Consider the following 213701-nt stretch of genomic DNA (forward strand, 5'->3'; position numbering starts at 1 on the left):
CACAGCTTCCTCGGGCAACCGCGAGACCACGTTCGACGTTGTCCGCCGCACGGCCGAAGAAGTATTCATCCCGCTGACGGTGGGCGGCGGCGTCCGCGGCGTGGCGGAAGTGGACAAGCTCCTGCGCTACGGCGCCGACAAGGCCTCCATCAACACCGCGGCCGTGGCCCGGCCCGACGTCATCGACGAAATCACCCGGCACTTCGGTTCCCAGGTGCTCGTCCTGTCCGTTGACGCCCGCCGCACCCGCCCGGGGTCCCAGCCCACGCCGTCGGGATTCGAAGTGACCACCCACGGCGGCCGCACCGGCACCGGCATCGACGCCATTGAGTGGGCCAGGGAAGCGGCTGACCGCGGGGTGGGGGAGATCCTGCTGAACTCCATCGACGCCGACGGCACCAAGGACGGGTTCGACCTCGAACTCATCAAGCTGGTCCGGGCGGCCGTCAGGGTCCCGATCATCGCGTCCGGCGGTGCCGGAGAGCCCGCACACTTCCCGCCGGCCGTCGCAGCCGGCGCGGACGCCGTCCTGGCGGCTTCGATTTTCCACTGGGGACCGGACAACATGATGTCCCAGGTCAAGGAAGCGATCCGGGAAGCCGGCTTCGAAGTCCGCTAACCCAACTGGCTCGCATTTGTTGTCGTTATGAACGCTCATAACGACAACAACTGCGACCCAGTTGGGTCAGAGGCCTACTTCTGCTGACTGGAGGAGGGCGACGGCGTCGGGCTGGCCTTCGAAGGTGACCAGCGCGTGGCGTGTCCGGCCGTGGGCGTGCATCAGCAGTTCGCCCGGCTCGCCGACGATCGCCACCGAGACGGGGGCGCGCTTGGCAACATGCCGCGGACCGGACGGACGGACCAGGACAATGCCCAGGTCCACGCCGCGGTAGAGGATGGCGGCACGCTTGACCAGTTCGTCCCACAGTGCGTCAGAGTACGCTTCATCAAGTGCCCTGGGCGCCCACCGGTCCACGGCCCGCCGGACATCCTCGGTGTGCACGAAGTATTCGATCAGGTTGGAACTTTCGTCCAGTGCCTTGATCTTCATCGGCGACAGCGCCGGCGGACCGGCGCGGAAGGTGTTGACCAGCCGGGCGTAGTCCTCGTTGGTGGTCAGCTTGGCTGCCAGCTTGGCGGTTGCCTGGTCCGAGGCCTTGGCCAGGCGCTTGATGATCAAACCGAGCCCGACGGCGGCCTTCCGCTCGCGCAGGTAAAGGTGCGCGGCAAGGTCCCTGGTACGCCAGCCCTTGCACAGTGTGGGCGCATCAGGGCCGGCCGCAAGCAGGGTTTCGGCCAGGACTTCTCGGGACGGTTCGACGAAATGCATCACTTGGAAAACTAGCACGACAGGCGCGGAGTTGGGCAGCAGCGCAGGGGCAGGTGGCGTGCCGTTGTTCACAACAGGAGGACGGGCACGTGAAGGCACTAGACTTGACCCGATGTCTGAGCAGCCAACCCCCGTCCCCACCGCAGGATCCGCCGTGTCCCAGCCTGTGGCATCCGTGCCGCCGTCGTCCGGGGAATCCGTCCCGGCCAGCCCGCTGCCCATGGAGGTAGCCGCGGCACTCAAGCGCGACGCCGCCGGCCTGGTGGCCGCGGTGGTGCAGCAGTACGACACCAATGAAGTCCTCATGCTCGGCTGGATGGACGACGAGGCGCTGCACCGCACCATGACCACCGGCCGGGTGACCTTCTACTCCCGCTCACGGCAGGAGTACTGGCGCAAGGGTGATACCTCGGGGCATGTGCAATGGGTCAAATCCGTGGCCATGGACTGCGACGGCGACGCACTGCTGGTGCGCGTGGACCAGGTGGGCGCGGCCTGCCACACGGGCACCCGCACCTGCTTCGACGGCAGGGACCTCGACGTGGTGGCAGGCCACGCAGGCTAGGCGGACACGCTGCCCGGCCGGGTTTCCTCCACACCCCGGCCACTCCAGCAAGCACACCAAGGCGCCCGGCAATGCCGGCCCTTTCGAAGAACAGGCGGACAAGCATAACCATGCAGGACCTTGGAACCATCAGCCCGAGCCTCGAGGAATTCCGGGAACTTGCCGGCCACAGCCGCGTCATTCCCGTCCGGCTCAAGGTCCTCGCCGACGCCGAAACCCCCATCGGGCTGTACCGGAAGCTGGCGCAGGGTCAGCCCGGCACCTTCCTGATGGAATCGGCAGCGGTGGGCGGAGCCTGGTCCCGGTACTCCTTCATCGGCGCCAAGTCCCGTGCCACCCTGACCACCAAGGACGGCCAGGCGCACTGGCTGGGCCAGCCGCCCGCGGGCGTGCCGGTCAGCGGCAGTCCGGTGGACGCCATCCGCGACACCGTGGAGGCGCTGCGCACCGACCGTTTCGAAGGGCTGCCGCCCTTTACCTCCGGGCTGGTGGGCTTCCTCGGCTGGGAAACCGTCCGGCACTGGGAACGGCTGGTCAGCCCGCCCGAGGATGACCTGCAGCTGCCGGAGATGGCCCTGAACCTGGTCACCGACATGGCCGTGCATGACAACGTGGACGGTACGGTCCTGCTCATCGCCAACGCCATCAACTTCGACAACAGTTCCGAACGCGTTGACGAGGCCTGGCACGACGCCGTGCGCCGGGTCAAGGAACTCCTGGCCAAAATCAGCACCCCGGTGGTGCAGCCGGTCTCCGTCCTGACGCCGGCGGCCCTGGACTTTGCCTCCAGCGTCCAGGAACGCTGGGACGAGGCTGAATACCTTGCGGCGCTGGACCGCGGCAAGGAAGCGATCGTGGACGGCGAGGTCTTCCAGGTGGTGATTTCGCGCCGGTTCGAGATGGAGTGCAAGGCGTCCGCGCTGGACGTCTACAGGGTTCTGCGCAACACCAACCCCAGCCCGTACATGTACATCTTCAGCCTGGCCGACGCCGAGGGCCGCGAGTACTCGATCGTCGGCTCCTCGCCCGAAGCCTTGGTCACGGTCACCGGCGAGGAAGTCATCACCCACCCCATCGCCGGCTCGCGTCCGCGCGGCAAGACGGTCGAGGCGGACAAGGCCCTGGCCGAGGAACTGCTCGCCGACCAAAAGGAACGTGCCGAACACCTGATGCTGGTGGACCTCTCCCGCAACGACCTCTCCAAGGTCTGCGTGGCGGGAACGGTGGACGTCACCCAGTTCATGGAGGTGGAGCGCTTCAGCCACATCATGCACCTGGTGTCCACCGTGGTGGGCCGCTTGGCTCCGCAGGCCAAAGCCTATGACGTGCTGAAGGCCACCTTCCCGGCCGGCACCCTCTCCGGCGCACCCAAGCCCCGTGCCCTGCGGCTGCTGGACGAGCTGGAACCGCACCGCCGCGGCATCTATGGCGGCGTGGTGGGCTACCTCGACTTCGCCGGCGACATGGATATGGCCATCGCCATCAGGTCCGCCCTGATCCGGGAAGGACGCGCCTACGTCCAGGCAGGGGGTGGCATCGTGGCAGACTCCGTGAACCCCACCGAGGCCCTGGAAACGGTCAACAAGGCCGCCGCTCCGTTGCGCGCCGTGCACACGGCCGGATCGCTGCACAACATTTCCGCGGAATCCCTTCCCGACGGGTCGGTTTCCTGATGCCGGACTCCGGCATGGCGGCAGGCCGCCCCGAAGAGGCGGCCAAGGCAGGACAGGCGGATACGGCGGCCAAGGCCGGCAAAGCCGGCAAAGCCGGCAAGGCCCGGGCCGTGCCGGTCTGGGCGCGCAAGTCCACCCTGGTCATGCTGATTACCCTCCTGGCGCTGGCCGCCTTCGGCACCACCACCCAGACCTGGATGACCGCCACCCTGGACCCCAACCAGGTGGGACAGGCCGGAGCCGCCCAAAGCACCATCCAGGTGCAGGGCAGCAAGGCCGCCACCACGGTGACGGCCCTGGCCCTGGTGGCCCTGGCAGGCGGGCTCGCAGCGGCCATCGCCGGCAGGATCGCCCGGTGGGTGATCACGGCCATCATCGTCCTTGCCTCCGCAGGCGTGGTGACGGCGGCGGCCACCGTCCTGGCCGATCCGCTCGCCGCGGCGCAAGGGTCCATTGCGGCAGCCACCGGCGTCTCCGGCAGCCAGGCGCACGTGGACGTTACCCCGTTCCCGCTGCTCGCCGTCGTCGCGGGCTGCCTTCTCGCCCTGTCAGCCCTGCTGATCCTGCCCGCCTCCCGTTACTGGAAGACGCGCACCAAATATGACGCGGCCGGAGCGGCAGCACCCACGGCCGCCGGCGCCACGGCGGTGGCCGGCCCCGTGGACGAGATCGACAGCTGGGACCGGCTTTCCCGGGGCGAGGACCCCACCTAAGACCGGCGGACGCCGGCGCCGGCAGGGGCGGCAGGCCCTGCAGTACGCGGGCGGCAGCCAAAAAATGGCAGAATGTAAGCAGTATCCATCCTGAGGAGATTTCCATGAGCAAAGCACCTGCGTCCGTTTCCAAGTCAGGCACCCGCACCGTTGCCCCCGGCGCCATTGACCACAGCCAGGAACTGGGCCACGGCAACAGCCCGGCCGCGTGGACCTGCGTCATCGTCATGCTCGTCGGCGCGCTCATCGCAGCCATCGCCTTCGTCATCGCCAGCACCCCCATCTTCATCGGCGGCGCCGTTGTCATGGTCGTCGGACTGATCCTCGGATACGTCATGCGCAAGGCAGGCTACGGCGTCGAAGGCAGCAAGCTGAAGAACTCCGGCCACTGATGGCGACTGTTCTCGACGACATCAACGCCGGTGTCAGGGAGGATATGGAGGCCAGGAAACGGCTCGTTTCCCTGGCTGAGCTGAAGGACCTGACCCAGGCCGCGGCACCTGCCCGTGACGCGTGGGCAGCCCTCGGCGGCACCTCCCCAACCAGGGAACAGCTGAAAGTCATTGCCGAAATCAAACGCCGCAGCCCCTCCAAGGGCGATCTCGCCAGCATCGGGGATCCGGCGTCGCTCGCCCGGCAGTACGCCGACGGCGGTGCCTCCGTCATCAGCGTCCTCACCGAACAGCGCCGCTTCAACGGGTCCCTGGCCGACCTCGACGCCGTGCGCGCCGCCGTCGACATCCCGCTGCTGCGGAAGGACTTCACGCTCGACGAGTACCAGATCTGGGAGGCCCGTGCGCACGGCGCCGACCTCATCCTGCTCATCGTGGCTGCCCTCTCGGACGCCCAGCTGGCCGAATTCAGCGGCCTCAGCCGGGACCTGGGCATGAACGTGCTCGTGGAGACCCACACGGAAGAGGAAATCGAGCGGGCCGTGGCCGCCAACGCGCGGATCATCGGCGTCAACGTGCGCAACCTCAAAACGCTCGACGTCGACCGTTCCGTCTTTGCCGCACTGGCGGGGCTGATTCCGGCCGAGGCCGTGGTGGTTGCCGAATCCGGCGTCCGCGACGCCGCCGACGTCACGCACTACGCCGGCAGCGGCGCCAACGCCATACTGGTGGGCGAGGCACTGGTAAGCCACGCCACGCCCCGGGAACGCATCGCAGAGTTCACTGCCGCAGGTGCCGCCGCCATCGCCGCCCGCGGCTGACGAAACGCACCAAACCGTCGTCCTGCGGGCCCGTGGCACGCCGGCCCGCAGGACAGCACACCATTCCGGCCGCCACCGCCGGAACAGCAACTTTTTGACCAACCACCACCGAACAGGACAGGACTGATGGCTGACGCACCCTCAGGAAACGCTGACAACAACACCGCGGAAGCATTCCTGCAGGGCGGATCCCTCCGCCACGCCCCGGGGCCGTACTTCGGCAACTACGGCGGGCGATGGATGCCCGAGTCCCTCATCGCCGCCCTGGACGAACTTGAAGAGACCTTCAACAAGGCCAAGGACGATCCCGACTTCCGTGCGCAGATCGCTGACCTGAACAAGAACTACTCCGGCCGGCCGTCCCTCCTGACCGAAGCCAAGCGGTTCTCCCAGCACGCCGGGGGAGTGCGCATCTTCCTCAAACGCGAAGACCTCAACCACACGGGTTCGCACAAGATCAACAACGTCCTTGGCCAGGCGCTGCTCGCCAAGCGCATGGGCAAGACGCGCGTCATCGCCGAGACCGGCGCAGGCCAGCACGGCGTGGCAAGCGCTACCGCTGCCGCCCTGATGGGCCTGGAGTGCGTGGTGTACATGGGCGCCGAGGACTGCCGCCGCCAGGCGCTTAACGTCGCCCGCATGGAACTCCTGGGCGCCAAGGTGATTCCCGTCACCAGCGGATCCCAGACCCTCAAGGACGCCATCAACGAGGCCCTCCGGGACTGGGTGGCCAACGTTGGCAACACCCACTACCTGTTGGGCACCGCTGCCGGAGCCCACCCGTTCCCGGCCATGGTCCGTTACTTCCACGAGGTCATCGGCGAGGAATCCCGCGCCCAGATCCTGGAGCAGGAGGGCCGCCTCCCGGACGCCGTCTGCGCCTGCATCGGCGGCGGCTCGAACGCCATCGGCATCTTCCACGGGTTCCTGGATGATCCCTCCGTGAAGATCTACGGTTTCGAGGCCGGCGGCGACGGCGTCGAAACCGGCCGGCACGCCGCCACCATCACCCTGGGCAAGCCCGGCGTGCTGCACGGCGCACGCTCCTACCTGATGCAGGACGACGACGGCCAGACGATCGAGTCGCACTCCATCTCCGCCGGCCTGGACTACCCCGGCGTGGGACCCGAGCACTCCTACCTGGCCGACATCGGACGGGTCAGCTACGAGCCCATCACGGACAGCGAAGCCATGGAGGCCTTCCGCCTCCTGTGCCGCACCGAGGGCATCATCCCCGCCATCGAGTCCTCGCACGCGCTGGCCGGAGCCATCAAGGTGGGACAGCGGCTTGCTGCCGAAGACCCGGCGGCCGCGGCCGAAAAGATCGTCATCGTCAACCTGTCCGGACGCGGAGACAAGGACGTGGCCACCGCCGCCGAATGGTTTGACCTGTTGGACAAGAATTCCGCCGAATCCGAGATCGGCAAAGAGGGGGAGCAGCTGTGAGCAGTGCAGAAATGGCCAACCGGGCAGAGATGACCAGCAAGTCGGCAGCAGCCATCGACAGGGCGCGCTCCCAGGGACGCTCCGCCCTCATCGGCTACCTCCCCGCCGGCTACCCCAGTGTGGAGGACACCATCGCCGCAGGCATTGCCCTGGCGGAAAACGGCGCGGACCTGATCGAGATCGGCATTCCCTACTCGGACCCCGTCATGGACGGCCAGGTCATCCAGGCCGCCACCACCGAGGCACTGGCCAAGGGCTTCCACGTCAGCCAGGTGTTCGACGTCGTGGCCGGCATCACCAGCAGGACCGACGCCGCCGTCCTGGTCATGACGTACTGGAACCCGGTGGTCCGGATGGGCGTGGATGAGTTCTCGCGCCGGCTGGCCGAAGCCGGGGGAGCCGGGCTGATCACCCCGGACCTGATTCCGGACGAGGCCGCCGAGTGGATGGAAGCCTCGGACAAGTACGGCCTGGACCGTGTGTTCCTCGTGGCGCCGTCCTCCACCGCGGAGCGCATGCAGCGGACCGTGGATGCCAGCCGTGGATTCGTGTACGCCGTCTCCATCATGGGCGTCACCGGTGCCCGCACCTCCGTCAGCACCGCAGCCAAGGACGTTGTGGCGGCGGCGCACGGCGCCGGCGCCGAGCGCGTCTGCGTCGGGCTGGGCGTCTCCACCGCGGACCAGGTCCGCGAAATCGCCGCCTACGCCGAAGGCGTCATCGTGGGCACCGCCCTGGTGGCGGCCCTCCGCGACGGGGGAGTGGATGCCGTCGCCGCCCTCACCAAGGACCTGAGCACCGGCCTGGCGCCTGAACCGGGCCCGGCGCAGGAAGCCGGGGCCTAGGACATGCAGCCACTCCTTCAGGCAGCCGCGCTGGTACCCACGATGGTGCCGGCCAGCATCCCCAGCCCGGACTGGTCCGGCTTCGACATTCCCCTGCCTTGGGGCAGCCTCCGGATCCACGCCTACGCGCTGTGCATCCTCGCGGGGATCGTCGCGGGGCTCTGGCTCACATCCGTCCGCTGGGCCAGGCGCGGCGCCCCTGAAGGCAGCGTCTGGGACATCGTCATCTGGGCCATCCCCTTCGGCATCATCGGAGGCCGGCTCTACCACGTGGTGTCATCACCGGACGCTTACTTCGGCCCGGGGTTCGACGGCACCGGAGACCTCTCGCTGATCCCGCAGATCCAGCGCGGCGGGCTGGGAATCTGGGGCGCCGTGGTCCTTGGGGCCCTTGGCGCCTGGATCGGCTGCCGCCGCAGCGGAGTGAAGCTGAGCGCATTCGCCGACGCAGCGGCCCCGGGCCTGCTCCTGGCCCAGGCCATAGGCCGGTGGGGCAACTACTTCAACCAGGAACTTTTCGGCGGTCCCACCACGCTGCCGTGGGGCCTGCAGGTGGACGCCGACAACCCCAACTTCCCCGCCGGCATGCCCGCGGACACCCTCTTCCACCCCACGTTCCTCTACGAGTCCCTGTGGAACCTGGCCGGCGTCCTGATCCTGCTGGCCCTGGACCGGCGCTTCAACTTCCGCCGGAGCCGGCTTTTCTGGCTGTACGCCATGTACTACACCCTGGGCCGGGTCTGGATCGAGGCAATGCGCATCGACGACGCCGAACAGATCACCATCTTCGGCATCACCACCAGGCTCAACGTGTGGACCAGCATCTTCGTGTTCCTGGCGGCCCTGGTCGCCTTCATCCTGTTGGGCCTCAAAAGCCGGACGGACCCGGACACCGTGTACCTTCCGGGGCACGGAGCGGAGAAAACCGTGGAACCGGGAACCGATTCCGTGGCCAGTCATGAAGTCCGTGATCCGGACGATGTTGTCTCAGATAGTGATTCGCGTGGTAATCTCCCTGATAACCACAGCGGTTCCAGGCATGCTTCCGACCCCACGGAAGAAGCCGCGGCGGCACCGGCGGGCTCAAAGCCCGGAACGGATGCAACGGCTGCCGGACACTCCGGCAGCACAGCCACAGGACCCGCACCGGAGGCCGGCACCGGCAAGTAGGGCGCCGGCCAGGCAGGGCAGCAGAGCCACCGCTCGAAGCGCCCGAAAACCACAATGTCGTGGCATGGGGCACCGTCCGCCCAGCATGGATTTGCTGGCTGATGATGCCTCGGGCAGGGGCCTGCGTAACCGTTAGTTCAGCAGGCTGCGCTGACCTACAATTTCCAGTAATCAACACTTTGTTGTGCCCACCGCAGCGGCGCCGACGAGTGGGGCCAACGGTGTCCCTTCCATACGCACGATCAGGAGGAAGGACGTCTCCCATGACCCAAACTCTTCACACTCCCAGCTGGTCCGAACCGGACCAGCCTGAGACTGCAATGTCGCCGTTCAAGCGCTTCGCAGCCATGCCGGAGGCCGCCGGGCTCTACAACCCGGAACAGGAGAAGGACGCCTGCGGACTCGCGATCATCGCGACCCTGCGCGGCGAACCCGGGTATGACATTGTCGACGCCGCCCTGACCGCCCTGCGCAACCTGGAGCACCGCGGTGCCGTGGGTGCTGACGAGGGCACGGGCGACGGCGCGGGCCTGCTCATGCAGATCCCCGACGAGTTCTTCCGTGCGGTCACCGAGTTCGAGCTGCCCGCACCGGGCCAGTACGTCGCCGGTACCGCGTTCCTGCCTGCCGAGCAGCGCGAGGCCGACGCCGCCAAGGCAGGTATCGAGGGCCTGGCCGCCGATGAGGGCCTGAAGGTCCTCGGCTGGCGTGAAGTGCCGGTGGTCGCCGACCTCGTGGGCGCCATGGCCCGCGCCTGCATGCCCTACTTCTCCCAGCCCTTCCTGGCATCCGCCAACGGCGAGGAACTGGACCGCAACGAGCTCGACTCGCGCGCCTGGCGCATCCGCAAGCGTGCCCAGAACAAGTTCGGCGTGTACTTCCCCTCGCTGTCCTCGCGCACCATCGTCTATAAGGGCATGCTCACCACCGCCCAGCTGGAGCCGTTCTACCCGGACCTTTCGGACAAGCGGTTCAAGACCAAGCTGGCGATCGTGCACTCACGCTTCTCCACGAACACCTTCCCGTCCTGGCCGCTCGCCCAGCCGTTCCGGACCATTGCCCACAACGGTGAGATCAACACCGTCAAGGGCAACCGGAACTGGATGCGCGCCCGCCAGTCCCAGCTCGCCAACCCGCTGCTGGGCGACTCGCCGGAAGAGCTGTACCCCATCTGCACCCCCGGCGCCTCCGACTCCGCCTCGTTCGACGAGGTAGCGGAGCTGCTGTGGCTGTCCGGCCGGCCCATCACGCACTCGATCATGATGATGATCCCCGAGGCCTGGGAAAACCACGCCACCATGGATCCGGCCCGTCGCGCCTTCTACGAGTACCACTCCCTGCTGATGGAACCGTGGGACGGCCCCGCCGCCGTGTCCTTTACCGACGGCAACCTGGTGGGCGCAACCCTTGACCGCAACGGCCTGCGCCCCGGACGCTTCTGGATCACCGAAGACGGCCTGATCGTCTTCGCCTCCGAGGTGGGCGTGATCGACGTCGAACCCTCCAAGGTGGTCAAGAAGGGCCGCGTGTCCCCGGGCAAGATGTTCCTGGTGGACACCGAGGCCGGCCGCATCATCGATGACGAAGAGGTCAAAGCCGAAGTTGCCGCGGCCAACCCGTGGGCGGAGTGGGTCAAGGACAACCTGATCGACCTCAACGACCTGCCCGAGCGTGAGCACGTGGTGCACACTGCCGCGTCCGTGAACATCCGCCAGCGCACCTTCGGCTACACCACCGAGGAACTGAAGATCCTGCTCGGCCCGATGGCCCGCACCGGCGCCGAGCCGCTGGGCGCCATGGGTTCCGACACCCCCGTGGCCGTGCTGTCCAAGCGCCCCCGCCTGCTCTTCGACTACTTCGTGCAGTCCTTCGCGCAGGTCACCAACCCGCCGCTGGACGCCATCCGCGAGGAACTGGTCACGTCCCTGACCTGCGCCATCGGACCCAACGGCAACCTGCTGGACACCAAGCAGGTCCGCCAGCCCCAGGTCCAGCTGCCCTTCCCGGTGATCAACAACGACCAGCTCGCCAAGATCGCCAACATCGAGGACGCCGACGGCAACCGCGTGGCCATGAAGGTCCGCGGCCTGTACCGGCCCGAAGGCGGCGAGAACGCGCTCCGCGCCCGGCTCACCGAGATCTGCGAGCAGGTCTCCGGTGCCATCAACCGCGGCGTGCAGTACATCGTGCTGTCCGACCGTGACTCCAACGCCCAGTGGGCACCCATCCCGTCGCTGCTGCTGGTCAGCGCCGTGCACCACCACCTGCTGCGCAGCGCCAACCGCACCAAGACTGCCCTGGTGGTCGAGGCCGGCGATGTCCGCGAGACGCACCACGTGGCCGTGCTCATTGGTTACGGCGCGTCCGCCGTCAACCCGTACCTGGCGATGGAATCCGTGGAGCAGCTGATCGCTGCCGGCGACGTCACCGGTGTGACCCCGCAGGACGGCGTCTACAACCTGATCAAGGGCCTGGGCAAGGGCGTCCTGAAGATCATGTCCAAGATGGGCATCTCCACCGTGGCGTCCTACACCGGCGCCCAGACCTTCGAAGCCCTTGGCCTGGGCCAGGACCTGGTGGACGAGTTCTTTGCCGGCACGCACTCCCAGCTGGGCGGCGTGGGCCTGGACGTGATCGCGGCCGAAGTGTCCGCACGCCACCAGATGGCCTACCCCGAGGGCGGCATCGAGCAGCCGCACCGCCCCCTGCTGGGCGGCGGCGAGTACCAGTGGCGCCGTGACGGCGAACCGCACCTGTTCAACCCGGAGACCGTGTTCCGGCTGCAGCACGCCACGCGTGAGCGCCGCTACGACATCTTCAAGGCCTACACCAAGGGCGTGGACGACCAGTCCACCAACCTGATGACCCTCCGCGGCCTGCTCAAGTTCAAGAACGACCGGCCGTCCGTGCCCCTTGAGGAAGTGGAGCCGGTCTCCAGCATCGTTAAGCGGTTCTCCACGGGAGCGATGAGCTACGGCTCCATCTCGCAGGAGGCCCACGAGACGCTGGCCATCGCCATGAACCAGCTGGGCGGCAAGTCCAACACCGGTGAAGGCGGCGAGGACGTGGATCGCCTGCTCGATCCCAAGCGCCGCTCTGCGGTCAAGCAGATCGCGTCCGGCCGTTTCGGCGTGACCAGCCTCTACCTGACCAACGCGGACGACATCCAGATCAAGATGGCCCAGGGTGCCAAGCCCGGCGAAGGCGGCCAGCTGATGGCGCAGAAGGTCTACCCCTGGGTGGCCCGGACACGGCACTCAACCCCCGGCGTGGGGCTGATCTCCCCGCCTCCGCACCACGACATCTACTCGATCGAGGACCTCGCGCAGCTCATCTACGATGCCAAGCGCGCCAACCCCTCGGCGAGGGTCCACGTGAAGCTGGTCTCGGAAGTCGGGATCGGCACCGTGGCGTCCGGCGTGACCAAGGCCAAGGCCGACGTCGTACTCGTTTCCGGGCACGACGGCGGTACCGGCGCCTCACCGCTGAACTCGCTCAAGCACGCCGGTGTCCCGTGGGAGCTCGGCCTGGCCGAAACCCAGCAGACGCTGATGCTCAACGGACTGCGCGACCGCGTGGTGGTGCAGGTGGATGGCCAGCTCAAGACCGGCCGCGACGTTGTGATCGCCGCGCTGCTGGGCGGCGAGGAGTTCGGCTTCGCCACCGCTCCGCTGGTGGTGGAAGGCTGCATCATGATGCGCGTCTGCCACCTGGACACCTGCCCCGTGGGTGTGGCCACGCAGAACCCCGAGCTGCGCGCCCGCTTCAGCGGCAAGCCGGAGTTCGTGGTCAACTTCTTCGAGTTCCTTGCCGAGGAAGTCCGCGAGATCCTGGCGGAGCTTGGCTTCCGCAGCCTCGAGGAGGCCATTGGCCACGCAGAGGTCCTGGACGCCCGCGAGGCGATCGACCACTGGAAGGCCGACGGCCTGGACCTGGACCCGATCCTGCACGGCCTGGAGTTCGACGACGACGCGCCGCTGCGCAACATGACCGGCCAGAACCATGAGCTGGACAAGCACTTCGACCAGCGGCTGATCACCATGGCCACGGAAGCGCTGACGGACCGCAGCCCGGTGAAGATCACCGTTGACGTCATCAACACCGACCGTTCGGTGGGCACCATGCTGGGCCACGTGGTCACCAAGACCTTCGGCACGGATGTGCTGGCCACGGACACGATCGACATCACGCTGAACGGCACCGCCGGCCAGTCGTTGGGTGCCTTCCTGCCTGCCGGCATCACCCTGCGGCTCTACGGCGACTCCAACGACTACGTGGGCAAGGGCCTCTCCGGCGGCCGGATCGTCGTCCGCCCGGACCGTACCAACGTGTTCAAGGCGGAGACCAACGTCATCGCCGGCAACGTCATCGGCTACGGCGCCACCAGCGGCGAGATGTTCCTGCGCGGCCAGGTGGGCGAACGCTTCCTGGTCCGCAACTCCGGTGCCACCGCCGTCGTCGAAGGCATTGGCGACCATGGCTGCGAGTACATGACCGGCGGCCAGACGCTGATCATCGGGCGCACCGGCCGCAACTTCGGTGCCGGCATGTCCGGCGGAACCGCCTACGTCCTGGACCTGGACACTGCCAAGGTCAACAAGGACGCCCTGCAGTCCGGCGAACTCCAGCTCCGCGAGCTGGACGCCGAAGACCGCGACATCGTCCACGGCCTGCTGGTCAAGCATGTGGAAGAAACTGACTCCCAGCTGGCGGCGCGTCTCCTCGAGAACTTCGATGACACCGCTGCCCGCATTACCAAGGTGCTGCCGCGCGACTACGCGGCTGTGCTGCAAACCCGTCTCGACGCCATCGAAGAGGGCCTTGACCCCGACGGCGAAGAAGTATGGTCTCGAATCCTGGAGGTGACCGGTGGCTGATCCACGCGGATTTCTGAAAGTACGCCAGCGTGAAACCCAGCCACGCCGTCCTGTTCCCGTCCGCATCATGGACTGGAAAGAGGTCTATGAGGCGCAGGAAAAAGGCACGCTGAAGGCCCAGGCCGGACGCTGCATGGACTGCGGCGTCCCGTTCTGCCACCAGGGCTGCCCGCTGGGCAACCTCATTCCCGAGTGGAACGACCTCATGTGGCGGGACAAGGGTGAGGAAGCGATCGAGCGCCTGCACGCCACGAACAACTTCCCCGAGTTCACCGGACGGCTCTGCCCGGCGCCGTGCGAGGCGTCCTGCGTGCTGGGAATCAACCAGCCCGCGGTCACCATCAAGCAGGTGGAAGTCTCGATCATCGACGAGGCCTGGGACAACGGCTGGGTCAACCCGCTGCCGCCCGCACGCCTGACCGGCAAGACCGTTGCGGTGGTTGGCTCCGGCCCGGCAGGACTCGCCGTCGCCCAGCAGCTCACCCGCGTGGGCCACACGGTTGCCGTCTATGAGCGGGACGACAAGATCGGCGGCCTGCTCCGCTACGGCATCCCCGACTTCAAGATGGAAAAGGAGCAGGTGGACCGCCGCGTCGAGCAGATGAAGGCCGAGGGCACCCGCTTCCGTACCGGCGTCTCCGTGGGGACCGACGTCACCTGGGAGCAGCTGCGCAGGCGCTACGACGCCGTCGTGGTCTGCACCGGCGCCACCGTTCCGCGTGACCTGCCCATCCCGGGCCGCGACCTGGACGGCATCCACTTCGCCATGGACTACCTGGTGCCGGCCAACCGTGCAGTCGCCGGGGAAACCATCGAGAACCAGATCAACGCCCACGGCAAGCATGTTGTCATCCTGGGTGGCGGCGACACCGGTGCTGACTGCCTGGGGACCGCGCACCGGCACGGCGCCGCCTCGGTGACCACCCTGGCGATTGGCAAGCAGCCGCCGTCGGAGCGTGCCAGCCACCAGCCGTGGCCGACGTTCCCCACCCTGTTCGAGGTGGCCAGCGCGCACGAGGAAGGCGGCGAACGCACCTACCTCGCGTCCACGGTCGAGTTCGTTGGCGAGAACGGCAAGCTGACCGGCGTGAAGGTGGCGGAGACCGAGTTCGTTGACGGCAAGCGCCTCCCCAAGGCCGGCACCGAGCGGATCATCCCGGCGGACCTGGTGTTCCTGTCCCTCGGCTTCACCGGTGCCGAGCCTGCCGGCATCACCGAACAGGTGCACGCCGAATTCGACGGCCGCGGCAACGTGGCCCGCGACGGCTACTACATGACCAACACCGAGGGCGTGTTTGTTGCCGGTGACGCCGGCCGCGGGCAGTCCCTGATCGTGTGGGCCATCGCCGAGGGACGTGCCGCCGCTGCCGCAGTTGACAAGTACCTGATGGGAAGCACGATCCTTCCCGCTCCCGTAGCACCGACGGACCGGGCCATCGCCGTCCTCTAGCCGCCGTCCTCTGGCCGCAGTCCCGCAGGATGCATCGAGGGTTCACCTCGCAGACAACTTAACCAATGCAAGAGACCAATAGGGTAGGTATATGAGACGCGCAAAAATTGTGGCTACGTTTGGCCCGGCAATTGCCAGCTACGAAAACACCCTCGCGGTGCTGGAAGCCGGCGTTGACGTCGCCCGCATGAACATGAGCCACGGCGACTACTCCGTGCATGACAACACCTACGAGAACGTCCGCAAGGCAGCATCCGACCTTGGCAAGGCCGTGGCCATCATGGCCGACCTGCAGGGCCCCAAGATCCGCCTGGGCCGTTTCGTCGACGGTCCGCACGCCCTGGCCGTGGGTGACGTCTTCACCATCACCACCGAAGACGTTCCCGGTACCCGGGAGATCTGCTCCACCACGCTGAAGAGCCTCACCGAGGACGTCAAGGTGGGCGATGCCCTGCTGATCGACGACGGCAAGGTGGCCCTGCGTGCCACGGCGGTGGACGACGTCAAGGTGGTCACCGAGGTGACCGTTGGCGGCATGGTGTCCAACAACAAGGGCATCAACCTTCCCGGCGTGGCCGTGAACGTGCCCGCGCTGAGCGAGAAGGACGAGGACGATCTCCGCTGGGCGCTGCGCCGCGGCGTTGACCTGGTGGCGCTGTCGTTCGTGCGTGACGCTACGGACATCGCCCGCGTCCACGAGATCATGGACGAGGAAGGCCGCCGCGTACCGGTCATCGCCAAGATCGAAAAGCCGCAGGCCGTTGAGCAGCTGCCCGAGATCATCGACGCCTTCGACGCCATCATGGTGGCCCGTGGCGACCTGGGCGTGGAGCTTCCGCTGGAGGAAGTGCCGATCGTGCAGAAGCGCGCCATTGAACTGGCACGCCGCTGGGCCAAGCCGGTCATCGTGGCCACCCAGGTCCTTGAGTCCATGATCGACAACCCGCGCCCCACCCGTGCAGAGGCTTCCGACTGCGCCAACGCCGTCCTGGACGGTGCTGACGCTGTCATGCTGTCCGGTGAGACCAGCGTGGGCAAGTACCCGATCGAGACGGTCAAGACCATGGCCCGGATCATCGAATCCACCGAGGTCCACGGCCTGGAGCGCGTCCCCCCGCTGGGGACCAAGCCCAGGACCCGTGGTGGCGCCATCACCCGTGCCGCCGTCGAAATCGCCGACCAGCTGGACGCCAAGTACATCTGTGCGTTCACCCAGTCCGGTGACTCGGCCCGCCGGCTCTCCCGCCTGCGTCCCATCAAGCCGGTCTTCGCGTTCACCCCGGTGGAGCAGGTCTGGAACCAGATGGCGCTGACCTGGGGCATCCAGCCGGTGCTTGTCCAGATGGTTGACCACACCGACGCCATGACGGCCCAGGTGGACCGCAGCCTTGAGGAAATGGGACTTGTGGAAGACGGTGACCTGGTGGTCATCGCCGCCGGTTCGCCTCCCGGAAAGGCGGGTTCCACCAACTCGCTGAAGGTGCACAAGGTGGGCGACCTCGCCGACTCCACGCGCGCCGGAGACGTCGCCAGCAACAAGGAAAAGCTCGGCCCGTGGCCGGAAAAGAAGAAGAAGGCCCAGGCCTAGTCTTCAGACACAGCAAAGGACCCCTGCCGGTTGGCAGGGGTCCTTTGCTGTGGTGCTGTGCGCGTTAGGGTACTTTACGCGAAGGGCCGGGCCGCCGTCGGAAACTCTTCGGGCCCGGCCCGCGCGTTAGTTGACCTGGTTGATGATGGTCTCTGCAACCTCGCGCATGCTAAGGCGGCGGTCCATCGAGGTCTTCTGGATCCAGCGGAAGGCTTCGGGTTCGGTCAGGCCCATCTTGGTGGTCAGCAGGCTCTTGGCGCGTTCCACGAGCTTGCGGGTGGCGAACTGCTCCTGCAGGTCGGACACCTCGCTCTCGAGGGCCTTGATTTCCTCGTGCCGGGAGAGTGCGATCTCCAGCGCCGGGATGAGGTCCGCGGGGGTGAAGGGCTTGACGACGTAGGCCATGGCGCCGGCGTCGCGGGCACGCTCCACCAGTTCCTTCTGGCTGAAGGCGGTCAGCAGCACCACGGGGGCGATGCGGGCCTTGACGATTTTTTCGGCCGCAGAAATGCCGTCCATGACGGGCATCTTGACGTCCATGAGGACCAGGTCCGGCTTGAGTTCCTCGGCGAGCTGGACGGCCTTCTCGCCATTGTCTGCCTCACCCACGACGTCGTAACCTTCGCCGCGCAGGATCTCGATGATGTCGAGGCGGATGAGGGTTTCATCCTCTGCCACAATGACGCGGCGCGCCGGCTGGGACGTGGGCTTGGACTCCGTCTGTTCAGTCACGGGATCTCCTTGAAAAGGTACGGCGGGACATCACTATCTTAGGTGCCACCGCTGCTGTACTTGGTTTGCAGGGTTTGTTTGCGGCGACGGCGGCGCGATTCTGGAATTCAGCCTATCTGCATGTAGAGTAATTCCGCGTACGTGAAGCGATCGCGTTGCTCACAGTCAGCTGTGAGCGTACTTTGGCTCCGCGTAATCCGCGCCCGAGTGGCGGAATTGGCAGACGCGCCGCACTCAAAATGCGGTATCGAAAGGTGTGTGGGTTCGAGTCCCACCTCGGGCACAGTGTTTCCGCAGGTCAAGCGGCACTTACCACTTTGTGTGTTGACAAAAACCCCCAAAGTGTTGACAGCGGCGTACCGTTTTTGATGTGGCAAGCATTCGTAAACGCACCAAAAGGGACGGCACATCGTCCTACATGGTGTTGTGGCGGGACCCGAAGAGCCGCGAGCAGCAGGGCCTGACAGTTGCCACGATCGTCGAAGCCGAGACCCTGAAGAGGCTTCTGGACGCAAATGGCCAGTCCTTCGAGATCGCCCAGCATGCCATTCTGTCGAATGAGAAACGCACGCCTACTGTGGCCGAAGTCATCCAGGAGCACATCGACCTGTTGATCCGGCCATCCAGCGGAACCACGAAGACGTACCAGACCATGCTGGACCTTCATATCCGGAACGTCATCGGCCATGTACCGGTGGACAAGCTGGATTACCGTCTGATCGCACACTGGGTGAAGTCGATGATGGCCAAGGGCAAGGCGCCGAAGACCATCCATAACGTGCACGGCCTGATTTCGGCAGCCATGAATACCGCGGAGATGCTCGGCTACATCACGCGGAACCCCTGCCGCGGCGTGCAGCTTCCCGGAATTGAGAAAGCCGAGGACGAGGCAATGTTCCTGACCCATGGCGAGTTCAGCCTCATCATGGAGGGCATGGGGGAGCGGTACAAGGCTTTCACCAACTTCCTTGTCATGACCGGTACCCGCTTTGGAGAGGCCACCGCCCTAACTGTCGCTGACGTCGACCTGCTCTCGAAACCGCCTACGGCCCGGATCAACAAGGCCTGGAAACGGGACGGCCAGAACCAGTTTTACATTGGGGCGACGAAGACAGGTGCCGGTAAACGGACCATCGGGCTGAACCCCGCGCTTGTGGAATTGCTGATCCCGTTGGTGGCGAGCAGGCCCGGGAAGGAACTTGTGTTCACGACGCCCAAGGGCGAGCGCATCATCCACAAGCTCTACTGGCACCACTACTGGGTGCCTGCCGTTCGCACCGCCCAGGCAATTGGCCTGACCAAGAACCCCCGCATCCACGACCTCCGCCACACTCACGCGTCCTGGCTGATCCAGGACGGGGTGCCCTTGTTCACCATCTCGCGCCGGCTCGGACACGCCTCTACACGGACCACAGAGCAGGTGTATGGGCACTTGATGCCGGAGGCGCTTCAGGCTGGTGCTGACGCGACTGAGCGGTCGATAACGGCTTTCCTGCGGTGATGGTCATGCTACGCATGGCGGAATGTCTGTTCCCGGGTTCGCCTGCCGATGTGCAGCGTCGGTCATGTCGGCCGGTCTCCAAGCCATCATGAAGGTGGAAAGCAACGCCTTCTTTTTGGAGATCCCGTGGAGATCGAATTCTTTGAACCCGCAGAAGCTGCCGCGCTGATGCGCTGCACCGAATCATGGCTCCGCGACGGCGCCACCAGCGGACGCTTCCCCCACGCATGCTGGGGAAAGGGAAAAATCATTTTCACTTCCGAGCACATTCTGGAAATCGCAAAGTTGAGTGAGATCCTTCCCGGCAGCACTGGTTCCTCGCGCTCCGGTAGTGGGCCCGTGATCAAGGAAAGGCTCATCGGTACTCGGTCCAAAATCAGACTGACTGCGGCGCATTGAGTAAGCGCGGCGCTCCCCTAAGGGCCATGGTTTGAAAAGTTGGGCCAACCAGTGGCACCCGAAGCCGACTTCCGAAGAGTCCTATGGGCGCTGTGTGGCAGGCACCACGGACTTCGTTACCTGCGGCAGCTGGTGGTCAAAGCTAGCGTGGAACGACGCCACTAAACCAGAAGGACCATGAAGACTACCCGTTCTCCCGCCAAAGCTCTGACCGCTGTCACCGCGATGATGCTAGCTGGATCACTAGTAGGTTGTGACGCCGCAGCCAACGCTTTAGAAATCATCGAGGCTACTCCAGACGTCGCCGCCGATGCGCCGGCCGCTGCCGTTGACGTCGCCAACGCCCTAGTACAACTGGAGAGCATCCCGGTGAAGGGGCGGGCCCCAATGACCGGCTACACCCGCGATGAGTTTGGACCTGCCTGGGCTGACATCGACCGCAACGGCTGCGACACCCGCAACGACATCCTCGCCCGCGACCTGACCAACGAAACGTTCAAGCAAGGCACCAACAACTGTGTGGTCATGACAGGAACCCTGGCCGACAAGTACACCGGCGCCACGATTACCTTCACGCGAGGTCAGGACACGAGCTCGGACGTCCAGATCGACCACATCGTCGCCCTCAGCGACGCTTGGCAGAAGGGCGCACAGCAGCTCAACGACGAGCAGCGCAAGGAACTCGCCAACGATCCGCTGAATCTCATGGCCGCCGACGGACCCACCAACAGTGCCAAAGGTGACAAAGATGCAGCAACGTGGCTTCCGCCGAATAAGGCCTTCCGGTGCGAGTACGTCGCCCGCCAAACTGCTGTAAAAAATAAGTACGCCCTCTGGGTCACCCAAGCCGAGCGTGATGCCTTAGCAGGAATACTCGATAGCTGTAGATAGATAACGTCGTCCGTACGCCGCTGACAGATGGAAAGACCGAACTGGTCCTTAGCCGGAATGAACCCGCCATCTGAAGGTCCCGCCCACGGTCTTGCTATCCGTTGGTTCTAGGGCGGGCGCATAGTAGTGGGCGGCGGCTGCTGGTGAAGGGCAGCCGGCGGCGGCGCAAATCCACCGCTTATTCACCCGAAATCGCTATGACGGGCTGCCTGCAATAGCTTTTATGACCTCGGCGAGCACTGTCACGACTACGGCCGCTCCAGCGCCAATCCATGCCGCCCGCTTCTGCACGCCCGCCTGAAACTTTTGCTCACGAACCGTTTGACGACTGTCCTCATTTACGAGGGGGAAGTCGCCCTTGAGCTTGCGTAACTGGACTTTCGACGGATCGGTCGTATACCGCCGAAGAGCGTCCACGACGCGTCCCAGGTCCTGGTACATTCGGTCGCCCGTGTGAAACTTCATCCCAACTATGCGAACGCAGTGGACGCCCCCGTAATCGTGGACGTTCATCCCATTCAAGCTGTCTCGTGGATCCGACTTCAAATTCTCGTCCCATCCAGGGGACGAGTGCATTGTCACGGTGGTTGCCGGCGGCAACCCAACTGAGAGGCTTATTTTTGTCAGCTGATCCGTGGGGGTCTCGAGGATGTTCGCTACAGCAAGCTCAGGGGTTAGTTCCGGCTGCCCGTACGCGGTCACCACGCCACTCCCGCCGCCGTACTCGTCTAAGACCTTGACGAAACTCAGCAGGGCCTCTCGGTCCGCGAAAACCCGGGGGGCGAACGAGGCGTAGTCTACTTGCTGCATCCATTCAAAAGACGTGGTGAGTCTTTCCTCGACGTCACCTGACACATCATCCGTGACTAGTAGGGTTCCATTCGTTTGCTGGCCTTGGAATGCGTGGCCCAGGACAAACCGGCCCCACATGCCGGACCATTTGTGCCAGCCCACGTATGTGATCCACAAGCGACGAATCTTGCGGACTGCTTTGTTCATGATGCTCCCCCTGGAAAGTGGCCGCGTCGAACGGGCCGATGAATTTCCACACTAATTGAAGCAGCCAGCCGCCCTTGTCACCTTCGTGGCCAGGGCGGCTGAGCTGGGGAACTTATCCAGTCTTATCTGCCCCTAGACTTTGAGCTAACTGATCCCCTGAGTAGGAGTCATGATGAGCGACAGCGAACCCCGTTCATTCCGCGTGGGAGACACCTTGCTGGAAGGACTGGCCAACAAAGCAGATTGCCCTGAGCAGGGCCCCAAGCTTACTTTTCAGGCCCTCTGCGTATTCGACAGGGGGCACGACGGGCCGCACGTCGCCATCAATGCCACCGACAGGATTGTTGAGGTCTGGCACTAAGTCTTTGCTTGATGGCGGTGAGACTTTACTCAAGTCCCCACGGCCACGTCGGACGTGGCGATGTCGGTTGCTAAGCCAAGCATCTGAGGTTCACCGGATTCTGTCCCCGGAGTCGCTTCTAGCCCCGTAGAACCCTTCCTACGTCGTTCGATCAGTCGGTAAGGTCTTCTGCGTGGAACCCAAAGGGGGGCCGTCTGTAAATGCATGACGACACTTCTTCAGGCGAGAAGGCCTGCACTAGTGTTCACTTGAGCCTGTCGCCTGGCCTGCATAGAGGCAAAGCCACTTCGGGTCCGCCCAAGCCTCTGGACATGTCCAGAGCGGGGGCGTTCAATGGAAGCTGGGGCCCTTGGCGCCACCGGTGGCTCTATCAACAGCAGCCACGCTTGCCGTCCGCTGCAAGGAGGGGGCGGTATGGACCAGCAAAAATCGCAAGAACAGGGGCCAGCTCAGGTAGCGGCCGACGCATTCTTATCACTGCGGCTACCGATCCACCTGACGTTGGAGAGGCTCATTGCCATAGTGGCCGCCCGACGTCGGCGCCGAATCGAGATCGAAGCCACGACGATCCTCAACGGCACGTCCGTCTGCGGTCTCTGGTTGTCCACAGATACTCGGGAAATCATCTTGCACGCTGTGACGGACTCAGCGCTCCATCGGCAGCAGTTCATCCTTCATGAACTTGGACATATGATCCTTCGCCACGATGAGTTGGGGATCTCTTCCGACTATGCAGGCAGCCTCTTCCCCAATCTTGACGGAGAGATGGTGTCACGAGCTTTGGCGCGGAGCAGCTTCGTCGACGATCTGGAGGCCGCAGCTGAGACTCTCGCAGATCTTCTTGCCGGCGCTATCCGCGACAGCACCATGGAGCCAAGGTCTTTTGAACAGGTTTTCGGGTGATCCAGGCAGTCGCGGCAGCCGTCATCTGGGGCCTTGTTCTGTGCTTGCTGCCCGGCGCGCGTACCAGGAAAGACCACAGCATCCTCGTTGCCGCGGTTGCGATTGCAACCGCGCTCTCCTTGAATGTCGATCCAATCTATCTCGTGGGTGATCGAGCCCTCGGCGGTCACAACCTCCTGGATCTTCTCGCAAACATTTTGATGGTCGTGGGAATCTACTTCCTTTCCCAGGCGATCCTCCGGGCTGCCGAGCTTACAGATGCACCAGTGCGCAGAGACCGTCGCGGCCTCGTAGTTTTGGGTCTAGTCTCCGTGGGGCTGGTCCTTGCATTCCTCCGGATCGAAGCACCCGCATCCTCGACGAAATTCATGTTGGACTACGGGGACCAGCCTGCTGCCGCCCTCTATTCCGCCATCCAGTTTGTCTACATCGGGGTGGTCGTCGGCGTCACCGGATACTTGTGCTTTAAATTCCGACGGCGGATGGCCTCTTCCTACTTTCGCGTCGCCTTCACCCTCATCGGCATTGGTTGCTTCCTGGCTCTCGTCGTAGTGAGCTCAGTCTTGGGAATGGACCTAGCCCATCTACTCGGAGGCGAGGCGACCATGCAGCAGTTGGCGGCTATCTACGACACCAGTTTTGTCGGTGCGATGTTGTTCCTGTGCGCTGGACTGGCCCTGCCACCAGTAGCGCGGCGGATCGTTCAGCGAACACAACAGAGGACTCGAGCTGGCTTACTCGAAGACCTCACATCCACTTGGGAAAAAGCGACAGCTACGCGCAAGGATGGTCGCCTGGCGACTCCCGCTGGAGTCATCGAGCGGGGAGACTCAGAGACGCGGAAGCTTCATCGGATGCTCGTCGAGATCGAGGATGCTCTTCTGATGGATCCCGCTGCTGCTAAGTTGCTGGACGAAGCTGATTTTCAAACATTGACTCGAACAGAGACTTACCTCGCTTCCCACAGGGACACGCAGGGTGCTCGATTGGGAATGGCGCGATGGGGGAGGGGAAAGAACCCAAGTGGCAGATGATGCCGTAGAACCCTCGGAGTCGCTGCAGGCTAGACTCGCTCGCAAGATCAACCTCTTGCTGGATTTGTATGAGTCCCGAGGAGCAGGGCCCTTGTCCTACAGGGAAGTCAGTGAAGCAATGTCTCAACATGGCACGCCGTTGTCGCGGTCAAGATGGGCCTACATGCGAAGCGGTGACAGCTCCCTGGCTATGGACCAGGATCTGCTGCAGAACCTCGCGGCATTCTTCGGCGTGGATCGCCGGTACCTTCTGGATGACTCAACAGAGTTACCCGAACTAGTGGAAGCCCAGCTCAGTCTCCTTAAGTCGATGCGGGAGGCTCGCGTGAAAAATTTCGCAGCAAGGCAATTGCAGGAGTTATCTCCCGAAACGCTGGCGCGACTCAGGGAGCTCATTGACAAGCATGTCAGGAGCGAAGATGAAGGCTCCTAAAGTGCTGGGCCCGCTAGCCCTTGCAGCAGTATGTGCATCTTCAATATCGTTCCTCGGTGCCGCCTACTTTGCGCGCCGGGTGGTGGTACCGAGCACTACACGACGGGAGGATCTTTGCATCCGACGAGTCTTCTCCAGCGAGGACGGATCCCTGAGGATTGAACTGCCGGCGACCCCGTTAACGAGAGCGCCAGGCCGATACAGCTTGTGGTTCGGCAACGGCAAGGGCCACGCCTGCATCGGTCCTGTGGTAGACGAAGAGACGAACAAGGAAACAGTGATTCGGCTCGTGGAACGAGTCGATTCCGGGGACTTGCGCTCTGCCACCGCTGGCATCTGGAGCGGATACGCCTACTCCGAACCGGGACAGCTAGGTCTGCCTTTTGAGGAGGTTGAGATTCAGGTCGACGGCGGTACGGCACCAGCCTGGAAATTCGCGCCCAGGGTAGCTGGTCCGGTGTCTTCGCTATGGGCCATACACGCGCATGGACTGGGTGGAAAACGGGCCGGCGCCCTTCGCGGTGTTCCTGTTGCGAGCAGACTCGGCATCACATCGCTGGTCGTGTCGTTCCGGAACGACGGCGAAGCGCCGCCGTCGAACGATTCGCGGTACTCATTGGGCCAGAATGAGTGGTTGGATGTCGAGGGGGCCATTAGGTACGCCGTGGACCATGGCGCTGTGCGGCTCGTATTGTTTGGATGGTCTCTGGGCGGTTCCATGGCCTTGCGTGCAGCAAATCTCTCAGCCCACGCTGATCGGATCATCGGCCTGGTGCTAGTGGCTCCCGTCCTGGATTGGGCTGAGACTCTGACGTCTAACGGGAGTGCCAGCGGATTGCCTGAAGCTATCGCCAGGGCTGGGCTGAGATTGTTGGGTTCGAATGCAGGCCGCTGGGTCACGGGCCTCAACCAATCCATTGACCTCTCCGCGCTGGACTGGGTAAGCCGCGCTGGTGACCTCAACACACCGACCCTCATATTGCATGGGATCAACGACAAATCGACACCGGTCGCAGTCTCCGAACGATTCGCCGAGCTACGACCCGACCTCGTTCAGTTGGTTCGCTTCGATGTTCCGGGGCATTCACTCGAGTGGAACGCCGATACGGAGAAGTGGGAGTCGTCCGTCACGGGATTCCTGAAGTCGCTGCCCACTGACTGAAAAGTGGCTGCAAGGTCCGCAAGTTCCCGTTCGATCTCATCCGGTCGTGCTGTATACGTTCCCGACCCGAGGGCGACTAGACCTGCTTGGCATAGAAGCCTGAGGTGCTTGCGGACTGAGGAAGCAGACAGGGTGAGGGCTGCAGCGACCTCTGGGCAAGTCGCCGGGCCATATGTGCTCAGGTAGCGAATGAGGCGGCTTCGCGTTCGGTTCATCAAGATGTTCGCCATGAAGACCACAATCAGTGACGAGGGGATTTCCTGTGGCCCGCTGTAGACGGGTCTACAGCAAAACACTACGCTCATCCACATACGGATGGAAGGACGAAGCCCCGCTTATTGCTTGTGGACTTGGCCAAGGCGATACTGGGCAACAACTAGTGACTCGCTGACGGTAGTCAAGTCAGGTCTGGGAGGTGAACCGTGTCTGGAGACGAAGAAGGTCTCAAAGGCGCGGAACTGTCTCCACAAGCCGAACTTGCACGCCGCTTGAACCTGCTGCTCGATGTTGTTGTTGCCGAGCGAGGGCAACCCGTCACGTTCCGTGAAGTCCAGCAAAAGCTGGCGGAGAAGGGCATTAAGCTTTCCAGAGCCCGTTGGTTCTACATGAAGGACGGCACAGGCAGGCTGGTAAGCGACCCGGCGCTACTGGGAGCCTTGTGCGACATCTTCAATGTGGATCCGGCTTACCTGCTGGGCAGTGACCCAACAGATTTGCCCGAGCGAATCGATTCCCAGCTTGAGTTTGTGAAATCTCTCCGGGCTGCGAGGGTGAAGGCGTTCGCGGCTCGGACCCTTGGTGACGTGTCGCCAGAGACACTTCGGGCGATCACGGAGTACCTGAACAAGGACATCAGCCGCCGGCCAGAAGGGGAGAGGGCCGAGGCCAGTCCGGGGTTGGACGCGGATGAGGCGCCGGAGCGCGCAGACTAAACGTCGGGCTCATTTTTTCAACGCGCTGCGCCTACCGTTCCAGCAAGTACTTAAGGTGAGCGTCGAGCAGTTCCTTGATCCGGACAGGGTTCGCCGAATACCGCGGTGACCGACCGTGTCTACGTCCAGGCTCGACGTCGACCATCACCACACCTGCCTCTTCCAGCGCGGCCAGGTGCTTGGCCACGCTGGGATCGCCCGCGCTGACAGCAGCGACGATGTCTCCGCGCGTCGCAGGCCCAGTGGCCGTGAGGAATCGAAGAATTTCGTTTCGCGCCCGGTTGCCGAAGGTTGAGACGGCAGCCTCGACGTCGGCCGACCAGGCGGCGTCGTGAGGCTGCGTAATTCTCGGCATACGGTCATTCTTCCCGATGGCAGCGCAAAAAGTAAGAACAGCACTCTTGACGATACTTTAGTTATCTTCGACAATAATTCCTGTAGCTTCTTCTGATCGTTGTTGGATCTCCGTATCCACTAACTGGGGTGGCCCTTTGCGCGACTCTGCGAACTACTCGATCTGAACAGTCAAAGCGGTGAAGCCATGGAAATTGAAGCCAAGGCGTATCAATTTACAAAGGGATCAGAGACGTCCCCTGACGTTGACGTCTCATTGCGAAGCGCACCGCCGCCGGGAGAACCCGTCATCCAGATCGACCGGATCATGGTCGCGGTTGATGGGGTGCACCGCTACGTCGTTTCTCGGCTCACGAGGATCGGGCGATCCTGCGATGTGGACGACGTCATGCAGGACATCCGGGTCGCCGTTTGGGACGGAGTTGCGCGCGGGCGCTACCGGGAGTTGCCCGGTATCCCATTTGAAGCGTGGGTCCAAGGTGTCTGCAACAAGATCTGCGCTGCCTATATGCGGCGCGAACTTAGCCATCAGACGTTGCCGTTGCTTGTCGACTTCACGACGGAAGGCTCACCGGAGCTTCTTGCTGTCATCCATGCTGGCGCGGCAGGAGACGACGTCGAGAACTACGTCGATCAGGCCTGGGCACACGCAATGTTGGGCCTAGTCCAGCGCAGCGTCAGTGAGGATACCTGGACGCTTGCCGTATCCAGCCTCACGGGGCCGAGACATTACGGACCGCCGTCTCCCGAAGACCGGCGTCGTTGGCATGCCGTAACCGTCGTTCGGCACACGGCCAAAACAATCAACACGGCATTGAGCTGCCACCCCGCCCCCGGATTAGGCGTCGAGGATCTCTGCCGCTGCGCTGCCAACTGCCTTCCCACAAACGTCCTCCGGAGCGTCGCGGAAACCATAGTCCGTCCGGGCCTGCGAGGACTGGATAGGTCCGTTCAGATAGCAGCTCTGGCCTGTGAGCTCGGCGTCACCGAGCGATACATCGCGGTGAACATCGGATTCGCCCGGCAGCTATACCAGGCAGCTTGGCGCGTGCTTCAGCACAAAGTGAACAGACCGGCTCTCTAAAACATGATTGCCATGCACGGGAGTTGGCTATGAATTGGTTCCGTAGGGTTGGCCGCCGGGAGTGGCTGGCGGCAGGGCTGGTTGCCCTGCTCATGATTAGTGCACTCTTCCTGCTTTGGCCTGCCGATAATCCCAGTAGACCGGTCCCGCCAACCGTGTCCGCAACCGCACCTTCAACGACGAAGCCATCAGGCACTGCCACTGCACCAGGCAGTACGTCCGGTGTTCCTGACGAGCCGGTCATTACGGCGGAGGCGACGCCGGATCGTTTGCCACGTACCCGCGATTACCGGGCGCTCTCTGTAGCGGCAGCAAAGGGAATCTATAGCTGGGACAGCCGTTCGTCGTCGTACTCGGATGTATATGCCAAGCTGCGGTCCTGGTGGGAGTTGCTGCCTGATGGATCCAATCCCTTATCAGTGCTGGTTCGAGAGTTCGAGGGGACAGGCGTGACAGCGGGGACGTTCACCACCTTGGCAGCCCAGTCCGCTCGCCGAAGCGGCACCGCTGAGTCACTGCGCTGCGATCTCGAGTTGGCCAAAGTGCAGGAGTATCCGGCCCCGTGGGAGGGCCTTCACGTGTGCACGGTGACGGTGCAAGTTGTGGACGAGTCCAGCAGCGGCAGAAGTGCCTATGCCGCACCCGTCACGGTGATGGTCAACTGTCCTCCTGCCACCACCGCTCCAACTGGGCGCTGCGCCCTGGTTGGCTTCTACGCAACCGCAGAGAGAATCGTCTACTAGTGGCTGCACTGGTGGCCGTTGCAGGCCTCATGCGGCGCCGGGCACTGATGAAGGTTGTATCGGCGGCCGCTTTCCTCGCCCTGCTTGTTGGCGCCATGGCATTTGCCGGAGGCGTGGCGGCGCTAACTGGTACGGGGCGCAAATCCGCAGTTGCCTGTACGCCAGCGGGAAGCGAGGTGGCCACTGCGCCTGGCATGGCTGATACTGCCTTGGAGGTTCGGAACGCTGGGAGCTTGGTCTACGAGCTGACGCCTCGGCAGGAGAGCGTTGCACGAACATACATAGCGGTAGGCCAGCAGCTTGGAATACCGCGCTCCGGCCAGATCATCGCCATCATGATGGCGCTGCAGGAGTCAAGCCTGCGCATGCTCGCGAACCCCAGCGTGCCTGCTTCAGTGCAGTTCCCGAACGACGGCGTTGGACGTGACCACGACTCGATCGGTTCAGCACAACAACGTCCGGCGGCAGGCTGGGGGACGGTCGAGCAGCTAATGGACGCCTCTTATAACGCGCGTGCCTTCTACGGTGGGCCGTCGGGGCCGAACCGCGGCAGCCCTCGAGGACTTCTGGACATTCCCGGTTGGCAGGGAATGGACAAAGGTCTGGCGGCCCAAGCCGTACAGGTGTCTGCTTTTCCTGAACTGTATGCGCGTTGGGAGCGGGCGGCCACGGCAATCGTGGCTGCGCTTGAGGGTGGCACTGCTCCTGCCTCTTGCACGGATTCCGCTCCCGCGCTGCGGCCCGGGGCATCTTCCCGGCACTTGAGCCAGCTGCGTCAGGACATTCTGAAGTTCACGCAGGAAGGCTTGGGTGGGCGCTATGTATGGGGCGGCACTGCGTTCAAGGCCTGGGACTGCTCTGGCTATGTGCAGTGGATCTACAGGCAAGCCGGCATCGAGCTGCCGAGAGTAGAACAGTGGCGCGTTGGTGTCCGGACTGAGGATCCGCAACCAGGAGACCTTGTTGTTCAAAATCCTCAGGGACCTGACAACTGGGGCCACGTCGGCATCTACGCGGGCGACGGCATGATGTGGAGTGCTCTCAACCCGGCGGTGGGCACACTGTTACATCCTGTTAGCGGGAATCCCGGCGCGGCCTATTTTGATCTGCTGCCGCGTTGACTGCGCACGTCGGCTAAACGCAGCGCCTTCGGCCCGAGGCCTGTTCAGCATGCAAGGAAGATCCTGGTTAGAAACCCACCTCCCTGCAGTTACTGGGGACAAAGTTCTAGAGTAGGGTGGGTCCACGGACCCGAAGAATCTCCTTGTCCGAGAATATCTGCGTGTGTAAAAGGACCGCTCCGGAAGGGGCAAGAGTCCTGATCAGCAGCACGACGAGAATGTTGCAGCCCTTACGCACCGCGGGTGGAGTATTCACGCTGAGCCCTACAGGGACAACGACAGAAGCGCGAGCCGGTACTCCAAGCAGGCGCGTGAGGGATTTGCCAAGCTCATGAGCGATCTTGAAGAAGACGCCTTCGGTGCTGGTGCCCTGGGTTTGTGGGAGTCCAGTCGTGGGTCGCGGCGGACAGGGGAGTGGGTTGACCTTATCGAACTGTGTGAGGAACGTGGGATCCGCATTTGGGTGACGACGCACGGGAGGCTGTATGACCCGGCCAATGCTCGTGATCGCCGCACACTTTTGGAAGATGCTGTCGACTCTGAGTACGAGAGCGCTAAGACAAGTAAGCGGTTGCAACGTGACATGCGCGCTAACGCTGAGAAGGGCCGGCCCCACGGCAAGAAGATTTACGGCTACCGGCGAATTAAGGATTCTGAGACAGGCATCTTGGTCCGGGTCGAGCCCCATGAGGAAGAGGCTCTTATTGTGCAGGAGGCAGCACGGCGCATCCTCGCCGGCGAGACCTTTTACGCCATTGCGAAGGACTTCAACGAGCGTGGAATTCCGCCACGACGTGGGACCTTCAAAGCCCATCGCCAGGATCTCGGCTGGACCCCGCCCGCCGTCAAACAGATGCTGACTATGCCGGCGTACGCCGCCAAACGTCAGCACCAGGGGGAGATCATCGGTGACGCCATGTGGCCGCCCCTCATTGAGCTGGACACCTGGCAGAAACTTCAGATCGTGATGAATCCTCCAGAGCGCAGGAGGACGAACGACTGGCCAGCCAAACATCTGCTCACAGGTATCGCTACGTGCGGCGTATGCGGGGCTCCGATGCGTATCGGCAAGCAGAACGCCGGACGGCGCAAGGACAAGGCCACGGGGGAACTCTTGCCAAAACCCGTCGACGAGAACGGCAATGAGCTGCCCTACCCCTTCCGACAGGGCCCGGAACAACCTGCTCAAGTCGGCTGGGTACGATGTCGCGCGGGCTCTGGCTTAAGAGCGAGTTGCGCTCCCTATATATAGGGAGCAAAGCGGTAATTCGTCAGGTCAGACTGTCAGTCGTGGACCAAAGGGGCTGTGTTACCTGTCCAGGCACTGCCGTCCCAATACTCCTGAACGTCACCGCGTGGGTACCAGCCGGCAGGGACTCCGCGTGGCGGCGGAGCCGGGACTGCTGCGGTGTGCCGGTTTGCTTCGTCGGCGGCGGCTTTTTCGTCTTCGCGGGACTGGAGCATCCCGGCCCTTTTGACCTTAGTGGCGAACTCGCGGGCCTTTGCTTCATCGAGGCCGGAGACTTTTTCAAGGAACATGTCATCGGGCGTGATGACCGTCATGTAGATGGCGCTCCGGTCTTTCTTGGCGATTGACCCGAGAAGGGCACCCGCTGGCCCCGCGAGGATGGCACCGGCGGCGACACGGGTCCCTGTCACCCTCGCGCTGACGTTGGCGCCACTGTCGATGACGATCTCACATTCACTTGCCGGCCACGATTGGTTGCCCTTGCTGAGTGTCCGGCCAGAGAGAACCAGCCCACGGAACATGCCCGTATTTTTTTTAAGTTCGCTGTAGGCATTTCCTGCTTCCTGGGCATTTCTTATCACGTCCTTGAAGGTCGGTGCGGTCTTCACAACCTCAGTCGACGGCTCGGGTTCTTCACATTCCACAGCGGCAACGGCAGCCTGTAGTAGTTCCACAAATTCCTGCGCCTCTTTGAGGCGGCGGCCGGCTCCCAGTTGGACCGCGTAAGTATCTAAGGCGGGGTTTTTGCGTTCCTGGTCCGCGTGCGTGATGATGCGCAGATGGCCGGGCTTCCACACGATCGGAGCCGCAAAGTCCACTTCACGCACATGTTTGAAGGGGATGACGCGTGGACTGACTTCCTTCTTTGCAGTGACGCCGAGCTTACTGTCGAACGTGAGTACGACCGCATCCTCGGCCAGCGTGGCACGACCATCAACACTCTTGAGCTCCATGGGTCGAAGCATAGCTTTGTTCTGTTCGGCATCGTGGAATGCCACTCGTCCATTTGGAGGTCGGTGCTGCCTGGAAGCCGACAGCCGACCATATAGCCTGTGATCTGCACCGACACTACTTGGGGGACTCTTGAAACGCATCCTGACCGCAGCCCTGCCTGCCCTTCTTGCCGCACTCCTGTTGAGCGGATGTGGGGGAGCGCCAGCCGCCGCTCCCAGCCCATCCGGTTCTTCCTCAACTGCGACGCCATCTCCGACTCGAACAGCTACCCCGACGCCGACCCGGACAGCTACGCCGACGCCGACTCCTGCGGGCCTGAAGTATTCACTGTCCTGCACAGTGAATACCGGCTCCCGAACCACAGTCACCGACTACAAGGCAGCGTGGGCAACCCCATTCGATCTGTGCACAGTCAACACCGCCACGGGAACGCCGAGCGCTGCGGAGAATGCGGCCGGCGCCGCTTCCGGTGGAACGTCGCGAGACACAGCCAAGTATCTCTACGCCTTGTGCGCCACCACGGCCGGGCACTACTTCGAGGGCGCAGTCAGCGCACCACAAGCCAAAGAAATTGCGGCAGCTTTGACTCTCTGTCCCGATCACCCCAAGCGAAATGTTCTGGAGGCAAGCGCTGCCGCCGGCGGTGCACTGGATGCAGATCGTGCCAACGGCAAGCTCGTCTATACCGGCAAATATCTGGTGGGCAAAGATGTCGTGCCAGGTTCGTGGCAGTCCCAGGGCGAGAAGGTAGAGAACTGCTACTGGGAGATCTCAGACGGTCAAGGCAACATCATGGCCAACAACTTCATCAGTGTTGCCCCGCAATTCACCATTACTATTCCCGCCAACGCCGCAGGATTCACGGTCGAGGGCTGTGGTTTCCGTTGGATCGCTGGTTAGTGGGCGTCCCTGTGAGCATGGTTGTTGTGGACCGAGCGTAGAGCTATAGGGGAGCTATGCAAAAGAACGGAATGACGTTCAATACCAAACGGATGCCGGAGAAGTGGCGAGCCCACTTCAAGGTCTACCGTTCCAAGATCAGCATCTACCTCGACACCGCCGATTTCGGCACCCCGTTGATGGTGGACGCATCAGAGATGATGGGATTTCTCCCCCGGAGGATCGACCTTTCTTCATTCCCCGACGAACTCGGTCCAGTGCGACCAGGAGCCGAATCACTGTGGATTGAAGCGGAACTTCCAGGCCCCTGCCGTCGCGCCCGGACATCCGTCGGATCGGAGCCATGGTGCACCGCAGCAAGACACGCACCAGCCTGATTTCCAGCGCGTCGACGGGCGCGGAGCACGAATATCTGATCGAAGCGTATCTCCGCGACCCCGACGGTCTTTCGATTCGGTTGGGGCAGGACATACGGTTCCGTCTAGACGACAGGGGTTTCCTGACGGGACTGGAGTTCATGGAGTACCGCACTGTGCTCCGTCGAGGAAACCCTTTCAAGGACGACGGTCCAATTAGCAGCGGCTATGAGGTTCAGGATGCTCGGGCGACGGCTATGGAAGTGGCAAACCGAGTCTTATTCGCCCTGGCCCTGATGAACTGCCGCAATGTCAGTTTGCGGGAACGTCGGGCGGGCAAGTCGACTGGAGCTGGCCCCACAGGGGATGCCTTCCACGAGGTCGTGATTGATGGCAGTGGCGGAGGGTCGCGCGGAGCAAGCGGAGAGACCGCGGGAAGTTCGTCCGGCCGGCGACACCTGGCACGGGGCCACTTCAAGACTTTTACTGAAGACGCACCGCTGCTGGGGAAGCATGTGGGGACGTACTGGTGGGGTTGGCAGGTCCGCGGCCAGGAGGGCTCTGGTGTTATCGAGAAGACCTACACCTTGAAGGCAGGTCGTCGCTGATCAAGGAGTGCCGGTTGGTCGCTTGTCCAGGGCCGCGATGGGTCAGCCAACAGAGCAAAACCTACTTTGAAACACCACCGTGCCAGGAGCAGGCGCCGCTCTTGCCTCCCGACTTGGACGCGGTGCCGTCATTGCACATGGTGGAGTATCCACCACCGGACGACCCACCGGTGGTGGCGCCGACAGCGCTCGAACTTGATGACCGGCCGCCGGGGTAGCTGGGTGCGGGGCTGGATCCGCCGTACAGGGAGCCTGCACCCACGCTGCTGGAAAGGCCCGCGGCCGTCAGACGGCGCTGGTACTCGGGGGCGAGCTGGGCGAGGAAATTGACCATGGCATCCATGTCCGCGTTGCTGTGAACGTAGTCGGACGGATAACAGGACTGGGCGAAGACGAGCCACATGGATCTGGCCAGTGCATCCTTGCCGGACTCGGACAGGCGGCTTACGTCGCCGATGGTGAAATACCCGCTTCCTCGTTGCCGCATGTCCTTGCAGACGTGATCGCTGAGACGGTCGTAGTCCCTTCGGTCAAGGGGCACGCCAACAGCACGGTATTTGCCGCTGACGGTCTCAAACATCAGGTCGTCCAGAATGCTGAAGCTGGTCACCTTCGCCGCAGGCACCGCCGCTGCACTGCGGGAGGGAACTGTGGTCGGTGTCGTTTGGGGCGGCGTATATGCCGGTACTTGCGTGGCCTGTCGGGGCGGGCTGGCTGTGGCTGACGGGGTAACCGTACTCTGCGGTGCGCTGCATCCGGAGAGAAGGAAGGCTGCTGCACAAGCGACAATTAGGCCGCGTCTCAAGTTGTCCCCCAAACTGACTTTTGTAGGCGAACCTTATCAAGGAGGCGGGTCGAGGCGCCAGATCTCAGCCCTTCGTGTTCATGCGGTTGTACCCCCGCAATCTAGCGTTTGCGGCCCATGATGCGTTCGATGGCCTCTGCCTCACGTTGCGCGTCCCGTTCCGGGTCGATGCGCGGGGCACTTGCGCTGGCTCCCAGGACCTCGCTGTAACTGGTGCGACCCCTGTACTGCCTAAGTGCGTCCATCCGCCGCTCCACCGGCGCCGGCAGCTGTCTGGACGTCACCCGGGCCAGGGCTTCCCGGTGGGTCTTAAGTTGTGCCAGCCGGGCCGATTCCATCTTGTCCCCAAGGAATTCAGACATCTCGGGTGGAGGCACCAGCGACCCTGCGTCCGACAGCCTCCACTCCGACAGCGGGGCGGAGGCGTAGTGGGTGGGAGACACGACGTACCGCTCAGCAGTGGGGTGGCGGTAACTGCCCGAGTACATTGCCACGAGGACACCGAGGGATTCGTACTCGATATCCAGGACGACACTGGTCAGCGGCAGATCGAGGACCAGGTCAGGAACGTCCGGAGACCACAGCCATACGTCATGGATGCCTGCCGTCTGATAGCCGCCGTGGCGGCGGTCCCACTCTTTGCTGTCCATTGGCTTGCGCTGGACCTCGAACGCCAGATGCCGGCCGGAGGTTGCTGTTGCTCTCACGTCGCTGCGCAGCCGGACACCGGGGATCCAGACCTCATCTTCGACGGACCAAGGAAGGATGTGGTGCTGGTCTCTCGCCCAGTCCATGATGACGCGCTTGCCGTGCAGGTGCTCAGCGGTCTCGCCGTGGCGGCGCAGGCCGTCGGGGGCCTCGCCGGCCTGATGGCGGAAGTGCTTGCATCGCGTCTTGGCGTCGACGAGCTGCACCGGGACTTCGCGGCCGTCTTCCTTGCAGTCGATGCAGACGATCTCCTTGGAGCCCTGATAACCGTAGCGGTCGTAGTAGGAGTTGTTTCCGCGGTGCATCTCAGCAGCGGTAACAACTCGTCCCTCCGCGTTGTTGTAGGCGACAAGGGGATCTGACGGTTCCCACTTGCGGGGAGTGAGCCGACGTATCTCGATCATTGGCACAGTATGAGCCGAAGGGCTGACATTTCGTCGCAGGGTCAGAAAAAGAGACGTGTGTTATTCACGGAGACCGACACGCTGGTGACAAAGCGTCCAGCGCCTAATCGCTCGGACACGACGGCTCCGTGCGGGGGCGCCACCAAGGGTTACGGACTTCAATCTCGGGGTGGTGCTCCGTGACCCACTCGGCCATCCGGCGTCCCCGCCCTGCGATGAACTCCAGATCCCGGAACGCTTGAAGTTGTCGAAGGGCAGGTAGAACCGAACCTCTTCGTAGTCGGGTGTCACGAGGTCTTGAAAGTGGAAGAACTCCACAAACTCTTTGAACCCGTCGAAGAGCGCAAAGAAGTCCGCGTACGCGTTGATGACGTTGGCCAGGGGGCTATCCGGTTCTCCTGCGTAATGACGCCGGATGCACTCCAGGGTCAGATCCATCCTGTCGGCGATGAGCGCCCTGAGCCCCCTCGCCTGGTTCATCGTGGGTCGGTCCTTCTTCCTGACGGGCCAGATCATCGCACTGCCGATGGTGTACGGCGGGTTCAGGTAGCGGGCCCGCTGCTCCTCGTTCAGCGAGGCGATGGCGTTCGCCAGAGACGCCGTACGTGCCCGGCCGGTGTAGGAGTGGGTGATGGCGTCACTGCCGTACCAGTACCTCGCCTCGGAGGGGTCAGTGAAGATGAGGTAGCCGTCCCCACGCTTCGGCGGCGCGGTCGGTTCGAAGACGACGCCGGGTCGCAGCTCCTTGGTCCACAGCAGCTCGTGGTCCGCCCGGAGATTCGGACTGCCACTGTCCGGGTCAGTCCCTGGAGGGGTGTCGGTCATGTAGTTGAACGAAGTGTCGAAGACGCGCGGCTGTTGCTGCTGCCGGTATTCCGGATCACTCAAGGTTCCCCCAAAGACCAGAGTTATAAGACGCACGAACCGGTGGTTGGGTCCGCGAATGTCGCGGCCATCAGCTCTGTCCCAGACTAGGTGTCACTTCCTGATATTGAAACCCCAAGTGGCCGACTGACTCTCGGCAATGCCCATGTTCCCTTCCCTGGGGTTCTGATTGTGTGCCCATGCAGTCCCGCTCTTTTAGGGAATTCTCTGGGCGTCCGGTACGTTACAGTCGCCGACAAACCCATCAACAGAAAAGAGATGCACCTTCGTGGCAACCGACTACGACGAACTCCGCACCGACGTCAAGGAATCCCAGGAGAACTCGCTGGAGGCCCTGAAAACAGCCAAAGCGCCTGATGCCAATTCAGTGGTTCAGGAGCTGGACGAGGCTGACACCTCGGATGGCCTGACGCCGGGCGGTGAGTTCATTGCCGAAGAGCTCGTTGTGCAGGTCATTCCCCAGGCCGAGGACGAATTCACCTGCTACTCCTGCTTCCTGGTGCGCCACCGTTCGCAGAAGGCCCGCGAGAAGGACGGCCATGCCTACTGCGTCGAATGTGAGGGCTGAGAGGTTCTGGCCGGCTGTCCCGGAGCACATCTGGGACAGCATCCGCGAGGAATTCACGCTGCCCACGGCCGCGGACCTGGAGGCTCACTTCCAGGCAGCAAAGCTCGTGATGAAGGACGAACTCATGCGCCAGATCGCTCACGAGCTAACCGAGATCGTCCGCAATGACGCCAAGACGGACTGGAATCTCAAGGAAACGGTGCGTGCGAAGCTGCGCACACGGATCAAGAGGCTGCTGCTCAAGCACGGATATCCGCCGGACCAGGAGGTCGCGGCCACCGAGCTGATCCTGCAGCAGGCGGCGGCCACCGCCAGTGAGCAGTAGGTCAGTAGGAAGTAATCCTGGTGACGCCGATCTTAGCGGCTTAGCGGCCTCGGCCAGCGACGTCTGGCTCCTCTGGAAGTCGAAGCGGAAGCGATCATTCCGGACGAGGACGACGAAGGATGCGCAGCTGCCACGGGTTATGCGTGCAAAGCAGGAGCTAGTGGTTGCGCATTACGAACCTGGCTTACTGACGATCTCCCGCGGGCTGCCTGGGCTGCCCGCCAGATCATCGAGACTTTAGAAACTCGCGTACCTTGAGGTCAAGCACCGGCGGGAGCTTGATGACGGAAACCGAGCAATAGGCATCCGTGGAATCAGCGGTTCTGCAGTCAGCCATTTCGGCCATTTCCCAGCAACATACTCACAGCTGTCGCTTCCTGAGGTGTCATTTGAGCCACAAGGCAACAGTAGAACGCGTGCACGGCTCAGGAAGCGATTCCGGCTACAAAGCGCTTTCACGCTTCCGCGGTCAACTTCTATAAGACTTGTTCGGCAGGAGGAACGCCAAGGGCTGCGGTTAGTTACGGCCTGTCGGAACCAAGAGGCTGAACCGCGAACCTTCGGCTTGCGACTACTCCGGCGGCGGATATCGGCGGGCATAATCTTGCTGCACTTCCAAGGGGAGGGTTAACCAGATAGCTGCAATGCCTGCCCAGAAGTCGGCCCAGTACTCGTCTTCCGTGGGTCAGGCCAAGGGCTCTTGGCCGCCAGCGCTTACGTTGGGATTCTTGCGACTGCGAGAAGGCATGAACACCACCTGAGTACGTTCCGCTTACGAGTGTTGCTATGTCAGCACTGTATGAGGTCCAGCCCTTCTGGCGGGCTGCACCCCTGCCAGGCCTCTGCAGCCCAAAACCTCCTGAGCCGCGGTCGAAGCAGTGAACAGAGCTGCCCCCTACAAGGGGCACTGCTCAGCCAGCTTCTCCGGAGCCAGCATATTGGTGTCGAGGAGGACCGCCTCCGCGACACCGCGCGTCGAATCGAGATGAGTCACTCAGTGAACGTCCCTGTCAGGTCCACGCAGAGGCGGTTGCCGAACTTGTAGTCCAGCAGCCTACGTCGGTGCATCTGATGCACGGCCACGCCCGGAGCTATGCCGATTTCCCGGGCTTTTTCAGCGATCTCGCCATCGTAGGACAAGCCACGAAACTGTGAGACGCCAGCCTCGCCGAAGAGGAGGTCCATGGCGAACGCGTTGGCACCCTTCTCCGCCTCGCTGCCGCGCTTCTTCTCAGTGCTGTATTCCAGATGCATCTCGCCTCGGGGGTCGTTAAGAACATGGCCGATTTCGTGGAACAGCGTCCAGATCACGAACCCGTCCTTACCCCAGCGTCCTGTCTGCTGGATAACGGGTACTCGCTTATCGATCCAGCGGGTCATGCCGAGCAGCGGGAGCTTTTTCGGTGGCTCAACCACCATAAAGACGACGCCGACGTCGGCGAGCATGTTCGCAATGTCGCGGAGCATAGTGGAGTCGGGCGTCGCGGCCCGCGCGCGGAGGTCGGGCAAGGCTGTCCGCAGCCGGTCAGGGTCATAGTCGAAACTGCGCCCGCGCTCGAACGGCTCTGCCAGTTCAGCGGCCCTCAGCCAGATCGTTAGGAGAGACCGGTCGAGCGTTGCGCCCGAGTCCTTCAGGGCTGCCAGCGCGTAGTCGCCGGTGGCGGCTTCCTCGTGCAGATGGAGGTAGGCTTCCCACGTTCCGCAGCGGTGAAAGGCAAGGAAATCCGACACGAGCTTGCCTGGTGACCGCCTGGTGGCTGAGGTAGCACCGATGCCGCGGAGTTAAGTAATCGCGGACGACGCGACCTCGTCTGCGTGACCGGCGAGTCGCTCCTCGTCAGCAATCCGTGCGAGATCGGCCCGGTACAGCGCCTCGTACTTGAGCCACGTTTTGGCGGGGATCCCGACGACGCGCTCGAGGCGCATTGCGGTATCGCTAGTTATCGGCGCGCGGCCGTTGATGATCTCGTTAACCTGCTTGCGACTGCTTCCGAGGAGCTCGGCCACGCGCTGCTGGGAAAGGCTATGATCGTCAATCCACTCCTCCAGGTACTCCCCGGGAGCGACGGCGTAGTTAGTGGCGGCCATGGTGTCTCCTTCCTCAGTGGTAGTCCTCGATGTCGACAACGGTCGCATCGACAGCGCTCAAGGAGTTGGGCGTCGGTTCCACAAGGAGCCGCCAGTTGCCGCTGAGCTCGCCAGCCCAGGTCCCGGCGCGTTTACCCTTGAGATCGTGCCACGCTCCTCCGGGGTCGTCCTCGGGTAGGTCGCCAAATGTGTCTGAGTTCTCGAGCGCTTTGATTCGAAGGCGGAGCTTCTTCTTCAAATCCGGCCGCTTCTTCTGCATCTCGCGTTCGTCGGTGCACAGCTTCTCGAGCTTGTTGTCCTTGTACTGTACTTTCAAGTATATGTCACCGATCTCGTTACAGTCTCGTGCGCGCCTCGCTAATTTTATGCCCGGATTTGTCCTATCCGAGATTGCGCCACGCCAAGGGCGGCCTCGCTCGGCCGGAACCATTTGAACGACGCTGGCCACCGGCGGAGAGCCGGCGTCGAGGCTCCTTCTTTCTCCGTCGGTAAGCCACGCTTAGCCCTCGAGGTCGATGAGGCCGACTGTGTCGAGAAGAATACGAACGTCCAGAATGCGGTCCGCTTCCCGCAAACCCTCGAAATACAGGTGTGAGTCCAGGGCCGGATGACAGTCGAAGGTGTAACGCAAGGTGAGGCTGAAGAGCAGCAGATCAGCGGACAGGCGCGTGATTCTCCGGTTTCCATCCACGAAAGGGTGCACTCTGACGAGCCGGTGGTGCGCGGTCATCGCCACCCAGACCGGGTCCATCGGACTGCGCGTCCTCGCGGCCTACGCTCAGGAGCGGGCTGCCGGACGGGAAAAGGGCGGGTTTTGGGAATGGTGTGCCTCGGGCCCCTGCTCGGTTGGCCGGCCTCGACCAAGAAGCTGTCGATGACCGAAAGCGAGGGCGTTCAGACGGGCGGAAAATTCAAGGGCACGCGTGTCTTCGAAGTCGACCCGGCAGTGGATCCGTCGGACGAGACCACGATGCTCGCGCACCTGAAGATCTCCGAGGGCGGCGGCGTCCTCGCCCCGCGCGTCTACTTCTACGACGACACGGGCGGGGCGACTAAAAGGTGCACGTCGGATTCGTCGGGCCGCACCACCTCGTTCCGAACCAGTCGAAGAACGGGGATCCTTCAGTGGAAAAGAAAATCACCCCGCGCCTGACGGCAACGGGCTGATCATGATGGTCCGAGTCTACGTCACCTCAGGATCCTGCCAGCGTGGCGGTCGGAGGATTCGAAGCGTAGCGCCCCTGGCCGTTCAAGGCGCTATACAGAGTCTGCCGGCTGACGCCGAGCTCCCGAGCCACCGCGGCCTTCGGGACACCGTGGGTGATCAGTTCGCGCGAGGTGAAGATCTGGCCGTCGGTGAGATTCGGCTCGCGCCGGTACACCCCCTTCGCCTGGCGGTGGCGATGCCTCCGGCCAGGCGTTCCTCGACCGTCGCCCGCTCAAGCTGTGCGACCGCAGCGAGGATCGTGAGCATGAACTCGCCCTGCGGCATGACCGTATTCAGGGCTGGGTTGTCCACGAATTCGACGGCGACGCCCTTCTTCTGCAACCTCCCGATCAGTCCCAGCAGGTCCGTCGTCGACCGGGACAGAAGGTCCGGCGACTTCACGCGGACAACGTCGCCTTCAAGGACACAAGCCGGCTATTGGTCGATTGTCAGCTGCCGATCACCCTCGGTCGCGAACTTGTCTACCACCAAGAAAGCCTTGCCCAGGTCGTTGAGCGTCAGTTCGAGGCGGAAGTAGTCAACTTCACCTTCGGCATTCTTGTAAGGACGGATCCCGTTTGCAACGCGTCCGCGCCTCCAGTCATCAAACGACTCGGTGAAGAATTGATCATCCTCATCCCAAATCGAGCACTCTGCCTCGTACTGATCATGCTCCGCATCGTCATAGGTTTCCTCGTGGACATCGAGGCCGGCCCAGGCGAACAGCTTCGCTACCGCATCGGCGTAACTCGTCGGCCCGACGAAGAACTGCCAGGTGACGAGTTCCTCGGGATCATTACCGTCCTCATGGTCAATGCCAATCGAGATCGAACCACGACCCGAAGACTTGTTGATCCATTCCTCCATATCAACCAGAAGCCGCGTACCGCCCGCGAGCATCTCCATCCAGGGTTTCGCCAGCTGGAGTTCGCGGATTCGGAGAACATAGGGATCACCTTCCGCTGCGTCCTCGAGCTGGATTCGGGCTGTCTCATCAAGCAAGTGCGCAGCTGGCACGAGCAGCTTCCATCCGCCGGTCGACGTTTCGACGAGCGTCTCGCGATTGACTAGCTGCCAATGGCATTGCTTGGTCTCAGGGTGGTAGAGGACGACAACAACCGGCAGCGAATGGTTCGTCCAGTAGCGCACGTGTGCCGCATCAGGCCGAAACCACCAGCCTTCGGGACCAGGTTCGCTGAACCAGCTTTTGCCCCCCTTGATCTGGAGAGCCAGGAGCCGACCACGGACATCCTCACCGTCCACGATCTCCGCGTGAGCATCGATACCGTAGTCTTCGGTGGGCTGATCGCGAAAAAGCCACCCGAGCTCATCTTCGATAGCAAGACGTGTATGAGTCAGGCCTGCACTGCCGACTTTGGCACTAGGTTTACGGCGCATCACGGATCCATCTTGCCGCACCGCGGGCCAGACGTGATCTTCCGCCGTGTTCAGCGGTAATTGAGCTTCGACGCCAGTGGGAGAAATCCCCGGCGTCGGGGCTCCCTCGTTCACCGTCCGGGCCGCATGTTGCGGGAGCCATTGGCTGTGCCGAACCGTTCCCAGTCTCCGCCACTCGGCCCAGGAAATCGTCGGAATCGTCACAGGTTTCGGGAAGTGGCGATGTAAGGCAAGGCGGTTCGACGCCGGCCCTGTGTCGAAGCGCAACCGCTGACCTCAGCTCCTATCCTCGATGGGGTCCACGACACTCTGTGCTCCGTGCTGGGGGCACACGTACACCATGCGGATACCGAGGTCGTCGGCCCAGTTCAGCCCGGGCTCGCAGTCACCGCCGCACTGGACGCAGGTCCTGTATCTCCGCGCGCGCTTCTCGGCGATGGATGCCGCGACAATGGCTCCTGAGCGAATCGCCTCCGGCGGGATCGGGCGGAGCGCGATCGCCGCGGCGGCGGCTTGCTGGACAAGTACGTTGTACACGCTTTCGACGGGTACGTGGAGCTCCCGAGCGATGACGTGCATCGAATCGCCCTTCTCTAGCTTGGCGAGGATCGCGGCGCGCTTGTCGGCATCGATGACGAGAGGGCGTCCACCGACCTTACCCAGCATCCTCACGGACTCCGGAACGTTTTTCGGTTTGCGATCGACGTCGCTGCGGCGGTGGTCCTCGGCCAACGCATGCGCGATGTCCAGGATGACGTTGCGCTCGGTGTGCTCGCCGGCCGCTGCACCCTCCAACACCTTCACCGCGACGTGATGCTCGAAGAGGCAGTTGAGGACGAGTGGTGGAATTCGTTCCCAAGCTGCTGTTGTTCTTGGTCATTCTGATAGTCGGACTTATCATCGCAAAGGCCATTTCCAAGGCACTGAACATTGCCGTCCGCTTCCTGCAACCCCTCCCTCGCTGCTTCATCAAAGGAACCACACTGCTCGAAAACAACATCACTGACAAGGGAACGTCCATTAGGGTGCAACTCAAGTTCCTGCAGTGTGTGTCTGGGGTCCTCTAGTGCCCGATCCGAAACAATGTCGCGTTCCACAGAGCTATCGACCACGACACTATGGCACCGGGATGTACTCGTAGTCTGCCGGCTGGTTTCGCTTTTGCGTAGCTTTCCGGCCCTTAGTTTTCCTTGTTCTTGCCGCTTGCCCAGAATGGAAATATTACGAGGTGCAGGCAGAGCCACCACGCGAAGACTGCGTTTACTCCTCCGGCTGAAGATCCGTTGATAAGGCCGTGAGCCTGAATGTTTCGGAAGTTGGGGCCGTGCGAGTTTGTTAGAAACGCGTCGAAAAGGAAGGTCATACTTGGACCTAGAATATCTGCCGTCTGTTCCATCTCTAGCAGAGTCCCCAGCGAAGCCTCTGTGTGGATCCCCTCGGGGCTGAGAACAGTCGTGTCCCCACCTCTTCCCTTGATGTGATATCGCAGAAAGGCTTCTAACTGCGGTATCAGCAGGTGGGAACTAGTCATGAAATCCCAGTCAAAACCTGCGGCTAGCCCCTTTGCAAAAAAGGCTTCACGCCCGGGCGGAACTGCTGCTGACTCTGACACCAATGGCATTAGCTCGCGCTCCCTAACGCAGTGCTCCTGATTGAAAGCTTCTAGCCCAGGAATGATGGCCCCCCTAACAACCAGTTCTATACGCCGGGCATAGTTTTCAACTGCTCTGATTAATATGACGTCCTCGTCATTGGTCGCGTCGACAGCCGGAACTCTAGAGATAACCCGTCCGTCTTCATGCAGGGTGGCCCGTGGGAAGATTCCGGACAAGGATCCGTTGCTCGCAAGTTCTCGTTCTGCATCTAGCAGTTCCTCACGTCTGGGAACTGGAAAAAGACTGATTAGGCCAAACAATGCATCGAGGATGGGCTTACCAGATACACGGGCTTTCGCCTCTTCAGCCAATTCTGACAAGTCAATTGGATCTGACTCTATGAGTGACATTTCTTCTACAGCACGTGCTCCGGCTGCTGCTAGGCGAGGTCGTAGTTCCGCAAGATGCTCGTCAAAGTCGATGCCGCGGAATTGACGGGGAATCCTGCGGTAGTGCTGTATCGCTTTCTCAAGACTGGTAGCGATGCGAATAAAACTTGCATCCGGCGATTGCTCGTTGAGGGTGGCCTCCAGCTCGAAGGACACAGCCACCTGTTTAACTAGGGCCCAGTAGTCTTTACTACGTCCATTGGCAGCTTCCCAATCCGAGGCTGCTTCTAAAAACACTCGTTCTGCAAAGTGTTGGCCTTCGTCGCGCAACTTGTTCGCCATTGAGTGGAATGCTTCCGACCGGGCGGTTCGCTTATCCGCGTCCAGACCGTAGCGAATAGAAAGCAAAGAAAGTTCGCGGGCCCTCGTGTCGAAGTCGTTAAGAGCCCGGCTTAGGGATTCACTGATCAAGGCTTCGAGAGGTTGGACGGCTGTAACGCCAGCCCCACGGATCATTCGAGCAAGGCATAGGGCTCGATCCCAGCAGTCCACGACTGAGTGACTTCTCGCCGTGGGAGTAGCGGGCAGATTAACGGCAGAATATGCCTCTATCGCCCCTAGTGCAGTACGCGCCCCCAAGTCTCTCCGTTTGAGCCAGAGAATGTCCCAAACCCGCGCCCGGAGGTCAGGGCGAATGATGCGTACGACTGACAACTCAAGAAACTTTAGATCGTCGGGCGACAGGTCATCAATGGCAAAGGAGCGCCGGTCACCGAGCTGAATGGCCGGGGTGAACGGCTGACTCCGGCTGCTGGGCTCGAAATGCAGAAAGCAGATGTTAGACAAGATGCGGAAGACCGCTTTATCGGGTGCAGCTAATTTCTCGTCGGCACTCGCTGAGCCCAGAACGTTATTCATTTCGTGATAGTCTGCCGGCCCGCAATTGCCAAGCACCCGATCAAGTCGGACCCAATCAAAGGTCTCAGGGTTAAGAGCAACAGTTTTCTCGCTCTCTTTGTCTGGCATATTTATCCTCGTTCACCCGGCCAATTATGGATGCAAGTTCCTACAGTATCGGTGGTCACACCGAGCAGCCAAAGGAGCTAAACGGACCCCCCTTGCACCTGATGGCGTTCCAGCCCAGGCAGCGCAGCTAGGGGCCGGTGCAGGGTGGCGCCTCAACGACAAGCCAGTAGGAGTAGGAGCGCCGGACAAGGCAAAAGCCCGATAATCCCTTTCGATGCAGCCGTCGTAAAAATGACGACCCCGGGGCCTCCTCAGAGATTCAGGGCCGGTCTCAATCTGGCGACTATGAGGAGTCGCTAGCTGCTGCTGGTCTCAAGCTCAGTCCTCATCGCGGGCTGCCACGATATTGTGGGGCGCTGAAGCGACCATGCAGCGAACTGATGAGACAGCATCATGAAGGCGTGTGCAACACCGTGTGCACGGCGGCAAAGCTAGATCGACTCAAACTTTCTTGTTGACCCACATCTGTATCGAACTTTCTCTGGGGTCATTGCGAGTCTGGTGCTCTGCCGCTTACAGAAGTGTGATCGCCAGCGGAGTCATGTCGCTCCGGCCCGCCACTTCCATGAACCCGTGAGCTCATCTGCTCACTCCATGGAACAAAACGGACGGAGCACCCATGTACTTTGCAGCGGTGGACCCCGGGATCACCCCGAACGCTAGCTTTCCCTTCCTGGAATCGCTCAAACAGATCGGAGGCGGCATCCTCGTCGGCGCCTTCATCATCATCGCAATCGTGGCAATTATTGGTGCCGCAATGCTGTTGGCCGGCAAGCTGAGCCAGTCATCTCGTCTTGCCTCCGGCGGCGGAGTGATCCTCCTCTGGACCGGCCCGGTGGCAGCCATTCTCGGCGGCATCAACGGCTATATTCTCTGGTCGCAGACGGCCTTCCCGCTTGGGTTTTAGCTCATGCCTGTTGAGTGCGATCTCAATGGATGGTGGCCGCCCGGCTGCGGTTTGATCTCACAAGCGAACGACAATGCCCTGGGCGCAGTCACGTCTCTCTTCGCCAACATCCTGCAAAACATGGCTTCCTGGCTTTGGGCCTTCATTACCGGCGCCTTCTCAGTGTCGGATATCGACGACTCCCAGTGGCTCTCGATCGAGGGGTTGACGAGCTGGTGGGTGATTGTCATGCTGACGCCGCTCGTGGTCGTGATGATCCTCCAGGTCCTGTCGGGCCTAGTCAGCCAGCAGCCACGACGGATCGGACGGGCGATGCTCGGCGGCGCTGCGGCCATCCCACTTGTCGGGGCTGCCGTGTATCTCGTTCGGCAACTGACGCGCGCGAGCGACTCAGCCTCTGCCGCGCTGCTCGCATCGATCGGCTCGGACCCATACCTCGTGTTCATGAGGCTTTTCGGATTTGAACGGGCACCAGAAGGAAGTGGTCGGCAATGGAACTTAGTCTCGCTTGCTCCCGGGACAACTGGCGGCCCCGTCGGTGCCGTCATCGTTACAGTGATGGCCGTCATTGTCGTGTGGATACTTGCCTTCATCCTGATGTGCTCGATGATCTTTCGCTCCTTTGCACTCGTCGTGTTGGCGGCCGTCGCGCCGGTTGCCCTGATGCTGCTGCCCTGGGACAAGACAAAGTCCTGGTCCCGCCGCTGGTGCGAGGTGGTCACTGCCCTGGTGCTGGCGAAACCCTTGGCCGGAACGGTCTTGGCCGTTGCGGTGAAGCTCTTTGCCGAGTCCAAGTCCTTCTCAGGATTGGCAGCCGGAACTGTGGGCATGGTTCTGGCCTGCGGTGCACCGTTGATGGCCCTACGCCTGGTTAGCTTCGCGGGCGGGGAACTTGCAGCAGCAGCCCAAACCGCCGGTGGCGGCCATGTCCTGTCCCGGAGCAGCAGCATCGCGGCTCGTCAGATCAGTCGACAGGCCGGGGGCCACCTTACACTCGCGAGCCTGATGAGCCGCTCCGCAATGACTCGGCCAATAAGCTCAAGCCGTAACCCCTTTCCGACACAAGTGTTGGCACCGGCTGTCCACTCCGGCGTGCCGTCGCCACATGTCGACGGCGGCGCACTGGCCTCAGGCACTAGGTCCTCCGCTGGAGTGCCGCACGTCTTTCACCCGCCAGAGTCGCGGGCCTTAATGGGAATAGACCCTCACGAACAAAGCGCTACTGCTCGAGCAGCTACGCAGCAGGCCCCACTCGGAGATGGCGAACCGCGAGCGCAACCGACCGCGAGCACACCGGCCCCTCCGACGGTGCGGCCTCCCCATCCAACGAGAATCAACCCTCCGAATGGAGGTACTCCGCATGTCTGAAGATGCGCGTGCCCTTGAGGCCGTCAAATTCCCGAGATACGAGCGTCGAGGGTTCTTCCTCGGGCTCAAGTGGTACCAGTTGCTGATTGTCGCAGGGGGAGGGGCGGTTGCCATCGTGGCTTCCGCGAGTAGTGGGCCGGTTGGCCTGTTCTCCTCCGGACCCCTGTGGCTTGGGCTTATGCTGCTGGGGCTCCTTCAATATTCCCGCATCCCTTATCCGGCATGGGCGAAACAGCTCGTTGTGTTCTTCTATCGGGCAGCGGCAGGACAAACAAGGTTCCTTGCAAAGCCCGCGGTCCCGCAACTCGCTGGTCGTCTGGCTCTCCCGGGCGGCCTCGGCAACCTGGAGATCCGAACAACCGCCAACGGTGAATGCTTCATGGTCGACCGCCACGGCAGGGAGGCAATCGCAGTCTTGAGCTGCAGCACGCGATCGTTTGCACTGCTGGATGCAGATGACAAAGCCTGGGCGGTCCAGGCCTGGTCACGTGTGCAAGCCGGCATGGCCCAGCGGCCAGGCGTGGCCAGGATTGCCGTCCAGGATTACACAGTGCCCTATCCATCGTCTGCGCTTTGGGAGTTTTACAAAGACAACGCCATGCCGGCACAAGCCAGCGAGAAGGCCGCGTGGGGACAACGCGCGTACGAGGACTTGCTGGGGGCGGCCGGGGCAACCATGAGCCATGAGCTGCTGGTGGCGGTTGTCCTGGACACAAGCAAGGCTCGTCGGCGGATCAAGGAGTCAGGCGGGGGACTGGTAGGCCTGGAACGTGTCCTGCGGCTGGAAGTCGAGGCGATGAAAACGTCGCTCGCTACCCACAGCGTGAAGGTGGATGAGTGGATTGGGGAATCCGGACTGCTGAGCATCATCGGTGCCGCCTTAGATCCCGCTGCCTTGCCTACCGGCAAAGCGCCGGTGTCGAAAGCCCCGCCGTCGGACGAACCGGTAAGTCAGGCGATGGATACCCTCCACCGCCATGGCCCGATGGCCGTAGAGGAACACTGGACCTACCTGCGGACAGACAGCGGGTTCCACCAGACCTTCTGGATCGCTGAATGGCCGCGCCAGAAAGTCTTCCCGGGCTTCCTGCACCCCTTGATCTACGTGGGCGAATTCCACCACACGTTCACGGAAGTCATACGGGCAGTGCCTACCGCTGATGCCCTCCGGGACATCCGCTCCGCTCAGGAAGCGCACGAAACCCGCCGCCGCATCAACGCCCGCTTCGACAGACCTCTCACCCGTGAGCAAAAGGCCGAGGAAGAAGAAGTGATCCAGAGGGAGGAAGACATCGTCGCTGGCCATGGTGACGTCCGCCCGGCGGCCTACATTACCGTCACGGCGACTTCGCTGGAGGACCTGGCACGGCATCGCCAGGAACTTGAATCCGCCTCCGCCGGAGCATTCGTTGAGCTCCGGCTTCTCTACGGTCAGCAATGGGCCGCGTTTGTCGCCGGCGGCCTGCCGCTCGGAAGGGGACTGCGTTGAAACAGGCATTGAAAAGCTTCGAGTACCTGCCGTCGGGAAAGAACCGGACGGAACGGAAGGCACGACGGCGGCCCGCACCACCTGCTGCAGGGTGGGCGAGTGCCGCACTAGGGGACACGCAGCGCGACTCGCAGGGGTTTCGCCTTGCTGGTGACTGGGGGAGTAACGAGCCGAACTCCCTGCGGGGTCCACACCGCTTGCGGCCCGCGCCCCACCGGGCTTCGACCCTGACGTTTGCGGCCGCCTACCCATTCCTTACGGAATCGGGGCTGGGGCATGAGGGCACCTACATCGGCACCGACGTTTTCGGGTCCGGGGCCTTCTCCTACGATCCCTGGATTTTGTACGACAAGGGGATCATCAGCGGCCCCTCCATTGTTGTGATCGGAACGGTCGGCACCGGCAAGTCCATGTGCGGCAAGTCACTCGTAACCCGGTCAATCACCTTAGGACGAAAGGCAGCCGTCGCGTCTGACCCCAAGGGCGAATGGGTCGCTGTAGCGGAGGCTGTCGGCGGCAAGGTCATTTCCATTGGCCCGGGCCGTCCCGCCCGGGTGAATCCCCTCGACGCCGGTCCCCGCTCCACGGCCCTGACCGAGGCTCAATGGCAGGCGGTAGTGAGGCAACGGCGTCGATATCTCCTTGGGGCCTTGGTCTCGCTTATGCGGCAGGGCACCCCCCTGCGCCCCGTGGAGCACACGGCGTTGGACATCGCCCTCATGGAAACCATGGCCGAGAACTCGAACCCGACCCTGCCCATGGTGCTGGACCACCTCCTCAAGCCGTCGAAGGAGATGACGGCCCTGGTTGGTACGGATGGAGCAACCGCCGTCAGCCATTCCCTGCGACGTACGGTCTCCGGCGACCTCGAAGGCATGTTCGATGCGCCATCCACTGTGGCCTTCGACGCTGACGCCCCGATGATGGTCATGGATACCTCAGCGCTGATCGGCGCGTCCGAGCAGGCGCTTTCGCTGGCCGCAGCCTGCGGTGCCACATGGTTGGAAGCCGCGATCACCAACCCTGACGGCGGGAAGCGGCTTGTGGTGTACGACGAGGGGTGGCGGATGCTTGCAGATCCGTACATGTTGGCAAAGATGAGCGAGCAGTGGCGGCTGGCCAGAACCTACGGGATCGCAAACCTGCTCATCATGCACAAGGTCGCCGACCTCAATGAGATTGGTGACAGCACGAGTGGACACCGACAGAAAGCACTGGGCCTGCTGACTGAGGCTGACACCAGGGTCATCTACCGGCAGAAGCACGATGCGATGCGCCTGACCAAGGAAGCACTTGGCCTGACCGAAGCGGAGTGCGAGCATGTCGAGAACCTTCCGAAGGGCGTCGGCCTATGGAAAGTGGGCAACCGCTCCTTCATCGTTGCCAACCGGGTGACCACCGACGAACTCGCTGTCTTCGGGACAGACGACAGGATGCTATGAGAAGGCCAGCGAGCTCGCGGGGGGCAAGCGACAACCCTTTGGTTACCGCTGGGCTTGTCGCCGCCGCAGCCTACGTCAGTCTCTGCGCAGTGGTGCAGGCAGCAGCGAACGTGGCTGGCTCTTGGCAGTGCGGCACCATGCCGCCGTCGCCCTTCAACCCTGCCGCCGCTGTCGGACTGATCGCCAACAGAATGGACTGGATCATTGTTCGCCGCGCTGATTGTGTGCTTGGCACAGACAGCGTCTGGTGGGTTCTGGCCCCGGTTCTACTGCTGGTTGCTGCGCTCGCCGTCTGTGCGGTGGTCCTTTGGCGGCGATGGAATCAATCGGGCGGTTGGCTGCGCCAAGACATCCTGAACCGCGACGGCGTTGCCCGACGTGCGGAGATTCTTCACGATTTTGGGGCGAAGGCCGTGCGGAAAAGAGGGAAGTTCACGCGTCCAGGACTCGTAAACCCTTCGGTGCAGGACGTTTCGTGGACGCTGGGCCGCTCCCGAGGGGTCACCGTCCATGTGTCCACGGAAGAGTCGATGGTGATTCAAGGTGCTCCGCGATCCGGGAAGGGGCTTTACGTCGTCATCAACGCCATCCTTGATGCGCCGGGTGCTGTCGTCACGACATCAACGCGCGCGGACAACCTCGTGGTGACGATGAAGGCACGGGCATCCGGAGGCCGGCCCGTCACTGTTTTTGATCCGCAGGGCATGTCGGGAATTCCGTCGTCGCTTCGCTGGTCGCCGGTACGCGGGTGTGAGGATCCTGATATTGCCACCAGGCGGGCGTTGGTCATCACCGCGGATACCGAGATGAAGGGGGAGAACGCAGCGTGGCAGAAGCGCTCGCTGATCGTTCTTCAGTGTCTGCTGCATGCAGCGGCGCTGTGCGGCGAGGGAGTGACGGCTTTCCGACGCTGGTCTTCCAGTCCGGTACTGGCACGGGAAGCACTAGAGGTGCTGGGTCAGCCGGGCGCGGCGCTGGGTTGGCAGGCCGACCTGATGGGCATCCTGGAGGACGACCCGCGGAACACGTCCAATTCGTGGATTGGAGTTTCGGCGGCGGTGGCGCCTCTGTCATCGCCCAAAGTGCTCGCTGCACTGAATCCGCAGGATGGGTCTGAAGAGTTTGATCCGAAAGCCTTCATCCGGGAGCGGGGAACTCTGTACCTGATTGGCACTCGGGCTGGAGCCGCTGCCGCAGGGCCGTACTTGTCCGCGCTGATTGACGACATCGACAATGCAGCGCGGGAAATGGCCTTCGTATCGCCAGGAGGACGGCTGGAGCCACCTCTTTCCTTGATCCTCGACGAAATCGCCAACCTGGCCCCATGGCCCGGGCTGCCTGTGGCGCTGTCCGACGGCGGCGGTATCGGGATCTCAACGCTCGTCGTTTTGCAGTCGTTGTCCCAGGCCCGTTCGGGCTGGTCCATTGATGAGGCATCGACCATCTGGGACTCGGCGATCATCAAAGTGATCTTTGGCGGCGGATCTGACGAACGGGACCTGCGTTCGCTCGCCGGATTGCTGGGGGAGAGGAGCCTCACCCTCACCACGCGGTCCTGGTCTTCCGCTGGCCGGCAGGACGGGGAGCAGATACGGGAAAGTCCTGTGATTGCTCTGGACGAGATTCGGCGCCTGCCCGCTGGCACCGCGCTCATGCTTGGGCGGCGGACTCGACCGATCCTGCTCGACCTACTCGAGTGGCACAAGCGTAAGGACGCAGGGGAGCTGCGCCGCTTGAAGGCGGAGATGGAGCGCATCTTGGCCGACGGGCACAGGGAGCGTCAGCAAAAGACAAAAGGGGCGTCGGATGCGCAGCCATGACGAGACCGAGGAGTTCGATGTTCCGTCTGCTGGTTCCTTCGGGGACGACGAGATCACCGCACAGTTGTTTAGATCCGCTTTTGGCGCTTCAGCGGCTTCCAAGAGCGTGACCCGCCGTTGGCGGGAAATGACTACGGAGCAGTCCCAGGAAGTCTGGGGTGCCCTTTTCTCATGGGTGCGATGGCTTGTCTCGACTTATCAGCTGACGACGTCGGTCATACCTGACTGCTGGTGGCGTCACCCCGAGATTGTGGCTGAGTTGTATGCGCTTCACCGCGCCGAGCTTGCCTCCTACACCCAAGATGACCCGGGCTTCGGACCGCTTGCCTTTCACGAAAGGCTCCCGCACGCCGTCGAACGCTTGCGGATGCACACCAGGACTGCCGGATGTGTAGGGCTGCAGGCACACAAGGAGCCTGCGCCTCGAATCCTGTCTGGTGACGACCCTGACTTTGTTGAGTGGCGGAAGGCTGCTCATCAATTGGTTGCTGACTTCTGAGTCATGTCGCTCTTGAGGTGCTTAACCATGAACAGGTGTCTGCGCAGCGATGCTGCGGTCCAAGAAGCATGAAGGGTGGCTGTCGTGGCCGCTACACCTGAAGTTCCATCTAGCATTTTGCCTGAGCAGAGCTCTCCGGAAGCCAGCATTGGCGCTCGCCGTATGGCGCCCGAGGAGCGAATCGCCTCTTTGATGGATGGCCTGCACTCGATCCTGGAGGCGGCAGTCGAGTCACCTTCACAGTGGCAGGTTCTGCTCGATGCCTCAGCCAATTTGTGGCGGTACTCAGGCGGCAACGTCGCCTTGCTCATGATGCAGATGGCGCAGCGGGGTACGGACGAGCCGACGCTCGTCGCCGGGTATAAGGAATGGGAACGACACGGCCGCACTGTCCTTCGTGGCGAGCAGGCCCTGTGGGTCATTGCACCTCGGACTGCCCGTGTGCAGCAGATGCTGCTGCCCGACGGTACGCGCCAGCGCATTCCTCTCGGCGACCAACTTCCCAAGGGGGCTATCGACGAGGGGAAGAAGACCCTCATCACGGGTTGGCGCGGGCAGGCAGTCTTCGACGTTTCGCAGACCCAGGGGGCTCCGCTGCTGGTTCCAAGGCCGAGTGATGCCCCGACCTTCGACGCGCTACACCTATGGGAGTCGCTGGCTAGTGTTGCCCGCACGCACGGCTTCTCGATCCAGGTCACCGATGCGCAGTTCGGGCTGACGAGCGGCTTCACTGACTTTTCACAGCGCCAAGTTCAAGTGGGCGGCTGGCTGAGCGCGGAGGAGCGCGTCGCCGTCCTGGCACACGAGCTCGGCCATGTCCTGCTGCACGGGCCCGACGACAAACTGGGAAAGCTGTACGGAAGCAGCATTGACCACCGCGGCCTTGCCGAAGTCGAGGCCGAGTCTGTGGCGTACACGATCCTCAAGGCTCATGGCGTCGAACGGGGTCCGCAGTCAGCAAGCTACCTGTCCGGCTGGGCTGATGCAGTGATTGAAGCGGAGCATTCAACCGCTGTGAACAACTCGTCTGCGAAGCAACCCGCCTTGCGGGTGGATATTGCGAAGTCGGTCTTAGGCCGCGTCACGGCGGCAAGCAAGGACATCCTCGAATCGACGAATCCTCCGGGTTTTGGCGGGAAGGTTCCCACTGCTGAAGTCTCGCCCCGGGTGCAGGGCCAGGATTCGTACTTTGGCCTGCAGCAGCCGGGCGGACCATCCCGAGGGTTGGAGATTTCCGGCCCGTAGGGCGACCGCGAAGTGTTGGACGGGAGAGACCCGTCTGCGAAAGAAAGGGCAGAAGATATGAGTACCAAGATTCCGGTTAACATTGCCGGAAACCTCGTCGCGGACCCTGAGCTCACCTACGGTGAGTCCGGGGTTGCGCATACCAAACTGCGCGTAGCGGTGAACCAGCGGATTCAGGGAGCAGACGGAAGCTGGCACGACGGAGACCCGGTCTTCCACAACGTATCCGCGTTCCGAGCGCTCGCAGAGAACGCTTCGAACTCCCTCAAGAAGGGGGACCCGGTAACGGTGTCGGGTGAACTCGAGTTCCGCGCGTTCGAAAAGGATGGTGAGCGGCGGGAAGCTCGTCGGATTGTTGCTGAAACGATCGGTCCTGACCTTCGGTTCGGGACAGCCGCTTACCAGCGCTCCCCACGGGCGGCAGCCGGCCCGGAAGCTGCGGTCGACGCGGGTCTGCAAGCGGCGCCTGAAGCGGCTCAACCTGCTTACAGCATCGCTACGAAAGGTCCGGTGGCCGCACCCCCTTTAGGCGGGCCGGCGCGGGCTGACATAAGTATGTAGCTGACTGCTGCTGGAAGTGTGATGGCCTGATCCTCTTTTGGACCAGGCCATCACTTTGTCAACGCTCCGACGCTTTCGGCAGCCGCTCTAAGACAGCCGGCGGAATTGTCCAGGCTTCACCTGCACCAGGATCGGCAGCGCGAGCTGGACCGGTGCGGCGCCGACCGGCTGGTCGAGAAGATCGTTGATCGACGTCTGTCCTCTCAGCTCACCTGAGGGATCTCTTTCCATGCCCACGGCCCTAGGCACGACCGCGAGCCTTGCGTTTCTTCGACACGCAGGGCGCTACCCGATGATTACAAGAGCGTCGCCGGGCTGGCGGCCAACTACAGCGCACTACTGCCCTTCCACTCATCAGGCTTTACACGCCTGATGCTCGAGGAATGCGCCCAACCCATGTGGTATTTGCCGGAAGTATCCAGCCACTCGATGAGGCCGTACTTGTGGGTCCACCCGACCGCTTTGCCGTAAATTCCGCTGACGTACACAAGCGGACGCCCATACTTCGGGAATTCTCGGATAGGTGCCGGGTCGTCTATCGGCCGGCTTGCTTCGGCGTCCATGCGAATCATCATTCGCTCGACATCTTCAGGGGAGCCGGACTTGATCATGAATCCATTTTAGAACATACGTTCGAATCTTTGGATCGCCGGAGCGCATAACAGTAGATGCCGCTTAGGGGCTCCGGCCTTCGGCGGGTGCCCAAGCTAAGCAGTCCGCGGCTCGAATGAAATACGTCTCTGGCCATGGTGTGCTGGGCATTACTTGAGTGGGGTCGGGGGCGATGAGCAGGACGGATCCTGGCCATAGTGGTTCGGGTAGTGCTTCTATCCAGGCACGCTGAACGTGGTTGAAGCGGTTCCACATGATGGTGACCCACGTGCCGGTGGGTTGCACCGCGTCGACGCTGAGGAGGGTCACCTCTGTCGTGGTCCCGCTGGCCAGCTTAGCGTTGTCAAAGGATCGCCATCTGTTTGCTGCGTTAGCCAGCCAGGTTCGCCGTCGGGCGGATCTTTTCCCCCATAACAGCGCCAGCACTAGAACAGTTGCCAGCAACAAGCTGCCAACGATGACCTTCATGACGAGAGGAAGTTCCGTGGCAGCCAAAGCTACGAATGAGAAGGCAAAGACTATGAAGACAACCGCGCTGGCTATCACTAGTCCGGTTGTCGCTACCTTGGGTCTTACCGCCGGATTGACGACCATTCGCATTACCTCCCTACCAGATTAGAGCTGCCAGCCGGCACCTGTAAGGACGACTTGCTGAGAAAGGGCTGAATCCAAAGGTGAGTCATCTAGTTGAGCGGTGCCACGGCGATGAGCATTGATAATTGCTGCGTTGATTCGTTCACGCTGGCCCCGTTGTTCCCATTCGTAATCCGCGGGAGACGGACCCAGGGGGAGGGGAGAGTCCGGCAGCGCCCACCTGTCGCGAAAGACCGCAACGTCACGGACCAGCTGCCAAGTTTCGCCGCTGTCGCTATCTCCGACGGCTTCAAGCAAAGCACGTTTCCACTCAGGATCGGCTGTCAGCGCTGCCATGCTCACGGTCTCCGTCCTTTGGGAGATACGTACCCTGACCTGCTGAATCATTGACGCTAAGTCAGGGCGCGGAATGGTGAGCTTTTCAACCAGAGGTTCCTCAACCGCCGTCGTCCTTCCTTTCATGAACCGGCGTAAGCGCACGCTGAGGACAGCGCAGCGATCATTGGCACTCCTAGTTTCCTGGCAGAACTGGCTCAGTATGCGCTCGGTATCCTGCCGGCTGACGGCTGTGGCTTTCCGCCATGCCGCGACAGCTGCGCCCCACGACGGAGATTGTTCGAATTCCTCTGAGATGCCAGGGGCATGTTCGTCCAACTGCTGCCTAAGATCCAGTCCTGCCGCGATCTGCGCGAGGTAGTCATACTCCGCGTAAAGCCGCTCAAGGCTGTCTGCCTTCCTAAGTTCCGCGTCACGCACCTCGTGGGCGGTACGTTCAGCGCCTTCCGCAGCGAGTGCCTCGCCGAGGATTCCCTGCCATGAGAGCTGCATGGATGGATCGACAGCTAAATGGTCGGCGTCGTCACCTTCGCTGACGTAGGCATAGTTACCGGAACGGCCACGGGTCATGCTTACATACAGCAACTCGCGGGTGAGCCGGCCCTGAGTGATCACGGTGTGGCCTGTGTCCACCGTAAGGCCCTGGGAACGGTGTGCCGTTGTTGCATAGCCCAGCTCGACGGATGTCTCCAGATACGCCCGGGGGAGTAGGACGCTCGCGCCCGTGTCGCGCCGCACTGCAAGCAGTGAGCCCTCGCGCCACCGAATGCCTTCGACGTCGAATAGCGTTCCATTACGGACAAAGCCGCCGTTGCTATCAATGATCCGCCGATCATTTCCGCGGGCGATGATGGCGTCACCGGAACCGGCACGTAGGCCATCGCTGAGGAGCGCCGTCTGATCGGGGTCCACTTCACCCTGCGCCACGCGGTCCGCCTGCGCCCGTTCATTGAGCATGCCGACCGTTTCATTGTCGGCGGCAATGAGGATGGACGACTTGCCTGCCCGGGTATCTGCCTGCCAAGCGAGGTAGGCCTGGTCAGCCATATTCAGGTAGGTGCCGTGCCGGATCCGTCCATGGTGTGCGTAGTCGGTGATGGCTGAGTAGTCACCGTTCCGGAGCTTGAGTGACGACGCACGCTCCCACTCTTCATGGAATCTCCAGATGGTGCTGAGCCGTGTTGCCTTCCCTTGCCGGTCCAGCCAGCCAAGCATGCCACCGGCGTCAATGGCGTCCAGCTGTCCCGGGTCTCCCACAAGGAGGATCTTGGCGCCGGCTTCCTGAGCTTGCTGTACGAGAGCTGCAAGTTGGAATGTCGAGACCATTGACGCTTCATCGAGGATGACAAGTTGATTCCTATGAAAGCACCAGCGTTGCTGGACGGCAGCGAGCCGTGCAGCCTCCTGCGCTAATGCGATGCTCCAGCGCTCGCCGACAGGAGCCGTGGTCAGTTGCGACTGCACATTGAAGAAGCGCCCAGCCCTTGAACTAGCCCCCTGGCCGGCCGACTCGTGCAGCCACTTCGTGACGTTCTCCGTGGTCATGGCGAGTTCGCGGCCCAGCACTTCGGCGCTCGCGGCAGCCGGGGCCAGCCCCACAACGCTGCCGGGGCCGTACTCCGCTTCCCATACTGCCTTCACTGCACTTAACGTCGTCGTCTTTCCCGTGCCCGCTGGCCCCACGACGGCGTCGAGTCGGTTGCCGCTTAGGACTACGTCGGCAACGGCGGCACGCTGGTCGGAGTGAAGCAATCGGCTCTCTGGCTGTTGGACTTGGTCAAGGAGACCCATGATGACGTCTGCGCGGACTGCCGGGCCGCCGTCGTCGTTCCTTGCTGCCATGACCGCGTCCTCGCAGGCGAGCGTGGACGTATCGGTGTAGAGGCGCGATCCGTGAAAGTCGAAGACGCTTCGTGGTCCATGCCGGACGTCTGCCGCGGCGTCAGCAGAGACGGTGTAGCGGTAATCATTCAGAGGCACGGACTGCTGCTCGGCCGCGGTGGCGACGGCGTCCATGAGCGTGCTCCTGTCCGCCGCCGTGCGGCAACGCACTTGGGCGCAGACGCGTTCGGCTTCCGCAAGGAGATTCCAGCGGTTCCAGGTGGAGCGTTTGTGAGCGACCCGCTCACGGGTCAGGGATGCGACGGCGCAGATCCAGTCAGAGGTGAAGTCACGGAAGCCAAATGGGGCGATTCTGGAGCGGTTGATCGTTGCCGCGATAACGTCGTCCGGTGGGAATCCTCTGGCAGTGGCGCGTGCCTTCCATTCTCTGGATAGCTTGTGCAGGGGCGTGGGCAGCTCGGACTTGGGGACGCGTGTGGCCAGGGTCGCTTGCTGCCGCAGCTTGATGACCGTTGTTGTGGTTGGCGGACGGCCGTGTTCCGTTATCCACTCCGCGACGAGGCGATCTGTTTCCACGTTGATCAGCCGGGACCGGTTGGAGAACTCACGGATGAGGTCCTCATCGATCCCGGTGAGCTGCTGGCTGGGATTGCCCGTGTTGATGACGGGGACGCGGATGTCCGTGTCGCTGTCAAGGTGGCAGTGAAGGGCGTCAAAGAGGAGTCCGTTGTAGTGTTCGCTGGCGGCGACGGCAGCCTTGTAGAGCGTGCGGGAGTCAAGGGTGACCCAAGCTCCATCAGTGATGCGCTGGATGCGGTTGGCGATGACAAGGTGGGTGTGGAGTTGCGGGTCGCCGGTGCGAGATTCCCAGTGGTCGAAGGCGGCGGCGATGGCGCCCCTTGTGCCGACGTGGGCGACGCCGTTTCGTCCGGCGCGGGTGTGGATGACCTGCTCTTCCAACCAGGCAAGTGTTGCTTTCACTGCTTCGTGGTGCACGCGGAGGATTAGGTCCTGCGTGCTGCGAGGGCTGAGCGCCCAGAGGACTGACACTGACTTGGGCACGCTGAAGGTCAGGTCGAAACCAACGACGGCGTGCCTCACCGTTGGTGGGCCGGTTTTGTTTTCGACGGCGGTGGGTTGGCTGTGCGGGCGGCCCAGCGGTGTGCTGGTGTCCGGATGTACGGCTAAGTCGAACACTGCTTTCGCGTCTGTTTCGGCGACGACGTCGCCGGCTCTTCTGTTGATGCCTGATAGTCCGCTGCCGATCCATCGGCCTTCGGGCGTTCCGGCTTTCATGTAGTAGGTGGTGGCGTCCGGGGGAGCGGCGGTGAGGTCATTCATCATCGTGGTCTTGAACAGGTAGCGCAGACCTGATTGTGCCGAGAGGCGCGCGATGGACATCGTCATGGCCGCGCCGCTCTTGACTGGCGCTTGGATGGATGCCATCCGCGGCGGTTGAGGATGTCCAGCGTTGCGGGGTCCAGGGCGACGCCTTTTGCGTTCGCAAGCGAGACCAGCCACGCTACGAGATGCGCGAGGTCCTGCACGTTGGTCCGTTGCGCACGCTTCAGCCGGGCTACTTCGAGCTGGAGGACATTGTTGTTTCGACGCTGCTCTGAGTTCTCGGCTTCAAGCCGATCAATCTCACAGGACTGGGAGCGGAGCTTGGACTGGAGAATCTCGACACGCCGCTGACAGTTCCTTGTTCCAGTTGCCAACTGGCGCTGCAAAGCCTTCAGCTCATCCTTGGGAACTACGGCTCCGGCGTCAGCCTCTACCGCCACTGCGGGACGGCGCGGAGTTCGACGTATACGATCCCGTTTCCTGTCGCCGCAGCGGGTTGAACAGAAGCGCTGGCTTTTGCGGGCAGGCTCGAAGCCCATCGTGCACTCTTCGCAAATCTTGACGGTCACGATGGTTCATCAGTCCGGGCCCCGGTTTCGACATGACCGGACGTGAGCTGTCCTCACGCTGATGACCTTGGATGCCAGAGGTGTGAACGGTTGAATCGTGATGGGCAGGTGGTAGGCCAGCGACAACTGTGGCATCGGTATCGACGCTGGGTGTGTGGAGGATGAGGCGGAACCCCTGAATAGCCCCACAGCTTGTGGCACTATTGCCGCAGATTCGAGGACAGGCACGGCTCGAACAGGCGGAGGCCCACGTGCAGCTCGGATTCTAAATTGTCCAGACGGCATCTGGACAATTGCGCAACACGCCGTTGCACAATTGCCAGGCACCCGCCGACACAAGCTAAGCAACAGGGACGGCAGTCACATTTGGATCTAAGACTTTTCACTGGGCATGTGTAGAAACCAGCTTTCGCACCCTATTCTGACGGTCTTTTCAGCGTTTCCTTACGTCAGTTTGGGGTGTAATCAAACCAGAAACCTTGGTCCTACCGCCCTCGCACACGGGCACGAGTAGTTCGAAATTCGCTATGACTGCTTCCCAATACGGGCTCGCCGTGGTGTCCCGACAAGATTATGTCAACGTTGCGGAACGGTTCGGGTTGCTGCTTTTTTCACGCTGGTGGCACTGCTCAAGTCAGGACCTGGTGAGGATCGGCTCCGTGGTGTCCTTTCAGGATACGGCGAAGACGGGTGTTGTTACCGTTTTTTGGCTGCTATGTGGGCGCCTGCGGCAATCATCCCGGGTCCGTCGCTGGCGGTGATGATGTCGGCGAAGTTGCTGGCGTAGCTCCCGAGGTCTTCGTGTGTTGACCCGACTACTGCGTAGACGGGTACGCCGCGGCTGCGGGCGAGTATCCCGGAAATAGTTTTGCCTTGGCCTGTTTGGGAGTCGAGTCGGCCTTCGCCGACGATGACTGCTTCACTGGCGGCGATGTGCTCATCGGCCTGCAGTAGGTCGAGGATGTAGTCCGCGCCGGAGACTAGTGACGCCTCGTACTGTGCCCACATGCCGCCCGCGAAACCGCCGGCCGCCCCGGCCCTGTCGACTTTCCTGGGGTCGCGTTTTAGGGTTTCGGCGAGTCGCTCTAGTCGCTGTGTCAGGATGTCGACGGTGGCCGGGTCGGCTCCTTTCTGCGGACCGAAGACTCGGGCCGCGTCGGAGAATTTGGTGGTGACGTCGGACAGGACGACTAGTTGGGCTCCGCGTAGTCCGCCGGCCTCTTCGATGGCGGTGATGGCTCCGGCACCGCCATCTGTTGTTGCTGACCCGCCGGCGGCGACAAGAATCCTTTGGGCTCCCTGCCGGACTGCTTCAGCGATCAGGAGTCCTGTGCCGTATGTGTTGGCGGTCAAGGGGTCCCGTGTCTGCTCCGTGGGCATGGTCAGGCCACTGGCCGAGGCCAGTTCAACAATGGCTGTCCCGTTTTGTGTAAGACCGATGACCGCTTTAGCTTCGTCACCCCAAGGACCGACGGTGCTGACGGTGAGTGGTTGGGCCCGTAGTCCTTGGAAGATGACATCAAAAGTCCCCTCGCCGCCGTCGGCGACGGGCATCTCCAGAGCTGTTCCGCCGACGGACCTTATCCCGTTGGCGATGTGGGCTGCGACTTCGGCTGCGGTGTAGGTGCCTTTGAAGCTGTCCGGCGCAACGAGAATCATGCGGTCTGGTCCGGTCCGTACAGGACCATGGCATCGCCTTGTCCGCCTCCGCCACACAGCGCAGCGACTCGTCCTGTCCCGCGGCGGCCCAGCTCCAAACCGGTGTGCAGGACCAGGCGGGCTCCGGACGCGCCGATGGGATGTCCGAGAGCGATGGCACCCCCGTTGGCGTTGATTTTCTCTGCAGGGATGTTAGGAGCGGCGGCGCTGTCGAGTGCGACAAGGGCGAAGGCTTCATTGATTTCGATCAGATCGAAGTCGGCTGCTGTCAGTCTTGTTTTGGCGGCTGCCTGTGCGATGGCCCGCGCGGGTTGGTGCTGAAGTGTCGAGTCAGGTCCGGCAACGTCGGGCACGGTGTAGTCGCCGTGGCTCATGTTCATGCGGGCGACGTCACCGCCGGCCTCCAGCACCGCGAGTGTGTTTTCGTAGCTGGCAACTGCCGGGCCGAACGTAGCCACAATTTTTGCGCGTCTCATGTACCTACCTCTATTGGTTACCGACATCGTTTATTAACCGCAGCGGGCGATCCGTACGGATCCCGGGGGCACGCACCCTCACCGCCGACGTGTGTTGATTTGTGCGTGGCGGACCTTTGCCGGCTTGCCGTCGTGCCCCCCGGGCTTTGTTGCCAGGTACGCTTCAATTGCGGCCTGCAGGTCGGCTAATTCTGAGCGTGACATGACCCAAATTCGTCCGACCTTGGGGTCCTTGAAAAAGGAGACCGTCACTTCTTCGGTTGAGTAGAGTTTGCTGGGGTTGTCTTTCACCGTGAACTGTGTGGCGCTCATTCTGGGCTTGTACTCCGTACTAATGGTGGGCTCGAGTGGAGTGCATCTTCATTCAGTCCACTTCAGGAGTGCTGGCTGATGTTTTCCCAGCCAGGAAGGGGACACCGAACACCGGCTCGGTCGTGAGAACGTGAACCTCCGTTAGTCCGTGCGCAGCCAGGTGGGTGGTGAATGATTCCTGGAGCGCGGGCTGGTTTACGCCGAGTCCTCCTCCAAGGACCACGGGACCGGGTATCCCGAGCCGAGTGGCGACTTGGAGCGCCTGCTCGGCGAGGCTTTTGCCTGCCTGCTGAATGAGGGTGAGGCTCTCTGGGTGGCCCATTTGGGCGCAGGCGAAAACAAGTCGTGACTTATTTGCCCAGTAGGTCCGGTCGGCGCCGCCGTGGAAGAGCCGGATCAGTTCCTCGGGGGAGTTGAGACCGCACTCTTCCAGCAGCGCCGTGCTAAGGTCATCGGCGGGTAGCCCGAGGTTGGCTCGGTGAAGTGCATGGCGTACTGATTCACGAGCGAGCCAGTAGCCACTTCCTTCGTCGCCGAGGAGATAGCCCCAACCTCCGGCCCGTGCCTCTGTGCCGTCTGGGGCGATGCCCCAGACGGCGGAGCCCGTGCCGGCGATAACCGCTATGCCCATTCGGGTGCCGGCGGCAGCAAGGATCAGTCTGGTGTCATGAACGATGGTCACGGTCGCGCCTTGCACATGGGGCGCGATGAGGCTCCGCAGCGCTGTCTCGTCTTCGCCGGTGTCCACGCCACCGGCTCCCACGTACACCTCTTCGGCTTCATCGGCTCGGAGGGCCTTGAGAAGGCTCGCGAGGTTCTGGGAGGCAGTGGCTGTGCTGACGTTTTGGGTGTTCGCGCTCCCCGCGACCCGGTCGTCTACGACGGCTCCATCCACCAGCCTGATGCCGTGGGTCTTGGATCCGCCGATGTCCAGGCCGATTACGGTGCGGACGCCGGTTCTGGTTGACGATGGACTCATGCGTTGCTCCGATTCTGGACGAGTGGTGTTATCGGGGGTGGACTTCAGCCGTGCTGCGACGACGGAAGTACTTCGGGTGATGCTTTTCTCGATATCGGTGAGGGATATTCCGCGCTGATTTCGAGGCTGCGCAATTGTCGAGGGTTAGTGTCTGCAGACGGACCCCCGCGGCCACGGCCGCGCCCCGTCGATGCCCGTCACCGTCATTGTGCTTCGGGTTTGTGGGGCCAAAGCTCAGGGCACGCTCTTCGTAGTCGGTTCGTCAGTGGAGTCCGGGCTGCGGGCGGAGATCGTTGGAGCTGAGGACGCATGCAAGCGCGGCGCCGGGCCAGCCGAACCAGTGCCGCGACAACCATTCCCCTGTTTCCGGGTCGGCGGTCTCGGGCAGCATGCCATCCTCGGACAGCAACTCCTCGAGAGTGTTAAGGACGCGTTTGTCGCGTTCGTCATCGTCGGTGGCTCGCGCGAAGATGAGTTCCTGGACAAGGCCGAGCGCCCACACACCTCCGGTGTGTACCGAGCCGAGTCCTCCGAAGGCGCCGGCCAATGCGTATGGCCCTGCGGGGTCGAAAGCCGCTGTCATGGTGGTGCGCCAGGCGGCGTCGTCCGGCGAGCAGAAACCCCATGCTGCTGCGAGGGCAGTTGGTAGGTCATTGGCGTCGGCGTAGAGGCGATAGCCGTCGTTGCCGTCGATCTCGTAGGCGTAAGCCGTTCCCCCGGAGCCGGTGTCGACCCGGAACAATGCCTTGCTCTGCTCGCGTACCGCTCCTGCTTGTCGGCTGAGGTCGGCCCCGTCGAGCCCCAGTTCATCGGCGACATCGCCGAGCCGGCTGAGTACCTCGGAGAACAGGACCTGGGTCGAGAAGTTATGCGGGTACTCTGCAGGGTCATCGGCGGGGTTTTCCTCGCTCACGAGGAGCCCTGTTCGGGGTGAGACCACGAGGTCTTTGAAGGCAGCGGTGATGCCCCGCTGCCAGTGTGTGAGATCCGTTGAAGGCCACAGCCCGAAGCGGCGACGGAAGTCGACGAGCTCGAGGACTGGATAGAGCTGCTGGTCCGCCTGCAGTCCAGGGTCTTTGACCTGCCCACCGGTTAGATGGCTGCGCATCCATGATCCCTCGGCACGGGCCGGCCCGAAGAGCCAGTTCAGGTGGCATCGCAAGACGTCTTCTTCAACCGACCCTGGTGTGCCGTGGAGCAGGAGGGGCAGGACAATGAAGTAGGCGTCGCGGGTCCAGGACAGCGGCAGGAGGCGGTGGTCGGTGACGACGCAGGTTGCATCTTCGGTGATGTCGAGTGCGCAGCACCCGAGGGCATAGGCGCGTGCCGCCTGGCTGGCCCTGTCAGCGAGAGTTCCCGTCGTGACAGGGACTACGTAGGTTCCTCCCCGCGGTGCCCGGAGGCCCCCGTTGACGTGGAGCTCAAGGCTTAGTGACAGCTCGGTGGGGGGCCCGCTGGGGGCTTGGCATTCGTAGCCCCCGGCTACCTCCGCCCAGCCCACCGAATCCGTCGGTGAAGAGACCGTGATGGTCGCATCCGCGCTGAGGGCAGCGGAACGCAAGGTCAGCACGGGCCCGTCGACTTCGAAAGTGGTGTCCTGCGGGAGCGGCTGCGGGGGCTCGATGTCGGTGATCTCGGCGTAGGGCGGTCGTTGCAGGCGACCGTGGAACCGGACCGAGAGCGCTCCAGCGGAGCGGGCGGTCCAGGCCAGTCCTGCGCCAGCCGTATTTGCATCTGCCTCGAGCGTGACGGGCGTGTCGGAGAACAGTTGCAGTGCGGCCGAGGAATCACTGGCTAGATGAGCACGGTAGGCCCTGACCTGGGCCTCGATACCGCGGTCGTGTTCTTCGGAGAACTCCCGGGCCCCGGTCACTTCGACCATTCCGAACTGGGGGTGGGGTCGGGTGATGGCCAGGATAGTGTTCTCGGTGAATGATGCGGCGAGCAGGCCGTTGCCGGCATCGCGCGGTTTGCGGTTGTTCACGCTTCGTCCTCCCCGTGTCCGAGGATATAAAGGTTCGGGCGTCCCATCTGCAGGGAGGGTTCGCGGCCGCGTTCGGAGGGGATTTCCGCAAGATCGAGCGTTGTGCAGAGGACAGCGTCTTCGAGGCCGGCCGCTGCCAGGACCCGTCCCCGCGGGTCCACGACCATGGAGTGCCCGCAGAAACCCGGCGAGTTGGAGTTGGCCGCGATCGCGAAGATCTGGTTGTCCTGTGCCCGGGCCCGTGTCCGGACCTCGATTAGGTGCTCATGGTCGGCGCCGACCGCCGAGGGGATGACCAGGATTTCGGCGCCCCCGAGCGCCTGGGTCGTTGCAATGGCGGGGAACGCGTGCTCGAAGCAGATCTGCGGCCCGAGGATGCCTGCGGGAGTCGCGATGACCGGCAATTCGTGCCCGGCTTCGAACACCGGTAGCTCGGCGGGGAACAAGTGGGATTTGCGGTAGGTCGCAAGGTCCCCGCCGGGAGCCGCGATGAGCAGTGAGTTGCACAACTTGCCGTCCTCGGCCCGCTCAAGGAACCCGACAACGATGGTCACGTCGTGTCGCTGCGACAGTTCCTTGACGAGCCGCGCGGTCGGCCCGGTCCTCGCGTGCTCGGCCAGCTCGGAGCTGTGTGCGGTGACCACGTTCAGGTCATAGCCGGGGACGAACATCTCGGGAAAGACGATGAGGTCCGCGGTGCCGTGCTCCGCGACGATATCTGCGAGGTGCTTCCGATTGTGCTCGGGGTCGCCGACCGGCATGACGTGTTGGACGACGGCGAGGCGAACGGGGCGTGCGCTCTCGGCGGTCATCCCTCGACCCCCCTAACGGTAAGGGCGGGGGAGCGGGGTGGGAGGGGCCGCGGGGACGTCATGATCGGTTTTCCGTTCTTGCGGAGGAAGGACATGGTCGCGGCGATGAGGACGAACCACATAATGGTGGGCAATCGCGGCGGCCTGTCCGGCCTTGTGTGAGTCGAGGGAACAGTGAGGCCTGCTGCCGTCGTAGGAGCAGACCGAAGATTCGGTTGGAGGCGTAGAGGCTGCAGGTTCTTAGGCCCGCATGGGTACTTGTCTGGCGCGTTGGGTGGCCGCGAAAGAGAAGGTCGTAGCAGTGGGCGCGGTTAGCGGTGCGCGATAGCGCATGCCGCTAGCCGCGCCCGGGCCACCTTCCGGGTGAGTTGCCCCGGTATCGGCAGGTCAGCCCAGCCGGCTTCAAGCTAATAACGCCGGGGCAGGATTTTAGAGCTTCTTGGTCGATGCCTCTTCATTCAGTGGTTAGGAGGTGCCGCCTGCGGTAGTGAACGGGGTGCCATTACGGAGTTCGCCCAGCCATCCCAGGAGCAGCTTCTTGCTGAGGATGACATCCTGCACGGGGTTGGAATGTTCAGGCTCGTGTTCAATGGCCATCGGGCCGGTGTATCCAATTTCAGAAAGTGCAGAGAGGCAGTCAGTGATTGGGACGATGCCTTCGCCGAGGGCGCATGTCTCGTGGGCTCCCGCTTCGCGGATGTCTTTCATGTGGATGTACATCACGTGCTGTCCCAGTTCCCTGATTGCCTGGGCTGCATCCACGCCGTTCGTTCCCCACCACCCGGTATCGACGGCGGTTCCGATAAGTCCTTCTCCATCCGTACCGATCTCGTCGATGACGTCCTGGGCCGACTTGTGTTCGGGGTGGTTCTCGATGGCCAATAGGCGGCCGGAGGCCTTGAGGATGTCGACGAGGCTCTTCCTGTCGGACGTCAGCAAAGAAGTGCCTCCCCCAAGGATCGGCGCCCCGATCGCTGCCGCCACATTGCAGGCGGCCTTGAACTCGGCGGGGGTGTCGCCGAAGCCTCCGGCATAGCTGTTGACCGTCATCCCCGACTTCGAAAGCACCCGCTGTGCAGCTTCCAGGTGGGCGGGGGTGGCCCAGGTCCAGTTCAGCTGCGCTGTCCAGACGTCCAGGGCGTCGAAACCTGCATCGGCAACCAGGTCGACGAATGCCTGGAACCTTTCCTCGAACGTCGCGATTGGCTCGTAGTAGGCATTCGCTGCATCGTCGCCCTGCATCCAGCCTTCCGTCATTGACCAGTCAAGCTGTTGCGCAACGAGGTTTGCTCCCATGAAGGAGATGTTCGTCATTTCTTCTTCCTTAGTGGTCTGGTTGGAGGCTCGAGCCGGTAGGGGAGAGGGAAAGCTGGACGTGACTTCAACCCGGTTACCCTTATCGGCGGACTGTGCAATCGCGTCGAGCACCTCCACAACGTGCGCGGCGTGCTCGCCGGTGGTGCGGTGGGGACGGTTTTCACGGAGGGCAGCCGCGATGTCGGCCAAACCAAGGCACCAGTCCAACGGAAGGTCCTCGCCGGGTGCCTGTATCTGGTAGGAGTTGCCGAACTTTGCCTGGTGGGTTGAAGAGCCTGGCAGCAGCCAGTCATCAAGCCGGAGGCTGCCGCCGTCGCCATGAAACTCGATGGCACGAGGGTTGGTGTCGGAATGCACGTAGAAGTTGCAGCTGAGACGCAGCATGGGACCGGATTCAAATTCGGCTACCACGATCCAGGCGTCGGCTGTCGCGGGACTGAACGTTCCGCCGTCGAGTGTGGAGCGTTCTTCCAGCAGCGAGTGACCAACCGCAGTGACGGCACGGATAGGGCCGAAAATGGCCGTCAGATAGGTCAAGGGGTAAACGCCGGCATCGACGACGGGCCCGACTTGGTAAAAAGAGTGCGGTGCGGGATGCCAGGTTTCGATGCGTCCTTGGCTTACTTCGGCATGTATCAAACGAACGGTTCCAATGGTTCCGCTTTGAATAGCGTCCGCTACTGACAGCGACGCCGCGCCGAGCCACAGCGATGGTGCACAGGCCAGGCGGACGTTCTTTTCGTCCGCTCGCTTGACCAGTTCCTGGGCTTCGCGGTGGTTCATTGCCAGCGGCTTTTCACTGAACACTGTCTGGCCACGGTCGATGAGGTCAAGGGTTGTGGCGTAGTGGTAGGGCGCGCTGGTCAGGTTCACGACGACGTCCGGTGTATCGGCGCACAGCTCGTCGAGGCTCGAATATGCTGTGCAGCTGTGTTCAGCAGCAAAGTCGCGGCGTTTGGATTCATCGAGATCAAAGACTCCCACGAGTGCAAGTTCGGAGTGTCGGGACAGACTTTCCGCATAGGGTCCCGCTATGTTTCCGCATCCGATGAACGCAATTCGGGATGGCGAGGGGGTAGTCATTGGATAGAAGACCTTTCATTGGGGATGGAGGGAATCAAGAGATACGTGCCGTTGGGATTGGCGTTATTTCACGCCGCCGGCCGTCAGCCCGGCGACAAAGTTGCGCTGGAGCAAAAGGAAGGCGACGACGATCGGGATGCTAACCACCAGTGATGCGGCCATAACTTGGTTCCAATAAACGTTGGATTGTGTCGAGTAGAGCTGAAGGCCCACGGCTAAAGTCCGGTTCTCCTCGGTGGTCATCACCGAGGCGAACAGCACTTCGCCCCAAGAGGTCATGAAGCTGAAGATGGCGACGGCTATGAGTCCTGGCCTCGCGGCCGGCAGGACCACGCGTATCAGGGCGCCCAGGGGGCCGCATCCATCAACCTTTGCTGCCTCGTCCAGCTCGTGGGGGATTCCGTCGAAGTAGCCTGCGAGCATCCAAATGGAGAAGGGCAGAGCGAACGTGAGGTAGGTGATGATGAGGCCACCCCTCGTTCCGACCAACTGGATGCCCGTAGCTGCGTTGATGTTGACAAAAATCAGGAACAGCGGAAGCAGGAACAGCACGCCGGGAAACATCTGCGTTGACAGGATAGTTGTCGAAAAAATGGAGCGGCCGAAGAACTTATATCGGGACATGGCGTAGGACGCGAAGACAGCAATGATCAGGCTCAGGATTGTCGCTGCACTCGCGACAATCACGCTGTTCAGGAAGTAGCTGGCCAAGGGGACCGTGGACCACATATCAACGAACGGTGCAACCGTGATTTCAGATGGCCACCAGGTAAAGGGACCCTGCACATCCCGGAGCGGCTTCAATGACGATGTGACCATGACGTAGACCGGGACCATGGTGAACACAGTCAGGATCGTGATGACGGCAACGCGGAAGACTTTGGTTCCGATTGTTTCATGCACGGCGGGACCTCCAGCTGGTGATGATCAGATAGATGCCGGTGACCAGCAGTAGGAACAACAGCAATAACACCGACATTGCCGATCCCAGACCGAAGTTCCATGTCAGGAAGGATGCGTTGTAGATGTGGAAAGCGATCAAATCACCTCCCGGCGGCTGGGAGTTTCCGAAGAGGACGAACGGGGTGTTGAAATCGTTGAAGGTCCACAGGAACATGACCAGGATTAGAACCACGTTCACCGGTTTCAGCATGGGTAGGGTGATCGAGCGCCATTGGCGCCACGGTTTTGCTCCATCCACGGCGGAGGCTTCGTAGACTTCAGCTGGAATGGACTGGAGCCCGGCCATCAGCATAAGGAACGCAAAGGGCCACGTACGCCAGAGAGCGACGACGACCATGGCGCCGAAGCTGCTGTCGCCAATGAGCCAGAATGGCTTCTCGCCACCCAGATTCAGGTTGTCGAACAGGAAGTGATTGATGGCGCCGGTGTCCTTTTGGAACATGAACTTCCAGGCGATGATCCCGGCATACATTGGCAGGGCATATGGAATCAGGAAGAGTGTGCGGATCAACCCTCTGCCCCGAAATTGCTTCTGGAGCACTACGGCTGCGGCCATGCCCAGGATCCATGCCAGACCAACCACCAGGACAGTGAAACCGCAGGTGACGAAGAAGGATGCGAGCAGTGATTTGCCTACGGCACTGTTGAAGTCCAACGACACCGAATAGTTTGCCAGGCCTGCCGCGGGGGCGCTGCCCCAGTTGGCGATGAAGGCCTTCGTCAGTTTTATGAAGCTCATGCCGATGCCGATGACCATCGGCAGTATCTGGATGGCGAGCACGAATATGACTGCTGGTGCAATCAGTGCGTAGGGCATCCACCAGCCGGCGGCTTTGGGAGGGCGGTTCTTGCGCGATTGGCGGGCTGCGGGTGTTTGTGCCGGTGGTTCAACAGTGGTTAAAGACATTCGAGGTGTTCCTTTTTGTGTGGTGCCCGAAAGGACGGGGGCCCACCGCAAGGAAGCACGGTGGACCCCCAAACGTACAACTACCCGGCTGAAGCGGCGACCTGCTGCTGGGCTGTATCCAGCGCCCCGCGAATCTCTTCTTCGCTGACGGTACTTCCGGATGCCACCTTGGAGAACAGCTGGATCATGGCCTTGCCAACGGTGCTTTCGTACTGGTCTTCGGCTGCCACGAGCGGAAGCGGCTTGGACTTGTTGGCGTAGATATCCTGAAGCACCTTGGCCTTTTCGGTGTCAGCCAGGAACGTCGGTTCTGCCCCCTTGAGCACGGGCAGGGTGCCGAATTTGTCGTTGAGGGCCTTCTGGGTTTCAGAGCTGGTCATGAACTCAACGAACTTCAGGGCACCGTCCTTGTTCTTGGTGTTCTTGAAGACGGAGAGGTTGATGCCGGCGGGGAAGCTGGCAATATCCTTGGCCCCAGCGGGTGCGGGGTAGGGCACGACGCCGTACTGGTCGGCCTTCATGCCATCTGCCTGGATGATGCTGTCAATCGTGGCGCCGATCACCATGGGCACTTTACCCGCGGTGAAGTCGTGGACGCCCTGACCGCTGTCAACCTGCACGTCGGACGGCTTAACGACCTTCTCCGACTGCATCAGATCGATGTAGCGCTTGACGCCCTTGACAACACCGTCCGAAGTGAAAGTCGGCTTCCCCGCGTCATCAAACAGATCCGCGCCGTTCTGAGCCGAGTTCAGGAAAGCGAAGTGCGCATTGGTGCTGTAGGAACCGGCGCGCAACGAAAGTCCGAACTGCCCGTCCTTCGTGAGCTTCTTCGCTGCACTCAGCATCTCTTCATACGTCTTGGGAGGCTGGATACCTGCTTCAGCAAATTTGGCTTTGTTGTAATACAGCCCGTACACCATGCCGTAAAGGGGCACCGACGTCGGGGTCTGCCCGGGTGCGCCTGCCGTTTCAAGCGCGGCATCGACAAACTTGTCGGATCCTCCGATCGTCTTCATGGTCGCATCGTCCATGGGCAGGAATGCGCCGGTTGACTGCAGCGAGGAGGCCCATGTATTGCCGATATTGACCACGTCGGGAGCCTGGCCCGAGGTCACTGCAGTCTGGATGCGCGTCTGAAGGTCGTTCCAGCCGATCACCTCCAAGTTGACCTTGATGCCCGTCTTTTCCTCAAACTTTTTCAGCTGGGGACCAAGAACCTCTTTGTCATTGTCCAGGCTGGTCCCCGTGTTGCTGGCCCAGTACGTCAATGTCTTCCCACCCTCCGCATTTTGCGACGGAGAGGAACTGGGACTGCTGCATCCAGCAGCGCTGAGCGCCAGAGCGGCCATTGCTGCCGCTGCGGTCAGGGTACGAATTTTCACTGTCTGACTTCCTTGTCGATCAAGAGGCCCATGGAACAGCGGGCATGCTCTGTGTACGAGTATCTGCGAACTACGCTGACGTTGCCCACATCACATATGATGCTAATGCTATCAAGTGTGACATGGCAAGGGTTTCTGAAATATGGCTTTGCTCTGCCGCGACTTGGCGATACCCCAGAGCGCGCGGCCCCTCCGCAGCCGGCAGGCGGCGCCTCCGGTGCAGAGTGCTTGGCGGGAGTCCCAGGTTCCCTGCGTCCCGGGGTTGATCCCGGGCCCCATGGGTGGCGGGTCCTAGGATTTCCGGGAGGATGCGGTTACATTTGATGAAGGAAAAAACAAATGAGACACCGCCTCGCGGTAAGTGGTTTTGCGAACATGCGGGTTCCGGGCCAACTATGCTGCGCCGAGGTACGGTCCAGCGGGAAGTAGTGAGCTGCACCGGCCGGAGCTGGTCAATGCGCGGCCTGCAGCCCGCCGTTGCACGAAGGAGCAGAATGAGTGACATCGCTAAAAAAATAGGCCGCCCCTATGGCCGCGTGGAGTCCGAAAATCCGGACCTCGCATCCCGGATCGAGTCCGTCCTGGAGTTGCCTGGATTCGACAGGACAATTCCCGTTGGCCTGGTGGGGTGCGGATGGGTTGCCGGCCAGCACCTCCGGTCGTACCGTGAGGCAGGCGTGAACGTGGTGGCGCTGTGTGATTCTCATATAGAACGCGCAAAGGCGTACCGCGACGAGTTTTATCCCGATGCCGTGGTCTACCGCGATGAGCAGGCCCTGCTCATGCACCCCGGGCTTCAGGTAGTGGACATAGCGACCCACGTCGCTGTTCGCCCACAGCTGGTACGCGAGGCGCTCAGGGCCGGAAAGCACGTCCTGAGTCAGAAACCGTTTGTGGAGGACCTGAACGAGGGAATGCAGTTGGCCCGGCAGGCCCGAGACGCCGGCGTCATTCTGGCCGTGAACCAAAACGGGCGCTGGACACCGCACTTCGGCGCGCTCCTTGCATGCGTGGGAGCCGGACTAATCGGAGACGTTGTATCGGCCGACTTCTTTGTCGCGTGGCCGCACGACCTGTTTGTGAAGGATAAACCGGCCTTTGCCGCTATGGACGACCTCGTCCTGTATGATTTCGGCGCGCACTGGTTTGACCTCATCGGAACGCTGGTGCCTGAAGGGCCGACGGAAGTACGCGCGGTGACCGCATCCAGAAAAGGACAATCGGTTCCCGTGCCGATGCAGGCGCACGCCTTGATCACGGCCCCGGGCTTCATCGCTTCGGTAGGTTTCCGGGCGGCCGAGAGATACGCGGAGACTGGCACCTTTCGGGTCTCGGGAACTGAAGGCGTCATCACGCATCAGGGCCTAAGCCTTGGCGGCGACAGCGTTGTCGTTCACACCCATGAGGGCCGCGCCACCATCCAGGTGAGCGATGACTGGTTCGGCCACGGCATGATCGGAGCCATGCGGGAACTCCTCATTGCCATTGAATCAGGGCAGGTGCCGTTCAATTCGCCGACTTCATCGCTCACCGGGTTGTCCCTGTGCTTCGCGGCTACCGAGTCGGCCGCCACGGGGAAAGCCGTAACACCTGATGCAACCTCCGCGCGCAGACGGTAGCTCGCGCGGACAACTGTCTACCATCGAAAATCAACCCATCTCTATGTCGCCTTGGTCCACGCCAGCGCATGAATGAACAAATCGAAATGAGCGTTAGTGATGAAACCAGGTGTGAGCACACAGCAGGCCGGCGTTGACGAAAATCGGCTGATTGCGGAGGTGTGTCGGCTTCATTTCATTGAAGAACTGCCGAAAAGTGAGATTGCTGAACGGATGAACATGTCGCGCTTCAAGGTGGCGGACCTTATCCGCTATGGGCGCGATCGGGGTGTGGTGCGTATCGAAATCACGGATCCCTCCAGCTCGGTCAGGGATCTTGAGGACAGGCTCAGGGACAAGTACTCGCTCGAGCGGGTTGCCGTGTCTGCGCAAACACCGACCACGGACCTTAATCTCGTCGGGGCAGCGGCCGCGGACCTGTTGCTCGAGGAGCTCAGGGACGGGAGCCTCCTGGGAATCGGCTGGGGGGCAAGTGTCTTTCACGTCATCAATTCGCTGCAGTCCCGAAGCAGGCTGCCAACGGTCGATATCGTGCAACTCGCCGGTGGTGTGGACGGTGTGAGCCTGCCGTTGAACGCAATTGGGCTGGCCGCCGAAGCCAGCAAGGTCTTCCAGGGGCGGCTCTATCCGCTGCATGCCCCTGCGTTCGTGGAAAACCAGGCGACCGCAGACGCACTGCGGGAAGAGGCTTTCCTCAAGCGCACATTCCACATGTTCGCACTCATTGACGTTGCAGTTGTTGGAATCGGCGGGTGGAAAGCGGGCACATCCTCGCTGCGTCAGGCGTCGGCTTTGTCACCGTCTGCTGTGAAGAGGTTGCGGGAAGCCGACGTCACGGCGGATATTCTCATGCACTTCACTGATGCGAACGGCAAGGTGATCACCGGCGGACCCACGGTGATGGGACCGACTGTGGAGGAGTTCACCGGCATCAGGCTCCGGCTTGCTGTCGCTGCAGGCCCTGAAAAGAAGGACGCCATCGTGTCAGGATTGCGCAGCGGTCTGGTCAACGCGCTGGTCACCGATTCCTCCACCGCATCGGCACTCCTGAGTCAGAATTGATCCTCGCTGCGTCAGGCGTCAACTTTGTCGCCGTCTGCCGTGAAGAGGTTGCGGGAAGCCGACGTCACGGCGGATATTCTCATGCACTTCACTGATGCGAACGGCAAGATGATCACGCGCGGACCCACGGTGATGGGACCGACTGTGGGTCGAGTTCACCGGCATCAGGCTCCCGCTTGCTGTCGCTGCAGGTCTCTGAAAAGAAGTCAGAACTGACGGGAAGCCTGGAACGTAGATACGAGCGCTTCCACGCGGGCAGCTGGATCGCTTCCCAGCTCGGTGTCGGTTAGGATCGACCCCACTCCGACAGCTGAACACCCGGCCGCAATCAGGGTGGCGGCTTCGGAGGCTTTGACGCCTCCTGTTGCCATCAGTCGGAGATCCGGCATGGGTGCGAGGAGGTCTTTGATGAAGCGGGATCCTCCCAGCCGCGCTATGGGAAAGACCTTGATCAGATCGGCGCCGTCCTGGTGGGCTTTGAAGATTTCGGTGGGCGTCGCGCATCCTGGGACGGTGAGAAAGCCGCCGTGCCGACCCTCGTCGATAAGCCATTTGTCGTAGATGGGTGAGACCAGGAAGTGGGCACCTGCCATCAGGGCTGCGGTGGCCTGTCTCGGCTGCAGCACGGTGCCGGCGCCGATGGTGAGCCCCGGCCACGTTGACAACTCTTTGATCACCTCCTTGACGTCCGGAATACTGAACGTTACTTCGATGACGTTCAATCCGCCTTGTAACAGAACACGTGCATCTTCCAGTGCGGACTCTGGGTCGGCCGATCGCAGGACGGGAATCACCTGGGCGGCGGTTATACGATCCAGGACTTCGGCGGAAGGTGTCATCATGGCGTGCTCCCTTCGGTGGTTTCCTCCGGCTTGGTGGCTTTTCTCCAGCCCAAGGCCTCCACAGCGTTGTCCCTGAGGACCCGGGTAGCCTGGGAAGGGGAAAGACCGACCGCCTCCAGCCGGGAAGGCAAGGTGGACGCCAGCCAGCTGAGGCCGGGGCTACCGTTGAGTGAGCGCCACAGGGAGCGCCTGGCGCCGTCAGTGCCGACGACGATCTGCCGGTCGTATCCAGCCTCGACGAGGGCCGCGATCAGCTGCAGGCCGGGGGAGTCCACGCCGGCACCATGCTCGCGGAGTGTCTGGTCGCATTCCAGGATAGCGCCTGTGGCCGCAATCTCTTTAAGGTATCCGAGGTCGCGGTGCTTATCCACATGGCTGAGGATGATCGAGCCTGCGGGAACCCCGGCAACGGTCAGGGATTCGATCTGCGCGAGGGCTCCTTCACCATTTTCACAGTGGGTGAGGATCGGCGCGCCCGTTCGAACGCTGGCTTGGGCGGCGGCACGAAGGTTCCGTTCGTCCCGAGCGTCAAGCCGTTCCCCGCTTGTCGCGACCTTAACGATTCCTGCCCGCCATGGTGTCCGGCGGACGATGGGCCCCGTGTAGTCGAATGCATCGACACCTTCTTCGAGGTCCGCGACAAAAAGGTCCGCCAGTTCATCCGCTGATACGCGGTTTGACCAATGTAGGGGGCCGTAATACCGGTCGTGATGAAGGCCCGTCGCTGCGATGACAGGTGTCCGAGTGCGCTCTGAAATCTGCGCGAGTCGCGTGATGTCGCGCCCAGCCGAGCACGGCATGCAGTCGACGAAGAGTGCCGCTCCTGCGGCTGCGGATTCGTTGACTTCTGCCACTGCGGCGTCGACGCTGTCCAAGTGGATGTGGGGAAAGCGTTGGGCAATCAGCGGCGAGTCGATGATGAGGTGTTCGTGGGCGTAAACGACGCCTTTACGTACTTCGGTTATGTCACCCAGCACGGTGCGAATCAGCGTGGAGGGGAAAGCCTCATCAGCGGCCGCCTCGCGGGCTGCCGCTGCGACTGGTGTGCTAGACAATGGCCTGAGCCTCCTTCAAGCAGGCCCGGAGAACCGCCCTGTCAATGTCTCGCGGCTCAATGCCTGCATCAGCGGCCAGCGCCGCCGCGGTGCCGGCTGCCTGTCCCATCGCCGTGCACTGTGCGATCGAGCGTGCGGAGGCATGTGCCTCATGGGTGGCTGAGAAGAAACGGCCGGCCACGAGAAGACCGTCCACGTCGGCCGGAAGGAGCGTGCCGTACGGGATTCCGTAAGTGCTGCCGTCGGGTTCGGAGATCCCTCCGACGTACTCCCAGCGGGTCACTGCGCCGGTTCCGTGGTCTTCGATCGGTGCGCCGCAGCGGGCAATGTCGTCGGAGTGCGACAAGCCGCCAAAGAAGTCCTCCCCGGAGAGCACATATTCGCCCACGAGGCGCCTGGTTTCCCGGATCCCGATGCGGGAGGACGTGTGGAGGAGGTACGACTCGGAGTAGCCCGGTACTTTGTCCTGGAGGAACCGCACATATTCCCAGCTCTGCCGGCGGCCCTCCTGCTCGGCCCATGACAGCTCCCATGGGTCTGTAAGGTCCTTTCCGGACACCCGCGTCATGTTGGCGTGCTTGACGCCGGGGATATTTGTCGCGTGGATGGAGCCCTCCAGCCGCGGAAGGTCGTAATCTCCTGACTCGACGGCTGCTGCGATCAGCGCATGGATTTCCTTCGTCGAGGCCGTAGTCTCAGCGACTCCCCCCACCCTGAAAGTGGCTGTCGCGGGCTGCAGCTTATCCAGCCCTTCACTGTTGTCGAGGGTGGCGCCGGCCCGCCAGGCAAGCTCGCCCTCCCCGCTGGAGTCGATGAGAACCTTGGCCAGGACGCGGCGCGGGCCCTGCTTGGTTTCAACAATGACTCCCACAATTGTGCTGCCGTTCACGATGACCGCCGTGACCAGCCCATACAGCAGTGTTTTCGCTCCGGACGTCAGGAGGAGATCGTCCCAGATCAGCTTGAGCGCTTCAGGCTCGTAGGTAACTCCGGTGCCGGCACCGTAGGTGTTGGGCCGCTCGAAGGACATACCCATAGCCGCAAGCCGTTCGCAGACTTCCCATCCGATGCCGCCGACGACGCGGGTATTGCCTGGCCCGGGCGCGTAGAAACCGTAGAAGGTGTCAAGAACGCGGGTCCCGGTTCCACCGAGGTAGCCGCCGGATTCGATCAGGAGGGTTGACGCCCCTGATCTTGAGGCTGCGGTAGCGGCCGTCGATCCTGCGGATCCCCCGCCGACAACAGCAACGTCGCCTTGCCACAGCAGCGGAACGCTGGCCACCTCGTCCGGGTGGTATTTCGTCCGTAAAGTCATCATTTTTCCGTCCTAAGTTGGTAGGGAGGTCTCTCACCTCCGAGCCCGTGGGGCTGGTGTTAGCGAAGGAGCCAGCCGCCATCGACGGGGATGACTGCCCCTGTTGTCTGAACCGCGTTGTCGCTTGCCAGCCATTGGACCGCGTTGGCGACTTCCTCAGCCGTTGATGGCCGCTTCGTCAGGGGCATCAGCTCGGGGAACCTCGATTGGATGTATTCATCATTTAGCGCGCGCTGCGCCATTCGTGTGTCCACGAGACCGGGGGAGACCATGTTCACCCGAATGCCACGGCGTGCACCTTCGTACGCCGCGGCCTCCAGAAGCGGGTGCATGCCTGCCTTGGCCACACGGTAGGCTGCCGTCAGGAAGTCTTCGTCGAGCCCTTTGGCCAGGGCAGAGCCGATCAGCACGATTGATGCGCCGTCCTCCGCGTATAGAAGGCAGGCGCGCAGGAACCGGAAGACCGAGGTCAGGTCCACCCGGATGACTTCTTCCCAGGCTTCGTCAGTGCATTTGCTGACGGGGCCATCGCCCAGTCGGCGACCGCTCATGCCGATTGTGTGCACGGCAATGGAGAATCCGCCGTCGGAGGCAAGTGTGCGGGCGACGTCCTCGGCCACGCCGGGTTCGGTGATGTCCTCGTCGGGGCGGTTCGAGGCGTGTACCCGGAGGCCGTCAGCCTGAAAGGATTTCACGCATGCCGCGCCGATCCCCCCGGTCCCGCCAACCACCCACGCCTGGGCGGTCATGCGCGCACCCGCAGAACGTCGGACTTCCGCTTGGCGTGCTCCAGGTAGGCGTTTTCGAACAGCTCTTCCGATGCTTCCTGTCCAACGATTTGCGCACCCGTGAGAACTGGAAGTTCAATACCCCGGTCTGCAAGCTTCTGCGCGGTGAGGACTTTGATGCTGTTGACGATGGCGACGTTCGCGACGGTGCTTACCGGGCCAACCTTGTTGGACCAGCCGTTGATGGTGACCGCTGCGTCACCCAGTGGCGTGCAGAGGTCGATGACGACGTCAGCATGGTCGCTGAGGACGGTCCCGGACGAGTGCGTGGCAGGCACAGTCTTGCTCTCAGTTCCCGAAGTGACAGCAATGACTTTGAGTCCCGCGGCTTTTGCCACCATGGCCGTTTCGACGGGGACAGCGTTGCGTCCGCTGGCGCTGAAGATCATGATCGCGTCGGTGGATCGAAGCTTGAAGTTGGACAGAATGACTTCAGCAAGGCCAGGAACACGTTCAATGAACATGGCTTGCCGCTGTCCGTTGGCGCCGGCAATCTCGGTGTGGAAGGTCATCGAAAGTTCAACGATGGGATGGAACCCTGGAAAGGAACCGTACCGGGGGAACATCTCCTCGACAGGGATACGGGAGTGTCCGGTGCCGAAGGTGTGGACGACACCTCCGCCGCCGATTGCATCGGCGGCAATCTGAGCTGCCTTTTCAAGGTTTTCCGATTGTTCGTTCTGAATGCGGTTCAGGACCACGATTGCTTCGTCAATCCACGTCATGGGGTATCTATTCCTTAGAGTGCTAGGTCTTGGCTGAAAAGTTGGTTTGATTGTTGTTCTGTCCTGATACCGGCGTACAAGGCAGCGCCCACCGACCCTGACTCCGGGCCGAGCTGAGCCTGGTGCAACGCGATGGGTCCCGTTACGGTGGCGCGCTCGCTCAGTGCCGCCTTCATCGAGGGGGCGATATGCCGGAAGGCACCCGACATTCCGCCACCGACAACGACACATGAGAGTTGCATGAGGACGCAGGCGGTTCCGGCGGCAAGACCCAAGTACCGGCCAATGTTCTCAAAGGCGGCCAGAGCCCAAGGATCTTTCATGTCTGCTGCCCGGCTTATGGATTCCGGCGTCAAAGCCGTGAGACCACGGTCGCCCAGGACCGACGTCAGCACGGGTGAGACGGATGTCAACGCCGCTCTCGTCATATGGCCGACCAAGGCCGAACCAGACGCTACGGTTTCGAGGCAGCCAATTCCGCCGCAGCCACAAATCTCTCCGGCCGCATCGATGTTAACGTGGCCCATCTCACCGATGGAATCGATTTCCCCGACCAGGACTTGTCCGTTCCGCGCGATGGCGCCGCCCACGCCCGTACCCAGCGTGAGGAAGAGAGCGTTCTTCTCCCCCCGTCCTGCTCCGATTATCAGCTCTGCATGACCGAAGGCCCGGGCATCGTTGAGGATGAAGACGGGCACTCCACTGGCGCTCTCTAACTCCGCCGCGATCGGAAAGTTCTTCCAGTTGCCCGGGATGTTCGGGATGAAGACTGTGGATTTTGTCCTGGTGTTGACGAGCCCCGGCAGGGCCAATCCGATGGCCGATGGTGCTGGATCCATGCTCGCGGTGAGGTCTTTAAGGAGATTGATAAGTACTCCTCCTCCCTCCCGTGGTGTTGGGACGTCCCCGCTGGCAACGACGTTGGCGTCTTCAACCAGCGACCATTTGACGCGTGTCCCACCGACGTCAATGCCAAGGAACCGGCCACGTGTAGTCATCGCGTCCCCTTCCTATCGGCTCGGGACCTGTTTGGTGTGAGTTCACGCGCCTCTCGGAGTGCGTTCACTGTCCGAAACCGCCGACATCGTTCAGACCAACCCTGTGGCCCGTTTCGGCTGCACGCACGGCGGCTTCGACGATGGCATGTCCGATGCGGGAAGTGGCTGCGGTCAGCGGCGAATCCAGTGGGCGGCCGGTCCTCAGGTGAGCAACAACATTTGCCAGCGCAGTTTTGTCCTCAAAGGCAATCTCATCAACGCTGACGTGCTCCGGGGCTGACCCGTTGCCCCTCGTCAGGGTTACCTCAACGTCGTAGTCCCAGGAAGTAATGCTCCCTGTGGTGCCGGTAATCACGAACCCGCACCGCGGGCTCGGCTGAAGATTCCACGGGTCGCTCAGGGTTCCCCACCGGGTTTCGAAGACAGAGAGGCCCGTGCCGTAGCGGGCGACCACCACGGACTGCTCGTCTACCTCAAGCCCTTCGGGAACGAACCAGTCGGCAGTGACCGCCTCGGGCAGGCCGCCATCACGGAACCAGGTGCCCAGGGTGACCCCATAGCCCAGATAGTCACGTAGGCTTCCGCCACCGGCCTCCTTCGCATAAAACCAGCTGGCGGCTTTATCCTCCGTGGTGGGGGAGGTCTCCACCTTTCCGTGGGTATGGAACAGCGGTCCGCGATTTCCGTCGTAAAAGTGGACAGCCTGAACCTCTCCAATGGAGCCCTCAGCGATCAGGCGTTTGGCTGTCCTGTGAGACGGCAGCCAGGCCAGAGGCCAATTTACCGTCAGCAGAGTGCCGTTGGCTTCGCTGCTGGTGATCATTCTGTCGACGGCGTCAAGAGAGTCTGCAAAGGGTTTCTCCAGAATCACATGAATTCCAGCGTCGGCCAGCACTTCGACCACATCAGCGTGGACAGCAGTGGTTGTACACACAAACGCGATGTGAGGATCTGTCGCGGAAATGAGGGCCTTTAGGTCCTTCAAACTGCCAAAACTAGGCACATGGAGGTCCAGGCTGCGTGCCACGTCATTGACTCGTACGAGGTCCTCTCCGATGAGACCAACCACTTCTGTCTCCGGGTGGTCGATCGCCGTCTGGAGCTGATCCCCGATATGCATGTGATCGAAGCCAACACCAATGACCCTCAAAGGACTTGTCACATTGATTCCTTACGTACTCGCGATTTTGCTCATGTGATATTTGTTATCTCAGATGTTGTACCTCGATGGTATGTGTGTCGTTTGGCGCTGTCAACGATGCGGCGCGGAAAGGAACGCGCCCTAGCGACACATTTGTGATCCGTTTCGCCAAGTGTCAATGAAGCCTTATGTCGTGCAGGTTACACGGCGGCGGGATTCGCGCGTGCCCAATCGGGCAGCCCCTAGAAACTGGGAAGGGGGGGGCGGGCCAAGGATTCCCACTAGAGGGTAGATCAGCGTCGCGACCGTCGGTGTAGTTGCCAGTGGCGCACCCCCCGGTTCGCCGCCCATTCCCGTTACTCATTGAAAGGCACCCATGCAGGTCCACTTAAGAAATGACCAACTCAGCGCAGTTATTGAGAGCAAGGGATCGGAGCTTGTCTCTCTCCAAAGGGGAGGGCAGGAGTTGCTGTGGGACGCGGGGCCCGAGTGGGCCCGCCACGCTCCTGTCCTTTTTCCCGTCATAGGCCGGGTTACAGACGACATGATCCTGCATAAGGGCCGACGTTATCCCATGAACCAGCATGGATTCGCTCGGGACCGTGACTTCACGACAGTTACTTCCACTCCCACTATGGCTCACTTTCATCTGGAGCACAGTCCACGGGCCGGGACGGAGTTTCCCTTCCCATTTTCGCTCGAAACGCGGTGGCACCTCGATGTTGGGCACTTGGTCCTGACGTTCACCCTGACAAATACCGGGGACACCCCTTTTCCGGCGGCCCTCGGGTGGCACCCCGCGTTTCGCACGCCGAGAAATCAGAGGTGGAAACTCCTCTTCGCACACGACGAAAAAGGACCAACGAGGCGAGTCAACGCCAGAGTTCAACTCACTCCCGAAAAGTACAACTCTCCGCTGGTGGGGACTGCACTGGATTTGAGCGAGGAACTGCTGGCTGGAGGAGCGATCATTTTCGAGTCACTTCGCAGCCGCGCTGTCCAGCTTGTCTCGGCTGAAGGGCCTCTGCTCACGATGCAGACTTCTGATGAGTTTCCCCACTTTGCTGTCTGGAAGAAGCCAGGGGCCGAATTCGTATGCCTGGAACCCTGGTCGGACCTGCCCTACCCTGACGGCGAAAGAGGCGATGTCTTCGCGTCTCCGGGGAAACTCCTGATGCCGGGCGCCAGGAAAGAATACACGTGCCGCGTGAGCCCGTACGCTGGGTAGCTCGATCGATCCTCGTTCACGCGAAAGCTCAATCTGGCAGCGCTGGTATTCATGAGCCAAAGATCCGGCAGCAATTCGGTAAGTGGCGACCTGGGGGTATGGACACATTCACCGAGGCGGCTAGCTGTGATCCTCAGGAGATGTTTTCCACTGGCCCGGCTCCGACGGTTGCGCGTGGCAGGGTAAGGGATACTAATGTTCCCTTTCCGGGGCTGCTGGAGATACTGATGGTTCCCTTGTGGTTTTCGATGATGGATTTGGTGATGGCCAGTCCAAGCCCTGCTCCGGGAATGGTGGAGGAGTGTACGTTGGCGGCCCGGAAGAACCGGGTGAACGCCTTGGACTGTTCTTCTTCGGTCATGCCAACACCGGTATCAGTGACGTGGCAGTAGAGCGTGTGGTCCTTGGCGCCGGCGGAGATGGTGACGGACCCGCCGTCGGGGGTGTATTTGATGGCGTTGGACACCAGGTTGTCGATGGCTTGGCCAATACGGTCGGGATCGAAGTTCCCGGTGAGCTGGGTGCCCGGTTCCACGTCGAGGGTGAGGGTGATGCCCGCCGCCCCGGCCCGGGGACAGGCGGCCTCGATGCTGTGGGCCAGGATTTCGGCGAGATCAGCCGGCCGGGGATTGGTGCTCAAGGCGTCGGTGGCGGTGGCCAGCAGGTCATCCACCAGGCCCAGCAGCCGCTGGGTGTTGCGGCGGATCACGGTGAGGTAGTCCTCCAGATCCGGTTCCAGATCCTCGTCCAGGGCCAGGGCCAGGTATCCAAGGATCGAGGTCAGCGGGGTCCGCAGCTCGTGGGAGACGCTGGAGACAAACTGGTCCTTGACCGCGAGGGCTTCCACCAGGGCTGTGACGTCCGTGAAGGCCATCACCGCGCCGCGCCGTTGCCCGTCGGGGGCTTTTATCAGGCGGCAAGTGGCGGAATAGGCGCGCTGGCTGGTGCCGCAGCCGATCCACAATAGCTCGTCCGTGAAGGCCTCACCCCTCGCGGCCCGGCTGCGGGGGCTTTCTTCCAGCGGGAGGGGAGTGGCCCGGTCCGGGCCGTAAATGGTGATCTCCGACGGGTTCTGTGCCAGCTTGTCCTTTTGGACGGCCCGGGTGACGTGGCTGCTGTACTGGTGATTGGTCAGGATGGGTTCGCCTTGGGGGTCGACCGCCGATACTGCGACGCTGACGGTGTCCAGGACGGTGCCGAGCAGCTGTTCCCGGTCCTGGCTGGCAGCAAGCAAGTCGCGCACCTCGGTTTCCCGTTGTTCCACGGTGCGCCGTTGGAATGAGATGACGTTGAAGGCCCCGTAGGTGGTCACTGCAATGGCTCCCAGGATGACGGGAAGCAGGACAATGCGGATAAAATCTGCCCGGTCGATGCCTGTGCCAAGGAGGACCGGCGGCAGGACCGCGCTGAGGATCGTTGCCACCACGGCGATGACGACGCCGATGCGGTGCCGGCCGGCGGCAAGCCAGACCACTGGAAACACGAGGAGATAGCCCAGCACGGTCAGGTACTGGCCCCCGGCTTCCCGGGTCACACCCACCGCCAGGCAATCCAGGAACGGAATGACCAATGTAGCCCATGTGGGAAATCGCTGCCAGGGAATCACGGCGCAGGCGCAAAGAAGCAGCAGGTGTGCGCCCATGCTGAGGATGAGCGGTGGCACCCAATCGATGGCTGGGTGTAGCAGGACCACCAGGACAGTGACCAGCAGCATCGTGATGGACAGCGGTAACTGGAAAAGTACTGTTCGGCCGCGGGGCCCCAACGCCCGGAAGTACCGTTCTGCCCCGAACAGAAGTGTCGTGTCCCCCATAAGGGCATTCAACCACACTGGCTGCGACGCCTCATTGATGCGTTTGTATGCGGGCGCCCCACGGGACTGACTTATCCCGGTGGTTGTAACTCCACGCCAGGAAGTAAAGAACGAGGGGACGCAGGACTTCACCGTTTTCATCGCGCTTCTGACGCTGTCTCCTTGTCGGCGCGGCAGAGAAGTGGAGCGCGGCGCCTCACTGCTGGACACCGAGCCCACAAGTAAGGCTACTTACTACTCCTGCGAGGAGTATACCCGCCGAGTTCGGGAAACAGCGCGGCATAGTCGGGACGCTGAGTGAGTAATAGTTTTGAATCCTCAAGTCACCGGAAAACGCCATCGTCGATGCAAGGGAACCAGCCCCATTTGCAGGCACTCCCCGAGCGACACCTGGCACGCGAAACTCGAAGCAACGATCGGCGTGGCGTCAGAATAGGCCGAAATTCCGTTTTCATGACAGTCGCTCATGAGGTTTTCAAATCCCACCCTGACAGTCGAATGGCAGGAAACCGAGGTGCGGTAGCCCGAGAATCATCGAAATAGGCCAAAGAATCGGGACTCGACGAGACTCGCATGCGGCAGGGAGCTTACGAAGGCCCCTCTTGCGGCTCGATAGGTGTCTGAGTACAAGACCCAAGCCCCACCGGCAGGGTGAATCCTCCCTTGTGAAACCGCCTTCACGTCAGGCTGGGGTGTACTGCGGAGAACAGTTTCAACGCGCTATCGCACACCAGTTATGTCCTCGCACGCATGGAAGAATTGGCATGCGCAGCATGTTCCATATCGTCAGGCTACTGAGTGGGGATGGGTAAGGCGACTGAAACGGTCACTTCATCGTTCTCGGTTATGAGAATCCGCCCTAGTCCATCGAGCCATACCCAGATGATCGATGCGTCCTCTGACACATCGTCTATGGTCCCAAGAGAGGGCATCGACTTCGGCCGCTGGACCACAATGCGATCCCCCGTGTTTAGGAAGACCCAGTCCTCCGTTCTCATAGGCGAGTCCAGGTTCGGCATTACACTCCTCCATCTGTTTGTGTTAGCAATTGCCGAAAACAACGCTTGGCATATGCGCGCTTTCGTTGCAGGATTCGACGCTGCTACACCCAGAGACTCGATGCGTTGACTGCCTTCTTCATATCCTCGTCACCTGGGCGTACGTGTAGGTGTCACCGCGTTCGCCGTCGGAGTAGCTGTCAACCCGTTCTCCATTGCTGGCCTCGACGTGCCGGTCCAGGGCGTCGTACGCCGCATTAAGCTCACCGGTCACAAATCTCTGGGGAACGGTGGATCGGACCAGTTCACTGCCTGGGTGGAGTCCTTGCTCCAGGTCAGCAGCTCCCGCGCCTTTTGACACAGTAAGCAGGCTGGTCAGCATTGAGTCGTCATACTTTGCAGCCGGTGACAGCTGTGCTCGCGCCGCTCCCGGGCTGGGCGGAAAGGCTGGCGGTTCGCTCAGCAGGGTTTTTCAAGGCATCGCCGTGTGGTTGATGGATGCTGACGCCGTGGTGCGCTGCGACATGGTTGGATTCTTTCGTTTTATCAATGAGGGCGCACCCACGATTTCGGCACCGTCGGCCAGGTTTTCCACGATGATCTGAGGTCAATGGCCCCGAGTAGTCTTGCAGGTGCCGTTTCAAGGAGTGAGTATTTCTGGAGATTGCCGCTGGATTTTGTCGGATCATGAGAGGTCCCACGGTGTTTCTTCGAGTTCTGCTGCGATATTTGCTGCTTCCCTGGAGTTGGGAGGGGTCAGCGGGGCCCTCACGGTGGCTCTGGGCAGTATCTTCTGGTGGTGGAGGATGTGTTTCGCTGACGCTGCTCCGGGGATGTGGCCCATTACGGCGCGAACGAGTGGAGCAAGGGCGAAATGCGTTTGTCGTGCCTGGGGCAGGTTTCCGTGGTCGACTGCGTTTATCAGTTCTCGGAACAGTTCAGGGGCGGCGTGGGCCGTGACGCTGACGAGTCCTGCAGCGCCGGCTGTGAGCCAGGGTAAGGCGAGAGCGTCGTCGCCTGCATAAACGGCGAGGTTGGTTTGGGCCATGATGATTGTCGTTGCAGTGAAGTCGGCTTTTGCGTCTTTGAGTGCGACGATGCGTGGGTTTTCAGCGAGCTGCCTCATGGTGTCTGTGCTTATTGCCGTTCCTGTGCGGCCTGGTATGTCGTAAAGCATCATGGGCAGTTCTGTTGCTGCCGCGATGCTGCTGAAGTGTTCAAACAAGCCGGATTGGGTGGGCTTGTTGAAGTATGGGGTTACGACGAGTTGACCGTCGGCGCCTGCTTTGGCCGCTCTTTGGGACATGGTGATGGACCGGGCGGTGTCGTTGGTTCCCGTACCGGCAATTACGCTTGCCGTGTCGCCGACTGTTTCCTTGACGACTCTGATGAGTTCCTCTTTTTCCCGTTCGTCCATGGTGGAGGCTTCACCGGCTGTGCCGCCGACCACCAAGCCATCGTTCCCTTTGCTAACGAGGTGGGCGGCGAGTTCCGCGGCCGTGGGAAGGTCCACCTTGCCCTCGGCGGTAAAGGGCGTCACCATGGCCGTGATGAGGCTGCCGAAGGGGCGGGCAGGAATTGATGGCGGTGGTGGTTCCGTTGGCACGGGTTAAGTCTCCATAACTGGTTGGGGCGGCACTATTGTCGTTTGGGCCCGCGTGCTCGCGTTCTTTGCCGGTCTTGGTTCAGAGCCGGTCGATGGTTTCCGCGGCGATACCAAAGGAGAGCGTCATGCCGATTCCGGAGGTAACTGTAATCGCGGTGGTTGTGGTATCGATGTCCTCGACGAGGAGTGACGTCAGCGGGCTGGAGGCATAGATTCCTTGCCAGCGCTGGGTCACGGTCAAGGACGCGCCGAGGACCTTCTCGATTTCGCGGACCAGTCGGGCGGTCATCCACTCGTCTTGGAAAGGAGCTATTGTCTGGCCGTAGACATGGCTGTCGCCGAGGAGCACTGTTCCGTCGGGCCTGCGGGTGAACATGACATTCGCGCCGATATCGATGAGTTCGGGGCTGTGGTTGTAGATTTCCTGCCGGACTGCGTCGGCCCCGGGCATGGTGGTAAATCCGTCGTAGCGGGTCATTGATGTACCGGTCAGCACAGCAGAGTCAAGGTTGTAGCCTCTCGGCGCGGGTGCCATGGCCATCTGCAGGGCGCAGCGCTGGACCTGGTACCGGGCGGCGAGATCCGGCAGCAGATAATCCAGGTCATGTCCGACGCATATGAGGACTTTGTCCGCCTGGAAGTCCCCGCGGGTGGTGCGCACGAGTCCGCCTTCCTGGATCTCGCTAACTGCTGTTCCCCAATGGATGGTGATCCCCTCCTGGTTCTGGAGCCAGCTGGCGATGTCGGGGGCGGCCGTGCGTGGATCAACCCGGAGGTCCGCCGGAAGGAACGCTCCGCCGCAGATCCCGGGATCGGGTGATCCGGCGGATGCGAGCCGGTCCTTTGTTTGATCTGCTGTCAGCAGTCGGACGCTGTCGTTGCCTCGTTTGTCGCTGAGCTGTTCGAGGACAGCCAGTTCGGTTTGGCTTCGGGCCACCACGAGGGCGCCGGCTTCGGGCGCCCAGAAACCGATGGCTTTGGCGGCGGCGAGCCAGCCCTCCCGGGACCTGTAGGCGGTATCAAGGTGTGGCCCGTCTTGGGCTGTGATACAGCAGTGGCCGAAGTTCCGGATGGAGGCTCCGTTGGGCTTGGCGTCGCGTTCTATGATCCGGACGTTGTAACCCTTTTGGTGTGCCTGAAATGCGTGGGCGAGGCCGATGATGCCGGCTCCGACGATGAGGAGGTCCGTGTGCTCGCCTTTGAGCGCAGGGGTGGGATCGGCGGTGTTCATTGGTCCTGCCTTTCTAAGAGTGGGTCGGGTGCTGAAGCGCGGCGCAGTGTTGAGTGGCCCTAGGGCCAGGCATGCATTTTTTGGAGCATCCCCACGAAGGCCTGCTCAACCGGGGTCAGTGATTGTCCGGCCATGCGGACCAGGGAAACGGGGCGGTGCCGGGGAGCCGGATGGATGTTGAGTCGTACGAGTTCGCCTGAGCGCAGGTCCGGTGCCACCACGTGCTCAGAGATGAGGGCGAGGCCAAGGCCCGCGCGGACGGATTCCCTGGCTGCTTCCGAGGTCCAGATGGTCCATTGCTCGGCCTGAGTCAGCTTCCACTCGGCGAGGGACTGGTCCTGGTCGAACCGCGTTGCGGAGCCGATTTCCCGGAGCAGGAACCGCTGGCCTTCCAGATCCCCGGGGGAGAGATCGCGTCCGGCCAGGGCGCTGGCCCTGCCTGCCACCAGCACCAGCGCGTCGTCGAAGATTACCGTCCCCTCCAGCTGCTCGTGGTCGATTTCGCCTGCGCAGATTGCCAGGCTCACCTCCCGGTTGATCAGCCACTCAGCAACTTTTTCGGTGTTGCCGACCCTCAGCTCGGTTCTCAATCCTTGGTTTTCGTTGAGGAAGCGGCTGATGGCCCGGGGGAGGAGATACGATCCAAGCGTGCTGGTTCCGGCGACTGAAAGTTTGCGGTCTTGTATGCCTTGGGCAGCTGCAACATCGGTATCCACTTGGTCCATGACCTCAAAGATTGCCCGGGCATGGTCGGCGAGGACCTGGCCTGCCGGTGTCAGTGATGCACCGGCAGGCCCTCTGTCCAGCAAGTGCGCTGCCAGGGAGGTCTCAAGGCTGCGTACATGTGCCGAAACCGAAGGTTGACTCATGTAGAGCCTGCGGGCTGCTGCCGAGAAGCTTCCGGTTTCGGCGACCGCGAGAAAGATTCGTAGGCCCTGAATGCTGAGGTTCATGACCACGAACCTAGCCGGAGCGTCTCATGCCGGGAAGCTGATGCACGCCGAACGCCATTCCATGTAGAAGTCCCAGGTTTCCGGTGAACATTCGGGTGCACCGTACTGGGAAAGTTTGGCGCCCATGTGCGGCATATGTGGCCACGCCCCGACGCCCGGGCGGTTGACGTGCAGCATGCCCGCCTCAAACCGGTCGAGCGCGTCGTAGATGTGGGCGCGGTTGTTGGTGAAGATCGTGCCGGACATGCCGTAGCGCACGGAATTGGAGATATCCATTGCATGGTCAAAGTTTTCGGCGTCGATCACGGCCAGGACGGGACCGAAAACTTCCTCAACGGCGAGTTCTGAGTCCGGTGCCACTTCGGTGAGGAGTGTCGGTTCCATGTAGTAACCGTGGGCCAGGTCGCCGGAGGTGGCGGCAGACCCGCCGGTGCGTACTACGGCGCCTTCGATGCGGGCTTGTTCTATGGCACGCACACAAGCGGTGAGCCGGTCCTCGTTCACCACAGGTCCAAGCCGCGTGCCGGCTTCGAACGGGTCACCGATGGTTAACTCAGAGGTTCTGCCCAGGACCTTGCCGACCAACTCTTCGCGTACCTTGCGCTCAACGACAACCCGGCTGGTGGCGCTGCAACGTTGCCCGGCCTGTCCGAAGGCGCCGTGGAGGATGGCGTCAGCTGCGAGGTCAAGGTTGGCGTCAGCTAAAACTATGAGGGCGTTTTTGCCTCCGAGTTCGAGCTGTGTTCTGGCCAACCGTGGCGCTGCAGCCGCCTGGATCGCCAGCCCGACTCCAAGGGATCCGGTGAAGGAGATGCCTTTGACATCCGGATGGTTGCTGAGCGTTTCGCCTGGTTCACGGTCGCCCTGAACCAGGTTCAGCACCCCAGGGGGTAGACCGGCTTCGGTGAAGATGTCCACGAGCAGGGCTGCTGTGTGGGGCGCCAGGGGGGAAGGCTTGAGGATGGCCGTGCAGCCCGAAAGCAAGGCGGGTGCCATTTTCCATACCGGGATGGCCAGTGGGAAATTCCAGGGGGTGATGAGGGCGACCACTCCGATGGGTTTCCTCCAGGTCAGCGCCATGCTCCTGGGCTCGTCTGCTGGAAGGGTCGCCCCAGACAGTCTCCGGCCTTCACCTGCGATGTAGCGCAGAATGTCGACGGCCCGCTGCGCTTCCCCGAGGGATTCACGGAGGCATTTTCCCTGTTCCCTGGTAACAGCACGGGCCAGTTCGTCCTTCCGTCGCGCCAGGATCTCTGCCGCGGTAAAGAGGATGTCACCGCGCTTGATGGTGCCCAGTGAGTCCCATTGCTGCCGTGCCTTTTCTGCGGCTCCGATGGCGTCCAGGGCGTCCTGGCTGGAGGAATCGGGGAAGTGGCCGATGAGGTCTCTGGTATCAGCCGGATTGTAGTTGGGGAAGGTTTTGCCCCCGGAAGCCGGCCGCCATTGGCCGTCTATGTAGTTGAGGTTCAACTCGAAGTCATTGAAGGTGTTCATTTTTCCTCTGTTGGTTTCGGCGCTGGACCGTTATCGAATCGGTCAGACACTGACGGGCCGCTTATTCCAGGATGGCAGGAGTACGATAACGGCAACCAGGGCCGCCGCGGCGAAGGTGTAGAAGATGAAGACGCCGGAGAAGAATCCGGGAAGGAGCCCTCCGAGGATGGCCCCGATGGACCCGCAACCGTTGACGAAACCGGTAGCCCCGCCGGCGTATTTTGACGTTCCGAAGTCCACCGCGGCGACGCCGGAGATCATCGCATCTGAGGCGTAGGCAGTCAGCCCGATGAAGGCCAGCAGCGCCACAATCAGCGGAAGGGAGCCGGTCGCGGTAATGACATGCCAGAGTGCGAGGGCTACAACCATCAGCAGGAGGCAGAGCACGCTGGGTGGGACACGGCGGGCACCGAAGACGGTGTCGGACATCCATCCGGCGAGGACGGGGGCGGCCATTCCGGTTACGCCGAATGCCACTGGAACCAGGATCGCTGTCATGGTGCTCAGGTCCGGCATTGCTTCAAGGACGAGGACCGGGCCCCAGAGCAGGATCGCGTACCGTGCGGGCTTGATAAGGAAGTACACAAGTCCCAGGCGAAGGACCATGGGCTCGTACTTGACGGCTGCCAACAGGTCCCGAGGGGAGAACTTCGACCTGGTGGCCACTGGCGCGGACTTTGATCCTCGCTCATGCTCAGAGTCCAGTAAGGATGGATCCTCATCGATGCCGGGAAGCCCGACCTCTTCCGGGGAGTTTCGCTGGAAGATGATGAAGAGGACGAAGGCGATTGTGATGACGGCAGTGCCGGCAAAGAATGCCCATCTCCAGCTGTCGAAGAGGGAGTACGCCACCCAACCTGTTACCGGTGCGCCGGCGAGGCCGCCGAAGGCATAACTGGTGGAGAAGAATCCCATGGCCCGGCCGCGCTTGCTGATCGTGAAAAACGAGGCAATGTTTTTGCTCAGTGCCGCCCAGCCCGTTGATTGGGCGAGCCCCTGGGCAATCATGAGGGGAAGGAAGAACGCGACGGCGGGCACGATGCCCATCAGCAGCGATGCGACTCCCGCCATGATCATTCCTCCGGCGACGACAACGCGGGTGCCGTATTTTTCTGCGCAGGCGCCCCACACGAATTGGCCGACGGCATAGGCGGCCAGGTAAGCGGAGTCAAGGAGCCCGAGGGTCGGCTTGGTCAGGAAGCCTTCTTCGAGAATGCCGACCTTAGCTGCGGAGAACGCAGATCGGGGGAAATAAAAGGCTGCGTAGGCGAGCCAGGAGAGCGCGAAGATCCTGACTTGCCATTTGAACAGCTCCTGCCTTTTGGTGGACGACTTCAGAGTTCCTGAAGGGGCCCCCGGTGGCTGGGCTTGGACTTGGGTTTGGGGTGGGTTTGAATCGGACATAGCGGAGTCCTCTCGTCAAGCAAACCTAATAGATCGGCGCGCCCCCGCAGCGCCGGGTGCCTGTGGGGCCCGCCTCGCGGCGGGCCCGGCGACAAATGATTCAGCTGATACCCACAAGATTCACGGATGCATGAGTCGTTGCGACCCAGAACGCGTCGTAGTTGTGAACAACGGCCTCATCGCCGTTAGGGGCCTTGCTGACAGTTTCGGCAGGGGCAGGCAGGACACGATTGATGATGAATGGAATGTTCAGCTCGCCCAGGCCACCGTGGGAACGCAAGGGAACTTCCAGATTTCCCAGATCATGCCAAGCTGCGTACCGGCCGAGGGCGGTGTTTTTGTCCGACAGCACCGTCAGATCGCCCATCCGATCCAGCGGCATGGCAAAGAGTTCGGCGGCTTCTTCGGAGCGGTAAACGCCCGAAATCCCCTCTCGCGCCTCGAGTATGCTCAGGACAGCCTCCCTGTCTGCACCTTCTGGGAGGTAAACGTTTGCGAAGGAACCCAAAGCCCCGTGATGCACCGTGTAAGGGTCGGTGATCGGCAGAATCACACGGCTTCCCCCATCCGAAACGTCGCCAGCCAAGCCAAGGACGGCGTTAACTTCTTCTTCCAGGTAAATAACCCGAGGGGTGCCGTCGCTCTTGTGCTTCGGGCTCATGCCATGGTCGGCGGTGATGACGACGATTGCTCCCAGTTCGTCCAGAGCGGCAGCGTAGCGATCGATCATGGCGTAGAAGTCGTTGGCCGCGTCAGTGCCTGGTGCGTTCTTGTGTTGGATGTAGTCGGTGAGAGTCAGATACATCAGATCGGGGCTCTGGTTCTGCAGGATTCTTACGCCCGCGGCGAGCACGAACTCGCTCAGCCCTGCCGAGTAGACATCCTGCAGGTCCATGTCGACCAGTTCCATCACGGCATCGATGCCGTTGCTTTCCTTGGTCACCTGGTGTGCTTTTTCAGCCGAAAAGCAGATGCCCTTGTTGGCAGGTTCGACCATGCTGCCCGAACCTGCCGGGTCCAGGCCTGGTTGGGTCAGGCCCGCGGCCAGCAATCGGGAGAGTTTGTCCTTGGCTGTGACCACCGCGACTGACAGCCCAGCAGCAGCGGCAGCAGCGAAAATGGTTGGGGCCCGAAGAAACTTCGGGTCATTCATCAGAACCTCTTCCCCGGATTCAGGGTCGAGGATGTAGTTTCCGCAAATACCGTGAACGGCCGGTGGGTGGCCGGTGGCGATGGACATGTTGTTAGGGTTCGTCAGAGTTGGAACAGCGCAGTGTGCCGCCCACGAAGTACCCGTTGACCTTAGGACTTCCTTTAGCCAGGGCATCCGTCCAGCCGCAATCGCCTCTTGATGGTAAGCCGGCTCACTGCCGTCAATGCAGATAACGACGACAGGGGCGTCCGAAAAGGCGTAGCTCCGGCCATTGACTGAAAATTCCGTTGGTGACATAGGGGTTCCTACTCTCGGTATCTGCCCTTTACATCCTCTCCAGGAGGTGCGGGGAAGATTCGTAACTGATGAAATAAGCATCCGTAGGATCCGATTGCACGGATAGGCGTCAAAAAACTATGCCGGGTATCAGCTGACTCTATGACGCAAGTGGAGCCGCAAACTCTTACCCGGGGCCAGGCAGCTTAGAGCAACGGGGCGTGGCCCTCCTGCTGACAGGTCGGAGACGGCGCCAACCCGTTCGTGTTCATTGCTATTCCGGGCAAGCAAAAGGACGGGCCCCGTCCCCTGAGCGCTCCTTCGCTGGGGTCTGGCCCGTCCTTCTTGAAAGTGTCCTTGACTTCCTCGGCGGCCTGCTACGGATCGCCTTTGGCCTGGTCAGTCTGGCCCTCGGTCCGCAGGCTTCCACAGCCTGTGGCAGCGCCAAAAATCGAACTTCCGGCGGACTACGCTGAACTGCTGGAGGCTCTGGAGTCCAGGATCATCTCGTCGCGGCTCTCGAATCGGGCCGAACCTGACGCGGGCGAAATATTGTCCAGAAGTTCCTTTTGGAGCTCCTCCCTCTGCCCTTTTGGAGCCAATAGCAGCGATTCTGTCAGGCAGTGACCGGGCTTATGCCCGGAGGGAGTGGAAACCCACGCGGGCGCGACGCGCCAAATCCGACAAGGTTCCTCACAGGACGCCTCGCCGTTGAGCGGAGTTGGACGGGGTGGCGGACAGCGCGGGACTACTTGCCGGCGCCAGTCTTGCGTCTTCATTTGGCACACGAAACTCGACGTGATGACCTTGGTCGGTGTCAGAATTGCCCCCCAGTTCCGTTTATTGACAGTGGATCAGGATGTTCTCAGATTCAACCCTGACAGCCCGGAGGCAGGAGACCCGGGTTCGGTAGCCTGAGACTTATCGAATTAGTCAAAGAATCGGGTCTTGATCGAAGCCCTTCCGGCAAGGGGATGGCGAGGACTCCTCTTCTGACTCTCCGGTGTCCGAAACAAGTCCAGAACTCCGCCTACAGGCCGAATCCTCCCTGGCCAGGCCGCCCGACGTCAGGTTGCGGTGTACTTCAGATTGGATAGATTGCCCGCTTTCCGGGCTACCCGGCGAAGCGGCTCTTCGTAAGACGCGGGGTCGTCTACAGCGGGGCTCGGTGTCGGAAGGGCAGCCAGCGGATTCGCGTCCTTTTCTGGTAGAGGACATCAAGGAGTTATCCGGTGAGGACGACGAGGATTCCGAGTACTCCCAGCATGACCCCGGCGGAGGCTGTCCACAATACCGCGGGCATTTCTGCATTCACCGTTTCTCGAGAAATGCCGTGGGAGCTGGAGTTGTAACGTCGGCGTTGTGTGAGGTAGATGGCGGCGGCTGCGGCAACTGCGATGGCGAACAGCGTGAGGACGGGGAACCCGTGGTGGGGGAGCCATCGAAGGAAGATGGCACTGACTGTGACCAGGGACATCATTGTTCTACCCCAAGCGAGCGTGGTCCGTTCCGGCTGCAGACCCGGATCTCCATGGCTGACAGCGAGGTGCCGGGATGTCGTCATGGGTTCAGCGCCCGAGGATAAAGACCAGAACGACTGCGGCTGCCAGCGCTCCAGCTCCGGCCAGGAGGGGAACAACATACGGTAACGGAAGGGGCGCCTTATTGCGCATGCTGCGCTCTACCCGGAGCCATCGCACAGCGGATCCGGCACTGAGCAGGATCCCGAGCAGGAGCAGGACGACGGCCAAGCCCTTGCGAACCGGCGCGAAGAAAATGCCCGAGGTGAACGCTTCGATGGCGATGCCGCCCGCCAACAGGGCAAGAGATGTACGGGTCCACGCCAGGAAGGTCCGTTCGTTGGCCAGTGTGAAGCGGGGATCTGGTTCGGTTCCTCCCGGAAGCAGCAGTTCTGCGACCTTCCCTCTCCTTGGGGGAACGGAATCCGGACTGGTGATCTTCTTATCGTCACTCATTGACCAGCGACCGTCCGGAAGCCGCAGTTGCCGCTGGAGGAGTCTGGCGTATTGGATGTCCTGGCTGCTACCCGGTAGCGGTTGCAGTAGGAGTCGTGGCACAGATAGGAACCGCCACGCATAACGCGGCCCTTGCCGATTGTGGGCCCTTGCGGGTTTGCCGGTGGTGAGTTTCGGTAGTACTTGGGCAGAAACCAGTCGGCACACCATTCCCAAACGTTCCCGCTGACCTCGTAGAGTCCGTAGCCATTTGGCGGGAAACTGCGGACTGGGGCCGTGCCCAGGTAACCGTCAGATTGGGTGTTCACGTCGGGGAAGGTGCCTTGCCAGATGTTGCAGTTGTGGGTCCCGTCAGCCCGAAGTAGTTCATTACCCCAGGGGTAGCGCCGCTGCTGCAGGCCCCCGCGTGCGGCATACTCCCATTCGGCCTCGGTGGGCAGCCGGCGTCCGGCCCAACGGCAATAGGCCAGAGCATCATCATGGGAAACCTGAACGACGGGGTGGTCAGGGATGTCGGACCAGTGCTGTCCAGGACCCGTCGGGTGTGCCCAGTCGGCTCCTCGGACCGTGAGCCACCAGGGTGATCCGGATGCGGCTCCAAGGATGTCTTTCCTGTCCGCTTGGACGACCAGGTGGAAAACGGCCGAGGTGCCGTACTTTTCCGCTTCAGTTCTATACCCGGTGGCGTCAACGAACGCTGCAAATTGCCGGTTAGTCACCGCTGTCGCGTCTATCCGGAATGCCCCCAGCTCCACCTCATGGACCGGCAATTCCCCGTCAGTGGCGTAGCCCTCATCGAAGGAATCTCCCATGAGGAACACTCCAGCTGGGATCTCCACGTCTAGATGCCCGACCCCTGCCTCTGCATGCAACGTCTTGCGCCAGCCCGGCTCATCGCGGCGCGGGCGCCCCGGTCTTGTCGGTGAGCAGCAGTTTGCGTCAGGAAGCTGGGGCGTTCTATCGAGGGAAGTCTTATCAGTCATGTGGCCTTGATCGTTCGATTATTGGTCCGGCAGCAGCGGGCAACGCTGCCGCCGGTGCCTTGAGGAGTGCGTCTTATCTATATTGTTGCCGGGTGAGTCCGAAGGGCACGGCTGGATGTGCCCGGACGGTGTAGCGGCCGGGGCCGGTCTTTGTCACCAAAATACCCGTATGGTGGCGGATTGCGGAGTCTTTGACTGCCGCCACTGCCTCGTCCAGCGCTTTGTCAACTTGACTGGCATCTTCGATGCGGACTTCCACAACTCCGGTGGATGCTTGCCAGGGGGCTGTGGCCGTCATGGCTTCAGAACAATCGTGTCAGTGGAGGGCAGGTCTGAGACGGAGAAACCTGTGTGGAGTCGGTACTCTCCGGGTTCATACATCCAGCCGTTGTCCCAGTAGCCGAGGAGGCGGGAAGGAACGTTAAGAACAGTTGATACCGTTTCGCCTGATTCCGCCCTGACTGGGCAGGCCGCGACAAGCCACCTGACCGGGCGATCAACCGCGGAGCTGGGCTTTTCGGCGTAGATCTGCACTACTTGTTTGCCGGCACGGGTGCCGGTGTTGGTGACAGTGACGGCAACTGAAACGATTTCATCAGGAACAACGGTCTCTGGTACTTCCACGAAGTCAAGTATCCAACTTGTGTAGCCGAGGCCGAAGCCGAACTCGTAGGCCGGCTTCACACCGGACTTGAGCCAGGCGCGGTATCCAACGTGGATGCCTTCGTCGTAATGCACCTTGCCCTCGACGGGGGTTACGTCGATGACCGGTACGTCATCTTGCTTGATAGGCCACGTGGTGGGCATGCGCCCGCCAGGTTCACGCAGGCCAGTGAGGACATCGGCCAGGGAATGGCCGTACTCTTGCCCCCCGAACCAAGTCAGAAGCACAGCTGCTACATCCTCGCGCCAGGGCAGTTCCACTGGTGAACCCGCATTGACTGCCACGATCGTATTCGGGTTGGCGGCAGCGACGGCAGCCACGAGGTCATCCTGTCGTCCAGGAAGTGAAAGTGAAGTCCGGTCGTAGCCCTCGGATTCAACTTTCGCGTTGGTTCCGACCACCACGATGACGATGTCTGCGCCGCTGGCGGTTGCGACTGCGTCAGCAATTAGCTGCTCCGCGTCGATGTCGCCTGGCAGCAAGCCAAAGCCAAATGACAGTGCACCCGCGAGGGCTGATTCTTTCGGGATGTCGTGCTGTACGCGAATCATAATGGGTGACCCGGCGACGACCTCGATGGCTGTGCCGTCCGAGGGCGGGTTGAGGAAAGCCGCTCCTAGATCGTCGGATCCGACCGGCACGTCAACGTCGAGAATCAAAGTGTCATCGATCCACATTCGAGAGACCCCTGCAGCACCAACCCCTAATTTCAGGGGGCCAGATGTGTCGGGCACATATCGGGTAACAATTTCCAAGGTGTCGGCGTCCCGGATGGGAGCGTTGCCGCCGAACCAGACGAGCGTGGTGGTGCGGCGGTCTTCCCCGAAGATCTCCCGCCCATCTTGGAGGAAGCGTGCACGGACGCCGGGATGGCCGTTGTCCGGGTTCGTGATGCAGCCGAGTGGCAGTTCGGCAATGCCTTCGTGAACCACCGCCCCCATGGAGTACTCAACGGGGGCGTGGGGGAATGCCGCCCTGATTCCGTCCAACGGGGTGACGACATGTTCGGGAAGCACGGTCGCTGAACCACCTCCCTGGGATCGGGCTTGATCAGCGTTGTGACCGATAACCGCTATTCGGGGGACATTGCCGAGAATCGGCAGGATGCCGTTGTTCTGCACCAGGACTGTGCCTTCGACTTCGGCTTCCCGCACGAACGCGATCCCGTCCTCGCCTGGAGGTGGTGTCGTAACAGCGGGCTCAAACCCCTCCAGCGCTCCGACCCGCGCTGCTAGAAGGAGGATCCGCCGCACCTTGCGATTGATAGCATCTTCTGGCACTACGCCATGACGGACGGCGGAGACGAGGGCGTCACCCCAGGGACCATCCGGTCCGGGCATGGCCACGTCCTGGGAGGCCCGGGCACTTTCTATCGACCGGACGCCAGTCCAGTCTGAGACCACGATGCCATCAAAGCCCCATTCGGAGTTCAGGGGGGTTTCAAGCAGCGGGTTCTCGGAAGCGGTGACTCCGTTGATGGAGTTGTAGGACGACATGATCGCCCAAGCGTGCGCGTCCGTTACGGACTTTTCAAAGGCCAGCAAGTAGAGCTCACGCAGGGCCCGTTCCGAAACCTCGGTGGAGGCGGTGAAACGGTCAGTTTCATAATCGTTGGCGATGTAATGCTTGGGTGTCGCCGCGATGCCGTGTTCCTGGACGCCCTTCACGTATGCTGCAGCAAGATTGGAGGTGAGCACTGGGTCCTCGCTGAAAGCTTCGAAGTGCCGTCCGCCGAGGGGTGACCGGTGCAGGTTGATCGTCGGGCCTAGGACGACGTCGACGCCCTTGCGTCGAGCCTCTACCGCGGCCGCTGCTCCATAGCGTCGGGCGATGTCTTGATCCCATGATGCCGCCAAGGCGGTAGCCGAGGGCAGGTTCAGCGACGGATCGCGTTCATCCCACGCCTCACCACGCACACCGGAGGGGCCGTCCGACATAAGGAGACGGCGGAGCCCGATCTTTTCGATCGGCCAGGTCGTCCAAAAGTCCCGCCCCGTTAGGAGCATGACCTTCTCCTCGAGTGTCAGTTGGGCAACAAGTTCATCGAGGCGTTCGGCTGTCGTGTTGTGCTCGGATGGCATGCGTTCGTCCTGTCAGCGGTTTCTGCGGCGGTTCGGATGAGTGACTACACGGGTCCTCGTATAAACAGCCCGTGCGGCTATCTATTTGGTTCCAGCGGTCTGTTCTGCGCGACTCTGCAGCAGCGCCTCGAGCCGGTGCGTGTCGCGCGGGTAAGTGCGGTACAGGATGGTGCAGAACGCCCCGTTGACCAGCATCAGGACACCCGGGATCCAGAACATGACGGCTGTCAGACCGATCGTTTCGCCCAGGAATCCGGCCAGCAGGTTGAAGATCACGAAGCCGAGCGCTTCGAATACCGACAGCATGAGTGCAAAGGCAGCACCGCGCATCTCCGGGGGAACGACGGATGCCACGATAGGGCGGTTGACGCCCGGATTCAGACCCTGCATAAAGCCCATGACCGCCCAGAAGGCTGCGAAGACCCAGATGCTGCCCCAGTTGAACTGTGTTCCGACGATAGCGGCGATACCGAAGCCGAACTGGGCGAACTGCAGCACGCGAATGCGGCCGAAGCGAGGACTGCGCATATGCAGGGCATCGGTGACAGCCCCACCAACGATGGTCCCGGCCACATAGGAAAGGCCGAATGGCAGGAGTACAACGGCTGCTACCGCGGTGTTGAAGCCGTATGTCTTGACAAGGAAGACGATACCGAAAGATGCGATCAGCAGATGTCCGCTCAGGATGCGCTGCAGAAGCATTACAACGAAGGTGGGGATGGTAAGGAGTTGGCGCATCTTCGCCCAGGTCAGTTTCGAGTTCCCGGCTCTCTGCTCCGCCGTCATCATGCTTGTTGTCGGCTCGCTCGCGCCGAGCCCGGGGTCTTTGAAGAAGATGATGAGTATTAGCCCGGCCAGGAACGTGATCGCACCCCAAATGAAGAAGCCGTAGCGCCAGCCGTCTTCGACGTTGGCGAGTTGGCCGGTGAGAGGACCGGCGATGGATCCGATCAGCGAGACGGCTCCCCAGGTGTAGCCATTTGCGCGGCCACGGGACTTCTCGTCGAAGAGGTCCATGGTGATCTCGGAGACGATCGGCAGAGCAGCGGCGACGAACACCGCCGTGAGGCTCCAAGCGATAACGAGTTGCGCATAGTCTTGGGTCAGCCCGCACGCCGCCGTGCCGAGGCCGGTCATAACGGATGCGAGACCAAAGGCCATTTTGCGGTTGGTTTTGCGGGCAATCACAGCCCACATGGGCCCGGCGACGATGCTGATGCCTTTGGCTAGGGACACCAGGATGCCGAGAGCCTGAAGAGGTAGTGCCAGTGCCGCGATGATGACCGGAGCAAGGGTACTGAGGACGGAAACCTCATTGTTATCCGCGAAAAGCGGGATACCTATGATGGTGAGCTTGCGCCAGCGGCCGGGAACAATTCCCGATTGGTTCACCGGAGCGGCAGGCGTCGGCGTGGGCGCCGTATTGGACTGGTGGGACATGGTTCTCCTCATTGAGTTGTCGCTGAACCTTTATCAAGAAAGGGAATCAGGGCGGGTTTCTGGGTGACGACCGATGTGGTTACGGTCACTTGACAGCGGGCTCACATGCTGCAGAGAGGGCAAAGTCGAGAGCCTTCAGCCGGTCATAACGGAGCCCGGGAGTGAGGGCGGCTATGTCGACGACGGTGCTTGTGGCGGCATTCGTTATCAGGAAGTCCACAACCGGTCCGAGGTGATCGACGAGAACCGCTTTCGTCAGCGGATTGGCCGCCAAGTCTGCGAGCCGGGTGTTGACGCCGGGGAATTCATCGCGGAATTCGCTCGAACCCGCCAAAGGCAGCCGCGCATCCTCATACAGGTGGCGTTGTGCGGCAGCGAGCAGATGCTCAGGTCCGGGATCACCGGTGATCGGAAGGCCGAGGCGTTCGTACTGTGATACCGGCGCATCGGCCTCACGCAACTGGTTCACGAGCAGGCGCATCATGTGCAGTTCAAGATCGTCATCGATGAGAGGATTCTGCTGCTCTGGATCCTTGGCCAGGTCGAACAATAGGGTGCCGAACGAATACGGATTCCCGAAAGGATTCCCCGGCAGTCGAAGGACGGGCACGCCTTGCGTGAAGGGCAACGGCTCGACCAGTTCGGCATCCACGAGTTCCGAGACGGCGAATCGGGATGCCATGTGAGTGGGCATGAGCGTGTGCTCGTAGAGTGGCATGTTCTCCTGAGTCGCGCAGGATCGCATGTAGACGTAACGGCCATCAGTGATGTTGACATGGCCACCGAAAGTGCCAAAAAGCCCCGCTGACCTAATGGGCTCGTCGCCGCGGAGGACAGGAGAAAGTGAACGGCCCTGCATACGCGGCGTCGGTTGGACTTCAAAATGCTCCAACAGGGTGGGGGCAAGGTCTACCGTCTGCACAAGTTCCGTGCGTCGCTCGCCGGAACTGCCGTTCCTCGGGTCCCAAACGAAGAGGGGAGTGTGAATGTTCTCGTCGTACCAGGGCTGGACGTTTTTTCCCCACCACCCGTGCTCGCCCAGCAGGAATCCGTGGTCGGTACAGACGATAAGCATCGTGTCGTCCCATAGGCCGTGATCGTCCATGGCGTCCAAGACCCGGCCGAGGTTCGCGTCGCACATGCTCAGGAGAGCAGCGTACTCGCTGCGTGCATGTTCCACTTCGTCCGGTGACTCGGCTACGCGCTTGTAGTCCGGCCAATCGAAACGCTCGCCCTCCTCAAGGGCAGGAACTGCGTAGTGTTCCTTGTGCTGCGCGTATGAGAAGAACGGTTCGTGGGGGTCAAAGCACTCAATCTGCAAAAACCAAGGCTTGCCCGACGCGTGATTTGTCTCAATGAACTCGAGTCCAGCTCCGATGGTTTTTGTCTGCGGGTGATCTTCCTCCCGTGTGAGATATTGCCGGTTAATCAGGTCCTGGCGCCATAACTGGTGACGCAGCACCCGGGGCCCGGCGACGTCCTCAGGGTCGTCCACATGGCCCTTCCATGCGTCTCCCTCCTGGCCACGGAAGAACTCGTAGCTGTCAAACCGGTTGTGGTAGGTCGCACCGCCGTCTTCCCAGTAGTGCTGATGATCGGTCACCAGATGGGAGTAAACGCCGGACTGTGACAGCATTTCCGGAACCGAGTCATCGAAAGGCTCAAGAGGGCCCCATGAACGATGCAGGAAGTTGTAGCGCCCGGTATGCAGCTCCCTCCTGGCTGGCATGCACGGCATGCTGCCTGCGTAACAAGTCTCGAACGCAACCGACCGGGAGGCCAGACGCTCGAAATTTGGCGCGTGTACCCAATCTCCGCCATAAGGAGGCAGGAACCGTCTGTTGAGGCTGTCGAACAGCACCATGATCGCCTTCACGCTCAAGCCTTCCGAAGGTCAGTACTGGCAATGACCGTTTCGGACTGGTTCGCGATGATTCCGTCCAAGCGGCTCATCAACCTTTCGAGCCAGTTGATCCACGCATCGATGGCACCTTCGCCGTACTCATTCATAAAATCCGCCACCAGCGCGAGGTTTTTCGTATTGATTTCAGGGCGCGCTGGCCCATCAACCAGGTGGTCCCACGCACGTTCACGACCGCGGTTCTCTGCTACCTGACGAACACGGGCGGCGTGCTCCTCCTCGACGAGCAATCGCGCACGTATGGGGTCGAGCATCGCCGTCATCCGGAGCCGCAACAGGAAAGTAGGGTCCTGGAAACGAGCGGGCGGAACGTAGGCGGCGTCGATCCACTTGGTCAAGCGGGAGAAGCCATCATCGGTGAGTTGATACACCTTGGCATCGGGAGCGTTGTCACGCGCGTCGATCTCGTGCGTGACCAGGCCGTCGGCTTCCATCCGGTTGAGCTCACGGTAGATCTGGCTGGGATGCCGATCAAGACCCACAAATTTGCCCTCAACATCGACCCAACGGCGGATGTCGTAACCGCTCATGCGGCGCGCGGCCAGGAGCCCAAGTAGGGGAAATTCCAGTTTCATGACTCTCCGTCGAGATAGGCGCTGCCTAGGTGCAAAAGCACCTATATGCAAAATAGATTAGCCCCAGGTTTGACGCGCGTCAAGAGACCATTCAGAGCCAACCCATGCACGGCCTTGCCGGAAGGGGAGGCGTTCGCCCGAGATTGGCGTGGCGGAGGTACTCGTAGGCGGTCTTCCTGTTTGAACCCGCACCCACAGGCCCTGCGCACACCGCATGCCGTACTGGTCGAATCCACACTGCTGGCAGTGCCGGTGCTGCCGCCGACGCAGAGGAAATCATGGTGTCCCTGGCCAGCGATGACTCGCCGACGCCAACGCGGTGGAATCTTTACCGTCGACGGGGCCTGACAGCCCTATGAACAGATCCTCTTGATGCGCCCTTTTCGCCCGCGGCCGCCTCATCCTCGACAACGCTTGGGCGGGGACCCGGACGGACTCCTCGGGCTGGCACACCATGCCTTGTCGCCGGCCAACGAATTGGTCACGACCACCAGCTCGCTGACTAAATCCGATGTTGGGCCCCGGGAGGGTATGGCGAAGCTTGGCGCAGACCTCGCCGAAGATCTTCTGACTGTTCTTAAGCCCCACGACCCCACATCTGTGCACGCCGGTCCTGATACCCCTTCGACGGGCAGGTCTCCGGAGACTGCTGACCCGTTAAGCCACATATCAACGGGTTTGGCCACGGGCAAAGCTGATCAGCCAGCGTGCGCTCTCCTTGGGTGGCCGTTCCTGGGTCCCCGGTCCACGGTGATAAGACCGAACTGTGGTACGTAGCCGAACACCCACTCGTAATTGTCGAAAACGGTCCAGGCAATGTAGCCGTGGACGTCGATGTCGTCCGCCAGGCAGGACGCTACGCAGTTAACAGCGGCGTGGAGGTAGTCCACCGGCTGGGCATCGTCATCAGTGGCCAGGCCGTTTTCCGTCACCATGACCGCAATGCCGGCAGCCCGGTGCGCTTTCCGAAAGGTCGCTTCAAGGGCCTGAGAGTAGATTTCCTCGCCCGAGTGGTTAGGGAGAGCGCCGGCAGGTGCAAAGGCACAACCAGCAACAAAGAGTCGGCGGTCTAGAGTGACACCCCGCTAGGCAATCGTTAGGAACCCGCGGATGCCCTGCCGGAACGGTTAAGACAGGCGAGGCATCCGTGGTTCAGGATTGTTTCAGTTGTCGGTCGTGACGTGGATGGCGAGCACTGGGCAAACCGCTGCGGCCTGGCGGACTTCGGCTTCGAGCCCAAGCGGTGGGTGCTCTTTCAACAGGATGGCGATGCCGTCCTCGTCTCTTTGGTCAAAAACGGCCCCGGCTGCGGTGACGCACTGGCCTGAGGCGACGCATTTGTCCTGTTCGAGAATTACTTTCAGCATTGGGACTTCTTTCTGTTTCTTTGGTGCTGGTGTTTGGTGTATCGGACTACCAGGTCACTGGCATCTCGTAGACGCCATAAACGGACCCATCGTTTTTGAAAGGCACTTTCTCGAGTGTGGTGGCCAGGCGCAGGTCCGGTATTCTGCGGAACAGAGTGCTGTAGGCGACCTCCAGCTCCATCCGGGCGAGTGGTTGTCCGAGGCATTGGTGGACCCCGAAGCCGAAGGCCACGTGGTGACGGGCGTCCCGGCTGAGATCAAGACGGTCCGGGTCGGAGAAGGCTTCCGGGTCACGGTTGGCAAGATCGGTGGCCATGATGACCCCTTCGCCGGCGCGGATGGTGTTACCTGAGATTTCGATGTCTTCGACTGCGAGGCGTTTGCGGCCGTCGTGGGTGATGGTGAGGTAGCGCAGGAGTTCCTCGACTGCGGACGTGACGAGCGCTGTGTCGTCCGCCTCCTTGAGCAGCTTGAGCTGGTCTGGGTGTTCCAGCAGCGCCAGCGTTCCCAGTGCGATCATGTTGGCCGTTGTTTCGTGTCCTGCCACAAGGAGCAGGACGCCCATCATGGCCGCGTCCTGGTTGGTCAGTTCGTTGTCCTGGACGCGGCGTGCAAGGTCTGAAAATACATCGTCGGTTGGGTAGGTCTTTTTCATTTCGAGCAGACCGTGCAAGTAGCCGACAAGCGCCTCCACAGCTGCCTGTCGCTGCCGCGGGGTTGCCTCACGATTGATTAGGGCGTTGCTGTTGCGTTGGAAGAAGCTGTGGTCCGAGTATGGGACTCCCAGCAATTCGCAGATGACAAGTGAAGGCATGGGCAGGGCGAACGCCTTGACGAGGTCGATGGGACCTCCAGCGGCCAGCATGTCGTCGATCAGGTCGTCCACAATTTTCTGCACGCCCGGGCGCATGGCTTTAACACGCTTAACCATGAAGGGTGCGGTCACCATTCTGCGCAGACGAGCGTGTTCAGGGTCGTCCATCAGAATGAAGCTGAACGGGGAGGCGGTGCTCCCGCTGTTGGCTGGGATGGGGTACCCGGGCCGGGTGACGTCTGCGCTGATCCGAGGGTCGCTAAGGAGTGCGCGTTGTTCTGCGTAGCGGGTCACGAACCATGGCGTGCTGCCGTCGGAAAGTTCGACGCGCGTGAGCGGGCCGGCTTCCTGCGCTGCGCTCGCTGCGGGAGGCGGGTCGAACGGGCAGCGGGGTTCGCGCGCCATGGGGAATGCGGCGGGCGGCTCGATGGTGTTTTCGGTCCAGCTGCGGCCGGTGTTGTTTCGGGTCAAAATGAAGCTCCAAATCAAATTAGGTGTTTAAGGGGCGACGGACATGGCTGTTTGAAGTTCCGCCCTCCGGGCTCGGGTTTGTTTGGGCATTCCCCACCCCAGGACGCCGACGGGCCGACCTTCGTCTGTGGTGGTGGCGATGGCGACAAATCGGCCGGACGTGGCGTCGCCGTCCGTAATCTGCATACGGGCATCGGCGGGTATTGTGCCGTGTACCTGGATCCGTAGGCCGTGTTGGTCTGTCCAGAAGTACGGGATGGGGGCGTATGGTCCGCCATTGCCCAGGACGTCCGCGGCGACGGCCAGAGCCTGTTCAGCGGCGTTGGTGCGGTTTTCGAGCCTCAGGCTGCCGAGGTCGGGGTGGTTCCAGCGGGCAACGTCTCCGACAGCCCAGATGTTGGGGGCGGCCCGGCAATAGGAGTCGCAGACAATTCCGTCGTCGAGGGACAGACCGCTATTGGAAAGCCAGTTGGTTGCGGGTTGGGATCCGATGGCCACCACTACGTCATCCGCTGGCAGCACTTCACCGGAGGACAAAGCGACGCCGTCCACTCTTCCGCCGCGGACAACGAGGTTTTCGATCCGGACGTCCCCGTAGAGCCTGATTCCCGCGGCCTTATGCTTTGCAGCAAGAAGCGACGAAGCGAACCATCCAAGCTGCGGAGCCATCGGAGTCGAGGCCTTACCGGCCAGGGAGACGTTGACCCCCATGGCCGATGCTGTCGCGGCGACCTCGGAGCCCAGCACACCGTTGCCAACTACGACGAGTCGGCGTCCTGGGCGAAGCCTTTTATGCAGTTGGGCTGCATGGTCAAGGCTTCGCAGGATGTGCACGCCGGATATGTCATCCATCCCGGGCAGACGGCGCGGGGTGACCCCGGTAGCCAGGACGATGGCGTCGGCCGTAAGGATCCTACCCGAGGCGGTCCGGACCGACAGTGCGGCCGTTTCAAGGTGTTCGGCCCTCTCGCCTAACAGTAGTTCGCCTTCCAGCGCAGAGAGCGCATCATGGCTGCGCAGGACAACCTTGGAAGCGTCCCAGGCACCGGACAGCAGTTGCTTGGACAAGGGAGGTCGATCGTAAGGGAAATGCGCTTCGGCATCGATGAGGGTCAGGCGGCCGCGATGGCCACCTCTACGAAGTGCTTCCGCCACAGTGAGGCCGGCGGCTGAAGCGCCAACAATCAGCACATCGCGATCCATGTTCATCATTGATGCCTCCGGGAGGTATTTGTCATGATGTGGTCCCTTCTGCATGACATGTATGGGTATGGGCTCTCCCGCCGTGTTTGCCGGATCCTTCGGCCAGTGACCGGAATGAGCACACGGAAGCCGCCGCCGGCTCCTCCGGCTACTGGACGGACCAGCCGCCGTCCGAGACGAGGACAATGCCGTTGACGTTTGCGGCGTCGTCACTGAGGAGCCATGTGATTGAGGCGGCCATTTGGTCGGCGTCGACGACGGGCGGGGTGAGCGCCATGAAGGGGCTGAGGCGTTCCCGGGCGAACGGGGAGGACATGGTTCCTTCGATTCCGGTGGCGGTGGGGCCGGGGGCGACGGCGTTCGTCCGGATACCGGACGGGCCGTAGAAGAACGCTGAGCTTTTGGTGATGCCGACGACGGCGTGTTTGGACGCGGTGTAAGCGGTCCCGGCGGCGTTGCCGCGGAGGGACGCTTCGGATGCCACGTTCACGATGGAACCGTGGCCCTGGGCAAGCATGGTTGGCAGGAGGGCGCGGCTGAGTGCGAAGGTGCCGTCGACGTTTACGGCGAAGACACGGCGCCAGAGTTCGTCCTCTGTTTCGTGGAGCGGCGTCATGCCGTCCATAATTCCGGCGACGTTGGCGAGGCCGTCCGCGCGTCCTCCGACGGCAGCGAGGATGGCCTCGCGTCCTGCGGAAGAGGTGATGTCGGCAGCAACGGCGACGACTGTTCCGTCGGGGGAATCGGTGGCGAGGTCGTCAAGCCGGTCAGGGGCGACGTCCACGGCGATGACGCGGCCACCCTCGGAGATGATCCGGCGAGCTGTTGCGCGCCCGATTCCGGAGCCAGCGCCGGTGACGATTACGGTTTTCCCGGCAAAGCGGGCGTTCGTTGCCGGGGCAATGGTCTCTTCGGTCTCCTCGGCGGGGATCACGCCGTCGTTCGCTTCCTTCACAAGCGAATGCACGAGTTCCTGGGAGAACCGACCCTGCCCCAGTTCGACCAGAGCGCGGAGACTGAGCTGGCGGGCCGGTCTCAGGTCTTCCTCGGTTTGCCCGCCGCGGGCCAGGACCCCGCGGAGAATGGAGCCGCCAACCATGTGATCCAGCCATTCCTGGATGGTGTTTTTTGAGGTGAGCGGTCGAGTGCTGGCCATTTAGGGGTTGCTCCTTTGTTGGTGGGTTGTGTTATCAGCTTCGCCGTTTACGGGCTGCCGGTCGTCCGGCAAGGGGTGGACATTCCGTCTACTCCATGTGCAGTAGTTACCGCGCCGGGAGGAAGCCTTTGGGAAGGGCGGGTTCCTCATCAGGGGCCGCTTTGGGCCCTGGAATGAGGCTGGCAAGGACGGCACACAGGATGGCCGCAGCTAGCCCAAAGAGAAGGGCGAGTTCGAAACCCGACTGGGAGGGAACCGAGCCCATCGCAGTCCTGTTTGCGGAGTTTGCCAGAACGGCAGCGATCACAGCTGCGGCGACACTGGTTCCCAGCGCGCGCATCAAGGTGTTTAGACCGTTCGCGGCACCTGTCTCGTTGACGGGGACTGCCTGCATGATGAGGGTGGGCATGGCCGCGTAACCGAGGCCGATGCCAATACCGATGACGGTGTTGATGCTGAGGACCAGCCACATGTTCAGGTCAAGCAGGACGGCCGCGAGGTAAGCGGCTGAGATGATGACGGCCCCTGCAACCAGCAGTGGTTTCGGTCCCACGCGGCGCCCAATCCGCCCGGCAACAGGGGACATAGCGAGCATGGCAAGGCCGGACGGCATGAGGACCAGGCTCGCGTTGAGGAGGGTAAGCCCGAGTCCGCCGGTCGCCTCCGGCATCTGGAGCAATTGCGGGAAGACAATGCTGGAGGCGAACAGGGCGAAGCCCATCGCGATCGATGCGAGGTTGGTCATCAGGACCGGTCCCCGGGCGCTGACCCGCAGATCAACAAGTGGGTTGTTTTGGCGCAGTTCGTACCAGCCCCAAAGGATAAGCCCGGTGACGCCGACACTCAGCCAGGCAAGGGTTGGCGTACTGGTCCAGCCCCACTCGTTGCCCCGTGACACGGCCAGCAGCAGGCCGGCCAGGCCGATCGCGAGTCCGATCGCACCGACGAAATCGAAGCGGCCATGAAGTCTTGCGCTACCTGCCGGGACGACAAGCATGTAGAGGGTCAGGGCAAGTGCTCCCAGGCAGCCTGCCATCCAGAAGAGGACGTGCCAGTCGAAGTGTTCGGTTACCACTGCACTGATGGGGAGTCCCAGGGCCCCGCCGACTCCGAGCGTTGCGCTCACCAGTGCGATTGCCGAACTGAGGCGCTCCTTTGGCAAGGTGTCCCGGAGGATCGAGATGCCCAGCGGGATCACGCCCATGCCCGTGCCCTGCAGGCCGCGTCCGATGATCAGCGGGAGGACGGTGGGGGAGAGCGCGGAAATCACGGATCCGGTAATAAGCAGGGAGAGAAGCACGACGGCGACACGGCGCTTGCCGTACATGTCACCGAGCTTTCCGGATACAGGGGTGCAGATGGCAGACACCAAAAGCGTGACCGTTATGACCCAGGCTGTGTCGTCCCGGCTGGCGTTCAGCAGTTCGGGAAGCCTGGCCTGGATGGGAATCAAGATGGTCTGCATGAACGATGCGCTCATGCCCGCGAAGGAGAGCACAGCGATGACAAGGTTTGGTCGTGCGGGCCTGCGGATGGCACGTGGCTCGATAGTAGCTGTGACCATGGGTCTCCAAACAGAAATGGAAAATAATGAGATGCAGACGCTATATTGATACTGCGTCTCACACTTTATACTAGGACCGTGAAGATGGGAATACGGGACAGAACCCGCGAGCTGGTCAAGGCGGAGTTGGCGACGGCCATTCTCGAGGTGTTCATAGAGCGCGGATATGCGGCCGTCACCGTAGACGACGCCGCCCGGGCTGCCGGGATCTCCCGTGCCACGTTTTTTCGCTACTTTGGAAGCAAGGAAGATGTGGTTGTCGCATCGGTGGAGAGCGCAAAAATTGACTATCTGGCAGCTCTCGAGGCGCTACCTGCAGGAAAGCACTTCAGCGGTTGGCGGCTGCTGCGCGCTGCCATCGAACCTGTGGTGGAAACTGCCACGCATGAGCCTGAAAGCCTTCGCGCCCGGCTCCGCTTGATTGGAAGCGAACCCGCCTTGAAAGCGCGGCTGCGTGAACGCCGGGCAGCGAATACGGAGGCCCTGACGGATGCCCTCACCGGCCATGTGGATGATGAACTCTTTGCCCGCGTACTGGCAACCGCCGGGCTCGCCGCCGTGGACATCGCCTGGGAGGAATGGACGCCCCGTGAAGGCGCTGACTTCCGTAAGATCGTCGACGGCATCTTCGAGCGCTTGGAAAAGGCGGGAAGAATCGTCAACCCTGCCAAGCAGGCAGGAGCAGCTCCTCAGCGCCTTTGCTGAAGGCCCCTTCAGCGGAACACCTGCGGGCAGGGAGCGTGAGCACGATCTGATCGACCCCGTCCACATGCCGTTTGCGTTTGGGCGCGATTACCGGCTCGGACGTGCCGTCTCGATCCCGGGGCACCTCAATCTCGGACGGGCCAGTCTCGATCAGCACGATTTTGACGTGGTGCTGTTGCGCGTATAGGCCGCGATCAGTGTCTGGTCATGTTCGTGCCCGAGGGGCTCGGTCAGCTCGGCTTCCAGCGCATTCCTCGTGAGTTGGTTCAGCAGCCCACTGGGCCCATCACATCCTGCTCCTTGGCCTGCGCGGGCAACCGTTCCACAAGCTCCTTCAGACCGATGATCTCCCTGACAGGATCGACCTCCCATCCTGACCGTGGAACATTCGTGCCCTGAAAATGGCCAAGACATTCTTTGCTGCGGAGAGTCAGGGGCACCTTTACGCCGGGGCTACTTTGGCCTTTCCGTGATGGCCGGGACGGGGCAGGCGGCTGCGGCCTGACGGACTTCTGCTTCATGCTCGTGTACGGGGTTTTGGTGGGAGTAGCACTGCGATGCCGTCGTCATTTCGCGGGTCAAACACGCTGGGGGCGGCGGTGACGGGTTGACCGGAGGCAACACGTTTGCTCGCAATGCCATCTGGCAGCTCATGGCCATCTCCAGCATCATGGGAGTCGCCATTGTTATGGATCCCTGAGGCAGCCCGCGTCGGCAAGGGCGCGACGCAGCTGCCGGGCCTCCCTGCAGTCGGTCAGGATCGTGCTTCCCGCGCTTGGGGTTCGGCCAATTCCGAGCGGAATACGTGCGTCAGTATCGGTCGGACCTGGTCCATCACCGAGGTGGGCATGCCCACCGTGGCTCCGAGCTACTGCGCTGCTGCTAGGTCTTTGTCAGCGAGCTGGTGTGCCGCATTCGCCTGTACGGGGTCATTGGACTCTCCTGACACTATTCGCCGCAGCGGGTTCAGGGGATCGGTGCCGTCTCCGGTCCCGTCGGTCAGTACGTCGAGCAGCGTCCGGGGCGTTACTCCTGCCGCGGCTGCCATGCTGACTGCTTCATGGATGACCGCCCATTGTCCGAAGGTGATTGCGTTCCGCGCTAGCTTGGCGACCATTCCTGCCCCTGTCGGACCGCAGTGCACGACACGGCGCGCGAAGCCTTCCAGCACAGGAAGTGCCCGTTTGACTATCTCGTCCGGGCCGCCCACCATCACGATGAGGCCGTTCGAGGCAGCACGGCCACCCCCGGTGACTGCAGCATCAAGAAGGTAGATTCCCTGCTTGGCGCATCGTTCCGCCAACTGATGCAGGGAATCGACGGCGATCGTTGACAGCAGCACCACTATCAGGCCGTCACGTTGGCGAGCCCCGATGCCGTGCGCCCCGAATAATGCTTCGGCTGCCTGCTCGGCAGTAACTACCGCCAAAATCACGACGTCGCTCTGGTTAGCAACATCTGCCGCCGACCCCTCGCTCACCGGGCATCCCTCTATGCGCTTGGCAGCCTCAGGCCGAATGTCGAATACTGCTTTGGGTGCGATCCCGGTCCGTATCAGACTGGTGGCGACCCCGCCGCCGATGTGCCCAAGTCCCACGATGCCAACTCGGGTCGTGTCAGCACCTGTATCTATTGTTGTCATCGGTTTCTCCTTGGTTTTAGGGCAGTTCAGCCGCAGGGCGGGTCGCAGGACTTAGAGGCAACGCCCAGGCAAAGCTTGACGGTCTGCCAGCAAACGTAGAGGAGGTAGTGGATTATGTCAATCAGTTTTATGGATCTAGCCCATTAGTCTGAGATGGTGGTCGGAGGCGAAGGGGCGTTGTCGGTGTCATGGTTCAGGGGTAGCAGCAGTCCGGGCAACGAGCCTGAGGTCCAACAGACGCTACTGTTGATCGAAGAGCGGTTAAATGCCCTGCAAGCTCGATCTCGACAGGTATGGCGCGCGGCCGCGACGGAGATCCATCCGGACCTTCAGGGCTCGGGTTATCGGGCGCTGGCAATTCTCTACCGCCAGGGACCCATGCGCTCGAGCGAGCTGGCCGACACGCTGGACGTTGACCGGAGTCTCATCAGTCGCCAACTAAAACAGCTCGCCCGGCTTCGGCTTGTGCGATCAGCGCCTGATCCCGCCGATGGACGTGGTCGGGTGTTCGCGGTGACCGAGACTGCACGAGAACGGCTCCAGCGCTACGAGGCGGCGACGAAGCAACAAGTATTCGGGCCGCTACTCGACTGGCCACATGCTGAACTGATTACCTTGGGTGATCTTCTCGACCGCTGGGTAAAGCAAAATCGGACGTAGCATCATAGGTACTCCGGGTATTCGCTTGGCATCATGGCTGCCGCCCTGGCCGCCATGTTCGCGCTACCAGGGTGGCTTGACTACACATCGGTAGCTCCGCCGGCACCGGACATAGCGGGCGCCACTGGGTGGGCCTTGAGCATCAAGAGGCTGTGCGAAGTCTTCCGCGCCTGATCGGCGGCTGGATCGCCGGTCTAAAGCTGCCGTTCGAGGCCAAGTTCGCGGTCTTCACCGGAATGGCGATGCGGGCAGCCGCCGGCCATGGCGATCATTCCCAAGCCTCAACCCGTGCCGCTGGCTGTCTCGAATGCTGGCGAGGACGATCCCGACGAAGGGTATCGCCAGGATCGGCGGCGCTAGGAGAAACATCGGCCACCGAGCGCGTAGCATCCGAATGACGACCACGTCTGCGCCCCAGTTGGCCAAGTTAACTCTTCCGCGCGCATCGTGTTTTAGGGACTTGTCAACCGCTTGCCAATGCTTTGAGCCTTGCCCTAACATGATCCGCATCTCGTTTTGAGGCCCGATGGCAACCGCTTGCAATAGACTTGTGCCGCAGCTTTAGGACCTTGCACTCTTCCCTAAGCGGGACAGACACGGACGTGTGATTGTCAGCAACACCGGCGGCCGTCGCTCAATAAGCCTGATGTAACAATCACAAAAGACAACGGAGTCCTAATGTCCAGGAGCAATCACAAAGAGCTCAATACGAGAGAGGCAGAGGTCGTGGCCCTAGCTGACATCACGTCCCAGCCGATGACGGCAGAGTCGCCGGCGGGGCCGCAGAGGTCTGGGATCTCAGCGTCCGATGGAGCGCAACCCCCGTTGACCAAAGTGTCTGCCAGCTTCTTAGCGTGGGTGACAATCGCGGCATTTGGCACGGCGGTGGCTTTTATTGTTCCCACCTCATACTCCTTGGCAGTCCGAGTTTCCGAACTCGCCCCGGATCACGAGGAGTACCTGGGCTACGTGCTGGGGGCCGCGCAGATCTTCTACCTTGTGCTGAGTCCGCTCATCGGTCTGTGGAGCGACGGCACCCGGAGCCGATTCGGTCGACGGTCGCCGTTTATCGTGGGCGGCAGCATCTTGGGCTTTGCAGCTCTCGTCGGGATCGCGCTCGCACCCAACGTGACCGTTATGGCGTTGATCTGGATGTTTGGCCTCCTCGGCTGGGGCACCTCGCAGCAGGCAATCATCAACCGGCAAGCCGACCGTGTTCCCGAAGAGCAACGTGGTCGGATCTCCGCCCTGAGCGGCGTCGCGAACCAGATCGCGCCCGCGATCGGCGTGGGCATCGCCGCCGCTGTTCATTCGAACATATTCCTCGTCTTCGTCGTACCGGGCCTTATCGGATTGATACTCAGCCTTACCTTGCCCTTTATCAAGCGGGAAGCGAGCACCAGGCACATGCTGAAGGGGCCGGCCGTGACTGCGAAGATGCTGTTTTCGAGCTACATTTTCAATCCCCGCGAAAGTCGCGACTTTGCATGGAACTGGCTCGGTCGCTTCATCTTCTTCATCGGCCTGTACTTCAACACCTCGTACGCGACATTCTTCTACGCACAGCGGCTTGGGCTTCCCGTGAAGGACATTGCAGGTACCGTCGCGATCATAGGACTCTCAGGTGTCGTGATCGCGTCCGTAGCCGGCTTGCTGGGCGGATTCCTGTCAGACAAGCTCCGCCGCCGCAGACTCTTCATCCTCATCGGCGCGCTGGTGTTCGTCGTTGGCGGCATCACAGAAGCATTCGCACACTCGTTCGCCCAGCTGCTGGTCGGAGCGGCGGTCATGCAGTTGTCTATCGCCGCGTTCAATGCGGTGGACCAGGCCATCGTGCTTGCGGTCATCCCCGATCGCAGCCAGATCGGAAGGTACCTCGCAGTCGTCGCCTTCGCACAGAAGATTCCCAGCGCCATTGCCCCGCTAATCGCCACGGTGATCCTGACGCTGACGGCAACCGAAGCCGGCAAAGATTACACGTCGCTCTACCTGCTCGGCACCGCGCTCGCACTAGTCGGCGGGCTCCTCATCTTCTTCAGAGTCAAGAGCGTCCGCTGATGCAGTGACCTGTTCACTTCGCAGAAGGACCGATGAAAGATGACTTCCCGGACTGCATCGACGCTGCTGGAAATCGAGCCAAGCGGCTACTAAGAGCCTCTTCGCTCTTCTGGCCGAGAATCCGGGGGGCTCGTCGGAGGACCCGCGTTCTCGACTCCAGATCTGCCCGCGTGCTTTCGGCTGGCATAAGCGAAGGCTTGGGGAGTTAATCCATAGCGAGAGGAGAGGGCGCGGTAGATCTGCGAAGAATGAACTCTGTTTGAAGAGATCCGCGGGCAGACGTGGTCTCTGCAGGGTTTTTCGCTGTGAGTTGCCGGACTGCTACCTCCCCTACCAATGCGAGGGGCGTGCGAATCGTAGTAAGGGGTGGGGAGGTGAATTGTGAGCCAAAGATGTCATCGAAGCCGATGATGCTAAGTCTGTCGGGGACAGAAATCTTTTCTTCACTGCAGGCAAGAAGCAGACCGATGGCCATTAGGTCGTTGTAGGCCACGACCGCAGTTGCTTCCGTATTCAGGACCTCACGGAGCGCTGTGCGGCCGCCTTCCATGGTCGGTTCTGCAGGACTCGTCGCCACTATAGACATTCCTGCCCGCGCCGTTTCCTGCTGCAGGAGCTTCAATCGCTGGCGACTCATCCAGATGGAGGTGGGCCCCGAAAGAAAGGTTAGGGATTTATGACCGAGTCCGGCGAGGTGGTTCACCGCATCGCGAATTCCAGGCTCCAAGTATGGTACGACGCTGGGAACGCCGTCCACACTTCGATTCACGAGGACGATGTTCTTCTGCTCACTGAGGCCACGAATTTCATCTTTTTCTAACCTGGAGGAAGCGAGGATGATGCCATCGACTGTAGGCAGCAATCTTTCAATCGTTTCCTGCTCAATGTCACTTGATCCCTGCGTCTCAGCGACAACCAGCGTTTGCCCTGTCAGGGCAGTTGTCCGTTCCGCTCCTCGCACCAGGTCAAAGAACACAGGATTGGTGATGTCGGACAATACGAGAGCAACGGTCCCGGTTAGGCCGGTTGTGACATAACGAGCGATAGGGTTGATGCGATAGCCCAAGGACTCTGCCGCCGCGCGGACCGCCTTTTCTGTCTCCGGCCCCACCCGGCCGGGCTTGTGAAGAGCACGGGAAACTGTTGAGGGACTGAACCCTGTCGTACGGGCAATGTCGTAAATTGTGGCAGCTGGTTTCGCAGCCGTGGTGAAGTCAGGCATGTGCTCCGGGGACATGGGCTTCACGTCTCCCGATAGTCGTGGGCGTAGAACATACCCTCATGATTCCATAAGAGAAGGTGCCCGCAGCCACATCCGCCCAGAACTGATGGCAACCGGTATCAGATCACCCGGAGTTCTAAGTCAAAGGATGCTCGGCTACCAAGCGTCGGAAGCAAACCAAGTGTGTGTCTAAATGGGTAGCTCCGCCCGCGGGCCGAGACAAGCTGTAATTTTGATTTATTGCAACCGATTGAAACGATGATTTCTTACCTACGGCCATAATCTGGCTCCGGGATGGACGAAGGGGAAAAAGTGACGGAAGAGGAGGGGGGTATAGAAGTCCTGCCGCCCGCTGGTCGGAAGCACCCGGTGACTATATATGACATAGCCAAGGAAGCGGGTGTAAGCCCTTCGACTGTCTCCCGAGTGTTCAGCAAGCCCGAACGGGTCAGCGCAGCAACAGCAAAACGCATTCGCGATGCAGCTGCAGCGCTGAATTACCGGATCAATCCGCTGGCTCGGGCATTGCCGACTGGACGAACAAAGACGTTGGGACTCCTCTTGTCGGACATCACAAATCCGGTCTACTTTGATTTGGTCCGGGGAGCTGGGCGGGTTGCCTCGGCGGAGGGTTATACCCTGGTCCTGGCGGAGTCACAGGAAGTACTGGGATTGGAAGCCCAGGCGGCTGAACGGCTTTTAAGCTTGGTTGACGGTCTTGTGCTGGTTGGAACACGGCTGAAGGAAGAAGATATCCTCCATTTCGCCGAACGAAAACCTGTGTTGCTGGTCAACAGGACCATCGCAACGCTTCCTCATGTTGTTCCGGATATCGTCCCTGGCATCGAGGCTGCCGTTGCTCATCTTGCCAGTTATGGCCACCGCTCCATCGCTTTTCTTTCGGGTCCATCAACATCGTGGATGAGCACGTGCCGATGGGAGACCGTTATGGACCAGGCTCTGCACCGCGGAATGAACGTTGTTGAGATCGGACCCTACAGCCCCACTTTTGAAGGCGGCGCGGAGGGGCTCAGACGAGTTCGGGCATCCGGCGTTACGGCGGTTCTTACGTTCAATGACGTCATGGCGATTGGATTGCTGACGGCATGTAAGGATTCGGGCATTGCCGTGCCTGATGAGCTCAGCATCGTCGGCTTCGATGATATTTTTGCGTCTGAGTTCACTTCCCCGTCCTTGACCACCATTCGCAGCCCATTGGGGGAGGCAGGGGAGATTGCCTTCAGGCGCATCGTGTCAACCCTGAAGGGGATTGATGAGGAGGTTCAGTCTAATCTCGCCACTGACCTCATCATTCGCAAATCCACGGGGGCTTGTCGACGGAGTTGAAGTGAAACGTCCAGGTTGTGCAGTGGCCGCAACCGGCCAGGATTGCCCCGCAGGGCAGCAGTCAGTGCGACGCTTCAAGGAGCGCCACACCAACCACCTCTCCTAGCGTGGGTCTGAGCTTCCCACTGTAAAGATCGCACGGAGCCTTCTGGTCTGATGCCGCCGTCTCCCGCCCGAATAGGAGAATTACACCGCTGGGACCTCACCGTCAAGTGCCTCCAAGACTGCAAGGCCGATCTCAGCGTCCTGGTCCGGTGTTCCTCCAGCGACGCCGAGTCCGCCCAGATGACGCCCGTCGAATGTTATGGGGAATCCACCGCGGATATTTGTGAGCAAGTTGTCCGTGCCCATTGGAAGGGCGAGTGCGAAGTCTCCCTGCATCCATCCGCTGGGCTTCCTGGAGGACGCCGCGGTGTTGGCTTTGCGCCGTGAGGTTTCGACGCTGTGTGGCATCGATCCATCAGCGCGACCGAACGCGACAAGGCCCATCATTGGGTCGACGACGGTCACAGCGACCAGGACGCCCTGGCGTTCTCCTTCTTCAAGGGCCAAGGAAACAGCACGGGCGGCCGCTGGATAGCTCACTGAGAGTGATTCGACATAGTTTTGCATGGGTTTTCCTCGGCCAAATTAGTAGTTTCGGAGCAGAGCTTGTGTTGCCCTGCTCAGCTTCGCTTTAGCTTCTCGTCGCCGTTTGTGCAGGAGAGGCTCGGTATAGCCGTTGGGTTGCTTGCTCCCCTCAAACACAAGATCCGCTGCGCACTGAAACGCGATGCTGTCATCGACGTTCGGGAGCATGGAACGGTACAGCGGGTCGCCAGAGTTCTGGGCATCCACTACGGCGGCCATTCGCCACAGGCTTTCACGTACATCCTTTTCGCTAATGACTCCATGGCGGAGCCAGTTGGCGATGTGCTGGCTTGATATTCGCAGGGTTGCCCGGTCCTCCATGAGTGCAACGTCATGTATGTCCGGTACTTTGGAACACCCCACTCCTTGGTCGATCCAGCGGACCACGTATCCCAGCAGCGATTGCATGTTGTTATCCAGTTCCTCCCGGCGCTCGGCTTGGGACCATGAGTTGTTGACGTCGATTGGGAGTGTCAGAAGGTCCGTGAGGGTGCCCCGACGCCCGCTGTCCGAAAGTTCTCGCTGCCGGGAGGTGACATCAACGCGATGGTAATGGATGGCGTGGAGCGTTGCGGCAGTGGGGGAGGGGACCCACGCCGTCGTGGCTCCCGCAAGGGGGTGGGCGATCTTCTGCTCGAGCATCGCAGCCATGAGGTCAGGCATGGCCCACATGCCCTTGCCGATTTGGCCGTGTCCGGGCATTCCGACTTCTAGCCCGATGTCGACGTTTTGATCTTCGTATGCCCCGATCCAGGCTTGGGTGCGCAATTCGACCTTGCGAACGATGGGCCCGGCGTGCATAGACGTGTGTATTTCGTCCCCGGACCTGTCAAGAAAGCCGGTGTTGATGAAGACGAGACGTTCCTGGGCTTCCGCTATGCAGGCCTTTAAGTTGAGGGTTGTCCGCCGTTCCTCGTCCATGAGTCCGAGTTTCAGTGTATTAGGGGGCAGACAAAAGAGTTCCTCGACCCGTCGGAAGAGGTCGACCGTGAAGGCTACCTCTGCGGGTCCGTGCATTTTCGGCTTGACGATATAGATGGATCCTTCTGACCCGTTCCGCAGAGGGTTGGAGGGATCGCGTCCGGGCAGGGCGGTCAGCGTGGTGAGTACCGCGTCCATGATGCCTTCGCCAATATCGTTGCCGCTGGCATCGAGCACAGCGTCGGTACCCATGAGGTGCCCGACGTTACGGACGAAAAGGAGGGCGCGTCCCGGCACAACTACCTCTCCCGTACCATTCGCTGCCGTGTATACCCGGTCTGCCTCGAGCCGGCGGAGAACGACCTCTCCGCGCTTTTCGAAGGTATCTGCCAGGTCGCCCCGGTTTAGCCCCAGCCAGTTGCGGTAGCACACGACCTTGTCGTCGGCGTCTACAGCCGATACTGAATCCTCGAAGTCGATGATTGTCGTGATGGCTGATTCCAGAAGGACATCGGAGACGCTTGCCGGATCCGTCCGTCCCACCTTAGTGGAGGGGTCTATGACAATCTCAAGGTGAAGTCCATGGTGGAGCAGGAGGATTGCCGAAGGCGAAGTGGCTTTGCCCCTGTAGCCCGAAAAAAGCTCAGGCTCGATCAGGCCGGTGATGGCGCCATCTGACAGTTCTACCGTCAATGCCCCGTCCCGCACAGTGTATCCCACTGAATCGGTGTGGCTGCCGTGGGTCAAAGGGAAGAACTCGTTAAGCAAACCCCGGACATATGACACTACGACCTGGCCGCGCGCCGGGTCGAATACCCTTAATCCAGTAACGGGAGCCAACGCATCGGTGCCGTATAGGGCATCGTAGAGAGATCCCCAGCGGGCGTTGGCGGCGTTGAGGGCGTATCGGGCATTGGAGACGGGCACAACCAGCTGTGGGCCTGCAACGATGGCCACTTCCCGGTCTACTCCCGCGGTTGCCACGTGCACGTCCTCTGGCTCCGGCAGAATGTAGCCGATGGTTTCAAGGAACGCCGCGTATGCGTCGGCATCGAATGGGACGGGGTTTCCTGCATGCCATTCGTCAATCTGCGCCTGGAGCTCGTCACGCCGGGCAAGCAGTTCGCGGTTTTTCTGTGTCAGATCACGGACTATCTGAGAAAAACCCTTCCAAAACAGCTCCGGTTCAAGGCCCGACCCGGGAAGTGCCTCCTGTTCAACGAAACGGTGCAGTTCTGCATCTACGGAAAGTCCTCCTGCTTGAACGCGTTCTTTCCGCTCTATCATTTTTGTCCCGTCTTCGAACCGACGGCATTGCCTGAAGCCGCGAATATGGTGCCTGGGTTGAGAATCCCTGCTGGATCGAGGGCCTTCTTAATGTTGTGGGAGATTTCGAGCAGATCCTCTCCGATCTGGTCTACAAGACAAGGCCGCTTCAGCCGCCCCACGCCGTGTTCGCCTGTAATCGTTCCGCCCAGTTGAATGGCAAGGTCCATGACCTCGCCATAGGCGAGGTAGGCACGTTCCTTCATGTCGGCGTCGTCCGGGTTGAAGACGATCAGCGGATGCGTGTTGCCGTCCCCCGCGTGGGCAATGAATGCGATGACCACATCGCGGGCCTCAGCGATTTTTTCTACGCCGAAAACGAGTTCTGCGAGTCTCGGGATAGCGACTCCCACGTCTTCAAGCAGCAGAGTTCCCATTCGTTCGACTGCGGGGATAGCGATTCGTCGGGCGTTGGCAAAGCGTTCACCTTCCTGCTGGTCCGCCACTTCGAACGCCTCGAACGCGCCGTGCCGATGGAAGGCAGCAAGCATGGTGGCTACTTCGGCGCCGCTTGGGCTTTGGTCGTCCGAACGTGCGACGACAAGCGCAGACGCATGCCTGTGCAGTCCCATGCCTAGTACGTCTTCGACGGCGTTGATGGACGTCGCGTCCATGTACTCGAGCATTGAGGGACGGATGCTTGAGGCGATGTCCAGGATTGCGGCCGCGGCTTCCCGGCTGCTGGAAAACCAGCCGACTACTGTCCGTGCCGGCGGAGCCGGGGGCAGGAGACGCAGGGTGAGCTCGGTGATGATGCCCAGTGTTCCCTCGCTGCCAACGAAAAGTTTGAGCATGGACAGCCCTGCCACATCTTTCAGGCGCGGACCACCGATGCGCACGACACGCCCATCAGCCATGACCACTTCCATGCCCAGGATGTAGTCCGACGTAACGCCGTACTTGACGCAGCACAAGCCGCCGGCATTTGTGGCAGCGTTTCCGCCTATCGTGCAGATTTCGAAGGAAGCCGGGTCCGGCGGGTACCACAGGCCTTCAGCTGCGGCAGCCCCCTTCACTTCAGCGTTGAGTAGACCAGGCTGTACCACTGCTGTGCGGGTGACTGGATCGACGGCGATGTTCCGCATCCGTTCGGTGCTGAGGACTATCCCGCTGGCGATGGCGGTCGCTCCTCCTGACAGTCCGGTGCCCGCGCCCCTTGGCACCACGGGCACTTGGTGCCTGGCCGCCCACTGGACGGCCATCTTAACGTGCTCAGTAGTGAGCGGAAGAACAACTGCCATCGGCATCCCGGCGTTTGGGTCGACAGCGCGGTCCTGCCGATAAGCCTCCATGGCCTTTGGGTCAGTGATGATGGCTTCGGGCGGGAGCATCGAGGCCAGTTCGTCAATGACCCGTCCGCGGGCTTCACGTGGTACTGGGGCTTCCAGCCCCGGAATGTCAGAGTCCTGTAGATCGGTAGCTTGTGACACGTAGTCGCGCTCCTTCTGGTCATGGTGGAGGAAGAGGAAGAGTTTCAATGGCCGCTGGCGAGGCCTGGCCGCCAAAGGAAGTCGGCGTCGTCGTTTCAGTTGGTGAACTGAAGAACTTCGAAAAGTTCGATGGTGGGCAGCTCGACCACAACATCATCCCCCTCGTGGTGGGTCCTCAACGGGGTGCCTGCCACGAGCGCTTTAACTGCCGGCTCCGTTGCGGCTGCGCCGTGTAGTCGCACGAGTCCGCCGCTGTACGGGAGGTGGGGGCCGTAGGTACGCCTGCGAACACCGGAGTGGTTGATCAGGTGAAGTACCCTGCCTTGATGATTGGCCCCGGTGATGAGCTCAATGCTGTCGTGCAGTTCGGCCGTAATCGCAGGTTTCACCATTGCCTTCACCAGGGAGATGAAGTGGTCACGCACATCGGTTTTTCCAAATTCGCGGTAGGTACGTCCAATCGTCCATGGAATATGAAGGACTTCGCCCTGGCCGTGTTGTCCGCGAACGTAGGCGGGGTCACCACTGCCCTGGTGGCCGTACGCCAATTCGGGCGGCCCAAACGGTGCTCGCGGCAGGACGAAGCCGGCGGACATGGTGCCAGGCTTCCAAACGCAGCGCTGGTAGCGACCAAAGACAGGCAGCAGCGGGGCGTCGTACTGGTAGTCAGCCATTCTGGGCTGATGCTGATCAGTGACGTACGTGGAGCGCAGGTCTTTCCCCACCAGCGCGGGACTAAGTGCCTGAAGTGCCAGACTGCTGGCTATTTCGACTTCCCCGTCCTTGCCAATACCCGCCGAGCCGGTGGAAATCAGCTTGCCCCCACGCTGGACAAAAGCGTCTATGACGGGTGCCGCGCGGGCGAGATTGCCCATGTCCGGAACGATAAGCAGTTTGTACCGTGCCAGCCCCTCACTAGATTCCAGGGTTGCCAGTTCGTCGACTGGCAACACGTCAAAGGGGAGGCTGGCTTCAAGGAGCGATAAGTAGAGACCCCTGAACTCTTCAACTAGCTCCCAATAGTTGCCTGCGCCACTAACCGATGCATGACCCGGGCGGACCAGCGCAATTTCAGCTGTTGGGTGGAGTCCTTGGTACACCGCGGAGTTATGCTGCCGGAACCTCATGGCATCCCGCGCCTGGGAGGTAGTCCATTCAGTGGGGAGACGGCCCGGCGCGCCAAAGTAGTAGGCAGACGGGTTTCCCCCACGCGCAATCGTCTGAACGACATACTGTGCGAAATGCTCCGGCTGTTCGGATCCCATGCGGTATGCGGAATCGATGAATGCGACGCAGTTCACCATGACGGAAGCGCCAGGCCGTGAAGTTACATGGGCACTGACCGCTTCGGCGGTAGCATGCGGCCAAAGCTCTTTACCCGGCATTGACTTGAAGGAATTGTTGCCCTCGAGATAAACCATGGGGGCGCCTTCCCTAAGGAGGACGCCGATGTCTTGGCCGCGTTCCGCTATGTGGTCGGCGATCCGTGAAGTTAGCTGTTTGAGCGTTGAATCGGTGTAGCGGCGCCAGAGTCCAAAGGATTCAGAGCTCATGTCGACGGGCAGGTCACGGCCGCCGCTGAAAAGCGCAAATCCTTTGCGGCATCCCTCGCAGTGGCAGGGGCCATGCATGACTTCGTCGTAGTCCCGAACGTTGAAGTTGAACCAGTTGAAGAAAACCGCATCCACTTCATAGCGGTCCAAGACCTCGTCAAGGACATCGAAAGTGCGTGACTGATAGTAATCGCCGGACGGGCACACGCTGTACAGGGAGTTGTAGATCTGAGGTTTTCCCTCGGCAGACCGGAAGAGCCACTCCGGATGCTCCCGGGCCAGAGGCGCGGTTACTTTGGACATGTCAAAGCGGGCAATGACCTTCAAAGCCCTTGCTTTTGCCGCGGTGACAGCGTCCCCAAAGAGGTCTCCGGAGGGACGCTGGGCCAGCAGGGGGTTACGGGTCTGGAAGGGAAGGTCTGTTGGATAGAACGACATTATTCCGCCCGCATTCAGAAGCCATGTGTCGGCTCCGAAGTCGACGGCGGCGTCAGCTGCCGCTTCGACGTCCATGCCGGCGTCTATCTCCTGGAGGTTGGTTTGCAGCACGTTGAACGGCTCTCGCCATCGGCTTTCTGGGGGGAGGTCGCGTTCGTACGTTTTAGCTTCTTTTTGCATCATGACCTATCTGGATTGAAGCGTCCTGCGCGGGGTTAGCCGGCGGCAACTGGGTTCAGGGCTTTCTGCTCTTCTGCGAGGCGCAAACGTTCGATTCGCCTGCGCTTCTGCTCGACAGGGTCTGCCACAGGAGCGGCAAGCAAGAGACTTCTTGTGTATGGGTGTTCCGGGGATGATGTGACGCGCCCTGCGGGCCCGGTCTCGACAAGGTCGCCCTTGTAGATGACTGACACTCTGTGGCTGACATAGCGAACCACGGCCAGGTCGTGCGAGATGAAAAGGCATGCCACTCCTGTGCGCTGCTGTATTTCGAGCAGGAGGCGAAGAACAGTGGCCTGTGTGGACAGATCCAGGGCTGAAACTGGTTCGTCACAGATAATGAGTTTTGGCTCCGGGGCAAGGGCTCGGGCAATCGCGATCCGCTGCCGCTGGCCACCGCTGAACTCCCGCGGGAGGCGTTCGGATGCGTCCGCGGGCAGTTCTACCTGGTTCAAGAGCCCGCGGATTCGTTTGCGGGCGTCGTCGCGGGTTGCGCCCTGTACCATCAGAGGCTCAGTCAGAATGTCGCCGATGGTCAACGCCGGATTAAGGGACGAATACGGGTCCTGAAAAACGACCTGTAGGTCCCGTGCCAGTGCTCGTCGCCGGCTGGGGGTCGCATGGGTGATGTCTTCACCCTGGAAGTGAATGGTCCCGCCCGTGGGTTTCACGAGCCCGAGTACAGCCCGGCCAATCGTTGTCTTGCCTGAGCCTGATTCCCCTACCAACCCGAGAACTTCGCCCGGGGCAATGGAGAGTGAAACGCCGTGGAGAACTTCGTGCGTCTTTCTCCGCAGTCTGTGCCCGGGGAATGCAACCCGGAGGTTTTCCACCTGAAGTAGTGCGTCCGCGGTCATTTCTGCTCCTTACCGGTAGCCACCAGGGAATCCGGATCTTCGCGCAGGTTGCTCTCGTCAAGGATCGAGCTGAGAAGCTTCTGCGTGTACGGGTGTTGCGGATGGTGGAAGACCTGCATCACGTCTCCCTCTTCCACGATGAGGCCCCCGCGCATCACGGCGATACGGTCGCAGATGTCTGCAACTACACCGAAGTTGTGGGTCACGAGGAGGATGGCCATTCCCATTTCCTGCTGGAGGTCACGAAGCAGGTCCAAAATCTCAGCCTGGATCGTGACGTCAAGGGCAGTCGTGGGTTCATCGGCGATCAGGACACGCGGACGGCTTGCTACCGCTCCAGCGATGAGGACGCGCTGGGCCATGCCCCCAGAAATTTGGTGAGGGTACAGGTCGAACGTGCGGCGTGTGTTGGGAATGCCGACGCGTTCCATGAGCTCAAGCGCGCGTACTTTCGCAGCTGTCCGGGACAAGCCCATGGATGTCCTGATGCCTTCGACGAGCTGGTTGCCGATGGTGAAGGATGGGTCCAGGTTGGACATAGGTTCTTGCGGGATGTAGGCGATCTGCTTGCCTCGAACCCCCCTGAGTTCCCGTTCGCGAAGGCCAAGCAACTCCCGTCCGTCCAGCACTATGGAGCCGCTGGTGATGGCCGCCTCGGGAGGCAGGACGCCGAGGACAGAAAAAGCAGTTTGGGTTTTTCCCGAGCCCGATTCACCAACGAGACCCAGGGTCTCTCCTGCCTTCAGGTTCAGGGATACTCCTTTGAGCACCTGCTTCGGTTCCCCGGAAGGGTTGGGGTACTCCATTTTCAGGTCTTTTACCTGCAGCAGGTGAGTTGCATCCTCAGTTGAACGGGTTGGCGCAGCCTCCCGTTCACGAACCTTAACGCTTCCAAGCTTGGCTGCCTTCGGCCGTGCGCCTTCAAGCGCATCACGCAGTGAGTTCCCAAGGAGGACCAGAGAAGCGGTTGATACCCCCAGGAGCAGTGCCGGCCACAGGAACTGCAGGGGATGTACGTAAAGGTTGAGGAATCCTGTGGCGATCATTGCACCAAAGCTGGGGACCTCCGTCGAACCTACTCCGAGGAAGGCAAGGCCGGACTGCAGGTTGATGGCCGCACCCATGAGGAAGGCGCCCGAAATGATGATGGGGCCGCGAACCACAGGCATTACGTGCCGGCCAAGGATCCTCACGGTAGACAGACCGGAAACTCGTGCAGCGTCCACATAAAGTTCATTTTTGACGCCGGCGGTGACGTTGCGGACGATGCGGTAGATGGAAGGAGAAAGCAGGACACCGAAAATCAGCATCGTGATGCGGAAGTCGCCTTTGGTCAGTGGCATGAGCACGATGAGAAGCAGGAGCCCCGGGAACGTCATGATCAGGTTGAAGACCCACTCGATGGCTGTCCGGAGCCGTCCGCCAAAGTAGCCGCCAACCAACCCGAAAGCCAGGCCGACAGTACAGGCCATGGCGGTGCCGATGGCGGCCGAGATGGCGGCCGTCTGGATGGAGTACAGCAAACGGGAGAAGATGTCGCGGCCGCTTTGATCGCCGCCGAGAATGTATCCCGGGGCCCCAATGTCGGCATTTACGGCATTTAGAGAAGATTCGTTGGGGCCGTGCTGTGCAATAAACGGGGCAAGCAGGCCCACCAGAAGGACCAGGAAGAGGAGGACTGTCGTAATGACTGCCTGCGGATCCCTTAGCAGGCGCCGGAAGGGTGAACGGCGTGAGGCGGTTTCTGGCGTATCCGTCTCAAGGAGCGCTATTTCGGTGCTCAAAAGAGCCTCGCTTTCGGGTTGAGCCAACCATTGATGACGTCGGTCAACAGGTTGATGGATACGACGAGCATGACGCTGAAGACCGTGACGCCCATGATTACCGGGATGTCCCCTTGAAGGGAGGAATTGAAGGCGAAGGAGCCGAAACCGGGCAGGGCAAAGACGTTCTCAATGATGAGCGCCCCGCCGAACATTGCGATGAACTCCAGGGACAAAACGACAAGTGCGGGAGCAGCAGCGTTCCGCAGTGCGTGTCGGTAAACGATGGATCGTGGCGAAATTCCCCGGGTACGCAGGGTGCGAACATAGTCCTTCTGAAGCTCTCCGATCATCGTGCCCCGGATTTGTGCCGACATGTTGGCCACTCCATTGATGACCAGAACTATGACGGGGATGGTTATGGATGCCGCCCAGCGTCTTGGGTCCTCTGCAAAGGGCGTGAATCCGGTGGCGGGGAGCCACCGTAGGTTCAGGGAGAACACAACAACCAGCCCAATCGCAATCAAGAGGTTGGGAAACAAGTTGCCAATCAGCGACGTTCCCTGGGCGATACGGTCCACAGCTCCGGCGCGGGACGCGGCCAGAACGCCCAGGATCACGCTGAAGACTACGCTTAGCGCCAGGGCCACAAGGACAATGGAAAGCGTTACTCCCAGCCGGACTGAGACCGCTTTTCCTACCGATTCGCTGGTGAAGTACGAGACTCCGAAGTCTCCCCTCAAGGCAGCCCACAGCCAGTCGAAATACTGAACGAGGACGGGACGGTTCAGGCCCAGCTGATCTTTGAGGGCGTCGACCGCATCAGGTGAGGAGGCAGGACCCAAAATGTTGGTCGCCACCCCCGTGAACGAAAAGCTCAGCAACCAGAATGTTATGAGCGTTACGAGGACTGCCAGGATGACTCCTGTTGCCAGCCTCCGAAGGATATAGGGAATCATGGGGAACCTTAATCAAATAGAACGGGAGCCGGTGTAGCCGGCAGCCCAAATACAACTAAGGGCAGCCGATGCAGCCAACCGGGTGCCTTTGGCTGGACTCAGGGCTGCAGTGATCGTCTGTGGGGGCCGTCCGGGAAGGCACGGTGACCGTTTGGGACGTGGCGCCGCGGCCGAAAGCGGATGCCCTTCGTACGGCCGCTGCATCCAGCCTGCCGCCTCGCGCATGAAAGCAGGGGGCGTTCACCCCCGGGAATACCCTCGGTCATCGCGACCCCTTTGTCGGTTTTTAGCAGTTTTGCCATCTTGTGATGGCGGTACGCGGCTACACCGGCAAGCCGCTGTTACCCGCATCACTTGAAGTAAAGCACGTTCCCGCCAAGGTGACAACCGATTGCCGAATCATTTCTTTTGGCCCCACCCGCTAGGCCCCAAGGCAATAAATCCGCTGAATCCAGAGGCTTTTCCCTTTCTGGGTACCATGGATGGCGGTGCAGTAGATCAAGTAAACATCCGAAGATCCGGATGTCTTGCCCGTTTTAGGCAACCGGTTGACACAGAGCTTATCGGGTGGTGATACTTGCCACAGGCGGGCAGCGATGAACTATCGGTGCATCGGCCGTAAACAAAGGAGTTTGAGATAGATGGATGATGCGTCTGAAGTACGCGAGATCCGCAGCGTATTGGCGACCGTGCTTTACCAGCCAGATGAGATTGAGCAGCTACGACGGGCCTTCGAGCCGGCAGAATTCATGCACGTTCACCCACGGGAAGCCGCAGCCATTGAAGATGCCCTGCGGCATGTGGACGTCGCCATCCTCCCGATGGACATTGACGACCGGTTCCTGTCCGCGCCGAACCTGAAATGGGTGCACTGCGATCATGCCGGTCTGACACGATCAGCCCGAAGCGAAGTATTTGAAAAGGGCCTCATTGTTACCGGATCCGCAGGAAGATCAGCTCCGGCACTGGCACAACATGCCTTCTACTTCGCTCTGTCCTTGACCTTTGACGCGAAGCGGCTCTTTGATCTGCAAGCTTCACATACATGGACCAGGATCCCCGGATACGAAACGCGCCTGGCACTTTGGGGAAAGACTCTTGGAGTCGTGGGGTTTGGCAATACCGGACGGGAGATGGCGCGTCTCGGCAAAGCCTTTGGCATGCGTGTTGTCGCATACCGTCGCACCGCCGGGGAAGCTCCGCCTGAAGTGGACGTGATGCTTGCCAAAGACAATGGCGATTCTTTGCAGCCGTTGATTGAAGAATCAGATGTCATCATGCTCGCGACGCCGCTGACTGACGAGACTCACCACCTCTTTTCGGCCGATGAATTCTCCCGTATGAAGCAGGGGGCTTACGTCATCAACATGGCACGCGGGGGCGTCATCGATCAGGACGCACTGATCGAGGCACTAAGAACTGGCCAGATTTCAGGAGCTGGATTGGATGTGACTGATCCGGAGCCACTGCCGGAGGATTCCCCTTTGTGGGATATGGAAAATGTGGTCATTACGCCCCATGTCACTCCGAAGCTCCCGGACCGCACACAACGATCGATTGACACCATCGTGGAGAACATCGGCCGGTACCGCCGTGGAGAAGAGATGCTGAACGCATTGACTCCACGTGACGTCTACACACGCCTTCTGCCCTCCGCCCATTCCTAATCCAAAAAAACCGGCAACTACAAGTCAAAGGAACTTCCATGCCAACTCTTCGCCTACGTCGGGCCGCGATCGGCAGCGCAGCCGTCGCTCTCGCTGCGAGCCTGGCTCTCTCCGCCTGCGGGGGAGACCCATCATCCGAAGCGGATTCCGCTCCAACCACACTTACCTTCGGAGTTCAGGCAGCGCCGAATTCACTGGACCCGGCCCAGTTGCACGATGGTCAACAGCGGTATGTCTGGGGCGCCGTGTATGACACCCTGATTTACAGCGACAGCGAGGGAAAACTTCAGCCTGGAGCCGCGAAGAGCTGGGAGTATTCGGCGGACGCCCGTACCCTCACGCTTAAGCTTCGCGACGACATGAAATTCAGTGATGGTGATCCGGTCACGTCTCAGGCTGTCAAGACGAGTCTTGAACGCACCCGGACCACTGCCGGGCCTCAGCAGAGCAATCTTTCGGCTGTTGCCTCCATCGACGCACCGGATGAGCACACCGCGGTACTCAACCTGAGCCGCCCCGACGCCAACCTGCTCGTGTCCTTGTCCTACGGTGCGGGCGCGATCGGAGACCCGGCCACGATCAATGAAACGCGAACTGCTCTGGATCCCGTGGGTTCGGGACCGTATACGCTGGACCGCACGGCAACGGTCGACGGTACGAAGTACGTGCTTAAGAAACGCGACGATTACTGGAACGCGGAAGCCTACCCGTTCAAGACGGTCACCGTGAGGGTGATTCCGGACCGCACAGCGCTCTTCAATGCGCTGCTGACAAAAGAACTCGACGCGGGGACTGTCGATGCCGCCCAGTCCAAGCAAATTGAGGCGAGCGGGTTCACCCTTACTGCAGTTGAGGATGTCTCCACGGCAGGAATTGTGATCGCGGACAGGGCCGGACAGGTGGCTCCGCCGCTGGCCGATGTCCGGGTCCGGCAAGCAGTCAACCTTGCATTCGACCGCAAGAAAATGCTCGCTGCACTGGTCAACGGCCAGGGCCGCACCACGGAGCAAGTCTTCGACAAGCTCTCCCCTGCATACATTAATGAACTCGACGATGCTTACGGTTTTGATCCGGAGAAGGCCCGCAGCCTTCTCAAGGAGGCAGGCTACCCCAACGGCTTCAGCCTGACCATGCCCGCGACCGCGATCGTCCAGCCCTTCCAAGCCAGCATCACGCAGGCATTGGCCGATATCGGCATCAAGGTCGAATGGGAACCAGTACCAGCACAGAGCTCCGGACAAACAACCAAATGGGGTATGTACTTCAACCTGGGCACCACCGCGGCACCCTCACGGACTGTTGCCCTCTACTTTGGGAAGAACGGATCCCAGAATCCTTTCCGGTATGAGGATCCCAAGATGAATGACCTGTTGGTAAAGCTTTCCGCAGAAACCGACAGCGCGCGTGCCGCGGACATCTACAAAAAGATCAACCAGTACGCGACGGATAATGCCTGGTTGGCCCCATTCTTCTCGCTGGAATCCACGTGGGCCATGAAGAAGGGCCTTGACTACAAGGGAACCGGAAGCGCAGTGCCCGATCTTCGCCTGTTCGGAGTGACAGGCAAGTAATTCGGTCAGCCAATCACCGCTAACTGCTGGCCGGCAGAAAGGATGCGACGCGTCCGGGCTGCCGGCCAGCGCCATTTCCCCTGGCGCGCACTGCCCACTGCAGTAATGCGTCCGAGGAATATTCCATCTTGAACAGAGTTTCGTGATTCAACCCGATAGGAGAACCAGACCATGAGTGGCGGTGGCTACAACGTTTCAGTCGATAAGACGACAGGCTCACAGCCAGCAACTGGAACGATCGTGTTCGTCAATTCTTTGGCGACGACCGGGAGCATGTGGGATGGAGTAGTTGCCCGGCTTCCTAAAGATTTTAACGTCGTGCGTTTCGACCAGAGGGACCGTGGCGGGCCGTTGGGACACAGGCCTTTCGGCCTGGATGATCTTGTCAGTGACCTTTTTGATGTTCTCGACACCGAGAACGTCCAGGAAGCGCATATTGCAGGGGTCTCGTTGGGAGGCCTTGTGGCGCTCCGGTCCGCGGCCGTTATGCCTCACCGGACAAAATCCGCGGTCGCGATGTGTTGTGCCGCACGCTTTTCAAAGAACGTGTGGCTCGAACGCGGTCATCAGGTCCGCGCCCACGGTATCGCACCGCTGGTCCCGCAGGTGATTGATCGGTGGTTTACTGCTGATTTTCAGCGAAGGCAGCCATTCATCGTGGATCAGCATCGGCAGATGCTGTCTTCAACGGATCCGAGAGGTTACGCGTTGGCTTGTGACCTGCTGGCGGAAGCCGACGTGACGGAAGACCTGTCCTCCATCGAAGTACCACTACTGGTTGTGAGTGGCGACGCCGACTCAGCCAACCCCGTCACGGATCAACAACTCATTGTTGAAAACGTGGCCTCTGCGCGGCATGAGGTGTTGAGTAATACGGCCCATCTCGCTCCTGTGGCCGAACCGGGACTGATAGCCAGACTGGTGTCTGAGCACGCCCGTTTGCATAACTAAGGACGGACGCCAGGATGGAGTCTCCTCATGGATTGCCGCTCGGTGAACCCACCCCAGCGGTGCGTAAAGGTTTGCGTGTACAGACGTGCGATGAGGTGTCGCGGGGCGACCTGATAGAGGCAAGGGTTGGCTCTACCCGCTTTGTATGGGGCGAAGTCCTAGATGTGCACCCCACCATGGAGCTTTTTTGGGTCCTTTCACCGGATGGGAACCGCCGAATAGTAGAACTCTCTGAGTTTGAAGTGTATTTCACGGCCTAGCTGATGCGCGGTGCCGGCGTGGCGCCCATCCCACGACTTGAAATTGCCGCGGTACTAAGCGCGGCGATCATTCCACTATTTTCTGCGAGAAAAAGGAAGACCATGTCTGTAGAAGTATCCCGTCCCGTAGAAAGGTCTCGCCGGGGTGCGCCCAAAGGGCGGGGCGGGATTGTTGTGGTGCTTGCCTTGGCCGGCATTGTTGTCTCCTTGATGCATTCCTTGGTCGTTCCTCTGCTTCCGCGTCTGCCCGAGTTCCTTTCCGCCTCGGCAGGAGACACTACATGGGCAGTCACGGCGACCTTGCTTGCCGGCGCCGTCGCCACACCCACCGTCGGCCGGCTGGGGGACATGTACGGAAAGCATCGCATGCTGCTGATCAGCCTTGGTTTGCTTGTGGTCGGATCAGTAGTGGGGGCCCTCAGTTTCAGCCTGGCGCCCCTGATCGTGGGCAGGACCCTTCAAGGTCTCGCCGCCGGCGTAATTCCACTGGGCATCAGCATCATGCGGGATGAGCTTCCACCCTCCAAGGTAGGCGGCGCAACAGCAGCCATGAGCGCATCGCTCGGGGTTGGAGGTGCCTTGGGGCTGCCGGTAGCTGCGGTGATTGCGGAGACGTTGGACTGGCATGCGTTGTTCTGGGTGGCGGCCGCACTTGGTCTGGTGGCCTTCGTCCTCATCCTGTGGCTGGTACCCGAATCCTGCGTAAAGTCGGGAGGACGCTTCGATGCAGTCGGAGCTGTAGCAATGTCAGCCGCCTTGATTATGCTGCTGCTTGTCATTTCCAAGGGAGGCGCTTGGGGATGGACTTCTCCCGTAACCCTGGGGCTAAGCGGTGGATGCGTCTTTCTTTGGATCGGTTGGGCGTTCTGGGAGCTACGGGTGGCCAGGCCTCTGGTTGATTTAAGGACCAGCTGGCGCCGTCAGTTGCTCTTAACGAACCTGGCGTCTCTGATTTTCGCTTTCTCCATGTTGTCAATGTCGCTTAGCCTGCCGCAGATACTGCAGTTGCCGGCAGAAACAGGTTATGGGATGGGGCAGCCTATGCTGGTGGTGGGACTCGTGATGGCCCCGTCAGGGTTGGTGATGATGGCCGTGTCGCCCCTATCGGCCTGGATATCGACAACAGCAGGGCCAAAATGGTCGCTCATGGCAGGAGCAGTCTTCGTTACCGCTGGATACTGCATCGGCTTTTTGGCGCTCTGGGCAGTATGGCAGCTGATATTGGCATCGGCCCTGGTTGGAGCGGGCATCGGCCTGGCATATGGAGCCATGCCAGTGCTGGTCATGGGCGCGGTTCCTCCGTCAGAATCGGCCTCTGCCAACGGCCTCAACTCGCTAATGCGCTCGGTGGGGACATCCTTGTCAGCGGCCGTCGCCGGTTTGGTCTTCGCCCAGATGAGCGTGAATCTGGCCGGTCACTCTGTTCCGTCGCGTGATGCCTTCCTTGTAATGATGGGAATCGGGGCATGCGCCGCCCTCACCGCGCTGGCTATTGCTACCTTTCTACCGCAGTACAGGCCTCTCCGGTAGAGGCCAGCCCGATTGATGCTTGCACCCTGCGGGCCCACTCAGGAGCGAGGCAGCAACAACAACTATTACTGCCACCACATACACAGAACGGCTCGGCTGGAATATCCAGCCGGGCCGTTCTGATGTCTCCCGCCCGCTGCCAAAGCTCAGCGGCTTATCGATGCCTCTCGAATACTCCCGTCGAGCAGATCGGCCAGCAGAGCATTGACCCTGTCTTTCGCCCGTTCCAAGACACCTGCTCCCGGCGCCACGTGCACTATTCCCGCGTCCACAGCGTCGAGGGCAGCCTCGGCCACTTCACTCGGGGTGAGAAAAGGGAGGCCCATGGAACGGATGCTCGGCGCTCCCGAGGGCAGTTCAATTGCGCCAAGTGCCGCCGAGTTGTCCCCCAGGGGCGTATCAACAAGTCCTGGGCATAGGACGGTGGCTCCCAGGTCCGGCGCTGCCTGCTTCAACTCCAGGTCGAGGGTTTCAGTAAGCCCGACGACGGCATGCATTGTGGCTGTGTAAGGGGACCGGCCTGGAAGCGGCGCCAAGCCACCGGAGGACGCCGTGTTGAGAACATGCCCCCGTCCTTGCTGGATAAGATGTGGCGCGAAGGCGCTGATGCCGTTGACGACGCCAAGGATCTTGACCTGGATCATCCGTTCCCATGTCTGCGGTGTCTGCTCCCACGTGGAAGCGCTGGGCGACACAAGGCCTGCGTTATTGCACAGAAGCTGAACAGTGCCGAAGGCGTCAATCGCAGCTTTCGCCAATGCCCTGACTGATTCAAGGTCTGCAACGTCCGCGGCGACAGCCACAGCGTCGGCTCCGGCCTTACGAAGACTGCTCGCGGCAGCTTCGGCGGCATCTGCGCGGATGTCTGAAATAACGACGCGCCCACCACGTGCAGCAACCGCTTGGGCAAGTCCAAAGCCAATCCCGCTGGCCCCGCCCGTGATGACGGCAACGTCACCGCGTTTCAATTTCATTTTCAGTCCCTTTATGTTGAGATGCTGCCGGATTACTCAGGAGTATCGGCCGGCAGATAGAGGCGATGAGACGCCAAACACTTGACGTCTCGAGTCATTTGCTTTGCGGACAGATATGGAAGGGGTGCCGCTCATGAGCGGCACCCCTTCGTCATTCGTGATTACTACTGGCCGGGTTTTGTATTGCCCGTGGCGGTCCATCTGCCGCGAAGGTAGAACGCTGAGCCCTTGGGCCTCCGGTCCCTAGTGAAGATTCCCTTCTTGTTTCCGTCTACACGGTGGATTCCGGGTGTTGTCCTGAAATCGGCGAAGTTCCAAACTTGTTCACCGACAAAGGACGGGAACTTATCGAAGACCCGATGATTCATATCCAGGTATGCGATCTGGTATTCCTCCGACCACGGGATGTCATTGAGCGAGTGCAGTCCCGCCATCGTGTCGGCACCGTACTCAGTCATCATGACCGGCTTGTCGAATTTCTCGACCCAATCGCGAATATCGGTTTCAAGTTTCACCTCTGCCGACGCAAGGTCACCGTTATCGATGTACCACCCGAAGTACCGGTTGATGCCGATCACATCGAAAAGCGTGGCGATCTGGTCATTTTTTGCGTTTGCAAGCAGCCATGCTGTGTAGGTTATGGGCCGACTGGGATCTATCTTGCGTGCCAGCTCCGCAAGCGGCGCAAAGTATTCGTAGGCTCCGTCCTCCTGGCTTGCTGGTTCATTCGCGATACACCACATGACGACGCTTGGGTGGTTCTTATCCCGGCCGATCAGCTCACGAAGGTGCTGCGCGTGGGTCTCCTGCATTTCGTCGCCCAGCGTTTCCTGGGAGAACGTGGGGGGCGGGTTCTTGGCGGTCATTCCACCCGAGACACCCAGGTTGAAGCCCACGGCAGCCGTTTCGCCAATCACAACGATGCCGTGCCTGTCGGCGTACTCCAGAACTTCCTCGGCATACGGGTAGTGGGAGGTGCGGAAGGAATTGGCCCCAATCCACTTCATGAGTTCGAAGTCGTGGACCAGGTAGGCATTGTCATGGCCCTTGCCGCGAACCGGAGTGTCTTCGTGTTTTCCGAAACCAGTGAAGTAAAACGGTTTGCCGTTGATGAGGAACTCATCCTTGGTCACCTCGATGGTTCGAACACCGACGCTCTGAGTATAGGAATCCAGGATTTCACCGTTATGGTGAAGCGAGACTTCCAGGTTGTACAAGTAGGCAGCTCCTGGCTGCCACAGGTTTACATCCTCGACGCGAAGCGAACCTTCGGCCCCGCTTCCACGAACCACCTCTGCGCCGCTTTCGTCCCGGAGAACCACCTGCACATCCGCGGGCTCCGTGGAGATAACCGAATACTGGATGATGCCAGCGGCATCATCGATCCCAGTTGTTACCGTAATGTCGTCAATTCGCGTCTGCGGGACTCCCGAAAGCCAGACCGACCGGGCCAGGCCGGCATAGTTGAAGAAGTCGTGATGGTAGCTCTGCCGGCGCTGCCCCGAATCGACCACGTTGACGTGCCCTGGCGGGATGGTGTGGATCGAAAGCTCGTTGTCCACCCCGACGGTCAAGCGGAAGGACTTTCCCGGCTGCACATACTCAGTGATGTCCGCTTCAAACGGGGTGTATCCGCCGACATGTTCCACCACGGCGACATCATTGACGTAGACCTTGCCGTGGTGCGTCGCCGCATCAAAACGGATTACTGTCCGTTTGGAATCCCAGCCCTGGGGGACGAATACGTCACGCTGGTACCACACCCAGCCCACATGGTCGCGGATCTTTGCATCCAGGAAGAGATCGTTGTAGCTGGCGGGCACTGCTACATCAAGCGAACCGGGAAGAGGCGCGGACCACGGCTCCCGCAGGTTGGTCTCGTCGAGGGCGAACCGCCAAATTCCGTCCAGGTTGACGAGATCGCGGGTACTTGAGGCCTGAGGTTTCAACATTGATTGAATTCCTGACTATTTGGTTGGCATCGATTGCCCAGAGGAACGGCAAGCGGTTGCCAAAATCATAACGGATAGAGAGTTTTGTTGCGAGAGCATCGCACTGTGAGCAGCGTCACAAACGAGCGGACTGCGGAACATAGTGCCTAGTTCGCGGCAATATTCGCCCCAATACGCGGTGGCACTCCGGGGATGGGGTCGAGGGTTGAATACTCGTATTGGCGTTGCAACCGATTGACAAAATATCCTGGAAACATTGGGGACGACAAGCCATGAAGGTGGTTCCGTTCCGGGGGCAGGGGGTGCTTGAAACCGGCTGATGGTTCAGCCAGGGAACTTTCCGGTGGAGCCCCTGACCACCAGTTCGGTGTCGATATAGTGGGTTGAAGGACCCTTTTCCGACCCTCTAAGCGCTTTGAGCAGAAGGCCGGCTGCTTCCACGCCGCAAGTTTCCATAGGCGCTCGTACCGTCGTCAGCCCTGGCGTGGTGAAGTCGGCGCCAAAAATATCATCGAATCCTATGATGCTGATCTGGTCTGGAACCGCATAGGCCGCGGCCTGGAGTTCCTGCAGCAGGCCGATGGCCAGGAGGTCATTGTAGGCAATGACGGCCGTGGCCCCACTTCCGACAATCGTCCGGGCAGCCGCCCGGCCCCCTTTTATTGTGGGACTGTCCGAATGCAGCTTGTCGGCCTCTATCCGGGACCACTCACATGCCTGCTGCACGCCCAGCCATCGCCGTCGAGACATCCACGATGCCTCGGGGCCGGCGATGAAGGTAATCTTTCGATGTCCGTGCCCGGCCAGATGACGCACCGCTTCCCCCAAGCCCTGCTCCACATCCGGGACAACGCACGTGATGCCCTCTACGTCACGGTTGACCACTATGACGGGCTTTTGTTCGGCAAGCTGCCTGATGTGGGCGTCGTCCATTCGCGGGCTAGCCAGAATCAGGCCGTCCACGCTTGCCAGCATCCGCTGGGCAGCAGACTGTTCTTTCCGGGAGGACTCCGCCGATTCGGCAAGAATTACCGAATAGTCATGATCTGCGGCTGTAAATTCTGCTCCCCTGATTATTCCAAGGAACGTTGGGTTCGCGACATCGGTAACAATCAGGCCGATGGTGCTGGTTTTTCCCGTAGGAAGAGCTCGCGCGAAGGGATTTGCCTGATAGTTGAGCTCCGCCGCTGCATCCTCAATGAGCTTGCGGGTAACAACGCTTACCCTGCCGGGTTTGCTTAGAGCCCTGGAAACCGTTGAAGGATTCACGCCCGCCAGTTTCGCAATGTCGTAAATCGTGGCATTGGCCCTGGGCGGTCTGCCCTCGACTTTGCCGCGGAGGGTCTTAGCCTCCGCCGTGGGGGGTGATAGTTCAGTCACCTCTACAGGATCGGAAACATAACGGGAAAAATCAAGCGGTTGCCATAATCCGGCCGACGAGCGTGCCAATGTAGCCGCTCGTTCACCCTTGCAGATACCCAGATTCTAGTATCTGCAAGGGCTATGGCACTCACCGACTAAGGCGCAACGACCATGGCAACCGGTTGACATAGTGCACCCGCTGGGCCAGCATGGAGGCATGCCTCAGTCTCTTACACACCCAGATCGCCTTCTTCCGGCAGATCCCGGAGTGCGCCGGTTCGCAAGGTCACTTCTGGAGTCGGTGGAAGGCCTGCCGATACTTTCTCCACATGGACACGTCGACGCCGCCGTCATTGCCGAGAATTCTCCCTTTCCCGATCCTGCAGCGCTGCTGGTAAGCCCTGACCACTACGTTGTTCGCCTCATACACGCCAGCGGTGTACCGCTATCCCGGCTGGTTCCGGCCTCGAATGAAACTTTGCGTCCGGACAGCAGGTCGGTCTGGCATGAATTCTGTAAGGCGTGGCCGCTTTTTGACGGAACTGCTTCCGGCCATTGGCTTCGGGACCAGTTCCAATTCGTCTTCGGCCTTAGTCAGCTACCCACGCCCGAATCGGCAGATGCCCTGTATGAGGAGCTTTCGGCCAAGCTGCAAGAAGAAACCTTCCGCCCGCGGCAGCTTTTCAAGGACTTCAACATTGAAGTCCTTGCCACTACCGATGACCCCCTGGACGATTTGAGCAGCCACAAGGCCATCGCTGCAGATCCCACCTTCCACGGGCGCGTTCTGCCCACCTTTCGCCCGGACGCGTATATGAACATTGCCCATCCACAATGGAAGGAAAACATTGAGTGCCTGACCGCGGCCGCGGGGGAGCGGGACAGCGATTACAGGAGCTACATCCGTGCCCTCGAGACACGGCGCCGCTATTTCGTCGAACATGGTGCAGTCTCTGCAGATCATGGAGTACGGACTCCTGCAACCCTGAAACTAAGTGAGGCTGAAGCCGCCAAACTTTTCGAGCAGGCCCGGACCGGGATCTTTACGGCTGCCGAACGTGACGCCTTTGAAGCGCACATGCTTTACCAGATGGGTCGTATGTCCGTGGAGGACGGGTTGGTCATGACGATCCACCCGGGCTCCTTCAGGAACCACCATCAGCCGAGCTTCGATACTTTTGGTGCCGACAGGGGACACGACATTCCGTTTGGCATCAGCTACACCGAGGCCATCCGCCCCCTATTGCAGGACTTCGGGACGGCAAAAGACTTCCACCTTGTGCTCTTCACGCTGGACGAAACGGTTTTCTCGCGCGAACTTGCCCCGCTTGCCGGCTTCTACCCTGCGGTGTATCTTGGCGCGCCATGGTGGTTCCTTGATGCTCCGGACGCGATGCAACGCTTCAGGTCAGCCGTCACCGAAACAGCTGGATTCTCCCGATTTTCCGGCTTCATCGACGACACGAGAGCATTCTGCTCCATACCCGCCCGCCATGAGGCATCCCGCCGCGTAGAGGCGTCCTTCCTTGCCCGCCTGGTGGCGGAGCACCGGATAAATGAGGAGCGTGCCTTCGATATCATGCATGACACTGTTGACGCCTCGCCCCGCCGGGTGTTCAAGCTGTGAACGCGGGGAAGTTGGAAAGCCCGGCGCCCGCGGCAAAGCCCGTGCCGTTGCTGAGTCGACACCTGCAGGGAGCCCCGGAACCGGCCCCTGCGCGAATAGTTCACCTGGGGCTCGGAGCCTTTCACCGGTCCCACCAGGCCTGGTACACCCAGCACGCAGGCAATGCCGGGGAGTGGGGAATTGCGTCCTTCAGCGGCAGACGGCCGGATGTTGCCGACACGCTGGCGGCCCAGGACGGCTTGTTCACACTGGTGCAGCGGTCCGGTGACGGGGACGTCTTCGAGCTCGTGGGCAGTATCGTGGAAGCCGTCGATGGCGCAAACCTTCAACGGCTGAAAGAACTGGTAGCCTCCCCGCAGACGGCCGTGGTTACCCTTACCATCACCGAGGCTGCCTATGCACTCGACGAGCCCACCGGCGGTTTGGAGTCCTCGACCCCGCTAGGGCGTCTCGTCCTGGCACTCGCGGCCCGGCGGGTATCCGGTGCGGGGCCCCTCGCCGTCGTCTGCTGTGACAACCTGGCCCACAACGGCACAGTGACTCGGAATGCTGTCCTCGCCCTCGCAGCGTGGCCCACAGGCCAGGCTGGTTCGTTCGCTGGATTGGCAGACTGGATCGACACGAATGTGAGTTTCGTCAGCACTTCCGTGGACCGCATCACCCCGAGGACTACACCGGCAGACCTTGGCCTGATCACCGATGCCTGCGGGTACCGGGACGAAGCCGCCGTTGTCACGGAGCCGTTCCACAACTGGGTCCTCAGCGGTCACTTTCCTGCTGGCAGGCCCCGCTGGGAAGACGCCGGTGCCGTGTTCGTGGACGACATCGAACCTTATGAGAACCGCAAACTGTGGCTGCTCAACGGGGCGCACTCCATCCTGGCCTACCTGGGATTGCTTCGCGGCCATAAGACCGTGGCTGAGGCATTATCCGACTGTATTTGCAGGGACGCCGTGGAGGAATTCTGGGTTGAGGCATCAAGGCATCTGCCCGTAAACCTCGGCATCGCTGAATACCGAAGCGCCCTGCTGGAACGGTTCGGCAACAGCAGAATTGCGCACCATCTGGCGCAGATCGCCATGGACGGAACCACCAAGTTGCGGATGCGCGCGCTCCCCGTCCTTGCCGCCGAACGCGCCGCGGGACGTTCCGGCGATGGGGCAGCCCGGATGATCGCAGCGTGGCTGGCCTACATCTCATCAACGGCTGAATTTCAGGACCCCTTGGCCGCGGAGATAAGGACCGCGCTCACCCTTAAGGGAAGCGAACGCACCGCGGCGCTTGTCGCGCTGCTCAGCCCTGAGCTCGCGGGTGACGTCGAGCTTGTTTCCCGCGTCGATTCGCTACAGCCTGCCACTTCGCGAACTTCCCCCGTCGATATTTCCGATCTTGATCCCGCGGCCCGCTAAGGCAGCGGACCGCACTGGAAGGACCAGAACCATGAAAATTATTGCCGCTGACGTCTTTGTAACAAGTCCCTCCCGGAATTTTGTGACGCTTCGAATCACTACCGAGGATGGTGTGACCGGTATTGGTGATGCCACGTTGAACGGCCGCGAACTCGCTGTCGCCGCGTACCTGAAGGAGCACGTCGCGCAGCTACTCATCGGCAAGGACCCGCACCGGATCGAGGACACCTGGCAGTTCCTGTACCGGAGCGCGTACTGGCGCCGCGGCCCGGTGACCATGGCGGCCATTGCCGCCGTCGACATGGCGCTGTGGGATATCAAGGGCAAGGTGGCCGGGCTTCCCGTGTACCAGCTGCTGGGCGGGGCGTCCCGGAACGGGCTGCGGGCGTACGGGCACGCCTCGGGTGCGGACATCGAGTCGCTCTTCGATTCGGTGCGGGAGCACCTGGAGCTGGGCTATAAGTCGATCCGGATCCAGACCGCGATCCCGGGGATCAAGGCCGTGTACGGGGTGGCGGCGCAGGCGCAGGCCTCCGGGGAGCGGTACGACTACGAACCCGCCGGGCGGGGCGCCTTCCCGCAGGAAGAGGACTGGGACACCCGGGCATACCTCCGCCACCTGCCCACCGTGTTTGAGGCCGTCCGGAATGAGTTCGGCGCGGAGATCCCTTTGCTGCATGACGGGCATCACCGGATGACGCCGATCCAGGCGGCGAAGCTGGGCAAGGCGTTGGAGCCGTATGACCTGTTCTGGTTGGAGGACTGCACGCCGGCGGAGAACCAGGAGGGGCTGCGCCTGGTCCGCCAGCACACCACCACCCCGCTGGCCATCGGGGAAATCTTCAACACCGTGTATGACTACCAGACCCTGATCAAGGAACAGCTGATCGACTACGTCCGGGCCGCGTCCACCCACTTCGGCGGGATCAGCCCGTTGAAGAAGGTCATGGACTTCGCCGCGCAGTACCAGATCAAGTCCGGCTTCCACGGCCCCACCGACATTTCCCCGGTCGGCTTCGCGGCGCAGCTGCACGTGGGCCTGGCGATCCATAACTACGGGATCCAGGAATACATGCAGCACTCGGACAAGACCAACGAGGTCTTCGAGCAGTCCATGACGTTCACCGACGGCTACCTGCACCCGGGCGACAAGCCGGGCATCGGCGTCGAATTCAACGAAGAAGCAGCCGCCGCGTACCCGTACCAGCAGGCCTACCTGCCCTACAACCGCCTCGTCGACGGCACCGTCCACGACTGGTAAAACAGGCCACGACTGGCAAGAAGGAAAACCTCGATGAGCAACAACAAATCCGCTACTGCCACACCCCGCGTCATCGTCATGGGCGTTTCCGGCTGCGGCAAGACCACCATCGGCGACCTCGTAGCCCGCGAACTCGGGGTCCCGTTCCTCGACGGAGACTCCCTCCACCCGGTGGAAAACGTGGCAAAGATGGCAGCAGGCACGCCGCTGACGGACGAGGACCGCTGGCCCTGGCTGGCAACGGTCGGCAGCAGGCTGGCAGCTGCCGGCGACGGCGGACTGGTCCTGGCCTGCTCCGCGCTGCGCCGCAGCTACCGCGACGCCATCCGGGAACAGTCACCGGACACGATCTTCCTGCACCTGAACGGCAGCAAAGAGGTCCTGAAGGCACGCACCGAAGGCCGCATCGGGCACTTCATGCCCCCCGCCCTCCTTGATTCCCAGCTCGCCACGCTCGAACCGCTCCAGGACGACGAAACCGGCGTCGTCGTCGACATCTCCGCTCCGGTCGACGACGTGGTAGCTGCTGCGCTGGCATCTTGCATGCCGATCCGCCCCTCATCCGGCGCCCAAGCCTAAATACATACGTTCTACGAAAAGCAAGGAATTACCAATGAGCAACGTTGCAGTCATCGGACTCGGAATCATGGGCCTGCCCATGGCCATCAACCTGGTCAAGGCCGGCCACACCGTCACCGGCTTCAACCGCAGCCAGGACAAGATCGACAAGCTCGTCTCCGAAGGCGGCAAGGGCGCCTCGAGCATCGCGGACGCCGTGAAGGATGCCGACGTCGTCATCACCATGGTGCCGGATTCCCCCGATGTTGAGGGCGTGGTCAGCGGCAAGGACGGCGTCTTCGCCAATGCAAAGCAGGGCGCCCTGTGGATTGACGCCTCCAGCATCCGCCCGGACGTCGCGGTCCGCCTCGCGGCAGAAGCCAGGGAAGCCGGCCTCCGCCCCCTGGACGCACCGGTCTCCGGCGGCGAACAGGGCGCCATCGACGCTGTCCTGTCCATCATGGTGGGCGGCGACAAGGCGGACTTCGACGCCGCCCAGGACGTCCTGAGCGCCGTCGGCAAGACCATCGTCCACGTGGGTCCCCCCGGCTCGGGCCAGACGGTCAAGGCTGCCAACCAGCTCATTGTGGCCGTCAACATTGAGGTCCTCGGCGAGGCCATCGCCTTCCTGGAGGCCTACGGCGTGGACACCGACGCCGCCCTCAAGGTCCTCGGTGGCGGCCTGGCCGGCTCCAAGGTCCTGGACCAGAAGGGCCAGAAGATGCTGGACCGCAACTTCGACCCCGGCTTCCGCCTGGCCCTGCACAACAAGGACCTGGGCATCGTCACCTCTGCCGCGCGCGAAGCCAGCGTCGCCATCCCGCTGGGCGCCGTCGTCGCCCAGCTTGTCGCCGCCACCGTCAACCAGGGTGACGGCGCACTGGACCACTCAGGGCTCTTCAAGCAGGTCCTGAAGCTCAGCGGCCGCAATTAGAGGAGATGCCCGTCGCGGCCTCTACCCGAGGCATTGTGGGAACAGATATGGCACTTGCCCCTGAAACCGCAGCAAACCTGGTGCAGGAGATCTTCGAACTTCAGCGGGCGGTGCGCTGCACCGCTGCATCCGCCTCACGAGGGGACGGAATGGGCACAGCCCTACAATTCGTACTTCGGCTTGTCAGTATTCCCGGCGTTCCCCGGCTCGGTGTTCTGGAGCTGAGGTTGGTCGACGGGCCGGCAGGGGTTCGCCTGCCACAACCCACCACGGCTCTGCCTGTGCCTGTAGCTCTGGCATCGGCCTTTGATGCTGAACTGGCACGCCGCTACGGCCAGGTGATCGCCCGGGAAGGCAAGGCGCTCGGGCAAGACGTATCACTGTCACCGATGGTCAACACCATTCGAGTGCCTCAAGGTGGCCGCAATTACGAGACATTCAGCGAGGACCCCCTCGTAACCGCAAAGACAGCTGCTGCCGAGATCGAGGGCATCGCGGGTGAGGACATGATCCCAACGGTCAAGCACTTCGCCCTGAACAACCAGGAGAACAACCGCTCGGAAGTCTCCGTCACAATCGATGACCAGGCCCTGCACGAGGTTGAACTTCCAGGTTTCGCAGCAGCCGTCGATGCAGGCGCTGGATCCGTTATGTGCGCCTATAACAAGGTCAACGCCGAGCACTCGTGCGGCAACAACGCACTCTTGAATGACATCTTGAAGACGCAACTCGGCTTCCAGGGTTGGGTGATGTCCGACTGGGGTGCAGCGCACGCTCCCACAGACCTGACCGCAGGCCTGGATCAGGAAATGCACTGGATTGGCCGCCAGCAATCGTTTTTCGGCGCACCGCTTGATGCAGCGCTAGCCAATGGCACCGTCCCCTTAGCAGCCCTTGATGATGCAGTAGCCCGAATCCTTGGCCAGATGGAACGCTACGGATTCCTTCACGGAGAAAGGATCCGCCCGGAGCTGGATCTTGCCGCCGGGGCCGCTGTCGCCCAGAAGGTCGCTGAGGAAGGCGCTGTCCTGTTGAAAAACGAGGACGCCGCACTGCCACTGACGAGTGCGACCACCTCCATCGCCCTAATTGGCCCGACCGCGAAGCACCCGAAAATCGGTGGTGGGGGCAGCGCTGCCGTCATTCCTGCCTTTGCAGCCTCACCTCTGGATGCCATCAGTTCACGGGCCGACGCCGGCACGAAAGTGTCCTGGACGTCAGGCATCCCTGAAAGCGGCACACCAATTCCGACGGACGCGTTGAGCCCGGCCAGCCTGCTTGATTCAACCGGGACCGCACCGCTGGCCCAGGGAAAGAACGTTTCCTACACGGGGAAACTTACCGTCCCGGCCGACGGGACGTACTCTTTCGTCCTCGACGCACCCCTGGGCTATGCCACATTGAGAATTGACGAAACCTCGATTGCGGCGAGCATCCAGGAGCCCGCCACCGGAAGCATCCGTCTCACCAAGGGCGGACATTCCGTGTCCTTCCGCGGCTTGGCACTAAGCGCAACGCCAACGACGATGAACCTGACTTGGATCACCCCGGCCGACGGCGCCGCCGCGCGTGCGAAAGCCGTCGAGCAGGCAAAGACCGTCCACACCCCGGTCGTCTTCGCCTATGACAATGCCACCGCCACCGCTGACCGGGACTCCTTGTCCCTGCCCGCCGACCAGGATCTGCTCATTTCCGAGGTGGCCACGGCGAACCCTCGTACCGTCGTCGTCCTCAACACAGGGTCGGCAATCACCATGCCCTGGATCTCAAAGGTCAGCGCCGTCCTGAACATGTACTACCCGGGGCAGAACGGCGCCGAAGCAACCGCCCGCCTGCTCTACGGCGACATCAACCCCTCCGGCAAGCTGACCCAGACCTTTCCCGCATCCGATACCGCGACACCAATAGCTGGGAACCCCTCAAACTATCCCGGCGTCGAAAACGTCGTCACCTATTCCGAAGGAATCCACGCCGGCTACAAGTGGTACAACAAAACAGGGGCCACGCCGTTGTTCCCGTTCGGCCACGGCCTGTCCTACACGACGTTCGACTACCACGGAGTATCCGCCAAGCAGGAAAACGACACCCTCACCGTCCGCCTCACCCTCAAGAACACCGGAAAACGCGCTGGCAAGGAAATCGTCCAGGTCTATGCGGGGCCGAGCGCCGAACTGGCAGTTCCTCAAGTCGAACGCAAACTCGTCGGCTACCAGAAAGTGGACCTGAAACCCGGCGAAAACCAGCGTGTAGAAATCACCATCCCGCTCAAGGAGTTCTCATCCTGGAACACCGCCACCCAAACCTGGGAACTCGGTACAGGAAACCGACAAATCTTCGTCGGCAGCTCCTCGGCGAATCTCCCACTGACCTTCACCACCAACATCAGCGAAATGCGCGGGGCAGCGGGGTGATCCCTCAGGCTTCGCTGGCTGCAGGTTGGCCTTGTACCCCTTACGGCAACGAACTCCTACCCTATGGGCAGGTTTACGGATTTGACGAAGTCAAAACGTACCGTTGGGGGAGTCAATGGTCACCTGTTCGTATGGGTAATACAACTTTTGAACCTCGATTCTGCCGGTATTGTCATAGCGCCCAATAGGGTGGAACCATGAACCCTTTCCGGATTGACCTCTGATGGCGCAAAGAAAGAAGCCGGTTGACCGGCGCGACGAGATCAGGGACGCGGCCGCCGCTCTCGCGTTGAAGGAGGGTCTTGGACGCATCACTTCCCGACGGATTGCTGATGAAGTGGGTGTACGGTCAGGACTTGTTACGCACTATTTCAACCCTATCGATGAACTTGTAGCTGCTGCCTTCAGTCAAGTCGTCGTTTCCGAGCGGGCTGTAATTGCCGCCGTGGTTGCCTCGGCCGAGACCTCCACTGCCCAGGTGCGTCTCATGTTATCGGCCTATATTTCTCCGGTTCGTGACCCGCTGAGCCTGCTATGGCTCGATGCCTGGCGTCACGCTGCTGACAGGCCCGCCCTGAGGGCGGCGGTAGTAGAACAGATGGAGCTGGATGTCGCCGGGATGGAAGCGCTCATCCGCAACGGCGTCGAAACGGGGGAGTTCAGCACCGCCAGTCCCTCGCGTGCTGCCATGCGCATACTGGCCGTTCTGGATGGGCAGGTCGTGTCCTCCGCAGTGCGCGCGGCTCTCAATGGTTCTTCTCTGGATTACCCCACAGTTGAGGACCTGCTGTTCTTGACTGCTGAGCGGGAGCTGGGCTTAGCCTCCGGGACACTTCATCCGAAATAGCAGTCAGTTTGTAGCTCCAACTCCTAGGGTTATTGTCCATGTGAGCAATTAGGGGTAGTCTTCTCTGCATCCCTTATTGGCCTTACGGACAACAGTAGCAATGGAGCGAAATGTCACCGAGCAACAGAGGCGCCACCAGCCCGAATGAAGCTGGAAAAATTGAAGCGCATGGATCCGACTTCGTACCGGAAAGTGAGCGGCGCGGGTTTGCCCGTTCGCTGTTTGCTGTGTGGGCAGGATCGAACGTCACATATCTCTACTTCGTGATCGGCGGCCTACTCGTACTGTTCGGACTCGATGTTGTTCAGGCGGTTGCAGTCGTGATTTCGGGCAACCTTGTGTGGTTGGGTGTTGGTTATCTCTCAATTAGTGGCCCGGCCGCCGGCAGCCCCAGCACGATCATCGGGCGTGCCTTCTTCGGCCTTCATGGCAACCGGATTGTTTCGTTGATCAGGGGCTGGCTTGTCGGGGTGCTGTACGAAGCGATCAACCTCTCGGTCGGTGCTCTGGCTGGATTCGCTCTTGTAGAGCTCTTCTTCGGCGAAGCGTCGGCTCTTGTAAAGATCCTGATAGTAGTGGGTTTGGCGGCGGCGACGTTTACGATCAGCGTCTACGGGCACGCAACTATAATGAAGCTCAGTCCATGGTTTACTTGGGCGCTGCTGAGTGCCCTAGCGGTCATGGCATGGTTCGTTGTCAGTCGGGCTGACTTTTCCTACGTTCCCGAAGCCGGCGTATTGTCGGGCGGCCCAATGTGGGCCACTGCCGCCGCCGGTTTCGCAATCATTGCCTCAGCCCCGTTGTCGTGGCCGGTCGGCGCCGACTACTCGCGATACCTGCCCGCCACGTCATCGGCGAGGAGCATTACCCTCTGGACTGCACTGGGTGGATTCCTGCCAGCAGCCGGAATAGCAGTCTTGGGTGTCTTGGCGGGCACCGTAATCGACATGTCCAACCCCGAGAAGGCCATGGCTGAGATCCTCCCCGCCTGGTTCTACCCAATATTCCTCTTGGTCATCGTTGTGGGTTCGATCTCAAACAACGCTTTGACCGCCTACAGCACCGGACTGGCGCTTCTAGCCGTCGGTATCCCTTGGCGCCGCTCCGTGACCATCATTTTCGATGCGGTCATCGCTGTCGGTGTCACCCTCTACGCACTGTTTATCTCGGATTTCATAGGAACCCTCAGTGGCATTCTTGAGGTCACGATCGCGATCCTGGCACCATCCATGGCCATTTACGCAGTGGACATCTACCTGCGCCGCAACCGCTATAACGGACCGTCGCTGCAGAACACGACCAACAACAGCCCCTACTGGTTCCGTGGCGGATTCAACGTCGGCGGAATGTCCGCTTTGGTCATCGCATCCATAGTCTCGTTCTTCTGCATCAACACCACGTTCTGGATCGGTCCCCTAGCCAGCGCTCTGGGCGGCGCGGACATCTCCGTTTTCGTAGGTATGGTCCTCGGCGGCGGAATCTACGCACTAACCGAAGGAGACCGCATACGCAGCAGCACGCACGAACACAGCTCTGAACCACCCGTCTTCGCCGCAGAGAGCAGGGGACCCAAATGAGCGCTGAACTTCCCTTGGCCACCACATGGTTCCATTCGACCCAGATTACCGACACCATCACGCGCATCGAGGAACCCCATGTGCACGAAATGGTCCGCGCGAACATCTGGCATATCCGGGGCAGCGACCACGATTTGATCGTGGACGCCGGGCTGGGCGTCGCATCGCTCCGTGACCACATGCCCGAACTCTTTCTCAACAACCCCATCCTGATCATCACCCACGCCCACTTGGACCACGTAGGATCAGCCCACGAATTCGCGGACTTGCGTATGCACCCGGAAGAAAGTGGCAAGCGGTCAGTTCCTGCCTCGCTCAACGGCCCCACGCTGGCCGCCCTGCTCGGAATCGATTGGCCGGATGCCCCCGAAATGCTCCTGGATGCCCGCCCGGAACCCGGATTCGCGCCGGAGCAATACCGTCTGCCGACCCTGCGTGGAGCAACAGCCCTGCACGACGGTGATCTTATTGATCTCGGGAGCCGGACCCTTCGGGTTCTGCACCTTCCAGGACACACGCCGGGGAGCATCAGCCTCTTCGATGATTTCGACGGCTCGTTGTTTAGCGGAGACGTCATTTATGAGGGGCCTCTCCTGGATGAACTGCACGAATCAAACATCTATGACTACGTGGAGAGCCTGCTCAGGCTGAAGCTACTGCCAGTGACTCGCGTTTTCCCCGGGCACAACGACACTTTTGGCGTGGAGCGGATGCACCAGATCATCGATGAATACATCAAGATTCAGGCCCCCCTTTCTAAAAGCCTTACCGCGGGCATTAATAGGGGTCTTGACGCTGTTGCTTCCACAGTCTCTGCCGATGGTTCTTGGTAGCAGGGTCGACTACTAGTTCCCAGTAGCCCGTGTACTAGGCAGTTCGGTTCACAAGCCGCTCAATGTATGTAACTGCGGCACTGATTGCCATATCGAGACCGTGAGCCACACGGTCCGATGTTTCGCCTTCAGCGACCGCCCGGTGCAGGTAAGGCTGGTTGTCAGCGGATGTATCCCACAAAGGTTCCGGAGAACCGGCGTCGATAGCGGAACCGAAAACCACTGCATCGAGCATCGCTATGCAGCCCACTTGTTTGCTCTCCGGGACGCCGGCTTCGGCAAGGATCGCAGCCAATGTCTCGTAGACGGCAAGAGTGGGTGTATCGTCCACCAATCGGCCAATGAGGATGGGAATGGCTGCCGGGTAGTGGGCCACCGCATCACGGTAGGAACGCACCCACTGCTGAATCCTTATCTGCCACGGCAAAGGGCCTGTCCTCAGCGAGGCCAGGTCTATCTTGTCGTAGAGCCTCTCCCGGAGCCCGTTGATGATCTCATCGCGTCCGCCTTTCAAATGGTGGTAGAGGGAGGACGGGTTCACCCCGAGGTGCCTGCCAATGCCGAGGATGGTGAAATCGTGCTCCTTACGGATCAGTTCCAAGGCCGCATCGAGGATGATGTCGCGGGAAAGCAGCTGCGTTCGAGGTCTAACCATCACTTGAGTATTGCAGGCGGGGACGGTAACCCGGCACCGTAACGATGCAAGTCACAATTAACCAAATGCCATTTGGTTTATTTGTGACTTGCGGCATAAGATGCTGAAAAACTCGTGCCCGCAGCATCGCCGGCGCCCCTGGGTACCGAGTCAGAATCCAGGGCCCCTTATTTCTCGAATCGAGCACCATGTCTTCTGCCACCCGCCCTCAATCCAGGTCCGCCCCAGCGTCCATTGACCAGAACGCCGCTGACGATGCGGAACTGGAGGAATTTGGCTACACCGCTCAGTTGAAGCGTGAATGAGCGTCTGGTCCGTCTTCACGCTCGGGTTCGCAACCATTTCCCCTGTTGTGGGCCTGTTCAGTGTTCTCGCCCTGAGCTTCTCACTGACCGGACCCGGCTGGGTATGGGCAGTCGCGATCGCCTTCGCCGGACAACTCCTGGTCGCTTTCGTCTATGCCGAACTTTCCTCGCAATTTCCAATCGTCGGGGGCGTATACCAATGGGTCAGGCTGCTCGTTGGGCCGAAATCCGGGTGGCTACTCGGGCTCCTCTACCTGGCATCAGCCATAGCCTCGCTCACAACAGTGGCCTATCTCGGCGGCACATGGGTTTGGCTGCTCTTGACCGGAGAAAACCCCGAGCCGCTTACGCACTTAGCGTGCGCTGCAGGATTCTCCGTGTTCGCGGTTCTCGTTAATCTCTTCGGAGTCCGCGGACTCAATCTCTTCCTGAATGCCGGAATCGCTGCAGAAGCGGTCGCCTCCATCGGTATCGGCGTCCTGCTGCTCCTGGTATTCCGTAACAACCCCTTCCCCATGCTCTTCGAAACCCTTGGGGCCGGAGGCAGCGAGACCCTCAAAGTCTCTGGTTTCACCACGGCACTGGCGGTTGCCGGCTGGGCGTTCCTCGGCTTCGACGCCACCACGCAAATGGCCGAAGAAACCCGGAACCCACGCCGCAGCGTGCCCAAGGCGCTGCTCCGCTCCTTCCTTTTTGTAGGATTCACTGTGCTTCTGACCGCCTTCGCCGTCACCTTGTCCTTGAAGGACCCCGCCCGCGCCGTCACCGGGGTCGTGTTCGACCCCGTCGTCACGGCCGTGGTTGAAGCTTTCGGCCCATGGTCAGAGAAGCCCTTCATCGTGCTGGTACTCGTTGCCTTCCTGGCTTGCGCCGTCTCCATCCAGACCTACGTTGGCCGGGGAATCTTCGCCGTTGCCCGCGAAGGTCAACTGCCGTTCTCGCGGGCACTCACCCGTGTCAACCGCCACCAGGTCCCATGGATTGCGCTCATTGTGACCGGCATTCTGGGAGCAACTGGACTGCTGCTGGGACTGGAAGGGGACGCCGTTGGAACGCTCATAACTTTTGGCTCCGGCGGTTTCTACATCGTCTTCCTCATTATTGCCGTCACCGCGCTCGTCACCCGGCTTAGAGGTCGATGGAATCCGAAAGACGGAGCCTTCCGCCTGGGACCTTTCGGATTGATCATCAACATCCTCGCCGTGGCCTGGCTCGCCTTCGAAGCGGTGAACGTCGCTTGGCCGCGACCGGAATTCGCAACACCTGGAGCGCCCTTCGTCACCGTATGGGCAGTCATCGTCATCTTCTCGGTACTGATGGCCGCCGGGCTCATAAACCTCGTCATCGCCAAACCCCACCTCGCACAGCCGGTCATCCACAAAGAGCCCGCCCCGCAAACCGAGCACTGACCGCCCGCCCCTGCCAGGAGGCACTTCAAAACATCATGTGATCTGCCACACCGAACCACACCTGGATACAGCAGCAAAACGACCCAAGGTCGAAAGACTTTGATAAGGAGAAGTAGTAATGACCGAAGCAACGACCTACCGCACGGGACGTGGGGTAGGGCAGGAGCCGATAACCCTGACAGCCCCGGGAGTAGGCCAAGTTCGCGTAAGCATCCGCGCTACAGGGGTCTGTCACTCCGACTTGCATATTGTGAACGGGGACTGGCCGGCTGAGCAACCGCTGGTCTTGGGGCACGAAGCCGCAGGCGTCGTTGAAGAAATCGGCCCCAACGTGACAACAGTGAAACCGGGGGATCACGTGGTGCTTTCCTGGTTCGCCCCATGCATGCGCTGCAGCAACTGCGCCGCCGGCCGGGGCTGGCTCTGCACCGGCACCACGGCCCTGGCCAACACCCTGCCTGACGGGAGCACTCCCTTTACGGACAGCGAAGAACAGGAGGTGTGGCCTTATCTTGGTCTGGGCACCTTCACGCCCCATGTCGTGGTCCCGGAAACTGCCGCTGTAAAGGTAGACGATGACCTGCCCTTTGCCATCGGTGCCCTCTTGGGGTGCTCCGTAACTACTGGTGTGGGCGCGGTGCTTAACACGGCACAAGTGCCTGCGGGTACCTCCGCTGCCGTCATAGGTTGTGGTGGCGTGGGCCTCTCAGTCGTGATGGGGCTCAAGCTGGCAGGTGCTAACCCGATCATCGCCGTTGATTTATCAGCCGAGAAACGTGCAAAAGCCAAGGAATTGGGCGCCACGCACGTCGTGAGTCCTGCGGACACTGACCTCACCGACTACGTACGCGATCTCCTGGGCGGTGTGGACTTCGCCTTCGAAGCCATCGGAAACGAGAAAGTTATCGAGACCCTCCCGGGTCTCCTTGCACCAGGGGGCGCAGCCGTGCTCGTAGGCATGACCCGCATGGGTGCCCGGTCCAGCATTGACCCTTACGATTTGGCCGACCAGGGCAAAAGCATTCTGGGCTGCAACTATGGCTCAAGCGTTGCCAAGGTCGACATCCCCCGCCTGGCAAAACTTCACCTGGCCGGGCACCTGCCACTCGATCAGTTGATCGACAGCGTCCGCCCCTTGTCCGAGGCACCTCTGGCTCTTGAAGAACTTGCAGCCGGTACCGGGCTGCGTTCCATTTTGACGCCCTGAAAATCCACGGGGCGGTACTGCAGTCAGAAAGCATCTGCCCCGGTTCGGATCCGGCGGCTCCAGCTTCCCGTCCCACGGCCTGACCCGCACCCGGAGGCAGTGCGGGGCCGACGTCACCACGGGCTTGAACAACCACTATTGGAGCGAAACACAATATGAAAGCCGAACCCAGCAGCAGTACTCCGTCCCCTTATAGGGTGCTTAACCCCGCCACGGGCGAAGTTGTCGAGGAGTTTCCTACCGCCACCGATGCTGATGTTGAAGAAGCGCTCACCCTCTCGGAGCAGGCTTTTAGAGCATGGCGGTCGCGTTCCATCACCGAACGCGCCGAGATTGCAGCCCGCGTCGCTGGACTCTTTACACAACGCGCCGACGAGCTTGCAGCGATCATCACCGAAGAAATGGGCAAGCCGCTCTCCCAGGCCAAGGGTGAAGTGGAGTTCTGCACGGAGATCTTTAACTATTTCGCCACCAACGGCCCGGCATTGACCGCAGACCAGGAAATCAACGCCATCAGTGGGGGACGGGCCGTCATCCAGCGGCTCCCCTTGGGACCGCTGCTGGGCATTATGCCGTGGAACTACCCCTACTACCAGGTAGCGCGGTTCGCGACACCAAACCCGGTGCTTGGCAACACCATCGTCCTGAAACATGCTGAAATGTGCCCTCGGTCGGCGCAGGCCATTCAAAGCATTATGGACGATGCCGGCGTTCCTGCCGGCGCCTACATCAACCTTCTGGCCAGCCACGCCCAGATTGCCGACATCATCGCTGACCCGCGGATCCAGGGTGTCTCCCTGACCGGCTCCGAACGTGCCGGGGCAATCGTCGGCGAACTCGCCGGCAAACACCTCAAGAAAGCCGTGCTCGAGCTCGGCGGCTCAGACCCCTACATCGTTCTCGATACTAATGACGTGGCAGCAGCAGCGGCAGCGGCGTGGGAAACCCGGATGGACAACATGGGGCAGGCCTGTAACTCCAACAAGCGGATCATCGTTATGGAAGGCATCTACCATGACTTCGTAGCCGAACTGACAAGACGAGCAGAAGGCCTAAAGTCAGGAAATCCTGCCGAGGAATCCGAAGGGACGTATGGTCCCCTTTCTTCCCGAGCAGCCGCTGAAGCTCTGGCGGACCAGTTAAAGGATGCCGTGACTAAGGGCGCCACGCTCCACGCCGGCGGAGAGCTCCAGGTTGGCCTCGGCGCGTACATATCTCCCGCGGTCCTCACCGGAGTACGTCCCGGTATGCGCGCCTACAACGAGGAGCTGTTCGGCCCGGCAGCTGTCGTATACAAGGTGTCCAGTGACGAAGAGGCCCTGGCCCTGGCAAATGACACCCAGTACGGTCTCGGGGGTGCCGTCTTCAGCAACGACGAAAAGCGCGCCCGAAAAATCGCGGAGCAACTCGATGTGGGAATGACCAATGTCAACGTAGCCGCAGCAGACGGGCCGGACATGCCCTTCGGCGGTATCAAACGGTCCGGTTTCGGTAGGGAACTCGGACCCCTGGGTATGGAGGAATTCGTCAACAAGCGTCTCTTCTACATCGCCGACTAAAAGTGGCCGCGGTGCTAGCTGCGTACTCCCGGCGGCTGTCAAAGAAAATCCGAGAAGAAGGGGGGAATAAAGGTGGAGAAGATGGGAAACAACTCTCAGCCAGACTGGTGCGAACTTAGGGGTCAGGAGGTCCGGATCAGCCATGACGGTGTGGTGGTGCGAACAGGGTACGTAGAAGAGGTCACCCACGCTGGTGATGGGCTGTGGCTGGAAAGTAAAGCCAACGACAGCAGAAGGCTGTTCCTCAAAGTCGAGGGGTACTCAGCCCAACCCTTGCAGACCACGGCTCACTAGAAATATTCCTTTCATAAGGCAGGATTCTGCCCCATACCAGGCGGACGTTCTTGTCTGCCGTCCGGTCCGGCGCCGGGGACGCACACCCCGCAGCGGGCTTGGGGGAGCCGGCGTGTCAGACGAGCGTCTTATAGATTCCGGAAGCTGCACGGCACCAACAGGGCGCAGCACCGTTCAACGTCCCGGGTTCGGTTTTCGCGGCGACAGGAACCTCCTTGGTAATAACTGTTTCTGGGTCAGGGAACAGCATCACTCGTCCGCCTCCTCCATCAAGCCAGACCCATACGACCGAATCATCATCCGTTGCAGTGTCAACGGTTCCTGCGGCAGCACGTCCCTTGTACTCGAAACGTATTCGTTGACCAGGCGTATAGGAGCTATGGAGGAATAGATGCGCGCCGCTTTCGAACTGTGCTGATTTTGCCATCAGGTGCTGCATCTCGGTCTCTTCATCCCCATTGTGAGGTGTAAGACCCTGAGTTCTGTATGGAGTGGCCGTAGCGATGCCACTATCGCTGTTTTCCGCCGTCACAGCGCTTGACGGGCCGTCCTGTGGCATGTCCACCGTTATCCGATCATGCTCGCAAGGTGAGGTGGGTTGTCCCTCTGGTGCCTTGAGACGTAGGCGCCGGCTATCGCGTTCACTTGTTGATGATCGAGAATCTCACCGTGTCCAGGAAACGCCTTTTCAAAGTGGAGGTCCTGGATTTTCTGCATCGTCTTGACGTAGTCAGCTCTGTTTGAGCCATGGATCTCGTCGAGTATCTGCCCTTTGTAGAGGACATCACCCGTGAACAGCCATCCCCTGGTACGGTCGAAAATGCAGATGCTTCCTGGCGAGTGTCCTGGACTTTCCATTATTTCCAGCTGTTCTGTCTGGCCGGTCCGGATGACGTCGCCATTGCGTAGCCGGCGGGTGGCCCGGGCTGGCTGCCGCTGGTATTGATCCGGCCGGTAGTTCGGATCCGGGAGTTTTTCGAGCATTCGTTGTTTCCTGGCCTTGGCGTCCATAGGCATTCCGAGGGACGCATAAAGTTCATGGGTTTCCAGCGATGCAGGTGAAGGATGTTCCAGGTCCTTGGCCTCGCTTTCATGGATCGCTATTTCGTCAAATTCGTAGGCGCCGCCGCTGTGGTCCAGATGGGCGTGGGTGACGATGAGGAGTGGATCCCTCTCGAACATTTCCGGAATCGCGAAACGCAGCGGTTCGACTCCCAAGCCGGCGTCAATCACAATGTCTCGCTTTCCGCGTATCCACCAGATGTTTGCTCGAAGTAATGGGTGGACGTGGGGTTCAGTAATCTTTGTCAGTCCTGGGAGGACTTCTTCAATCGCGTACCACTGTAGGGATGTGGGGAGGGCGGCTTGTTGGGGTGCGGGTGTGCTCAATGTATGTGCCTTAGGAAGTCGCGGGTTCGTTCGTGCCGGGGGTTGGTGAAGAACTCCTCTGGCGGTGCCTGCTCAACGAGTACGCCCTGGTCAAAGAGGGCAACGTCCGTTGCGACTCGCCGGGCAAATCCCATTTCATGGGTCACTACGACCATCGTCATGCCATCTGCGGCAAGTTGTTCCATGACGGCCAGGACGTCATTGACCAGTTCGGGGTCCAAAGCCGAGGTTGGTTCATCGAAGAGCATCACGGAGGGGTTCAGAACCAGTGCGCGGGCAATGGCGACCCGTTGTTGCTGACCGCCGGAAAGCTCGCCTGGAAAGTGACGAAGGTGGGAACCCAAACCGACCCTGTTGAGCATTTCAGCGGCCCGGGCCTTGGCCTCGGCGGCGCTGACTTTCCTGCTCAGGCGTTGGGCCAAGGTGACGTTTTGCAGGACGGTGAGGTGGGCGAAGAGGTTGAAGCGCTGGAAGACCATGCCGATCTCGGAACGCTGGCGGGCCAGGGCCCGTTCACGTGCAGGCCGGTTGTTGGCGTCGATGCCGATCCTGTTGCCCTTGAAGATGACCTCTCCGGCGTCGAGGGGTTCCAGGAGGGCCATCAGACGCAGCATCGTTGATTTCCCTGATCCGGACCTGCCAAGGACTACTTTGACTTCACCGGAGCCCACGGTGAAATCCACTCCGTTTAGAACTGCTTGATTCCCGTACGTTTTGTGGAGGTTCCTCACTTCGAGCACGGTCTTTACGGCTTGACGAGGCGTTGTGGTGATCTCGGACATCAGAGTCCTTTCAGGGTTGCGGGGACGCGCTCAACCCGGAGCCGGGTTTTGGCAGGTATGGAAACCCACCGGTATCGCTTTTCGACCTGGTGCTGGAGCACCATCACGGCGCTGACAATGACGAGATAATAGACGAGCGCGGCCGAATAGAATTCGGCGTATCGGAAGGTGCTCGCTACTTGGACCTGGGCGGTTGTCATCAGCTCCTGCAGTGAGATCACAGAGGCCAGCGACGTATATTTGATCATTCCGATAAATTCGTTGCCCGTCGGAGGCAGGGCGACCTTGATGGCTTGTGGCAGTTCGACCCGAAGGAAGGTTTGTGCCGGGGTCAGCCCCAAGGCCCGAGCGGCGAGTTTCTGTCCGCCGTCCACGCTCAGCAGGGCTGAACGGAGAATTTCTGCCATGAAGGCGCCTTCGACGACTGAGAGACCCACAAACCCCGCCAGGAACGGCGTGTACCAACTGTCCCGGAGCGCTGGAATGATCTGCGGTGCTGCGTTCCAAACGATGAGCAGCAGCAGCAGTGTCGGCACGGAACGGAAGAACCATACATAAGCCCAGGCCAAGCTGCGAAGGGTTTTGTTCTTCGAGATGCCAGCCAGGGCAACGCAGAGCCCGAACAGGGTAGCGGCCACCTGGGAGACAGCAGCCAATTCAAGGGAAAGGGCCGCGCCCGATAGGAACTCCTTGGAAGTCAGGGCTTGAAGGAAAATGCTCTGGTCAAAGTCCATTACTTCGCCGATTCAGTCAGGCGGCTGGCGTCCAGCGAGTAGTTTTTGGCGATCTCGGCCAGCTTTCCCTCATCGGCGAGCTTTCTCAGTCCGGTACGGATATCACGCGTCAGGGCTGAGCCCTTCTTGACGTAAACGCCGAAGACAGCATCTGCCTCGAAGATTCCGGGGACCGGCTGAAGCTTCCCACCTGTCTTCTCAACGATTTCACCGACAGAAACGTCGGTATCGATCAGGGCGTCAGCCTTGCCGTTCGTCACCGCGGCAGAGGTCTGGGTGTTCTGCGGGTATGACTGCTGGATCAGATCAGGAAGGCCCTTGTTCTTCAACGCCGTTGAGAGTTCCTTCAGATTGGCCTCGTAGGCGCCTCCGGCAAGAACAGCTACTGTCTTTCCTGCTAAATCCTCAACGCTCTTTATGTTCGAGTCCTTTGGGGCGATGATCACCGAGCCGGTTTTCAGGTAGGGCACGGCGTCGGCGACCTGTTGGCGGGCTTCACTGACGTACAACCCGGACCACACCACATCACACCGCCCAGCCTGAAGGGCCGGCATCAGCCCGTCGAAGGCCACGTCAGAGAATCTGGCCTTCACACCCCATGAGTCCGCCAACGCAATTGCCGCGTCGGAATCAAAACCAATCGGCTGGGTCCCGGTGTTGCCATCCTTGTAGAACTCCAGAGGCTTGTATTGCGGCGTCATGCACACGCTGAGTTCGCCGGGCTTCAGCAAACCCTGAGGGCCACTGGCACTTTCAGGTGAGGAAGCGCCGGCTCCCCCCGCACACCCGGTCAGCGCCACCACTGCGGCAGCGGCTACAGAACCAAAGACAAACTTCTTCATGGCGATCCTTTTCATCGAAGGGCACCACGGGTGTGGCGCTTTTCACATGGTAGGACCTCGAAAATTGCAAAAACTTATTCTCGCGGGGATGGAATGCTGATATGTAAACCATCAGTACATGGCATAATCACATAACGGGCCAGGAGGCCTTGCCATGCTGCTGATGTGAAGAGTCTGGGCGGTCGGAAAATTTCTTGTAACGAAAGCGGGTGAGGATGACTTATGGATGAGCTCGATGACCAGATACTCCAGGAGCTGCTCGCGAACGGCCGCATCACCCTGACCGAGCTTGCCCACAAAGTTGGCTTGAACCGCGTCTCGGCCTCCCGCCGTCTGAGAGCGCTCTTGACCGAGTCCGGTGTCAGAGTCATTGGCTTGGCCCACCCCGCCGTCGTGGGGCTGCCTGTCATGGCCCATGTCTCCATTGACGCTGCGTCCCCGGTCCATGGGCTGGCCGAACAGATCGCCCAAGATCACCGGGTTCTCTTTGTATCCATCACGGCCGGGCTCATGTCCCTGATCTCAGAAGTCAGGGCCAAGAACCACGAGGAACTACAAGCGTGCATCGACGACATCCGCCGCATCCCAGGCGTGACTTATATGCGGACCAGCATCTACACCGAACTCCTCATAGACGTCCTGCATCCTGCTCAAATCAAAGACCTTGTCATCGACCAACTTGATCTCGCCCTCATTGAAATTCTTCGCCAGGACGGACGTGCCAGCTACGCAACCATGGCTACTGCCCTTGGAATATCAACAGGAACCGCAAGAACCCGGGTCCTGCGCCTCCTGGACACCGGAGTCGTCAAAATTGGACTTACCTGGCGCCCGGCCTCTCAGGAACGAGTGACCCGCATGGGGCTTGGCCTGCGCATCAAAGGAACAGCTTTGGAGCTAGCCAAATCACTCGAGGCCATCCCGGGCTTTACCTTCCTGGCCTCCAGTATCGGCCAGCACGACGTTATCGCCACCGTTCACGGAACGGACGCAAACGCAGCGCTCCGCGCCGTTGACCAAATCCGGGCAATACCCGAAGTCCTCAACGTCGAGTCATGGATTCACCTCAAAGTCGTCAAAGAAGAGCACTAGCTGCCCTCGAACGACCTAGCTATTTACGAAACAACTGGACCGCCTGAGGATCCCCGCCGTCTTCATCGATGACCTTTCAGCAGCACCATCTCCAACGGCAAGGCCACGGCCACCGGCGAGATCGCCGTGCTGGTGGTCCACGCGCCGGCGAAAGTCCAGGCGCCCCAGGCCAAACCTGACGAGGCCACGGTGCGTGGGTCGGAAAAGACTGCGCGCTTGAGAGCCCACGATCAGTAGCCTTTCCAAGAACATCTCTGGGACTGGAACGACGAAGATGCCATCGTGCAGCGAAAACACTGCACCAGCTAACTCAGTCACACTTAAAATCTGCCGCGGAGGCCCGGAGCACAAGGACCTAACACCCTGCGGTTCCCGTGTTTCCGCCGGCTGCAAAGGGACGCATAGGGTCAAGCAAGCTGCCAAAGACGCGACGGCAAATGGTGCTTCTCGCTACCCGGCCTCGCCGTGCTCCGTCCAATAATTCGGCCATGCCTGGGACGAACCCTTCGTCCCAGCTTGTGACTCCACGCTGGAATGCAGCCCCGAAGCTATTGGTTTGCCGGAAGACCGCTACAACTGGTTGTCCATCCGACGTCGCATCGTGTGCGGGTCAAGAGACTGCCTCTCCTTAGGGGGCGCTGGAGATAAGATCCCCGTGCCGTGGCGCGCAACTTGATCCATTGGGCGATACCGGACCGGCTAGGGCATGTCCCACGCCACGCTGTGCACAACCACGTACGGCTGGTTTGAGAGGTCTGGAGCCAACCCCGGGATCATCAGAGGCCCCTCAGCATCATTCCGCACCTCCGCGAAGAACATGAGGGGATAGGTACTTGCAGTGTAATCAGCCGGGATTGACGCCACGAAGCCGCCGTCGTCTTTTTTCATCTCCAAGCTCTGGAAGCGCTTGCCCTGATGCAGGTGTCGGTAGTGCAAGGTGGCCCCGGTAATGCCCGGCTCCGCGTTTCGCAGGTAAACAGCAAAGGGACGTGCCCGTTCGAAGCGGTGGTCATGTTCCAAACTCGCCGGTGATGAGCGACGTGTAGAGCGATGAATAACTGCAGGAATTTTTCCCGCGTTCGGTTCTCGGGCCTGGTCGAGTTCGAGTTTGAGAAGGTAGAGGTCTTCGCGCATCGCCATTATGCGATCCGACCAATGACCGCGCTCGGACGGGCCGGTGCCGAACGGCAGGTCGCTGCGATACACGCCATTAACAATGGACGGAATTCTTGCGTAAGCAGCGTGCGCCTCTGTGACCAGGCCGATGGCTCGTTCCAACGCGCTTTTGTCGTCGGTCCGACGATAGACCGCGTATTCAACGGCCCCCCGGAACTTACCGGCGAAGAAGCGTCCCAGTTCGGCGAGTATCTTCAGGTCGATCAGTGTCCGCTGTGTTTGAGGATCGCCTTCATCACAAAGCGGCGTGGCCTCAGAAATTCCCAACTCACCAGCAGCAAGCGCCGACTCAATCCAGGAAGCTACCTCGAGGGGCGTGTACTTTCCCTGGACTTGTCCCGCTATCAGGTCATCGGCGTACTCTCCCACACCGTAAAAAAGTGTTGGATCGAACGGGCTTACGCCCTCCCAAGTCCGTGGTTCTGGAGTGTCGAAAGCGTAATGCAGGCTCTGCTTCCAGTAGGAGATAGCCAAGTCGACGTACATCTCTGGCCAGTAGAAGTTGTTGGCGCCCGAAACCCCGTGAGCGACGGTGACGAGGGGCAACACCTTACTCAGCGAGGCGAGTGCTGTTTCGATGCCTTTGGCTGCTGGGCCGTACTCGGCTTGGAGAAACCGCTGCCAGACCTCTGGTGAGGTATCCGGATTGTAAAGCAGGCGGCCCCAAAGCAGATACGTGTAACGGTACTTGCGCCAATCATTGATGCCCAGCTGAAGATCGGGCCGGATGTAAGGGTCACGTGTGCCAGCCTGACCCGTCCCCTTTCGACCTTTGAAGTACAAGGGCTCGCAGATTTCCAAACCTCGAGAACCCCCAAGGGTCGCATACCTGCCGAAGCCTGCCGCCATACTCGGGTCACCCCACAGCAAGAGCTTTTGGGTGCCGGGCCACATACGGAAAATAACGTCAATGGACCGGTCCTCGGACAGGAAGTCTGCGTACCCGTATCGGGTAAACCGCCTTTCACCGTCAGTTACACCAGTTACAGATTTGTCCTTACCCGGCCAGTTGAACTGCTTGAGCTCCATCTCGCGGATTGATGCCTGATGATAGGGAAGTCCCATGTGCTCCGCCCAGTACTTTGCGGAAATCGTTGCACGGATATTGGGCTTGTCGACGGCGGTCATCAGGGCCTCGTCGACGCCCTTGGCATGCATATCCACCTCCATAGGACGCCCGGCCTTGGAAACGGCGTCAAACACCTGGTCCCAAAAAAGCTCATGACCTTCTTCATGAATCCCGCCTTCATGATGCACCCGGAAAGTCAACCCATCAATCTCCGGGATCAGTTCAAGCAATCTGGCAAGTGCCGCCGCGGAATAGCGGGCATGCGTGTCCCGGCTGATTCCCAGGATGGGGTACCAGTGCATGGAGTCGTGCCCGAAGTCGTAGGCGTGATTCCACAGTCCCAGGTTGAAGCTCATACCGCGGCGACGGGTCTCTTTTGCGATAAAGGCAAGCGTTTCCAGATTCCGGTCCCGCTCACCGCTGCTGACTCCTTGCGCCCGCACCTCAAACCCGGGTACAGCCAGAAGGAACGGGTATGCGAAGCATAGGTAATTGTCGCTGGCTGTCCGGCTTTCCATGCCCGCGCCATAGTTGTACTGCATGCCGAGGGCAAGTTGAAATCTGTTGAAGCGCTGCTTAGCCAGATGGTCTAGATACTCACTCCAAAAAGATCGGTCATGGAACCAGGGCAGGTCCTCCTGCGCGCTTGAAAAGGAACGCTGGATACCCCGTACTGGTGCCGCCGCTCGTTCGTAATGAACCTGATTTGATAGTGCATCGGCTCCTCCAAACTTGATGCGCTCGGCAACCTCAGTCAGAGCATATGCGTAGCCTCGACCATCAGATGCGGCGACGGTGACCCGTACGGATGCGCCTGCTTCGATTTCCACACGGAGCCCAAAGGATTCAGGATCTGTGGGCGTATCACTTAGTCCCTCGGTTTCGAGCGTCGAGCTGTCGCTTGTTGGTACTAACCGGACGGTGAGCTGTTCAGTCCCCAGAGCAGCGTCGGACGCCCCTCGGGCGGCGGACAGCTGCTCCAAGGCCCACTGGACAGGTGGAAGGTCCAAGGCCTGAGGGTCAGTGCTGTGCACATTGAGCGGGAATTGGTCTCGAGGCATGCTGCAGTTGCTTTCTGTTGGCGTTGAGTGTTTGACCGAGGTGTGGGGACCACGTCGCTCGGCTAATTGCACGGATTGCCGTCAGGAGACGTCAAACGCGCGGATGCTGCTGAAGTTGTTGGTCCCGTCGCCGAGGTATTTGACGTTTTTCGAAGTGACGAGGTCCTTCCCCAGGAAGAACAACGGGGCAAACAGTGCGTTTTCAACGACATAGCGGTTCAGTTCCTTATACTTGTTCGCCCGTTCCTGCGGGTCCAGTTCCTTGTTGGCTTCGGATTCAAGTCGTTGGAGTTCGGGCGAGGACCAGTTGAAGGGGTTTTGGGAGGCGCTGTGGAGTTGCCGCTGCACTTCGCGCGGCATAACGTCCGTGCCGACGACGAAGAAGTACATCGGGTATTCTCCTGCAGCCACGGCCCGCGTTGCATTCTGCGGTGGCACGGGAACCCAAGTCACTCGGATTCCAACATCGCTCAGAGCTTGGCTGATGGTTGGCTCGAACGTTGTGGACAGGGGCGTACTCGGCATGCTGACGTCGAACCCGCCGGCGTAGCCGGCCTCGGAGAGGAGCTTTCTCGCCTGGTCGGGGTCGTAAGGGTAGACATCTTCGAGCTGGGAGTCGTAGGCCTCGCCTTTGAGATTGAACTGCTGGTTGCTGGGTTGTGCTCCGCCAGAGAGCAGTTTGTTTACGATCTCCTTGCGGTTGAGCGCGTAGTTGATCGCCTTGCGTACACGAATATCGCCGAGGGGGGACAGCACCTTGCCGTCCCGGTCCGCCAGATCGAGGTAACCGACCGAGGACGAAGGGGTATGAACGATGTTGAAGTCATTCGCGCTAAAAGTGCTGAGCTGGTTGGCGGGTACTGTCGAAACATCTATTTCCCCGGAGCGAAGTGCGTTCAGTGCCGCCGTTTGATCCGGGAGGATGCGTACCGTGAGGGACTGGAAGGGGTAAGCATCCGCATTCCAGTATTCTTTGCGCTTCTGAAGCACATAGGAAGAACCGGAGACGCTGGCAGACATATCCAGCTCGTAGGGACCAGAGCCTACCGGGGCGGTGGCTGATCGCGGTTCATTTACGGTTGCTGGGTCCGCAATCACGCCGGCATCAAGCGCCATGTTGTAGATGAATGAGGGATCCGGGCTCGAAAGATGTACTGCGACTCTATATTCGTCGGCTATATCCACTGATTTCACAGCTGCCATCTTCGACTGCTGCTGGCCCGGGGTCTCTTTGTTCCTCTCCAAAGTGGCTGCCACAGCCTCGGCCGTGACAGCGTTCCCGTTGCTGAACGTCATTCCCTGCCGGAGGTTGAAAGTCACCGTAAGCGCGTCGTCACTGACTTCCCAGCTCTCAGCTGCGTTCGGCTGCAACTTTCCGGCGTTGTCGTAGTAGAGGAGGGTGTCGTAAACGGAGCCCCAGATGTATGACTGGACACCGCCGTCAAGCTGCGCCGGATCCAGCGACCGAGGGGCGGCATTTACCGCGATTCTGAGGGTCCTGTTCTCACCGTCCCTGGCGCCTTCTGGACTCGGCCCCGCGCAACCGCTTAGCACCAAGGTACCGGCTGCTGCGAAGGTGACTGCCCTGCTCCATGTCTTTAGCCGGAAGCTTTGACGATTCTGTTTATGCACTTCTCGCAACTCCTTTGTCGGTTCTGGTGACCAAGCAATACCTGCTTGAAGCAAAACTAGTGATCTCCGTCATAGAATGTCAACCGGTTGCCAAGTACGTGGCCCAGCTAGCAAAATTTCGCCAAGTAGAGACACTGTAAGCGGTTGTCAACTAACAGCTGGGCGTGCTTTACTCGTGATGCGCGAAACAGCTGCTCGCCGGTGGCACCGCCTACCGCTGTTGCCTAGAGGCGCAAGCTGCTCAACAACCCGACAAAGGGTGGAGATGACCGAATGTAGTCACGCGGCCGGACGCCTCGTGCTTTCAGGCGCGACGCCCAGGCCAGCCAAATTCGAGAGCAGCTGTTCAGCGCGTAGGTCGACACTTGAACTCCACAGCCGTACGTCCACCCGCTTGCTTTAGCGCACTGCTCTCCGAGAGCAGTGGCTTGCATACAGGCTGTTCGATTACCAAACCAGTCGTTTCCCTTCAAGTGTGGGTTCATCTCCCCGTTCGGCCTGTCTCGTGTGTCTCCCTCGAAACGTGTAGTAACAAGCACCCATAGGCGCGCTTCTTCCGCCGCAAGTTCAAATAGAAACGGGATTGCCAATGGATTTCCTGCTTACGTACAACATTGTGGACGGCGTTTTGTTGTGGTCGCTCACGGTTCTCGCAGCTTGGCTCCTTGTTGTCCTCAGTTGGCGCAGGGTTCCTCTGTGGTGGCTGGCGGCGGCCTGGACTTTCACAGGGGGCGCTCTGCTGGCGTCGCTGGCACTGTGGGTGTTCGAGTTCGTTTTAGATGTGTTAACCAATCCGCCGTGGCAGGTTAGGGCATGGTTTACTTCCTTCGTCGGCGCTTCGGTCCTGGCAGGGGTAAGCTGCCGGAAGTCTCCTCGGTGGAAAAGAGTTTTGGCTGTAGCTGCGGTCCCGATTTTTGCCGTCACAACCGTAGTCGGGATCAATTCCTACTACGGTCTTCGGCCCACCGTTGCGGCGCTGCTGGGTATATCCCTTGAACTTCCTCTGGACATCAATAAGCCAGCGCTGGAAACGGCCATCAGCATGCGGGTCCTGTGGAGGGACTGGGAACTGCCACCTAACGTGGAACCAACAGGCGGGGCGGTCCCATGACAGCTAGGCACATGCGGGCACGCCGTACCAAAGGCTTCTCCCGACGGTACCTACTTGGTGCCGGAATCTGCCTCATGTCCTATCCGCTGCTGGAAACCCTCAGCCAGAACGGCAGATCGGAGCAGATGGAACCGCGGGAAGTCAACAATGTGAGGCTAAGTGCATTTCCGGACGGAGACGACGTGTCCCTGACCCCTCGAGCACCGGAAACGCGGTCTGTTCCCAGCCGTGGGGACGTAGTCGCGTCTTTCACCGGCCAGGTTCCGGTCTACTGGGGATTGGAAGCGCCAGGGGTACTGAAACGGCTACCAGCAAATTCGGCAGGAGCGGCCCTCACAGTGGACTTTTGCGGAGGACCCGATGGCAGCGCCATGGACATGCTCTTACTGAAGGCCCTGCGGCAAAGCGAGATTCCAGCTACCCTTTTCCTCAACTCCCGCTGGATTAGGGCCAATCCTTCGGTGAGCCGGGAACTCGCGAACGATCCTCTGTTCGAGCTCGCAAATCACGGCTCAGCCCACTCTCCCCTGTCCGTGAACGGAAAAAGCGCCTACGGCATCCCCGGAACGAAAGGAGTTGAGGAAATCTACGACGAAATAATCACCAGCAACGCCGTTCTGGAAGATTTAACCGGACGCCCCCAACGCTTTTTCCGGCCTGGGACGGCATATTTGGACGATGTAGCCGCACAAATGGTCCACGCACTGGGGCTCACACCAGTGGGCTTCAGTATCAATGGAGATGGAGGAGCTACCTTCACTGCTTCAATCGTTGCCCGGGAACTATCAGCCGCTACGCCACGGGACATCGTGATCGTCCACGGCAACCACCCTGAGGGCGGCACCGCGCAAGGACTCCTTCAGGCCTTGGGCACCACCCGGGCCCTAAAGGACAAATTCATCCACTTCCCGGCCACCCTCGCGTAACTGACTCGTGGCAAACGGAACCCCAGCACCGTATCCGGGCACGGTGTGTGCCCGACGTCCAAAGGTACTTCGTGACACGTTAATTGCCGTAGCCGTTCCGGGGAAACGTAAACTACATATCCGCGAGCTCGTTCCAAGAGTTTCCGGCGGACCATTTCGCGCCGGCACCTAACCAGCGACGGGCTGAAGGGCTTGCTCGAGGCGATCACCACGGTCTGGTTTCAGTCCACGGTCCAGGCGTGGGTGATCCATCGATCCGCAACACTTACCGCTATGCGCCCCGGCCGCACTGGGACGAGTCTCCCGGGACCTCAAGCCCGTTTACACCGCCGCGACGGAAGCGGCCGCCTGTAAACGGTTCGGGGAATTCGAGGCTAAGTGAGTTACCCGGCGATCGGCCGGCTCTGGTGCAACGCCTGGGCCGAGTTCGCCCTGTTTCTTGACTGTGACGCCGAGATCCGCCGGGTGATCTGTTCGACCAACGCGATCGAATCCCGCAACGCCCGCTACAGGCGCGCGTTGCGGGCCCGCGGCCATGAGTCGACCGATGCCTCGGCCCTGAAATGCCTCTACCTCGTGACCCGTTCCTTTGAGCCCACAGGGCAGAGTCGGGCGCGATGGGCCACGAGGTGGAAGCGGCCTTGAACGCTGTTCGCGATCAATTCGAGAAAAGAATTAACTAACCACGTGCCAGGCCAGACCCACCGTTAATCTGACAGTCCCAGGAAGTCTCCATAAGTCATCGAATCTAGCAAAGCACGATCCCCACAGCTGCACCAGCGTCGTCACGTCAAGTCGTGGGGCAGTGTTTTGTAGGCGGTGTTTTTGTTCATGTTCCATCCGGCGACGATGCCGGAGCCGATCATTTGGTCGCTGAGGCGGGCGAGGCGGTAGGCGGGGTCGGTGTCGATGGCGAGTTGGAGGAATTGGTGGGCTTTGCTGCCCCTGCCTTCCCACCAGTTGATGTAGCCGATGGCTGTTAGGACGGGTGCTGCGTGTTGGGGGCTTGTACGGGTGTAGGCGTGAAGGAGCAGTTGTTGTGCCCATTCGATGCGGGACCAGTGTGGGGCGGTTTGGGTTTGGGCGAACAGGATCTGCTGCATTGGTTCGTCGAGGCCTGGGATGTCGGCGATGAGCCGGTCGCGGATTGCTGGGAATTGGAGGTTGGCGATGAGTGCGTGGCAGTTGTCGTCGGTCGGGAAAGTTGTGGAGTCGAGCATGGTGGCCCAGAGTTTCCGGCCTTCCTGAAGAGCGGTGTCAGCGGGTTGGGAAGCGATCGTTTCCATGTGGTGTTCGACGGCAGCTGCTTTGGCTGCTTCCTGGCTCGTGGTTGGGACGGTGATCCGGTCCGTGGGTTCGATGAAGCTGCCGCGATAGATGAATTCGGCGTTGATCGCACTGGTCTGGGTAGAGCTGACGGGCAGGGCGAGGCTGGTGCCTGGTTCGTCGTCGTACGGGGAGAAGGTTTCGCCTCCGACGAAGAGTCCGTCGCGGATGGTGATGCCGTGTTCGGCGAGGACGCCGGTGAGCGCGGCGATGGTGGCTGCATGCGGTTTGGCCTGCCCGGGTTGGCTGGGTTCGCTGGAGTAGACGGCGAAGAGAATGGACGTGGCAGCGGTGTCGCTGGTGAGGTAGTGGGCGACCGTGCGTGCGTAGGGGAGCTCCTGGCCGGTTTGACGGGGGAGGTCGATGCGCAGGGTCGCTCCGATGCTGTTGTCGTTCATGGTGATGCAGACCAGGCTCTCCTGGGGCCAGAAGCCCAGGGTGTGCCCGATGAAGCTGAGGACATCTGATGGTGTTTTGATCGTAAGCTTTTCCATGATCCCTGTTTCCCTTCACCCTTTGTGTTGCCGTGTTTTCTGCGGTTAATGGTTGTGCGCGTCGTTCTGGTAGGGGACCAACCGCTGGGATGAGGGGCCGGAGTGCAACTTGGGGGACCGGCGCCGGGACGAAAACTTCAGCTGGAGCCAATGCTCCGGTCTTCCAATGAAGAAGTTTTCGGTTGAGGGGTCGGCGCGGTAGCGCCCTGGTTGCGCGGAGGGCCCGCCCAGCGATCATGGGATATATCAGAATGACAAGCAGCGATTGTGCTTCTGCCTGTCCATCGACGCCAAAGCGTCAGGCGGCATGACCTACCGGGAGGGCGAGTCGAATCTGTAAGCACAAAGAAAACCGCATCCCTTCCTTGCGGGATGCGGTCGTAGGTCGAAGGCTTCGACGGCCGGAAATCGGACTGTGGACCTTGTCCACAGTCTTGGTCTCGGATCGGGTAATAGTGTCCTCGGACTGCTTCGAATTCCGCATGTTTCCGCGGGCTCCCAGTCTTTGCAAGGTCCGAAAGACAGTTCGAGTCCCACCTCGGGCACAGTGTTTCCGCAGGTCAAGAGCTTCTTGGCGTGAGTAATGTTGACAAATTTTGACTTTTTGGGTTTTGGGGACTAAAGGCCCCCACTCCTCGTCGCTTGTTTCATGTAGCATTTGTCTTACTCGATGGGCCCTTCATTCTTCGACATGGTGGCCTACGTCCTTGCCGGCGACCACGGGGTACAGTGGTTCACACCGGGCGAGCTTTCAGACTCCGCGACTCGACATTTCTGCGGAATGGGACCACAACAGCCGCGGAGACCTGCGCCATGTGCGGCCGCGGGCCTGACCTCTCAGAATGAAGACTGGTACCGACCTGGTCAATGGAGCTACGTTTCACCCTGAAGCAATGCTGGCAGCCGTTCTAGCTGGATCCAACGTCGAGTCATGGTCAGTGTCCAACGGGCGCGCCACTGTGACACGCGCCAGGTAGACCGCGCTAAGTGGCATGCTAGGCATGGCAAGATGGGTGAGAACGCGCACTGACGTGTCGCCCAACCGCGAGGCGCGGAGACGTTTCGCACCTGGGGGCTGGTATGAGCATTGAACCTGCAAGAACAGTTCCGGCTGTATTGGAGAAGTTTGACTCAACGTTTTCAGAGTTCTCCGCTGGCTTCAATGAGGGACAGTACGTCTTTTGGCTGGGCTCGGGGATCTCGCGCGAGCGGGTGCCGAATGTTAACGATCTCCTCGAGCGTGTAATAGAGCATCTCCGGTCGCACATCGATCCAGGTGACCCTGAATGTGAGTACCGGATAGCGCTCGATGAAGTCCTTCGGCTCACGCCATTGACCCGAGAAGAGCTCGAATCTATCGATTTCTCTATCGGGGTCAGCAACTGGGATCTGCGGAAGCAAATCCTCGCCGCACTCGTGACGAAATACTCAAGTGTGCTTGATGTACCCGTTGGGGACGATAGTCCGGAAGACTATCTCGTCTGGACCGGGCTCGATGTTCCAGACACGTACGGGGCACCGGATCTTGAACCAGATGTAGAGCACTACTGCATCGCTATCCTCCTGCTGGAAGGGTTGGTGCCAACAGCGGTCACGGCCAACTGGGATGGCCTTCTCGAGAAGGCATTGAATGAACTGACCCCGGCATTTGCGTCGCTCGTCCGCGTGGTGGTGAAACCTGACGACTTCCGCGACCATGGCCCGCGTATCGACATCATCAAGTTCCACGGGTGCGCGGTGCGCGCCCGAGACTTCCAGGGGGAGTATCGAGAACGTCTCATTGCTCGTGACTCGCAAATCTCGACATGGACCACGAAGCAAGAGAACCGGTCAATGCGGAAGCATCTTGAAACGCTGTACACGGACAGACTGACCCTGATGCTGGGCCTGTCGGCGCAGGACGCGAACATCCACACGATGTTTGCGAATTCCATTCAGGACCTTTCCCGCCCGTTTCCCGCGGCTCCTCCTTCCGTTGTGCTCAGTGAAGAGCGACTCGAGTCGTACCACCGGCTCTTGCTCAAAATTACGTTTGGTGAGAATCATCAGGGCAACTCGAAGGCGATCGCGGACTCTGCTCTGTTGGGGGCGTACGCCAAGCCGACACTGTTGGCTTTGGTTCTGACGTCTCTCACGGAGAAGCTGAGCTACCTGCTCGAACATAGCCTTGAGGGCGTCTGGGAGCCGGCCTCCGCGCAGCCGTTGCAGACCCATCTCTTCGAGCTGCGCGACCTTGCCGCCAGCCTTGCTCAGCCCGACAACTTTGAAACACTCCAGTTTTCGGAGATCTTGGAGTTTCAGCGCGAGTTCACAGCCCGTTTAATTGAGGTCGTGAATCTGGCTCTGACAATCTTCCGCGCGGGCCGGACCCCGGATAAGACTACTAAACGCTACGAACCGCTGTCGGAGCGTCCCATCGCCCATGCGGTGCTCAACCCGGATTACCCATCGAAACAGTTCGGTCGGCTCGCCATCGCGTTGGCCCTCATTGGTAGAGGACTCAGCGTCGGACAGTGGTCGGTTGAGCCAGGCCACGGTAAAGCACCTGACGGTGGCGTGATCCGTCTTTTAGCCGGTCCCAAAGATGCGCGTATCTTCTTCGTGAAGGACGCCACTGCCTTGACGGGGCTCGAGTTGGATGGTGCACTCGACGAAGGCGACGCGAGTGCTCTGGTCGTCGTTGCGGACGAGGAGCCTCGAACGCAGACCAGGTCCCCAAGGTCCCGTTATGGACGCGATGGCAAGTCCGGCGCTGGACGGTTCAACGTCGCATCCAGCATGTGCGAGACGTCCTCAGTTGACGAGTTGTATGAGGCATTCAAGCTGGCAGGAGGATTCTAATGACGAGTGTCTTCAACGTCCTCGCTGTACTCGAACGCGCTGGCTTCGAACGGCTGCCGAAGCCCTTGACGATCGTTGGTACAGAGTTTGACTTCGAAGCGGCCGCGCGAGGAACCAAGAGTTCGCATGACTTGGTACTGATTGCCACTGACCAAGTTCCTCCTCGCCGCTTGCAGCGCCTTGTCGCAGGTCTAGCTCGTTCCCTCGACTTGGCCGAGTCTCGTCGCCCGGTCAGCCTCGTGATTCTCGGCGGACTTGCTGCCAGAGATCGATTGGAGCTCGAACGCTACGCACGGATCCTTCCCATATCGTCAGCAACACCAGATGTATCCGAAATCGAAGAAGCAGTCGCTGTCTTGCTGCCCCTCAGCCTCCCCAACGCCGATCTCATGCATGGAAGCGACCCGCTCAATGATGTGATGGGTGCCCTTGGACCTTCTAAGGCATCATCGGAGCACATTGCACTCATCCAAGCCGCCCAAGACGGACCAGAAGCAGTCCGGGAAGCTCTGCGGCGGTACGCGAACGCCGGGGCAGGCTGGACAGACAAGAAGGGAGGCGAAGATGCGTGACCTTCCGGTTCGTCGACTGACGGTTTCGGACTTTCGCCGTATCGAGGGCACGCGCGAGTTCCCGCTGGATGCCCCCATCGTTCTCATTCATGGGCCCAACGGGACAGGAAAGACCAGCGTGTTGTCCGCGCTCGAGCTTGCGTTGACCGGTTCCATCCGGAGCATGGAACGGAGCTCACCGCGCTACCGAGCTCATCTACCATTCTTCGGTCAGCCATACGCGACCGTTCGTGTCGATGTCGCCGAGAGTCTGCAAGCAGGTAATCCCGGGCAGCCGCTGACGGTGGGCGGTGCGCGTACGGAAGGGACCCCGGCGTTCAGCACGTCGGCGGCTCAGTTTTACGCCGAACGCTGCTATCTGGACCAGGCGTCCCTGAGTCGTCTGCTCGATCTGTATCAGGACCGCGAAGGAAGCAATCAGTCGGCGCTGGAGAAGTTCGTCAATGAACTCCTCGGTTTGGAGAAGCTAGATGCCCTCCGCGACGGACTCCGTGAGGCCCTCGACCTGAGGGTTCTTAAGAAGCTCGCAATTGGCGTAGACGACGCCGACCGTGAAGCAAAAGCTGCAGCAGCGGAACTCAAGAAACAAACCGCCCTGTTGGCCGAGTGTCGGTCGGAGGTTGCCAGCGCGCGAACCGCGCTGCGCGAGACGATCGCAGGCCTAAACCATGGTGGGGGTGGGGCCCAACGGGAGACCGATCAGGCCCTCCTCGGGTACGCGGATGCACTCCGCCACGACACCTCCACCCGTACAGAGTTGGAGGATGCGACAAGACGCCAGCAAGAGCTCATCGCCTTAGGCGGTCGCATCTCCGCGCTCATTGAGCGCCCCACCCCGCAGCGCCTCGAGGAGACACGCACCGCATTAGCAGCCACGGCGACCCGAAGGAAGGAATGGGAAGCCACGAGCGGGGTAGAGATTCAGGCATGGGAAGCAGCCGCGGAGGCCGCCGGCGCCAACCTCCAGACCGATCTGCGAAGCGCGATCGAACATGCCAAGAATGTTGCTGCTCAGAAACTGCGCAGCGATTTGGATTTTCACAGGCAGACCGAGTCCGTCCGCACGGATTTGGTCAGCGGCCAGGCCGAGCTTGATGCAGTTCAAACGAGGCTTACCGAGGCTCACGAGCATTCAAGTGCACTCATGGAGAGCCTTACCGCAGCCCGCGCTGTGGCCGTAGAAAGCAACAGATGCCCAGTCTGTGATCGAGACTTCGCTGAAACCGCCGCGCACAATTTGTTGGCCCACATCGATGGAAAACTTGCCGACCTAGCGACGCATGGCCAGCAACTCGTGGTCCTTCGCCAGGATCGCGATAACCTGGTCGCACGAATTGCACGTGCTGAAGTCGAACTCACCCAGCTTTCGGGCACCCTACTCACTCCAGACCAGCGGCAGTCCATCGAGGGCCGTCTCACGACGCTTACCGAACTCGCTGTCCAGGTCGGTGATATCGAATTGGCGAAGTCCTATGGCAAAGACCTAGAGCGGGCCGAGCGCGATCTTCAACAGACACTGGATGACCTTGAGGTTGCAACCTTGGAAGAGGTACACATCAGCCGAGAGATCGCAAAGTATGCGGACGTGCTGCGGGCAGCCGTGCCAACGACCCCGGATTTCCCGGCTGTGTTGAACGAACTGCGTGACCATGCAGAGGCTCACGTTGACCGCCTCAAAGGCAAGGCCGAGCAGAGCAAGAAGGCCGTTGAGCAAGCTGCTCTCCTGGTGAAAGCCCTCGAGCGTGACTCTCTGATCGGTCGTCAAGTGGTTGACGTGGTGGAACAGAAGAAGCAATGGGAAGACCGGTTCGGGGAAGCCAAACGCCGTCAAGGAGTGGCGAAAGAGGTCCACGAAGCCGCATCACAAGCGCGAACCGCCATCGTTCACCGCGTCTTCACTGAGTCCCTCAATGACGTATGGAAGTCTGTGTTCACCAGACTCGCCCCCGACGAGAGCTTCATTCCAAGATTCGGCATCCCAACCGCGGCCAAGAAGACCTTCGACATCAAGCTGGAAACCATTCACCGCGACGGGGAAACCAGCGGGCCACCGCAAATGATGTTGTCCGCAGGCAACCTCAACACCGCAGCGCTGTCGCTGTTTCTCGCGCTCCACCTCGCAGTTGAGCCTCTCGTCCCTTGCCTGGTGTTCGACGACCCTGTGCAAGCGATGGACGAGGTGCATGTCGCGCAGTTCGCTGCCCTCGTCCGTCTCTTGTCGAAACAAAACGAACGACAGGTCATCATCGCAGTGCATGAGCGAGAGTTGTTTGACTATCTTGCGCTCGAGCTGAGTCCCGCTTATGAGGGGGACGAGCTTATCACCATCGAACTTGGTGAACGCGCCGAGGATGAAGACGGGGGCATCACCCGGCATCTCTGGGCGCCGGACATCGCCGTCGTCAACTAAACTCTTTTTGGTCACGGCTCTGCCGACGCTTGTGCCCCCCGGGTGCAATTCGAAGTCTGTCCCCGCTTCGGGGGGAGTTCCTGCCTTGCAGACGGATGTTCAGCTCGGTGGTTCGTCGGCAAGACGGAATCGCGAGCAGCCGTTTGGTGTATCACAAGCAATTTTTCAGTGCACAGTACAGAGGTGATGCAAAAGACTGCCAAGAGGCTGACGGACCAGCTGCTTATGCCTGGCGCGCCAAGGCGTTGCCACAAAATCCAAGCACAGGTCCGTCATAGCGGGATCGGGCGGCCACACATCGATCGACTGTGCTGGTGCCGAGTGCACGTACAACTACAACAACCGGTACTTCAACCACACCTCTGTCGCGTGCTAGTCGCTAGGCTGAAATAGATTTTCGGTGCCCCGGACGTTGTCGCCCGGGACTGCCCCCGGTTTTGTTGACTCCTTGAGCTAGCGAGCTTGTGCTCGTGGAAGGATGTTGGCCATGCCCACGGCTTATGGGGCGGAGTTCCGCCAGGACGTTATTGATGTGGCCCGGAAGGGCGAGGCGCCTTTGGCGCAGATTGCGAAGGATTTCGGGCTTTCAGTCACGACGTTGAAGCGCTGGATTGCCATCGTCGAACGTAAAGGATCCGGGGCCGGGCCGGCGGCCGCGGAGTCGGCCGAGATGCGGGAGTTGAAGAAGCGGAACCGACTGTTGGAGCAGGAGAATGAGGTTCTGCGCGGGGCGGCTGCCTGTCTGGCCAGTGACATCAACCCAAAACAATCTACCCGCTGGTCACGGATCTTGCCGCCAATGGTGTTCCCGTGGCGGTGACCTGCAGGGTGTTGAAGTTCAGCAAGCAAGGCTATTACTGGATCGATGCGCATCTGGTCAACGCAGCCTTGGACATCCATGCCGACGACCGGCGTTTGGGTATCGGTTCATCGCCGACGAGCTCTCGGAGAAGGGCATCAGGGCGGGCGAGAACAGGGCCCAACGCCTGTGCAGGGACCACGGAATCTGGTCGGTGTTCTCGAAGAAGCGTGGCCTGAACCGCGGACCCGGGCCGCCGGTCCACGACGACCTGGTCGAGCGGGACTTCACCGCCACGGCCCCGAACGAGATGTGGCTGACGGACATCACCGAGCACCCCACCGAAGAAGGAAAGCTCTACCTCTGCGCGGTGAAGGACGTCTACTCCGGAAGGATCGTCGGCTGCTCGATGGACGCCCGGATGAAGTCCTCGCTTGCCGTCGCCGCACTGGACAATGCGGTGCGGGCACGCCGCCCGGCAGGGACAGTGGTGCACTCGGATCGAGGGTCCCAGTTCCGGTCCCGCCGTTTCGCCGAATCACTCCGGCACCACGGCCTGACCGGATCGATGGGCAGGGTCGGTGCGTGTGCAGACAACGCTGCGATGGAATCGTTCTTCTCGCTCCTGCAGAAGAACGTCCTGGACCGTCAGCGGTGGCTCACCAGGCAGGACCTCCGCCTGGCCATCACAACCTGGATCGAGAGAACCTACCACCTCCGGCGACGGCAAAGACGGCTAGGCAAACTCACGCCCATCGAATATGAAATAATCAACCGGACCGCGCTCACAGCGGCCTGAGACCCCGAGCCAACCAAAGCCGGGGCAGTCCCGACCATGTACAGACGGGTTCGGACAGACTGTGCAGTCGACTTCGAAACGGACACCGAGAGCCCCTGCCGAGTCGCTCCGACGTTCCGGCCATCAAAAGTGGTCCAAGGGCATCGGCTCCTCGTTTTGGGAACAGCAGCCGGCGATGATCAAGAATTTCCAACGAGAGAAGGGAGTCTTAGACGACCGTTATGAGACGGGCTCTTGGACGCGGTGGGGAGAGGTTAGTAGGACTTGCAGTTCTCCTGCTGCATTTCGGCAGATGCGGTGAAGCTCATTGGCGACCGTTTCTGAGGGCGGCCCTGTACAGCAGAAGGAAGGGTGCCGTTCGTACTTTGCTTCTCCACTGCCCAACAAGCTGCTAGAAAGTAAACCAACAACGGCCTTTTCGCATTAGCTCGTTTGGCGTTCAGCACCCTGACCGGCGTCCAGGACGGCACTCCTGAGATCTATTCCCGTTCCGCAGCGTATGCCACCGAGTTCATTTTCGTATCAAACTGGAACCATGATTCACGTTGATCAGCGGCCCGTGTACCCAACCGCACCACCGGTCCCATCAAGGATGCTGCGCCAACGGCGGGCAACATGCCTGGGATCATGGACACAACCGCAAGCCCATAAGCTCCATACTCAACTAATTTTCCTACGCTCCTGATGTGTTTGTTGCGCGATGCCGCAAGCTGTAAGCGTTCTCGCAGTTCCTCGCCCGTTTCTGGTGCGCTAGGACCACTTAAGAGCGCCTGAAAGGACTCGGCACTAGACCGCACATCCTTGTCGTCTTTCACTGCCCCGACAAGTTCAAGAGTGGGCGCATTGAAGCGGATGGAGCGAAGTTCTACATAATTGTTCAACGCCGCGCCGTAGTGTTTCCCTTGCTTCACTGGATCGTTCCGTAAACCGGCCAGTGGGGACGGATCGCGGTAGAGAATGCCTTGGTTAATAACTCCAACAGATATTAATGCATTCAATACGCCCCTGCGCCTCGAGCCACAGATTAGGGGACGCGCATACTCGCCGACGAGGAGCGCATCGGCGACCGCGCCAGCAAGCTCCAGTGCGTGTTCAGGGGCAGGGATGTCCTTTAATGCGGTTGCGACGTCGGGAAGCGTGGCGAGACTGTGGATGTCGTCAGCATCACCGAGAAGTCGGTACGCGTCGTGCAGAGCGTTTGCCCCAATGGTCACGCCCAAATCGGAGCTGAATGAGCGGCGTGCAAGGCTACTCATTTTGTGGTGCTCTCGCATGGCGTCAGGTGCCGCGAAGTCACCAGCGCCGAGATACACCCCGTCGAACATTACGAGACTTGCGATAGCCACGTCAGTGATACCACCAGCCCCCGTGAACGCATGATGATAGTAACCCTGCGTCTCTTCGAATATCCCAGGAGAAACTGAGTGCCCTTTTATTGCAAGACATTGAGCAAACCAACGATAGAGGGCCCCGGAGAAGGGGGCTGAGAAAATTACGTCCACGCTGCCAATCATGGCTTACTGCCAGGAGAATGCTGCGCATTTACAAGCGCGGTGAGCAAAGATACTGCAAGCTTGACGTCAGAACTCAGGGTAGTGATCCACTCAGACGTCGGCTCTAAGGCTTGCATACTTCCTGTCGGGGAATCTCCCATATGACACCGTCGGTTGTGAGGTCGGTGAGTTTTAGACTGACCCATACGCAACCCGGTGCATAGACCTGATCCGTATATGACTGGCCATTCGGGCCAATAGTTTCCTTGCCTTCTATGGTTACCAGCGGATCGATCGTCAGATCATCTGGAGTTGTATACCGTGCGCCCCCCACCCAGTTTTCTTTCATTCGTTCAATGGTCTTCTCTACCCGTGTTCCGTCTAGCGAGTTGGCTACATATACCCAAGCGGCTTGACATGATTCGGAGCCATTCACTCGCATAAGAGCGGCAGGATTTATCGCAGCACCTGGCTGTGAGTAGCGAAAGGTCTTCCACTCTTCGTTGTCTTCCACACATTTGGTTGTCACGGGACTCTTTCCGTCGTACTTTGCAACCATTTGTGGAGGCAAGCTTTCCCACCATGCCGACAACAGGTTCGACACCGGGGTGAAGAGAAGGGCCGCAATGGCGACGGCGGGTCCAGCAACAGCGGCAATGACTACCCATACATTAGAGCGGCCACTTTGCTTTTCATTCGCGGTCCTGCCTTCCCCGGATGGAGAGCTTTTCATTTGCGGACGACTGCGTGGCCTTTTGCGCGACATGCACTAAGAGTTGTTCAGGCACGCACCTCCGGGCAAGCGCCTGGAGCGCTTTGTCGCAGGACCGTGATCTGCAATCCACAGCCACGACCTTTTTGGGGCACGGATTTAACTCGGACGCTAGCCGGGAGTACCACCGGCCGCGTCAACTAATACCCCGTTCAGGCGACCAAATTAGCGATCTTCCGCGTCTTGGCCCGAGTAACCCATCTCGTCGCCATCGCGAAGAATCGCTCTGCTGATTGCGTTACGGTCGGCGTGGTTGGAAGACGCTTGTGAGCCGGAGCACGTAAAATACGCTCGCGCGGTCGTGCGCCGCAGTAGTCAGACCCCACCTTCCGAGTCAGCTCCCAAACGTGGGCTCCGGGCGCCGGGCAGTCTTTATCGAGTTAATCGTCAGCAGCCTCCGACCAAATATGAGAGCGCGCGCGATCGGCAGTTGCTCTCGGACAGTGGCAAGGTAACGTCTCTAAGGTCGTGCGAGCGCTTGGCCCCAGCACAGGACAACACTCTGGAGAGGTTTGAATCGTGGGTAGGCGTTGGCGGAGCGGCGTTGAGCGGACCCCCAGCTGCCAGAGGCTCTTTCAGGATCGACGTCTTCTGAAGCCATGAGGCCGGTGTGGGCTCGAGCGGGTTCGGTATTTGTGGAATTAGGGGGTGTTGACAATGTCAACGCTTCTCGCTTCTTACCGGAGAGGAAATCGGCCGAACTGCCTCGGACACCGCACGTTTAGGCGGACTCCCAGTGTTTTCAAGAGCTGGAATGTATTTCGAGTCCCACCTCGGGCACGGCTTATCCCCTCGTCAGAGGGGTTTTTGCTTTGACGTGTTGACATGGCTTGTGGTGGCGTCCCTCTGGCGCTAGGTGCGCGGGTTGTTGCCTGGCTGCCGCGGGGCCTGTTCAGGTGTGTGGGTGGCGGGTTCAAGTCCCTGGCTGGTGGGCCTTCCGCCTGCTGTGGGCTGGTTTTATGCGGTTCCTCGTTTCGGGTTTGTCGGGTTGGTCGGGGGTGGCCAACACCTATTCATGGGCCGGGCGAGCGTGTACGACATGACTTGGCTGATTTTGGTGCGAACTGCGTGGGAAGAGCTCCTTGCTTTGCGGCACGGGAGTCGTGGTGCGCTGTTTGTCCGGCCAAAGGGGGTGTGGACAGTGTCCACACTTATGTCTGCTTTATAGGGGTGCGGGGGCGACGGCGACGGATGAGTGCTGCGGCAGAATCCGAATTGCCGGCAAGACAGTACAGTCTTGATGGCATAGGGGAGTGGCCTAATCTATGCGCAAAATGACAGACGACGAAGCTGGACTGGGTAGTTGAAAGCGCAGGGAGTGGTTTGAGCGCCGACACACCTGACTGCGTGGGCCTACGGCAGCAGCTGCAGCGCGGATGCCCCTGTAACCGGGTTACGTCGTCCTGCCGTTTGGCAACGGCACCATCATCGAAACCGGTACAGACTCCTACCGACTCGCACACACAATCGCCCAACAAAACGCTTAGGCCCCAAGGCGGCGAGGCCGTCCAGTCTAGTCCCAGCCGGCAGCTCGCCGAACAGCCAGGGCCGGCGCACGGGGTTACTCGGCGGCATTAGGGGAGATATTGAAAGTACTCTGCCACGTCATAGTTGCCGATCAATCGGGCCAGTCCTAAAGGGGTCTGACCCGACATGTTTGCCAGTAGCGGATCGGCACCAAGCGAACGTAGCAGATTGATCATCGCCGGTCGGCCGCGGGAGTTAAAGACGGCGACGAACAGTGGTGTATTACCGTATGAGTTTATTGCGTCGATCGCAGCACCGGCCTTGATCAGCGCGGCAGCGGCGTTCAGGGCATACTCCTGAGACGCAAGGTGAAGTGGGGTAAACCCCTGCCTATCCGCGGAGTCGGGCGACTCACCGGCAGCAATCAGTCGAGTCACCTCTGCTGCAGCATCGGTAAGTGCTGCGTAGTGCAGCGGCGAACGACCGGCGGGATCCAGGAATACCTCAACTTCTGGACGGTAGGGGCAAACTGCCACGATAGACGATCCTCCACTAGGCGGGTGATCCTTCCTTGCGATGAGCGCCCTCGACGGACTACCAATCAATCAACACTTCGTGCGCCGCCTCCACAATCTTGTTGCAAATGTCCTCCCGGCTTTGCGGCATGTCGTCCCAGTCGTCCCTGAGGACAACCAAATAGTTCAACTCCGTGGGCTGACCTAGTTCGTGCCAAGCATGGCCCAGAATGAGATTTGTCCCAAGGTATGGGTCGAGGACGCCGTCAACGATTTGTTGGAGCCAGTGCCGAACCAATGCGCGCCGAGCGTCGCCGTCGTCCTCATAGGGCCTGCCCAACTCCTCCCGGACCTGGACCCATAAATCAGCTGCCCCCCGTGGATCATTCCGTAGATGTCCGGCCAGTTCGCGAAGCGAGGGAGAGTCATAGCCCTCAACAAGCAAATCAGCTGCTACATCCGGATAGTTCTCGCTGGGTACCAACCCCACTTGGTCGCGCAAGAACATCAGGCGCACATTTCCGGTTTCCTGTTCCATGGGAAAACCCTAGTCCCGGTGTCGACCATCCCTCACCTCCACAGGGGACGTGCCACCGGGTGATCCTTTACCAGGAACTCCTATTTGATCCGCGATTTACAGTTGTCCGCCCCGAACGGTCCCTATTCGCCCGTCCGAGCCTCGTCATTGCTCCAGACGGTGGTCCTCAATCAAGCCGTCATGATGGCCGTGAATCACGTTGACATATTCACGCTTACTGTTTTTGCCCCGTTATTGCATCAGGTGGCGCATTTTGCCCACACCCTGCACCCAGCTGAGCAGCTCGTCCCCCGGTTTGAGGAAGCGCTGTGGGGTACGACCAACGCCCACGCCGGCTGGCGTGCCGGTGAAAATTACATCACCGGGCAGCAAGGGCGTTACCTGTGAAAGGCGGGCGATGATCTCGGGCACCGGGAACACCATGTCCGATGTGCTCCCCTTTTGGATTTCTTCGCCGTTGATGGAACAACCCAGTTCAATCCGGTCCGGGTCCTCAAACTCGTCGGGGGTCACCAGCAGCGGCCCAATGGGTCCAAACCCGGGAAACGACTTCGCCAGGCTGTACTGGGGCGCGGGCCCGGATGACTGCAGAGTCCGCTCTGAGAGGTCCTGGCCCACGGAGACGCCTGCCACGTACTTCCACGCCTCTTCGGCAGGAATGCCCGTCCCGCCGCGGCCCATCACCACGACGAGTTCCACTTCCCAGTCAACGGTGCCGGGCGGCAGGGAGATGGTTCCGTGTGGACCGGTCAGGGCGGTGACGAACTTGGTGAACACCGTGAGGTCATCGGGTACGGCCAGCGAAGCTTCCGCGGCGTGGGCTGCGTAGTTCAGCCCGATCGCGAAGACCTGCCGGGGCTGCGGCGCGGGGTTTCCGAAGGAGGACGGCGGAACCTCGGCCAGCGGTGTCCCGCGCCATTGCTCCAGCGTGTAGGCGACACTGCGGAGTTCTGACCAGCGTTCGTAGCAGTCCTGGATCCGTGGACTGAAATGTCCGCCCGTTTCCATCGCCACATCGATGACGTGGTCATCGGGCGTCACCAGGTGGAGGCGTCCGGAAATGTTGGCCAGGCGCATGATCAGGCCGAAACGTCGAATTCCACGGTGCCCCAGCCGTCGAAGGTCCCGGACCAGCGGCCGGCTTCGTTCATCGGAACGGCCTGGAGGCAGCTGCCGGGAAGGATGACCTGGCCTGCTTCGAACTCCACGTCGTAGTCGGCGAGGCGGTTGACCAGCCAGGCGACGGCGGCAAGGGGGTTGCCGAGGATGTTTCCGGTGGTGCCGGAAATGATTTCGCGGTGGTTGAAGGTCAGGACACCGCGGGTGTCGCGCAGGTTCAGGTCGGTGACCTTCCGGGGGGTGCCGCCGAGGATGACGGCGCCGGTGGAGCCGTTGTCGGCGAGGGTGTCCGGCAGGCCGATGGCCCAATTCTGCACACGCGAGTCGATGATTTCGATGGCGGGCAGCGCGTAATCGATGGCGTTGATGACGTCCGCGATGGTGGTGTTCCGGCCGCCCAGGCGGGAGCGGAGCACGAACGCCGGTTCGAGTTCCACATAGGGTGCAATGAAGTTGTCGCGTTTGAAGGTTGTGCCCTCGAAGGCGAAGAGGCTGGCGAGCAGGTGGCCGTAGTCCGGCTGGTCCAGGCCGAAGGCGTCCTGCATGACCTTTGCGATGTTGCCGAGCTTGTAGCCGACTAGCCGGTCGCCGCCGTCCAATGCGTGTTCGACGTTGATCTTCTGGACCTGGAATGCGGCGTCCGCGTCCAGGCCGGGCCAGGTCTCGGTCGGAGCCGGTACGGGCTGTCCCTGAAGCCGTGCGGTGCGGAGCGTATCGGCGACATCGTCGAGTGTGATGGTGGACATGGTTCCTCAGTTCTGTGTGTTGGGGTTCCGGCCCCGGGCGACTCGTTGCGGGAGGCGTGCCCGGGGCCGGAAGATGGGGCGCGGCGGGGCCTAGCGCTGTTCGGGTTGCCCGTCGATGAGGCGGTTGACGTGCCAGGGGTTCGCGTCCTGGAGCGGTGCGGGGCGCAGTTGCTCCGGAAAGTTCTGGTAGGCCACGGGGCGGAGGAACCGTTCGATTGCCAGGGTGCCAACGGACGTCGTTTTGGAGTCGGATGTGGCGGGGTAGGGGCCGCCGTGGACCATGGCGTGGCCGACTTCGACGCCTGTGGGCCAGCCGTTGATGATGATCCGGCCCACTTTTCGCTCAAGGGCGGGTATGAGCGGCGCGGCAGCGGCGTAGTCGTCCTCGGTGATGTGCAGCGACGCGGTGAGCTGGCCGTCGAGCTTGTTGGTTGCTTCGACCAGGTCATCGATGCCCTTATAGCGGACCACCAGGGACGCAGCCCCGAATATTTCCTCGTGCAGTACCGGGTTTGTGGTGAAGACGCTAAGTTCGGCGCTGAACACGGCCGGTGCCGGTGCGTTCTCGCCGGGGCCTTTCTGGCCCCGGCCGAGAAGCTCGACGTCGGTCTCGGCGTCGAGTGCATCGTGGCCGTGCTGCCACGCGGAGGCGATGCCGCCACTGAGCATGGTCTGCCCGGAGAGTGCAGCGATTTCCTTTGTGACGGCGGCAGCGAACCGGTCGCCGGCGTCGCCCGCGGGGACGAAGGCCAGGCCGGGGGAGGTGCACAGCTGCCCCGAGCTGCCGGTCACGGAGGTGACGTACTGCTTCGCCAGGGTCTCTGCATCGCCATCCAGGGCGCCCGGGAACACATAGACCGGGTTGATTGAGGACATTTCGGCATAGACGGGAATGGGCTCAGACCGTGCAGCCGCGGTGCGCATGAGGGCCGTGCCGCCTTCGCGGGAGCCGGTGAAGCCAACTGCTTTGATGTTCGGGTCTGCCACCAGGGCCTGGCCGATGCTCGCCCCGGAGCCGTAGACCAGGGAGAACACGCCTGGGTGCAGGCCCAGGTCCGTGACGGCCTTGACGATGGCCTGGCCGACGAGTTCGGCGGTGCCGGGGTGGGCGTTGTGGGCCTTGACGATCACGGGGCAGCCTGCGGCGAACGCGGAGGCGGTGTCACCGCCGGCAACGGAGAACGCCAGGGGGAAGTTGCTGGCTCCGAACACGGCAACCGGCCCAAGGGGGATCTGGCGCTGCCGGATGTCGGCCCTGGGCAGGGGTGCCCGGTCGGGGATGGCCGGGTCGATGCGCACGCCGCGGAAGTCACCCTGGCGCACCACGTCGGCGAACAGTCGCAGCTGGCCAACAGTACGCGCCCGTTCGCCGCATAAACGGTCCAGGCCAAGGCCGGTTTCGGTGGAGGCCCGTTCGATGAGTTCGTCACCGATGGCTTCGATGTTGTCGGCGATGGTGTCCAGGAAGCGTGCGTGTTGTCCGGGGTCTAGTGCGCTGAAGGAATCGAAGGCGTCAGCGGCGGCTTCGGTTGCAGCCCGCAGCTGGTCTTCGCTGATCAGCGTGTACGTGGGTTCCAGTGCTTCGTTGGTGGCCGGGTTGATCCCGTTCGTGGTTCCGGTGGTTCCGGCGGTGGTTTCTCCGGCAATCAGGGAGTGTCCGTGAAGTGTCATGGGGTGCCTTCCGAGGCAGTAGAAAGTGGGTCGGGGTTTCTGGCTAGGCGTTGCCTGGCCCTAGGTGCCAGATTCCGAGTGCTGAGAGCAGTTCGCGGGGGTCCCAAATGACCCATTCCTCGGCGAGCTTGTCATTTTCGAAGCGCAGGAACGATGCGCCGGTCACGTTGACGCTGCGGCCGGTGGCGGGGACGTCCATGAACTCGCCTTGGTGGGTGCCTGTCGTTTTCCAATGGACTGCCACCTTGGTGCCGTCCTCCACGATGTCCAGGATTTCGGTGCTGGAATCGGGGAACGCGGTGTGCATGGCTTCGATGGTCTTCCTAAGGCTCGCGTAGTCTTCGCTTCCCGATTTGGACCGCCGGACATAGTCCGGTGCCAGCAGGTTTTCGAATGCTGCGAGATCACCGTCGCCCCAGGCGCCGTTCCAGGCTTTGAGGATGGCTTCGCTGCGGGTCATGATGCGCTCCTTGCTGGTACTGATTGCGGTGCGGCCGGTGCTGCGCTTTCGGGCGCCGGGATTTCGATGGGGAGGTACTGTCCGAACTTGCCACCACGGAACAGAAGTGCGTCACCGTTTCCTTCAGTCATGTTGGTGACCGCCCCGACGACCATGTAGTGGTCTCCCACGACGACTTCTGCGGTGACCATGCAGTCGATGTAGGCGGTGGCGCCGTCGAGGTGGGGGGTTCCGAGGGGGCCGGGGGTGCAGGGGAGGCCCTCGAACTTCTGCGGTCCTTTCTTCGACAGTGACCGGCAGATGCTGATCTGGTCGTCGGAGAGGATGTTGGCGGTGAACTTTTGCAGTTTGCGCAGTTTCGGCCAGCTTGAGGAGGACTTGTCCACGCAGAACATGACCAGGGCCGGTTCGAGTGAGAGGGATTGGAAAGTGCCCACGACGAGGCCGAGCTTTTCGTCGTCGTCATTGATGCCGGTAATGGCTGTGACGCCGGTGGGCAGTTTGCCCAGGATCTGGCGGTAGAGGGCCGGGGTGATGTCGCTGTCGGGAGTTTTTTCAGCGGCTGGGGTGATATCCATGTCAGGGTTTCCTTGAAGAAGGTAGATGCGGCCAGGCAGTGCGGATTAGGAGGCGGCTTCGCGGAAGCTTCCGAAGCGGCCGCCGTGGAAGATGAGCGGGGCGGAGGCCTGCTCAGCGGGTGTCATGTCCAGCACGCTGGCGATGACGACGAGGTGGTCACCGGCGGTGAACTGCTGTTCAATCCGGCAGTCGAACCAGGCAAGGGAGCCGTGGAGGTGCGGGGTGCCCCAGTCCGACTCGGACCACGCAACGGAGCTGAGCTTGTCCTCGCCTTTGGCGGACAGTGCCCGGCAGACCTGTTGCTGGTCCTCGGCGAGCAGGCTGACGCTGAAGATCCCGGCCTGGGAGATCTTTGGCCAGCTGGTGGAGGAGTGCATCACGCTGAAGGTCACCAGCGCCGGCTCCATCGACAGGGACGCGAAGGTTCCCACGATCATGCCGTTCTGGGTGCCGGTCACCGGATCTGTGGAGCAGATGGCTGCGACGCCGGTGGGCAGGTGCCGCATGACGGCCCGGTAGCGGTCGGAGTCGATGGTCCCGGGGGCAATGGCGGTGGCGGTCATGGTTGATCCTCCTTCAGTTCTGCGTGGACAGTGCGGCCCGCGCGCAGTCCGCTTTCGATGGCGCCGTCGAAGAATCCGGCCCAGATGTTGGCGATGTCGCCGCTGGCGAAGTGCAGGGCGCCTTCGCTGGCCTGCTGTGCGGCGTGGTACTTGGTGAGCTGGCCGGGACGCTGGACCAGCCACGTCTCTTCGGCGTAGGGGTCTTCGCCCCACTTGTGACCCGTGACCTCGAGGACTTCCAGGTCGTCCCGCCATACCTTGATCGCTTGCTGGACCTGGTCGATGTCGGTGACATCAATGCGGTTGGCGTCGGCACCGAAGCCCACCAGCACGGCGTCGTCCTTGCCGACGAATTCGGTCCGGATCACGGAGAGCGGTTTGTCCTGGGCGGAGTAGGCGAAGAAGGGCTTGATGGGACCCTTGACCCGGATCCACGCTTTGACGCCCTGGGATGCGGTTTTTTCCCGGCTGGGTGCGAGCTTGCCTTCGGACAGGGCGGGCTGGACATCGAGCTTGTGCAGCACGTTCTGCGGCAGGGTGATGACCACCTTCTTGGCCTCGATCTCCTGCCCGTCGGCGTAGAAGACCGTGGCTCCGTCACTGGTATGGCGCACTGCGTTGACGGGGGCACTCAGGCGGATCTCCGCATCCGTGTCGCCGGCAATCGCGTTCACCAGGGTGTCGTTGCCGTCCTTGAGCCGGTAGATCGCCGAGGCCTCGTGCATCAGGTGCCAGTGCCCGGAAGACCCGGCATTCCAGCGCAGCGCGTTGACGTAGGCGCACTGGTTCAGAGGTGCGTTGAAGTGGCCTACCCAGGCGGCTTCGTTGGCGTTGCGCTCGTCCTCGGAGAGGTCCAGTTTGTCCAGCATTTCCTGCAGGTTGTACTGGTCAACTTCTGTCAGGCCAGGGTTGGTAAGCGGTGCATCGGGACGGGGCAGCCACTTCACGGTGTCTTCGAGCAACCGCGTCATGCCCGGGTCGATCAGCTTCATGAAGTCGTCCAAGTTGCCGCGGCGCACCTCGTCGCCGGCGAGCCAGTAGGTTTCTTCCGAGCGCGGGCCGCGTGAGACCTCGAGCCCGTAGCGGGTGACCTCTGCCCAGACATGGGGCTGGGTCCAGTGCAGCCAGTTTCCGCCGAGTTCCAGTTTCTGGCCCAGGCGGTCTTCAGTCCACAAGCGGCCGCCCAGGCGGTCCCGGGCTTCCAGTACAACCACCTTGTGACCGCGGTTGCTAAGCTCACGGGCGGTGATGAGGCCGGCGAGACCGGCCCCGATGACGACGACGTCAGTTTGTTCAGTCATGGAAAGGTCCTTCGTTGTTAATTCCGTGGTGCGGGATTAGCGTGCGGCGTCACTGAGGTGCTTGGCGCGCTGGGCCGTGGCTGGGTGGCCGTCCAGCGTGTATTTCTGGCCGAAGAGTTTCTCGCGGAGGGTGACGGGTTCCTGGTCCTCGGCGCGGGCCGGGGCGATGATGCCTTGGGCGCGCAGTTCCGGCAGGGCGAGTTCGATGAATTCCTCCCAGCCGCCGGGCTTGGTGATGTAGCTGAGGTTGAGGCCGTCGATGTCTGCCTCGTCGCGCCAGCGGCGCAGTTCCGCGGCGACGGTTTCCGGGGAGCCGATGATCGTGGATCCGGTGCCGCCAACGGCGAGGAACTCGGCGATCTGGCGGGGGGTCCAGTCGCGGTCGGGGTCGGCCTTGGAGAACATGTCCACCATGGACTGCCCTGCCTTGGTACCGACAGAGCGCAGGGGAGTGTCCAGTTCGTATTCGGCCATGTCGATGCCGGTCCAGCCGCTGAAGCGGGCCAGGACGGCGTCGATGGGTGCGTTCTCCACGGCCGCATTGTATTTGGCCTGGGCTTCCTCGTCCGTGGGCGCCACCACCACGGTGAGCAGGATGACGATCTTGACGTCGCGTGGGTCGCGGCCGGCGTCGGAGACGGCCTGGCGGAGCTTGGCAACGCTGCGCTTGGCACCCTCCACGGATGTGCTCTGGATGAAGACGGCCTCGGCGTGCTTCCCGCCGAACTCCATGCCCCTGGCGGAGGAACCGGCCTGGAACAGTACCGGGGTGCGTTGTGGGGAAGGCTCGCACAGGTGGAAACCGGGCACCGTGAAGTGCTCGCCTGCGTGTTCGATGGGGTGCACCTTTGCCGGGTCGATGTATGTCGCGGATTCGGCGTCGCGGACCACGGCGTCCTCTTCGAAGGAGCTTTCCCAGAGCTTATACACCACGTCCATGTACTCGTCGGCCATGTCGTAACGCTCGGCGGGGGTGAGCTGCTGCTGCTTGCCGAGGTTGCGGGCGGCGGCCTCGGAGTAGGAGGTGACGATGTTCCAGCCGACCCGGCCTGAGGTGAGGTGGTCCAGTGAGCTGAACTTGCGGGCCAGCAGGTAAGGCGGCTCATACGTTGCCGAGACGGTGACCCCGAAGGTCAGGTGCCTGGTGACGGCGGCCATGCCGCTGATGAGCACGGTGGGGTCGTTGATGGGAAACTGTGCGGCGTCGCGGAGGGCGGCGTCGCCGTTTCCGCGGTAAACGTCGTGGTAGCCGACGTTGTCGGCGAAAAAGATCCCGTCGAAGCCGGCCTTTTCCAGCATCTGCGCGATGCCCGTCCAGTACTGCAGGTCGGTGTAGCGGTAGCCCTGGTCCGCATCGTTCCGCCACGACCCGGAAGTCAGGTGAGACGGGGCGAAGACGTCAAAAGCGAAAAGGCTGAGAGGTTCGTTTTTCATGGCAGCGGTGCTTCCTTGGACTCGTGCCGGACAAAGCCGTTACTGGAATGGTGAGCGTTCAATTTGTGAACATTGCGTTCAATCTAGAATGTAAGCCAACTCACTGTCAAGAGGTGACCGTGATAGCGGAGGTGTCGCCGCCGGCGCGACCGCGTCCGGCGGGAGCGCAGGGACTTGTTGCGGTGTAACTCTTGACAGCCAGTGTGGCCCATGCCATATTTTTGATCACGACGTTCGAGAAATGAACGGCCCCCGGTCAATGTTTCGGCCGAAATCTCCTCTTCGCGCTGATTCCACCGGCGCCTGCATCCCTCCCCAGCAGCACGATCTACAAGGAAGTCCATCGTGAATTCATCTGTAACACCTTCCCGCCGGCTGCCCGTGCAGTCCCTGGCGCCCCAGGACCCGCAAAAAAAGAAGTTCCTGATCAAGCTCAGCGGCGTGATCGCCGGCGGTATGTTTATTGACGGCTTCATCCTGGGCGGCATCGGTCTGGTCATGCCCGCTTTGACGGCTGACCTGAGCCTGTCCGCTACCATGCAGGGGCTTATTGGGGCCTCTGCCCTGATTGGCATCTTCTTTGGCGGCCCCATCGGCGGTTACCTCGCGGACAAGGTCGGCCGCAAGCCGATGTTCATTGTCGACCTCGCGATCTTCCTGGTCGGTTCCGCCGCCCAGTTCTTTGTTGCGGACGCCTGGCAGCTCTTTGTCATCCGCCTGCTCATGGGCATGGCAATCGGGGCGGACTATGCCATCGGCTGGCCGCTTCTTGTCGAATTCTCACCAGCCAGGTTGCGCGGCAAACTCATGGCATTCCAGGAGGTTGCCTGGTACGTGGGGTACCTGCTGTCCTACGCTGTGGGCTACTACATGTCCACATCAATCCACGCCGACTGGCGCATCATCCTGGGCATGAGCACCGTGCCGTCGCTCATTGTGTTCCTGCTCCGGTTGGGATCACCTGAATCCCCGCGCTGGCTCCTCAGCAAGGGGCGTCGTGAGGAAGCGTTTGCCATCGCCCACCAGTTCATGGAGGACGCGGACGTCAAGGATCTGGAGCACGAGAAGTCCGAGAAGCCGAATTTCGGCAAGCTCTTCTCCCCGCAGTACCGAAACTCCACGATCTTCGTCTGCATGTACTGGGTCTGTAATGTCACCCCTTACTTCGCCATCGCCACCTTCGCGCCCATCGTTTTGGAAAGCCTGGGGGTCGAAGACGGCCTGGCAGGAGCGCTGGTGCTCAACGGCGTCGTGGTGGCCGGTTCCCTGGCCGCGATGTTCCTGATTGAAAAAGTGGGACGCCGCAAACTGTCCATCCCGCCGATGTGGATTGCCGCCGCCGCCCTGGTTGTCATCGGCCTGTTCTCCCACATGTCGCCGATGATCATCCTGATCAGCTTCATCATCTTCTCGTTTTTCAACGCCGTCTCAACGGCCCTGACCGGCGTCTATCCCGGCGAGGTCTTTCCGACCGAAATCCGCGGCGCCGGCGTCGGCTTCGCCACCGCCTTCTCACGGATCGGCGCAGCGGCGGGAACGTTCATCCTTCCCCTGTCCGTCGATGGCCTGGGCGTCGGAACCACGATGCTGATCGCCGCAGGCATCTGCGTGCTGGGTGCAGTGATCTCGCAGTACCTTGCACCGGAAACCAAGGGCCTGAGCCTGAGCGACACCTCCGCGCCGCTGGGCAAGCCTGCCCTGCAGCACTAACCATTCAACAACCACCATGGACGCCTGGCCGGGACCTCCCCGGCCAGGCGTCCAAGTAATGCCACCCAACATCATTGAAATCTGCCGAAGGGACACCATGAAGATCTACGGTGAAAGCGCCAACTCCACCAGCCTGCCCACGCCCCGCCTGAACCTCGACGACGGCGGCACCCACCCGGGCGCCTGGGTCAGCTTTCGGGACCCGGCAGCGGTCGACATCCTGGCCGCCGAAGGATTCGATTGGATCTGTATCGATGGCCAGCACGGCGGTGCTGAAATCTCCGAACTGCAGCCCCTGATCGAAGCTGCCCATCTGTTTGGCGTGCCGTCGATCGTCCGCGCACCCGGGCACGAGGCCGGCACTGTTGGCAGGGTGCTCGATGCCGGCGCAGGCGGCATCATCTTTCCCACCGTGGAAGATGCAACCACGGCAGCGGCCCTGATAGCGGCCACCCGCTTCGCTCCACGTGGAAAGCGCAGCTACGGCCCCACCCGTCGCAGTCCCCGCTACCCCAAACCGGTCCCGGGAAACCAGCAGGACGATGCACTGTGCATCCTCATGATCGAAACGGCCGCCGGTCTGGCAAACCTTGACGCCATCCTGTCCACCGGACCCGACGCCGTCTTTGTTGGCCCCTACGATCTCTCCCTCAGCCTGGGGATCACGCTCGAGGAACTCACCGGCGAAGGCGCCGACGGCATCCTCGCCGATGTTGCCCGCCGCTGCATTGATGCGGGCGTAGTCCCCGGCATCTACACCGGGGAGCCGGTTTTGTCCGAAAAGATGATCACACTTGGCTTCCGCTTCATGCCCACGGCGTCGGACAACGGTTTGCTGGCCGTGGCCGCACGTGAGGCCGTTGCAGCATCAGCCCGGTTGGCGGCACGGGCCTCCGAATCAGCTGTAGCGGGGTGACGTCGCCTGATTCCTGAACGCCCCGTTCGCTCTATGGAGGCATAGGATGGTGGAGACAGCCAGTCGGGGCATCATTGCCTTGAGCAGACATGAACGGAACCGGGGTTTAATGTGGCAACGGAAACAGGCGTGGACGTACAAGCGGTAACAGCCGGTGACGATGTCGCGGCCGGCGAGGCAGTAGACCTCACCAACAAGTCCGTTATCAAGGCCACCGTCCTGCTCAGTGAGCTCGGCCGGCATAGGGCAGGCATCACTGTCACCGAACTCGCCCAGGCTGTCGGAATGACGCGCCCCACCGCATTCCGCCTGTTGCTGAGCCTGGAGCAAACGGGGTTTGTTGACCGGGTCGACAACCGCTACACACTGGGCTGGGAGATGGCACGGCTGGGCCGGCTGGCCGACCCCTATACTGGCGCCGTGGCCAGGGTGCAGCCCATCCTGGAGGAGTACGCGGCAAAGCTAAAGGAGACCCTGAGCTTTGCCATGGTGCGTGAAGCACTGGCCTATGACGTTATCGCTGAAGCCTCCGGTTCCCGGTACCTGAACGTCACCATGTATGTCGGTGAAACCTACCCGGTGCACGCCAGTGCAACGGGCAAGCTCCTGCTTGCAGAGATGACCGACGAGGAAGTTATCAAGGCGCTGCCCAAGAAACTGGAAGCCTATACGCCGAGCACCATCACCAAGCGGGACGCGATCATCAACGAACTGCATACGGTTCGCGAACACGGATACGCCCTGCTCAACAACGAACTCGAAGAAGGACTCTTCGTTGTGGCGGTGCCGGTCCGGGACGTGGCAGGCGCCCTGGTTGGCATCGTGTCGGTCAACGGACCAGAGCAACGGCTGAACTCGGAGAGCCTGCCGGACACGATCAATGACCTTCGAATGGCGGGCAAGGACATCGCGAAGGCGCTCCTGGGCTTCGAGCCGGGCGACTCCTGACTGAAGCTCCTTTTGGTGTCACTTGGCGATAAGCCAGGCTGGGTAGTGGGGGGCAATCTGCGGAACGTACCGGCGCTTACCTGCGATTGCTTTGGGGACAGGGAGCTTAGCGGTGTGGCCTATGGCGGGCGAGCCAGACAACCATCGGGGCGGCTCTGTCTCGAACGGAAGTGTGGGCGGCTGTCCTTCAGTGGCGCCAAGCTGTTGCCCTCAGGTCAGCGTGGGGCATCCGCCATGGCCAGCAGATGTTCGAGGGATGGATACTTCCAGCGCACGTATTGGACTGGTATGCCCACGCGCTCGGCCACGAGGCTGTGTGTCAGCCCGCGTCCTTCCATGTCGCTGTTGATTTCCCTCACGCACTGAGCAAGAGCTGCCGTCCTGCGTGCATCGCGTTCCCGTATTACTTCAGCGGGGTCTCTGCGAGGCTTTTGCTTCTGCTGCCGACGCCAATGGGGTCTGGTCATCCTGCCACGTCCGGAAAGAGAGAACGCTCGTAGCCGGCTGGCTGAACGGGAACAAAATGCGGCGTGGCAGACGCAGGTACGATCTGCGACGGCGCGGTGTGGCGGAGGCCGGCAGTGGGCTTTTCCCCTCGTTTCATGGCCATCATCTCCGTTGATGCAAGGTCTTGCAGCAGCAAACCTAGAGTAATAACTTGAACGTGACGTTCATCAGATGAACATTTCCATTGTGGCCCTCGTTATCCTTCATTGCAAGGCCGGAGCGCCCGAAATCTTCCCAGCAGAACGGAATCAAGACATGCCCGGATACTCCCGTACTCCACGGCTCCGTCGCACACCCCCGCTCCCCTCGCCGGTCCCGGACTGGTCGAAGTTGTCCCGCGGGGATGTGGTGCAAGTGCTCCCCAGGAATGGCCTGAGTACGGTTGGGCAAATTGACATGCTCGCCCTGGATCGAAGTGTTTTCTGGATCATCCAAGAGGGAGGGCGCGGCCGGCTGCTGGTCTGCAGCGCCGACAAGCCAAGGGTTGTCGTAATGGCCCGAGGGGACAGCGAGAAGTAGAAAATCTTTTACCGCACTGCATTGCACCGCTGGGGTGAGGTATGCCACACTAATGTCACGTTCAATTTACGAACGCTACGTTCAAAAAGTTCTGCCGAGCTCTGGGACGGGGTTGTCCTGCAGCCGCCACAAGGAAGGAAAACTGATCATGTCGATCTCCATCGGCCACCGCGCTATTTTCGCCGCTTTCGGCCACCGTTACGCAGCCCCGTCACACGCCCATGTGACCTCCGTCCAGGCACCGTCGCCCGCAGCGGAAGTCACGGCCTTCGAGGCTGTCCCCTTCGAGGCAGGGGAGCTGAAGTGCTCACCGTGGGAGGGGCTTTACCTCGACCAGGCACGTCCGTTCACCGCAAGCGGCGATGAAGCATTTCCCCGCCGCCAGCTTGACGCGTTCCTCACCAACCTGATGTACGGCGAGTAAGTCATGTCCGTCATGCTCTACGCTGAGCCGGCGGGTGAGCGCGTTCAGTCATTGGCCGAGGCCACTCAAGATGCAGATGAGTGCGATACCGGAAGCTGCTTCTTTTGCAGTAGCCCGGAAACGGACTGATTCGCTGGCAGCAGACCGACCACCTAAACAGATTGAGCAGAAACATGGAGCTTGAGGGCAAGACAGCTCTGGTGACCGGCGGCGGTCAAGGGATCGGCCGTGGAATCGTAGACTGTTTCCTGCAAGAGGGGGCCCAGGTGGCCGTAGTCCAGCGCAAGCCCCTCGACCCTGACCTCCAAGCCCATCCCTCAGTACTCGCCATCCAAGCGGACCTGGTGGACACACGCATCCTTTCCTCCGTCGTCAACCAAGCCGTGGACCGCTTCGGCGGCCTCAACGTCCTGGTCAATAATGCCGGCACCATGTTCGAGCGCGGCGTCTCCGACATCCTGCCGGAGGAGTGGGACATGATGATGGCACTGAATCTGCGGACCCCACTGTTCCTTGCCCAGGCCGTGCTGCCGTTCATGCGACAGGCGGGAGGCGGAAGCATCATCAACATCGGCTCAATCGAAGGTCTCGCCGCCAATCCAGAGCACGCAGCATACGCCGCCTCCAAAGCCGGCATCCACGGCATGACCAAGGCCCTCGCCGTGGACCTGGGTCCGGACAACATCAGGTGCAACGCCATCGCACCAGGATGGATCACCTCGGAACTGAGCGAAAACTACCTGCAGTCCCAATCGGATCCCGCCGCCGCGCGCAACGCGCTGCATCGGCTGCACCCCGCGGGCCGCTTGGGCGAGCCCAGAGACGTCGGCGAACTCGCAGTTTTCCTGGCCAGTCACCGCTCGGGTTTCCTGACCGGTGAAGTCATCACGCTCGACGGCGGGCGCACAGCCAAACTACCGCTCCCCTTCTAAGCCCCACCAGGCCAACGACCGGATAGACGTCCAAGCCCGTCACCGCGGCGCCCTGTGCCATCGGGGATCCCTGCGCCTTCTGCCTGGGCGCTTTCGCCAGGGACTCAAGTTCACCAGGCGGCGGGATTGGCGGGCACGCCAATGACTAGGTAAGCCATGCCAAGTGCTTGTGCTGGCCTGCTGTTCGGATGCATTACCCGACGTCTTTCCAGTGCTGGTCTGTCCATAAAGAAGTCGACCCGCCCGGCTTGGAGATTACGCACAAAGATTGTCCTTGGGTACGGGCGTCGGCTGAGCCCAGCCTCTCAGCGGCCACGGCTGGATTGCCCCATTTCCGGAGCCCAAAACGGGCCGCCCCCGTGTTGGGTTGGGGCGTACTTCAACCTGCACGTTACAACGGGGACCTTGATGGCGGTTCGGCAATTGCATCCGGGTGAAGAGCAGCTATCTGAAGGGCGGCGCCGATGATGCCCGCGTCGTTCCTTAGTTTGGCCGGCACGATCGGGGCATTCAGTTTCAGCCTGGGAAGGTACTCATCGGCGCAAGCCGAGATCCCGCCGCCCACTATGAACAAGTCGGGGGAGAAGAGGAATTCAATGTGAGAGAAGTAGCGCTGCAGGATCACGCTGTATTGCTCCCAGTTCAGGTTGTATCTCTCGCGGGCGACGGCCGATGCCTTGGTTTCCGCGACAATCCCGCCGACCTCGAGGTGGCCCAGTTCAGAGTTGGGTACCAGTTTTCCATCGAATACGAATGCCGAACCGATCCCTGTTCCCAGCGTGATTGCCAGGACTTTGCCATTCACACCTTTGCCAGCACCAAATTTCACCTCAGCCAAGCCAACAGCGTCCGCGTCATTGATGACCTCAACACTTCGATCAAAACGGTCTGTGAAGAGGGCTTGAATATTGAAGCCAACCCACGACGGGTCCAGATTCGCAGCGGAGCGGGCAACGCCATGCTGGACGATCCCGGGGTAAGTAATCCCTACCGGTGCACCCACCGATTGCGCTTCCATTCGCTGCTCCAGTTCCCGGACTACTTCTGCAACAGCGTCAGCGACGGCCTGGGGAGTGCGTTGACTTGGGGTCGCGATATGGACCCTGTCTCCTTCAAGGCGGCCAGTGGTGAGGTCAGTGACGCCGCCCTTGATGCCGGTGCCGCCGATGTCGATACCCATCATCGAAAGTGAGGTCATGCCGATGTTTGCTCCTCTGTTAGCTGTTTTATGAATCTTCCGGTTCTGACGTTTGCGTGGCAGCGAACCCGGGCAGGAGCGATCGCAAACGGGCTTCCGGACGAGCAGCGGCGACGTGCGTGCTTTCAGGGTCGGTGACCACACCGCTTGTTACATCGGCCGTCAGCAGTTCCTGCAACCGTTAGCCGTTGCTGTTGAAGGCGGCGTCGAAGCTGGTTTGGGAGGAGGGGAAGTCGTATTTTTTGAGGTTGGCGAGGGCTTCGGGGGCGCCGTGGAGTCGGTCCATGCCGGCGTCTTCCCATTCGATGCTGATGGGGCCGTTGTAGCCGATGGCGGTGAGGGCGCGGAAGGAGGCTTCCCAGGGGACGTCGCCGCGTCCGGCGGAGACGAAGTCCCAGCCGCGGCGGGGGTCGCCCCAGGGCAGGTGGGAGCCCAGGACGGTGTTTCGGCCGGTTTGGCGGATCTTGGTGTCTTTGCAGTCCACGTGGTAGATCCGGTCTTTGAAGTCCCAGATGAAGGAGACGGGGTCGATGCCTTGCCACATCATGTGGGAGGGGTCCCAGTTCAGGCCGAAGGCTTCGCGGTGGCCGATGGCTTCGAGGGTGCGGTGCGTGGTCCAGTAGTCGTAGGCGATTTCGGAGGGGTGGACTTCGTGAGCGAAGCGGACGCCTTGTTCGTCGAAGACGTCCAGGATAGGGTTCCAGCGGTCGGCGAAGTCCTGGTAGCCGGCGTCGACGACCTGTTCGGGGACGGGCGGGAACATGGCGACGTATTGCCAGATGGCGGAGCCGGTGAAGCCGACGACGGTGTCCACGCCGAGTGCTTTGGCGAGCCGTGCGGTGTGTTTCATTTCCTCGGCGGCGCGTTGGCGGACGCCTTCGGGGTCGCCGTCGCCCCAGACCTTTGACCCGACGATGGCTTCGTGGCGGAAGTCGATGGGGTCATCGCAGACGGCCTGGCCCTTGAGGTGGTTGGAGATGGCCCAGACCTTGAGGTTGTACTTGTCCAGGATCTCGAGTTTGGAGTCGATGTAGCCGGGTTCGTCCCAGCGCCAGGCGTCCAGGTGGTCCCCGGAGACGGCGATTTCCAGGCCGTCGTAGCCCCAGCCGGAGGCCAGGCGCGCGACTTCTTCGAAGGGCAGGTCGGCCCACTGGCCGGTAAACAAGGTGAAGGGGCGGGGCATGGTGGGGCTCCTTGGTTGGTGGCGGGTGGCTAGTGGCGCACGACGGTGAGGGTGCTTTTGTTGGCCGCGGATTCCTCCACGGCGTCCAGGACGTATTGGACGTTCAGTCCTTCTTCGAACGACGGCGACGGCGGGGTCCCGGCATCGATGGCGGCCAGGAAGTCCCGGACCTGGTGGGTGAAGGTGTGTTCCCAGCCGATCACATGTCCTTGCGGCCACCACGCCTCCAGGTAGGGGTGCTCGGGTTCGTTGACCAGGATCCGGCGGAACCCCTGCTCACGGACCGGAGCTGTTGCGTCCAGGAAGCGAAGTTCGTTGAGGTTTTCCAGGTCGAAGGTCAGGGCGCCTTTCGTGCCGTATACCTCGATCTGGAGGCTGTTCTTATGGCCCGTCGCCACACGGGATGCTTCGACGGAGGCGCCGATGTTTCCAGTAAGCCAGAAGGTTGCCCACGCGGCGTCGTCCACGGTGACGTCCTCCAGGCCGTCCGGGCCCGGCCGCTGGGTGACGAACGTCTTCAACACCCCGGAGGCCTCAAGGATGCTTTCCCCGGTAAGGAACTGGATCTGGTCGATGGCGTGGGAGGCGATGTCGCCCAGGGCGCCGGACCCGGCGGTTTTCTTCCGGAGCCGCCAGGTCATGGGGGCCTGGGCGTCGGCGAGCCAGTCCTGGAGGTAGGCTGCGCGGACGTGCCGGACGGTGCCCAGGCGGCCTTCGGCGATCAGTTCCCTGGCCAGGGCCAGGGCCGGGACGCGCCGGTAATTGAAGCCGATCATCGACTGCACTCCCCGGGCGCGGGCCTTGGCGGCCGCTGCGGTCATGAGTTCGGCCTCGGCCAGGGTGTTCGCCAGGGGCTTCTCCACCAGCACGTGCTTGCCTGCCTCCAGCGCTGCGATGGCGATCTCGGCATGCATCCAGCCCGGCGCGCAGATATCCACGATGTCGATGTCATCCCGGGTGATCACCGTCTGCCAGTCCGTAGCCGACTCCGCCCAGCCATACCTGGCCGCGGCCTCGGCCACGGCGCCCGCGTCCCGGCCCACGAGCACCTTCTGTTCGAATGCCGGAACATCGAAGAAGCAGCCCACGTTCCGCCACGCGTTCGAGTGCGCCTTGCCCATGAAGGCGTAACCGATCATCGCAACCCCAAAGGTACGTCGGCTTTCGAGCGGGAGTTCAGCGAGGCCTGAGCGAGACGGCATGGTGCCTCCAACGTCGGTACCGATCAGCGGCGTGTTCTTGTGTGACTTCTCGTCCAAAAGACTTCCTTTCGATGCAGGAGCGTGGAGATAGGGGAGGCCGGCAGGGCGACAGTGTGCGCGGAATCGGTGCCGATCTGGTTGTGTCAGTGGCGCTTTTCATGGATGGTGCCGCAGGGCACGCTCGGATCAATCTGGACGGTGTACAAGTCGACGTCTTGCTGCGTGACGAGGATGCCGTGCCTGTGTTCGAACGCGGCAGGTATCAGTTGGTCGACGGCTTCGTTGATTTTCTGGTCCCGGCTCTGTGTGTCGTCCTCCGTCGTGACCTGAACAGAAAGCGAGAGCGGTTGATGACCAAACAGGTCGCTGGGTGTGATGAGGCTGTCCTCGTCGGTGGGCGGCCGTTGGGTGTCGTGGAACATGTGCCCTCCTGGGCTGGTGAATAAGCTGGCAGGGGAATGGACGAACAGATCATCTGCCTTGAGTTCGGGCCTAGGACCCCTTGGCGCCGGCAGACGATCCAGCCTCAGGATGACTGCCATTGCGCGCAGGCCGTTTTGGTGACGCTCAATCGTGGCGAGAACTCACAGGCAGGCTGATCTCTAGGACGGGCCGGAGCCCGGGATGGCTCATCAGTCAACATGGAGAGGGGACCTGGGGTGGTCACCGCGTTGAGGTCTCCGTGCTCGCCGACGAGCTATCGGCAGATCGACCGTAAGCCCACGGTGAGGTAAGCCACTCAATCATGCGATTGATGCTGCGCTGGGCACCGATCGTCGTCGGTTCGTTGAGGTGTCCGTGCTCTGTTCCGTGTTCCGTGACGGTTAACAAGTCCACGCCCGCGCTAGCGAGTTCGGCGGCAAAGGCGTCGCCGGATGCGCGGATGGTGTCCACGTCCGAGTTGAGGATGAACGTGGGTGGGAAGCCGGAGAGATCATGCCCACCAGGGAACGCGTAAGGGTCGCCCAACTGCTTGGGGGCGCCGTTCACATAGTTCAAAGTCAGCCCTGCGACGCCTTCCGGTGTTAGGGGGATGCCAGGGGCCGGTGTTAGTTCGGCGAGCTTTGCCTTCAGTTCGCTGCGGAACTGCGGCAATTGAGGGTGCAGGAGAGGGTAGGCCAGTAGCAGCCTGGAGGGCATGACGAGGCTCTGATCGCGCAAACGCAGAGTCAATCCTGCTGTGAGGGTCCCCCCTGCGCTTGCTCCACCCAGTGCCCAGCCGGCGGGACTCTGCGAATGCAGTTCTGTGTTCGCCCAAGCGAGGACAGCCTCTATCTCGTCGACCGCTGCGGGGTAGTAGGCGTTACCGGCGCCCGGTTCGGCGCCGAGGTCGAGGGCCCACTGAGGGACCGGAGCGAGTCGGTAATCTACTGCGACGACGGAAATCCCGGCCTCGGCCAGGCTGGTGGCGACCCAGTCGCTCTCGGCCATGTCGAGGTCGCCGTAAATGTAAGATCCCCCGTGGCACCACACCACGCCGACCGGCTCGGCGCGGGACGTCGATGGTGTATAGATGCGGATCGGGATTTCCCCGTGCGGCCCTTGGAGTTGTCGGTTCTCGATGTGGACGGTGTGGTCTGTCATGGTCTATTCCTTTCTGGGCGCGGGCGGGGGGCGCACTGCGCGGATCCGGACGGTTGTACGCCTGGACTTGAGCACGCGCAAGAACATGCTTCCGAAACCAGCACTTTTATAAGGCGAGTCGGATATAGGTTCCTGGCAGATTTTCTGCAATGCGCCTGGTCGACGCTCCGGCGTGCATCAACCACAACAGGGATCCATCGCTCGTAACGTCATCCACCCGGCCGTGGTCAATCAGCCGCCCATTCCTGAAAATTTCAACGTCTTGATTCTTGAGTGTTATCCAGTCGTCGACAGGCTTCCATGGGGCAGGCACGTAGGTTGTCTTTGACTGGGAATCAGGCAACGTATGTCCTTGATCTGCGCGGAGGAGGTCCACCGAAGCGTCTGCTCGATTGCCGTGCGTCGAAGTAACGTACTCTGGCGCGCCGGAAGCTGGACTGCGTACTGCCCGTGAACGCATATCCGGCTCTCGGGGCTCATCGGTGCTGGGAATGTATTGAGTTGCTTCTAGACGGTTCCCACGGGCCCTGTGTGGCCGAGGTGCGGGAGGCGGGCCAGGGCAATAGCGGTCATGCGCCCGGTTCTTCGACGCTGGACAGGTATGCCAGGGACCTGCTGATCCCCTCAAAGAGGTCCCCCGAGTAGTCATCAAATTCGACTACACCTGTTTCCAGTGATGTGGCTGCCCGGAGGATGGCCGGGACGTCCATTGCTCCCTCGCCGGCAGGGAGCTGGGCCGTCGTGTCGATACTGATCGGGCCGTCCTTGATATGGATGAACTTCACCCGGTCACCGAGCCGTGTCAGCAGATCAGCGGCATCTTGCCCGGCCACAGCCGCCCAATATGTATCGACTTCCAGAACAACTTCGGGCTTCAGCTTGCTGGCGAAGTACTCGAGGGCCGTGTTGCCGTCGATGGTGCTCTCCAGTTCCCAGGCATGGTTGTGGTACCCAACGCGGATGCCGTACTTGGCCCCTTTCCGGGCCGCAACGTTAAGTTTCTCCGCTGTGGCCAGGATGCTTTCTGGGTCCTGCCAGTGTTCTGCCGGCAGGAACGGATCGATAACTGTCGTGATGCCGAGTTCCCTCGCCGCGGCGAAGATCTCATCCTGGTCCTGGCTTAAAAGCGGGGCGTGGCCGGAAGGAGCCGTGAGGCCGTTTTCCTTCAACGCGGCGCTGAGCTCTTTGACTGTAGCCACGAAGTTGTACGGTTCCACTTTCTTGAAGCCGATAGCAGCGACTTTCCTGATGGTGCCAGGCAAGTCTTTCTGGAGGGAATCGCGAAGCGTGTACAGCTGGAGGGAGTAGGACATGTTTTCCTTTGACGATTTTCTTGCGTCGAGCTTGTCGCGTGTGTCAGCGTCCGGCGAGGGACCCGCCGATTCCGCCGACGCTGAAGTACCTGTTCAGGGTGGCGAAGACGATGATTGGCGGGACCATCATCACGACGGCCAGGGCCATGACTGAACTCCAGTCGGTAAGGTTCTGCTGGAAAAATGACTGGACACCCAGTGGCAGGGTGATGATCTCGGTTGATCGAAGGAACACGATGGCCACGAGGTAGTCGTTCCAGGCGAGCAGGAAGGAAAAGATCGCTGTGGAGAGCACTCCTGGCAGGGAGTTGCGCAGCACGACCTGGGTAAAGGACCCGAAGACCGAGCAGCCATCGATCCAGGCTGCTTCCTCCAGGCTCATCGGAATGGAGTCGAAGTACGCGGCCATCATCCATGTCGCCACGGTCATCGTGGACCCCACATAGATGATGGTCAGGCCCAGAAGGTTGTCCACCAGCCCCAGCCCGGCGAACAGGATGAACAGCGGTACCACGGAGGTGATGATCGGCAGGGACTGCATGACAAACAGGAGCAGCGAGTAGCCGGAGACTGCCTTGCTCCTGCCGCGGGAGAGGACATAGCCGGCCGGTGCCGCCACGGCGACTGATACAACGACCGTCGCCAACGTGGTGATCAAACTGTTCTGCAACCACGTGGTGGCGAGCGTTTTGGAGAAGATGTAGCCGAAGTTCTCCAGAGTAAGGCCTGTGGCAGTACTAGTCCGTCCTGGTGTCAGTGACAGAACTATCGTGACCATGATGGGGATAAGGACGATGGCAGTGAGCAGGAGAACCAGGACGAACCTCCACCAGCGACCGCGTGTACCGGCCTCAGAAAGCACCGGCGGTTTGCTGCTGGCTCGCGGAAGCCGGCCAGCTTCGGCGGGTGTATGCAGTACTGCATTCATTATTCGACGCTCGACTTTCGGATCTGGCGGTAGAGAATGACCGACACCACCACGAGGGTGAGAGTCATGAGGAAGGCGATAGCCACGCCCGGGCCCGTCTGGAAGTTTTGAAAGACGGTGCGGTAAGCCAAAACCACCAGGGAAGTAGTCGCATCGACGGGACCGCCGCCGGTGAGGAGGTAGATGGTGGGGAAGTCATTGACACAAAAGATCGTCATGAGGATCCAGCTGATGTAGGTCGAGCGGGAGATCAGCGGGAGCGTGATCTGGCTGAACTGCTGCCACCGGTTGGCGCCATCCATGTTGGCAGCTTCGTAGACCGAAGTGTCCACGGATGCCAGGGCCGAGGAGGTCATCATCATCATGAACGGAAAACTGACCCACACCTTGAAGATCATGACGGTGACGGCGGCCAAGGTAGGGTCGGCCAGAAATAAGGGGCTACCCAGGCCGAGGCTACGGAACAGCGCAGGGACAGGACTGTCGGGCGTCGCCACCAGCCAGTTCCAGGCGGCCGCGGAGACCACGATCGGCACTACCCAGGGCAGGAGCAGCAGCACCTTGAAAACTCCGTTGGCCGGGATCTTGGTACGCAACAGCAGGGCCAGTCCCATTCCGACCAGCCAGGAGCCGAAGACTCCGACGACGGTGAACAGCACGGTGAATCGGGCGGCCTTCCAGAACGCCGACGACGAGAGCACACTTGCAAAGTTCTCCCCACCGATGAACTTGCCGGTTTCGATCAGGGAACCGTCATGTGTGGCTTGCACTCCGGCATAAATGAGGGGGTAGGCATAGATGAGGACCAGGAGGACCACCGAGGGCAACAATAGCCAAAAGAAGGTCCGGCGGGTTTGGGTACTGAGCTTGCTCTTGCGGTTTCCCGGCGTGCCGGGCCCGCCGGGGGCGACGCCCCGGCGGGCCCGGTCCAGGCCGATGCGGGCAGTGGATGAGGACACGTTTCAGCCTTACTTTTTCATTACTGATTCGATGCCGGACTGCAGGTCCCGCAGGGCGGTCTTCGCATCGGTCTTGCCGCCAAGTACCGTCTGCGTGAACTGGCCAAGGAACTGTCCACCTTCAACGGCTGCCAGGGATGCGAAGAGCCTGGTGCCTTGGGCGCTGAACGTCTTGGAGATCGGCTGCCAGTCTTTGATGATCTTGACGTTGTTGGCATCCTTCTGGAACTCGGGAAGCTCTGTGATGGATTTGAACACCGGCATGGCTCCCACCACGCCCTGCTTCCACAGTTCCTTCAGCTGGCCCAGGTAGTAGATGAGGAATGCCTCAGAAGACTCCTGCGACGGGGTGTTCTTGTACATCATGATGTTGTTGCCATATGTGAGGGTCGCTTTGTCACCGTGCGGGCCCGTCAGCGGGTCCGCGACCAGGATGTCACCCGTGGTGTCCCCGGCGCGCGCTGTAAGGCCAGGAGAGTGGGTGCCGAAGGCGATCTTTTTGTCCTTCCACTGGCTGGTGAGGCTGTCCTCGTTGTAGCTCACCGCGGCCGGGTCGACGATGCCGTTGGAGACGAGTTCGCGGATGAACTCCACGGTCTCGACGTTTCGGTCATTGAGGGCATCCGGCTGGCCGTCCTTGGTAAACAAGCCGCCGCCGTTGTTGAGCAGCATCTGGACCACGGACTGGACTCCGATGTTGTTTCCCGCGCCGGCGCCGGTACCGAAGGCGAACGCCCCGATTGTTTTGAGTTTCTTGCCGGCTTCCAGCAGTGTGGGCCAGTCCTTGGGAAGTTCAGCTCCGGCCTGCTCGAAGAGTGACTTGCGGTACCAGAAGACGCGCGGGTCCAGCTGCCAGGGGATGGCGATGTAGCCCTTGTCGGACTCAAAGGGTTCGAGGACGCCGGGAAGGAAGTCATCGAACATGCCGTTCTTTTTGAGTTCCTCGACAACTTTGTCGGCGTAGGCGATCTGGTTCTGCTCTTCGAACTGGAACGCCTGGAATCCGGCGCCGGTGGATACTGCAGGCCCCGTCTTGGACGCGATGGCCGAAGAAAAGGTCTGGTAGTAGTTGTTCCACGGGATTTGCTGATATGCCGCCTTGGCTTTTCCGCCTTCAGGTGCATACGATTCCGTGATTTTCTTGGCTGCATCCGTGTACGCGGCTGGACCCCATGGCATGTCCCAGAACTTCACGGTGCCCCCGGCGCCCGAACCTCCGCCCTGGGAGGATCCTGCGCCGCAGGCGGCAAGAAGCGGAACTGCGGCAGCTGCCGCGGTGAGTCCAAGGAAGCCGCGGCGTGAGACTGATGTGGCGGTAGTGCTGTTGGGATTCGTCATTGTTCTTTCCTTTTCTGACCTGGTGTCCCGGGCCTTGCTCTTCGTTGAGATGGATAAATTGGATCTGCTAGGGATATGCGATCGCGGTTCGGAATTCCGCGAGGTCCGGTGCAGTGGAACCGTTGGCAGCCAGTGCTGCCAGGCGTTTCCACGTTGCGCGGTGGGATGACTCGTAGATAGTTGGAGAGGTCAGTGCACCGTGCGGGTCTGTTCTCTTCAGCGTTGCCGGGCGGGCGGTGTCAGGAGCCGGGATCGAGAGGTCGACGCAACCGTTCCTGGTGAGCATCCGGACACGCACGTCGTTGTTCAAAGCGTTTGAGATTACGGCCACTATGGTCACCGGCGTCCCTGATGGGGTGAGGGTGGCAGCAATGGCAAACCCTTTTTTGTTGGTGCGGAGAGTGCGAACGTCATCCAGGTGTCCCAGAAGCCTCCCGGCCAGCACCAGGAGTTCGGCCCTCACCTGCTCAATGGGGATGCCGTTGCGTATGTAGGCAGTTACTTCAACGAGGGCGCTGTCAGGCGCCGCCTGTTTGTAGGCCTCCGCTGCCTGGGCTACCGCAGGGTTGGAAGCCCAGCGGAAGTCCAGCACCACGGGCACCGACTTGCTGGCCGCCAGTCGTTCAAGGGACTGCGTGTCGCCCGGCTCCGGCGCGATCACCGCGACCCCGGCCGCACCCTTCGTGATGGTTTCGGCGGCTCGCTCCGCCCAACCGTTCGTGCCGGACACGCCCTGCAGCGCCGCCGTATCCGCCTGTCCCGGTGCGAGGGACATGGGCAGGGACGCAATGACAGACGCGACCGCGCCAGTCTGAGACGCCCCGTTGTCCGCATAGACGTCGAATGTGGTTCTCATGCTGCGGCCTCTTGTCGTTTCAGTGCTGCCGACGCCGCCGCGTCGGCTGTTGCGAGTGCAAATTGCAGGTCCTGGATAAGAGTGTCGGCGCTCGGAGGATTGACTTCGCCCCGTGCCAGGAGCGCAAGGAACTGCCATTCCCCCTCGTAACCGTTGGCGTCAAAGGGGCCAAAGACCTGGGTCTTCTCGCCGTCGGATATTTCGGCTACGGCGGATCCGGCCTGCACATAGGAGGGCGTAAAAGTCACCTTCAGGGATTGCGTGTCACTGATCGCCTCGAAGGTCCATTCAGGTTCCCAGCTGTCGGACATGACGGCCTGCAGATCGATGGTCCGGCCACCGGCCTGGACGAGGATTAGGTACCCGAACGGCTCCAGGGCCTCTGCGCGAAGTACCTCGAGATCAGTGAACGACGGGACGAAGCGGCGCACCAGCGGAAGATCGTGGATCGCCAGACCCATCACTCCTCCGCGGATCGCGGCCTCCAAGACCGCTGGATCGCGAAGGTCAGGAGCCGCCGAAGTGGCCGGCCGGGCAACGACCTCCGTGGCGAAATCCTCAAATCGGGGATTTGGAGGCAACACGATAGATGACCGCAAGGTGTGCGCTGTCTCGGCCAAGTCGCCCCAGGCTTCAACCGCTGCTGCCCACCCCGGGTCAAAAGCGTGCATCGCGCCCACAATGATCGGCACACCGGTCTCGGCAGAAACGTCCGAGATCCGGGCCGCTTCTTCACCGCTCATGGCAAACGGCTTTTCACACAGGATCGCGCGCTTGCCGGCCCGGCACGCGGCGATGACCTGCTCCGCGTGGAACTGGTGCGGGCTGCAGATCACCACGACTTCGACCTCAGCGTCAGCCAGCAGCGCTTCGACGCTGGTGGAAAAGCGTGCGCCTACACGTCCGGCAACTGATTCAGCAATGCCCTCGTCAACGTCCATCACATGGGCGACAAAGAATGTTCGGGTGAGCCTGGCCAGAGTGGGTAGGTGAATTGCCTGCGTCACTGGGCCTGCTCCCAGTATTCCGACGCCTAAAAGCGCAGGTGCTGTTGTCTCCTGCTGTTCGACAGCGGACATGTGCATCTCCTCATTGATCTGAACACTTGCGTCACCCGGCGTGGGCTAGGCCACTCGAAAACGAACTGGTCGATTACTTTTCACCAAATATAAACAGGTGTTCTGAATTTGGCAAGAGCGCGACGGAGCTTGGTACGGAGGGATGTAACAGGTGGTCGTCAGCTTCACTCAAGAGCCCGGACCGTAAAGGTCGTCCAGCGGTCCCGGCAAGCCGTCGATGCCGCCGCATGAAAATTGTCCCGACATGGGGGCGGGCAGGCCCCGTGAGTCACATGCCCGAGGAAGTTGGCGTGATGGAAGCAGGGATGCCTGAAGGAATACTCGTCACTGCGACGCTCGTACGTTCATGCCAGGTCGAACTAAGGCATGAACGGCTTTTCGATACTGGCCGATGAAGTGCCGGCATACCGCATCCGACGGTGGCCCGAACCTTTGACTCACGGACGGGATGAGAACGCAGGGTCTCGGCCCCGACCCTGCGTTCTCAGTTTGGTGCACGCCCGTTAGGTCTGCGCTGTCACTGGCGGCGGGCCGACGCGTACGTGTCCCAGGCGGCCAGGGCTCGCACGTAGTAGGCCGCCCGGTAGGTGGTGGTGTCGTAGCCGTTCCACGCCTCGGGGGTATTGAAGGCGTAGGCGCCGCCGGCGGCCGCGGTGGGGCTGTATATCTGGTGCACCAGACCCTCCGCGAGCTCGTTTCCATCGGCGACCAAGTCGGGTCGTCCGAGTCGGTGGCCTTCCCGGATGAGCGTTCCGGCGACCTCGAAGTTCGTTCCAGTCCACACCTCTGCCGCTTGGAAACCGACTTCCCTGGGCCGGTTGGGCAGGAATGGGTAGGGCTTGCCCCCGCTCGGGACGAGGTTCGGCGCTCCGAGCGTATGCCCTGTGGAGTCCTTCACCTGCGTGAGAAGGTCAAAGGTGTTCGTCAGGTGCGCGGCCACGCGTTCGGGCGGATTGATGTCGGGCAGCGCGAGCTGCTCGGCCACATGCTGAGGCCACAGCACGTCGACGAAGACGTCGGAGGATCTGGCGCCTGCATCGGTGAACTTGTAGTAGCTCCCGGTCCAGAACGCGGCCTCGTACGCGGCCTGGGAACTGGCCCGCGTGTGATTGAGGGCGTCGACATTGAGCGCCGAGGCTTCGGAGATCCCGAGCCGTTTAGCGTCCTGAGTAGCGGCTGCCATGATCTCTGTGGCCAGGATGTACAGGCCGGAGTTGTAGACCCCGTGCACTCCGCCGGATTGCCCCATCACGTCATAGGTGCTGGCGAAGACGGCCGGCTCCGTGGGAAGCGTGTCTCCCTGCGGTATCCGGGGTTGGACGTCGTGCGTCCATGCACGCAGCATCGCCGGATATGTCTCGCGCAACAGAGAATCGTTGCCCGAGCTGCGATACGCGCCGTACGTGCGGAGGAGGTACTTGACCGGACGGTCGAAGAAGGTATCTTCGGGTGCGGCTGGGCCGGTAGATTTCTCCCACAGCAGCCACGGCGCGCTCAGCTGCCACCAGATATAGCCGTCGATCGGCGGATTGAAGCCCGGGCTGCCGGGCACCCGGCCGTTGGGGTCTTGGGCAATCATCTCGGACGTCGCGCGGACAGAGTCGGCTTCGATGGAGGGAAACAGCTCACGCAGGGCAATCGCCATCTGACCCTGGACGTCGACCTCCCCGGCGTCGGCCCAGCCACCGCCCGTGAGCGTGTGAAACAGGTGGGTGCCAGGGACTGCCGCGCCTACCCGGGGTACGTCGCTCTGGTGTGGAGTGGAGACGAGGCCGGATTCCCAGAAGGAGCCGTTGAACGTGAGCTGATTGAGTTCGTTCAGCGCGGCCATGCGGACCGCGGGCGACACCGTGTCATCGAGCGCTACCGGCTTCCACCAGCGTTCCACCGCTTCCTTTGCCTCGTCCACGCGTGCGAGGTTCCGCGCAGCGATGGCAAAGCCCTGGTTGCCGGGATAACTGCCCGGGACATAGTTGTTTTGCGCGTCTTCACGCGCTCCGTAGAAGGAGGTGTAGCGCCGCATCCAGGATGTGTCGCCCGCAGTACCGAAAGTGATCTGGGGGAAGTCCCAGGCCAGGACGAAGTGAACGGTTTGCGTTTTATGGGCCGGCAGGTTCATCTCAACTGCGAGGGCGCTGGCGGAGTTGCTGCCGTCGAGGGCCGAGTTGGGGAGACTGCCGGTTGCACTGAAGGGGGTGTAGATGTCAGAGCCGTCGCCGTCGGCGTTCCAGGATGTTGCGTAGGTGACTCGCTGTCCGGGTTCACTTCGCACAGCAGTGGTCCACTCGCTGTTCTGCGAGTCTGCGGTGTTAGCGGGGCTGGAAGCCCCCAGTGTGATACCGGTGATTTTGTTACTGTGATCCTCGGTCTCGCGGCTGGTGTAGCCGGTGCGGACACTGGGAACGGAGCTGGGGGTGTTCTGTACTGTGCTGCCCACGTGTGCTGGAGCATTGGGGAAGGTGAACATGGTCGACACGTTCGTCGGCTTGCTCGTTTCGTTCGTGAGTTCCACATCGAAGTAGGCCACGGGCTGGGATGAGGATTCGTCGTTGCCGGCCACGATTGGTGTCCAGAACGTTGTTGACACGGATGTGGAGGGTACGGGGTCGGCGTAGTCGATGCGGCCGAAGGGGTAGAGCGCGCTGTATGTCCCGCTCCCAGCGTCCAGGGTCGACCAGGCAGGGAGGACGGACCCGAACTCGGAGCTGTTGACGGCGAGCGTCTTGGTCGTGGCAGTTTGGCCTGGCTGCTGTTCACGAATGTGTATCGCGGCCTGGGGCAGGATGCGCTTCTCGTAGTTCGTGTTTGTGGACCCGCCCATGTTCCATGGACCGAAGGTCCCGGCCTGATTGATCATGAAAGAACCTGCTCCGAGTCCCCCGAGCGGAATCCCGAGGCCGGGCTGAGCCATGGGGTTGCCGAGCTGGAACGGCGAGGTATTGGGTTCGGAGGTATCGCCTGCACAGCGTTGCCAGTCGTGAGTGCTGCATGGGGTGCTCCCGATGAGTCCAAGAGGTCGCTGGTATGCGGCTTCACCCAGGGCAGAGGGCTCCGCCGGTTGCGCGGTGGGTGCCAGCGGTGGCGACGCGACGGCTGGTGCGATGGCCGTGGCTGCTATGCCGGCTGCGACGGCAACGCCGGTTAGGCGTCGGGTGTGGCCTTTAAACAAGGTTGGTTTTTTCATCGGGCTGTTATCTCGTGCTGTTCGAGAGCGGACATGTACATCTCCTCATTGATCTGAACACCTGTCTCACTGGATGTGCGCGTGGCCATCCAAAAGAAACCGAGCGATTCGGTTTCGCCAAACATAAACAGGTGTTCCTGATTTGGCAAGAGGGCCATAGGATGGGATACCGAGGAAGGGAAGAGGTGGCATGTCAGCTTCACTCACGAGCCGAGGCCCGTATAAAAAAGGGGTGCTGCGGCGCCAGGAAATCGTCGATGCGGCTGCACGCATATTCGCCAGGCATGGGTATCACGCGGGCTCATTGCGTCACATAGCCGAGGAAGTTGGCGTGACCGGAGCGGCTCTGATCCGCTACTTCGGCAGCAAAGAAGGGCTGCTGATAGCGGTTTTGCGCCACTGGCAGAAAGAGTCGTCCCGCTGGCAGGGACCCCATACAGGTCTTGAACACATCCGGGCCCTGATTCCGCTCATGCGCTACCACACGACGCACCGGGGGTTCATTGAACTTTTCCTGACCCTAAGCACTGAGGCCTCAAATCCGGAACATCCCGCCCGCGACTTTATCGTCAAGCGTTACGAAGATTCGCTCCACGGATTCAATCGGCACTTAAGCATTGCCAGGGACGCCGGCGACATCCTGCCGCTTCCTGACGATGCAATCGATCTGGAGTCGCGCTCTTTGATCGCACTGATGGACGGGATGGAGCTCCAGTGGCTGCTCAATCCCGACCTCGACCTCGTAACCAACTTCCAGGCGCAGGTGAACATCACAATTTCCCGCTGGACCGGAAAGAGCATCGAGGAAGTCACACTTGAGACAGAGAAATGGCTGGAACGGGCCGACTCCTCACGGGCTGCCGCGCCCTGAAGCGCCCCGCTGAGGACCACACGGCATAGAGGGCTGGAACGGCGCCCTGCCTGGCCCGCTCGGTCTCGGCAGCCCTGGCTTCACTAACCCAGACAGGGAAGGAACGCCGTTCCCGCCTAAGAAAACAGAGGAACAGGGCGCACATGACGGATGACGCCGAAAATGAACGCGAAATATCGCTGACACGGCCTGACTATGGCCCGGGGATTGTCCGGCACATCGTGCTGTTCCGTTACCGTGACGACATCGACGGCAAGGACTTACAAGAAATCGAGCAAAAGTTCCACGAGATACAAACATCCAAGCGGGATGGGCGCCCCTACATCCTGAGTATCGAGTCCGGGGCACAAAACAGCCCCGAAGGATTAGGGCAGGGATTCCATCAGGCCTACATAGTGTCTTTCGCGTCGCAGGGTGATCGGAACTATTACGTCGGTGAACCATTGATCACTGACCCGGCACTGTATGACCCGATGCACCACGCTTTCAAATCCTTCATCACGAACTACATCAGCGGTCAGGAGAGTAGTGTCCTCGTCTTCGACCTTCACGTTCAAGCGCCGCAGTGAAGCCGTTGTTGGTCAACCAGCCACCGGCGACGAAGCACGCTAGGGCGGGTACTTGTCGTTAGATATCCCCGGCCTATTTGAAAGGCCGATAATGGTGATTCTGTCAGTCTTCTGAGGCGGGGAACTGGCAGTCTTAGCGCTGCCCTAAGGCTGCCCAGCGCAGGAGTCACATTTTCATCATTCGTGGCTGCCTGCGTGCTAAGTGGCCATCATTACGGCTACAGCAGGTTGAAAAATACACGCCGGGAAGGGCGGGAACGTCCGGTGACAGCATATGAGCGAGCAGGGCGGGGGTGGCTCCGGGACTGCCAGGAATTGGGCACCCGCGTGTACGGCGGCGTCGGCGTGTTCGGCCGCGAGGATGGGGCCGGCACCGACCGAGACTCTTGGCGTGTCCGTTTAGCGCCTCGACGATCCGTTCGCCCTGTGCCCGAGGGCGGACTCACTCCGCGGGGGCGACCCCGAGGTCCGCGGCGTGGCCGCTGATGGTGCGGGCGAGGTCGATGTCGCGGCTGGTGATCCCGCCGACGTCGTGGCTCGAGAGCGTGACGCCGACCTCGGGGTAGGTGAGCGTGAGGTCGGGGTGGTGGTTGGCCTCATCGGCGGAGGCGCCGATGCGGTTCACGAGCTCCAGGCCGGTGGAGAACTTCCGGGTCCTGAAGGTGGCGGCGAGGGCCTCGCCGGTCACGCGCCAGCCGGTGAGCCCGGCCTCGGCGAGCTCGGCGGTGGACAGCTTCCGTTGGGGATCTGTCATGGTGCCATCATGGCTCCGGATGGCCGCCTTGGGCTACCCCTGGAGGCGGCACGCCTCCATGGGTGATGGCAGGCGCCGGCGACTGAGGGCAAACGTCGGCACTGCCCGGGGATGACGTTGTCACGCCTTGGGAGGTGAGAGAAAAGGCCCAGTCGTGATGCCAGACGCGTCCTTCTCCGAGCCTCTCCGCCCACCAAATTCGAAGGCCGATAACGGCCGTTCGGTAAGTCTGACTAGACTCTTCGGATTCAGGCGACTGGCCGACTGAGAGAGACAGCCAGCAAGACTTTATGCCTGCGGCCTCGGCCCCTTGAGCTCGGGAGTCGAATCAAAGGCGGGTGCGGATTGCTGAAGGTGTCAGTACCGCTTTGGTACCATATGGGCATGGCTATGAATCTTCGTGTCCCTGAAGACCTCAATCGACGGCTGGAGAAGTTGGCTGCCGAGGAACACACGTCCAAGTCCGCGCTGCTGTTGCAGGGGGCAGAATTGGTTCTGCAGCGCCACGCGCGCCGACGCGAAATCAGCGAGGGCCTTGATTTTGTTATGAGTCATGACGCTGAGTTGCTGAAGCGTCTTGAGGACGCGTGACAGCGTATCTGGACATTGAGGATGCACTTCAGGTAGTTGATCGCTACGGCTTCCATATCCGTGATGTCGGGTTGTTGGCCTCGGCGTTGGCCAGGCCGGCTACGACTGTCATGGGCGCGGAGGCTTATCCCGAACTGGCGGTGAAGGCGGCCGCGTTGTTGGAGTCGGTCGCACGGTTCCATCCGCTCATTGATGGGAACAAACGGACCGCGTGGACGCTCATGGTGCTGTTGCTGTGGATCAACGGTTACCGGCATGGCTTCACCACGGATGAGGGCTTCGACCTCGTCGTCGGAGTCGCCGCGGGCACTATCGACTTGTTGGACTCTGCCGCTCAGATTTCCAGGCATTTGGTGCCCCGGTAGCCCTTGATCCCCTGAAAATGGGGTGTGGACAATGTCCACACATTTCGTCTCGTACTGCCTCGTACAGCTGCCGGACTTCTTCGAATTCCGCATGTTTTCGCGGGAGCCGAGTGTTTGCAAGGCCTGGAATACAGTTCGAGTCCCACCTCGGGCACAGCAGATCCCCTCGTCGGAGGGGCTTTTTGCTTTACGTGTGGACATGGCGTGTGGTGCCGCCCCTCTGACGGCTGGGTCGCGGGCTGTGGGCCTGGCTGCCGCGGAGCCTTTTCAGGTGTGTGGGGTAGCGGATTCAAGGCCCTGGCTGGTTGGCCTTCCGCCTGCTGTCGTGCGGGTCTGCGGTTCCTCGTTCCGGTTATGTTGGTGGGTTGGCCGTGGTGGCGTACATCTATTCATGCCGCGGGGGAGTGGGACAACATGACCTTTACGCACCTGCTCTCCTGTGCTGCCGCAGGCCGGTCTGAAGGACCGGTAGAAAGGGTGGCCCGCGTGCTTTTGTCTTGTCAAACGGAATGTGTACAGTGTCCACACCTATATCTGCTTTTCGAGGACGAAGTTATTGAGCTTGCGTAATCCCTGACAGTTCTGATCACTGCACATGCCGTCCAGCTCATGAACAGCTATGGCCTTAGTTCGCAGAGCCTTTGATTATTGCGAACCGAGTCAGAGGACCTGCCGGCACTCAGCGTGATTGTCGTTGTCAGGCCGAGCCTGTCCACGCGACAGACCCCGGCCGCGACAAGCGCGTCGAGCTGCAGCTGCGCGTCCTGGCTGGATGAACTGACCCGTGTATAGCCAAGGTGTCTCACGTTGCCACTGTGGCTCGAAAAGGCCTCTTGAAGGCACTGCTAAGACCTCCCTCGCTGAGACGACTTAGCGAGACGTCAGGAAACACGGTATGACGCAGAACCCTATTCCTTTGATTGGCCGTAAAGGGGTGTCTTGGAAGGCTTTTGCTTTTCGAGACACATGAGAGATGAGAGGTTGGTTCTCCAGCGAAACCGGTGTCGGAGGGATCCGACAAGCAGTTTCTCGCGGCCGAAGTCTATTGTTCAGCTCGGGCTGTTCGGGACTAGGCGCCAGATGCGGTGGGTTTCGGTGTGGAGCAGCCGCCGTTCCCCGATCTTTGGCCGGCGAATCCATAGAACACCGAGCTCGGGCGCTGTTATTTCAACATATGCCGGATCCGGGCAGTGGAGATCGTCGGAGATAGCGACTGCGTCGCCCGGCTGAAGGGATGACCAGTCGGTGACTTCCTGATGGGTTCGGTGATGGGATTTTGACATGTTCATCCTTTGCAGAGGCAGATGTGAATGGATAACCCGCCCCTGATCGGTGGTGGCCAGACGCGGGCTATCCAGAAGGGAAAATTTAGCCGTTGATTACCTGGGGGACGCCGAGGTGTTTGAGTCCTTCAGCACCGAATTCGAGGCCGTAGCCGGATTGTTTTGCGCCGCCGAAGGGGATGCGTGGGTCGACGGCGCCGTGTTTGTTGATCCAGACGGTGCCGGCTTGGATGCGGGCGGCGACGTTGCGGGCTGTTGCCGGGTCTGAGGACCAGACGGAGGCGCCGAGTCCGACGTCGAGGGCGTTTGCTTTCTGGATTGCTTCGTCGATGGTGCTGTAGCGGATGATGGGCAGGGCGGGGCCGAATTGTTCTTCGGCGACGAGTGGGTTGTTGTTGTCGATGTCGGCCACGAGGGTGGTGGGGTAGAAGTAGCCGGGCTGGTCAGTGTCCGGGTTTCCGCCGAGGAGGACGCGGGCTCCGGAGGC

At 61.2% G+C, this 213701-nt stretch carries 183 protein-coding genes, 1 tRNA gene and 8 pseudogenes (1 of these 192 running past the window's edge); 81 read left to right on the forward strand and 111 right to left on the reverse strand.

Translation table 11 applies throughout. The features are described 5' to 3' along the window. On the forward strand, positions 1–619 hold the 3' portion of the coding sequence (gene hisF / locus ASG79_RS20600; RefSeq protein WP_018770778.1) for an imidazole glycerol phosphate synthase subunit HisF. The gene continues 158 nt to the left of window position 1, outside the view; only the last 619 of its 777 coding nucleotides appear in the window; its start codon lies beyond the left edge, outside the window; its stop codon occupies positions 617–619. 66 nt (positions 620–685) lie between these two features. Here the strand turns inward: hisF and ASG79_RS20605 are convergent, their stop codons facing one another. Next, a complete protein-coding gene (locus tag ASG79_RS20605; RefSeq protein ID WP_018770779.1) occupies positions 686–1330 on the reverse strand; it encodes a TIGR03085 family metal-binding protein in 645 nt (214 codons plus the stop codon). A gap of 112 nt (positions 1331–1442) precedes the next feature. Between ASG79_RS20605 and hisI the strand changes: the two genes are divergently transcribed. The 11 genes from hisI to pyk all read left to right on the forward strand — a co-directional run bounded on the left by hisI (position 1443) and on the right by pyk (position 16870). Beyond that, positions 1443–1895, forward strand: a complete 453-nt coding sequence (gene hisI / locus ASG79_RS20610) for a phosphoribosyl-AMP cyclohydrolase (protein WP_018770780.1) — start codon at positions 1443–1445, stop codon at positions 1893–1895. Positions 1896–2005: 110 nt separating this feature from the next. Then, a complete protein-coding gene (locus ASG79_RS20615) occupies positions 2006–3568 on the forward strand; it encodes an anthranilate synthase component I (protein WP_018770782.1) in 1563 nt (520 codons plus the stop codon). Beyond that, the gene (locus tag ASG79_RS20620) at positions 3568–4281 is read left to right on the forward strand and encodes a Trp biosynthesis-associated membrane protein (protein ID WP_200953205.1); all 714 of its coding nucleotides are present in this window, start codon (positions 3568–3570) and stop codon (positions 4279–4281) included. Before ASG79_RS20615 ends, ASG79_RS20620 begins: the two co-directional genes overlap by 1 nt. 104 nt (positions 4282–4385) lie before the next feature. Continuing rightward, positions 4386–4673 (forward strand): HGxxPAAW family protein, encoded by a 288-nt coding sequence (locus ASG79_RS20625; protein ID WP_018770784.1) that lies wholly within the window; start codon positions 4386–4388, stop codon positions 4671–4673. Continuing rightward, the gene (gene trpC, locus ASG79_RS20630) at positions 4673–5494 is read left to right on the forward strand and encodes an indole-3-glycerol phosphate synthase TrpC (protein ID WP_056393669.1); all 822 of its coding nucleotides are present in this window, start codon (positions 4673–4675) and stop codon (positions 5492–5494) included. Before ASG79_RS20625 ends, trpC begins: the two co-directional genes overlap by 1 nt. Positions 5495–5620: 126 nt before the next feature. After that, positions 5621–6940, forward strand: a complete 1320-nt coding sequence (gene trpB, locus ASG79_RS20635) for a tryptophan synthase subunit beta (protein ID WP_056393671.1) — start codon at positions 5621–5623, stop codon at positions 6938–6940. An 11-nt stretch (positions 6941–6951) separates the two neighbouring features. Further along, positions 6952–7785, forward strand: coding sequence for a tryptophan synthase subunit alpha (trpA, locus tag ASG79_RS20640; RefSeq protein WP_056393673.1), 834 nt, complete (start codon positions 6952–6954; stop codon positions 7783–7785). A 3-nt stretch (positions 7786–7788) separates the two neighbouring features. Next, a complete protein-coding gene (gene lgt / locus ASG79_RS20645; RefSeq protein ID WP_056393675.1) occupies positions 7789–8955 on the forward strand; it encodes a prolipoprotein diacylglyceryl transferase in 1167 nt (388 codons plus the stop codon). Between the two features lie 263 nt (positions 8956–9218). Beyond that, positions 9219–13832, forward strand: a complete 4614-nt coding sequence (gene gltB, locus ASG79_RS20650; RefSeq protein ID WP_056393676.1) for a glutamate synthase large subunit — start codon at positions 9219–9221, stop codon at positions 13830–13832. Continuing rightward, the gene (locus tag ASG79_RS20655) at positions 13825–15282 is read left to right on the forward strand and encodes a glutamate synthase subunit beta (RefSeq protein ID WP_056393678.1); all 1458 of its coding nucleotides are present in this window, start codon (positions 13825–13827) and stop codon (positions 15280–15282) included. The genes gltB and ASG79_RS20655 overlap by 8 nt, the downstream gene beginning before the upstream one ends. A 91-nt stretch (positions 15283–15373) precedes the next feature. Next, positions 15374–16870 carry a pyruvate kinase gene (pyk, locus tag ASG79_RS20660; protein WP_043425225.1) on the forward strand — a complete coding sequence of 499 codons (1497 nt, stop codon included), beginning with the start codon at positions 15374–15376 and terminating at the stop codon, positions 16868–16870. A 126-nt stretch (positions 16871–16996) separates the two neighbouring features. Here pyk and ASG79_RS20665 read toward each other — a convergent pair whose 3' ends face one another. Beyond that, entirely contained in the window at positions 16997–17602 is a 606-nt protein-coding gene (locus tag ASG79_RS20665; RefSeq protein ID WP_009358190.1) for an ANTAR domain-containing response regulator, read from the reverse strand. A 201-nt stretch (positions 17603–17803) separates the two neighbouring features. Between ASG79_RS20665 and ASG79_RS20670 the strand changes: the two genes are divergently transcribed. The 4 genes from ASG79_RS20670 (at position 17804) to ASG79_RS20685 (ending at position 20393) form a co-directional block, all read left to right on the forward strand. Next, positions 17804–17885: transfer RNA gene (locus tag ASG79_RS20670), tRNA-Leu, on the forward strand. An 87-nt stretch (positions 17886–17972) separates the two neighbouring features. Continuing rightward, on the forward strand, positions 17973–19103 hold the full coding sequence (locus ASG79_RS20675) for a tyrosine-type recombinase/integrase (protein ID WP_056393680.1): 1131 nt from the start codon (positions 17973–17975) through the stop codon (positions 19101–19103). 126 nt (positions 19104–19229) lie between these two features. Continuing rightward, positions 19230–19502, forward strand: a complete 273-nt coding sequence (locus tag ASG79_RS20680) for a hypothetical protein (RefSeq protein WP_056393682.1) — start codon at positions 19230–19232, stop codon at positions 19500–19502. A gap of 177 nt (positions 19503–19679) precedes the next feature. Beyond that, positions 19680–20393 (forward strand): HNH endonuclease family protein, encoded by a 714-nt coding sequence (locus tag ASG79_RS20685; protein WP_056393684.1) that lies wholly within the window; start codon positions 19680–19682, stop codon positions 20391–20393. 195 nt (positions 20394–20588) lie between these two features. Here the strand turns inward: ASG79_RS20685 and ASG79_RS20690 are convergent, their stop codons facing one another. Beyond that, positions 20589–21392 carry a hypothetical protein gene (locus tag ASG79_RS20690; protein WP_056393685.1) on the reverse strand — a complete coding sequence of 268 codons (804 nt, stop codon included), beginning with the start codon at positions 21390–21392 and terminating at the stop codon, positions 20589–20591. A 169-nt stretch (positions 21393–21561) separates the two neighbouring features. On the opposite strand from ASG79_RS20690, the gene ASG79_RS20695 reads away from it, so the two are divergent. The 5 genes from ASG79_RS20695 (at position 21562) to ASG79_RS20715 (ending at position 25285) form a co-directional block, all read left to right on the forward strand. Next, positions 21562–21753 carry a hypothetical protein gene (locus ASG79_RS20695; protein ID WP_056393688.1) on the forward strand — a complete coding sequence of 64 codons (192 nt, stop codon included), beginning with the start codon at positions 21562–21564 and terminating at the stop codon, positions 21751–21753. Between the two features lie 414 nt (positions 21754–22167). Further along, positions 22168–22656, forward strand: coding sequence for a hypothetical protein (locus ASG79_RS20700; RefSeq protein ID WP_056393690.1), 489 nt, complete (start codon positions 22168–22170; stop codon positions 22654–22656). Beyond that, a complete protein-coding gene (locus ASG79_RS20705; protein WP_056393692.1) occupies positions 22653–23690 on the forward strand; it encodes a hypothetical protein in 1038 nt (345 codons plus the stop codon). The genes ASG79_RS20700 and ASG79_RS20705 overlap by 4 nt, the downstream gene beginning before the upstream one ends. Next, the gene (locus ASG79_RS20710) at positions 23680–24123 is read left to right on the forward strand and encodes a hypothetical protein (protein ID WP_056393693.1); all 444 of its coding nucleotides are present in this window, start codon (positions 23680–23682) and stop codon (positions 24121–24123) included. Before ASG79_RS20705 ends, ASG79_RS20710 begins: the two co-directional genes overlap by 11 nt. After that, positions 24110–25285: an alpha/beta hydrolase family protein gene (locus ASG79_RS20715; RefSeq protein WP_162256833.1), complete on the forward strand. Its 1176-nt coding sequence runs from the start codon at positions 24110–24112 to the stop codon at positions 25283–25285. The genes ASG79_RS20710 and ASG79_RS20715 overlap by 14 nt, the downstream gene beginning before the upstream one ends. On the opposite strand, the gene ASG79_RS24500 is transcribed toward ASG79_RS20715, so the two are convergent. Further along, complete coding sequence (locus ASG79_RS24500) at positions 25177–25596, reverse strand: winged helix-turn-helix domain-containing protein (RefSeq protein ID WP_082581849.1); 420 nt, start codon at positions 25594–25596, stop codon at positions 25177–25179. The genes ASG79_RS20715 and ASG79_RS24500 overlap by 109 nt on opposite strands. 111 nt (positions 25597–25707) lie before the next feature. Here ASG79_RS24500 and ASG79_RS20720 point away from each other — a divergent pair, with 111 nt between their 5' ends. Beyond that, positions 25708–26217 carry a hypothetical protein gene (locus ASG79_RS20720; protein WP_235509882.1) on the forward strand — a complete coding sequence of 170 codons (510 nt, stop codon included), beginning with the start codon at positions 25708–25710 and terminating at the stop codon, positions 26215–26217. A gap of 31 nt (positions 26218–26248) precedes the next feature. On the opposite strand, the gene ASG79_RS20725 is transcribed toward ASG79_RS20720, so the two are convergent. Next, positions 26249–26572: an ArsR/SmtB family transcription factor gene (locus tag ASG79_RS20725; protein WP_056393697.1), complete on the reverse strand. Its 324-nt coding sequence runs from the start codon at positions 26570–26572 to the stop codon at positions 26249–26251. 186 nt (positions 26573–26758) lie between these two features. Between ASG79_RS20725 and ASG79_RS20730 the strand changes: the two genes are divergently transcribed. The 5 genes and pseudogenes from ASG79_RS20730 (at position 26759) to ASG79_RS20745 (ending at position 30771) form a co-directional block, all read left to right on the forward strand. After that, entirely contained in the window at positions 26759–27655 is an 897-nt protein-coding gene (locus ASG79_RS20730) for a sigma factor (protein WP_056393699.1), read from the forward strand. A gap of 449 nt (positions 27656–28104) precedes the next feature. Next, positions 28105–28398, forward strand: coding sequence for a hypothetical protein (locus ASG79_RS20735; RefSeq protein ID WP_156400247.1), 294 nt, complete (start codon positions 28105–28107; stop codon positions 28396–28398). Between the two features lie 233 nt (positions 28399–28631). Next, on the forward strand, positions 28632–29519 hold the full coding sequence (locus tag ASG79_RS24210; RefSeq protein ID WP_156400248.1) for a C40 family peptidase: 888 nt from the start codon (positions 28632–28634) through the stop codon (positions 29517–29519). Between the two features lie 199 nt (positions 29520–29718). Further along, positions 29719–30117, forward strand: a pseudogene (locus tag ASG79_RS24215) (recombinase family protein); the annotation flags it as partial. After that, on the forward strand, positions 30103–30771 hold the full coding sequence (locus tag ASG79_RS20745; RefSeq protein ID WP_235509899.1) for a recombinase family protein: 669 nt from the start codon (positions 30103–30105) through the stop codon (positions 30769–30771). The pseudogene ASG79_RS24215 and the gene ASG79_RS20745, both read left to right, overlap by 15 nt. Before the next feature lie 32 nt (positions 30772–30803). Here the strand turns inward: ASG79_RS20745 and ASG79_RS20750 are convergent, their stop codons facing one another. Beyond that, positions 30804–31721, reverse strand: coding sequence for a DUF2510 domain-containing protein (locus ASG79_RS20750; RefSeq protein ID WP_162256835.1), 918 nt, complete (start codon positions 31719–31721; stop codon positions 30804–30806). Between the two features lie 340 nt (positions 31722–32061). Between ASG79_RS20750 and ASG79_RS20755 the strand changes: the two genes are divergently transcribed. Both ASG79_RS20755 and ASG79_RS20760 read left to right on the forward strand, forming a co-directional pair. Beyond that, positions 32062–32622 (forward strand): hypothetical protein, encoded by a 561-nt coding sequence (locus ASG79_RS20755; protein WP_056393708.1) that lies wholly within the window; start codon positions 32062–32064, stop codon positions 32620–32622. Between the two features lie 343 nt (positions 32623–32965). Continuing rightward, positions 32966–33586 (forward strand): hypothetical protein, encoded by a 621-nt coding sequence (locus tag ASG79_RS20760; RefSeq protein WP_056393710.1) that lies wholly within the window; start codon positions 32966–32968, stop codon positions 33584–33586. A 61-nt stretch (positions 33587–33647) separates the two neighbouring features. Here the strand turns inward: ASG79_RS20760 and ASG79_RS20765 are convergent, their stop codons facing one another. The 3 genes from ASG79_RS20765 to ASG79_RS20775 all read right to left on the reverse strand — a co-directional run bounded on the left by ASG79_RS20765 (position 33648) and on the right by ASG79_RS20775 (position 36424). After that, entirely contained in the window at positions 33648–34166 is a 519-nt protein-coding gene (locus ASG79_RS20765) for a hypothetical protein (protein ID WP_156400250.1), read from the reverse strand. Positions 34167–34492: 326 nt separating this feature from the next. Next, the gene (locus ASG79_RS20770; RefSeq protein WP_082581850.1) at positions 34493–35503 is read right to left on the reverse strand and encodes a competence protein CoiA family protein; all 1011 of its coding nucleotides are present in this window, start codon (positions 35501–35503) and stop codon (positions 34493–34495) included. A gap of 60 nt (positions 35504–35563) precedes the next feature. Beyond that, positions 35564–36424 (reverse strand): DUF6994 family protein, encoded by an 861-nt coding sequence (locus tag ASG79_RS20775; RefSeq protein WP_056393715.1) that lies wholly within the window; start codon positions 36422–36424, stop codon positions 35564–35566. A gap of 232 nt (positions 36425–36656) precedes the next feature. Between ASG79_RS20775 and ASG79_RS20780 the strand changes: the two genes are divergently transcribed. Continuing rightward, a complete protein-coding gene (locus ASG79_RS20780; RefSeq protein WP_056393717.1) occupies positions 36657–36956 on the forward strand; it encodes a DUF4193 domain-containing protein in 300 nt (99 codons plus the stop codon). Beyond that, on the forward strand, positions 36928–37281 hold the full coding sequence (locus tag ASG79_RS20785) for a type I restriction enzyme endonuclease domain-containing protein (protein WP_082581851.1): 354 nt from the start codon (positions 36928–36930) through the stop codon (positions 37279–37281). The genes ASG79_RS20780 and ASG79_RS20785 overlap by 29 nt, the downstream gene beginning before the upstream one ends. Positions 37282–38271: 990 nt before the next feature. Here the strand turns inward: ASG79_RS20785 and ASG79_RS20790 are convergent. The 4 genes from ASG79_RS20790 to ASG79_RS20800 form a co-directional block, all read right to left on the reverse strand. Beyond that, positions 38272–39012, reverse strand: coding sequence for an ImmA/IrrE family metallo-endopeptidase (locus tag ASG79_RS20790; RefSeq protein ID WP_200953206.1), 741 nt, complete (start codon positions 39010–39012; stop codon positions 38272–38274). Between the two features lie 51 nt (positions 39013–39063). Further along, positions 39064–39369: a HigA family addiction module antitoxin gene (locus ASG79_RS23915; RefSeq protein ID WP_200953207.1), complete on the reverse strand. Its 306-nt coding sequence runs from the start codon at positions 39367–39369 to the stop codon at positions 39064–39066. Positions 39370–39382: 13 nt separating this feature from the next. Continuing rightward, positions 39383–39799, reverse strand: coding sequence for a type II toxin-antitoxin system RelE/ParE family toxin (locus ASG79_RS20795; RefSeq protein ID WP_200953208.1), 417 nt, complete (start codon positions 39797–39799; stop codon positions 39383–39385). 69 nt (positions 39800–39868) lie between these two features. Beyond that, the gene (locus ASG79_RS20800; RefSeq protein ID WP_056393719.1) at positions 39869–40120 is read right to left on the reverse strand and encodes a Fic family protein; all 252 of its coding nucleotides are present in this window, start codon (positions 40118–40120) and stop codon (positions 39869–39871) included. Between the two features lie 123 nt (positions 40121–40243). On the opposite strand from ASG79_RS20800, the gene ASG79_RS20805 reads away from it, so the two are divergent. Then, on the forward strand, positions 40244–40522 hold the full coding sequence (locus ASG79_RS20805) for a hypothetical protein (RefSeq protein ID WP_235509883.1): 279 nt from the start codon (positions 40244–40246) through the stop codon (positions 40520–40522). 40 nt (positions 40523–40562) lie between these two features. Here the strand turns inward: ASG79_RS20805 and ASG79_RS24505 are convergent, their stop codons facing one another. The 4 genes and pseudogenes from ASG79_RS24505 to ASG79_RS23925 all read right to left on the reverse strand — a co-directional run bounded on the left by ASG79_RS24505 (position 40563) and on the right by ASG79_RS23925 (position 42778). Then, positions 40563–40751 carry a helix-turn-helix domain-containing protein gene (locus ASG79_RS24505; protein WP_200953210.1) on the reverse strand — a complete coding sequence of 63 codons (189 nt, stop codon included), beginning with the start codon at positions 40749–40751 and terminating at the stop codon, positions 40563–40565. Next, positions 40694–40984 (reverse strand): annotated as a pseudogene (locus ASG79_RS20810) (recombinase family protein); the annotation flags it as partial. The gene ASG79_RS24505 and the pseudogene ASG79_RS20810, both read right to left, overlap by 58 nt. 27 nt (positions 40985–41011) lie before the next feature. Further along, positions 41012–42088: a DUF4365 domain-containing protein gene (locus tag ASG79_RS20815; protein WP_235509884.1), complete on the reverse strand. Its 1077-nt coding sequence runs from the start codon at positions 42086–42088 to the stop codon at positions 41012–41014. Positions 42089–42250: 162 nt separating this feature from the next. Beyond that, positions 42251–42778: a helix-turn-helix domain-containing protein gene (locus ASG79_RS23925; protein WP_156400251.1), complete on the reverse strand. Its 528-nt coding sequence runs from the start codon at positions 42776–42778 to the stop codon at positions 42251–42253. Positions 42779–42816: 38 nt separating this feature from the next. On the opposite strand from ASG79_RS23925, the gene ASG79_RS20825 reads away from it, so the two are divergent. Further along, positions 42817–43041 (forward strand): mechanosensitive ion channel family protein, encoded by a 225-nt coding sequence (locus ASG79_RS20825; protein ID WP_200953212.1) that lies wholly within the window; start codon positions 42817–42819, stop codon positions 43039–43041. Between the two features lie 113 nt (positions 43042–43154). Here ASG79_RS20825 and ASG79_RS23240 read toward each other — a convergent pair whose 3' ends face one another. After that, positions 43155–44984: a DUF4209 domain-containing protein gene (locus ASG79_RS23240; protein ID WP_082581852.1), complete on the reverse strand. Its 1830-nt coding sequence runs from the start codon at positions 44982–44984 to the stop codon at positions 43155–43157. 619 nt (positions 44985–45603) lie between these two features. Between ASG79_RS23240 and ASG79_RS20830 the strand changes: the two genes are divergently transcribed. The 8 genes from ASG79_RS20830 (at position 45604) to ASG79_RS20865 (ending at position 54315) form a co-directional block, all read left to right on the forward strand. Beyond that, a complete protein-coding gene (locus ASG79_RS20830; RefSeq protein ID WP_056393728.1) occupies positions 45604–45891 on the forward strand; it encodes a hypothetical protein in 288 nt (95 codons plus the stop codon). A 3-nt stretch (positions 45892–45894) separates the two neighbouring features. Beyond that, positions 45895–47259, forward strand: a complete 1365-nt coding sequence (locus ASG79_RS20835; protein ID WP_082581853.1) for a type IV secretion system protein — start codon at positions 45895–45897, stop codon at positions 47257–47259. Continuing rightward, positions 47252–48748 carry an SCO6880 family protein gene (locus tag ASG79_RS20840; protein WP_056393732.1) on the forward strand — a complete coding sequence of 499 codons (1497 nt, stop codon included), beginning with the start codon at positions 47252–47254 and terminating at the stop codon, positions 48746–48748. Before ASG79_RS20835 ends, ASG79_RS20840 begins: the two co-directional genes overlap by 8 nt. 197 nt (positions 48749–48945) lie before the next feature. Further along, positions 48946–50190 (forward strand): hypothetical protein, encoded by a 1245-nt coding sequence (locus ASG79_RS20845; RefSeq protein WP_056393734.1) that lies wholly within the window; start codon positions 48946–48948, stop codon positions 50188–50190. 89 nt (positions 50191–50279) lie between these two features. Next, complete coding sequence (locus ASG79_RS20850) at positions 50280–52010, forward strand: type IV secretory system conjugative DNA transfer family protein (RefSeq protein ID WP_162256836.1); 1731 nt, start codon at positions 50280–50282, stop codon at positions 52008–52010. Continuing rightward, positions 51997–52509, forward strand: coding sequence for a hypothetical protein (locus ASG79_RS20855; protein ID WP_056393738.1), 513 nt, complete (start codon positions 51997–51999; stop codon positions 52507–52509). Before ASG79_RS20850 ends, ASG79_RS20855 begins: the two co-directional genes overlap by 14 nt. Positions 52510–52671: 162 nt before the next feature. After that, entirely contained in the window at positions 52672–53754 is a 1083-nt protein-coding gene (locus ASG79_RS20860) for an ArdC-like ssDNA-binding domain-containing protein (protein ID WP_056393740.1), read from the forward strand. 57 nt (positions 53755–53811) lie between these two features. Then, a complete protein-coding gene (locus ASG79_RS20865) occupies positions 53812–54315 on the forward strand; it encodes a single-stranded DNA-binding protein (protein ID WP_056393742.1) in 504 nt (167 codons plus the stop codon). 87 nt (positions 54316–54402) lie between these two features. On the opposite strand, the gene ASG79_RS23635 is transcribed toward ASG79_RS20865, so the two are convergent. The 15 genes and pseudogenes from ASG79_RS23635 to ASG79_RS20935 form a co-directional block, all read right to left on the reverse strand. After that, positions 54403–54546 carry a hypothetical protein gene (locus ASG79_RS23635; protein WP_156400252.1) on the reverse strand — a complete coding sequence of 48 codons (144 nt, stop codon included), beginning with the start codon at positions 54544–54546 and terminating at the stop codon, positions 54403–54405. 95 nt (positions 54547–54641) lie between these two features. Then, positions 54642–54926 carry a hypothetical protein gene (locus ASG79_RS20870; protein WP_056393744.1) on the reverse strand — a complete coding sequence of 95 codons (285 nt, stop codon included), beginning with the start codon at positions 54924–54926 and terminating at the stop codon, positions 54642–54644. Positions 54927–55542: 616 nt separating this feature from the next. Then, complete coding sequence (mobF, locus tag ASG79_RS20875; protein ID WP_235509885.1) at positions 55543–59106, reverse strand: MobF family relaxase; 3564 nt, start codon at positions 59104–59106, stop codon at positions 55543–55545. Then, positions 59103–59612 carry a hypothetical protein gene (locus ASG79_RS24225; RefSeq protein WP_235509886.1) on the reverse strand — a complete coding sequence of 170 codons (510 nt, stop codon included), beginning with the start codon at positions 59610–59612 and terminating at the stop codon, positions 59103–59105. Before ASG79_RS24225 ends, mobF begins: the two co-directional genes overlap by 4 nt. A 696-nt stretch (positions 59613–60308) precedes the next feature. After that, positions 60309–61271, reverse strand: a complete 963-nt coding sequence (locus ASG79_RS20885) for a glycerate kinase (protein WP_056393751.1) — start codon at positions 61269–61271, stop codon at positions 60309–60311. Beyond that, a pseudogene (locus ASG79_RS20890) lies at positions 61268–61615 on the reverse strand (acetyl-CoA C-acyltransferase); the annotation flags it as partial. The pseudogene ASG79_RS20890 and the gene ASG79_RS20885, both read right to left, overlap by 4 nt. Positions 61616–61636: 21 nt before the next feature. Continuing rightward, positions 61637–61774: pseudogene (locus ASG79_RS24510) on the reverse strand (hypothetical protein); the annotation flags it as partial. A 51-nt stretch (positions 61775–61825) separates the two neighbouring features. Beyond that, complete coding sequence (locus ASG79_RS20895; RefSeq protein WP_056393755.1) at positions 61826–62059, reverse strand: hypothetical protein; 234 nt, start codon at positions 62057–62059, stop codon at positions 61826–61828. A gap of 52 nt (positions 62060–62111) precedes the next feature. Beyond that, the gene (locus ASG79_RS20900; RefSeq protein WP_056393757.1) at positions 62112–63038 is read right to left on the reverse strand and encodes an N-acetylglucosamine kinase; all 927 of its coding nucleotides are present in this window, start codon (positions 63036–63038) and stop codon (positions 62112–62114) included. Positions 63039–63300: 262 nt separating this feature from the next. Next, positions 63301–65022, reverse strand: a complete 1722-nt coding sequence (locus ASG79_RS20905; protein ID WP_056393758.1) for a glycoside hydrolase family 125 protein — start codon at positions 65020–65022, stop codon at positions 63301–63303. Beyond that, positions 65019–65834 (reverse strand): carbon-nitrogen hydrolase family protein, encoded by an 816-nt coding sequence (locus ASG79_RS20910; protein ID WP_082581856.1) that lies wholly within the window; start codon positions 65832–65834, stop codon positions 65019–65021. The genes ASG79_RS20905 and ASG79_RS20910 overlap by 4 nt, the downstream gene beginning before the upstream one ends. 465 nt (positions 65835–66299) lie before the next feature. Next, positions 66300–68234: a Gfo/Idh/MocA family oxidoreductase gene (locus ASG79_RS23250; protein WP_082581857.1), complete on the reverse strand. Its 1935-nt coding sequence runs from the start codon at positions 68232–68234 to the stop codon at positions 66300–66302. Between the two features lie 63 nt (positions 68235–68297). Next, positions 68298–69137: a carbohydrate ABC transporter permease gene (locus tag ASG79_RS20925; RefSeq protein WP_056393764.1), complete on the reverse strand. Its 840-nt coding sequence runs from the start codon at positions 69135–69137 to the stop codon at positions 68298–68300. Then, positions 69130–70104, reverse strand: coding sequence for a carbohydrate ABC transporter permease (locus ASG79_RS20930; protein ID WP_056393766.1), 975 nt, complete (start codon positions 70102–70104; stop codon positions 69130–69132). Before ASG79_RS20930 ends, ASG79_RS20925 begins: the two co-directional genes overlap by 8 nt. Before the next feature lie 80 nt (positions 70105–70184). Further along, positions 70185–71456 (reverse strand): ABC transporter substrate-binding protein, encoded by a 1272-nt coding sequence (locus ASG79_RS20935; RefSeq protein WP_235509887.1) that lies wholly within the window; start codon positions 71454–71456, stop codon positions 70185–70187. A 527-nt stretch (positions 71457–71983) separates the two neighbouring features. On the opposite strand from ASG79_RS20935, the gene ASG79_RS20940 reads away from it, so the two are divergent. Continuing rightward, the gene (locus ASG79_RS20940; protein WP_056393770.1) at positions 71984–73108 is read left to right on the forward strand and encodes a Gfo/Idh/MocA family protein; all 1125 of its coding nucleotides are present in this window, start codon (positions 71984–71986) and stop codon (positions 73106–73108) included. Between the two features lie 111 nt (positions 73109–73219). Then, positions 73220–74170 (forward strand): sugar-binding transcriptional regulator, encoded by a 951-nt coding sequence (locus ASG79_RS20945; protein WP_162256839.1) that lies wholly within the window; start codon positions 73220–73222, stop codon positions 74168–74170. A gap of 206 nt (positions 74171–74376) precedes the next feature. On the opposite strand, the gene ASG79_RS20950 is transcribed toward ASG79_RS20945, so the two are convergent. The 7 genes from ASG79_RS20950 to ASG79_RS20980 form a co-directional block, all read right to left on the reverse strand. Continuing rightward, positions 74377–75012, reverse strand: coding sequence for a bifunctional 4-hydroxy-2-oxoglutarate aldolase/2-dehydro-3-deoxy-phosphogluconate aldolase (locus tag ASG79_RS20950; protein ID WP_082581859.1), 636 nt, complete (start codon positions 75010–75012; stop codon positions 74377–74379). Beyond that, positions 75009–76067, reverse strand: coding sequence for a phosphotriesterase (locus tag ASG79_RS20955; protein WP_056393776.1), 1059 nt, complete (start codon positions 76065–76067; stop codon positions 75009–75011). Before ASG79_RS20955 ends, ASG79_RS20950 begins: the two co-directional genes overlap by 4 nt. Beyond that, positions 76060–77385 (reverse strand): FAD-dependent oxidoreductase, encoded by a 1326-nt coding sequence (locus ASG79_RS20960; RefSeq protein ID WP_082581860.1) that lies wholly within the window; start codon positions 77383–77385, stop codon positions 76060–76062. The genes ASG79_RS20955 and ASG79_RS20960 overlap by 8 nt, the downstream gene beginning before the upstream one ends. A gap of 56 nt (positions 77386–77441) precedes the next feature. Next, on the reverse strand, positions 77442–78131 hold the full coding sequence (locus ASG79_RS20965; protein ID WP_056393782.1) for an SDR family NAD(P)-dependent oxidoreductase: 690 nt from the start codon (positions 78129–78131) through the stop codon (positions 77442–77444). Further along, entirely contained in the window at positions 78128–78895 is a 768-nt protein-coding gene (locus ASG79_RS20970; protein ID WP_056393784.1) for a sugar isomerase domain-containing protein, read from the reverse strand. The genes ASG79_RS20965 and ASG79_RS20970 overlap by 4 nt, the downstream gene beginning before the upstream one ends. A 14-nt stretch (positions 78896–78909) precedes the next feature. Then, entirely contained in the window at positions 78910–79893 is a 984-nt protein-coding gene (locus ASG79_RS20975) for an ROK family protein (protein WP_056393786.1), read from the reverse strand. Positions 79894–79957: 64 nt separating this feature from the next. Then, positions 79958–81055: a Gfo/Idh/MocA family protein gene (locus ASG79_RS20980; RefSeq protein WP_200953213.1), complete on the reverse strand. Its 1098-nt coding sequence runs from the start codon at positions 81053–81055 to the stop codon at positions 79958–79960. A gap of 355 nt (positions 81056–81410) precedes the next feature. On the opposite strand from ASG79_RS20980, the gene ASG79_RS24515 reads away from it, so the two are divergent. Next, entirely contained in the window at positions 81411–82262 is an 852-nt protein-coding gene (locus ASG79_RS24515; RefSeq protein WP_056393790.1) for a hypothetical protein, read from the forward strand. Positions 82263–82395: 133 nt separating this feature from the next. Here ASG79_RS24515 and ASG79_RS20990 read toward each other — a convergent pair whose 3' ends face one another. The 22 genes from ASG79_RS20990 to ASG79_RS21095 all read right to left on the reverse strand — a co-directional run bounded on the left by ASG79_RS20990 (position 82396) and on the right by ASG79_RS21095 (position 109405). Next, positions 82396–84075 carry a PAS domain-containing sensor histidine kinase gene (locus ASG79_RS20990; protein WP_082581861.1) on the reverse strand — a complete coding sequence of 560 codons (1680 nt, stop codon included), beginning with the start codon at positions 84073–84075 and terminating at the stop codon, positions 82396–82398. A gap of 1137 nt (positions 84076–85212) precedes the next feature. Then, on the reverse strand, positions 85213–85347 hold the full coding sequence (locus ASG79_RS24390) for a propionyl-CoA synthetase (RefSeq protein WP_162256840.1): 135 nt from the start codon (positions 85345–85347) through the stop codon (positions 85213–85215). A 411-nt stretch (positions 85348–85758) separates the two neighbouring features. Then, the gene (gene dapA / locus ASG79_RS21005; protein WP_235509888.1) at positions 85759–86679 is read right to left on the reverse strand and encodes a 4-hydroxy-tetrahydrodipicolinate synthase; all 921 of its coding nucleotides are present in this window, start codon (positions 86677–86679) and stop codon (positions 85759–85761) included. A 79-nt stretch (positions 86680–86758) separates the two neighbouring features. Then, positions 86759–87910: a TIGR03364 family FAD-dependent oxidoreductase gene (locus ASG79_RS21010; protein WP_056393796.1), complete on the reverse strand. Its 1152-nt coding sequence runs from the start codon at positions 87908–87910 to the stop codon at positions 86759–86761. 59 nt (positions 87911–87969) lie between these two features. After that, positions 87970–88863, reverse strand: coding sequence for a LysR family transcriptional regulator (locus ASG79_RS21015; RefSeq protein WP_056393798.1), 894 nt, complete (start codon positions 88861–88863; stop codon positions 87970–87972). 24 nt (positions 88864–88887) lie between these two features. Then, positions 88888–90357 (reverse strand): aldehyde dehydrogenase family protein, encoded by a 1470-nt coding sequence (locus tag ASG79_RS21020; protein ID WP_056393800.1) that lies wholly within the window; start codon positions 90355–90357, stop codon positions 88888–88890. Between the two features lie 42 nt (positions 90358–90399). Continuing rightward, the gene (locus ASG79_RS21025; protein WP_056393801.1) at positions 90400–91761 is read right to left on the reverse strand and encodes an MFS transporter; all 1362 of its coding nucleotides are present in this window, start codon (positions 91759–91761) and stop codon (positions 90400–90402) included. A 100-nt stretch (positions 91762–91861) separates the two neighbouring features. After that, on the reverse strand, positions 91862–93292 hold the full coding sequence (gene phnA, locus ASG79_RS21030; protein WP_321165900.1) for a phosphonoacetate hydrolase: 1431 nt from the start codon (positions 93290–93292) through the stop codon (positions 91862–91864). 1123 nt (positions 93293–94415) lie between these two features. Beyond that, positions 94416–94754: a DUF202 domain-containing protein gene (locus ASG79_RS21035; RefSeq protein WP_056393805.1), complete on the reverse strand. Its 339-nt coding sequence runs from the start codon at positions 94752–94754 to the stop codon at positions 94416–94418. A 4-nt stretch (positions 94755–94758) separates the two neighbouring features. After that, on the reverse strand, positions 94759–95166 hold the full coding sequence (locus ASG79_RS21040; RefSeq protein WP_056393807.1) for a YidH family protein: 408 nt from the start codon (positions 95164–95166) through the stop codon (positions 94759–94761). Beyond that, positions 95163–96149, reverse strand: coding sequence for a formylglycine-generating enzyme family protein (locus tag ASG79_RS21045; RefSeq protein ID WP_082581862.1), 987 nt, complete (start codon positions 96147–96149; stop codon positions 95163–95165). The genes ASG79_RS21040 and ASG79_RS21045 overlap by 4 nt, the downstream gene beginning before the upstream one ends. 73 nt (positions 96150–96222) lie before the next feature. Then, complete coding sequence (locus ASG79_RS23255) at positions 96223–96447, reverse strand: hypothetical protein (protein WP_082581863.1); 225 nt, start codon at positions 96445–96447, stop codon at positions 96223–96225. After that, entirely contained in the window at positions 96444–98894 is a 2451-nt protein-coding gene (locus ASG79_RS21050) for a beta-glucosidase (protein ID WP_056393811.1), read from the reverse strand. The genes ASG79_RS23255 and ASG79_RS21050 overlap by 4 nt, the downstream gene beginning before the upstream one ends. A gap of 81 nt (positions 98895–98975) precedes the next feature. Further along, positions 98976–100334, reverse strand: a complete 1359-nt coding sequence (locus ASG79_RS21055; RefSeq protein WP_056393813.1) for an MFS transporter — start codon at positions 100332–100334, stop codon at positions 98976–98978. Between the two features lie 85 nt (positions 100335–100419). After that, the gene (locus ASG79_RS21060; protein WP_056393815.1) at positions 100420–102210 is read right to left on the reverse strand and encodes a sulfatase; all 1791 of its coding nucleotides are present in this window, start codon (positions 102208–102210) and stop codon (positions 100420–100422) included. Between the two features lie 2 nt (positions 102211–102212). Then, a complete protein-coding gene (locus ASG79_RS21065; protein ID WP_056393818.1) occupies positions 102213–102830 on the reverse strand; it encodes a PadR family transcriptional regulator in 618 nt (205 codons plus the stop codon). A 698-nt stretch (positions 102831–103528) separates the two neighbouring features. Then, on the reverse strand, positions 103529–103828 hold the full coding sequence (locus tag ASG79_RS23260) for a family 1 glycosylhydrolase (protein ID WP_377204367.1): 300 nt from the start codon (positions 103826–103828) through the stop codon (positions 103529–103531). Between the two features lie 165 nt (positions 103829–103993). Then, positions 103994–104197: a ferredoxin gene (locus ASG79_RS21075; RefSeq protein WP_200953214.1), complete on the reverse strand. Its 204-nt coding sequence runs from the start codon at positions 104195–104197 to the stop codon at positions 103994–103996. Positions 104198–104243: 46 nt separating this feature from the next. Further along, positions 104244–105482 (reverse strand): cytochrome P450, encoded by a 1239-nt coding sequence (locus ASG79_RS21080; protein ID WP_235509889.1) that lies wholly within the window; start codon positions 105480–105482, stop codon positions 104244–104246. A 27-nt stretch (positions 105483–105509) separates the two neighbouring features. Further along, the gene (locus tag ASG79_RS21085) at positions 105510–106694 is read right to left on the reverse strand and encodes an NAD(P)/FAD-dependent oxidoreductase (protein WP_156400254.1); all 1185 of its coding nucleotides are present in this window, start codon (positions 106692–106694) and stop codon (positions 105510–105512) included. Positions 106695–106833: 139 nt separating this feature from the next. Beyond that, positions 106834–107841, reverse strand: coding sequence for an SDR family NAD(P)-dependent oxidoreductase (locus tag ASG79_RS21090; protein WP_056393822.1), 1008 nt, complete (start codon positions 107839–107841; stop codon positions 106834–106836). A gap of 106 nt (positions 107842–107947) precedes the next feature. Continuing rightward, positions 107948–109405, reverse strand: coding sequence for an MFS transporter (locus ASG79_RS21095; protein WP_056393825.1), 1458 nt, complete (start codon positions 109403–109405; stop codon positions 107948–107950). Positions 109406–109489: 84 nt separating this feature from the next. On the opposite strand from ASG79_RS21095, the gene ASG79_RS21100 reads away from it, so the two are divergent. Further along, on the forward strand, positions 109490–110110 hold the full coding sequence (locus ASG79_RS21100) for a TetR family transcriptional regulator (protein ID WP_056393827.1): 621 nt from the start codon (positions 109490–109492) through the stop codon (positions 110108–110110). On the opposite strand, the gene ASG79_RS24520 is transcribed toward ASG79_RS21100, so the two are convergent. After that, positions 110064–110267 carry a transposase gene (locus ASG79_RS24520; protein WP_377204359.1) on the reverse strand — a complete coding sequence of 68 codons (204 nt, stop codon included), beginning with the start codon at positions 110265–110267 and terminating at the stop codon, positions 110064–110066. The two genes, ASG79_RS21100 and ASG79_RS24520, sit on opposite strands and share 47 nt — an antisense overlap. A 711-nt stretch (positions 110268–110978) precedes the next feature. Beyond that, positions 110979–111752, reverse strand: coding sequence for an NAD(P)-dependent oxidoreductase (locus ASG79_RS21105; RefSeq protein WP_082581865.1), 774 nt, complete (start codon positions 111750–111752; stop codon positions 110979–110981). 246 nt (positions 111753–111998) lie between these two features. Between ASG79_RS21105 and ASG79_RS21110 the strand changes: the two genes are divergently transcribed. Together ASG79_RS21110 and ASG79_RS21115 are read left to right on the forward strand one after the other, a co-directional pair. Continuing rightward, the gene (locus tag ASG79_RS21110) at positions 111999–112412 is read left to right on the forward strand and encodes a MarR family winged helix-turn-helix transcriptional regulator (RefSeq protein WP_162256841.1); all 414 of its coding nucleotides are present in this window, start codon (positions 111999–112001) and stop codon (positions 112410–112412) included. An 834-nt stretch (positions 112413–113246) separates the two neighbouring features. Continuing rightward, on the forward strand, positions 113247–114470 hold the full coding sequence (locus ASG79_RS21115; protein ID WP_235509902.1) for an MFS transporter: 1224 nt from the start codon (positions 113247–113249) through the stop codon (positions 114468–114470). A 205-nt stretch (positions 114471–114675) separates the two neighbouring features. Here ASG79_RS21115 and ASG79_RS23270 read toward each other — a convergent pair whose 3' ends face one another. Beyond that, a complete protein-coding gene (locus ASG79_RS23270) occupies positions 114676–115692 on the reverse strand; it encodes a LacI family DNA-binding transcriptional regulator (protein WP_162256842.1) in 1017 nt (338 codons plus the stop codon). 294 nt (positions 115693–115986) lie between these two features. Between ASG79_RS23270 and ASG79_RS23275 the strand changes: the two genes are divergently transcribed. Continuing rightward, entirely contained in the window at positions 115987–117039 is a 1053-nt protein-coding gene (locus tag ASG79_RS23275) for a LacI family DNA-binding transcriptional regulator (protein ID WP_082581867.1), read from the forward strand. A 186-nt stretch (positions 117040–117225) separates the two neighbouring features. Here the strand turns inward: ASG79_RS23275 and ASG79_RS21130 are convergent, their stop codons facing one another. The 7 genes from ASG79_RS21130 to ASG79_RS21160 form a co-directional block, all read right to left on the reverse strand. Next, positions 117226–117651, reverse strand: coding sequence for a GlcG/HbpS family heme-binding protein (locus tag ASG79_RS21130; RefSeq protein WP_056393844.1), 426 nt, complete (start codon positions 117649–117651; stop codon positions 117226–117228). An 18-nt stretch (positions 117652–117669) separates the two neighbouring features. Beyond that, complete coding sequence (locus ASG79_RS21135; protein ID WP_056393847.1) at positions 117670–119877, reverse strand: malate synthase G; 2208 nt, start codon at positions 119875–119877, stop codon at positions 117670–117672. Then, a complete protein-coding gene (locus tag ASG79_RS21140) occupies positions 119874–121346 on the reverse strand; it encodes an FAD-binding oxidoreductase (protein ID WP_235509891.1) in 1473 nt (490 codons plus the stop codon). The genes ASG79_RS21135 and ASG79_RS21140 overlap by 4 nt, the downstream gene beginning before the upstream one ends. A gap of 95 nt (positions 121347–121441) precedes the next feature. Continuing rightward, positions 121442–123520, reverse strand: a complete 2079-nt coding sequence (locus ASG79_RS21145; protein WP_056393855.1) for an alpha-amylase family protein — start codon at positions 123518–123520, stop codon at positions 121442–121444. Between the two features lie 32 nt (positions 123521–123552). Further along, on the reverse strand, positions 123553–124413 hold the full coding sequence (locus ASG79_RS21150) for an ATP-binding cassette domain-containing protein (protein WP_056393857.1): 861 nt from the start codon (positions 124411–124413) through the stop codon (positions 123553–123555). Further along, the gene (locus tag ASG79_RS21155; protein ID WP_235509892.1) at positions 124410–126197 is read right to left on the reverse strand and encodes a dipeptide/oligopeptide/nickel ABC transporter permease/ATP-binding protein; all 1788 of its coding nucleotides are present in this window, start codon (positions 126195–126197) and stop codon (positions 124410–124412) included. The genes ASG79_RS21150 and ASG79_RS21155 overlap by 4 nt, the downstream gene beginning before the upstream one ends. Continuing rightward, positions 126194–127135: an ABC transporter permease gene (locus tag ASG79_RS21160; protein ID WP_056393859.1), complete on the reverse strand. Its 942-nt coding sequence runs from the start codon at positions 127133–127135 to the stop codon at positions 126194–126196. The genes ASG79_RS21155 and ASG79_RS21160 overlap by 4 nt, the downstream gene beginning before the upstream one ends. A gap of 641 nt (positions 127136–127776) precedes the next feature. On the opposite strand from ASG79_RS21160, the gene ASG79_RS21165 reads away from it, so the two are divergent. The 4 genes from ASG79_RS21165 (at position 127777) to ASG79_RS21180 (ending at position 133114) form a co-directional block, all read left to right on the forward strand. Then, positions 127777–128802, forward strand: coding sequence for a D-2-hydroxyacid dehydrogenase (locus ASG79_RS21165; RefSeq protein WP_056393861.1), 1026 nt, complete (start codon positions 127777–127779; stop codon positions 128800–128802). 38 nt (positions 128803–128840) lie between these two features. Further along, a complete protein-coding gene (locus ASG79_RS21170) occupies positions 128841–130373 on the forward strand; it encodes an ABC transporter substrate-binding protein (RefSeq protein ID WP_082581868.1) in 1533 nt (510 codons plus the stop codon). A gap of 171 nt (positions 130374–130544) precedes the next feature. Further along, positions 130545–131324 carry an alpha/beta fold hydrolase gene (locus ASG79_RS21175; RefSeq protein WP_082581869.1) on the forward strand — a complete coding sequence of 260 codons (780 nt, stop codon included), beginning with the start codon at positions 130545–130547 and terminating at the stop codon, positions 131322–131324. A 437-nt stretch (positions 131325–131761) separates the two neighbouring features. Continuing rightward, the gene (locus ASG79_RS21180) at positions 131762–133114 is read left to right on the forward strand and encodes an MFS transporter (RefSeq protein ID WP_321165901.1); all 1353 of its coding nucleotides are present in this window, start codon (positions 131762–131764) and stop codon (positions 133112–133114) included. A gap of 146 nt (positions 133115–133260) precedes the next feature. On the opposite strand, the gene ASG79_RS21185 is transcribed toward ASG79_RS21180, so the two are convergent. The 3 genes from ASG79_RS21185 to ASG79_RS21195 all read right to left on the reverse strand — a co-directional run bounded on the left by ASG79_RS21185 (position 133261) and on the right by ASG79_RS21195 (position 137420). Then, positions 133261–134088 (reverse strand): SDR family NAD(P)-dependent oxidoreductase, encoded by an 828-nt coding sequence (locus ASG79_RS21185; protein ID WP_056393868.1) that lies wholly within the window; start codon positions 134086–134088, stop codon positions 133261–133263. Between the two features lie 164 nt (positions 134089–134252). Further along, on the reverse strand, positions 134253–136040 hold the full coding sequence (uidA, locus tag ASG79_RS21190) for a beta-glucuronidase (RefSeq protein ID WP_056393870.1): 1788 nt from the start codon (positions 136038–136040) through the stop codon (positions 134253–134255). A 324-nt stretch (positions 136041–136364) separates the two neighbouring features. After that, the gene (locus ASG79_RS21195; protein ID WP_056393872.1) at positions 136365–137420 is read right to left on the reverse strand and encodes a LacI family DNA-binding transcriptional regulator; all 1056 of its coding nucleotides are present in this window, start codon (positions 137418–137420) and stop codon (positions 136365–136367) included. Positions 137421–137619: 199 nt separating this feature from the next. On the opposite strand from ASG79_RS21195, the gene uxaC reads away from it, so the two are divergent. From uxaC to ASG79_RS21240, 9 genes are all read left to right on the forward strand, one after another. Then, positions 137620–139029, forward strand: a complete 1410-nt coding sequence (gene uxaC, locus ASG79_RS21200; protein ID WP_056393875.1) for a glucuronate isomerase — start codon at positions 137620–137622, stop codon at positions 139027–139029. A 41-nt stretch (positions 139030–139070) separates the two neighbouring features. Beyond that, the gene (locus ASG79_RS21205; RefSeq protein ID WP_235509894.1) at positions 139071–140438 is read left to right on the forward strand and encodes a mannitol dehydrogenase family protein; all 1368 of its coding nucleotides are present in this window, start codon (positions 139071–139073) and stop codon (positions 140436–140438) included. 31 nt (positions 140439–140469) lie between these two features. Further along, on the forward strand, positions 140470–141699 hold the full coding sequence (gene manD, locus ASG79_RS21210) for a D-mannonate dehydratase ManD (protein WP_056393877.1): 1230 nt from the start codon (positions 140470–140472) through the stop codon (positions 141697–141699). A gap of 33 nt (positions 141700–141732) precedes the next feature. Further along, positions 141733–142278 carry a gluconokinase gene (locus ASG79_RS21215; RefSeq protein ID WP_056393878.1) on the forward strand — a complete coding sequence of 182 codons (546 nt, stop codon included), beginning with the start codon at positions 141733–141735 and terminating at the stop codon, positions 142276–142278. Between the two features lie 4 nt (positions 142279–142282). Beyond that, the gene (locus ASG79_RS21220; protein ID WP_268760859.1) at positions 142283–143191 is read left to right on the forward strand and encodes a 2-hydroxy-3-oxopropionate reductase; all 909 of its coding nucleotides are present in this window, start codon (positions 142283–142285) and stop codon (positions 143189–143191) included. A 47-nt stretch (positions 143192–143238) separates the two neighbouring features. Continuing rightward, a complete protein-coding gene (locus ASG79_RS21225) occupies positions 143239–145602 on the forward strand; it encodes a beta-glucosidase family protein (RefSeq protein ID WP_056393882.1) in 2364 nt (787 codons plus the stop codon). 223 nt (positions 145603–145825) lie between these two features. Further along, entirely contained in the window at positions 145826–146449 is a 624-nt protein-coding gene (locus ASG79_RS21230) for a TetR/AcrR family transcriptional regulator (protein ID WP_056393884.1), read from the forward strand. 110 nt (positions 146450–146559) lie between these two features. Further along, on the forward strand, positions 146560–148026 hold the full coding sequence (locus ASG79_RS21235) for a purine-cytosine permease family protein (protein WP_082581871.1): 1467 nt from the start codon (positions 146560–146562) through the stop codon (positions 148024–148026). Next, on the forward strand, positions 148023–148859 hold the full coding sequence (locus tag ASG79_RS21240) for an MBL fold metallo-hydrolase (RefSeq protein WP_056393886.1): 837 nt from the start codon (positions 148023–148025) through the stop codon (positions 148857–148859). Before ASG79_RS21235 ends, ASG79_RS21240 begins: the two co-directional genes overlap by 4 nt. A 34-nt stretch (positions 148860–148893) precedes the next feature. On the opposite strand, the gene ASG79_RS21245 is transcribed toward ASG79_RS21240, so the two are convergent. Then, positions 148894–149514, reverse strand: a complete 621-nt coding sequence (locus tag ASG79_RS21245; RefSeq protein ID WP_056393887.1) for a TetR/AcrR family transcriptional regulator — start codon at positions 149512–149514, stop codon at positions 148894–148896. A 301-nt stretch (positions 149515–149815) separates the two neighbouring features. Between ASG79_RS21245 and ASG79_RS21250 the strand changes: the two genes are divergently transcribed. From ASG79_RS21250 to ASG79_RS21260, 3 genes are all read left to right on the forward strand, one after another. After that, positions 149816–151228 (forward strand): APC family permease, encoded by a 1413-nt coding sequence (locus tag ASG79_RS21250; protein ID WP_200953215.1) that lies wholly within the window; start codon positions 149816–149818, stop codon positions 151226–151228. A 118-nt stretch (positions 151229–151346) separates the two neighbouring features. Next, positions 151347–152435, forward strand: a complete 1089-nt coding sequence (locus ASG79_RS21255; protein WP_082581872.1) for a zinc-binding dehydrogenase — start codon at positions 151347–151349, stop codon at positions 152433–152435. Positions 152436–152590: 155 nt separating this feature from the next. Then, complete coding sequence (locus ASG79_RS21260) at positions 152591–153994, forward strand: NAD-dependent succinate-semialdehyde dehydrogenase (RefSeq protein ID WP_056393890.1); 1404 nt, start codon at positions 152591–152593, stop codon at positions 153992–153994. Between the two features lie 409 nt (positions 153995–154403). On the opposite strand, the gene ASG79_RS23645 is transcribed toward ASG79_RS21260, so the two are convergent. The 5 genes from ASG79_RS23645 to ASG79_RS21285 form a co-directional block, all read right to left on the reverse strand. Beyond that, entirely contained in the window at positions 154404–154727 is a 324-nt protein-coding gene (locus tag ASG79_RS23645; RefSeq protein ID WP_156400256.1) for a hypothetical protein, read from the reverse strand. A gap of 128 nt (positions 154728–154855) precedes the next feature. Then, positions 154856–155677: an MBL fold metallo-hydrolase gene (locus ASG79_RS21270; protein ID WP_082581873.1), complete on the reverse strand. Its 822-nt coding sequence runs from the start codon at positions 155675–155677 to the stop codon at positions 154856–154858. Continuing rightward, positions 155674–156459 (reverse strand): amino acid ABC transporter ATP-binding protein, encoded by a 786-nt coding sequence (locus ASG79_RS21275; RefSeq protein ID WP_056393894.1) that lies wholly within the window; start codon positions 156457–156459, stop codon positions 155674–155676. The genes ASG79_RS21270 and ASG79_RS21275 overlap by 4 nt, the downstream gene beginning before the upstream one ends. Then, positions 156459–157193 carry an amino acid ABC transporter permease gene (locus tag ASG79_RS21280; RefSeq protein ID WP_056393896.1) on the reverse strand — a complete coding sequence of 245 codons (735 nt, stop codon included), beginning with the start codon at positions 157191–157193 and terminating at the stop codon, positions 156459–156461. Before ASG79_RS21280 ends, ASG79_RS21275 begins: the two co-directional genes overlap by 1 nt. Beyond that, complete coding sequence (locus ASG79_RS21285) at positions 157193–158035, reverse strand: transporter substrate-binding domain-containing protein (protein WP_056393898.1); 843 nt, start codon at positions 158033–158035, stop codon at positions 157193–157195. The genes ASG79_RS21280 and ASG79_RS21285 overlap by 1 nt, the downstream gene beginning before the upstream one ends. A gap of 222 nt (positions 158036–158257) precedes the next feature. Between ASG79_RS21285 and ASG79_RS21290 the strand changes: the two genes are divergently transcribed. Next, the gene (locus tag ASG79_RS21290; RefSeq protein ID WP_056393900.1) at positions 158258–159127 is read left to right on the forward strand and encodes an Lrp/AsnC family transcriptional regulator; all 870 of its coding nucleotides are present in this window, start codon (positions 158258–158260) and stop codon (positions 159125–159127) included. Between the two features lie 699 nt (positions 159128–159826). Here the strand turns inward: ASG79_RS21290 and ASG79_RS21295 are convergent. Further along, entirely contained in the window at positions 159827–162202 is a 2376-nt protein-coding gene (locus tag ASG79_RS21295) for a hypothetical protein (protein ID WP_156400257.1), read from the reverse strand. A gap of 312 nt (positions 162203–162514) precedes the next feature. After that, positions 162515–164065, reverse strand: coding sequence for an ABC transporter substrate-binding protein (locus tag ASG79_RS21300; RefSeq protein ID WP_162256844.1), 1551 nt, complete (start codon positions 164063–164065; stop codon positions 162515–162517). A 589-nt stretch (positions 164066–164654) separates the two neighbouring features. Here ASG79_RS21300 and ASG79_RS21305 point away from each other — a divergent pair. The 3 genes and pseudogenes from ASG79_RS21305 to ASG79_RS24245 form a co-directional block, all read left to right on the forward strand. Then, positions 164655–165176: a hypothetical protein gene (locus tag ASG79_RS21305; protein ID WP_056393906.1), complete on the forward strand. Its 522-nt coding sequence runs from the start codon at positions 164655–164657 to the stop codon at positions 165174–165176. A gap of 338 nt (positions 165177–165514) precedes the next feature. Then, positions 165515–166102, forward strand: coding sequence for a polysaccharide deacetylase family protein (locus tag ASG79_RS24240; protein ID WP_377204369.1), 588 nt, complete (start codon positions 165515–165517; stop codon positions 166100–166102). Between the two features lie 168 nt (positions 166103–166270). Continuing rightward, a pseudogene (locus tag ASG79_RS24245) lies at positions 166271–166747 on the forward strand (transposase); the annotation flags it as partial. A gap of 140 nt (positions 166748–166887) precedes the next feature. Here the strand turns inward: ASG79_RS24245 and ASG79_RS21320 are convergent. After that, positions 166888–167922, reverse strand: a complete 1035-nt coding sequence (locus tag ASG79_RS21320; protein WP_056393911.1) for a DUF4192 domain-containing protein — start codon at positions 167920–167922, stop codon at positions 166888–166890. 1080 nt (positions 167923–169002) lie between these two features. On the opposite strand from ASG79_RS21320, the gene ASG79_RS21325 reads away from it, so the two are divergent. The 4 genes and pseudogenes from ASG79_RS21325 (at position 169003) to ASG79_RS21345 (ending at position 175343) form a co-directional block, all read left to right on the forward strand. Beyond that, complete coding sequence (locus tag ASG79_RS21325) at positions 169003–170763, forward strand: SIR2 family protein (protein ID WP_082581877.1); 1761 nt, start codon at positions 169003–169005, stop codon at positions 170761–170763. Further along, positions 170763–171335, forward strand: coding sequence for a hypothetical protein (locus tag ASG79_RS21330; protein ID WP_056393915.1), 573 nt, complete (start codon positions 170763–170765; stop codon positions 171333–171335). The genes ASG79_RS21325 and ASG79_RS21330 overlap by 1 nt, the downstream gene beginning before the upstream one ends. Continuing rightward, positions 171328–173745: an AAA family ATPase gene (locus ASG79_RS21335; protein ID WP_056393917.1), complete on the forward strand. Its 2418-nt coding sequence runs from the start codon at positions 171328–171330 to the stop codon at positions 173743–173745. Before ASG79_RS21330 ends, ASG79_RS21335 begins: the two co-directional genes overlap by 8 nt. A gap of 487 nt (positions 173746–174232) precedes the next feature. After that, positions 174233–175343: pseudogene (locus ASG79_RS21345) on the forward strand (IS3 family transposase). A gap of 479 nt (positions 175344–175822) precedes the next feature. On the opposite strand, the gene ASG79_RS23650 reads toward ASG79_RS21345, so the two are convergent. The 12 genes and pseudogenes from ASG79_RS23650 to ASG79_RS21390 all read right to left on the reverse strand — a co-directional run bounded on the left by ASG79_RS23650 (position 175823) and on the right by ASG79_RS21390 (position 188001). Continuing rightward, positions 175823–176845: a hypothetical protein gene (locus ASG79_RS23650; RefSeq protein WP_156400258.1), complete on the reverse strand. Its 1023-nt coding sequence runs from the start codon at positions 176843–176845 to the stop codon at positions 175823–175825. A gap of 115 nt (positions 176846–176960) precedes the next feature. Next, positions 176961–177602 carry a DUF2690 domain-containing protein gene (locus ASG79_RS23285; protein ID WP_082581878.1) on the reverse strand — a complete coding sequence of 214 codons (642 nt, stop codon included), beginning with the start codon at positions 177600–177602 and terminating at the stop codon, positions 176961–176963. Positions 177603–179182: 1580 nt separating this feature from the next. Further along, complete coding sequence (locus tag ASG79_RS23290) at positions 179183–179611, reverse strand: ankyrin repeat domain-containing protein (protein WP_200953217.1); 429 nt, start codon at positions 179609–179611, stop codon at positions 179183–179185. A 58-nt stretch (positions 179612–179669) separates the two neighbouring features. Then, a complete protein-coding gene (locus ASG79_RS21350) occupies positions 179670–180128 on the reverse strand; it encodes a hypothetical protein (RefSeq protein WP_144599659.1) in 459 nt (152 codons plus the stop codon). A gap of 231 nt (positions 180129–180359) precedes the next feature. Continuing rightward, positions 180360–181205, reverse strand: coding sequence for a fumarylacetoacetate hydrolase family protein (locus tag ASG79_RS21355; RefSeq protein WP_056393925.1), 846 nt, complete (start codon positions 181203–181205; stop codon positions 180360–180362). A 2-nt stretch (positions 181206–181207) separates the two neighbouring features. Next, on the reverse strand, positions 181208–181993 hold the full coding sequence (locus tag ASG79_RS21360) for a 2-keto-4-pentenoate hydratase (protein WP_056393927.1): 786 nt from the start codon (positions 181991–181993) through the stop codon (positions 181208–181210). Positions 181994–182083: 90 nt separating this feature from the next. Next, positions 182084–183664: an aldehyde dehydrogenase (NADP(+)) gene (locus ASG79_RS21365; protein WP_056393929.1), complete on the reverse strand. Its 1581-nt coding sequence runs from the start codon at positions 183662–183664 to the stop codon at positions 182084–182086. Between the two features lie 43 nt (positions 183665–183707). Continuing rightward, the gene (locus tag ASG79_RS21370) at positions 183708–184124 is read right to left on the reverse strand and encodes an ester cyclase (protein ID WP_056393931.1); all 417 of its coding nucleotides are present in this window, start codon (positions 184122–184124) and stop codon (positions 183708–183710) included. Next, the gene (locus tag ASG79_RS21375) at positions 184121–184702 is read right to left on the reverse strand and encodes a flavin reductase family protein (protein ID WP_056393932.1); all 582 of its coding nucleotides are present in this window, start codon (positions 184700–184702) and stop codon (positions 184121–184123) included. Before ASG79_RS21375 ends, ASG79_RS21370 begins: the two co-directional genes overlap by 4 nt. A 45-nt stretch (positions 184703–184747) precedes the next feature. Continuing rightward, positions 184748–185266: a flavin reductase family protein gene (locus tag ASG79_RS21380; RefSeq protein ID WP_056393934.1), complete on the reverse strand. Its 519-nt coding sequence runs from the start codon at positions 185264–185266 to the stop codon at positions 184748–184750. Then, positions 185263–186576 (reverse strand): annotated as a pseudogene (locus ASG79_RS21385) (flavin monoamine oxidase family protein); the annotation flags it as partial. The pseudogene ASG79_RS21385 and the gene ASG79_RS21380, both read right to left, overlap by 4 nt. Positions 186577–186603: 27 nt before the next feature. Continuing rightward, on the reverse strand, positions 186604–188001 hold the full coding sequence (locus tag ASG79_RS21390; RefSeq protein WP_056393938.1) for an LLM class flavin-dependent oxidoreductase: 1398 nt from the start codon (positions 187999–188001) through the stop codon (positions 186604–186606). 345 nt (positions 188002–188346) lie between these two features. Here ASG79_RS21390 and ASG79_RS21395 point away from each other — a divergent pair, with 345 nt between their 5' ends. The 5 genes from ASG79_RS21395 to ASG79_RS21415 all read left to right on the forward strand — a co-directional run bounded on the left by ASG79_RS21395 (position 188347) and on the right by ASG79_RS21415 (position 193957). Continuing rightward, entirely contained in the window at positions 188347–189711 is a 1365-nt protein-coding gene (locus ASG79_RS21395) for an MFS transporter (RefSeq protein ID WP_235509896.1), read from the forward strand. Between the two features lie 58 nt (positions 189712–189769). Then, on the forward strand, positions 189770–190627 hold the full coding sequence (locus tag ASG79_RS21400) for an HpcH/HpaI aldolase family protein (protein WP_056393941.1): 858 nt from the start codon (positions 189770–189772) through the stop codon (positions 190625–190627). Positions 190628–190756: 129 nt separating this feature from the next. Beyond that, positions 190757–191575: an IclR family transcriptional regulator gene (locus ASG79_RS21405; RefSeq protein WP_056394025.1), complete on the forward strand. Its 819-nt coding sequence runs from the start codon at positions 190757–190759 to the stop codon at positions 191573–191575. A gap of 1174 nt (positions 191576–192749) precedes the next feature. After that, a complete protein-coding gene (locus ASG79_RS21410) occupies positions 192750–193025 on the forward strand; it encodes a hypothetical protein (protein ID WP_056393943.1) in 276 nt (91 codons plus the stop codon). A gap of 173 nt (positions 193026–193198) precedes the next feature. Then, positions 193199–193957, forward strand: a complete 759-nt coding sequence (locus ASG79_RS21415) for an SDR family NAD(P)-dependent oxidoreductase (protein WP_056393946.1) — start codon at positions 193199–193201, stop codon at positions 193955–193957. A 391-nt stretch (positions 193958–194348) separates the two neighbouring features. Here the strand turns inward: ASG79_RS21415 and ppgK are convergent, their stop codons facing one another. The 12 genes from ppgK to ASG79_RS21475 all read right to left on the reverse strand — a co-directional run bounded on the left by ppgK (position 194349) and on the right by ASG79_RS21475 (position 208781). Then, positions 194349–195155: a polyphosphate--glucose phosphotransferase gene (ppgK, locus tag ASG79_RS21420; protein WP_056393948.1), complete on the reverse strand. Its 807-nt coding sequence runs from the start codon at positions 195153–195155 to the stop codon at positions 194349–194351. 181 nt (positions 195156–195336) lie between these two features. Continuing rightward, the gene (locus ASG79_RS21425; protein WP_056393951.1) at positions 195337–196338 is read right to left on the reverse strand and encodes a sugar phosphate isomerase/epimerase family protein; all 1002 of its coding nucleotides are present in this window, start codon (positions 196336–196338) and stop codon (positions 195337–195339) included. A 29-nt stretch (positions 196339–196367) separates the two neighbouring features. Beyond that, on the reverse strand, positions 196368–197540 hold the full coding sequence (locus ASG79_RS21430) for a Gfo/Idh/MocA family protein (protein ID WP_056394027.1): 1173 nt from the start codon (positions 197538–197540) through the stop codon (positions 196368–196370). Positions 197541–197683: 143 nt separating this feature from the next. Continuing rightward, complete coding sequence (locus ASG79_RS21435; protein WP_056393952.1) at positions 197684–197962, reverse strand: hypothetical protein; 279 nt, start codon at positions 197960–197962, stop codon at positions 197684–197686. A 241-nt stretch (positions 197963–198203) separates the two neighbouring features. Beyond that, positions 198204–199124 carry an alpha/beta hydrolase gene (locus ASG79_RS21440; RefSeq protein WP_082581881.1) on the reverse strand — a complete coding sequence of 307 codons (921 nt, stop codon included), beginning with the start codon at positions 199122–199124 and terminating at the stop codon, positions 198204–198206. A gap of 569 nt (positions 199125–199693) precedes the next feature. Next, positions 199694–200437, reverse strand: a complete 744-nt coding sequence (locus ASG79_RS21445; protein ID WP_056393955.1) for a sugar phosphate isomerase/epimerase family protein — start codon at positions 200435–200437, stop codon at positions 199694–199696. Between the two features lie 43 nt (positions 200438–200480). Continuing rightward, positions 200481–201365 carry a carbohydrate ABC transporter permease gene (locus ASG79_RS21450; RefSeq protein WP_056393956.1) on the reverse strand — a complete coding sequence of 295 codons (885 nt, stop codon included), beginning with the start codon at positions 201363–201365 and terminating at the stop codon, positions 200481–200483. After that, the gene (locus ASG79_RS21455; protein WP_056393958.1) at positions 201365–202324 is read right to left on the reverse strand and encodes a carbohydrate ABC transporter permease; all 960 of its coding nucleotides are present in this window, start codon (positions 202322–202324) and stop codon (positions 201365–201367) included. Before ASG79_RS21455 ends, ASG79_RS21450 begins: the two co-directional genes overlap by 1 nt. A 9-nt stretch (positions 202325–202333) precedes the next feature. Continuing rightward, the gene (locus ASG79_RS21460; protein ID WP_056393960.1) at positions 202334–203662 is read right to left on the reverse strand and encodes an ABC transporter substrate-binding protein; all 1329 of its coding nucleotides are present in this window, start codon (positions 203660–203662) and stop codon (positions 202334–202336) included. 67 nt (positions 203663–203729) lie between these two features. Continuing rightward, entirely contained in the window at positions 203730–204518 is a 789-nt protein-coding gene (locus ASG79_RS21465; protein WP_056393962.1) for a hypothetical protein, read from the reverse strand. After that, on the reverse strand, positions 204515–205597 hold the full coding sequence (locus tag ASG79_RS21470) for a Gfo/Idh/MocA family protein (protein WP_056393964.1): 1083 nt from the start codon (positions 205595–205597) through the stop codon (positions 204515–204517). The genes ASG79_RS21465 and ASG79_RS21470 overlap by 4 nt, the downstream gene beginning before the upstream one ends. Before the next feature lie 517 nt (positions 205598–206114). Continuing rightward, positions 206115–208781 (reverse strand): GH116 family glycosyl-hydrolase, encoded by a 2667-nt coding sequence (locus ASG79_RS21475; RefSeq protein ID WP_082581882.1) that lies wholly within the window; start codon positions 208779–208781, stop codon positions 206115–206117. A gap of 190 nt (positions 208782–208971) precedes the next feature. Here ASG79_RS21475 and ASG79_RS21480 point away from each other — a divergent pair, with 190 nt between their 5' ends. Further along, positions 208972–209652, forward strand: a complete 681-nt coding sequence (locus ASG79_RS21480) for a TetR/AcrR family transcriptional regulator (RefSeq protein ID WP_082581883.1) — start codon at positions 208972–208974, stop codon at positions 209650–209652. Between the two features lie 143 nt (positions 209653–209795). After that, complete coding sequence (locus tag ASG79_RS21485; RefSeq protein ID WP_056393970.1) at positions 209796–210221, forward strand: Dabb family protein; 426 nt, start codon at positions 209796–209798, stop codon at positions 210219–210221. Between the two features lie 442 nt (positions 210222–210663). Here ASG79_RS21485 and ASG79_RS21490 read toward each other — a convergent pair whose 3' ends face one another. Next, the gene (locus tag ASG79_RS21490) at positions 210664–210975 is read right to left on the reverse strand and encodes a 4a-hydroxytetrahydrobiopterin dehydratase (protein ID WP_056393972.1); all 312 of its coding nucleotides are present in this window, start codon (positions 210973–210975) and stop codon (positions 210664–210666) included. A 384-nt stretch (positions 210976–211359) separates the two neighbouring features. Here ASG79_RS21490 and ASG79_RS21495 point away from each other — a divergent pair, with 384 nt between their 5' ends. Beyond that, positions 211360–211566 carry a hypothetical protein gene (locus ASG79_RS21495; protein ID WP_235509898.1) on the forward strand — a complete coding sequence of 69 codons (207 nt, stop codon included), beginning with the start codon at positions 211360–211362 and terminating at the stop codon, positions 211564–211566. Continuing rightward, a complete protein-coding gene (locus ASG79_RS21500) occupies positions 211563–211931 on the forward strand; it encodes a type II toxin-antitoxin system death-on-curing family toxin (RefSeq protein ID WP_056393974.1) in 369 nt (122 codons plus the stop codon). The genes ASG79_RS21495 and ASG79_RS21500 overlap by 4 nt, the downstream gene beginning before the upstream one ends. A gap of 710 nt (positions 211932–212641) precedes the next feature. Here the strand turns inward: ASG79_RS21500 and ASG79_RS24250 are convergent. Together ASG79_RS24250 and ASG79_RS21505 are read right to left on the reverse strand one after the other, a co-directional pair. Next, positions 212642–212737: pseudogene (locus ASG79_RS24250) on the reverse strand (recombinase family protein); the annotation flags it as partial. A 562-nt stretch (positions 212738–213299) separates the two neighbouring features. After that, positions 213300–213701: aldehyde dehydrogenase family protein (locus tag ASG79_RS21505; RefSeq protein WP_156400259.1), on the reverse strand; the 402-nt coding region annotated here is incomplete at its 5' end.

Origin of the sequence: Arthrobacter sp. Soil761, assembly GCF_001428325.1 — a bacterium.
Taxonomy (GTDB): domain Bacteria; phylum Actinomycetota; class Actinomycetes; order Actinomycetales; family Micrococcaceae; genus Arthrobacter.

Bases quoted from the DNA above. Each gene is read 5' to 3' on its own strand.
- ASG79_RS20605 (WP_018770779.1), bottom strand. From the start codon at position 1,330: ATGCATTTCGTCGAACCGTCCCGAGAAGTCCTGGCCGAAACCCTGCTT.
- hisI (WP_018770780.1), top strand. From the start codon at position 1,443: ATGTCTGAGCAGCCAACCCCCGTCCCCACCGCAGGATCCGCCGTGTCC.
- ASG79_RS20615 (WP_018770782.1), top strand. From the start codon at position 2,006: ATGCAGGACCTTGGAACCATCAGCCCGAGCCTCGAGGAATTCCGGGAA.
- ASG79_RS20620 (WP_200953205.1), top strand. From the start codon at position 3,568: ATGCCGGACTCCGGCATGGCGGCAGGCCGCCCCGAAGAGGCGGCCAAG.
- ASG79_RS20625 (WP_018770784.1), top strand. From the start codon at position 4,386: ATGAGCAAAGCACCTGCGTCCGTTTCCAAGTCAGGCACCCGCACCGTT.
- trpC (WP_056393669.1), top strand. From the start codon at position 4,673: ATGGCGACTGTTCTCGACGACATCAACGCCGGTGTCAGGGAGGATATG.
- trpB (WP_056393671.1), top strand. From the start codon at position 5,621: ATGGCTGACGCACCCTCAGGAAACGCTGACAACAACACCGCGGAAGCA.
- trpA (WP_056393673.1), top strand. From the start codon at position 6,952: ATGGCCAACCGGGCAGAGATGACCAGCAAGTCGGCAGCAGCCATCGAC.
- lgt (WP_056393675.1), top strand. From the start codon at position 7,789: ATGCAGCCACTCCTTCAGGCAGCCGCGCTGGTACCCACGATGGTGCCG.
- gltB (WP_056393676.1), top strand. From the start codon at position 9,219: ATGACCCAAACTCTTCACACTCCCAGCTGGTCCGAACCGGACCAGCCT.
- pyk (WP_043425225.1), top strand. From the start codon at position 15,374: ATGAGACGCGCAAAAATTGTGGCTACGTTTGGCCCGGCAATTGCCAGC.
- ASG79_RS20685 (WP_056393684.1), top strand. From the start codon at position 19,680: ATGAAGACTACCCGTTCTCCCGCCAAAGCTCTGACCGCTGTCACCGCG.
- ASG79_RS20690 (WP_056393685.1), bottom strand. From the start codon at position 21,392: ATGAACAAAGCAGTCCGCAAGATTCGTCGCTTGTGGATCACATACGTG.
- ASG79_RS20695 (WP_056393688.1), top strand. From the start codon at position 21,562: ATGATGAGCGACAGCGAACCCCGTTCATTCCGCGTGGGAGACACCTTG.
- ASG79_RS20700 (WP_056393690.1), top strand. From the start codon at position 22,168: ATGGACCAGCAAAAATCGCAAGAACAGGGGCCAGCTCAGGTAGCGGCC.
- ASG79_RS20715 (WP_162256833.1), top strand. From the start codon at position 24,110: ATGAAGGCTCCTAAAGTGCTGGGCCCGCTAGCCCTTGCAGCAGTATGT.
- ASG79_RS24500 (WP_082581849.1), bottom strand. From the start codon at position 25,596: ATGTGGATGAGCGTAGTGTTTTGCTGTAGACCCGTCTACAGCGGGCCA.
- ASG79_RS20725 (WP_056393697.1), bottom strand. From the start codon at position 26,572: ATGCCGAGAATTACGCAGCCTCACGACGCCGCCTGGTCGGCCGACGTC.
- ASG79_RS20730 (WP_056393699.1), top strand. From the start codon at position 26,759: ATGGAAATTGAAGCCAAGGCGTATCAATTTACAAAGGGATCAGAGACG.
- ASG79_RS20745 (WP_235509899.1), top strand. From the start codon at position 30,103: ATGCGCGCTAACGCTGAGAAGGGCCGGCCCCACGGCAAGAAGATTTAC.
- ASG79_RS20750 (WP_162256835.1), bottom strand. From the start codon at position 31,721: ATGGAGCTCAAGAGTGTTGATGGTCGTGCCACGCTGGCCGAGGATGCG.
- ASG79_RS20760 (WP_056393710.1), top strand. From the start codon at position 32,966: ATGGTGCACCGCAGCAAGACACGCACCAGCCTGATTTCCAGCGCGTCG.
- ASG79_RS20765 (WP_156400250.1), bottom strand. From the start codon at position 34,166: ATGTTTGAGACCGTCAGCGGCAAATACCGTGCTGTTGGCGTGCCCCTT.
- ASG79_RS20770 (WP_082581850.1), bottom strand. From the start codon at position 35,503: ATGATCGAGATACGTCGGCTCACTCCCCGCAAGTGGGAACCGTCAGAT.
- ASG79_RS20785 (WP_082581851.1), top strand. From the start codon at position 36,928: ATGCCTACTGCGTCGAATGTGAGGGCTGAGAGGTTCTGGCCGGCTGTC.
- ASG79_RS23915 (WP_200953207.1), bottom strand. From the start codon at position 39,369: ATGGCCGCCACTAACTACGCCGTCGCTCCCGGGGAGTACCTGGAGGAG.
- ASG79_RS20795 (WP_200953208.1), bottom strand. From the start codon at position 39,799: ATGGTTCCGGCCGAGCGAGGCCGCCCTTGGCGTGGCGCAATCTCGGAT.
- ASG79_RS20800 (WP_056393719.1), bottom strand. From the start codon at position 40,120: ATGGACCCGGTCTGGGTGGCGATGACCGCGCACCACCGGCTCGTCAGA.
- ASG79_RS20805 (WP_235509883.1), top strand. From the start codon at position 40,244: ATGACCGAAAGCGAGGGCGTTCAGACGGGCGGAAAATTCAAGGGCACG.
- ASG79_RS23240 (WP_082581852.1), bottom strand. From the start codon at position 44,984: ATGCCAGACAAAGAGAGCGAGAAAACTGTTGCTCTTAACCCTGAGACC.
- ASG79_RS20830 (WP_056393728.1), top strand. From the start codon at position 45,604: ATGTACTTTGCAGCGGTGGACCCCGGGATCACCCCGAACGCTAGCTTT.
- ASG79_RS20835 (WP_082581853.1), top strand. From the start codon at position 45,895: ATGCCTGTTGAGTGCGATCTCAATGGATGGTGGCCGCCCGGCTGCGGT.
- ASG79_RS20840 (WP_056393732.1), top strand. From the start codon at position 47,252: ATGTCTGAAGATGCGCGTGCCCTTGAGGCCGTCAAATTCCCGAGATAC.
- ASG79_RS20855 (WP_056393738.1), top strand. From the start codon at position 51,997: ATGCGCAGCCATGACGAGACCGAGGAGTTCGATGTTCCGTCTGCTGGT.
- ASG79_RS20860 (WP_056393740.1), top strand. From the start codon at position 52,672: ATGGCGCCCGAGGAGCGAATCGCCTCTTTGATGGATGGCCTGCACTCG.
- ASG79_RS20865 (WP_056393742.1), top strand. From the start codon at position 53,812: ATGAGTACCAAGATTCCGGTTAACATTGCCGGAAACCTCGTCGCGGAC.
- ASG79_RS23635 (WP_156400252.1), bottom strand. From the start codon at position 54,546: ATGGAAAGAGATCCCTCAGGTGAGCTGAGAGGACAGACGTCGATCAAC.
- ASG79_RS20870 (WP_056393744.1), bottom strand. From the start codon at position 54,926: ATGATCAAGTCCGGCTCCCCTGAAGATGTCGAGCGAATGATGATTCGC.
- mobF (WP_235509885.1), bottom strand. From the start codon at position 59,106: ATGACGATGTCCATCGCGCGCCTCTCGGCACAATCAGGTCTGCGCTAC.
- ASG79_RS20885 (WP_056393751.1), bottom strand. From the start codon at position 61,271: ATGATTCTCGTTGCGCCGGACAGCTTCAAAGGCACCTACACCGCAGCC.
- ASG79_RS20895 (WP_056393755.1), bottom strand. From the start codon at position 62,059: ATGAGCGCCACACAGTTCACGGTGAAAGACAACCCCAGCAAACTCTAC.
- ASG79_RS20900 (WP_056393757.1), bottom strand. From the start codon at position 63,038: ATGAGTCCATCGTCAACCAGAACCGGCGTCCGCACCGTAATCGGCCTG.
- ASG79_RS20910 (WP_082581856.1), bottom strand. From the start codon at position 65,834: ATGACCGCCGAGAGCGCACGCCCCGTTCGCCTCGCCGTCGTCCAACAC.
- ASG79_RS23250 (WP_082581857.1), bottom strand. From the start codon at position 68,234: ATGACTACCCCCTCGCCATCCCGAATTGCGTTCATCGGATGCGGAAAC.
- ASG79_RS20930 (WP_056393766.1), bottom strand. From the start codon at position 70,104: ATGTCTTTAACCACTGTTGAACCACCGGCACAAACACCCGCAGCCCGC.
- ASG79_RS20935 (WP_235509887.1), bottom strand. From the start codon at position 71,456: ATGGCCGCTCTGGCGCTCAGCGCTGCTGGATGCAGCAGTCCCAGTTCC.
- ASG79_RS20940 (WP_056393770.1), top strand. From the start codon at position 71,984: ATGAGTGACATCGCTAAAAAAATAGGCCGCCCCTATGGCCGCGTGGAG.
- ASG79_RS20950 (WP_082581859.1), bottom strand. From the start codon at position 75,012: ATGATGACACCTTCCGCCGAAGTCCTGGATCGTATAACCGCCGCCCAG.
- ASG79_RS20960 (WP_082581860.1), bottom strand. From the start codon at position 77,385: ATGATGACTTTACGGACGAAATACCACCCGGACGAGGTGGCCAGCGTT.
- ASG79_RS20965 (WP_056393782.1), bottom strand. From the start codon at position 78,131: ATGACCGCCCAGGCGTGGGTGGTTGGCGGGACCGGGGGGATCGGCGCG.
- ASG79_RS20970 (WP_056393784.1), bottom strand. From the start codon at position 78,895: ATGACGTGGATTGACGAAGCAATCGTGGTCCTGAACCGCATTCAGAAC.
- ASG79_RS20975 (WP_056393786.1), bottom strand. From the start codon at position 79,893: ATGACTACACGTGGCCGGTTCCTTGGCATTGACGTCGGTGGGACACGC.
- ASG79_RS24515 (WP_056393790.1), top strand. From the start codon at position 81,411: ATGCAGGTCCACTTAAGAAATGACCAACTCAGCGCAGTTATTGAGAGC.
- ASG79_RS20990 (WP_082581861.1), bottom strand. From the start codon at position 84,075: ATGGGGGACACGACACTTCTGTTCGGGGCAGAACGGTACTTCCGGGCG.
- ASG79_RS21010 (WP_056393796.1), bottom strand. From the start codon at position 87,910: ATGAACACCGCCGATCCCACCCCTGCGCTCAAAGGCGAGCACACGGAC.
- ASG79_RS21015 (WP_056393798.1), bottom strand. From the start codon at position 88,863: ATGAACCTCAGCATTCAGGGCCTACGAATCTTTCTCGCGGTCGCCGAA.
- ASG79_RS21020 (WP_056393800.1), bottom strand. From the start codon at position 90,357: ATGAACACCTTCAATGACTTCGAGTTGAACCTCAACTACATAGACGGC.
- ASG79_RS21025 (WP_056393801.1), bottom strand. From the start codon at position 91,761: ATGTCCGATTCAAACCCACCCCAAACCCAAGTCCAAGCCCAGCCACCG.
- phnA (WP_321165900.1), bottom strand. From the start codon at position 93,292: ATGCTTATTTCATCAGTTACGAATCTTCCCCGCACCTCCTGGAGAGGA.
- ASG79_RS21035 (WP_056393805.1), bottom strand. From the start codon at position 94,754: ATGACGACATCCCGGCACCTCGCTGTCAGCCATGGAGATCCGGGTCTG.
- ASG79_RS21040 (WP_056393807.1), bottom strand. From the start codon at position 95,166: ATGAGTGACGATAAGAAGATCACCAGTCCGGATTCCGTTCCCCCAAGG.
- ASG79_RS21045 (WP_082581862.1), bottom strand. From the start codon at position 96,149: ATGACTGATAAGACTTCCCTCGATAGAACGCCCCAGCTTCCTGACGCA.
- ASG79_RS23255 (WP_082581863.1), bottom strand. From the start codon at position 96,447: ATGACGGCCACAGCCCCCTGGCAAGCATCCACCGGAGTTGTGGAAGTC.
- ASG79_RS21050 (WP_056393811.1), bottom strand. From the start codon at position 98,894: ATGCCATCCGAGCACAACACGACAGCCGAACGCCTCGATGAACTTGTT.
- ASG79_RS21055 (WP_056393813.1), bottom strand. From the start codon at position 100,334: ATGTCCCACCAGTCCAATACGGCGCCCACGCCGACGCCTGCCGCTCCG.
- ASG79_RS21065 (WP_056393818.1), bottom strand. From the start codon at position 102,830: ATGAAACTGGAATTTCCCCTACTTGGGCTCCTGGCCGCGCGCCGCATG.
- ASG79_RS21075 (WP_200953214.1), bottom strand. From the start codon at position 104,197: ATGCTGAAAGTAATTCTCGAACAGGACAAATGCGTCGCCTCAGGCCAG.
- ASG79_RS21085 (WP_156400254.1), bottom strand. From the start codon at position 106,694: ATGATGAACATGGATCGCGATGTGCTGATTGTTGGCGCTTCAGCCGCC.
- ASG79_RS21090 (WP_056393822.1), bottom strand. From the start codon at position 107,841: ATGGCCAGCACTCGACCGCTCACCTCAAAAAACACCATCCAGGAATGG.
- ASG79_RS21095 (WP_056393825.1), bottom strand. From the start codon at position 109,405: ATGGTCACAGCTACTATCGAGCCACGTGCCATCCGCAGGCCCGCACGA.
- ASG79_RS21100 (WP_056393827.1), top strand. From the start codon at position 109,490: ATGGGAATACGGGACAGAACCCGCGAGCTGGTCAAGGCGGAGTTGGCG.
- ASG79_RS21105 (WP_082581865.1), bottom strand. From the start codon at position 111,752: ATGACAACAATAGATACAGGTGCTGACACGACCCGAGTTGGCATCGTG.
- ASG79_RS23270 (WP_162256842.1), bottom strand. From the start codon at position 115,692: ATGCCTGACTTCACCACGGCTGCGAAACCAGCTGCCACAATTTACGAC.
- ASG79_RS23275 (WP_082581867.1), top strand. From the start codon at position 115,987: ATGGACGAAGGGGAAAAAGTGACGGAAGAGGAGGGGGGTATAGAAGTC.
- ASG79_RS21130 (WP_056393844.1), bottom strand. From the start codon at position 117,651: ATGCAAAACTATGTCGAATCACTCTCAGTGAGCTATCCAGCGGCCGCC.
- ASG79_RS21135 (WP_056393847.1), bottom strand. From the start codon at position 119,877: ATGATAGAGCGGAAAGAACGCGTTCAAGCAGGAGGACTTTCCGTAGAT.
- ASG79_RS21145 (WP_056393855.1), bottom strand. From the start codon at position 123,520: ATGATGCAAAAAGAAGCTAAAACGTACGAACGCGACCTCCCCCCAGAA.
- ASG79_RS21150 (WP_056393857.1), bottom strand. From the start codon at position 124,413: ATGACCGCGGACGCACTACTTCAGGTGGAAAACCTCCGGGTTGCATTC.
- ASG79_RS21160 (WP_056393859.1), bottom strand. From the start codon at position 127,135: ATGATTCCCTATATCCTTCGGAGGCTGGCAACAGGAGTCATCCTGGCA.
- ASG79_RS21165 (WP_056393861.1), top strand. From the start codon at position 127,777: ATGGATGATGCGTCTGAAGTACGCGAGATCCGCAGCGTATTGGCGACC.
- ASG79_RS21170 (WP_082581868.1), top strand. From the start codon at position 128,841: ATGCCAACTCTTCGCCTACGTCGGGCCGCGATCGGCAGCGCAGCCGTC.
- ASG79_RS21175 (WP_082581869.1), top strand. From the start codon at position 130,545: ATGAGTGGCGGTGGCTACAACGTTTCAGTCGATAAGACGACAGGCTCA.
- ASG79_RS21185 (WP_056393868.1), bottom strand. From the start codon at position 134,088: ATGAAATTGAAACGCGGTGACGTTGCCGTCATCACGGGCGGGGCCAGC.
- uidA (WP_056393870.1), bottom strand. From the start codon at position 136,040: ATGTTGAAACCTCAGGCCTCAAGTACCCGCGATCTCGTCAACCTGGAC.
- uxaC (WP_056393875.1), top strand. From the start codon at position 137,620: ATGCCTCAGTCTCTTACACACCCAGATCGCCTTCTTCCGGCAGATCCC.
- manD (WP_056393877.1), top strand. From the start codon at position 140,470: ATGAAAATTATTGCCGCTGACGTCTTTGTAACAAGTCCCTCCCGGAAT.
- ASG79_RS21215 (WP_056393878.1), top strand. From the start codon at position 141,733: ATGAGCAACAACAAATCCGCTACTGCCACACCCCGCGTCATCGTCATG.
- ASG79_RS21225 (WP_056393882.1), top strand. From the start codon at position 143,239: ATGGCACTTGCCCCTGAAACCGCAGCAAACCTGGTGCAGGAGATCTTC.
- ASG79_RS21230 (WP_056393884.1), top strand. From the start codon at position 145,826: ATGGCGCAAAGAAAGAAGCCGGTTGACCGGCGCGACGAGATCAGGGAC.
- ASG79_RS21235 (WP_082581871.1), top strand. From the start codon at position 146,560: ATGTCACCGAGCAACAGAGGCGCCACCAGCCCGAATGAAGCTGGAAAA.
- ASG79_RS21240 (WP_056393886.1), top strand. From the start codon at position 148,023: ATGAGCGCTGAACTTCCCTTGGCCACCACATGGTTCCATTCGACCCAG.
- ASG79_RS21245 (WP_056393887.1), bottom strand. From the start codon at position 149,514: ATGGTTAGACCTCGAACGCAGCTGCTTTCCCGCGACATCATCCTCGAT.
- ASG79_RS21250 (WP_200953215.1), top strand. From the start codon at position 149,816: ATGAGCGTCTGGTCCGTCTTCACGCTCGGGTTCGCAACCATTTCCCCT.
- ASG79_RS21255 (WP_082581872.1), top strand. From the start codon at position 151,347: ATGACCGAAGCAACGACCTACCGCACGGGACGTGGGGTAGGGCAGGAG.
- ASG79_RS21260 (WP_056393890.1), top strand. From the start codon at position 152,591: ATGAAAGCCGAACCCAGCAGCAGTACTCCGTCCCCTTATAGGGTGCTT.
- ASG79_RS23645 (WP_156400256.1), bottom strand. From the start codon at position 154,727: ATGCAGCACCTGATGGCAAAATCAGCACAGTTCGAAAGCGGCGCGCAT.
- ASG79_RS21275 (WP_056393894.1), bottom strand. From the start codon at position 156,459: ATGTCCGAGATCACCACAACGCCTCGTCAAGCCGTAAAGACCGTGCTC.
- ASG79_RS21280 (WP_056393896.1), bottom strand. From the start codon at position 157,193: ATGGACTTTGACCAGAGCATTTTCCTTCAAGCCCTGACTTCCAAGGAG.
- ASG79_RS21285 (WP_056393898.1), bottom strand. From the start codon at position 158,035: ATGAAGAAGTTTGTCTTTGGTTCTGTAGCCGCTGCCGCAGTGGTGGCG.
- ASG79_RS21290 (WP_056393900.1), top strand. From the start codon at position 158,258: ATGGATGAGCTCGATGACCAGATACTCCAGGAGCTGCTCGCGAACGGC.
- ASG79_RS21305 (WP_056393906.1), top strand. From the start codon at position 164,655: ATGGATTTCCTGCTTACGTACAACATTGTGGACGGCGTTTTGTTGTGG.
- ASG79_RS21320 (WP_056393911.1), bottom strand. From the start codon at position 167,922: ATGGAAAAGCTTACGATCAAAACACCATCAGATGTCCTCAGCTTCATC.
- ASG79_RS21325 (WP_082581877.1), top strand. From the start codon at position 169,003: ATGAGCATTGAACCTGCAAGAACAGTTCCGGCTGTATTGGAGAAGTTT.
- ASG79_RS21330 (WP_056393915.1), top strand. From the start codon at position 170,763: ATGACGAGTGTCTTCAACGTCCTCGCTGTACTCGAACGCGCTGGCTTC.
- ASG79_RS21335 (WP_056393917.1), top strand. From the start codon at position 171,328: ATGCGTGACCTTCCGGTTCGTCGACTGACGGTTTCGGACTTTCGCCGT.
- ASG79_RS23285 (WP_082581878.1), bottom strand. From the start codon at position 177,602: ATGTCGCGCAAAAGGCCACGCAGTCGTCCGCAAATGAAAAGCTCTCCA.
- ASG79_RS21350 (WP_144599659.1), bottom strand. From the start codon at position 180,128: ATGGAACAGGAAACCGGAAATGTGCGCCTGATGTTCTTGCGCGACCAA.
- ASG79_RS21355 (WP_056393925.1), bottom strand. From the start codon at position 181,205: ATGCGCCTGGCCAACATTTCCGGACGCCTCCACCTGGTGACGCCCGAT.
- ASG79_RS21360 (WP_056393927.1), bottom strand. From the start codon at position 181,993: ATGTCCACCATCACACTCGACGATGTCGCCGATACGCTCCGCACCGCA.
- ASG79_RS21365 (WP_056393929.1), bottom strand. From the start codon at position 183,664: ATGACACTTCACGGACACTCCCTGATTGCCGGAGAAACCACCGCCGGA.
- ASG79_RS21370 (WP_056393931.1), bottom strand. From the start codon at position 184,124: ATGACCCGCAGCGAAGCCATCCTCAAAGCCTGGAACGGCGCCTGGGGC.
- ASG79_RS21375 (WP_056393932.1), bottom strand. From the start codon at position 184,702: ATGGATATCACCCCAGCCGCTGAAAAAACTCCCGACAGCGACATCACC.
- ASG79_RS21380 (WP_056393934.1), bottom strand. From the start codon at position 185,266: ATGACCGCCACCGCCATTGCCCCCGGGACCATCGACTCCGACCGCTAC.
- ASG79_RS21390 (WP_056393938.1), bottom strand. From the start codon at position 188,001: ATGAAAAACGAACCTCTCAGCCTTTTCGCTTTTGACGTCTTCGCCCCG.
- ASG79_RS21400 (WP_056393941.1), top strand. From the start codon at position 189,770: ATGCCACCCAACATCATTGAAATCTGCCGAAGGGACACCATGAAGATC.
- ASG79_RS21410 (WP_056393943.1), top strand. From the start codon at position 192,750: ATGTCGATCTCCATCGGCCACCGCGCTATTTTCGCCGCTTTCGGCCAC.
- ASG79_RS21415 (WP_056393946.1), top strand. From the start codon at position 193,199: ATGGAGCTTGAGGGCAAGACAGCTCTGGTGACCGGCGGCGGTCAAGGG.
- ppgK (WP_056393948.1), bottom strand. From the start codon at position 195,155: ATGACCTCACTTTCGATGATGGGTATCGACATCGGCGGCACCGGCATC.
- ASG79_RS21425 (WP_056393951.1), bottom strand. From the start codon at position 196,338: ATGCCCCGCCCCTTCACCTTGTTTACCGGCCAGTGGGCCGACCTGCCC.
- ASG79_RS21430 (WP_056394027.1), bottom strand. From the start codon at position 197,540: ATGCCGTCTCGCTCAGGCCTCGCTGAACTCCCGCTCGAAAGCCGACGT.
- ASG79_RS21435 (WP_056393952.1), bottom strand. From the start codon at position 197,962: ATGTTCCACGACACCCAACGGCCGCCCACCGACGAGGACAGCCTCATC.
- ASG79_RS21440 (WP_082581881.1), bottom strand. From the start codon at position 199,124: ATGACAGACCACACCGTCCACATCGAGAACCGACAACTCCAAGGGCCG.
- ASG79_RS21445 (WP_056393955.1), bottom strand. From the start codon at position 200,437: ATGTCCTACTCCCTCCAGCTGTACACGCTTCGCGATTCCCTCCAGAAA.
- ASG79_RS21450 (WP_056393956.1), bottom strand. From the start codon at position 201,365: ATGAATGCAGTACTGCATACACCCGCCGAAGCTGGCCGGCTTCCGCGA.
- ASG79_RS21460 (WP_056393960.1), bottom strand. From the start codon at position 203,662: ATGACGAATCCCAACAGCACTACCGCCACATCAGTCTCACGCCGCGGC.
- ASG79_RS21465 (WP_056393962.1), bottom strand. From the start codon at position 204,518: ATGAGAACCACATTCGACGTCTATGCGGACAACGGGGCGTCTCAGACT.
- ASG79_RS21470 (WP_056393964.1), bottom strand. From the start codon at position 205,597: ATGTCCGCTGTCGAACAGCAGGAGACAACAGCACCTGCGCTTTTAGGC.
- ASG79_RS21475 (WP_082581882.1), bottom strand. From the start codon at position 208,781: ATGAAAAAACCAACCTTGTTTAAAGGCCACACCCGACGCCTAACCGGC.
- ASG79_RS21480 (WP_082581883.1), top strand. From the start codon at position 208,972: ATGTCAGCTTCACTCACGAGCCGAGGCCCGTATAAAAAAGGGGTGCTG.
- ASG79_RS21485 (WP_056393970.1), top strand. From the start codon at position 209,796: ATGACGGATGACGCCGAAAATGAACGCGAAATATCGCTGACACGGCCT.
- ASG79_RS21490 (WP_056393972.1), bottom strand. From the start codon at position 210,975: ATGACAGATCCCCAACGGAAGCTGTCCACCGCCGAGCTCGCCGAGGCC.
- ASG79_RS21495 (WP_235509898.1), top strand. From the start codon at position 211,360: ATGGCTATGAATCTTCGTGTCCCTGAAGACCTCAATCGACGGCTGGAG.